Genomic DNA, 230,686 nt, shown 5'->3' with positions numbered 1-230,686 from the left:
CCACAACCACTGGTACAACCTCTAATTACTTCGGGCGCATTGACGGAGGTGGTGTTTGACAACATGCCGAGTCAGATGCGGTTATGGGTCGATATCATCTGGGTAAAGAACCGACCTCTGGGGCTGGGAGCGAGTCGTTACCTGAGTCTGATGCGCGAAATTGTCCAGGGCGAGCCTCGTCGTGTTTGAGGAGTCAAAAATTACGGGGCATTCTTAGTGGTCGCCAACAGAACTCCGAACTAAAAAGTTGAAAACTAGAGAACTAACTTCTTGAAAAAACGGTTTCCGTATTTTCGAGAAACTTTACTTGCAGCCGGTCATTTATCGGTTTGGTCTCGCAAGCCAAGTACATCGACGTAGAATTAGAAATTCCGGAGAATTACCAGCCAATGAGCGATGGGCTTTAGGCTACAAGCGACAGAGACAGAGACAGTGCACACCCGCCCTCATAGAGATGAAAAATGATGATGCCAGACGAGCGTTCCCGCGCGGTGGTGCAGACCCGCGAATTTCTAGTTGAGCTAAGCCGAGATAACTCCCCTCCAGATCGAGTAAGGCGTGATGCTAAGTTTTTGTTACGACACTTTCCAACGCGTGATGACGTGGCCTTGGCATGTACCGGACACTGTTTTGAGTTTTTCTTCAGTTCTCGCCGGGGCCAACCCATCGTTAAATTGATGTGGCCGGATCCAGTTATAGCGGCGTTTTTCAAGGTAGTTGTCGCGTCAACCGTCTAACTATGCCGCTCTTTTCTCAACCTGTTGCTCTCGATCCGGGTTCAACAACACGGTACCGATCGGCTCCCAGTTACGTGTTCGACCCGACCACCGTTCCGGCTTTTTCTCTTTAGCTCGTTCGTACAGCTCATGTCGCCGGGCCAGGACCTGATGGTCCAGTCCTCGATGCCGCTCAGCCGGTGTGACGAAGCGGATACGGCTATGCCGGTGTTCGTTGTTGTACCAACGCATGAAATCCCTCACCCAAGCTCGTGCGGCGTCCAAACTGGCAAAGCCGTCCTGCGGCCATTGCGGGCAGTATTTCAGCGTTCTAAACAACGACTCCGAGTACGGATTATCGTTGCTCACCCGCGGTCGGCCCCGCGAGGGCGTGATGCCCAGTTCGTACATCTTGCTCAACAGCGTCACCGACTTCATCGGCGCGCCGTTGTCCGAGTGCAGCACCAGCGGCTCGCGTAAACACTGCTCGCCGATCACGCTGCGTTGCCGTAACGCAGCGGCTTTCTCGCCGCTTTCCGCGTCGTAGACCTCCCAGCCCACGGCCTTGCGGCTGTAAATATCTTCGATCAGATAGAGGTAGTAATACTTGCCGCGTACAGGTCATGGGCCTGCTGCTCATGCTGATTTTCATCTGGAACATGATCGGTGCTCTCCTGCTACTGCCCGCCCTCGCCTCAATGCTGATGAGTCACAAGCAAAGGAATTGAAGCCAGTCCGTCGCCCACGCAATGCGGGCGACGGGTGATTTCAAACACTCATCGCAGCCGCGCCTTAAAAGGAATTCAACGATGTTCAACGTGCTCCGTCCTGGCAGCCGCCTGCTCGATCGTCTGCACCTGAGTCGCAAATTCGGGTTGGTCTGGCACTTCCACTGAGTTGCGCGCGCATTTCCTGGGTAAGATCCATGACCTTATCCTTGAGCGAAAAGAGGTTTTTGCGCAGGCGATCTCTCTCGAAATGGGCTCGGCCATCGCTTCTGCACGGGCAATGCAAGTGCCTGCGGCGGCCGAACACGTTCGGGTCGCACGCGATGTGCTGTCCACCTATCGTTTCCAGACGATCGAGGGCGGGACCGCGATCGAACGCGAACCTATAGGCGTCTGTGGCCTTATCACCCCGTGGAACTGGCCGCTTTACCAGATCACCGCGAAAGTCGCCCCGGCTATCGCTGTCGGATGCACGGTGGTCCTCAAACCAAGTGAACTGTCGCCTCTAAGCGCCCTGCTCTTTGCACAAGTGGTCCATGATGCGGGTCTTCCGCCTGGCGTCTTCAACCTTGTGAACGGCAGTGGCCACGAGGTCGGCGCTGCAATGGCTGAACACCCGGATATCGACATGATTTCGATTACCGGCTCAAACCGCGCCGGCGCGCTGGTCGCACAGGCGGCCGCCCCTACGGTGAAGCGTGTCGGGCAAGAGCTGGGAGGAAAATCCCCGAACATTCTGCTTCCCGATGCCGACTTTGCCAACGCCGTCCCATTGGGCGTGATGGCTGCGTTTCGCAACGTCGGACAATCATGTAGCGCCCCAACCAGAATGATCGTTCCAAAGGACCGGCTGGCGGAGGTCGAATCGCTGGCTGCCGCAACGGCCAATGCGATCATCGTTGGCGATCCGCAATCGCCAGAGACCGTACTTGGCCCCATTGCCAATGAAGCCCAGTTCAACCGCGTGCAAGCACTGATCGAGGCTGGCCTGAATGAGGGCGCAAAACTCGTTTGTGGCGGACCAGGACGTGTGGCGGGTTTGGAAAAGGGCTTCTATGCCAGACCGACAGTTTTCTCCGAGGTGGATACCGCCATGCGGATCGCCCAGGAGGAAATCTTCGGGCCGGTGCTGTGCATCATTGCGTATGAAACGATCGATGAGGCGGTCGCTATCGCGAACGATACGGTTTATGGGCTGGGCGCCCATGTTCAGTCTCAAGATCTTGATTTGGCGCGTGCAGTGGCTTCTCGTATCCGCGCGGGGCAAGTGCATCTGAATTACCCTGCGTGGAATCCAATGGCGCCCTTCGGTGGCTACAAGCGGTCTGGCAATGGTCGTGAGTATGGTGTCTTCGGTTTGGAGGAATACCTGGAAACGAAAGCGATCGTTGGGTTTGGCGGATTGCCTGATAACTCTGCGCGTACGTAGAGCCCCTCGTCTCGCCACAAGAAAGACAACGCTTGCGGCCGGACAGAATGCAACCAGGGCTGTGAGGTTATTGCCTCACAGCCCCTCTCCTATTCATGTGCCACAAGTCGCTTTTTTTGCCTGCCCGCGATTTCTTGCGCCGGGGACAGGCAATCAATGTCCGCGAATATACTGTTCGAGTTGCACAATCAGGTGTGCCTGTTCTGTCACTGCAGCCTTGACCAGATCTCCAATCGACAGCTATTGGTCGGCAGGTGCAGTTGTGCCCATTCTGGATCTACAGGCAGAGAAGGATGCGGTCGTACTACCAAACATCTTGAAGTCTATGCTTGGAGATCGGGTTGAACACAAAACTATCGCTGGTGCAGGACACGCCATGGCCCCGGAACGTCCTCGTGAAATGGCAAACGCTATCGCGCAATTTGCAAAAAAAGTTTACGAGGCACCCTAAATCCCATGCAACCTAGGTGGTGTATTAGCCAAAAGGTATCAGAAAAAATGCCACGCCTTATTCAGGCCGCCGTCCTGTACTCAGAGACGTTCAACAGGCTGAAACTGTTGCGCGGAATATTCGACGTGGCCAACCCAGCGGCCAAAAACGATCCGAAATCGCCAATTGTCGGCATGCCGACTCTCGAAGCGTTCAAGGCCAAGACCATCATCGTCAACAAGCACTCGATGGCCAGCGGCTATGCCGGTCTGGACAACGAGCTCTTCTCTCTCGTCAATACCATGATGGTCTTTGGCGACGCCAAGAAAATCATCGAAGACATGGTCAAAGCCGTCGAGTAAAACCTGCTCCAGCGCCCCCCCTAAAAAGCCTCGGCCTTCATTAGACCGAGGCTAATGAGAGGGCCCCCCTCATCCAGAGTTCGCCCGCCAACAGGAGTCGCTAGGCCCGTCGCTGTTCGTCAGTGAACGCCTGATAGCGCTTTCGCCATTCAGAAGTGAGGTTGTTACCTCACAGCCCTGCTCATTTTCCAGGAATCCCTTTTTTGCCCGCGCACAATTTCTTGCGCCGTGGGCAGGAAATTAGTGACCGCGAATATACTGTTCGAGTTGCAGAATCAGGTCTGCTTGTTCTGTAATTGCAGCCTTGACCAGATCACCAATCGACAGCAAGCCAAGTAGTTTTTCGTTTTCTACAACAGGCAGATGACGAAGATGACGTTCGGTCATGATTCCCATGCAAGTCTCAATGCTCTGACGAGGGTCCACCGTTATTACGGGTGAACTCATAATCGTCCTGATGGGTGTGCCCGCGGAGGAACGCCCCTGTAGTATCATCTTCCGCGCGTAGTCTCGCTCACTGATAACACCGATAACGACTCCATTTTCTACGACAGGTAGCGCGCCAACATTCCGCTCAGCCATGGTCCTGATGGCCTCGATAACCATTTGATCCGGTGCAACAGTGTAAACATCATTATTACATTCGGGCTTCAAACAAAGTAATTGCGCAACATTTTTCATAATAGAGCCCTCTTATTTTTCTCAAGAGCAACACCCCGCACCGGGCGCTCATCCAGCAAACAACCCCAACAAACAATAAAAGACGTTCGAGTCAGAAGAAGAACCAACACAGACTACAATCTAATGTAAGAACTCTCCGCCGCGATCAATGCTTTCGACTTCGTTCAACTGTCTTTGATGGCACTTCCAAAAACAATTTTTTGTAGTCCGACGAGAAACGACCCAAGTGGTTAAATCCCCACTGCATCGCCACCGCAGTAATATTTCCATTGCATCCGCCTTCTAGTAGCGCCTGTCTTACTGCCTCCAGCCGAAAACGCTTCAAGTACACAGTCGGTGTGACGCCGAAGTACTTCTTGAAATCATCATGGAGTTTGAAGCGGGACACCCCCACCGCCCGACCGACCTCGTCCAAATTAACTTCATCGCTGGCATGTTCATGTATAAGCTTCTTGGCTTTTAACAAATGTTCAGGACATCGAATTTGCGAAAGTCCAGCCAATTCGCTCGAGTAATTATTGGGCTGCGACAATATAAAACCCTTGATCAGCGCTTTTTCAATATCGCGAGTCACGGAGATATGACCAAAGAAGTTACGCGCCTGCTCCATCTCCACAAGCAGGTATTTGACCAACCGCCACCAGGCTGCAGGCGCGCCCTCACTTGCACCTATTCTCGTTTCGAAGACAACTGGTTGTTGAGTAGGACGCTGTAGCAGTTCTTCCAGCACTTGGCGCATCGCTGCACATTTTATTGCAACCTGAATTTTCCGACAATTGCCGGTAATAGAAAGCTCTTGCTGATCATACGGCGATACGATCAACCCGTTATCGCTATCGGACATCAGTAAGCCATTTGATTTTCGCAGTTCCTGTTCGCCACTGATGGGTAGACTGATGCTATAGCTGTTGAGTACCGACGCATCAATATCGATAGTGACATCGGTACCATATTCGATATACCCAATCACCGTAGACATCGACTTCAAAACGTTTCCGGCATGTTGAAAATGAATACGTTGTGGACACGAGGCCTTGAGCTCGTGGGGGCCGCAAATGTTCGCCATCCAGGCCTGCGCACTCTGCAGGTCATGACGTACCGCATGGATGTCTTGAAATTCAACATCGGTTCCCGCATGAGTTTGCAGATTCATCGCAGCACCACAGTGGTTACAGATTAACTGCAACCGTACTTCCAAGGCCTCAGGATCGCTATCCGCATAATGCAAAAATGATCAAAAAAACGCACAAATAAACCTTGTCGATTCATCCTCACGAAAAGCCAGCTCCGCCCCTCAGAAACGGATAGATATCGCCTCAAATGCGGATAGTTGCACCGCACAGAAAGGCATTCAATCGGGGTGAGCCTAAAACTACAAAAAGGGTGTACCTGATGAACAGCGCTAAAAGCATTACTCAGTGGCAGGAATACATTCAGGGTTGCCTGGATTTTCGGCCAGCCGAAGGTATTTACCGCGTCGCCCGTGACATGTTCACCGAGCCGGAACTGTTCGACCTGGAGATGGAACTGATCTTCGAGAAGAACTGGATCTACGCCTGCCACGAGAGTGAAATCGCCAATCCCAATGACTTTCTGACGATGCGTGCAGGTCGTCAGCCGATGATCATCACCCGCGACGGCAACAACCAGTTCCACGCGCTGATCAACGCTTGTCAGCATCGGGGCGCGACCCTGACACGCGTCAGTAAAGGGAACCAGTCCACCTTCACCTGCCCGTTCCATGCCTGGTGTTACAAAAGTGATGGTCGCCTGGTCAAGGTCAAGGCCCCGGGGGAGTATCCGGAAGGTTTCGACAAGGCCACCCGCGGCCTGAAGAAAGCCCGGATCGAGAGCTACAAGGGCTTCGTCTTCATTAGCCTGGACGTCAACGGCAGCGACTCGTTGGAAGACTACCTCGGCGATGCCAAAGTGTTCTTCGACATGATGGTCGCGCAATCCCCCACTGGCGAGTTGGAAATACTGCCCGGCAAGTCAACCTATAGCTACGACGGCAACTGGAAACTGCAGCACGAAAACGGTCTGGACGGTTATCACGTCAGCACGGTGCACTACAACTACGTCTCCACGGTGCAACATCGCCAACAAGTCAATGCAGCCAATGGCGGCGTCTCTGACACATTGGACTACAGCAAACTGGGCGCCGGCGATGCAGAAACTGACGACGGCTGGTTCTCGTTCAAGAATGGCCACAGCCTCTTGTTCAGCGACATGCCTAACCCATCCGTACGCGCCGGTTATGCCACAGTCATGCCGCGTCTGGTGGAGGAGTACGGCCAGCAGCAAGCCGAGTGGATGATGCACCGTCTGCGCAACCTCAACATCTACCCGAGCCTGTTCTTTATGGATCAGATCAGCTCGCAGCTGCGTATCGTGCGCCCGGTGGCCTGGAACAAGACAGAGATCACCAGCCAATGCATCGGCGTTAAGGGTGAGTCCGACGCGGACCGGGAAAACCGTATTCGCCAGTTCGAGGATTTTTTCAACGTTTCAGGCATGGGAACCCCGGACGACCTGGTTGAGTTTCGCGAAGCCCAGCGCGGATTCCAGGCCCGCCTCGAGCGCTGGAACGAAGTGTCTCGCGGCAGTGAAAAATGGGTCAAAGGTCCCACCCCTAACAGCGAGGTTCTGGGTATCAACCCGGTACTGACCGGCACCGAGTTCACCCATGAAGGGCTCTACATCAATCAGCACGGATCCTGGCAGCGCTTCCTTCTGCAAGGTCTGGAACAAAAAGCCCTGAAGTTGAAGGAGGTGTGAAATGACCGCACTACAGTATTCCGTCGAACAATTTCTCTACCGCAAAGCCGAGCTGTGTGATCAACAGAACTGGGACGCCTATATCGCTCTGTTTGATGAGCAGAGTGAATTCCACCTGCCGCAATGGGAGTCAGAGCATGTGTACACCACCGACCCCAAGCGCGGCATGTCGCTGATTTACTACTCGAACCGCTCCGGCCTGGAAGATCGCGTGTTTCGTTTGCGCACCGGTAAGTCGGCGGCTTCAACGCCGATGCCGCGCACCTTGCATCAAATCAGCAATGTGCGCATCAACGAGCTCGATAACGGACTACTTGAAGTCAAGGCAGCATGGGTCACGCTCTTCACACGACAAGGGTTGTCCGAGCAGTTCTACGGCCATGTGACCTACCACCTCAAACCCGTCGCGGAAAGCTGGAAGATCACTCGCAAGCACATCGTATTGCTCAACGACACCATCAACTCAGTGCTTGATTTCTATCACCTGTGAGCTGAGGAGCACGCTGTCATGAATCATAAAGTCGCTTTCAGCTTCGCCGACGGCAAGACCTCGTTCTTCGAGGTCAAGCCAAACGAGTTGCTGCTCGACGCCGCGCTACGCAATGGCGTAAACATCCCCCTGGACTGTCGCGAAGGTGTTTGCGGGACCTGCCAGGGGCGCTGCGAATCAGGCCAATACACTCAAGATTACGTCGATGACGAGGCCCTTTCCGAACAGGACCTGGCGCAACGCAAGATGCTCTCTTGCCAGACCCGCGTACAATCGGATGCCTCGTTCTATTTCGACTTCGATTCGAGCTTGTGCAACGCTGGGGCCACTCAGTTACTGCAAGCGGTGATAACTGGTGTAGAGCAGGTTTCGGCCACCACGGCGATCCTTCATCTAGATGCCTGCTCCCACTCCCAGCAATTGGACTTTCTTCCGGGGCAATACGCTCGACTGCATGTACCTGGCACCGATGAGTGGCGCTCCTACTCATTTGCCAACCGACCCAACACCAGTAACCAGCTTCAGTTTCTCATCAGGCTGTTGCCTGATGGAGTGATGAGCAACTTCATCCGCGAGCATTGCCGCCCCGGAGAAATGCTCGAGTTCGAGGCGCCTTTGGGTAGCTTTTATCTACGTCAGGTCAGTAAGCCTCTCGTCCTGGTGGCAGGAGGAACCGGCCTATCGGCCTTCCTCGGAATGCTGGATACCATTGCCGAAAAAGGTGGTTGCGGACACCCGATCCAACTGTTCTATGGCGTCACGCAGGATAATGACCTCTGCGAAACTCAACGCCTGGCTGATTATCGCGACAGAATCGCGAACTTCGATTATCACTTGGTGGTGTCGAAGCCATCAGAACACTGGAAAGGTAAAACCGGCTGGATTCCTGATCACTTCGACCGCCAGTCGTTCGAAGCCAATCCATTCGACATTTACCTGTGCGGTCCCCCGCCGATGGTCGAAGCGATTAAAACCTGGTTCAGCGATCAGAAGATTGAGCGGTTCCAGATGTATTACGAAAAATTCATCGAGAGCAATTCCAAGCATTGAGATTGCATGAGGAATATCTGGTGCAGACCAGATATTCCTGTGCTTTTTTCATCATCCGCCGACGCTGCTGATCAATACCCCACCGTCGAACTTTCAGCGATCAAAACGATCTGCCAAATGCCGTAGCGCTTTGGCCTGAGCGAGCAGATCCTCGCCAATCCGCTGACCGTCCAATGCCTTATCAACGCTTTGCGTCGACAGCTCGGCCACTTGCATAACTTGTTGTGACAAGCTCTCGACCACTTGGGATTGTTGCTCCATGGCGGATGCAATCTGCATGCTCATGCCAGATATTTGGGTCAGTGACAAACTCACTCCAGCCAAATTACCTTGGACTGATTCCACCTCACTCGTACTGTTTCGCGCGAACTCCCGCCCCTCATTGGTCAGTTGTACAGTGCGTTCTGTGGCATTACGCAGTTGCAGTAACAGCGGTTGGATTTGCTGTGTTGCTTCCTGAGTCCGAGTTGCCAGTTGCCGTACCTCGTCGGCAACGACACTGAACCCCCTGCCCGCTTCGCCGGCGCGAGCTGCTTCAATAGCCGCGTTCAGAGCCAGTAGATTAGTTTGTCCGGCAATCGAACTGATGATGTTGGTAATAGCGCCAATGGACTCGGTAGAGCTGGCCAGTTGTTGAACCGCCAGTGCAATATCCCCAACTGATGTACTGAGCTGCTGCATCGCATCGAGGCTTTTGCCGGACAATTGTTCGCCATGATTGGCAAGCCGGACAGCTTCCTGAGTGGCCAGATTGGTGGCCTGAACGTTGCTGGCAACTTCCTGAATGGTGGCACCCAACTCGCTGAGGGCGGTCACCGACAAGTCGGTTTCATCGCGTTGACGTTCGAGGCGCAGAGTTTCGCCCTGGATCAACTGGGCAAGCTCGACCACCTGCTGCTCTACGACGCCCCCGGTCGTCCCTATTCGTGACAATGCGCTTTGCAGGCGACGTTCTTCGGCCACCAGGGCCATCTCCATCAATGCTGCAATACCTGGCGCGCTGCTGTAAATTTTCGCGGTCAATCGATCGGCAAACGCTTTGGGATGCGCCACAAAAACCTGCTTGACGGCTCGGGTCTGCCGCCAATCCTGAATACCCGCCATAACGAGCGATCCAGCAATAACCAAAGCGCTCTGAGCCAAATGGGAGTTCAGTTGCCAAAGGCCTGCCGCCAACAGTAATCCAAGCGGCAGGCTCGGTAATGCAGCTCCCACCAGTTGATGGATATGAGAGCTCCACTGCAGAGCGCCGCCTCCAGATTTCAATCGCGAGTAAAGTTTTTCTGCACGCTCACATTGCGTTTGCGAGGGTGAGCTATAGACAGCCCCATAAGCCTGAATCCCATCATCGCCGAACACTGGTTTTATGTAGACGTTCAGCCAGTACGTTGAACCGTCCTTGCGCCTGTTCTTCAAAAGTCCCATCCAAGGTTTGCTTTGTTGCAGCGCGCTCCACAGGCAACTGAAAATATGTGCAGGCATATCAGGGTGCTTCAGAAGATTGCTTGACTGTTGCAACAGCTCCTTACTCGTATACCCGCTAAGTTTGATAAACGCTTCGCTACTGTGCGTAATGCGCCCCTGCAGGTCGGTACGACATATCAGAACATCATTGTCAGAAGAAGTAGGAGATGCAGACATGGATGAGAGTCCCAAAAAGGAAAAAAAAAGCCTGCCCCTAGGGGCAGGCAGAAGACCAAAGTAATTGAAAACTATGGAGCACAATGACTGTGGCGGTCTTAAAAGTGATGGACATACCGCACTTGCACACGACTACCTTCAGGACGGTTCTCGACGTCCTGTTCGAAGTACGCATTTACAAACACATGATCCTCCTTGGAAAAGCTGTACATCGCCCCAGGCCCGACAGCCCATACCTTTTCGCGACGGCCGGAAACCTCATGACCGTCAACTTTGGTATCGGTGATTTGCTTCAGCCAATAGCCATTGATACCCAGGCGCAGCTGTGGCGTCACCGCATACTCAGTAGCAAAGTTTGCGTGTAAAGCCTGGCCGGCTTGCATATCGTCGGCGCCACCAAACCCTGGGCCCGGATCATCGTTCTTGCCGTTGTAAAGGTAGTGAGCACGAACTGACGCCGTCCATTTTGGGGTAATCCAATAAGTGGCCGCCCAATAGGGGTCAAACGACCAAGCGTTGGCGCCCGGGTTGATGTCATGCTTACTGTCGTATTTGCCAGTCGGCACGTTCACCTGCAACTCAATGCGGTGCGCGAAACGCGGCCCATCGGGTCCCATGATCGGATCAAACTGGATCATCGGACCCAATAGAAGATCACCCACACCACTTTGAGCCTTTAGCGCCGCATTATTCAGTCCGTCATCAACATCCATGCTGGTTACAAAAGGAAGCACAGCATTCATGCCCAGCGTCGCGTTGCCCAAGCGAAGATCGGAAAAATAGCTGACTTGTGTCACGGCGACCTGATAATCCAGCTCTTGCTTGGGCAAACCCAACGCCTTGCCATTTTGATCTCGAAAACGATTAGCACTGTAGTTCTGGAAGTATTCCTGAAAGTACCACCCCGCCCCCGCTGGCGGGGCGCCATCGAGAAAACTGGTTAAACCCAGATTGACTACCGGTAGGTCATACGCCTGCACGGGTTCAATTCCCAAGAGGCCAGTACCCAACACACATACTGATAGCAGTTTTATTTTTATTGTCATGACGCTCTCCACTTGCAGCAAGGCTAAAGGCGGAGTGGTTGAACGTAGCAACCGGTACGTAAAGGCCATCCGTTAACACATAACGCTGAACCGTCGCCGCACAAGCCACAGCATCAACAACTCTCAATACCTATAGGATGTTCAGCAGACATTTGTGTTTTTACAGCCACCTTTTTTATCGTGCGGCTGAGCTGATCATGATCACCCCGCCTCTTTCTGACTATCCGACAACTGCATAGACTGTCCGCTACGTGCAACTAAAACCAATAGATCATTTGTTTCAGACGACGGAATTGCACCCTGCATTTAAAATACAAGGCTGCTTGTTTGGCAGGCTCCGGCCTCACCCAAATAAGTAGCATTAGAGTTTTTCAGATAATTATCCGAGAGCATCAATAACTTCATATGAATAGCCCGAGAAAAATTGCACTTGTAACGGGTGCTGGACAGAGCACCGGCCGGGGAATCGCCCTGCGCTTGGCCAAAGAGGGGGCTGATATCGTGTTGGTCGATAGGGACGCAGCGTCGCTGAAGGACACGGCCGACGGGATCACAGCGATAGGTCGTCGCGTGTCAATTTTCTTGACCGATATCACCCGACAGGAACAACTTCGGGACGCAGTCGACCATGCGGAAAAAACATTCGGAAACTTCGACATCATGGTCAATAACCCTGTCTTCGAAAGAGAGCACGCAGACGCTGATATCGGTTATGAAGAAGTCGAACGACTGATCAGTCACAGCATTCAAAGCACACTTTGGGGTATTCAGGCCGCGGCGGATAAATTTCGTCAGCGAAACCAAAAAGGCACGATCATCAACGTATCGTCCAGCGCAGGGCATGAAAACCCGGCTTTGGTGGATATCCTCACCGCGTCAAAAATGGCTGTGCGTGCGCTGACTCAGGCCGCATCCAAAGAACTTGCCCCGGCCGGGGTCATGGTCACTCTGCAATGTTTCGGAACCATCATTCCTGCGGCAAGATACGTGTCATAGCAGTAGGCGTACTTCGCCGCTCGAAAAGAACGGCGAAGCTCAAAGGCTCCTGACTTATCGACTCAACCCAGGATGGTGCGCAGCCACTCGATACTGCCCGCCGTGGAACACCAGCGGCTCCCCTGCGCCGTGGCGGTAGTGTTCGATTTGTCCAAGGAATATCAAATGGTCACCGCCCTCATACTGAGTGACATTGCGGCAGACCAACGTGGCAATCACGCCATCGAGCAGAGGCACCCCGGACTCTCCGGCCTTGAAGGCCACACCCGAAAACTTGTCTGGCGCAGGTCGTGCAAAACGTCCGGAAATATCGTGCTGATCTGCGCCCAGGACGTTGATCGCAAAATGCTCGCACGACAGGTAGTCCGGCAGACTCGGCGCGTTGCGCGCAATACTCCAAAGCACCAGTGGCGGATCGAGTGAAACCGACGAAAAGGAGTTGGCAGTCATGCCAACATTGCGTCCATCGGTCGTGCGCGTAGTGATTACGGTCACCCCAGTGGCAAACTGCCCGAGCAGATTGCGCAGTTCGCGCGGATCGCAGTCCTGCGCGTTGACCAAATCATGCTGGATGGATTCTGCGGTAAATGCATTCATGATGAACTCCTGGCTCGATGGCGGCTCAAGCGGCCTGACGAGTCTTTTCCTGAATAAAGGCTTGGCAAGACTGGGCGTCGAACCACCAAGGTGCAAAGTTGCGTGGATCATCGAAGCCATTGGCGATAGCCGATGCCAGAGGTTTTGACTGGCTGGCGGCACCGAGCAGTTCAAGCAGGTGTTGAGGTGGTGGCGTCAGCATGGTGTTGGTCCACTTGACCACATGCTGCGCATAGCTCCAGTACTGCTCGAACGTGTCGTGCATCCAGTCAGGGCCAAAGTCTTGCGCGCCACGAGCGATAATCGCATCCAGGTAAACCTTGCTGCACTTGGCCGCATTGTTCGAACCTTGGCCGGTAATCGGGTCATTGACTACAAGAGCATCGGCCATGCCAAAGACCTTGCGGCCAGATGGCAGCGTCAATACCGGTTTGCGTACCATCGGCGTGAATCTGCCGGACAAGAAACCCTTGTCATCAGTCATTTCCACGGAGCGACAGCGTTCGGCTTCCCAAGGAACGTAACGATTGATAAGTTCAAGACTTTTTTCGAGATGTTGCTCGGCAGATGTAATCCCCTGCCAGCAGTCCATCGGCCCGCCCGGAATTCCTTCGAAGACCATGATTTCGCAAGGTCCGGTAGTCGTCAGGCAAGGGAACACAAAGTATTCGCCTACACCTGGAATCAAGTTGAAACTGACTCGGGAAAACGGCGACATCGGTGTCATGCCCTTCACATAGGTCAATGACAGCGCCCGTTGTGGTTGCTGAAACTGAGTCCGTTCGGCATCTTTTTCGAACAGATTGACGATCTCACCTTTACCCGCAGCAAGCAGTACAAGGTCATGGCTCGTCGACAATTGCTCCAGTTCGGCCACACCTACATCCTGGATAATGACCTCGCCGCCACGCTTCGCGACCTCGTTCAGCCATACCGGCATTTTCAGGCGCTGATCGACCGATTGAGCATAGCGATCCAGTCGAGTACTCCAGCTGAACAGTGGCTCATTCGGGTTCTCTGGGTTAGGCACTGCCAGGCCAATACCTTCAACAGCCGGGCATTGGTCTTCCCAGAAGTTCAGCCCCAGATCACGCTCACTTTGCAGCGCGGCGTTGAACATGCATTGGCTGGACATCACTTTGCCGTTGCGAATGTCCTCGCCATTGCGATTAGTGGTCAGGGTCACGTGGTAGCCCTTGGCGAGCAGGCCTAGAGCGAGTTGCAGGCCGGCTTGGCCGGCTCCGACGATGGCGATTCGACGCATTGTTATTCTCCTGGTTATCGACGGTTACAGGTGCAGCATTCGGCAGTCGCCGAACTAGGTTTCTTGTTAGGGTTCTGTCTTATTCGGCAAGCCGTGGTATCGCCGGCAGGTTCTGTTCCGGCCCCATGACCGAGTAGCCTCCATCGACGGCGTAATCCGCGCCCGTCACGAAGCTGGCGGCGGGTGAACACAAGAACGCCACCACGCTGGCCACCTCGCAAGGTTCTCCCAGGCGCCCCAACAGGTGATAAGAAGCGGCGACTGCATCAGCCTTTTCACGGTTACCGCCACTGACTTCGGCGATCACTCGCGACCAGGTCCAACCAGGCGATACCGAATTGACGCGGATACCGTCAGCGGCCAAGTCCATGGCCATGCAGCGAGTCAGCTGCACCATGGCGGCCTTCGAGACCGGATAAAGCCAGCGCCCTGTCTGGGCGCACTTGGCCGAGATAGAAGCAAAATTCACAATTGCACCACGTCGCGCCTTGAGGTCCTGATGCACCGCTTGAGTCAAAGCCACTGCAGAAACCAGATTCACATCAAGTGCGTGTAACCAATCCTGGCGGCTTGAGGAAAAGCCTTGGTCGCTGTAAGTGCAGGCCAGATTGATCAGTAGGTCGACGCCGCCGAAACGTGCACGCACCTCTTCGACCGCATGCGCAATAAGTTCGTCATCCGTCACATCGAGGTGAAAAAATGCAGCTCGCTCACCGAGCTCGACCGCCGCCTTGAGACCCGCTTCACGATCGATATCAAACAGCGCAACGCTAGCCCCTGCGTCCATCAACGCTCGAGCCACGGCGGAGCCAATCAGGGTCGCGCCGCCACTAATCACGGCGACCTTATTCTGTAGATGAGACATGGTTATCTCCTTAAACCGGCTTGTCGGCGCTGGAGGCCCAACTCGGCATCAACGTATTGGAAGGCAGCGTTTCATCGAGCAGTTTTTGCGCCGTCACCACACCCGCCACTGGCAGCCCTGTCGGGTCAAGCAGGCCGATCTGAACCAGCACGCTGGCCTGATCCCAGTAGATATGTTCGTGATAAAGCTTGGGACCGCGAAACTTGACTACGCCCAGCATCGGGATCTCGACATGGCGCCCGGTCGGTGCTACTCCGGGAAGCATCCAGTCGATCTCCGAGTCATGGGTAAAGCTCATGATGAATTCATCAACGATCTGTGACGCACCCACCGTGCGTGACAGTGGTGTCAGCGCCATGTCCTTGGGATTGCCATGGACGAAGTGATGCTGGTAGAAGCGGCTCAACTCTTTTGCACCCACGCCACCCGTCATGGTCGGGATGTGATTGACGTAAGGCTCGGCGACCATAGTGGCCATGGTCGCAGGTACGTCCCGGGTATCGAACTCGTGACGCACGTGCTCATCCCAGAGATCAGAAAGGTTGTAGTCTGGTCCTAGAACCCGACGCAATGCAGCAACAGTCCGTTCGTGAGCCAACAGTGCCGACGGTTTGTGATAGTGATGACCGTTTGGGCGAGCAAAGGCGTGATCAACCCCTGGGTAAACGTAGAGTTCGACGCCTGGCTTATCGTGCAGGACCTTCTGGATCGCGGACCGAGCTTCGGCGGGGCAGAACTGATCCTGTTCGGCCATATGGAGCACCAGACGACCCTGCAGTCCTTCAGCTTCCGACAAGGCGTTTTCAATACCCACGCCGTAGTAACCGACGGCACAAGCCACCTCAGGCAACCGGCAGGCCGCCAGGTAAGCCAACTTGCCGCCCAGGCAGTAGCCGACAACACCCAGGTCACCCGGTTTACATTGAGGTAAGGTCTCCAAGGCATTCAGACTGGCGCGAATGTCATCAATGCCAAGTGCCTCGTCGAAACCCTGGTAGAGCTCATAGGCACGACCAAAGTCTGCCTCGGTATAACCTAACTCGACACCAGGCTCCTGGCGCCAGTAAAGGTCCGGCACCAGCACGGTGTACCCTTCCTCGGCCAACAGGTCGGCGACTTCACGCATAGCCTGGTTAACGCCAAAGATTTCCTGACAGAGCACCACGCCCGGCCCGCGACCATCGACAGAGGTCGCCAGGTAAGCCTGGAAGTGACTGCCGGACGCAACCGGCACGCTGACATACTGGCCTTTCATATCGAGTCTCCAATGGTTCAGGAACGTTGGAGATGATATTGGGCACCTTCAGCGGTGCCGACTATCCGCTGAATGCGATGCCTGTCCGTGGTATGCAGGAAGTTACGTAGAGCAAAGTCCGACGCGCAAAATGAAACAAAGCTTTGGGAGCGGCCAGAAAGCGCAGACGCCATCCGCTAACTTCATCAACCAACAGTTTTGAAGGAGAACTGAGCGGTGATGTGGCTGCCGCACCTCTCTCTCGCCACAATGCCCGACGAGCAAAAAAGAAAACCTGGGGGTGACCAGGACGGGAGGCGAATAAACCCCGTGCAGCACAATCGATCTGGAAGGTAAACGCGAAACACTAAGCGGTGGCGGCTCGATGAAGCAGTCCAGGCAGGGCCTGCAGAAGCAGTCGTAGCACCGCGAAAGGATGAGCCGCATAGTTGCGAACCTGGTCACTGCGACTCTCGCCGTAAAGGCACCAGTTGCAGAAGTGTTCGCAGTTGTTGGTCAGCAGCCGGTATTGATTTTCACCCACCCGAGAAAGCGCTCGTCGGATGATTTCTTGTCGTTCAAATCTGACTTGCTGAGTACTCTTGACCCAGAGCCGTTGCCCGGAGACAAATCGCTGCAGTGTCAGAGTTTCTACAGGTCCTGCGTGCAAACCTGCACACAGCCCTGAGTAGTGAACGACTTTGTACTCACCGAGGTAGATCCCATGATGGTAGTAGCCGTTTCGGGAGGTGATGAGGTGGCTCCCAATAGCGACCTCTGACTCAGCTTCCCAGTCCCAGTCATGCCATTGGCTGGTACAGAGTTCCTCTACTGGAGCGGATTTATCGGAGATGTTCATCATGTTCCGCCTTACTGGGCATGTGGATGAGTGCTCTGGTTGGCACTCCCACCTCAGTGAATTCAGAAGCGTTGGAACGATATTGAACATCTGCACCAAGCGGGACTATCCGCTGGGCGCTAAACCTGTCCATGGCATGCAGAAACATTTCTGATTCGCAACTGACTCGAATACCTTGCCTTTTCCTCCCTCAAAAACGCCACACAGCCCAGGTTAATAACGTTGGACGCCTATTGTTTACGGGGGGATCCTAGGAACCAATGAATCATGCTTCGCAGCCCCACACACCCTTAAAGCTGTCTGGCATGCCCATTGCTTGAGTAGGTAGAAAGCCCCGGTGAGGGCACATAAAGAAACGGACATGCTTACAGGTTATCCGGTTAACGCAGCGACTATCCTTATCCTGCAAAACCTCGGTAACACTACTGTGTGCCATGCCTTGAAACCGTGCATGCAAGTGAGGCGACCATGGGCCTGAATCTCATTCCGCAGAGTTGCGGCAGTCTCTTTGACAGAGCTTCGCTGTTCACCCCTAAAAACCAGTTATTTCTGCTCAATGAACTGGATGCCATTCGTGACGGAGTTAGCAGCGTCTTCAAGAAGCACGAACTGCGCTGTATCCAGGAAACCGACCGCATCAGCGCGCGGATGCACCATGTCAGTCGTGGGCACTTGTCCCTGAACCGACTGGAATATGGCGCCCAGGTAAACATCGATCCCGGTCGGCTTGAAGATTTCTTTTTGATCCAGGTGCCCATCAGCGGAAAGGCACGCATCATTTGTGGCGGGCACGACTTTATCTCCACACCCGATAAAGCCTCGTTGATTTCACCCAACCTGCCGTTATCTATGTGCTGGGACGCCAATGCGCCCCAACTGGCACTTCGAATCGAACGAAACGAGGTTGAGTACCATTGTGCTCAACACCTTGGACATGTGATGGACAGACCGCTGGAGTTTCATCCGGCACTCGATCTGACCACCCCAAGCGGAAGCTATTTCCTTCAGCTGATTGCCATACTGGCCGAGGCTATTACATCGGACGAACATCCGCTCCACCATGCCCTGGTGCTCAAACAGTTCGAGTCAGTCCTGATCAATGCATTGGTCTATGGCCAACCCAACAATCTGCGAGATCAACTGGAGTGTGCCAGTAGACCAAAAGCACTCTTGCCCTATTTCGTCAAAAGGACTGAGGAGTATATGCGGGCCCATGCGCATGAACCGCTGAGCATCGAGCAGTTGGCCGAGCACGCGGGGGTCAGCGTTCGCACACTGTTTGCCGGCTTCCGCGATTTTTGCGACACCACGCCTATGGCCTATCTGCGCAATTTGCGATTGGAGCAAGTGCATCTTGAATTGAGCAATCATAGCCATGATGCTTCGGTAACCGATATCGCATTCAAATGGGGCTTTGCCCATCTGGGACGGTTTGCTCAGGAATATAAAAAACGTTTTGGCGAGGCACCTTCAACGACGCTCAGATTCCGAAGCTGATATCAAGTATTGCAGTTCGCGATATGCGAATCTGCCTCGGCTCGGTTCCGCCACACAATACGCCACATACTGGATCACGACGCCTAGCACCGGACCAATATCGGCCAGAATCGTCGGTTGCACATAAAAACCCTCGTCTTCCAGCAACTCGCCGCCCGATACCACGCGCGCAGCTTTCTGACGAGCCAGTTCGATGTGCTTGAGCACGCTTTGTTGTTGCTTGCGCGACACCAGCGAGTTGATCGCTGCGTCGCAGTTCATGCCCGCACCGATCGGCATGGCCGATACCGCCGCCGTGAGGTCTTCGACAAGCTTGTCGTAGATCGAGCAATACATGTAGAAGCGCGAAGCCGCTGCACAGACCTGACCGTTGTTCACCATGTCACCGAGAATGAGCACCAGCAAGGCCGGCGTTACCGAAACATGATGCAGATCGGGAATCCCCCGGCAACAACACTCAGTGGACTGGCTGCGAAAACAGCCTGCTACACGGCCCTGTCCGGCGAGCAGTCGTCTAAAACCCACCGCGTTAAGGTTGAAACGACGCGCTTATGTCATCCCGCGCAGCAACGGAGCTGACAGGCACTCGGGTGGCGATGCCGTACGCAACCAGGCAGCCAAGCCCACAGCTTCCCACCACCAGGCACATGGGCCATGGGGTGCCATCGGCCAGGCGACTGACCCATAGACTGGCCAGCGCCCCGGTGGCGAATTGCACCGAAATACCCAGGGCGACACTCGCCCCTGCCTGCCCCGGGAACATACTCATCAGGCTCGCCGTGCAATTGGCTCCCAGCAAGCCCGTGACGCCCATGTACAGCACCATGCAAAGCACAATGCTCGTCAGCCCGCCCCACTGCGTATACCCCGCCACCATCAGCGCCAGCCCTGCGACGCCTGCTAGCACGGCGCCCACTCCCAGCATGCGCTGTGGCCCGAAGCGAGTGACCCAACGGGCATTGATAAAGGTCACCACGATGATGCCTAGAATGTTCAGGCCGAACAGCCAACTGAAGGCACGCGGCGAGACACCGAAGTACACGACGTACACAAAGGGTGAGGCGGTGATGAAAGCGAACATGCCGCCAAAGGCCAGTGCCATGCACAGGATCAGCGCCACCGCCCGAGGTTGTCGGACGATGCCCAGGTAAGCCGCGAACGCCCCCTTGAGCGAGGTGCCGCGCGCCTGCGTCGGCAGGCTCTCGTTCAATCCCGCGCTCACCATCAGCAGGCACAGCCCGCACAGGATGAACAACGCGGCGAATATGGTGCGCCAGCCGTCGATCAGCACCAGCCAGGTACCGATCATTGGCGCGACCAACGTCGCCATCATCGTCAGCAGATGCATCCAGGACAGCACCTTGGCCGCTTGTGCCAGACCGAACAGGTCTCTGGCGACGGCCCTCGCCAGGACCAGTGCGCCGGCCCCGCCAAGGGCCTGGAGAAATCGCCATGCAGTCAGTTGTTCGATGCTGCCGGCAAACAGGCAGCCAAGGGTTGCCAGGCCATAGAGCACGAGACTGCCCAGCAACAGTGGGCGACGCCCATAGCCGTCCGACAGTGGCCCATAGAACAGCATGCCCAGGCACAACCCAGCGAGAAAGGCACTGATCGTGTGTTGCACCTGGGCTGTGCTGCTCGACAGGTCATTGGCGATCTGCGGCAGGCTGGGCAGGTAGGTATCGATGGAAAACGGCACAAAGGCCGTCAGCGATGCCAGCAGTGCGATCAGACGTGTCGTGGGTTTCATTGGCCCGGGAGCTCAAGGCTTTTGAGAAAGCCTGCGACCAGTGCGTTGAACACCTCGCCTTGATCATCGTGTACATAGTGACTGGCACCTGCGACCTCCACCGTCCGCACGTGCGGGTTGCTGGCGCTCATCGCCTGCAGCGTCGAGGGCGGCAGAAAGTCCGAGCGGCCGCCGCGAATGAACAGGGTCGGGCAATTCAGCGCGCGCACCGCCGGCCACAGGTCTGTCGGCTCGATACTCAGGCGTGCCTCGGCAATACCCTGTTGATCATGGCGCCAGGTGATCACGCCCTCGCTCTCTTTCATCGAATGAGCGAGCCTTGACGCCAGGCCCTGTTCCGACAAGCCCGGGCGCGAAGCCTGCCAGAATGCGCGGGCCGCCTCCCAGCTATCGAACTGCAAGGGCGTCTGGCTCATCTCGCGGCGAATGCGCGCGGCACCATCGCCCTGGCTTGAAGAGCCGGGACCGATGTCCTCAATCATCAAGCCAATCAACCGTCGCGGATTTTGCCGCGCATATTCAAGGGCGTTGGCGCCCCCTAATGAGTGCCCCAGCAATACAAAACGCGACAAGCCAACATGGGTGGCAAAGTCCTCGAGGTCCTCGACATACGACTGCGTGTGGTAGCTGCCGGGCGAGGCCCAGTCACTCAGTCCTCGACCGCGCTGGTCCAGGGCATAGATGCAGTAGTCCGCACCCAGAGATTGCACCAGCGATTCCCAGGTTTGTGCATAGGCCCGCAAGCCATGCAATAGCACCAGGGGCACGCCGGTCGATTCACCCCAGCGCAAAAAGTGCAGGCGCAAGCCTGAGCGGTTGGTGAAGAAACAGCTTTCAGATGACATCGGTTTTTCCTTAGTGCATGGCGCCAGTCGACCTAGAAACGATCGAACCGATAAGGGCTTGGATCAATGATCGGCGCATGGCCGCTGACGAGATCCGCCGCGAGGTGGCCTGCAGCCGGCGAGGTGCCGAAACCGTGCCCCGAGAATCCGGTGGCCACGGTCAGCCCCGGTATCTGCGCGACCGGCCCTATGACCGGATTCGAATCCGGCGTGACGTCGATAGTGCCTGCCCAGGCCTGGGCGATCCGCGCCTGTTCAAACACCGGCCAGGCCGCCATGAGGTTGTTCATCGCGTCGTTATTGAGCCGCGGGTTGGCGGCCGGGTCCTGAACCCTGACGCGCTCGAACGGGCTGACGCTGTCGGATTTCCAACGCCGGGCAAGCGCCAGGTCATTGAAAAAAGGTTTGCCCAACGACACGTTCAGAACGCTACGTTGCGCACGGAACTGCGGCATATATTGCTTGGCGAGCAACAAGTGATCGAGTGTCAGGAAGGCATCCAGTTTGCCGCGCTGGGTAATGATGAAGCCGCCGTCCCTATGCTTGCGAAACGAAAAGTCAGGTGCGCCGACAGCAATGTCCGTCGGCCCCTCCATTGGATGGGTACGCAGCACCGAGCAAGTCAAGGGCAAGGTCGGCAACGACACACCGAGGTTGCCCAGAAAGCGCCGTGACCACATCCCCCCTGCTAGCAGCACATGATCACAGCGAATCTCACCTCTCTCCGTGACCACGCCACTGACCACACCGGCGGACATCTGCAGCGTCCGCACCGCGCACTGCTCGATAATCACCACCCCCATGTCCAGGGCTGCCGTGGCGATAGCGCTGCTTGCCAGCGTCGGTTCGGCACGCGCATCGGATGGCGTAAAGATGCCGCCGGCCCAGTCACCCACGCCGCCTGGCACCAGCGCGCCAATTTCGCGTTTGCTGAGCAGCCGTGAATCCAGTGACAAATGCTCCACCGACTTTAGCCATCCCTCATGCATCGCCATCTGCGATGGGGTTCGGCCCACGAACATGATGCCCTCCTGGCGATACCCGACATCCGCCCCTACCCGCTCAGGCATCTTCGCCCACAAGCGGTCCGCGGCGAGGGCCAGGGGGATATCGGCCGCATGGCGGCTGGTCTTGCGTACCCAGCCCAGGTTGCGTGACGACTGCTCACCGGCGATATGGCCTTTTTCCAGCACCACCACCGAGATATTGCGTTCGGCCAATGTCAACGCAGCAGTCAGGCCGATAATCCCGCCGCCAATGATGACGACAGAGGTTGCGGAGGGAAACACGGTAGACGTTTTCACGGGCGCTATTGTGGGTGCCATGATCAAGACTCGGTAAGCGAATGAAGTAAGCCACGCCTACGCGTGGCCGCGTGACAGTTACTGCGACAGTCGAATGACTTCAACTTGCGCCTTCGACGCATTGCGATACGCCGTCACTTCCAGCTCAACCTTGTAGACCGTCGACCCCAAGGGCGGACAGGTGACGGTGCTGGCCGGGTCAACGCCGCGAAACTTTTCGCCGATCAGGGCCATCACGGCCGGGACGTCCTTGGGGTCCTGGATGAACACCCGCGAACACACCACGTCCGCCAGGCTCGCATCGACCGCCGCCAGGGCCGCCTCGATGTTGGCAAACACCTGATGCGTCTGCTCGAGGATATCTTCCGGAATCAGCTTGGTCTGCGGGTTGCGGCCTGCGGTGTTGGACACATAGATCCAGTCGTCCACGACAACCAGGCGCGAATAGCTGGCCTGATCTTCAAACGGGGAACCGGTCTTGAGCTTGATGATTTTTGTCATGTGGAATGCCTCTTCAAAATAAGTGATGGATGGCTTAACGCAGAACCGGGGTTTCCCACAGGTTCAAGGTGACGCCGATGCCTTTTTCGATGGCGTTGCGGTACACCACCGTGCCCCAGGCCACGTCTTCCACGGGCATGCCCCCCACCGACATGATGATGATTTCTTCATCGTCCCTACGGCCTGGCGCGGCGCCGGCAATGATCTTGCCGATGTCCTCAACTTCATCGAGCTGCATCTTGCCTTCGGCAATCATGTCCATGAAGCGCACGCCAATCACCGGCACGCAGTGATGCGCAGGCTTGGGCAGTTCTTCAAACCAGGCTTGGTAGAGACCGGTGTTGTCCAGCACCTTGCGTACGTCGCGCTGTTCCATCCCGTCGTCAAGGGAGCAGGAGGCAGGCATCGCCAGGAAGGCACCTGGCTTGACCCATTCGCGCTTCACAATTGGGTAGGTCGTGGGATCGCCCACCTCACCGGAGCTACAATAAGTAACAAGGTCGGAGTCGCGGACCACCGCTTCAAGGGTGTCGACCACTTCGATCGTGGTTATCTGCGGATAGGTTTCCTTGACCCAGGCGATAAAGTTATCGAGGCTCTTCTGGCCACGACCTTTGATCTTCAGTGTGTCGATATGCGGGCATACCGCGATGAATGCCGCCAGCGTGGTCTTGCCCATCACACCCGGGCCGAGCAGGCCGACGACTTTCGAGTCCTTGCGTGCCAAATGGCGCGCGCCCACGCCGGGAATCGCACCGGTGCGGTACGCGGACAGCAGGTTGGCCGACATATGGGCCAGCGGTGCGCCTGTGTCGGGGTCGTTCAAGGTAAACATCAGAATCGAGCGCGGCAGGCCTTTTTCGCGGTTGGCGATATTGGAGCCGTACCATTTCACGCCTGCGGTGCAAAAGCTGCCGCCCAGGTAGGCAGGCATGGCCATCATGCGTCGGTCAGCCGTGGGCTTGGGCATGTTCGGGAAGGGTGAATCCTGCGGGAAGATCACCATCGCGCCGTGGGAGTCATTGTTCGGACCGGCCATGCGATAGTCACCGGCATAGAGCAGGCCGAACATCTCCTCCATGGTGTTAACGCACGCCAGCATGTCAGTCACGCCCGCGCGGATCATGTCCTGCTCGGAGAGGTAGATGAAGTCGATTTTTGTATTTGTAGACATAGTTGTTCTCGGGCTGAAGGTGATATCGCTGCGGTAGGCGCAGCTCCACGCTGTCGACCTCGAGTATCAGGGCGCGTTTTTCGGCGGTATTGTAAATTTCGGACATGCCCGATTGGCCGGCGCGCAATAGTTGGCGTGATTAATGCGTTAAAACTTCCGTATCGCTGCTCATCGAAGGTGCAACCATGATCAAACAGTGCGCGCCGCCTCCCAGGCACCACACTGCGAACGAACAGCCCTGGTTCGTGCTCAACTCTTCACGGTATTCGGTCATGCCCTCCGAACACCCGGCGATCTCGCATTTCTATGCCTTCGATGTGGCTCAATCAGCCAACCTGCTGGCCGTGCCGGACGGTTGCGTGGATATTGTTTTCGACTGTGATGCAACACGCCCTACCGCCCGGATCTGTGGCACGCCGCTGGCTGCCCAAGCGGTCGAGTTACACCAGAACCATCACTACTTCGGCGTGCGCTTTTCACCGGGCGTCATTCCCGGATTTATCAATGTGCTGGCCGAAGAATTGACCGAACGGGAACTCGACCTGCTGGAGGTCTCGGGGTTCGCCCAGCGCATCTTCGAAAATATCGTTCAAGCACCGCTGCTGGGCGATCAGATGCGGCTGTTCAACGACTACCTCGCCCCCCGCCTGATGGGTAGAACGTCAGCACTCACGGCCATGGTCATTCAGCAGGCAATGCGCCACCGCGGTGATATTCGTATTCAGCAACTGGAAGAACTCAGCGGGTACACCAGTCGCACGCTGCACCGACAGTTCAGCCAGGACACCGGCATGTCACCCAAGACCTTTTGCCGAATCATCCGCTGCCAGGCAGCTCTGGACACCCTCAATACCCAACACGATGTATCGTTTTCGGAGCTGGCCCTCGACCTGGGCTTTTCCGATCAATCGCACTTCCTGCGCGACTTCAAGAAACTGGTCAGTACAACGCCTTGCGACTATCAACGCAAAATGACCCAGAACGCCTACACCGACCGGATCAACTACGCCTGACCCTCCCTTTCAAAAACAAACGCGCGCCTTCATCACCCCTGGGTAATTCCCTGTGTTTCGAATACGGCAAGGCATATCCAGCGAGCCGAGTTGCCAGCTTCGCGCAGCGAAACCAACAATTCACGAGCGCTTGAATATCAGCCTGGAAAAGGAAATCGGGTGGGAGGAAAGCGTCAGCCGCACATGGGGTCTTTAGCGCATTGCCCTGAGCGTTTCGGACGGTGACTCGCCAAACAATTGCCGGTAATGCGCGGCGAAGTGGCTCAGATGGAAAAAGCCCATCGCCACCGCGATCTCACCGATGTTGTGGGAGCAGGCAGAGGTTGTGATCAAGCGTCGGCGCACCGCGTTGAGACGCAGATTGCGCAGGTATTCAACCGGACGCATCCCGGTCACCGCCTGAAAACTGTTTTGCAGGGTCCGGCGACTCACCCGCAGGTGTTCGCACAGGTCGAGAATGCTCAGGGGTGTATCACCACTGGCATCGATCAACTCCTGGCAACGCTTCACCAGGTAAGCACTCACGGCGAAATTACCGCGGCGACAACGTACCTCATCGGTGGCGTGGCTGAACAAATCGAGGAACGCGCTGAGCAGTTCTTCCTCCAGCATTTTCTCGGCGGTCAAGTTGATAGCGTCCGTCTGTTCCAAAAGGTGGCGAAACAGGGGCTGAATACGCTGACGTATTCGCAACAGTAACGCGTCATCCGCGATGAGTTGGGACGTGGTCTTCAGGCGCTTGAGCTGATCGCCAGACAATTCGAAGGCCGCCAGTTTGGCGAAGCGTACCGTGTCGACGTTGAGCGCGAAGAAGTGCATGCCTTCAGGGGCGTGCAACACAAACTCCTCGCCGTCACGCAACAGCACCACGCTGTGAGTGCCCACCTGTTGCCCCTGCACCACCGGTGCGCAGCCTAACGACATGGCCGCGCAAAGCCGACCTTTCGGCGCATAGCCGCGCTGCACCACACGTTTGTCCAGCACTTCCTGGAAGATTTGAAAGCGGTCAGAGGACAACTGCCGCAGCTCACTGGTCAGGCAGCCTCGGCCGAGTTGGTCATACACTTGCCGCCAGCCCTGAATGGAGCCAGCGTGTTGTTGAGGGTCATTGAAGGTTCGAACTTCAGCAAGCATGGTCGTCGTTCCTCAGTGGCCCCGTTTTTTTTCGGCCTGAAAGGGACTCAGTCATCCGTGACGGCAGCTATCGTTCACACAGGGGCGGCGTCCGCCGTGAAAACCAAAGCCAGTTCCATGCCAAGCATGTGCAGGCTGTACGTGGCGGGCTGGATATTCATCGGCGGCAACAACGCCCCGGACAGCACGACTTGCCCAGCCTCCACACGTTGACCGTCGGCCAACAGACGCCGAATCAGCCAGCACAGATTGGCCAGCGGGCTGTCCTCCCGATCGCGTGTATCACCACTACCGCAGCGCGCGCCGTCGCACTCCAGGCGATACGCTACGCTGACGTGGTGTACAGGATCGAAAGGGATACGCGATCCGAGATAATAAAGCCCCGCCGCCGCGTTGTCGGCAAGAAAGGCGCCCACTCCGAAATCCCAGCCCTGCCAACGGCAGTCGGCGATCTCGAACGCGGGTGCCACGTCGCCGATGGCTGCCAGAATATCCTCGTCGCGGTAGTCCCCCGGCGCCAGGGCACGCCCCAGCACAAACGCCAATTCGATCTCCAGCTTGGGCTGGATCAACCGCGAGAACGCCACCGCCGTACCCGGCTCGACGATCATGGTATCCATCAGGCCGCCATACACCGGTTCGTCAAGGCCCAAGCGTTTTTGCGCGGCGCTGCCGGCGAAGGCGATCTTCCACCCGCTCAGTCGTTCGCCTGCGGCCTGGCGGTGGTCCAGTGCTTCGCGCTGCAGCGCATAACCCGCAAGCCGATCTATCGCCTCGGGGGCCAGTGGCGCAATGGCTTGCACCGTGCGCGTCGCCTGATGTAGCCGGTTCAGTAGCGCATTGCCGTTGTTCATGACAGTTGCTCCGCCAGTTTGCGCAGCACACCTTCAAGCCTCTCTGGTGTGGTAATGGCGGCGACAAACCGGTCCGGACGCACCACTACGATGCAGTCACGCACCTTGGAGAACCATTCACCCAGGCGATTATCCACGTCCTCCACGCTGATGGCGTCCCAGGCCGTCAACGGCTGGCCACGTCCGATGCCACTGCGCGAACGATTGACCTGAATAAAACGAGTGTCCCAGCGCGCCCAATAAGTGGCCATTTCCTCGCTGAGTTGCTCGCTCGGGTTCACCCGATAACCCAGCACCGCATAGGAATTGCCAAGCACCTCATCCAGGCGACAACGCTGGCCCTGGGCGTCTTCGATGTACGGCTGAACAAACAGCTGGCCGACCAGATCGTCGTCGCGCAACTCGGCACGCTCGTGATAGACCAAGCCCTTGGTGATGGTGGCCTTGGGTTTGAATTTGAACTCCAGCAGGTGCGAGCGCAGGTTATCGACACTGTTCACCGCCTGGAACAACCAGTCGCGCACGCCGGCCATCAGCGGGTTGGTCATTCCCAGTACCGCACCCATGTTGTCGGCCAGGGCCACCAGCTCGGTGGCATGCCCACGGCGCTCCTGATCGTAGCTGGCGAGGATCGAGTGCGAGGCACGGCCCTGGATGATCGCCGCCAGCTTCCAGGCCACGTTGGCCACGTCCCGCAGCCCGGAATTGAGGCCCTGCCCGGCCCAGGGTGGAGAAATATGCGCGGCATCGCCCACCAGCGCCACACGCCCTTCGACAAACCGCACCGCGACCCGGGAGTGGTGGGTATAGGCTCGGATGCGGATGATGTTCAACTGATCGACCGCGTTGCCGATATGCCCACGGATCAAGTCGCGAATGGTGCTCTCGTCACACATCTTCGCCTCATCTTCGCCCTCCAGGAGCATGAACTCCCAGCGGCGTTGCTGGTACGGCAGATAGATGCACACGAAGGGCCGTTCCGGGTCGGCATGCAGTGCGGTGTAGGGTGCATCGAGGGTGTCATTGGCCGTATCGACCACCACCCATTTGCGCGCATGCGTCAGCCCCGACAGCTCGATACCGAGCTTTTTACGCACAGTAGAGCGTCCGCCATCGGCGCCGATTACATAGTCAGCCCGCAGTTGATAAATCTCGCTCTGAGCATCGCGCACCTGCAATGTCACGCCCTGCCCGTCCTGCTCGAGTTCGAGCATTTCATGGCCTTGGCGCAACACAACGCTGGTACGCTGCTCCAGGGTTTCGCGCAACGTGCCTTCCAGCAACTGCTGCATGAAAATATTGCGCATTGGCCAGCCGTAATGGGCGGTACTCGGCTTGACCTCGGCGAAACACACACCGCGAGCATTGTAATAGCGCAGCGGTACATCGCAGATCATGTCGCGCACAGCGAGTTCGGCAATGCCGATCCCCTGCAACACGCGCAGTGCTTCATCATCCATGCCCACTGCGCGCGGGTAAGGCAGTACGCCGTCGGCAAGTTCAAGGACGACGCAGTCGATACCGTACATCCCCATATAGTGCGCGGCAGTGATCCCGTTAGGGCCGCCGCCGACAATGACAACTTGGGTCTTCTCCTGCTTCATCGCTATTCACCGCTTTCTTGTTGTGTTTTTAATCCGACGCCGCTAAAGCCATGCGCCTGAAGTCAGTGCAGCCCATCAATACCTTTGACGTCCGCCGCCTGCAGACCGCCCAACCGCGCATGCAAGCGCCCGCGTGTAGCGAAGGCCCAGATCACGATCACTTCATCCGGCGCAGGGCCGTCGCCAAACATCAGGGACATGCTGTCGTAATGGGAGCGTACATACAGTGCGTCCTTGTGGGCCAACGGCACATCAATGGTTGAACCCGGGCCGCTCCGTTTGCCGGTAGACGGCACCCAGGATTTGCCCCCGCCCAGCGCCAGGCGCACCGGATCGGCAGCCGGGTTGGTCAGGAACGCATTGCCGTGTTCGTATTCGCCCTGGCTGCCCACCATGCAAGCTTTACCGTAGCTGACAATATCCCGCGAGCCGGCCAGCGCCTGAATGCGACGACCGAACTCTTCGCCCAGCAGCGGCGACGGTTCTACCAGCTCTGTCAGCGACTCGCTGTAGCGACCGGCATAGGGGTTGGCGATCACGGCGGCGATCGCATATTTGAACAGCGGCTCACCATCGGCCAGCTGGCCGCTTTCGTTGGCCAGGGTTTCTTCGACAAAGCTGTACCACTTGCGGATGTGATACGAAGCAAAATTTGCGGTTTTCATCAGGATTGCCTCAAAGCGGGTCTAGTGGATCCAGTGGATCCAGATTGAAATGTCGGCTTGGCGCGCCAGCGGCCTTGAACCGGGCCTTACCGAGCGCATCGTCGTGTTCGGTCTCAAGGAAAAATTCCATGCGATTGCCGTCAGGATCGTTGAAATACACACCATTGCCGATTTCGTGATCGGTGATCTTCACCACCTCGACGCCCTTGCCCAGCAACATGCCGTAGAGCTGGCGCAAGGTGGTCATGTCCCCGGCGATTTCCAATCCATAGTGTTGCAACCCCAACCCGCCCTGATGGGCGCCGGGCTCTGCACGAAGCAAGGCGATGTCGTGATGTTTGGTACCAAACGCCATCATGACCCAGCTTTCGCCTCGGGCACTTTCATGCATGCCCAGGATGTCGCCGTACCAACGTGCCGACACATCAGGATCACTTACCGAGAGCGATAAGTGAGTACGAAGGATTTCGACTTTCATCGCGTGATACCTCAGCTTTTTTTGACCACGGATTGATGCCCTGCCTTGATCTGCGCCACTGCGGGGGTCCAGAGCACGTCAGCGATCTCACTGAATTCGCGCCACTGTTTCTGCCAGCCATCACCGCCATTCTCGGAGGTGAACAAATGCCCATACTTGGTTCCCGCAACGATCTGTCGCGGATTTTTCGGGTTGAAGGCAATGGCCCAGACGCAGGAATTGGGTTGTTGCGACAGGGGCAGCACTTCCCAGCTGAGCGCAGCATCACGGGACACCAGGATCTTGCTGGTGGTACCGGGCGTGCCATCGGAAATACTCAGGTACAGGTCGCTTTGCGTGCCCAACGGCGCGTTCATGGCGCGCATGTAATACAGGCCGAACACTTCTCGACCGATAATGCCGGTCCAGGTCAGCCCTTCATCCAGGCTGCGGTAGACGGCGTTGACGCAGACCACCACGATGACTTTCTGGCCGTGATTGGGCAGTACCAGAATATTGTGGACATCCGAGTTGTAGTCCCACAGCAGCCGATCATCGACGCGCGTCCAGCTGTCGCCACCGTCGCGGGAGTGGAATAACCCACCCTCTTCAAGGCCGAACCATAGCTGGTTGCGGTCGGTCGGGTCATAGGCGAAAGCCAGCAGCCGTGGGCGGCTGACCCCGTCGCAGAACTCCGGAATCTCCACCGGCGCAGGATCCCAACTGAGACCACCGTCCAGGGTCCGCCACAGTACGGCGCGCGAAGGTGCGCCAGTGCCGACGAAAATCCGTTGCGCGTCCTGCGGATCGACGGCGACTTTCCAGACCGTCTGACCGTTGAACGGCGAATCGACCCGCTGCCAATGGCCGCCAGTGTCGCGGCTGACACACAAACCTACGTCCGTACCGGCGTAGATCACCTCAGGCTCGTCGGGGTGCACACTCAAGGATCGGGTGATCGCGTCGAACTCCAGGTCCTGCCCCAGGCCCAGGCGATGCCAGGTACGGCCATCGTCGGCGCTACGGATTACCGCTTGACCTACGGTGGCAACTAAAAGAGTGCCGTTACTCATCGCTGTTGCTCCTCAGATGAAGATGCCACGGGTCAGTCCACCGTCAATGCCGATGGATTCGCCGGTCACTGCACTCGCCTTGGGCGACGCCAGGAAACCAATCAGCCAGCCCATTTCCATCGGTGCCAGGGTGCGGCGAATCGGCGTCGCGTCGATGTAGGCCTGCTCAACCTGTTCCGCAGTCTTGCCTTGCTTGATCGCTTCGCGCTCGTACAGCTCCTGGATGTGCGGGGTGTCCACCACGCCAGGGTGGATCAGGTTGACCGTGATGCCCGAAGGGCCCAACTGGTCGGAGAGGGTTTTGGTCATGTGGGCGATCGCCAGGTTGCGCATCCCCGAGAGGACTTTGCTGCTGCGCCCGGTGAGGCCGCCGATGTTGATGATGCGACCGAAACCGCCGGCCTTCATGTGCGGAGTCACAGCCTTGGCGCAACGGAAGTAGCCGATCACCTTGGTGTTGAGATCCGACAGCAACTCATCGTCGCCGGCATGTTCGATGTCATTGCGCACCACTCCGGACGGCGCTGCTGCACCGTTGACCAGGATGTCGATGCGGCCGAAGTGTTTGTGCGCAGCTTCGACCATGTCAGACACGGCCGACATCTGATTGGTGTCACAGTACAGCGGCAATACTTCGTTGCCAGTCTGAGCCGTGATCTCTTCGGCAGCCTGTTGGAGAAACTCCATGCGGCGTGCGCAGATCACCACCTTGCAGCCCTCTTCGGACAGAAAACGTGCGACTTCCTTGCCGATACCCATACCGCCGCCGGTGACGATGGCCACGCGGCCTTTCAATTCCAGATCCATAGCATTTCCTCTTTTGATTATTCGAATCAGGCCAGATCGACGAAGACGCTCTTGGTCTCGGTGTAGGCATCGATCACGTTTTTACCCATTTCCCGGCCCCAGCCGGATTGCTTGTACCCGCCGAACGGCGAAGCCGCGTCGACCACATTCCAGCAGTTGATCCAGACCGAGCCCGCCTTGAGCTGCGCCGCCACGCGATGCGCCGAGCGCAGGTCGCGGGTCCAAAGACCCGCCGCGAGGCCATAGGGCGAATCGTTGGCGCGCAGCACCAGGTCGTCGATTTCGGTCCAGCTCATGACGGTCAGCACCGGACCGAAGATCTCTTCGCGGGCGACACAGGCACGCTCAGCGCGATCAAGGAACACGCTGGGCGCAATGAAGTGGCCGCGTTCCAGGTGGTCGGGACGGCCGCCACCGCAGATCAGTTCGGCGCCCTCCTCCTGGCCTCGTTGCAGGTAGCCTTTGACCGTGCTCAATTGGCGGCCCGACACGAGTGGGCCCATGCTGGTGGCCGGGTCCAAACCATTACCGAGCACGTGTGCGGTGGCATGCCGCTCAAGTTCTTCCAACACCTGATCAAGCACGCTGGCATGCACGTATAACCGCGAGGCAGCCGTGCACACCTGGCCCTGGTTGTAGAAGATGCCATCGGCCGCGCCTTTGGCGGCGCGCACGATATCGGCGTCCGGCAAGATGATGTTCGGCGACTTGCCGCCCAGCTCCAGCGAGACCTTTTTCATGTTGCTGGTGGCCGCCTGAGCGATCAGCCGGCCGACATGGGTCGAGCCGGTGAAGGCGATCTTGTCCACGTCGGGATGCTGCGCCAGCGGTCCGCCCGTTTCCGCGCCAAGACCGGTGATCAGGTTGACCACCCCCGCTGGAAACCCGGCGGCCTCGATCAACTGCACCAGTCGAATCGCGACCAGCGGCGTTTGCTCGGCAGGCTTGAGCACCGCGACACAGCCTGTCGCCAGCGCTGGGCCAAGCTTCCACACGCACATGTTCAACGGGAAGTTCCACGGCACGATCAGCGCGCACACGCCCACCGGCTCACGCAAGGTGTAGTTGAGCATGGGCGCACCGCTGGCCGGCGATACGGGCAGCGTGCTGCCTTCGATCTTGGTCGGCCAGCCGGCGAAGTAGCGAATGATGGTCGCCGCGCTGGCCGCTTCGCCTCGAGCGGCTGAGATGGGTTTGCCGTTCTCCAGCGTGATCAACTGCGCCAGCTCCTCGCGGTGCTGATCCAGCAGGTCCGCCAGTCGAAACAGCAGCAGACCTCGCTGGGCGGGCGACTGCAGCGCCCAGGCGCCGGTGAACGCTGTGCGGGCTGCCGCAACGGCCGCATCTACGTCACGCGCGTCGCCTTGGGCCACTTCCGTCAGGGTTTCTTCAGTCGCCGGGTTTTCCACGGCAAACCGCCGGCCAGCGGCGGCGTCCTGCCAACTGCCACCGATAAACAGGCGGCCAGGCTGGGACAGAAAATGTTGCACAGCAGGTAGTACTTCGAACTGTTTCATCATCGACTCCTTCACAGCGCCATTTCGATCAGGCAAGGACCACCGTCGGCATTGGCATTGGCCAGCGCCCGTTGCAGTTCGGCATTGGTTTGCACCGTGCAGGCCGGCACGCCGTAGCCCTTGGCCAGCGCCTTCCAGTCAATCCGCGGGCTATCGAGCACCGTCAGGCGCAGCGCTTCCGGGCCCATTTCGGTCACGCCGAAGCGGCGCAGTTCGTTCTGCAAAATGGCGTAGCGATGGTTGGCGGCAATCAGGATTACGACCGGTAACTGCTCGCGGGCGATACTCCACAGGGTTTGAATGGTGTACTGGGCACTGCCGTCGGATTGCAGGCAGAACACGCGATTGCCCCGCTCCGCCAAGGCGGCGCCGAACCCCACCGGAATGCCCTGGCCGATCGCGCCACCGGTATTGGTCAACACTCGGTGCCGCGCGGCGCCAGCGGAAGCGGTGAAAAATGGATAGCCGCAGGTGCCGCCTTCCACGGAGACAATGCTGTCGTCCGGCAGCGATGCGGCCAACACCTGGCCGATGGACTGAGGTGTGAGCTCGGCATGACCCGGCGGCAGTTCGATGCCCATCGGTGTCGGCACGTAAGCCGGTGCATTGAGGGCATCGGCCAGCGCCGTCAGCGCGCCGGCTACATCGTCACCGACATCGGCCAACGTCAGCAGACGCTCACGCTCGGCGAGGCGCGACGGGATGCCTTCGTAGCCGAAATAACTGATGGGCTCCGGCACCCCGGCACACACGACCTGGTCGTACTGCTCGAGGATTTCAATGGCCACTTCCGGGAAATACGGCAGGCGATCCAGATCCGGCAAACCACCGCCACGGTAGCTGAGCCGGGGAAAGGTCTCGGCAAACATGCGCACGCCAGGCAGTTGGGCCAGGCGCCCCGCTGCTTCCAGACCCGCAACCGACAACCCCTCATCCCCGACAATAAACACCAGGCGCTGCCCGTCACGCAGGGCCTGCGCCACCGTCTCGACCCGGTCACCGGCAAACCGGCGAACCGGCGCCCGCATCGGGGCGAACACACCGTTGTGCGTCACCGCGCTGGCTTGCAGGTCCATGGGCAAAATCAGGCTGGCGATCTGCCCTTTGGCCTGCCAGGCCGCCCGCACCGCTTCCTGCAAATCTTCGCCGATACCCGACGCCGTGCGCGAGGTGCGCACCCAACCGGAGACAGTCCCGGCCAAGGCCTGGATGTCACTGGCCAGCGGCGGATCGTAGTTGACATGCCATGACGCGTGATCGCCGATCACGTTGACGATGGGGGTATTGGCACGACGCGCGTTGTGCAGGTTGGCGATGCCATTGGCAAACCCGGGGCCCAGGTGCGTCAGGGTCATCGCCGGCTTGCCGGCAATCCGGCCATACCCATCCGCCGCCCCCGTGCACACCCCTTCGAACAACGACAACACCGGCTTCAGTGCAGGTGCGCTGGCCATGGCCGCCACCAATGGAATTTCGGTGGTTCCGGGGTTGGCGAAGCAGTATTCGATACCGCTTGCCGCTGCCGCATTCACTATCAGTTGCGCACCATTCATTTTCAGCCCTCTTGCTTGAGCATTTGCAGTGATGAGATTTATCACACACAAACACTCGCGCAACAAGCATTAATTTAATGATTGTCTCGCTTTATGAGATTTATGTGATTTTATTTGCACTAGAAAGGCTGCCGAGATTGCGTTTTTCTCTCACTGAGGTAGTGTTGCGCCAGCGTTTGGCGCTCCTGCGGGATGTTCTGGTCTGCGCCGGAACGAAGCACGCGCCCTCCCCCCCGTCTTTAGGAACGAAATGAGCAGCCTGAGCAAATTGCTGAGTGTCCTGGACCTGTTCGGTCCACAGACATTGAAGATCGACCCCGACACCATTGCCGAGCGCATGGGCCTGTCACGCGCGACCGTGTACCGCTACGTCAAGGATTTGTGCGACGCCGGCCTGCTGACCCGCGTGGACGCAGGCAGTTATGGCTTGGGGCCGCGTGTCATCGAACTGGACTGGATGATGCGTCAGTACGACCCTATCCTCGTTGCCGGGCGCGAGTTGATGCACGAGCTGTCCGCGCAAACCGGCCTGGCCGTGTTTGCGAGCGTTTTTTATGACGGTCGCATCATCAACACCTACATCGCCGAACCCACCGACACCTACCTCTTTGCGTTCGGGCGCGGGCAACCACTGCCGTTCTTTCGCGGCGCGCAATCCAAGGTGTTGATCGCCTTTCAGAAAGGTCGCCGTTTGCAACGCTTGTTCGACGAGCACATGGCCAACGACCCGGAATGCCCTTATGACTGGCCGAGCTTCTCCAAGGCTGCGAAAAAGATTCGCAAGGACGGTTACTGCCTCACCCATGATGAACTCAACCTGGGCTTGACCGGCATCGCCGCGCCCATCATCCAGACGGACATCGACGAAGTGGTTGGCAGCCTGTCCGCCGTCGGCAGCACTCAGAGTTTCAAGCTGCTGCGCCAGGAAACAGTGATCGAAATGGTCATGGATACCACTCGGCGCATCGCCGAAAACATGCGCAATCAGTCAAACACCACCGCACCCTAGCCTATGGATAAGCCGCCGGTCCCTTGCCGTGGACGCGGCGGATGTGCGGTCAGAACGGAACAGCCACCGACAATTGGCTGTACACGTTGGTGCCATTGCCGCCGACTTGATTGCCACCAGTGGTTGAGTCCTGATCGGGTTTGTAGAGGCCAATCAGCGGGGTAATGATCAAGTGCGGGTTGACTGCCCATTCGGCGTAGATATCCAGCTCACGGGCATTGAGGTTCAGCGCATTACTTTTACGCACCGTGTCGAAATCGAAGTACAGCGCGCCCAAGGTCAGGTTTTCCAGCGGCGTTGCCTTCAGTCCGACGTGCTGAATGCTGGTATTGCTGTTGAACGGCCCGGCGTAGTTGCCGGCGACTTCGCCCTGAAACCAAGTGCCGTAGCCCATGCTCAAGCCAGTGAACAGCGGATCCCATTTCTGTGAATAGCGGGTATAGCGATAGGTCACCTTCGGCGCCCAGGCGGTATCGGCGAAGGTGTAGCCCGCTTCGCCGTACCAGGCTTTCTCCGGCCCGGCGTCCTTGTCCTGCCAGGCGTATTCGAACGCCAGGCTGACGTTCTTGATGCCCGCATCGCCTTCACCGCGAACGCTGTAGACGTTCATGCCTTTGCGCTGGCGCTGAAAGTCGCTGGCCCATTGATCGCTCACGTCGATGCCGTGTACCCAGGTCAACCCGATCGTACCCGGCTGGGTGGTGTAATCCAGCGTGCCGGCGGCCAGTTCGGTTTCGGCCTGGACGCGGTTATCAGACTTGAGCCACACCAGGCTGCCGTGCAGGCCATCTTGTCCACCCAGGCGCAAAAGCGCGGTTTGATCGAACGCATGCCGTGCAGCCAGGTAGTAAGCGCCCCCACGGTTCATCTTGCCATCGGCCGGGCCCTTGCCCAGGTTCAGACCGTCATCGTTGATCAGGAACCCTCGGCCCAGCTTGACCACCTGGCGCCCGCCGGAAATATCGACCCCGTCCTTGCCCAACGCAGGGAACAGGTCGCCGGAGCGCCAGCCCAGGTAGGCGTCTTCGATCTTTGTTGTGCGCTCGGTCCCCAGAGAATTGCCGCCTGGGTCGCCGTCGCCCCAGGTGGCGGAGCTGACCAGGGCGAACGCCCCATACGCGGTGCCATTGCCTGCCAGGGACTGGTCGCCACTCAAGCCGTATTTGATAAAGCCTTCGCGCCAGGTAGATCCCCCGGGCGTGCCGTCGTAGTTCTTGCGACTGTTGAACTGGCCGAACACGGCGGTCATGTCTGCGTTGAGGTGCCGGCTCTGATCACTGTACAACTCATAGGCCTGGGCCTGATTGATGGCGCATAGCACCAATGTGCACACAAGCGTGCTACCAAACACGGGATGATGTGATGGATTGCGCATGGCTCAAGCTCCTTGTGGTGCGCCTTTAAAAGGCTGTCTTAGGTATTGGCGAGAAATCGGTGCGGCAGCGCGGCACCGATTTCGCGGGGGCTAGCAGCAGGTGGCAAGCGCCGCTTCGAGCGCAGAAACGATCAGGCCAGCTTCGTCGGACGTCAGGGTCAACGGCGGCGAGAGGATGATCTTGTTGCCTATCGGACGCACCAGCACGCCCGCACGCCGCACTTCGTCAGCGATCCGCAACGGCTGGCCGCCTGCGGGGTTGAGCGGTTGGCGCGTGGTTTTGTCGGCGACCAGGTCCAAGGCAATCATCAAGCCCTTGCCGCGCACTTCGCCCACGACGTCATAACGCTCGGTCAACGGTGCGAGTTGCTTCAGCAATTGCGCGCCGACCCTGGCGGCGTTGCCCGGCAGATCCTCGGCTTCGACGATATCGAGTACCGCCAGGGCGGCCGCACACGCAGTCGGGTGACCGCTGTAGGTGTAGCCATGCATGATCACGCTGCTGAAACCCGGGCCGCTCTCGATCCCATCGACGATGCGTTGGTTGAACAGCGTGGCACCCAGCGGGATATAACCGGCAGTGATGCCTTTGGCCAGGCACAGGATGTCCGGCGCGACGCCCCAGCCGCGACTGCCAAGCATGCAACCTGTGCGGCCGAAGCCGGTAACCACTTCGTCGGCGATCAACAGAATGCCGTGGCGATCACACACCTCACGCAGGCGCGGCCAGTAATCGGCTGGCGGTACGATCACCCCGCCTGCGCCTTGCACCGGCTCGGCGATCAATGCCGCAATGGTCTGCGCACCCAGCAATGCGATCTGATCCTCCAACTGACGAATACAGTGCGCGGTCAGCGCTTCGGGATCACGGCAATCCCAGGGATTGCGATACAACCAGGGCGTGTCGAGCAAATGGCAGCCGGCCAACAGTTGGCCGTGGTTGTAGTGGTAAACGCCATTGCCTCCCACCGATGTGCCGCCCATGTGCACACCGTGATAACCGTTACGCAGCGACAGGAAACGCGTACGCCCCGGATCGCCGCTGGCGATCCAGTATTGACGCGCCATTTTCAGCGCGGTTTCCACCGCATCGGAGCCGCCGGAACTGAACAGCACCCGTGTCATGCGCTCCTGGGCAAACATGGCGGTCAACCGTTCGGCCAGATCAAATACCCGAGGGTGGGCAATGCCGTCGAAGGTCTGGTAATACGCCAGCTCGTCCAGCTGCGCGGCGATTGCAGCCTTGACGCTCGCGCGGTTGTGCCCAATGTTGACGTTCCACAGCCCGCCCACACCATCGAGCATGCGATGGCCGTCGATGTCGGTGATGTAGTTGCCGTCACCACGGGCGATGATCAACGTTTTTGAGCGTTGCGCCGGAGCGCTGGAACTCATGGGGTGCCAGAATTTCTTCTCGGCGGTCTTGTATTTTTCGTACATGCTCAAGCTCCTTATTCGGTATCACGTTTGCGGACAAACAGCAGTTGCTGGCCAGTGAACTCCAGCAGCCCCTCAAGGCCGAACTCGACGCCAAACCCGGACATCTTGCTGCCGCCAAACGGCGTGTTCGGCTGGATCTGCGCGTGACAGTTGACCCAGGCAACGCCGCTTTCCAGGCGGCTGGCCAGTGCCTGGGCCTGCTCGACATCCGGCCCCCAGACCGATCCGCCCAGCCCCAAGTCACCGGCATTGGCGCGCCGCAGCACATCCTCGACATCCTGGTACGCGATCAAGGGCAACACAGGACCGAACTGTTCCTCGTCGACCAGACGCTGGCCATCTGTCACGTCCGCGACCAGGGTGGGTGGATAAAAGAAGCCGGGGCGATCCAGACGCGCGCCGCCGCACAGCACGCGCGCGCCTTGAGCCCGTGCGTCGGCGACTAGCGCGTCGACATGTTCCAATTGCTCAAGGTTTTGCACCGGGCCAAAGGTGACGCCAGCTTCCAGGCCATCGCCCACCACTTGGCGCGCCGCAATTAGGGTCAGCGCATCAGCAAAGGCCTGGTACTGCGATTCGTGGATATACAGGCGCTTGAGGGCCGCGCAGGTCTGGCCCATGTTGAGAAACGCCGCCTGGAAAATCTCCTCGACCACCGCCTCAATCGGCGTACCTGGCAGAACGATTGCCGCGTCGTTACCGCCCAGCTCCAGGGTCAGGCGCTTGAGGTTGTTGGCGGCGCCGCGCATGACGCTTTGTCCGGTGGCGGTCGAGCCGGTGAACACAATTTTCTGAATGCCAGAGTGCGAAGTGATTGCACTACCGAAACCTTGCTCGCCCGTCAGGCAATTGATCACGCCGTGAGGCACATGGCGGCCGATGATCTCCGCCAGGCGCAAGGTGCTCAGCGGGGTCAGGCTCGACGGTTTGCTGATCACGCAGTTACCGGCTCGCAGCGCCGGCATGATGTGCCACACAGCGATCATGAACGGCCAGTTCCACGGTGTAATCGACGCCACCACACCCAAAGGCTTGCGATGCAACTCGATCCGCTGAGTGGGGGTTTCTTCCACCAACTCCACGGCAATCTCCTGACCGGCCGCATAGCGGGTCCAGGCGGCGGAACCCATGACTTCTGAAAATGCCAGTTCCAGCGGTTTGCCTTGTTCCAGCACAATCAGCCGGGCCAGTGACTCGGCCTCCCGCTCGATATCCGCCGCGACCGCTAACAGGCGCTCGCAACGGTCTGCGTGGGTGCTGTGCCGCCAGCTTTTGAATGCAGTCTGTGCAGCGTCGACCGCCAGGTCGAGTTGCGCCAGCGAGCCGGCGGGGCATTGGGCGAATGCAGCACCGGTGGCCGGGTTGATCACGTCAAACTGGCCCTTATCACCGGCAACCTGAACACCATTGATGAGCATTTTGTAGTTGTGCATTTGAAACCTTCCTTTCACACACTGACGGGCCATGCCGAGCAACGACAGGCCGGTATTGTCTGGTTAGTCGAGCCGTAACGAGTGCGGCCTTAAAGCTTGTGGCTGCCCAAGGCGAGAAACCGTTGCGGGGCGATCTTTCGCAATCTCGCGGCGAGCATGACGCCGATGATCAGGGCTACGGGAATGATGGCGCAGAGTCCGTAGGACAGCAGCTGACTGGCCCCGGTCAGCACGTCGAAATGCACCACCGCCAATACCAGCACGAGCACTAATGTCAGGGAGGAGAAAACAGGCAGGATGCGCCCGCGCCAAATCCCGACGTTAAGCTCGGGATGACGCTGAAAGTAGACGCAGACCGCTACCGACGTCAGCGCCATCAGTAAAATCACGCAGAGGGTGGCGAGGTTGGAGAACCAGGCGAACAGTTGCAGGATCGGGTCCGCATCCAATGCAGCGAAAATCAGTACCACCACTGCGGCAATCAGGCTCTGCAACACCGAGCCCATATGGGGGCTCTGATGCACGCGGTGAGTGGTGCCCAACAGACTGTGCAACAGGCCGTCACGGCCGATCGCGTAAAAATAACGCGCCGCGGCGTTATGAAACGCCAGCAGGCCGGCATAGATACTGACCATGAACAGCACCCGGATAATCTGAGTCAGATACGGGCCGACAAAGTGGTCGGACATGCCGTAGATAAACGTCGTCGGGTCCTGCAAGGCCTGCAGCATCGGCACGATTTTGTCCGCGCCCACGCCCACCACCATCGACCACACCGACAGCGCGTAGAACCCTCCGATCAGCAGCACCGAACTGTAGGTGGCAATCGGAATGGTACGTTTAGGGTTTATGGCTTCTTCACCGTAAATGGTGGTGGCCTCGAAGCCGATGAATGCCGCGAAGCAAAACAGCAGGCCGATGGACGGGGTACCGCCGAGCACATGGGTACGGTCGAATGCATCAAGGTTGATGCCGCTGTCGCCGCCGGATTTGAGGATGGCAAAATCCAGGATCAGGATCGCCAGGTACTCGGCGATCACCACCACCGACAGCACCCGCGCCGACAGGTCGATCTTGCGATAGCCCAGAATCGCAATGCTCGCCATCGCCATCAGCGAGTAGGACCACCACGGCAACACCAGGCCGAAGACACTTTCCATGGTGCCACTGACGACCCCACCGAACATGCCATACAACCCGACCTGAAGAATGTTATAGGCAAACATCGCCAACACCCCGGCCGCCCCGCCTGCCAGGCCACCCAAACCACGGGAGGTGAACGCATAAAAACCGCCGGCATTGGTCAGGTGCCGGGACATGGTGGTGTAACCCACCGAGAACGCCAGCAACACCAGCAACGCCAGGATCAGCAATGCCGGTGTGCCGGCGCCATTGCCCAGCATGATGCCAATCGGGAAGCCACCGGCGATCACACTTAAAGGGCTCGCCGCCGACACCACGAAGAAGATGATGAACCCGACGCCCAGGGCGCCACGCTTGAGCTCCGTGGAGCTGTTGATCGAGATAGGTACACTCATGTTGTTGACCTTATTGTATGAGGCAGTCGCTGTTGGGGTGGCCCGATCGAATTCCATCGGCACCGATTAGCGTTTTGTTTTAGTTGCGCGCTGAATTCGATCCTATGCCCGCCCCTGAACCGCTCGCTATCCCAAATCGGTAGCATCCGAGGCGCCGCCCCAAAACAGGTCGATGCGGCACCGGCAATCCGGCAGTCCTTGCCGATTCGGGATAACTGCTCGGCCGCTCCCTCCCACATGCTAGCGTCACCCGCTCTATACCCAGATGCCCGCACCGATAATAAAAGCGAGAGTCTGGTCCTCAGCCCATCGCAGCCAAAGCCCTCTGCAGGAAGCCTCAGTCATGCGTTTAGCTCATCTCACTATCCAATGGCGGATCACACTTCTGAGCGGACTGTGCCTGCTGGCTGTCGTTGGCGCGCTGGTAGGCGCCTCGGTGTACCAGAACCAACAAAGTGCAAAATTGCTGAAGGAGCAGAGCAGTCACCTGCTCGGGCAAGCCGCTGTGGAGCGTTTGCAAGCCCAGGCCGTTGCCCATGGCCAACACGTCGAACGCTTTTTCAACGAAACGGCGCTGTATGGCGAAGGGTTCGCGCAACAGGTTCTGCAACTGCGCGATCAAACGCTCAATGGACGCCTCACGGCTGCGCAATTGCGCGAAGCGCTGATCAGCGTGACCCGTCAGACACTTCTCAAACGCGAAAAAGTGCTCGGTCTGTACGTCATACTTCTGCCTGACGCGTTGGCGAGTGCAGACGCCAATTTCGTCGGGCAACGTGCACTGGCGAGCAACGAAAAAGGCCGCTTTGCGCTGTATTGGTCACAGAGCCAGCCGGGACAACTGGTCCAGGATGTGCTCACCGAGGCGCAAATCTTCACCGACACTGCGCCACCCGGCAGCGAACCGACAAACGTCTGGTACACCTGCCCTCAAGCTCAAAGGCGCACTTGCGTGGTGGAGCCCTACACCAGTGAGGTGGAAGGCCAGAAAGTCCTGATGAGCAGCGTTTCTATCCCTCTGATCGCCAACGGCAAGATCCTCGGCGTGGTCGGCATGGACATTGGCCTCGACACTCTGCAAAAGCTGGCTGCCGACCTCGGCCAGGACCTGTATCAGGGCAACAGCGAAGTCGCCATTGTGTCGCCCACCGGCCAGGTGGCAGGACGCAGCGGCGAAGTCTCCGGGTCCACCCTCGATATACGCCAGGCTCTGCAAACCGTGCCAGGCAATCCACTCTGGCAACTGGAGATCAAGGTTCCCCAAGACCTGGTGCAGGCTTCCGCTCGGCAAATGCAAAGCGAACTGGACGACAAAAGCCACCAGGCCAACTGGCTCAACCTTTGCCTGGGGGTACTGGCCAGCTGCCTCGGCATGCTGCTGATCTGGCTGGCCGCCTACGGGGTGACACGCCCACTGCTGAAGGTGGCGGGTCTGCTTGATGCCATCGTCGATGGCGATGGTGACCTCACCCAACGCCTGCCCGCCGGGCGGCGCGACGAATTGGGCCAATTGGCCAATGGGTTCAACCGTTTTCTGGACAAGTTGCAGCCGATTATTCGCGACATTCAAACCGCCTCCCTGGATACCCGCAACAGCGCCAATACCTCCTCGGGGATTGCCCGGGAAGTCAGCGCAGGGATGCAACGCCAGTACCGCGAAGTGGAGCTGGCCGCGACCGCGCTGCACGAAATGAGTGCCAGTGCCCAGGAAGTAGCGCGCCACTCCCACGGTGCCGCCGACGCAGCGACAGCCGCCGAAAGCGCGAGCCGATCAGGTCAAGCGGTGTTCTCCATCGCCGAGAGCAGCATCGAAAGCCTCGATCAGCGACTGGACACCACCCTTAAGCAAGTGCATGCCCTCGCCAATAGCAGCACCCAGATCGGCCAGGTGCTGGACGTCATCAGCACCATCGCGCAACAGACCAACTTGCTGGCGTTGAATGCGGCCATCGAAGCGGCCAGAGCGGGCGAACAGGGGCGCGGCTTCGCGGTGGTGGCCGATGAAGTCAGGCACCTGGCCAGCAACACCCAGAGCTCGGTCGAACAAGTCCGCACGGTGATAGAGATGCTGCAGCAGTTGAGCCAGGAAGTGGTTCACAGTACCCAGTTGAGCCGCGAGCAAGCCGGCAACAGCGTGATCCAGGTGCAACAGACCCGTGCGGCGTTGGAGAATATTTCCCAGGCCGTGGATGTGATCGAACAGATGAATCAGCAGATCGCCAGCGCAGCCCTGGAGCAAAGCACGGTCATGGAAGATATCAGCCATCGGGTCAGTGACATTCGCAGTATCAGCGAAACACTGACCAAACGGATGAGCGATGCCTCAACGGCCAGTGACTCACTCCATGAAATGGCCAACCATCAACAGCAGCTTGTAGGCCATTTTCGCGTGTAAAGGAGCACGACAGGCTACCTGCCGGTGCTGACGTCTTGACTGAGTTACAGTTGCCGGCTTTCGACCATCGTTCATCGAGCACCACCCATGATTCCCCCGCGACGCTGGCTGATCCTGGCCATTATTTCCAGCGCATTGCTGCTGATCGTCATTGATATGACGGTGTTGTACACCGCACTGCCGACACTGACCCGTGAGCTCGATGCCTCGGCCTCGCAAAAGCTCTGGATCATCAACATCTATGCATTGATCGCTGCCGGTCTGCTGTTGGGCATGGGCACACTCGGTGATCGCCTCGGGCACAAACGCCTGTTTATCGGCGGACTGAGCGTGTTTGGCCTGTTCTCGCTGATCGCGGCCTTCTCGCCATCGGCCAGCGTATTGATCGGTGCCCGCGGCTTTCTGGCTGTCGGCGCGGCGATGATGATGCCGGCTACGCTGGCCATCGTCCGGGTAACGTTCGCCGACCCGCGCGAGCAGGCCATGGCATTCGGCATCTGGGCATCGGTTGCTTCAGGGGGCGCTGCGTTCGGCCCGGTGGTGGGCGGCCTGCTGCTGGAGCATTTCTGGTGGGGCTCGGTGTTTCTGATCAACGTGCCTATTGTGGTGGTGGCGTTGGTCCTCGGCGCCGTGTTGATCCCGAATCACCCGGGGGTTGCCAAAAAACGATGGGACTGGCTGGGTTCGCTGCAGGTCATGATAGGGCTGATCAGCCTGGCATATGCCGTCAAGGAACTCGGTAAACGGGCGCCCTCCTTCGACAGCATGCTGGTGGCGGTCGTGCTGGGTGTGCTATTCCTGACGCTGTTCATTCGACGCCAACGTCGTGCCGCACAGCCGATGCTCGATCTGGCGCTGTTCACTGCACCGGGCTTCAGAAATGCCGTCATTTCAGCAGTCGTGTCGGCCGCTGCGTTGATCGGCATGGAACTGGTGTTCAGCCAGCGCCTGCAACTGGTGCTCGGCATGTCGCCGCTGGAGGCGGCATTGTTTATCCTTCCTCTCCCACTGGGTTCCTTCGTCGCAGGGCCGCTTGCCGGTTACTACCTGCCGCGCCTGGGAAACCGGCGGATGCTGTTCTGGACGTTGCTGCTGTCGTCAGCCGCGATGCTGAGCTATCTCTTGCTGTACAACGCTGCGGTTTACCTGCAAGTCGCCAGCCTTGCCCTATTGGGCTTGACGATTGGCGCTGCACTGACCGTTTCGTCAAGCACCATCATGCTCAGCGTGCCCGCCGATAAAGCCGGCATGGCCGCCTCCATCGAAGAAGTGTCCTTTGAACTGGGCGGTGCTGTGGGTGTGACGCTGGCGGGCAGTCTGTTGTCGGCGATTTATGCGTATTCGGCGGGCGTGATGATTCCGCCATGGCTGACCCTAAACCCCGCGACATTCGAGAGTCTCGACGACGCGCTGGTCGTCGCCGAGACGTTGTCACCCGAAGGCCGCGTGATGCTAAGCGCACTCGCCCGTGCGGCGTTCGATACAGGCTTTGTTGCCGTGCTGGCAGCGTCGGCAGTCCTGCTGTTGATCGCATCGCTGCTGGTCAAGTTGAGCAGTCAGGCGCAGCCGCGCGAGGTCGCAGACCATCCTTGGTAAGCAAGGCGCAGATTTGGTTGAACGGTTCTGCGTGGGGCCTTAAAGCTTGTGGCTACCCAATGCCTGGTACCGCTCCGGCGACGCCTTGCGAAGTCGAGCCGCCAGGAACACGCCACCTAGCAGGGCCGCGGGAATGATGGCGCAGAGACTGTATGACAAGGCCAGGCTGGCGCCCGTTAGTACATCGAAATGCACCACCGCGAGTACCAGGACCGCCAACAGGGCAACACAAGAGAAACCGGGGAAAATCCGCCCACGCCAGATCCCCACCTTGAGTTCGGGGTGACGCCGGAAAAAGAAGATTACCGCTGCGGAAGTGAGCGCCATCAACAAAATCACGCACAGCGTGGCCAAGTTGGACAGCCAGGCAAACAGCTGCAGGATCGGATCGGCATCCATGGCGGCGAAAATCAGTACCACCACCGCCGAGATAAGGCTCTGCAACGCCGATCCCATATGAGGACTCTGGTGCACGCGATGGGTAGTACCCAAGCGGTGCGGCAACAGGCCGTCACGCCCAATCGCGTAGAAGTAACGGGCCGCGGCGTTATGAAACGCCAGCAGGCCGGCATAGATACTGACCATGAACAGCACCCGGATAATCTGAGTCAGATAGGGGCCGACAAAGTGGTCGGACATGCTGTAGATAAACGTCGTCGGGTCCTGCAAGGCCTGCAGAATCGGCACGATTTTGTCCGCACCCACGCCCACCACCATCGACCATACCGACAGTGCGTAGAAACCACCGATCAGCAACACCGAGCAGTAGGTGGCAATCGGGATAGTACGCTGCGGGTTCTTGGCCTCTTCGCCGTAAATAGTCGTCGCCTCGAAGCCGATAAATGCCGCGAAGCAGAACAGCAAGCCGATTGACGGTGTGCCGCTGAACACATGACTGCGATCAAACGCATCAAGGTTGATGCCGCTGTCGCCGCCGGATTTGAGGATGGAAAAATCCAGGATCAGGATCGCCAGGTACTCGGCGATCACCATCACCGACAGTAGCCGCGCCGACAGGTCGATCTTGCGATACCCCAGAATCGCAATGCTCGCCATCGCCATCAGTGAGTAAGACCACCACGGCAGCACCAGTCCGAACATGCTTTCCATGGTGCCACTGACCACCCCGCCGAACATGCCATACAACCCGACCTGAAGAATGTTATAGGCAAACATCGCCAACACCCCGGCCGCTCCGCCTGCCAGGCCACCCAAACCACGGGAGGTGAACGCATAAAAACCGCCGGCATTGGTCAGGTGCCGGGACATGGTGGTGTAACCCACCGAGAACGCGAGCAGCACCAGCAACGCCAGGATCAGCAACGCCGGCGTGCCGGCGCCATTGCCCAGCATGATGCCAATCGGGAAGCCACCGGCGATGACACTTAACGGGCTCGCCGCCGATACCACGAAAAAGATGATGAAACCAACACCCAAGGCACCACGCTTCAACTCCGTCGAACTGTTGATCGGGATAGATACGCTCATGTTCTTGACCTTATTGTATGAGGCAGTCGCTGTAGGATCGGTGCAGCAAGCCGTTCACCGTCACCGATATAGCTTGTCGTTTTTGTCGCACGCTGGATTCGATCCTATGCCTCACCATAAACGCCCCGGTATCCCAAATCGGTAACCTGTTACGCCATCACCTGAACAACGCCATCCGCCACTCTGACCTCACTGCGAAGCGAGACGCGCCGTCAGTTCCGACGCCGCGCCGGTCACCAGGTCGCACAGATAGCCTTGCTGAAACGCACCGAACCGCTCACTGCGCCCCACCAGGGTCATGCTCCCGAGGACGCGCTGCTTTTCGTCGAAGATCGGCGCCGCGACGCCACTGCGCCCCGGGTGCAGCTCGCTTTCGCTGATGCAGTAGCCCTGTTTGCGGATGGCAAGCAGGCTCTTGATGAACGGCTTCCACTCCAGCCCCAGATGCTGCAATTCGGATGGGTTCACGTGCGCGTCGTAAACACGTCGGATTTGGCGCGGTAGCAGATAAGCCAGTACGACCCGGGAGGTCGCGCTGTGGAAAAGATCGATCGACCGCCCCCTGCCGCTACCGACCGGTCCAGCATCGGAGCCACGATGGATCAGCACGTTGACCACTGAGTCGCCATGCCACTCGCTGACCAGCGCGTCCAGGCCGGTGTCGACGACCAGGTTGTCGACCAGGTCCCGGCTGCATGCCAACAGCGGATCGTAGTTCGTCATCAGATGCTCCAGCGTGACGATTCGCGGGCCGAGCGCGTAACCGCGCGGCAATCGCTTCAAAAAGCCCGCGTCGCCGAGTTCGCGCAGATAACGATAGGCGGTGGCGGACGTGTAGCCGAGCTCCCGGCAAATGATGTCCACATCGATGACCGGTTGTTCCGGACGGAACAGGTCGAAGACCATGAGCAGACGGCGCAGGCTATTCATCTTTCTCTACATCCTTGTGAAGCCAACGGTCACCCCACACTGCTTTCAGCGGGCGGGTGTTCAGGCATGAGCGCAACCGGTGATGGCAGCGCGGGGGGTATGGGACGGCAACTCTGCGAACAGCTCCTGGTACTCCGCCGCAAAATGGCTGAGGTGAAAGAAGCCCCATTGGGCAGCGGCATCGCCGATCGAGAGATGCGACGCGCGTGTGGACATCAAGGTCCGGCGTACACCGTTGAGCCTCACAGAGCGCAAGTAATTCAGCGGCGTCGTCTCGGCAACCGAGCGAAAGCTGTTCTGCACGGTACGCCGACTGACCTGGAGTCGCTGGCACAACTCGATCACGCTGGGCACGTCGATCATCTCCGCGGTCGCCAGACGGTGGCATTTCTCGACAATGAAGCTGCGCGTGGAGCTTGCGGAGCGTTGTTGCTTGTCGCAAGCCGGGTCGGTCATGAGTTGCAGCAACTCGCCGAGCATCGCCTGTTCCAGCGCCAGCTCCCGCTCCCGATCTCGCGTGCTGTCGAGTTCTTCGTACACCAGGGCCTGGGAGAACATCGCCAGCAATCGGCGACGAGCGTCTGCAAAGCGCGGCGTGGAAACCCTGATCACCGGCTGACGCAGCAACAGGCTGACCTCCTTCGCCGAAGCCGTTTGCGCCAACGCCTGCTCGAACAATTCACGTTCAAAGGTGATCGACAGCAGCTCCATGCCCATCGGCATATGGAACATGAACTCCTCGCCACCGTGAAGAAAGAACAGGCTGCTATCGTCCGCCTCCCGTCCCTGCATCCGAATCGAACCCGGGGTGGTGATCGGCACGGCAAAGCACATCTTGCCTCGGGGAGCCACGCCGTGCTGCACGACACGCTGGTTGATCTGCTCGAGAAAGACGTGGACACCCGCCGTCGACAACTGCATCAGCGAACTCTCAGTCGAGCCTGCCGTTAGCTGACTGTAGTCCTGGTTCCACTCCTGGACGGTAGCCGCATGGACATGGACGTCTCTGAAATGGCTGATAGTCTGATTTTTCATGATGTCGAAAGCCTCTGCCAATATTCTTGTTTTTAGATCGCCTTCCTATGCGATATTCGCACATAGTGAGAATTATGCACAATTATTTATGAAATTCTAAATTCACTGGAAGGTGCGCTCAGGGCGGTCCATCCATGTGCCAATTCGGGCTACCGGCCACAGACTTGTCGCGGAGATGATCAGCACACTTAAATCGACATTCAGAGAGAACGTCATGAGTGAAGCCAAACTTGAATCCCTCCACTTCGCGGATGCCCCTCGGATTACCTCCAGCACACTTCCCGGCCCCAAAACCAGCGAGGCCCTGGCGTTGTCGGCGCGTACCGAGTCGATGGCGCGCGGCGGCGGACGCATGCCGGTGGCCATGGATCGTGCCTTTGGCGCTACCTTCAAGGACCCCGATGGCAACACCTACATCGACCTGTCCGCCGGCGTGGGCGTCAGCAGCGTAGGCCGCTGCCACCCGAAGGTGGTGCAGGCGATCCGTGAACAGTCCGAAGTGCTAATGCATGCCCTGGAAGTCAACAGCACCCGGCGCACCGAACTGGCGGCCAAGCTCTCCGAGATCGCGCCCGACGGCTTGCGTGGCGACTGCATCACCTTCTTCACGCAAAGCGGCAGCGATGCGCTTGAAGCAGCCATCAAATTCGCCAAACGCATCACCGGGCGGCACCAGATCATCGCCTTTCATGGTGGCTACCACGGCGTGTGGAACGCCTCGGGATCCCTGACGACAGGCACGGCCTACCGCAAGGGCTACGGTGCCCAGATGGGTGGGGTCATTCACGCCCCCTACCCTTATGCCTACCGTTTCCCTTTCGACACCACTCAAAAAAGCGCCGAGCAGATCGCCGGCGAGTACGTGGACTACCTGTTGAACACCCCCTACACCGCCGCCGATGACGTGGCTGCCGTTATCGTGGAGCCGGTGCAGGGCGAAGGCGGCTACGTGCCCCCATCGCCAGAGTTCCTGCAGCTGTTGCGCAAGGCATGTGACCGTAGCGGCACGCTGCTGATCGTCGATGAAGTGCAATCCGGCGCAGGGCGCACCGGCAAGATGTGGGCGGTCGAGCACTCGGGCGTGAAGCCGGACATGCTCACGTTCGGCAAAGGCATCGGCAGCGACCTGCCAATGGCGGGCCTGATCATGCGTTCGGACCTGGCGGCCGCGATTCCTGACGGATCGATGCCCAACACCTTTGCCGCCAACTCGTTGTCCGCGGCGGTGGCGCTGACCAATATCAGCATCCTACAGGACTCGGAGCTCGATCTGCTCAACCGCGCGCACACCCTGGGGTTGGAGGCGCAGGAACGTATCCGTGGCTTCAACAGCCCGTTCGTTGGTGAAATACGCGGCCGCGGCCTGATGATCGGTATCGAACTGGTCGAAGACCCAGCCACCAAGGCTCCCCTGGCGCCCGAAAAAATCGGCCAGCTCATGGGCTACCTGCTGAACCACGGCGTGCTGATGATTCCCTGCGGTCGCTACAGCAACGTGATGCGAGTCATGCCGTCGCTGACGATCTCACGCTCGCTGTTCTTCAAGGCACTGGACATCTTCGGCGACGCCCTGGCCTCCCTCGAGGCGTGACCCGACCACTCCACATCACTCATGGACCCCAAAATGACTGAGCACTTGAATCACTTCATCAAAGGCGCGTCCTTCGAAGCCTCCGACGGCCGTCGCATAAACCTCGTCAACCCCGTGACAGAACAGGTGTACGGCAGCTCCGCACAGGGCACGACTGAGGACGTGGACCGCGCAGTGGCGGCCGCGCATCGCCAACTTGAGGGTGGCGCCTGGAGCCAGCTCGACGGCGCCCAGCGCGGTCAATTGCTATCGAAACTCGCTGACCTGGTTGAACGCGACACCGAATTGCTGGCCGACATGGATGCCAACGCCATCGGTCGCTCACCCATCGAACCGCGCCGGATGGACTTGCCCAACGCGATCGCCAACCTGCATGCCGCCGCCGGCTGGGCCAACCAGCTTGAGGGACGCACCATTCCCACCGGTGGCTACTTCGGCACCAAGACCCTTTCGTACACGGTACGCGAGCCAGTGGGTGTGGTCGGCGCCATCGTTCCCTGGAATTCGCCGTTGATGATCACCGTCTGGAAGCTCGCCGCTTTGCTGGCGGCAGGCTGCACCGTGGTCATCAAACCTTCGGAAGAAACGCCCCAGTCTGCCCTGCACCTGGCGGTGCTGGCTCAGGAAGCGGGCTTCCCTGACGGCGTGATCAACGTGGTCACCGGCTACGGCAATGAGGTGGGTCGCGCCTTGTGCGAACACCCGCTCGTTGCCAAGATCAGCTTCACCGGCAGCCCCGAGGCCGGACGCGAAATCCAGCGCACCGCCGGTGTGCTGTTCAAGCGCGTTGCATTGGAACTGGGCGGCAAGAGCCCCCAGATTGTCTTCGACGATGCCTCTTTCGAAGACGCGCTGCGCGGGTGTGCGCTCGGCCTGTTCGCCAACCAGGGCCAGGTCTGTGCAGCCGGCTCGCGCATCCTGGTGCACCGCAGCATCGCAGATCGCTTCGGCGCAGCGCTGGCCGATGCCGCACAGGCAGTCAACGTGGGCGACCCTCGCCAGCCCGGTGTACAGATGGGACCGGTGGCCAAGAAAGCGCAATTCGATCGCGTTAACCGATACATCCAACTGGGTATCGACCAAGGCGCCTCGCTACTGGCCGGCGGTGTATCGACGCCTGAACGGGGCTGGTTTGTCCGGCCGACGATCTTCACCAACGCGAACAACGCCATGGCGATCGCCCAAGATGAAATCTTCGGGCCCGTCGGCACGCTGATCACGTTCGACAGCGAAGAGGAAGCTATCGCACTGGCCAACGACTCCTCCTACGGCCTGGCGGCCACGGTCTGGACGACCGACCTGGTGCGAGCGCACCGCGTAGCCGCTGCGGTGAAGGCCGGTGCCGTGGGTATCAACTGCTGGAGTCCACTGGACGCCAACCTGCCCTGGGGCGGCGTGAAGACCAGCGGTATCGGCCGTGAAGGCGGGTTTGCCGGCGCGGTGGCCTACACCGAGGAGAAAGTCATCACCGTGCTGCTGCCTTCCTGAGCACGATCCCTGTCCTGACCGTATCACCCTCCGGCCCCTGTGCCGCGAGGGTGACCGTTCAAAAGTGCATCCCTGATGCCGTTGATAATCAATGGAGAGACTACGATGAACCCGATAGATCAACAAACAACCGATCGGTATCCGACGTCCCTGCGAATGTTGCACTGGGTACGCGCCGTGCTCATCGCAGGCCTCCTCTGGGCAGGCTGGCATATGACCGGTCTGAATGACGAAGTGGCGAGCAAGTACGAGCTCTATTACCCGTGGCACAAATCCTTTGGACTGTTGGTGTTTCTGGTTGTCCTGACTCAGATCGCCCTGCGTTTTCGGACCCCCGTGCTTCCGCAGCCGCTGGAAACGCTGGCGAGCTATGAAAGGTTCCTGTCAAGGCTTACGCAGCGTGTCATGTATGCGCTCGTCGTGATCGTGCCGTTGATGGGGTACTCAATGTCGAGCACCTACACGATGAGCGACGGGGTTTTCTTTTTTGGGGTCAACCTGCCAGAGCTCCTTCCGAAAAATGACAATTGGTTCGTCGTCTTCCAATGGCTGCACAAAGTGCTCGCCTACACCCTGCTCGGACTGATCCTGTTGCATGTCGTGGGCGCTTTGAAACACCGGTTTTTCGACCGGGACCCTCGTAACGATGTTCTGCGCCGCATGCTGTGACTGGGTGGGGCGTTGACGCAAGATGTCAACGCCTCATGGGTTGGACCGGAGGGGCCCGAAGGCCCCTGGTCAAAATACCTGCAACAGACTCAGTCATTACGGGAAGAGCGGCGGCTTAGAAAGCCACCCATACGATGAACTGGAAGTAAGTGTTCGTTGATGCGCTCCCGCTCTGCAGACCACCGTCCCCGAGCCACTTTTCGGGCTTGTAGAAGCCGACCAGAGGCGAGAGTGTGACGTTATCCGTCACCATCCAATCCAGAAAAAGGTCGACCTCACGTGCAGCGAAGTCCTGCTCATGCGTACGGGAGAGCTGGTGGTAGTTGAAGGCCATTGCGTTAAGGGTCAATGTCTCGGTCGGCTTGACTGAGAGGAGCACGTCGTTGATCGCCATGTTCGAGGTCACTGAACCTGCGTAATTGGCGGCGACTTCACCTTGGTATCGCTTGCGAAAACCTCCCTGGAACAGAAAGTCGTAACCTTCGGAATAGCGCGAATATCGATAGCTCACCGTCGGTTGCCATTTTGTATCGGCGAAGGTGTAGCCGGCGTCGAAGAACATCGCCCGCTGCGACCCTGAACGTTTTTCCTGACGCACCACTTCGAACGCAAAGTCGGCATTCTCGATCCCGGCATTGCCCTGCCCACGAATGCTGTAGACGTTCATGCCCTTGCGCTCAAGCCGATCACCAAAGGCATATCGCTCGTCAACATCCAGGCCGTGCAAGTACGTCGAACCGATCGAGCCGACGGGCGTCGTGTAGTCGACGGTGGCGGCAGCCACTTCGGTCTTCGACTGCCCGGGGTTATCGGATTTGAGCCATATCAGGCTACCCTGTGGGCATGGCGAGAACTTGGCCGGTCAGCAGCTTCGCAGCTTCAGATAACAGGCACGAATGGCGAACTAAAAGTAAGCCTGAAATCCTCTGACCCGAGCCCCCAGAAATTGCTGTTCAGAGCCCCGGATCACCAAGCAGTTTCGATCGCACCTTATAAAAAACACTAGTCAAACCACCGGGGCGCCCCCCCCTGTCACACTGCGTTACACGGCGTCCGCATCGGTACTGTCGCCAGGATTTTCCCAGCGACATTGGCCGAAAAAGCACCCCATTGACGAGACCGCCAGGCTAACGTGAATGATGAACGATCAGCACCAGTTTTACTCTGCCCGCGCTCATTGCAGACATCCTGTCTGCCAAGCGTTCAACGGTGCTACAGCACCCTGAAGTCCAGCAGCGCTGGCGTTGCAGTCGTTACCTGCCACAGTGTTTTTTTTCAACAGAGCGTTATGGCTTGGTATCTGAAGGCCTTTGACGACCCCGGCATGGGGATCATACGTGTTGCCGACCGCGCAAACGGTCGCGCCAACTGAGAGGAAGGCCCCAGCCGCAAGATATGGCGCCTTCCTTTTTGTACACCTACCCAGGGAAAATTCGAATTCCCTCCGGGGAGCGGCGTTCTCTTTTATAAGGAGAACAGCCATGCACCATTCCTCCCCCAGTCAACGTCGCAGCAGCATCTGCCACGAGGAAGAACGCGTCTGGGTCAGTTTTTATCAACGCGTCGGCCGCGATCCATCACTGGCAGCCGAGTTGCTGGCGTTGATGAAAGCAGACGCCGTCATGCACCGAGAACTTTTGGCGTTATATCTGTGTTGTCGAGAATCGATCCGCTGCCACGAGGCGCGTCGATGGCGTGATCAGCAATTGGCGAATATCTTGCGCCGCCCCGGTGAGAACCGTAGAGGTGCTGGGGCAGCGATACAGCCTGGCCGAACATCAGCGCACCGGCGTGCTGCGGCACTTGATTGAAGTGGCTGAGCTGTCGGCATATGGCTTGGTGAATGCGGTGACGCATTTCAGTCAAGAACTGGATGACTATGATCGGGCAACGGAGTTTGAGGTATTGGGCGGGAAGTTGATGGCGTTGCCGGCTGGACCTTGGAAAGGTTTGGCTGAAGCGGCGTGACAGAAGGGACAACGGGTCGGTGTGGCATACGCCGGCCCTGTTCATCCTTCCAGTCACCACCTTGATCCGGTAAGCGCATGCGCGCCCAGTGCAGCCTTGTGCGAATATTTCTCTTGAGTTGCCACAGGGCACATGGTCTATTTCGGCACTACAGTGTGGACGCGCACGTTCAACCACGGGAAGGTCAGGAGCGACAATGGCAAAGGTCTTTTTTTCGTATTCGCATGATGACGAGCAATACCGTGATCAGCTGGAAAAACACTTGGCGTCATTGCGGCACGAAGGGCTCATCGAGTCATGGCATGACCGGCGCATACAGGCCGGACAGCACCTCGGAAATGAAATTGACCTACAAATCAACGCAGCCGATGTGATCCTGCTGCTCGTCAGCTCCAGCTTTCTCGATTCCCGCTATTGCTATTCCATCGAAATGACACGGGCCCTGGAGCGAAATGCCACAGGAGAAGCCCGGATCATCCCAGTGATCGTCCGGCCCTGTGATTGGCATTCGACTCCGCTGGGCAATCTGCTCGCTGCGCCCAAGGATGGCAAAGCCATCACGACATGGCCGAATTACGACGAGGCCTACACCGATGTCGCTCGGCAGATCCGTGCTGTGGTGACACGCATTTCACCGGCAGTGACCTCGCCTGTCCCACTTGCCGTACCAGGTGTGCCCTCTTTCTCAGCGTCAGTAGTTGCACCCCCTCGCTCCAGCAACCTCGCCCTTAAAAAGACGTTCAGTGAATTGGATGCTGATAGGTACTTGCAGGAATCGTTTGACTTCATCTCACGTTTTTTCGAGGGTTCACTGCTGGAACTGGAAGCACGCAATGACGGGATCAGCTGTCAATTTCGCCGCATCGACGGCAATACCTTCACCGGCGCGATCTATTGTCAGGGCAATAAAGCCAGCGAATGTTCAGTAACACTTGGCGGGATGGGCGGACGAAGTATTGAATTCTCCAGCAGTGCGTCTGCTCGTGGTGGCTTTAACGAGATGCTTTCGGTGGATCATGATGATCAGTCACTATTCCTCAAGTCACTGGGTATGGCCATGCATGTTTCACGCTCACAAAAACTGACCCAGGAAGGTGGTGCAGAACTGTTTTGGTCAATCCTCATCGGACCGTTGCAGCGATGAGATGCCCACGTGTCGATGACTCCACGCTTCGCCAACCTGCTCGCGCCGGACAAGCCGAGCCTCGCGCATGAGTTTGAGCCCTAAAAGCTTCAAGGAAGCCCTGGCCCAATTCCGCGGCGAAGGGCTTTCCGAATTCCGCCAGCGTCAAAAACTCAACGACCAAGCGGTCTGTGAAGCCAAGCAACTGGTCGGACTTCCACCGTCGCAGTGGCCATCGCTGAGTTTCAATTGGGACACCTCTGCCCCCTCTCAACGCCACTCACTGGATGCAACGCCGGCTGAGTCATTCCATGAGCTTTACCCCAAGGGGTTTGCACTCGGGTGGGTCACTTTGTCGGACCTTGACGAGAAGCTCGGCCATTTCAGCCGGCGAGACACCTTAGAGGAACTCTGGGGCAGCGGTTTCAAGGACAAACTGTCTTCCATGATCGCCTATTTGTCCCATGGTGGTCCGGTGTCTCCACCGCTGGTAAAACCGTTAAAAACCGGTGAGGTGATCTTTCAAGGCGGAAATAACCGCTACGCAGTCGCCAAAGCTGTTGGGATCCTTGAGCTGCCGATTTATGTAGAACCCCAACATAAGGCAGCCATTTCCCTCATCCTGCCGATACGCTGGTGTTCAACAGAAACGCCCGAAGAAATCACCTCGAATTAAGCATCATTTTCTTGGTTGATGTGAGCTGAAGCCTTTGCAAAACCCTCAGGGTGTCACCTAACACTCCCTTGCTATGGTCTCGACCTATCAAAGGAGCGAAATCATGTGCCACCTTCAACTGAGCAACGTACAAACCACCAACCTTTACCAACTCCAAGCCATCAGCCACGGCCTCCTGCAAGACCGTGTCAGCACCATCAGCCACTTTCACCTCGCGGTCGAACTGTCCGACCGGCTAATGTCACTCAACGCGGGCCAACTCTGGGCCTTGGTGGCCCATGCCGTCCACCACATACTGTTCCCCCCGCGCCCTGACCTGATGGATCTGATCAAACTGCCCCTCCCACTGATCGGTGCCTTGGGCACGGTGCACAGCACAGCCACCCGAGCGCACTAAGGCCAAACCATGGACACACGTCGCGCCAAACACGCTCTACAGGCACTGGGACTGGCACACGCATGCGCAGGTTTGGCGCGCGACCGGTCACGGTGCAACGGCTAAAGCATTTGTTGCCTCGCAACCTCAGGCACTGGTTCTTTCCAAAGCCTGAGGACACGCCGCGTGGTTGTGCCCCTGCTCCACGGAATGGTATCCACGCGCCAATGCCTTGAATCGTGGGGAGGCCTCTATTTTTGTTGAGCTCTTCCATGGCTTAGTTGATGCCGTGGAGATGAAGGTATACTGAATGCCATCCTGATCCATCATGGCCTCTGTCAGGAATCGCCACTCGCGATCGCTCGTGAACCTGATGCTACTGGGGGCAAAATCGGGGGCATATTTGAAATTTTCTACCTGAAAATATTGTTCTAGAGCCCAGTCAAAATGTTCTTTGGAGAGCAAGAGTTTGACTGTAAATAACAGACTCTAGACTCGCAGCGCTTTGTACGCGGAGCAAGAGCCATAGCTGGACTTACAGAGACAATCGGCAGTACCGGCGGCAGGGCTGGATGGTGGCGCATTCAACTCAAGCGCGTCATTTTTCCTTCGTAGTTGAGATGTCTTGCCAAATGGTGCTCTCCTGCGCAATAAAAAATCCGACTCAAGGGCAGCGTATCGCGATCATTAGCCCGTAGAAATCAGATGTTGACCGTCATTTTTCGAGTGTCTTCCGGTGCCTCATATGGCGCGAGAACTCCTGCCCTCCAGCGGCAACTCGAAAAACAACGAACTCCCATCAGGAGCACTCAAGTGTAGCGGTAACATCCATCGTCACCGCTCGAAGTTAACGCCTCAGTTTGAGCCCAGGGCACTACACACGATCCGCTTGGTCACGTCGAAATTATCCGAAGTGAGGGCATCAATTGGCGAACGATCTTTTTGTCGCCAATCGAGTGACATTCTCGCCGGCCAGATTCGCAAACTCATGAGGCGTAACATGCTCCTGAAAATTCGCCGTAAGGTACCGGCTCCACCAGTTCATGATCAACCGACGCTCCTCAATGAACTCTGCCTTGTGAATGTAGGCAGCTCGAACGCTGTTGCGCTCTCTATGACTCATTTGCCTTTCGATGGCCGTCTCAGACCACAGACCTGACTCGATCAGTGCGCTACAGGCCATTGAGCGGAATCCGTGACCACAAATGTCTGTCTTCGTGTCGTATCCCATGGTGCGCAACGCTTTGTTCACGGTGTTTTCTGACATCGGCTTCCAGGCCCTAGCATCACCGGCAAACACCAGGTCGAATGTGCCAGTGAGGGTGTGGATCTGTTCAAGCACGGCCACAACTTGCGGCGATAAAGGCACAAGATGAACATCGCCCGCCATTTTCGTCCCCCGTGTTGAATGGCGTACGTCCTCCAGTTCCGGCCGAGTATCCGGGATCTCCCATACGCAACGCTTGAGGTCGAACTCACACCAACGAGCGAAACGTAACTCACTCGAGCGAACAAACACGTGCAGCGAGAGCATGAGCGTTAGCCGGGTCAGCTCTCGGCCCTTGTAGGCATAGATTCGTGCCAGCAATTCAGGCAGGCGTGACAGGGGCAATGCAGGCCGATGGGAGACTCGCGGCGCTTTGATCAAGCCCTGAAGATCGTACGCAGGGTTTATCGGAATAAGACGAAGGCGTTTTGCCTCACGCATAATACTTTGCAGGTATCTTTGTACCCTTAAGGCGACGTCAATCGTTCCACGTTTTCTGATCGCCTCCAAAGGTTGCATCAGATCATAAGTATCGAGATCAGCAATCGCGCGAGCACCGATAAACGGGAACACATAGTTATTCAGACGGTTGAACACATTTTTGGAATGGTCGGGAGTCCATCTGGCCGACATGTTCTTGTGCCAGTTCAACGCAACGCTTTCAAAAGTACGGCCGTTAACAGCATCTTCCGTTTTGGCTTTACGCTTGTTCTCGACGGGATCAATGCCGTCTGCGAGCATCCGCTTCGCATCTAAACGCTTCTGGCGAGCTTCGGCCAGGCCAATTACGGGATAGCTGCCGAGGGAGGTCAACCCCTCCCGGCCGTCAGGCTTTACATACCTGAGACGCCAGCCTTTACGACCATTGGGTTGAATTAGGAGATAGAGACCATCACCGTCGAAAAGCTTGTAGGGACGGTCCGTTGGCCTTGCTAAACGGCAAGCAGCGTCGGTAAGCGGAGCAGTTGTGCGCGACATAAGGGTATCATCCTTAATCGAACCAAAGACTACCCCTAACTCTACCCTCTAAATGACTGGATTCCAGAAGAATGGACGAGAATCCGACGGAATGCTAAAACGAAAAAACCCGCCAGAAGGCAGGTTTTTCAAGGCTTCCAAAGAACTCAAAAGCGCTCAGTGGAATGCAAGATGGTGCCCGAAGCCGGAATCGAACCGGCACGCCCTTACGAGCGGGGGATTTTAAGTCCCATGCGTCTACCAGTTTCGCCATTCGGGCGGTAGCGCGGTGAAGCAGTCTGAAGACTGTCAAATAACGATCTGGCAGTTCTGACGCCTGTGCAGCAGAGGGGGAAATATATACATCCCGCTCCGGTGAAGCAAGTTCGCGACTGGCCTTTTCAAGACTAAATCTTGCAGGACGGTGCAAATAAAAAAGCTCCGTAAATCATAGATCTACGGAGCTCGTTTAAAGTGGAGGCCGAGGTCGGAATCGAACCGGCGTAGGTGGATTTGCAATCCACTGCATAACCATTTTGCTACTCGGCCTCAAGCATCTAATGTCATGTAGCAAAACATCAAACGCGTACAAACTTGGAGTAAGATTCGTGATCTAACTCCTTGAAAACATTGAGCTTTTTCAGCGGCCAGTGCTTTCGATGGCGTGAATTATGTACTGATTTCCCGAGGCTGGCAACCCCTTGATTTCAAAAAAAATTCCGTCAGGTGGTTTCTATGTTTAAAGGGAGTTGCTCAGCCCTTCAGGCCGGGATCATCCGTCACGTCTTTTACCGCGATCAACGGATCAATGCCCCAGTCGCCATGCAGATACCAATCGTCTCCGATCATTTCGGCTGGATGCATTGTCCTGTCGGAGCCATTGCCGCACGCCAGGGAATTGGCTGGACAGTATCTATCGCAGCCCCAGCAAATGCGCTCGGGGTGCTTGGGACTGATGGGAAAATTCTTGGCCATGTCGATCCCCGGTTCGCTTCTAGGATGTACCTCCAACGTACATCCCTCGCGCAAAGGTGACCTTGATACGGATCAAGGTACGGCTAAGCTTTGTCCTGCCGGGAAATCGGTTACGTCATAGCGTTTTCCCGGTCCTTGGGCAGCCACATAAAAACACCTGGAGAAGCTTCTTATGCCTGGTAAAAAGCCATCTGCCGGAGAACAGAGCCCTGTTCGATTGTCGACCTGGGATGATGAAGGCGCGGAAAAATCACTCGACGCTGAAGCATTTTCCTCTCCCCCCGAATTGACCAATACAGAACTGGTCCACCTTCGTGTCCGGGTAATTGCCCTGGAGAACCTGGTCATCGCGTTACTGACACAAGGCTCGGATCAACAGTTAGCCGTCGCCCGCGAAATGGCCGCCTACATTTCACCCCGGCCCGGCTTCACCCAGCACCCTCTGACGATTCACGCGGCTGCGCAGATGAGCGACAGCGTCGACCGCGCCGAGCGGTTTCGAAAGCGTTCCCAGTCATAGGCTTAATTACTGAAAACTTGATAACAATCATTATTGTTCGCAAAAAAGCTTCCTACACTCGGGCTCTTACTCGTTAGTGCCCAGGAAGACATCATGCGTACGACCTTTTCGCTGTCACTCGCCCTGCTCTTGCTCACACCGTTGGCTCAGGCCAAGGAATACCCGATCGGGGAACCCCAATTGTGTCCGGGGCTGGAAGTCGGGGCGGTGTATTTGCAGCCGATCGAGATGGCACCTGCCGGGATGATGCGGGCCACCGCAGATTCCGATGTGCATCTGGAAGCCGATATTCGCGCCACGGCGGACAATCGACAGGGCTTTCAGGAAGGCAGTTTCGTGCCTTACCTCAATGTCTCGTTCAACCTGAAAAAACAGGGCAACGAGAACGAACTCAAAGGCGATTTCCACGCCATGGTCGCCAATGACGGTCCGCACTATGGCGATAATGTAAAGCTGCTCGGTCCAGGCAAATATCAGCTGACCTTCACCGTCCTGCCCCCCGGCGGTCATGGGTCCCTTGGCCGCCATACCGATAAGGAAACCGGCGTACCCCCCTGGTTTGAACGCTGCGAATTGCACTACGAGTTCATCTACGCCGGTATCGGTAAAAAAGGCGGCTATTGAATGAAGCGCCTGCAGATTGCCTGGCTGATGCTCGCCGGAGCAGTTGCGCCGTTCATGGCCTATGCCGAATTACCGAGCTATGAACTCAGCCTGCGCGATGGCCACTTCACTCCCGCCCAGTTGGAGGTGCCGGCCGGTCAGCGCTTCAAGATCATCCTGAAAAATATCGGTCAAGGCCCAGCCGAATTCGAGAGCACGCCGTTGCGGGTTGAAAAAGTGCTGTCGCCGGGCGTGACAACCTTCGTGGTCATTCACCCGCTCAGGCCCGGCCACTATCCCTTCTTCGACGAGTTCAATCCGCAACTGCCCGAGGGCGGCATCCTCGCGAAATAACCCGTTCAAACACGGAGCTTTCATGAATCAATCAATGTTCATTGTCTGGCGCGAAAGCGTCGAGGCGCTGCTGGTGATCGGCATTCTTCAGGCTTGGGTCAGCCAGCAGCATCAGGCTGATCGACTGGCGAAGTACCTGTGGGCAGGCGTCGTGCTGGGGTTGATGCTCTCGGGCCTGCTGGCGGTGTTGATTCTGTTTGCCGGTGAGACCATGAGCGGTGCAGCCAGCGAGTGGTTCCAGGCAGCACTCGCGCTGGTGGCCAGCCTGCTGATCGTGCAAATGGTCGGTTGGATGCACCGCCACGGGCGCACGCTCAAGCACGATTTGCAACGGCACGCCGATAGCCACCTGGCCCGACAAGGTGGCGCAGGTCTGTTACTGCTGGCCATGCTCGCCGTCAGCCGCGAAGGCAGTGAAACGGTGGTCTTTCTCTATGGCGCCGGTGCTCAGTTACGGGGTCCGCAACTCGGTTTGTTTGCCATCGGCGGCGCAATGGGACTGGTGCTGTCGGCGCTGACCATTGCCCTGCTGCACAGCAGTCGCCGGTTCATTTCGTGGCAGCGATTCTTTGCCATCAGCGAAGCTGTTTTGCTGGTACTCGGCGCGGCATTGCTGGTCAGCGGCACCGAGAGAATTGGCGGTCAATTACTCGCCCTGGACTTGCCGGAGGTGATGTACAGCCTCGTGGGCGATGCGCTTTGGGACAGCAGTGCCTTGCTCAGTGACAGCCATGGACTGGGTGGTTTTCTTGCCGGATTTGCCGGTTATCGCGCGACGCCCAGCGCCATGACGTTACTGGTGCTGGCGGGTTATTGGCTGACCGTCGGCGGATGGCTGCGTCAACGTGCTGCGGAAAAAGTCCCATGCCTGAGCTGAGTCGCCACAATCGTTTACTCCAGTGCCTTGGCGACGGCATGCGTCGTCATGCGCCCGTCATTCGTGCCGTGCAGTGGGTCGTTGTACTGTTTTACGCGTTGCTGTTGGTGGTCCCGGCGGTATTGCCGCTGCCGGACAGCCAGGCACGGCTGCTCGATAACCTGACCCTGTTCGCGCAGTTTTTGTTCTGGGGCATTTGGTGGCCATTTGTGCTGCTGTCGATCGTGCTGTTCGGACGCCTCTGGTGTGGCTTTCTCTGTCCGGAAGGCTCACTCAGCGAATGGGCCAGCCATTACGGCAAAGGTTTGGGTGTGCCGCGCTGGTTGCGCTGGGGCGGCTGGCCAACCCTGGCGTTCTGCCTGACGACCCTCTACGGCCAGTTGATCAGCGTCTATGACTACGCCCAGGCGGCGCTGTTGATTCTGGGCGGTTCGACCGTCGCCGCGGTCATCGTCGGGTTGCTGTTCGCCCGGGGCAAGCGGGTCTGGTGCCGTTACCTGTGCCCGGTCAGTGGCGTCTTCGCCCTGCTCGCCCGACTGGCGCCCGTGCATTTTCAGGTCGACGAACAACGCTGGATGGAAAACGCCGCGCCACGCCTGCCGCCGCCCAACTGCGCGCCCTTGCTCGATATCCGTCGCATGCAAGGCGCCAGCGACTGTCATGCCTGCGGACGTTGCAGCGGCCAACGCGGTGCTGTTCAGTTGATCGCCCGCTCCAGCAATCAGGAGATTCTTCACGCGACAGCGCAGACGCTGTCACCGTGGGACGCGCGCTTATTGCTGTTCGGCGTTATCGGCCTGGCCATGGGTGCGTTTCAGTGGACGGTCAGCCCATGGTTCGTCGCCCTCAAACAAACCCTCGCCCAATGGCTGGTCGAGCACGACCAACTCTGGGCCCTGGAGGACAACGCGCCCTGGTGGCTGCTCACCCACTACCCGCAGCTCAACGACAGCTTCAGCTGGCTCGACGGTTTCAGCATCGTCGTTTACTTGAGTTTGAGTTCGATGGTGTTGGGCACGGCGTTGATGATCCTTCTGCGCCTGACAGCGCGACTGGCGCAAGATCCTGCACTGTATTGGCCCCTGGCGCTGACACTCACGCCCTTGGGTGGTGCGGGATTGTTTCTCGGACTGTCGGCCACAACGGTGAAATTGCTTCGCTATGAAGGGCTGTTGCTCGAGTGGGTACAACCCGCCAGGGCCTGTTTGTTACTGGCCGCGATGGGCTGGAGCCTGTTGCTGAGTTGGAAACGGCTGGACCGCGAAGGCATTTCCCAGGTTCGTCGCTGCGCTGGCAGCACTTGCCTGTTACTCGCCATCGGCTTGGTAGGGTTCGGCTGGTGGTTGCAATTCTGGGGCTGGGCCTGAGCCCCCGACACAACCACCCACCGGATCAACTAGACCTTAAAACGCGCCACCGTCTGGTGCAGCGCCCCCGCCATCTGCGCCAAATCGTGACCCGCAGTGTGAGTATGTTGGGCCCCCAGCAAGACCTGCTCGGACAAGTTGCGAATCCCCATCAGATTACGATCCACCTCCCGCGCCACCAATGCCTGCTCTTCAGTGGCACTGGCAATCATCATGTTGCGCTCGTTGATCTGTGAGATTGACCGAGTGATTTCATCCAGTGCATCGCCCGAGCGTTGCGCCACTTCAAGGGTGGCCCGCACCAGGTTGCTGCTGCTTTGCATGGCCGTCACCGCATGGCCGGTATCGAGACGAATGTTGCCGATCATCTGCTCGATTTCCTGGGTGGACTCTTGAGTGCGATGCGCCAGGGCGCGCACTTCATCGGCGACCACGGCAAACCCGCGTCCGGCGTCCCCGGCACGGGCCGCTTCAATGGCGGCGTTGAGGGCCAGTAAATTGGTCTGCTCGGCGATACTGCGAATCACGTCCAGCACCTTGCTGATGTCCTGCACCCGGCCCGCCAGTTGCTCGATGCGCTGTGAGGTGTCGGTGACGCCATCGGCCAGTGCGCCGATTGAAACCACGGTTTCCTGAACCTGTTCACGCCCGCGCTGTGCGGTTTGCTCGGACTGCCGCGAGGCCTCGGAGGTGCTCACCGCATTGCGCGCCACTTCATCGACTGCAGCGGTCATCTGGTTCACAGCGGTGGCGGCCTGCTCGATCTCCAGCCCCTGCAATTGCAGGTTGCTGCTGGTCTGGCTACTGACCGCACTGAGCTCTTCGGAGGAACTGGCCACCTGGTCCACCGACATCGCGATGTGCCTGACCATGGCATTCAGACTTTGCTGCATGTGATGCATGTTCATCATCACGCTGCCGCCGGCACTTGAGTTCACCGGCACCTGAATCGTCAGGTCACCCTGAGCGATTTGACTCAAGAACCGTGCAGCGTCATCCGGCTCGCCGCCGAGTGGCCGGGTCACACTGCGCGTGACGATCACCGCCGCAGCAATGACCAGTGCCACACAGAACAAAAACAACCCGAGCATATTGCGCCGGGCATCGCTGTACAGTGCCTGCGCCGACTGTTCCCGGTCGGCGAATATTTTGCCTTGCAGCGCCATCAACTGATCCAGGCTGCCATAAACCTCGTGCTCGGCCGGCACGACCTTTTGTTTCAGCTGTGCCATGGCGTCATCGAAGGCCCCTTGCCGGATCAACACCTGCACTTGAGTGAACGCCGCCACGTAGGCTTCGCGATTCTTCTTCAACGCGGCATAAGCGGTTTTGCCCTCTGGCAAATAGAACAACGGTTCAAGCGTTTCGAGCGCCTGGGTGATCCGTTTCTTGGTAGCGTCGATTGACTGCTGCACCTGCTGATTGTCTTTTTCGATCAGTAAATCCCGGGTGTTCCTGGCGTTATCACGTACGCCGGTGGCGATGACCATGATCGGATCGATCTTCGGCCAGTCCTGCTTGACGATTACTACCGCCTGTTCCTTGAGCGTTGCCAGATCGTGCAACGCGTAAAACGCCATGCCCATCAGCGCCAACGGCGCGATGGCAAAGCCGATGACGATACGTTGTGCTGTGGTTAATTTGGCCATATCAAATGCTCCCTGTTTGATACCTGCCGATTGGCAGCGCATTTGAAAACCTAATGATGGATGTCACCGTTAAACGTTGATTCGCAGCCACGGTTACCCCCGTAACACGAAAGCGGGAAACAGCTCGCGCATGGCTTCCCATAAGTCAGGCAGCAAGGCTTGTGCCGAAACGCTTGGCAGCAGCGGATCGAACATCCGCTCGGTGCGGACCAACTGCACGGCGAAGCGTTTGACGCCGAGTTCGCTCAAGCGCTTGGCGAGGATCAGCAGACGCGCCGGTTCGAACAGATGCCAATGCACGGTGGTGCGACATTCGTAGTCGACACCGCTGGCCAGCAGATGCTCAAGGCTGCGCCAGTTGGCCGTTCCGCTGCCCTCGACCCGGGTGATCGCCTGGCAATCCTCGGGCAACGCCTTGACATCGAAACCGACCCAATCGGCCCCGGTCAGTGCCTTGGCGAACGCCGCGGGTTTGATGCCGGCGCTGTGCAGACCAATGCGAAATCCCATCGCCCGCACCTCATCCATGGCGTCGAGCAGTCCGTCCTGCAAGGTGGGTTCTCCACCACTGAACACCACCGCATCGAGCAAGTCCTGACGCCGTTGCAAAAACGCCAGCACCCGCCGCCAATCCACTTCGTCTGTGCCACGAGGCGGGATCAACTGCGGGTTATGGCAGTACCGACAACGCCAGGCGCAACCCTGGCAAAACAACACGCAGGCGAGCTGTCCCGGATAGTTGATAGTGGTCAGGGGCACCATGCCCCCGACCCGTAGCGTTCGACTCATTGGCGCCAGGCCAGCGCCGCGCTTTCAGTGAAGTGCACCCGCTCGCGGTGCTCCGACTGTTTGCCTGGATTGAACGCCGACACAGGGCGGTGATAGCCCATCACCCGGGTCCAGACTTCGCAGCGTTGACGTTGAGCCTGGGGCAATGTTTGCGATGCAGTCATGGTGAAGCTCCTTGCAGTTGAGGGGATCGAAATCAATGAACGGTGCCGAGCTTCTGTTCTTGCAGCAGGACCTCGTCGCACTTGGGGCAGAACTCATGCTCGCCATCGAGGTAGCCGTGCACCGGGCAGATGGAAAACGTCGGGGTCACGGTCAGGTATGGCAGGCGGAAGCGGCCAAGGGCTTTGCGCACCAGTTGCTTGCAAGCCTCAGTGGAAGAAATCCGCTCGGCCATGTACAGGTGCAAGACGGTGCCGCCGGTGTATTTGCATTGCAGCTCGTCTTGAAGTTCCAGCGCCTCGAAGGGGTCTTCGGTGTAGCCCACGGGCAGTTGCGAGGAGTTGGTGTAATACGGCGCTTGCGGGCTGCCGGCCTGGAGAATGTCGGGGTAGCGCTTGAGGTCTTCCTTGGCGAAGCGGTAGGTCGTGCCCTCGGCCGGCGTCGCTTCCAGGTTGTACATGCGGCCGGTTTCTTCCTGGAATCGCAGTAACGTGGCACGCACATGATCGAGCATGTTCAGGGCAAACTGCCGGCCGTGCTCGGTGTGCATGCCCTCCTCGTCTCCGGTGAAATTGCGCAGCATTTCATGCATGCCGTTGAGGCCGATGGTGGAAAAATGGTTACGCAGGGTTCCGAGGTAGCGCTTGGTGTACGGGTACAAACCGGCATCCATGTGGTGCTGAATCACCTTGCGCTTGACCTCCAGGCTTTCCATCGCCAGTTCCATCAGTGTGTCCAGGCGCTGCAGCAAACCGCTGGTATCTCCCTTGAACACATAGCCGAGCCGCGCGCAGTTAATGGTGACGACACCGAGCGATCCGGTCTGCTCCGCCGAGCCAAACAAGCCGCCGCCACGCTTGAGCAACTCGCGGACATCCAGCTGCAAACGGCAGCACATCGAGCGCACCTGATTGGGTTGCAGGTCCGAATTGAGGAAGTTCTGGAAATACGGCAAGCCGTAACGCGCGGTCATCTCGAACAGGCGGTCGGCGTTTTCACTGTCCCATGGAAAGTCGTGGGTGATGTTGTAGGTCGGGATCGGAAAGGTGAACACCCGCCCTTTCGCATCGCCGGCCTGCATCACCTCAATGTAGGCGCGATTGAGCAGCTCCATTTCGACTTGCAGGTCGCCGTAGGCAAACGGCATTTCCTCACCACCGATGACGGGTATCTGCTCACGCAAATCCTGCGGGCACACCCAATCGAAGGTCAGGTTGGTGAAAGGCGTCTGAGTGCCCCAGCGCGAAGGCACGTTGAGGTTGTAGATGAACTCCTGGATCGCCTGGCGCACCTCCTGAAAACTCAACTGATCCTTGCGCACATAGGGCGCCAGGTAGGTGTCGAACGAGCTGAACGCCTGGGCGCCGGCCCATTCGTTTTGCAGGGTGCCGAGAAAATTCACCATCTGCCCCAGGGCACTGCTCAAGTGCTTCGGCGGTCCGGCTTCGACACGCCCCGGCACACCGTTGAGCCCTTCGTGCAACAGGGTGCGCAGCGACCAGCCCGCGCAGTAACCGGCGAGCATGTCGAGGTCGTGCACATGCAAATCCGCCTCGCGGTGGGCCTGGCCGATGGCCTCGCTGTACACCTCCTCCAGCCAGTAGTTGGCGGTGACCTTGCCCGACACGTTCAACACCAGCCCGCCCAGGGAGTAACCCTGATTGGCGTTGGCCTGGACCCGCCAGTCTTCGCGGTCGAGGTATTCGTTCATCGAGGTCGCCACTTCGACCATGGTCCGCCGGTCGCGGCGCAAGCGCCCGTGCTGTTCGCGGTAGACGATGTAGGCGCGCATGGCGAGGAAAAAACCGGCGTCCATCAACACCCGCTCAACACGGTCCTGGATTTGCTCGACATGCAGCCTCGACAACCCTTCAAGCCTGGCCAATACCGCCTGAAGCAAACCTTCGACCTCAACCTCGCCGTACTCCTCCGTCGCCTTGCCGGCGGCGATCAATGCCTGACGGATTTTGTCGGCATCGAAAGCGACCTGACTGCCATCGCGTTTGTGCAAGCGGTTACATCCTACTGCGATCAGCGTGCTCTGCATTTGGCCTCCAGACACTACATATAGACTTAAACAAACTTAAAACCACAACATGCAGTGAAGGCTACGGACAAAGTGCTGATCTGCAATTGATCGACATCAAGATTTGCCGGCAAAAAAACCGCCCAAAGGCGGCAAAGGGAAACTATTGAAAGGGCCAGAATAAACACTCGGATCTGAAATCCACCCCTCACCCCAGCCCTCTCCCCAGTGGGGAGAGGGGGAAAGGGAGCAGATCTCCATGTGCTTCTATACCTGAGCTCGACTCGGGCTTTCAGGTCGATGTAACTCTAAGAACAACTCGGTCAGTCCCCTCGCCCCTCTGGGGCGGTCCGACGTTTCGGGAGGGTTAGGGTGAGGGGTGGATTTCGGATCAGCACACAGCCCCCGAATCAACCACCACTCATGTTCATGAACCGCACAATCTGCACCTCCCCTTCGGGGCTGAAATCATGCCGCAGCGGTTTACCGCGCAACGCCTTCTGCACCGCGTTAATCACGGATTGATCATCCAACGGATACCGCCTCAGCAATCCACGCAAATCCAGCGCATCATCCTGTCCCAGACACAGCAACAGCTTCCCTTCAACAGTCATCCGCACCCGATTACAGCTGCCACAAAAGTTGTGACTATTGGGCGAAATGAAACCGATACGGGTCTCAGGATGGCGTTCCAGACGCACATAGCGCGCCGGTCCGCCGCTGTTTTCCGTACTGTCGAGCAACCGATGCCGACTAGCGATCAGCGTGCGCACTTCGTCGCTGGAACAGAACGATTCGCCCCGGGAACGACCGACGTCGCCCAAAGGCATTTCTTCGATAAAACTGATGTCGATGCGCTGGTCGATGGCGTACTGCACCAACGCCGGGACTTCATCGAAGTTGCGTCCTTTCATCACCACACAGTTGAGTTTGATCCGCTCGAACCCTGCGTCCCGCGCCGCTTCGATGCCGTTGAGCACCTGATCGAGATCGCCGTTACGGGTGATCGCCCGAAATTTTTGCCCGTCCAGGCTATCGAGGCTGATGTTCATCCGCTTGACCCCGGCGTCGACCAATGGCCGGGCCAGACGGCCCAGCTGCGATCCGTTGCTCGTCATCACCAGTTCACGCAAACCGGGTAAAGCGGCGATGTTGCGGCACAGTCCGACAATGCCCGGACGGATCAGCGGCTCGCCACCGGTCAGCCGGATCTTGCGCACACCCAGGCCAACGAACAGCGTCGCCAAACGCTGCAATTCCTCCAGCGTGAGCACCTGCTGACGCGGCAGGAACGTCATGTTTTTCGCCATGCAATACACACAGCGAAAATCACAGCGGTCCGTCACCGACATCCGCAGATAATCGATCTGCCGCCCAAAACCATCCTGCATCACAGCGTTCATCACTTCTCCCGGTTTGCCCAATGCTCACTGCACCAGCGGTGAGTCGGCGCCCTGCAAGTGGATGCCACGAATATCGGCTGCACCGATCAGGGTTTGCAGGTACTGCACCAGCGCTTTCTGCCAGACGCCTTGCTGCAACTGCGTGCGGATTGCCGTCGACACCACTTCATAGGGCAACGGCATGCCTTCGATCCGCTGATCGACACTGACCACATGCCAGCCGTAGCGACTTTCCAGCGGTTTGCTGGCCAGGCCTGGCGCCAGGGTGAACAGCTGACGCTCCAGCTCGGGCACGGTCTGGCCCTTGCTGATCTGTCCCAAAGAACCGCCTTGAGCCTTCGACGGGCAAGCCGAATATTTCACGGCCAGCTCGGCGAAACTGCCGGGGAATTCATCCAGTTGCTGCAGCAGGACTTCGGCCTGACCCTGCGCAAGCTCGCGGGCCTCGACATCGTCCGGTGCACATTCGAGCAGGATGTGCCGCACTGCCAGCAACGGTGCGCTGTGGAAGCGTCCGCGATTGTTTTCGTAGTAACGCAGACTCGACTCCTCGTCGCACTGCGGCACTTTCACCTCACGTTCGAGCAGCAAGCGCGTAGCCGCTTCTTCTTCGTTCTCACCGGCGCCGATCTCCAGCGACACGCCGAGTTCGGTGATGCGCTGCTGCAACAACTCGCGGATCACCAGTGCCCGGGCGGCCAGGAAGACCGCCTCCTCGCGGCTTTCGGCCGGGTGATATTGCAGCTCCTGGGCCATCGCCTCCGGGGTGATCAACACCTCGTTGACGCTGACGATCGGCCACTCTTGTTCACTGCTGGCGATCAATTGCGCCGGGGCGTCATCGGCCCCTGCGGGCTCAACCGGCAGCGCTTCAAACTGCGCCTGTGCGACCGGCGCGATGTCGAGAACGACCTCGGCTTTTTTAGAAGAACCGCAGCCACCGCTGCCCCCGTTACCACCACCACATCCACATCCACCTGACATGATTGTCTCCTCAGTACTTCTGACGAACGATTTGATAACGACGCCCCAGGTACCAGATCGGTGCGCTGATCATGTGTACGAGACGGGTGAAGGGGAACAGCACAAACAGGGTCAAGCCGAGAAACACGTGCAACTTGTAGATCAGCCCGACCGGCGCGATGGCCGCCGCGGCTTCCACCGGACGCAACAGCACGGTGTTCTGCGCCCAATCGGCGAGCATCACCATCACCGAACCGTCCATGTGTCCGGTGGACGCGACGATGGTCAGCAGACCGAGCAGCAATTGCGCCAGCAGCACCAGCAGAATCAGGATGTCCGAAGGACTGGAGGTGGCACGGACCCGAGGATCGTTGAGCCGCCGGTTGACCAGCATCAGCAGGCCGATCAGGCACAGCAGACCGAAGAGCCCGCCCGAGACCATTGCCAGCAACTGCTTGTTCTCAGTGCTGATCACGTGGTGATAAATCGACGCCGGGGTCAGCAGGCCGACGAAATGCCCCGCCAGCACGAACAACACACCGATGTGGAAGAAGTTGCTCGCCACGCGCATGCCGCGTTGGTTGAGCATCTGGCTCGAACCAGCTTTCCAGCTGTATTGCGACAGGTCAAAGCGGGCCCAACTGCCAATCAGGCAAATGGCCAGGGCGACGTAGGGATAGACCCCGAACAACAATAGATTCCATTTAGACATTGCCTACCTCCTTGGCTGGCACGGCGGCCAGCCCTTCATGCTGAAAATCTACCCAGTGCAACGGGACCGCGCTTTCTTCCCGGGCCTTGCCCGGTGAGCTTGGCAGCGAACTGCAACGGTCCTGCTGTTCGGCCTGGAGGAAGTCCACGGCCTCCTCTTCCCAGATCTTGTCGAGGGCTTCGAGGGAGTCGTCGCGAGGTTCCGCCGCCACCTGTGCCCGCAGGTCGGCGACCGCCTGATGCGGCTCGGCCCCGGCAATTTGCAGCAGTGCCCGGAAGCAGCTGGCATAGGCGCTTTCGCGTTCTTCCAGACGTGCCGCGAGCAAGGCCAGCAAGTGCGAAACATCCGCCAGGCCCTCGCGGGCCTCGATGTCTTCGCGGGTCGACAGGAATTCCAGGTACAGCGGGATGTAATCGGGCAGCTCTTTGACGCCGATGGCAAAACCGGCTTCTTCGTACTGCGCCATCATGTCGACCATGGCCTGGCCACGGTCACGGGATTCACCGTGCACATGTTCGAACAACAGCAGCGACAGCGAGCGCCCCCGGCCGAACAGCGCACCGTAGTGCTCCTGCCCGTCCATCAGGTCATTGGCGCAGATCAGTTCGAGCAACTCGAACAACGCACCGCGCTGCTTCGGGCTGATTTCCCGTGACTGGATGATCGCTTGCTCCAGTTCATCGCGACCGCCAATCAGCGTCTCGGTCGGGTAATCGAGCAGCAGCGAAATCACTTTGAGAATTTGCATGCTCATTCCTCCCACAACTGGACGGTTTTCAGGATGTCGCGACGGTTGGCTTTCTTGGCGCCGAACATGTTGGTGTCGGAGCTGCCGCTGCAACCGCTGCCGAAACTGAAACCGCACCCGGAACGCTCGGCAAAGGTGTCGCTCATGGCGTCTTCACGGTGGGCGCTCGGTACAACAAAGCGGTCTTCGTAGTTGGCGATTGCCAGGTAGCGATACATCTCCTCGACCTGGGCCACGCTCAGGCCGACATCCGCCAGCACCTGCAGGTCCTGAACCCCGTCGACTTGCTCGGAACGTTTGTAGGCGCGCATCGCCAGCAAGCGTTTAAGCGCACGCTTGACCGGTTTTTCATCGCCCGCCGTCAGCAGGTTGGCCAGGTACTTCAGTGGAATACGCAGGCTGTCGACGTCCGGGATCACCCCGTTCATACCGACGGTGCCGGCAGTGGCGGCGTTCTGGATCGGCGACAGCGGCGGTACGTACCAAACCATCGGCAAGGTGCGGTATTCCGGGTGCAGCGGCAGTGCGAGTTTCCAGTCCACGGCCATTTTGTAGACCGGCGAACGTTGGGCGGAATCGATCACCGATTGCGGTACACCGTCTTCCAGGGCCTGACGAATCACCGCCGGGTCGTTCGGATCGAGGAAGATCTCCAGCTGTTTCTCGTACAGGTCCTGCTCATTGGCGGTGCTCGCCACTTCGCTGATGCGGTCGGCGTCATACAGCAGCACACCGAGGTAGCGGATGCGCCCAACACAGGTTTCCGCGCAAACGGTCGGCATCCCGGCTTCGATACGCGGGTAGCAGAAGATGCATTTCTCGGACTTGCCGCTCTTCCAGTTGAAATAGATCTTCTTGTACGGGCAGCCGCTGATGCACATCCGCCAGCCACGGCATTTCTCCTGGTCAATCAGGACGATGCCGTCTTCTTCACGCTTGTAGATCGCCCCGCTGGGGCAAGCCGCTGCGCACGTCGGGTTGAGGCAGTGCTCGCACAGGCGCGGCAAATACATCATGAAGGTGTTTTCGTACTCGCCGTAAATGTCCGCTTGGATCTTGTCGAAGTTCTTGTCCTTACGACGTTTGGCGAATTCGGTGCCGAGGATTTCTTCCCAGTTCGGGCCCCACTCGATTTTCTCCATGCGCTTGCCGGAGATCAGCGAACGCGGGCGCGCGGTGGGTTGATGCTCGCCCAGCGGTGCGGTGTGCAGGTGCTGGTAATCGAAGTCGAACGGTTCGTAGTAGTCGTCGAGGCTCGGCAGGTCCGGGTTGGCGAAAATGTTCGCCAACACGCGGAATTTACCGCCGATACGCGGGTTGATCGTGCCGTTGGCATTGCGGATCCAGCCGCCCTTCCACTTGTCCTGGTTTTCCCATTCTTTCGGGTAGCCGATCCCGGGTTTCGATTCGACGTTGTTGAACCAGGCGTATTCCATGCCTTCGCGGCTGGTCCAGACGTTTTTGCAGGTGATCGAACAGGTGTGGCAACCGATGCATTTGTCCAGGTTCAGAACCATGCCGATTTGTGAGCGAATCTTCATCTCAGTTCTCCTCAATATCGGTCGGCAGCGGACGTGGCAGGTCATCGCCACTTGAACCATCGAGCCAGTCAACTTTGGACATTTTGCGCACCACGACGAATTCGTCGCGGTTGCAACCGACCGTGCCGTAATAGTTGAAACCGTAGGCCTGCTGGGCATAGCCGCCGATCATGTGGGTCGGCTTGAGCACAACGCGGGTGACCGAGTTGTGGTGGCCGCCACGGGTCTTGGTGGTTTCCGAACCGGGCACGTTCACGATCCGTTCCTGGGCGTGGTACATCATCACCATGCCGTCCTTGACCCGTTGGCTGACCACCGCACGGGCGGTCAGTGCACCGTTGATGTTGAAGCACTCGATCCAGTCGTTGTCCTCGATGCCGGCGCTTTTCGCGTCGTTCTCCGAGAGCCAGACAATCGGCCCGCCACGGCTGAGGGTGAGCATCAGCAGGTTGTCGCTGTAGGTGCTGTGGATGCCCCACTTCTGGTGCGGGGTGATCCAGTTCAGGACGATTTCCTTGTGGCCGTTACTGCGCTTGCCTTTCACCCCTTCGATGGTGCGGGTGTTGACCGGCGGCCGATAACTCATCAGTTGCTCGCCGAACGCCTGCATCCACGGGTGATCCTGGTAGAACTGCTGGCGACCGGTAATGGTGCGCCATGGAATCCCTTCGTGAACGTTGGTGTAACCGGCGTTGTAGCTGACGTGATCGTCTTCGAGACCCGACCAGGTCGGGCTGGAAATGATCTTGCGCGGCTGTGCCTGAATGTCGCGGAACCGGATGGCCTCGTGGGCCTTGGACAGCGCCAGGTGGCTGTGGTCAATGCCGGTGAATTCCGACAGCGCGGCCCAGGCCTTGACCGCCACCTGGCCGTTGGTTTCCGGCGCCAGGGACAGAATCACTTCAGCGGCGTCGATGGCCGTGTCGATTTTCGGCCGACCCTGGCTGATACCGGCGTCGCCTTCTTTGTGATTGAGTTCACCGAGGAATTTCACTTCGTCGTCGGTGTTCCAGTTGATGCCTTTGCCACCGTTGCCGTTTTTCTCCAGCAATGGCCCCAGCGAGGAAAACTGTTTGTAGATGTTCGGGTAGTCACGCTCCACCACATGCAGGTTCGGCGCGTTCTTGCCCGGCTCCGGTGCCACGCCGGCACTTTTCCAGTCGGTGCCGCCAAACGGTTGGGCCAATTCGCCGACGCTGTCGTGCATCAACGGGATGGTCACCAGGTCCTTTTCAACGCCCAGATGCCCTTCGGACATGCTGGAAAAAGCCTTGGCGATGCCTTTGTAGATTTCCCAGTCGGAACGCGATTCCCACGCCGGGTCGATCGCGGCCGACAATGGGTGAATGAACGGGTGCATGTCCGAGGTGTTCATGTCGTCTTTTTCGTACCAGGTTGCGGTCGGCAACACGATGTCGGAATAGACGCAGGTCGAAGACATGCGGAAGTCCAGGGTGGTGACCAGATCGAGCTTGCCGATGGCGCCCTCGTCCACCCATTCGGCTTCTTCGGGTTTGCAGTCGCCGACCTGGCCGATGTCTTCGTTCATCACCCCGTTTTTGGTGCCCAGCAGGTACTTGAGCATGTACTCGTGGCCCTTGCCCGAGGAGCCCAGCAGGTTGGAACGCCAGATGAACATGTTGCGCGGGAAGTTGACCGGGCTGTCCGGCTGTTCACAGGAGAAACGCAGCGAACCATCCTGCAGCGACTTGACCACGTAGTCTTTCGGGTCCATGCCGGCCGCCGCGGCGTCGCGGCAAATGTGCAAAGGGTTAGTGTTGAGTTGCGGTGCGCTGGGCAACCAGCCGGCGCGTTCGGCGCGGATGTTGTAGTCCAGGGCATGCTCGGGGAATTGTGATTTATCGGCCAATGGCGAGAGCACGTCGTGCATGCTCATTTTCTCGTGACGCCATTGCGAACTGTGGGCGTAGAAGAAGCTGGTGCCGTTCATTTGGCGAGGCGGACGGTTCCAGTCCAGGCCGAACGCCAGGGGCAGCCAACCGCATTGCGGACGGAGTTTTTCCTGACCGACATAGTGCGCCCAACCGCCACCGGTCTGACCGACACACCCGCAGAGCATGAGCATGTTGATCAGCCCGCGGTAGTTCATGTCCATGTGGTACCAGTGGTTCATCGCCGCGCCGACGATGATCATCGAGCGGCCCTTGGTCTTGTCGGCGTTGTCGGCGAACTCACGGGCAATCTGGATGGCTTTCTCGCGGCTGACGCCGGTGATCTGCTCCTGCCACGCCGGGGTGCCGGGCACCGAGGCGTCGTCGTAATCCTTGGCCACGTTATCGCCGCCGAGGCCGCGATCGATCGCCAGGTTGGCGGCCGACAGGTCGAACACGGTGGCGACTTTGGCCACGCTGCCGTCCGCCAGCACTACGTTATGCACCGGCACGCGGCGGTATTGCACGGCATCGCCGGCCACGTGCTGGAAGTGCTCGTGGGACTCGCCGGCAAAATACGGGAACGCCACTTCAGCCACGTCATCGCCGATCAGACTCAGCTTCAGATCGATCTCACGGCCTTCGCCGCCTTCACGGGGAAGGATGTTCCACTTGCCCTTCTCGCCCCAGCGATAGCCGATGGAACCCTGAGGGGACACCAGTTCGCCGCTGACATCGAGGGCGATGGTTTTCCATTCCGGGTTGTTTTCCTGGCCGAGGTTGTCGGTCAGGTCGCTGGCGCGCAGGAAGCGGTCCGGCTGGTAACCGGCACCCGGTGCCTTGTCGACCATTTGCTTGAGCAGTACCAGCACCGGCAAATCGGTGAAGCGCTTGGCGTAGTCGGTGAAATAGGCGCTTGGTTTGTCCAGGTGGAATTCTTTGAAGATCACATGGTTGAACGCCTGGGCCAGCGCCGCATCGGTGCCTTGTTTAGGGTTCAGCCACAGGTCGGTGAGCTTGGCGACTTCCGAGTAATCCGGGGTGATCGCGACGGTCTTGGTGCCCTTGTACCGGACTTCGGTAAAGAAGTGCGCGTCGGGGGTACGGGTCTGCGGGACGTTGGAGCCCCAGGCAATGATGTAGTTGGAGTTGTACCAGTCGGCCGACTCCGGCACGTCGGTCTGCTCGCCCCAGACCATCGGCGAGGCCGGAGGCAAGTCGCAGTACCAGTCATAGAAACTCAGGCACGCGCCGCCGATCAGCGACAGATAACGCGAACCTGCGGCGTAGCTGACCATCGACATGGCCGGGATCGGCGAGAAGCCGACGATGCGGTCAGGGCCGTATTGCTTGATCGTATAGACGTTGGCGGCAGCGATGATCTCGTTGACTTCCTCCCAGTTGGAACGAATGAAGCCACCCATGCCACGCTTGCTTTTATAGGAGTCGGCCTTGGCCTTGTCCTCGACAATGCTGGCCCAGGCTTCCACCGGCGCCATGGTTTGCCGCGCATCGCGCCAGAGCTTGAGCAATGGCTTGCGGATTTTCGGGTACTTGAGCCGGTTGGCGCTGTAGATGTACCAGCTGTAACTGGCACCACGCGGACAGCCACGGGGCTCATGGTTGGGCAGATCGTTGCGGGTACGCGGGTAGTCGGTCTGCTGGGTTTCCCAGGTGATCAGGCCGTTCTTGACGTAGATTTTCCACGAGCAGGAACCGGTGCAGTTCACCCCGTGGGTGGAACGCACGATCTTGTCGTACTGCCAGCGTGAACGGTAAACGTTCTCCCAGTCGCGAGACTCTTTGCGGGTCTCGCCATGACCGTCGGAAAACTCGTTTTGCTTACGGTTGAAAAACCGCAATTGATCCAGTAAATGACTCACGGTGTAGTCCTCTCAGGCTTTGTCGCGGAGTCTGTGCCCCGCCCACGCAATGGTTGGATTCGGGTCGTCTCAGCAGGGTGTCGCGGCGCCTTTGCGCGCGTACCACCACCAGGTCACCACGATGCAGCTCAGGTAAAAGACGACGAACATGTAGAAGGCCATCTCCGGGCCGCCGGTCAGGGCCATCGAAGAGCCGAAGGATTTGGGAATGAAGAACGCACCGAAGGCGCCCATGGCCGAGCTGAAGCCCAGGACCGCGGCCGACTCTTTGCCGGCATTCTTCAGCGCTTGTTCGCGCACGGCGGGTGGTTTTCCGGCCGAGGCTTTTTCATGTTGGGTGCGGAAGATCACCGGGATCATCCGGAAGGTGGAGCCGTTGCCGATGCCCGTGGTGATGAACAGCAGCATGAACATGCCGAGGAAGCCGTAGAAGTTGCCGCCGGAGCCGTTTTGCGGCAAGAAGTGCAAAACGCAGAAGACCATCACGATCATCAACACGAAGTTCCACAAGGTCACCTTTGCGCCGCCGAGCTTGTCCGCCAGCCAGCCACCCAATGGGCGTACCAGCGCACCCACCAACGGGCCGAGGAAGGCGAATTTCAAGGCAATGACGTCAGGGAACGACGTTTTGATCAGCAACGGAAACGCGGCGGAGAAACCGATGAACGAACCGAAGGTCGCCAGGTACAACCAGCACATCAGCCAATTGTGTTTGCGTTTGAAGATGACGGCCTGCTCGCTGAAAGAAGCGCGGGCACTGGACAGGTCATTCATGCCGAACCAGGCCAGCACCGTCACCAGGACAATAAACGGTACCCAGATGAAGCCGGCGTTCTGCAACCACAACTGACCGCCATCCGGCAGTGCTTGCGGCTTACCGCCCATGAAACCGAACACGCCGAAGGTAATCACCAGCGGTACACAGAACTGCATCACCGAGACGCCCAGGTTACCCAGCCCGGCGTTGAGGCCAAGGGCCGTGCCCTGCTGCGACTTGGGATAGAAGAAACTGATGTTGGACATGCTCGAGGCAAAGTTGCCGCCACCGAAACCGCAGAGCAAGGCAATCAACACGAACACGCTGTAGGAGGTGCTCGGGTCCTGCACGGCGAAGCCCATCCAGATCGAGGGCACCAACAGGGACGCGGTGCTCAGGGCCGTCCAGCGACGGCCGCCGAAGATCGGCACCATAAAGGAATAGAAGACGCGCAAGGTCGCCCCGGACAGGCCCGGCAACGCCGCCAGCCAGAACAACTGGTCGGTGGTGAAGGTGAAGCCGATGGCGTTCAAACGCACGATCACCGTGCTCCAGACCATCCACACCGCAAAGGCCAGCAGCAGCGCAGGAATGGAAATCCACAAGTTGCGCGTGGCGGTCTGTTTGCCGCTACGTCCCCAGAATGCTGGGTCCTCGGGGCGCCAGTCATGAATGACCGGGCCTATGTCAGGCTTTTGCAGAACGGACATGTTCTTCTCCTAGGGCAATGCTGGAAATCGGGGACGGGGTCAGCAGCGGCGCTTTACCCAGCACCGGGCTTTTGCGTATTTCGCTGAAGTACATCCAGGTGAGGGAGACCCAGACCACGCCGTACATCAACATGAAGCAGGAAGAGCGCACGCCGGTGAGGTCCACCAGGGCGCCGAACAGGATCGGCAGCACGAAGCCGCCCAGGCCACCGGCGAGGCCGACAATGCCGGACACCGCGCCCATGTTTTTCGGGTAGTCGTTGGCGATGTATTTGAAGACCGAGGCCTTGCCGAACGCGAAGGCGATGCCCATGACGAACAGCAGCGCAGTGAACAGCGCAGGGTTGAGACCGATATGGAAATCCACCGGGCCGTCGATCGTTTGCACTTGCAGTTGGGTCTGGGGATACGAGAGCAGGAACAGGCAGATCCAGCTGACCCACAACACCCACCAGGTCACGCTTTGGGCACCCCAGCGATCCGACATCCAGCCGCCGACCGCACGCAGCACGCCACCGGGCAGGGAAAAACAGGCCGCCAGCAGCGCCGCGCTTTGCAGGCTGAAACCGTATTCCTGCACGTAGTACTTGGTCATCCACAGCGCGAGGGCGACGTAACCACCGAAAACGATCGAGTAGTACTGGCAGTAGCGCCACACCGCCGGGTCCTTCAGCGAGCTCAATTGCTCACGCAAAGTCGCGCCGGTGGCACTGCGGTGGTCCTTGTTTTCAGCGCTGAGGAACCAGAACAACAGCGCAGTAATAAAGAGGATCGCGCTGAAGACTTTCGGCACCAGCTGCCAACTGCCAGCCGCGATCAGTGCCGGGGCGAGAAACTTGGTCACCGCAGCCCCGGCGTTGCCGGCGCCGAAGATGCCCATCGCGAAGCCCTGATTCTCTTTGTCGAACCATTTGGCGACGTAGGCAATCCCGACCGAGAACGAGCCACCGGCCAGGCCGACGAACAAGCCCAGCACCAGGAACTGCCAGTAGGCGGTGGCGTGACTGATCAGGTACAGCGGCGCCACACAGGCCAGCATCAGCAGGAAGAACACGCTGCGCCCGCCAAAGCGGTCGGTCAGCAGGCCCAGCGGCAACCGCACCAGCGAGCCGGTCAGCACCGGGGTCGCGGCCAGCAGGCCGAACTGGGTTTCGTTGAGCTGGAGAAGGTCCTTGATCGGCACCCCGAGCACGGCAAACATCATCCAGACCATGAAACACACAGTGAAGGCCAGCGTGCTCATGCCCAGCACCAAGCCTTGTCGTACACGCGGTGGGTTCACAAATGCTCTCCAGTCAGTTAGCCATGGCGGCAGACTAGAGAGGCCAACCCCGCAAAAACTTGATCCATGTCAACGAAGCCCTGGGGGGCATGGGCCTATGCTTGCGCGGTCTACCTCTAAGGAGGTAGTGCAGGAAACCCCTAAAACCGTTGGTTTATCAGCGTCTTGAGGTTTTCAGCCAAGGTTTTTGCTGACAAGGATCAGTCGACAACTCTTTAGAGGTAGCGCGCCCGGGATCGGCGGCAAAACCCCTTCCTGGAGCTCCATGTGCTCTGTTTTCCTGATTTCTTCCGGGACTTGCGCCGATGATGCGCTGGTTGCGCAGCTCCCTGCCCGCTCGCGCCGGGCTGGCCGTGATCCTGATCGCCGTGCTCGCCCTCGCCAGTTCATTGAGCGCCGGACTGATCGCCTGGTTCAGCCAGGGCGATGCGGCCGCCATCAACACCGCAGGCTCGGTGCGCATGGAGACCTACCACCTGAGCTGGAAACTGGCCGCGGGTGCAACCGGCGAAGAAATCATCGCCATCACCGACAGCCTGCAAACCCGTCTCACCAGCCAGTCACTCAAAGCGGTGCTGGAAGATGGCCCGACCACCGCCCTTCAAATCAGCTACGGGCAAATCCAGCAGCAATGGAACGAGGATTTGCGCCCGGCACTGGAGCGCGGCGATGCCGCCTATTTTCAGGTCCAGGCCCAGCCCTTCATTGAACAACTGAACCAGTTCGTCAACCTGTTGCAGCGCCAAAGCGAACAGAAGCAAGGCTGGCAACAGGTGATCCAGGGCCTGGCCTTGTTCACCACCCTGTTCGTCCTGCTGATTGGGCTTTACGAATTGCAGTACGGGGTCGTCATGCCCTTGAAAGAGTTGGTGGATGCGACCCAGCGCTTTCGTCGCGGCGATTTCAAAGTGCGGGTCAATCATCAGTCCCAGGACGAACTGGGCCAGTTGGCCATGAGTTTCAACGCCATGGCCGAGACGATCGAAGACTCGCATCGCACCCTTGAGAGTCAGGTCCAGCAAAAAACCCTGAACCTGCAACAAGCCAATGCCGCCCTCGAGTTGCTGTACCAGAGCAGTCGAAGCCTGGCCACACGCCTGGCCAATGCCGAAGGCCTGGATGAGTTGATCCGACGCTTTCAGCAACGTCTGCCCGGCTTGCGTCTGTCGCTGTGCCTGCAAGGACAAATGCAGGCACCGGCCCAGCAGTTGCTCGCCCTGCATGGCGCGAACATCCGGGAAGTCTGCGCCAGCAGCGATTGCGCCACGTGCCAGAAGCACCATAAAGCCAGTCCGCAAACCTTCAGCATCAGTAACCAGGGCAGCGAACTCGGTGAACTCAAAGCGCATTTTGTCGACGGACATCCGACGCAAGCCTGGGAAACCCAACTGATCCAGGCCCTGGCCAACCTGATCGGCACCTCGCTCTCGCTCAAGCGCCAACGAGAACAGGATCATCGCCTGCTGCTGCTCGACGAGCGCACGATCATTGCCCGCGAGCTGCACGACTCACTGGCCCAAGCCCTGTCCTACATGAAGCTGCAAGTCAGCCGCCTGCAAACCCTGATGCGCCGTGGCGAACCGGTGGAAACCCTGGAAAACGTCACCGCCGAACTGCGCGAAGGGTTGAATAATGCCTACCGCCAGTTACGTGAATTGCTGACCACCTTTCGCTTGCAGATCCACGATGCCGGACTGGTGCAGGAGCTCAAGGACACCGCCGAGGAGTTCTCCCGGCGCGGGGAATTCCAGGTGCACCTGCACGTCGACGCGCTGGCCTTTCAGTTATCGGCCAGCGAGCAAATCCACATCTTGCAGATCACCCGCGAGGCGCTCTCCAATTGCCTGCGCCACGCCCATGCGCAGAACGCCTGGCTGCAACTGCGTCAGGACGGTGAAACCGTCAGGCTCATCGTCGAAGACGACGGGCGTGGCTTCAGCGGCAATGTCGACCAACGCGAACACCACGGCCTGAAAATCATGGATGAGCGGGCCCGCAGCTTGCGCGGCCAACTCGAAATAGTCTCCAGGGAGCCGCAAGGCACCCGCGTGCAACTGGAATTCCAACCGGAGTTTCTCGGGCAGCAAACAGAAGGTAGCGTCACATGAACCCGTCCCTGCAACACACCATCCTGCTGGTCGACGACCACCCGATGATGCGTCACGGCATCCGCCAGATGCTCGAGCTTGAAGATGATTTCCTGATCGTCGGCGAAGCCAATAACGGTGAAGAAGCACTGGCTCTGATCGAGCCGCTGCAACCGGACCTGGTGTTGCTCGATAACAACATGCCGCAAATGAATGGCATTGAAACCCTGCGCCAATTACGGGCGATGCACTACACCGGCAAGGTGCTGCTGTTCACGGTGTCGGACGCCGAAGACGATATTCGCGACGCATTGCGTCTGGATGCCGACGGCTACCTGCTCAAGGACATGGAGCCCGAACTGTTGATTCAGTACATCCGCAACGCCTTGAACGGCGAACTGGTGATCAGCCCGGGGCTGACCCAAGTCATGGCCCAGGCGCTGCGCTCACCGCAGCGCCAGACCGTGGTGGAACTGACCGAGCGTGAACGTCAGGTGCTGAAAACCATCGCCAGCGGCTTCAGCAACAAAGTCATCGGGCACAAGCTGGGCATCACCGAAGGCACGGTCAAGGTTCACGTGAAAAACCTGCTGCACAAACTCGGCTTGCGCTCGCGGGTCGAGGCGGCGGTGTGGGCCATGGAACATCTGCGCAATGCCGGCTGACGGGCATGCCTCTTTGGAGGTAGGCCGGCAGAGGCATAGGTCATCCGGCCGGCGCTCTCTACTATGAGCGTCAGCGGAGGTACGCCATGCTGACCCACCCTTCCATCGTTTTAACGTTGCGCCGTCATCATCTGTTCAGCCAGCTACCGGAGAAAATCTTCGAGGAAGTCTGCGGCCTGGCGATGCTCAAGCGCCTGGCCTGTCACAGCACACTCATGCACCAAGGGGATCCGGCCAAGCGCTTTTTCCTGCTGGTCAGCGGCCAGATCAAGTTGTACCGGCTGACCGGCGAAGGTCAGGAGAACCTGGTGGAGATCATTCAGCCCGGCCAGACCTTTGCCGAAGCCTTGCTGTTCAGTCAGGCCCGTCTCTACCCGGTGAGCGCCACGGCGCTGAAGGACAGCGTACTGGTGACTATCGAGGGCAGCCATTACCGCAACGCCCTGGAAGATCAGCCGAAAGTTTGCCTGGCGATCCTGGCGAGCATGAGTGTGCACTTGCACCTGCGTCTGCGGGACATCGACACCTTGACCATGGCCAGTGCGAGCCGGCGGGTGATCAATTTCCTGTTCCAGGAGCGCAACCCGGTCAGCGGTTTGATTGTCTTGCAGGTGTCCAAACGCCTGGTCGCTTCGAAGCTGGGTATTCAGCCGGAAACCTTTTCGCGGATCTTGCACCGCCTGGTGGACAGCGGCCTGATCGCGATGGAACGACGCAACATCAGCATCCTCGCCGAAGAGGATCTGGCGGCCTTCCAATAGACGGAATTGACCGCAGTCAATGCGCAATGCCACCGGCCTTGCACACTGAAGAAGTCCATCCATGGAGAGCGCTCATGTCCCGTTCAACCTTGCCCCTGATTTACTCCTGCTCAGGCTGCTCCAACGTTGCCCAACTGGCCAACACCCTGGCCGTGCGGCTTGATCGCAGCGGCCTGGCTGAAATGTCCTGCATCGTCGGGGTCGGCGGGCATGTGGCGGCGTTGGTCAACAAGGCACGCTCGGGGCGGCGGATTTTTGCGCTGGATGGGTGTCCGTTGCAATGTGTTGAAAATTGCCTGAAGCAGCATGGTCTGCATGCTGATGTGCATCTGATTCTTAGCCATTACGGGTTGCGCAAGCGTTATGGCGAGGATTGCACGCAAGCAGAGAGTGATGAGTTGTTTGAACAGATCAGGCAGTTGATTGCCAGTGATGCTCGGCAGCATGAAAGCCTGCAGGAAACGATGGCCTAAGGGACAACGAAAATCAAAACTGCGGGAGCGAGCTTGCTCGCGATGGCGGGTTGACCGCTGACCTATGATTTTGATCGGGGTGCATATCCGTTGCTGCGGTAACGGCAACCTAGGGTTCCGCCCTTACGGCGGGTCACTTGGAAAAGCCCCAAGTAACCAAGGGCTCTTGCCCCTGACGTACGGTGCCTCGCCTGGGCTCGCCATGCCCTCGCTCCGGTCCTGCTCCGTGGGCCCGCCGCCATCGGCCATCCATGGCCGGGGGCGGCTAACCCGGCATCCATGCCGGGTTGCCCACTAAGCAGAACCTCCACTCGGCCTCTCGAGGGGGCGAGTACCGCAAAAGCACCGCGAGGCGGCCTACCGGCCGGCCTGTCTCTTCAAGCGTACGCATTCCCCTGTGGGAGCGAGCCTGCTCGCGAAAGACGTGAACGATAACGCGTGCTGTCTGAATGAACGCGGTGTCCGGACGTTTTTCGCGAGCAGGCTCGCTCCCACAGGTACAACAGCCGGGCTGTTGATCTTGCTTTGGCTTTGGCTTTTGATCTTGATCTGCCCCGTCGGAAGGCCGAGCGCAGGTTCTGCGCAGTGGGCACCGCGGCAAGGATGCCGCGGTAGCCGCCCCCGGCCATGGATGGCCGATGGCGGCGGGCCCACGGAGCAGGACCGGAGCGAGGGCATGCCGAGCCCAGGCGAGGCACCGTACGTCAGGGGCAAGAGCGTTTGGTTACTTGGCGCTTTTCCAAGTGACCCGCCGTAAGGACGGAACCCTAAGTCGCCATCACCGCAACAACGGATATGTACCCCGACCAAAAACACAGATCGGCTAACCGGCCGCCAACCCCTTCCCCGCCCGCTCCAGATTGCGCCACAACCACACAGGCAACACATCAGGATCAAGACTGTCGATCAGGTTCTTCAACGCCAACCCCAACTCCGTATCACCCTCAATCACCAAGCGCCGGCGAAAGAACAACGTATCCGGATCTTCCTGACGACTCGCCAGCAATAAAAACTCGCGCCAGTTACCACTGATCGTCACATGCGCCGTGGCGCGTTCAGCAATTCGCAACCCGTCACGAGTCAGCGTCAGGAACCACGCCAACCCCAGGTCCGGAATCCGCAAACACAACCAACGCCCACGTAAAACCTCGAACTCGCCATCGCGCAGCGGCTCGGCGAGGCAACGATTGAGCGCCTGCTGCAACGCCAGACGCTGCACCGCAAAAGGCACCCGGCGCACCAACGGCAACAACCGGTCGGCGCCTTTCAACAACCACTTTTTACGACTCAACACAGGCCAACCTCCTCGACGCGCAACATGCCGGCGTGGCCATGCCAGTAGCCGTTGCAACCGTCGACGAACAGCGGCGGTGTCTCACCCAGACGAACCCGTTGATAGGCGCCAATGACCTCGGCCATGCCTTGAGCGCGAGGGCTCAGACGCAACACATCGGCGCCACAGGCCACCAGCCCGGCGTAATCCGCCAGCAGATTGGTTACCTCGGCCGACATCGTTTGAATACCGTTAATGGTGAACAGCGCCTGCCCTTCCTGACTGGTCAACGGCAGGCCGTCGGGGTAGTTGAGGCAGCAAAACCGGCAGTCGTCCTTGGGCAGGTTTTCCGCCCGGGCCGTGAAGCAGCGTGCGGAATAGGCCAACGGCAAATGCCCGTAGGCAAAAATCTCGACTTCCGGCACCTCACGGCCCAGTTCGCGCACCTGCTCAAGCACATCGCCAATCAGCGCCGCCGAGCATTCCACCGGCGGCACCCAACGGGTCATTCCGCAGTCCAGCAATTGTGCGAGCGTATGACCGTTGTACAAATTCAGCGCGGGACCGCCCACGAACGGCAACTTGCGCTCGGCCAGGAACTGCACCGCGCCCATGTCGTTGGCTTCCACCAGCAATTGGCCGTTGTCGCAAAGACGGCGCAGGCTGGAAAGTTCGGAGGCCGCTTCGATCAGCGTCAGGCTGGAAATCACCAACTGTGCCTGACTGCATTCCTGCAACTCGCGCCCCAACCCCAACCATTGATCCAGTGAAAAGGCTCGACGTTTCGAACACACGGTTTCCCCCAGATAAATCACATCCAGGGGCAAGGCCGACATCTCGGCGTAAAAGTTGCTGAGTTGCTCTTTGTCCCAATAAAACAGGACCGGTCCAAGGCTGAGCTTCATGTCGCCTCCCTCATTGCCATGATCGATGGTAAGCACCCAGGGTGGTCTGGCTGCCTTCGGACAAACCGGCCAGTACCCGGCGCCATTCCTCCTTGACCCGAAAACTGCCCGGTGAGCCACGATGGGCATCCAGTGCCGCGCGCCAGACGCGGGTGACTTGTTCGACATAGGCCGGACTGCGTTGCCGGCCCTCGATTTTTACTGCCTCGACGCCGATGGCCGTCAATTCCGGCAGCAAATCCAGAGTGTCGAGGCTGGTGGGTTCCTCCAGCGCATGAAAGCGTTTGCCGCCGACCAGGAAGCGGCCTTTGCACAGGGTCGGGTATCCGGCGGGTTCGTCAGGTGTGTAGCGGTCGATCAGCACTTCACTGAGCCGTGCGCTCAAGCCATCGGCGTCGTCGCTCCAGCGCACCGCTTTGGCCGGCGAACAGACGCCGCACAGGTTGGGCGACTCGCCGGTTATGTAAGACGACAGATGGCAACGCCCTTCGGCCATGATGCACAAGCTGCCGAAACCAAAGACTTCGATGGGCACCGGGCTGCTCGCGGCGACCTGACGCACCTGCGCCAACGACAACACCCGTGGCAGTACCGCGCGCCGAATCCCGTAGCGCTGCGCGTAAAACTCAAGCGCCGCAGCATGGGTTGCCGAACCCTGGACCGACAGGTGCAACGCCAATTGCGGATGGCGCTGGCTGGCATAGTTGAGCACCCCGGGGTCGGCGGCGATCAGCGCATCCACGCCGAAATCGGCGGCACGATCGACCGCCCGCTGCCAGCGTTCCCAGCCCTTGGGTTGCGGGTAGGTGTTGACCGCGACGTAGAGTTTGCGTTGATGCTGGCGGATGTGAGCGACCGCCGCGTCGAACTGTTTGTCGTCCATGTTCAGCCCCGCGAAATGCCGAGCATTGGTGTCATCGCGAAAACCGACATAGACGGCATCGGCGCCTTCGCGCACCGCCGCTTTCAGCGCAGGCAGGTTCCCTGCCGGGCAGACCAGTTGCATGGGTAATCCTCATGGAAAAACGCGCCGCCAGTCTAGCGAGACCAGCAGGCACAGCCTTGACGGCAATCAATTGCCATCAATGCATCAGGTCGGCGAAGGACAGGAACATCACGTTGTCGTGCTTGAGCACTTGCTGCTCGCACTCGATCACCGCCAACCCGTCGGCCCAACACGCGGCGGTCAACATCGCCGAGCTTTGCTGAGGGTGCAGCTCCACGCTCAACTGGCCGTCAACACCCGGCGTCAGCCGAGCCCGCAGGTACTGCCGACGCTTGTTGCGCTGCAACCAGTCAAACCCGGCGGGCACGGCCAATGGCACCGGCAACACGTCTTTCACGCCCTGGGCCCTGAGCAGGAACGGACGCACCACCACCAACGCGGTAATCAGCGCCGCCGAAGGATTGCCCGGCATGCCGATCCAGGGTTTGCCGGCGACTTCGCCGAAGGCCAGCGGTTTACCCGGCTGAATCGCCAGCCGCCAGAAATCCAGGCTACCGAGTTCCTCGATGGCCTGTTTGAGGTGATCTTCCTCACCCACCGAGACGCCACCGGAACTCAACAACAGGTCGCATTCCGAGGACGCCAGGCTCAAGGCGTGCCGACTGGCCGCCAACTCATCGGCCATGACGCCATAGTCATGCACCTCGACGCCCCAGCCGCTCAACAACGCCGCGAGGCAGTAACGATTGCTGTTGTAAATCTGCCCTGGCGCCAACGAGTCGCCGGGTTCACGCAGTTCATTGCCGCTGCTGAGCAAGCACACCTGCAACGGTCGATAAACCTCGACCCGCGCGATGCCCGCGCCGGCCAGCAACCCCACTTCTTGCGCACGCAGGCGTTTACCGGCCTGGAGCAACAGGTCTCCCCGGCGAACCTCCTCGCCTTCCTTGCGCACATGATCGCCTGCGTTTACGGGCGGAAACCAGACGCGCTCGCCATCGATCCGGCAGCGCTCCTGCGGCACCACCGTGTCGGCACCCGGCGGCAATGGCGCACCGGTAAAAATCTGCACTGCTTGCTGCGCAAGCAACGGAGAGCACGCCGAATCCCCCGCCGCAATTCGCCCGCCAATCGACAAACAGCCTCCGTCCGCTGGCAGGTCAGCGGCCCTGCGGGCGTAACCGTCCATGGCACTGTTGTCCCAGGCCGGCAGGTTGACGGGGGAATGAATGTCCGCCGCCAGCACCCGACCCAAGGCTTGATCCAGACCGATCTTTTGCGCCAGGGGCGGCGGCGGTGCCAGGTCCAGCAAACGGCTGATGGCCTCGTCCACCGGCATCAGGTGGCCGAGGTCACACACCCGGCCAGTCATGAGCGTGTCTCGCAGGCGTCAATGACCCGTTGCCCTTGCGGTTTCAAATGCGGGGCGAAATTGCACGGGCCGGTGCGGCTGTCCAGTTGTTCGAGCAGGATCTGGTTCCAGGCGGTTCGACACGCGCCCGGCGAACCCGGAACGCAACACACCAGCACGCCGTTGCTCATCCCCGCCAATGCGCGGGATTGCAGGCTGGACATGCCGATTTCCGCCAGGGACACCTGACGGAACAGTTCACCGAAGCCTTCCACGTGTTTGTCCAGCAACGGCAAGACCGCTTGCGGCGTGTTGTCGCGCGCGGTGAAACCGGTGCCGCCGGTCATCAATACCACCTGCACCTTGGGGTCGGCGATCCAGTGGGAGACCTTGGCGCGGATCTGATAAATGTCGTCCTTGACCAGGTCACGATCGATCAATATATGCCCGGCCGTTTGCAGCAAATCCGTGAGGGTCTGCCCCGAGGTGTCAGTGTCAAAGGTGCGCGTATCGCTGATGGTCAGCACGGCAATGTTCAGGGGTTCAAACGTGCGTTGCGCCAGATGGGCCATATCCAAGCCTTCCCGTAAATGAGGGTATGTGGCAAAGCCTGAACTGGAATTCCCGGTGAGCCTATTCCTCCAAGGAGGTACCTCCACAGGGACATATGAAGATTGTGTCGGGCACCACAAAACCTGTGGGAGCGAGCCTGCTCGCGATAGCGGTGTGTCAGGCAACATTGATGTCGACTGACCCTCTGCTATCGCGAGCAGGCTCGCTCCCACACAGTTCTCCATTGCTGCATGTTCTGCGCAATGGGGCTCAAGGCGCCAGGCGATTGCGTTGCCACGCGCCATCGCGCAAACGGTAATCGAGACGGTCATGCAAGCGGTCGGCACGGCCCTGCCAGAATTCAAGACGATCAGGGTGCAAGCAGTAGCCGCCCCAATGCTCGGGCCGCGGCACGGGCTTGCCGGCAAAACGTTGGGTGGTTTGTAGCAACAGCGATTCAAGCTCGGCCCGATTGGCCAGCGGCCGGCTTTGCGGTGAAGCCCAGGCGCCCAGGCGACTGTCCTGTGAGCGGGAATCGAAGTACGCATCCGACAGCGCCGGGTCGAGCCTGGAGACCTGGCCTTCGATACGCACCTGACGCTCCAGCCCCGGCCAGAAAAAGGTCATGGCGGCATGCGGGTTGGCGGCCAGTTGCTGGCCTTTGTCACTCTGGTAATTGCCGAAAAAGGTGAAGCCCTCATCGCTCCAGCCCTTGAGCAACAGCACCCGGCAGTGCGGGCGCCCTTCACTGTCGACGGTCGCCAACACCATGCTGTTGGCTTCGACAGGCGCGCGCTCGGTGTCGCGGGCCAGTTGCAGCCATTGCCGGAACATCGCCAACGGGTCGTCCAGCGCCGAATCGTCTTGCAGGCCAAAAAGGGTGTAGTTGCGGCGCATCTGTGCCAGGGAAAGGGGCATGACGGTGATCTCCAAAAAGGTTCCGCCCAGTGTGCAAGACACTGCGCAACACCACCTTGACCACCATCAACCTTATTTGAGACGCAGACGCCGAGCCAGTTTGTGCAGGTTGCTGGGATCGACTTCCAGAATCCGCGCAGCGCTGGCCCAGTTCTCCCCGGACAGGCTCAAGGCCTGGAGAATTTTCTTGCGCTGGTAATCGTCGACCGCTTCACCCAGAGGCTGGAACGGCTCATCAGCCGTAACGTCCAGGGGACTTTCGGCGACCGCACCCTGCCCGCCCACGGCACTGTCGAGGTCGAGAATCTCGGGCTCCAGCGTCATGATCAGGGTGCGACTGGTGCCGCGACTGAGCTGCTTCAACGCGGCTCGGCTGATCACATGTTCCAGCTCGCGCACATTGCCCGGCCAACTGTACGTCAGCAGCGCTCGCTCGGCCGCCGGCGACAGACGCAAACCGCGCAGGCCGAGCCGCGTCCGATTGAGTTCAAGGAAATGCCCGGCCAGCATCAATACATCATTGCCTCGCTCGCGCAGCGGCGGAATCGGCACCGGGTACACCGAGAGCCGGTGATACAGATCGGCCCGAAACAAGCCGTCGCGGATGCTGTCCGGCAGGTGCCGGTTGGTCGCGGCGATGATGCGCACATCGACATGCAACGGCTTGTCGGCGCCGAGGCGCTGGATCTCGCCGTTCTGCAGGGTGCGCAGCAGCTTCGCTTGCACGGCCAATGGCAATTCACCGACTTCATCGAGAAACAGCGTGCCACCGTTGGCCGCATCGAAACGTCCGGCACGGTCACTGGTGGCGCCGGAAAACGCGCCTTTGACATGACCGAACAATTCACTCTCTGCCAGAGACTCCGGCAACGCGGCGCAGTTGACCTGCACCAACGGCTTATGACTGCGGCGCGACAGGCGATGCAAGCGCCGGGCGAACAGTTCTTTGCCGACGCCGGTCTCGCCCAGCAGCAACACCGGCAGCTCGGAGTCGGCCAGTACGTCCAGTTCATTGAGCAACTGATGCAGCACCTCACTCTGCCCGAGGATTTCGCCTTCGTCCGCCGGCCTGCGTACGTCTTGAATATCGCTGCGGGACAAGCGCAGGCTGCGGTTTTCCTGCTCGAGCCGGGTGACTCGCACGGCGGCTTCGATCTGCAAGGTGCAGCGCTTGAGCTCTTCCCGCGCACGGCTGTCGAAGGTCCCGGCGTGCAGCGCATCGAGGGTGATCGCGCCCCAGATCCGCCCCTCCACGTACAGGCTCACGCCCATGCAGTCGTGCACCGGCAGCGGTTCGCCGGCGTGGCCGTCGAGCAAGCCGTCATAGGGGTCCGGCAGGCGACTGTCGGGCTCGAACCAGGTGGGTTCGCGCGACGCCATGATCGCCGCCAGCCGCGGATGCTGGGCGATGACAAACCGGCGGCCCAACGCTTCATGCACCAGCCCCACCGTCGCCACCGGCCTGAGGCTGTCGTCATCCAGACGCAGCAATCCCACGGCGCCGCTGTTGAAGTACTCGCGCAGGGTATGGACCAGTCGTTGCAACCGCACAGCATTGGGCAACTCGACAATCAGGTCGGCCGCCAGGCTTTCACGCAGCATGGTAGTTATTACCCTCTATGGTTGGATTCACCCTAAAGCGTCCGGGTGCCTATCACCACAACTAAAAATTAAGTCATATTTTTCAATACGTTAAATATGGCATGCCGGGTGCAATGAGCCTGGGGAACCGTTGAAATCCAAACAAGGAACCCCCTGATGAGCCTGACCCTACTGGAACAAAGCCTCGGCCAACTGGCTTGCGACATTCCCGGCGCCACGCGGATTTTCCACACCTTCAAACTGGACTTCTGCTATGGCGGGCATAAAAGCCTGCGCGAAGCGGCGGCTGGCAAAGACCTCGACCCGGTGCTGATCGCCGATGCGCTGCACCGGCTGCAAGACACCGACGAAACCCAACACGATTGGCGCAGCGAACCCTCGGAGCTATTGATCGCCCACCTTCTGGCGCGCTACCACGCCCGCCATCGCGAGCAACTGCCGGAACTGATCCGCCTGGCCCGTCGTGTCGAGCAAGTCCATGGTGCGCGCAACAGCTGCCCTAATGGCCTGGCCGATCTGCTGACCGACATGCAACAAGAACTCGAAGGCCACATGCTCAAGGAAGAACAAGTGCTCTTCCCGATGCTGCAACAGGGCATCGGCCCTCAGGCCGCGCCGCCGATCCAGGTGCTGCGCTTTGAACATGATCAACATGGCGAAGCCCTCGAAAGGCTGCTCGCACTGACCAACAACATCACCCCGCCGGCCGATGCCTGTAACACCTGGCGTGCCCTGTATCGTGGGCTGCTGGAGTTTCGTGATGACCTGATGCAACACATCCATCTGGAAAACAACGTGCTGTTCGTCAACGCCCTTAAACCTCGCCATTGATCGATTGCCGCTCACACTCAACCCGCGCCAACCCATCGGTTGACGCGGGTTTTGTTTGTCAGGGATGTCGGGCGGTCAACCGTGCCAATAGAACATGGCCTTGGCCAGGATCACGATCAACACCATGTGCCCGAGGATGCTGCGGCGAATCCAAGTGGCGCGGGTCGTGGTCAGGCGTGCGCTTTTCAGCCAGTACGCCAGCAGGAAGTAATGGCCGATGATGCTCAGGGCCAGCAAGATCTTCAGGCTCAGCAAGGTGCCAAAACTGCTCGCCAGCGGCTGACTCAATACGCCACGGTGTTGCCACGCCAGGCTGATGCCGGCGCCATACAACAGCAACACCACGCCATGCAGCACCTTGCGCGAGCGCACCGCAATCGCTTGATCGGCGCCCGTTTGCGCGCTAACCGCCACCTGCTGGCGGGCGTTGTGCCAGATCACCACCTCGAAAAACAGCGTGCCGATGAAGGCAATCGCCGCCAGCAAGTGGGTGACCAGTAAAAAGGGATACATCACTGGCAGCCTCCATCAGTTCACGTGGTTAGCCCGGATGGCCGTCCACCCGGGCCCGCAACAGCATCGGCCCATAACGCCAGGCATACAGAGCAAACGCCAGCGTCCAACACAGGCCGGCCAGCCACAACGCCGGCAAGGGGAAAAACAGGATCAACACGACCCGGCTCAAACAGGCCAGGTTGAGCAAAATGAACGCCAGGGTCATGCCCGATGGCGGCTCCAGCGCACGGCCGGTGTGGCCCAGGCTGACCCGCGCAATCATCGCCAACACCAGGCCGCCCATCGCTCCGATCGTCAGGCAATGCACCGCCAGACTTGGATTGATCGGCACGCCGAAATGCCACAGCGCCATTGCGAAACAGGCCACCGCCAACCAGGCATAAGCCAGGTACAACGACCACAGCAACGGCACGCGCCAGAGGGCGCGATCATGCCAGCGAACCAGGCGCACCAGATGCCCGGCGGCCAACACGGTGAACAACAGGCCCGCCCCGAGATTGGGGTCCAGCGCAGGTCCCGCGGCATACAACAACGCCACCAGCGGTGAGCCAATCAGCAGCAGCCAATCGAGCCAGGGCCAAGGGGTCACGCCATCGACCTTGCCGAGGCCGCGCTGGATGAAGAACGGAATGACTCGCCCACCGATCAACCCCATCATCGCCGCCACCAGCCAGAGGCCGGTCAGCACGCCTTGACGCTGCCAGCCTTCATGACCTTCGACCAGGCCGTACAGCGACAACCCATCGGCTGCCGCTAACAACAGCAGCACCACCGCAATCGGGTAGTTACGTTTCTGCCGCACCTTCCACAAGGTGAAACCCATGAGCGCGGCCACCGCCAGCGGGAACGCCAGTTCCAGCACGGCGAGCACGGGCAACGGGGCATTGACCAGCCAGGCCACCCGCGCCAACAACCACAGCAATGCCAGCGCGGCGAGTGGTCGCCCGCTGAGGCCGGGGCGACCGGTCCAGGTCTGCACCGCCGTCAGTAGAAAACCCGCGATGATTGCCAAGCCGAATCCGAACAGCAATTCGTGTCGATGCCAGCCCAGCCAGCCACCCGCCGGCTGCCAACCGGAAAGCGCACCATTGAAGGCGGCCAGCCAGAGCGGAATGACCAGCACTGCCAGAAGGCAGCCGGCGAGGAAAAATGGCCGAAAGGCCAAACGTAACAGCGGCGCGATGGCCATCGCTTTACGGCGGTCAAGCACTTGCATAAAGCCACTCCTTTACCTTGCTGCAGACCTGACGCTAACCCGCACGCGTCGAGGTAAGTCCGGGGGCAATCATCGGGTATTGACGATGAATTGCCTTTGTCGCAGATCAAGTGTGCAAAGGGCGTGCCCCGATGCCGATCCGCGCCGGTAGCAAGCCTCGCGTGCCGCCGATGAAATCCATTCAGGGTACAAATGACCCTTTAATGGTTATTTAAACCCTAAACCTTGTGGTGTTTTTTACCCTCATATCTGACAACCCTAATAAACAAAGGCCTCCAGGCATGGCCCGCGTCTTGCTCAAGGTTTCAGGAATCAAAGAAACCTTGATCCTTCTCGATCCCCCAGGAGTCGTCATGAAAAAAGTCATCCAGCCACTGGCCTGGTTTGTGGTGTTGACCTCGGTTCTGGCGTTGGCCAGCGGCGTCTCGCTGGGCCTCGTTTGACTTGATCGCCATCCCCTCCTCAATCTTCAGGATGAATTCTTATGGTGCTTCATCGCGTCCATCACCAGATTCTGCGCAGTCATCACTTGTTCGAGCCGTTGAACGAAGAACAGCTGGATGAGTTGATGAGTACCAGCCACTTGCTGAGCATCGACAAAGGCGAACCGTTGTTCCGCCAGGGCGAGCCGTCTGACTCGTTTTATTTCATCATTGCCGGCGCGGTGAAAATCTACCGCCTGACACCGGATGGGCAGGAGAAAGTGTTTGAGGTCATTGGTGACCGGCAAACCTTCGCCGAAGCGATGATGCTGATGGACACCCCGAATTATGTGGCCTCGGCCGAAGCGATCTGCCCGACTCAGCTCTACCGGTTATCCAACAACACCTACATGCGCCTGTTGCAAAGCAATAGCCGACTGACCTTCGCGCTGCTCGGCAAGCTCTGCGTTCGCCTGCATCAACGGGTCAACGAAATCGAAACCCTGTCCCTGAAAAACGCCACCCACCGGGTCGTGCGCTATCTGCTGACGCAACTGGTGCGCCAGCAAACCGTTGGCAGCCAATTCGAACTGCCGATGGCCAAGCAATTGATTGCCGGGCATCTGTCCATTCAGCCGGAAACCTTTTCGCGGATCATCCGTCGCCTGATCGATGAAAACATCATCACCCAGGACGGCCGCCAGATCGCCATTCTCGATCGTCTGCGCCTGGAACAGTTCGAGTGAGTGCCATGCCCGTCTGTTTGTATTGCCAACGCGCAAACCCCGCACAAGAAACCGAATGCCGCCAATGTGGCATGCCCCTGCCGGTATTGGCCGCACACGCGGCACAGCGTCGTTTGCGCCGATTCAAGTGGTTCTGCATCGGCCTGACGATCTTCTGCGTGGCGATGTTTTTCTGGCTGCCACGCAGCATCTCCTGAAGACCACACAAATCCCCTGTAGCAGCTGGCGCAGCCTGCGTTCGGCTGCGAAGCAGTCGTAAATCCTGAACCCACGGTTTTTCTGAAACACCGCGTTGTATGGTTTTACGACTGCTTCGTCCGAACGCGGCCCGAGCCGAACGCAGCCTCGCAGGCTCGGCAGCTGCTACAGGGGCGCAGGCGACAAGGGACCGTGTCGATCACGGTTGGGTCAACTGCCGATACAACTGCGGCAACCGCAGGGGTAATTGCTCGGGCTGGCGGATCAAGGTGTAGCCATTGGCGCCGAACATGTAAGGCAGGTAATCCCCGGCCTCGCGATCAATCGTGATACAGAACGGCGTCAACCCCTGGCGCCGCGCCTCCAGTACCGCCTCGCGGGTGTCTTCAACGCCGTAACGCCCCTCATACAAATCCAGATCATTCGGTTTGCCATCCGTGAGCAGCAGCAACAGTTTGCTGCGTCGTTTGCTCTTGCCCAGCAGTTGGGTGGCGTGGCGGATGGCGGCGCCCATGCGCGTGTAATAACCCGGTTTGAGCCCTTGAATGCGACCACGGGTGTTGTCGTCGTAACGCTGGGTGAAGGACTTGAGTTCTTGCATGCGCACTTGATGACGACGCAGCGAGGAAAATCCGTACAGGGCGAAATCATCACCCAGCACCGACAGGGTTTCACCGAACAGCAGCAAACTGTCGCGGATCACATCAATCACCCGATGCTCATCGTTCAAGTGTGCGTCGGTGGACATCGACACATCGGCCAGCAACAGGCACGCCAGGTCGCGGCGCGTCTGCCGTTGTTCCATGAACAGACCTCGCTCCGCACACTGGCCATGCTCACGCTCGACGTGAAAATCCAGCCAGGCCTGCATGTCCAGTTCGGACCCTTGAGGTTGCTGGCGTAACCATTGGCGATCATTGCGCAGGTGCTCGAACTGGCGGCGCAGACGGTGCGCCGGGGCCTTCAGCCGTGGCGGCAATGGCTGCGCCTCGCAGTCCCGGGGCACCATCATTTGCAGATTGACGAAGCTGTCCTGCATCTGCTGTTTGCGATAGTCCCACTCCGGCAGCTTGATGCCCTCGTCCAGGGGAATATCGTCGACATCGGCCGGCGGCAAATCCAGGTGCAGCTTGAGGCCGCCGCCCTTGCGCAGACGGGTGCGCGACAGGCTCAACTCATCGAGGTCCTCGGCGACTCTAGCGGCGTCGGGGTCTTCGCTGTCGTCTGACCAGCGATCCAGGTCCACGTGTTCGGTCCAACTGAACAGGTTCTCCAGGCGCACGATCAACAACCCACCGTCGCGGCTGCCTTCATCGATCCGCTTGGCGCGTTTGCTTGCGCCTTTCTGCTCACCGGGCGGGGTCGTCAGCGATTCTTCGGACTCGTCACCGAGGTCGGCCGCCTGCGGGCTGGCGAGGTTTTGCGGCGGGTACAGCCACAGCGGCAGCGGCCACGCGGCCCGTTCGCTGCGGGGAAAATGTTCGACACTGCCGGGCTCGCGCAGGGCTTGGCATAACGCCCGTTCCAGTGCCGCTTCGCCGGTACTCAATGAGGCCGGATCCGGGCGCAATTGCAGGTGAGCATCGACCAGACGTTTGTACCGGGCACGCAACGCGGGATAGCGCCGCAACAGCTGCTGCGTCCAGCGTTGATTGTCTCGCCCCCAATGACGCATCTGCCCGGCCTGAGCCGCCAGCAACGCGAGCCAACGATAGAGCTCCTCGTTCAATGCAACTTCAGGAAACACCGCCAGGCTCGACGGCAGACGCAGGTTGGTCGCGTCGCACCACGCCAAAGGCACTTGCTTGCAGGTGCCGGCGATCTGCTGCAGCACGTTGCGCCGCAACAGCAGATCGCGGTCGCTGGCGGCTTCCACGCCGACGCCATTGGCGCCACCCATGGCGCGAAACAACAACGCCAGCGGTCGCTGCTGGTGGATCAGTTCGACGCGTGCCTCGGGAAAGTCCGGGCTGGCGCGCCGGGTGATGAAGCGATGCCAGACGCTGCCGACCCACTCTTCCAGTTCGACGGTAAAGGCCATGATCATTGCCCTTTTTGTAAAGCAAAAAAACGGCCCGCTGTATCAGCCGGGCCGACCTTTTCTAGCCGTTACAGCGGCTCATGAAGGAACCACGGCAGCCGGGGCGCGCAAGGCTGCGCGGCCACGTTGCTTGAAGCTGAACAGGTAACAGAGCAGTCCCGCGAGGAAACCAAGACCGGCGCCAAAACGAGCCCAGAACAGCACCTGCAGATGTTCGACCGTGGCCATGAATGGCAACGCGACGCCATCGACCTGCCAGCGTTGCAGGTAAACCTGAACGACACCGGCTGCGGTGAGGAACAGCGTGATCATCACCATCGACAGCGTCATCAACCAGAAACCCCAGATTTCGAAGGTCTGCGAGCGCTCATCGCCTGCCTCACCCAATCCGCGCAGTCGTGGCATGGCGTAGCTGATCAAGGTCATCACGATCATCGCGTAAGCACCGTAGAAGGCCAGGTGACCGTGAGCCGCCGTCAGTTGCGAACCGTGGGTGTAGAAGTTGACCGGAGCCAGGGTATGCAAGAAGCCCCAAACGCCAGCGCCGAAGAACGCTGTGACGACGGTTCCCTTGGCCCACAGGGTCGCGGCGCGGTTCGGGTGTTGCCGGCGACGGTTCTTCACCATGCTGAAGGCGAAGATAACCATGGCCAGGAACGGTAGCGGTTCGAGGGCGGAGAAGATTGAACCGACCCACAACCAGACCTCAGGCGCACCGATCCAGAAGAAGTGGTGACCGGTACCGATGATCCCCGTTATCAGCGCCATCGCGATGATCACATAGAGCCATTTTTCCACGACCTCCCGGTCTACACCGGTGATCTTGATCAGGACGAATGCGAGCATCGAACCCATGATCAGTTCCCACACGCCTTCCACCCAAAGATGCACCACCCACCACCAGTAGAACTTGTCTCGGGCCAGGTTGCCGGGGTTATAGAAGGAGAACAGGAAGAACACCGCGAGCCCGATCAACCCGGTCATCATCACCATGCTGACGGTGGTCTTGCGACCTTTGAGCAGGGTCATGCCGATGTTGTAGAGGAAGCCCAGGCACACCACCACAATGCCCATCTTGGTGATGGTCGGCTGTTCCAGGAACTCCCGGCCCATGGTCGGCAGCAGCTCGTTGTGGGTCAGTCTGGCCAGGCCGGCATACGGCACCAGCAGATAGCCCAGGATCGTCAACACACCCGCGGCGGCGAATACCCAGAACAGGATGATCGCCAGTTTCGGACTGTGCAGTTCGCGGTCGGCCTCTTCCGGAATCAGGTAATAGGCGGCGCCCATGAACCCGAACAGCAGCCAGACGATCAACAGGTTGGTGTGCACCATCCGCGCTACGTTGAAGGGAATGATCGGGAACAGAAAGTCCCCTATCACGTATTGCAGGCCCATGATCAAACCGAACAACACCTGACCGAGAAACAGGATCAGAGCAAACACGAAGTGCGGTTTGGCCACGGCTTGCGAGGCGAATTTCAGATGCGGATTAGCAATGCTCATCGCTTAGCCCTCCTTGTTTGGCGGCCAGCCATTGGTATTGATTTTTGAGCTCCATTTGAGGAACTCGGCGATGTCATCCACCTCCTGGTCACTCAACTTGAACTGAGGCATCGCGCGCCGGCCTGGTACGCCCAGTGGCTGCATTTTCATCCAGGCCTGCAGGAAGGGTTTGAAGCCCGCCTCCCCGCCGCGCCGCTGGAACACGTTACCCAGCTCAGGCGCAAAGTAGGCGCCCTCGCCCAACAGCGTGTGGCAGCCGATGCAATTGTTTTGCTCCCAGACCAACTTGCCGCGCACCACTGATTCGGTGAGCTGCGCTTCATTGCTGCGCTCTGGAAAGGTCTGTTCCGTGTGATAGGTCAAAGCCAGGAATATCAGGAAGAAGAAAATGCTTCCTCCGAAGTAGATGTTCCTGGCCATGCCTTTGGTGAAGGTGTCTGACATGGTCGCTTCCTCTTTGCTAGGCCCGTCCATCATAGGAAGCGAAGGGTTGAAACCTGCTTGATGGCGATCAAGAAAGTCAGATGGTTTTGATCGGGTATTACACTTGAGCCCTACTCGGTCCATGTAGCAGCTGGCGAAGCCTGCGTTCGGCTGCGAAGCAGTCGTAAAATCCGGCACTGCGGTGTATCAGGTTGACCGAGGTGGCAGGGTTTGCGGCTGCTTCGCAGCCGAACGCAGGCTTCGCCAGCTGCTACATGGATTGGTTAACGGAACGACACCAGTGTCAGGCCTACCACCGTCGCCAACACCAACGCCCAGCTCAACATCAACCGGCGCCACAGTCGCGGCGCGTGGCGCATCTCCATGAAACCGTCGGTGATCAGCCAGGCCTTGCCCACCGCCACCAGCAAGATGGCAATCGACAGCAGCGATGTCGCGCCAATGTGTGCCAGCACCACCGTGCAAACACTTAACGTCGCGAGCGCCGCCCAACAGACGAGCAATACCCTGGAAACAGACATGAGAACCTCGTCAACTCAGCACGTAGACCAGCGGAAACAACATGACCCAGATCAGATCGACCATGTGCCAATAGAGCACGCCGGATTCAAATCCACTGCGCTTACTGACGTCGTGCAGGCCACGGCGACAGCGCTCGGCCAACCACCCGAGAATGACCATGCCGAGCAGTACATGCAGAAAATGAAAACCGGTAAGGATCCAGTAGAGAGTGAAGAAGGTGTTGTGCTCCATGCCCAGCCCCGAGGCCAGCAAGTGCCGGTATTCCGTGAGTTTCAGCATCACGTAGACACTGGAAGCGAGCAACGCCATCAGCAGGAACACAGCGCCGTGGCGCGATCGTGAGCGCCTGACCTGTTCCTGCGCCAGCGCGGCGAACAGCCCCGCGGTGAGCAGGCTCAGGGTCATCGCCAACCCGGTTGAGGTGTTCAGCAACAGACGGCTTTCACTGAACATCTGCGGCTTGAGCGCCTGGGTCACGGCGAACACCAGGATCAGGATGGCGAACACCGACAGCTCGGCGAGAATGAAAAACCACATCGCCAGATCGCCCGGCAAGTGACGGCGCGAGACGCCCGTGGACTCAGCCGAAGTGGACATCAACCACGTCCATCAGCGCGGCAACGGTCAGCGGATCGTCGCTCAGCGGCTCGGCCAGGCAGGCCATGCAGGCCTCACGGGGGCTCATGCCGGAGCGGATCATACGCGCAGTAAAAATCAGCAGTCGCGTTGAGGCGACCTCCTCCAGATCATGTTGATCGAGCCGGCGCAGCGCCTGGCCGAGCCGCACCACTTGCGCTGCCAGCGCGGTGTCCACCTGCGCTTCCCGGGCAACGATGCGTTCCTCATCAGCCACCGGCGGATAGCCGAAGCGCATCGCCACAAAGCGTTGGCGGGTGCTGGGCTTCATGCCTTTGAGCAGGTTCTGGTAACCGGGGTTGTAAGACACCACGAGCATGAAGGACGGCGGCGCTTTCAATACTTCGCCGGTGCGTTCCAGGAACAGTTCACGACGATCATCGGCCAACGGGTGCAACACCACCACGGTGTCCTGACGTGCCTCGACCACTTCGTCGAGGTAACAGATGCCGCCTTCACGCACCGCGCGGGTCAGTGGTCCGTCCTGCCACCAGGTGCCCTGGGCACCGATCAGGTGACGGCCGATCAGGTCGGCCGCACTCAGATCATCGTGGCAAGCCACGGTGTACAGCGGCAGTTTCAGCCGATGGGCCATGTGCTGGACGAAACGGGTTTTTCCGCACCCTGTCGGGCCTTTGATCAGCACCGGCATGCCGTGTCGCCAGGCTTGTTCGAACAGTGCCTCCTCATTATTCAGCGGTTGGTAGAAGGGTTCGATCGGGTGTTCGCAAGACTGGGTACGGTCCATGGGCTGCCTTTTCCAAAAGCGGATTCAAGAACACGCTACGGGCCCCTGCGACAACCTGGCAAGTGAGATGGCCGGCAAACTTGATCGTCGTCAAGCGAACATTGGCCTGCTCGGGCATAGCCTTGCACGGCACTAAGAACCTGCGTTCTGCGCTGCCGTTTCAGCACATCGCAAAGGTCTTGCCTGAGGAGAAATGGAATGCTGATCAGCAATAGAAAAACGTTTGCCCTGACCCTGACCACGCTGTGTTCGGCACTGGCCCTGGCGGTGAGTCATGCCGCCAGCGCTGAAGAGCCCGCCGCCGCGGCCACCCCGCCCATGGTCAAAACCGCTGGTGCTCCCGACATGAGCCAGGCCGAGTTCGACTCGTCCAAGGAAATCTACTTCCAGCGCTGCGCAGGCTGCCACGGTGTGCTGCGCAAAGGGGCCACGGGCAAACCGCTGACGCCGGACATTACCCAGAACCGCGGGCAACCGTATCTGGAGGCCTTGATTACCTACGGGTCGCCGGCGGGCATGCCGAACTGGGGGACGTCCAATGCGCTGACCAAGGATCAGATCACCTCAATGGCCAAGTTCATTCAGCACGCGCCGCCGACGCCACCGGAATGGGGCATGGCCGAGACGCTGAAAACCTGGAAAGTGCTGGTCAAGCCCGAGGACCGTCCGAAGAAGCAACTGAGCAAACTCAACCTGCCCAACCTGTTTTCGGTGACATTGCGCGATGACGGCAAGATCGCCCTGATCGATGGGGACAGCAAGAAAATCGTCAAACTGATCGAGACCGGTTACGCGGTGCACATCTCGCGGATCTCGGCGTCGGGCCGCTACCTGCTGGTGATTGGTCGAGACGCCCGGATCGACATGATCGACCTGTGGCCGGTGGACCCGACCAAAGTCGCCGAAGTCAAAGTCGGCATCGAGGCGCGCTCGGTCGAGACCTCCAAGTTCAAAGGCTACGAAGACAAATACACCATCGCCGGTTCTTATTGGCCGCCGCAATTCACCATCATGGATGGCGAAACCCTGGAGCCGAAGCAGATCGTTTCGACCCGCGGCATGACCGTCGACAAGCAGGAATATCACCCCGAACCTCGAGTCGCGGCGATCATCGCCTCCCACGAATGGCCGGAGTTCATCGTCAACGTCAAGGAAACCGGCAAGGTCATGCTGGTCAATTACCAGGACATTAAAAACCTCACCGTCACCTACATCGACGCCGCGCCCTTCCTGCATGACGGCGGTTGGGACAGCACGCACCGCTACTTCATGACCGCCGCCAACAACTCCAACAAGGTTGCCGTGATCGACTCCAAGGAGCGCAAGCTGACCGCGCTGGTGGACGTGGGCAAAACCCCTCACCCCGGTCGCGGCGCCAACTTCAACCACCCGACCTACGGCCCGGTCTGGGCCACCAGCCATCTGGGTGATGACGGTATCTCGCTGATCGGCACCGACCCGACCAAACACCCGCAATACGCCTGGAAGCAGGTCGCCTCACTCAAGGGCCAGGGCGGCGGATCGCTGTTTATCAAAACCCACCCCAACTCTCATCACCTGTACGTCGACACCACCCTCAACCCCGACGCCAAGCTCAGTCAATCGGTGGCGGTGTTCGACATCGACAAACTCGACGCCGGCTACACCGTGCTGCCCATCGCTGAATACGCGGGCATCAAGCAAGGCGCCATGCGCGTCGTGCAACCGGAATACAACAAGGCCGGCGATGAAGTCTGGTTCTCCGTGTGGAGCGGCCAGACAGACGAATCGGCGCTGGTGGTGATCGACGACAAAACACTGAAGCTCAAGTCAGTCATCAAGGACAAACGACTGATCACACCCACCGGGAAGTTCAACGTCTACAACACCCAACACGACATCTATTGAGCTCCATCAATGCAAGGAAACACCATGAAAAATACACTGTTTTCACTGTTCGCCCTGACCGCTGCGCTGAGTCTGCAGCCGGCCATGGCCCAAGACGCGCTGGAGTTGTTCAAGAGCAAACCCTGCGCAGCCTGTCACTCCATCGACACCAAGATTGTCGGCCCGGCGCTCAAGGATGTAGCGGCCAAGAACGCTAGCGTACCCGGGGCCGTGGACACCCTGGCCAGCCACATCAAGAACGGCACACAAGGCAATTGGGGCCCGATGCCCATGCCGGCCAACCCGGTCACTGAAGAAGAAGCAAAAACTCTCGCAACCTGGGTACTGACACTCAAATAACCGCCTGGAGGGCGTCATGATGATTTACCCACACGCTGTGATTCTGGCGGCCCTCCTCCTCATTTGCGCAACCGCGGTTGCGGCGCCGGACGCCCAGCGTCAGGCGCAACTCGAACACCTGCTGACCCAGGACTGCGGCGCCTGCCATGGGCTGCACCTCACCGGTGGGCTAGGCCCCGAACTGACGCGCACCGCGCTGGCTGGCAAGTCCAGGGACAGCCTGATTGCCACCGTCGCCCAAGGCCGGCCCGGCACCGCGATGCCCGGTTGGGCCCCGTTGCTCAGCCCCGGCGACATCCGTTGGCTGGTCGATCTTCTTCTCCAGGGATACCCCGCACGATGATCCGTTCAATCCTGCTGTCAGTGGCGACCGGGCTGTTGTTGTCCGCTTGCGTTCAACCACCGTTGCGTGGCACCGGCGACTTGGGCGTGGTCGTGGAGCGCGCCACCGGTAGCGTACAAATCATTGAAAGCGACACCCGCACGGCGCTGGCCCGACTCGAGGGTTTCGGCGACCTGTCCCATGCCTCGGTGGTGTTCTCGCGGGACCAGCGCTTTGCCTATGTGTTCGGACGCGACGGCGGGTTGAGCAAAATCGATTTGCTGACCCGGCGTATCGATCATCGCGTCATCCAGGGCGGCAACAGCATTGGCGGCGCCATCAGTCAGGACGGCAAGTTGATCGCGGTGTCCAACTACGTGCCCGGCGGCGTCAAGGTGTTCGATGCCGACACCCTGCAACAAGTGGCCGATATTCCGGCCACGCCCCTGGCCGATGGCACCAAGCGCTCGCGGGTGGTCGGGCTGGTCGACGCGCCGGGGCAACGTTTTGTCTTCAGCCTGTTCGATACCGGCGAGATCTGGACCGCCGATTTCAGTCAGGGCAGCACCCCGCAGATCAGCCGTTTCACCGGCATCGGTGAGCAACCGTACGACGCCCTGATTACCCCCGATGGGCGCTATTACATGGCCGGCCTGTTCGGTGAAGACGGCATGGCCCAACTCGACCTCTGGCATCCAGAACGCGGTGTGCACCGGGTACTCGGCGACTACGGACGCGGCCAGGCGAAACTCCCGGTCTACAAGATGCCGCACCTGGAAGGCTGGGCTGTCGCCGACAATCAGGCCTTCGTGCCTGCCGTCGGCCGGCATCAAGTGTTGGTGATGGATTCACGCACCTGGCAGCAGACCGCCGTGATTCCGGTCGCCGGTCAACCGGTGTTCGTCACGTCGCGCCCGGACGGTCGGCAGCTGTGGGTCAACTTCGCCTACCCGGACAACGATCGGGTTCAGGTCATCGACACCGAAACCCACGCCGTGGTTGCCGATCTGCGTCCCGGGCCAGCGGTGCTGCACATGGAATTCACCGCACGCGGCGACCAGTTGTGGCTGTCGTTACGCGACGGCGATCAGGTTCAGATCTGGGATCCGTACCGCCTGACGCTGCTGAGTACCCTGCCCGCCAGCGCGCCGAGCGGCATCTTCTTCAGCAGTCGCGCGCAGAAAATGGGGTATTGAAATGAACCTTGAGCTGCTCAGCCGCCAACTCATCGACCGCTTCCAGCACGGCATGCCGCTGTGCCCGTCACCGTATAAGGAGATGGCGCGGATTCTCGGCTGCCGCGAATCCCAGGTGATGGCCTGCCTGGAAGAAATGGATCAGGCCGGCACCCTCTCACGGATCGGCCCGGTGTTCGAACACAGTCGCGCCGGGGCCAGCACCCTCGCCGCCCTCGCCGTGCCCGCCGAACGCCTGCAACAGGTGGCCGATCGCGTCAGTCAGTACCCGGAGGTCAATCACAACTACGCACGGGAGCATTTCTACAACCTGTGGTTTGTGCTGACCGCCCCTGATCGCCAACACATCGACCGTGTGCTCAAGGAACTGGAGAACGACACCGGCCTCATGCCGCTCGACCTGCCGATGTTGACCGCCTACCGCATCGACCTCGGTTTTGCCCTGGGAGAACAATCATGAAGCCCGGATTGAGCCCCCAACAAGTGCTGGATCTGCGCCGGCACCTCGAAGGTGGATTGCCGCTGGTGTCGCGCCCGTATCAGGCCCTCGCCGAACGGATAAACACAGACGAAAACCAGGTGCTCGAACAAATGCGCCAGTGGAGCGAGCAAGGGCTGTTTCGCCGTATCGGCCTGGTGCTGCACCATCGCGCGCTGGGTTTTACCGCCAACGCCATGCTGGTGCTGGATATTCCCGATGCGCTGATTGACGAAGTCGGCCAACGCCTGGGGCGAGCGCCCGGCATTAACCTCTGCTACCAACGGCCCCGGCGTTTGCCGCAGTGGCGGTACAACCTGTTTTGCATGGTGCATGGGCGGCAACCTGATCAGGTGGAAGCGCAAATCCAGGCGCTACTGGAAGAACATTTGCTCAGCGACTTGCCCCATCAATTGCTGTTCAGCACCCAGGTCTTCAAACAGTGCGGCGGCCGCTTTGCGCCCTCGCGCACAGGAGCACCGACCCATGGATGACCTTGACCGTCGCCTGATCAACCGCTTGCAACTGGGCCTGCCGCTGGTGCGCCACCCTTGGCGGGTATTGGCTGCCGAACTGGAGAGCAGCAGCACTGAACTACTCGGCCGACTGCATACCCTGCTCGATGACGGCGTGCTCACCCGATTCGGCCCGATGTTTGACATTGAACGACTGGGTGGCGCCTTCACCCTCGCCGCACTGGCGGTGCCGGAGGAGCGTTTCGACGACGTTGCCGAGCAACTGCATGGCCTGCCTGAAGTGGCGCACAACTACCGACGCGAACACGCCTGGAACATGTGGTTCGTGCTCGGCTGCGCGACCGAGCACGCCATCACCGAGACGCTGCAGCGCATCGAAACCCTGACCGGCCTGCCGCTGCTCAACCTGCCCAAAGAGGAGACCTACCATGTCGGTCTGTATTTCCCGGTCTGAAGACACCCTCATCCAGCGTCTGATCGTATTGACCCAGGCGGGTCTGCCGTTGCTGGAAGACCCGTGGGCGTGGCTCGCCGAACAGCTGGGGCTGAACATCGAAGCCACCCTCGATCTGCTCAAGCGCTTGCAAGCCGAGGGCGCGATCCGGCGGATCGCCGCCGTGCCCAATCACTACCGACTGGGCTATCGCCACAACGGCATGACGGTCTGGGATGTGCGCGACACCGACATGCCGCGCCTCGGCGCGCTGATCGGCGCGCAACCCTTCGTCAGCCACTGCTATCGCCGTCCGCGCCGAACCGACTGGCGCTACAACCTGTTCGCCATGGTGCATGGTCGCAGCAGCGATGAAATCAACAGCTACCGCGAGCACCTGCGCTACTTGCTGGGTGACGCCTGTGGTGCCGACGAGATGCTGGTGAGCAGCCGCATCCTGAAGAAAACCGGCTTGCGCTTGCCACCCGTTTTGCGCTGAACACGCCCAAACTCAAGGAGAGTTGCATGTTGAGGATCAGCCAATACCTGCGTGCACTGGCCAGCCAGGCGCCAGCACCGAGAACCAGCCCACCGGGCAGTAACCGGGCGCCGGTGGTGATCTGGAACCTGCTCAGGCGCTGCAACCTGACCTGCAAACATTGCTACGCCACCTCGGCCGACAGTGTCTTTCGCGACGAACTGGATACGGCCGCCGCGTTGACCGTGATCGACGATCTGCACGATGCCGGCGTCAAGGTGTTGATTCTTTCCGGTGGCGAACCGCTGTTGCGCGAGGATTTGTTTGTGCTGAGCGCCTACGCCCGGGCCAAGGGTTTCTTTGTGGCCTTGTCCACCAACGGCACGCTGATCGATGAGCAGAACATCGCACAGATCAGTGCGGCGAATTTCGACTACGTCGGGATCAGCATCGATGGACTGGAAGCCACCCATGACGCTTTCCGCCAACTCAAGGGCAGTTTCGCCCGCTCCATGCAGGCGATCCGGCTCTGTCGCGAACAGGGTATTCGCGTCGGCCTGCGCACCACCCTGACCCAGGAGAACCATCAACAGTTGCCCCAGTTACTGGCGCTGATGCGCGAGTACGACGTACAGAAGTTTTATCTGTCGCACCTCAACTACAGCGGTCGCGGTAAACGCAGTCGCAAACTCGACGCGCACCAGCAGATGAGCCGCGAGGCCATGACGTTGATCTTTGAGCGCGCGTGGGAAGACATCCAACAGGGCCGCGACAGCGATTTTGTCAGCGGCAACAACGATGCCGACGCCATTCTGCTGCTGCAATGGGCGGCTCTGCACCTGCCGGAACATTACCCACGCCTGAAAAACATGCTCCGCGCCTGGGGTGGCAACGCATCGGGCAGCGGCATTGCCAACATCGACAACACCGGCGAAGTGCACCCGGACACCTACTGGTGGCAGCACTCGGTGGGCAATGTCCGCCGCACGCCGTTCCGCACGTTGTGGCTGGATCAGCCGGATGCCCTGCTGCTGCGCCTGCGTGAGCATCCCCGCGCGGTCGGTGGCCGTTGCGCGCAATGCCGCTGGTTGCCCATCTGCAACGGCAACACCCGCACACGCGCCTGGGCCGAGGGAGATCTGTGGGGCCAGGACCCCGGCTGCCACCTCAGCGATGACGAAATCGGTGTTACGCCGTCAACGAACATCCCTTGCATCACCCACTGAATAGCCCGTCCGGCCAACCACCTGACAAAGGCTGGGGCCGGCCAACCTGATGAAGCACCAAGGACGTCCCATGCCTCCATCGATTGCGATACCGGCCACACTTGAGTCGCCGTTCAGACCGGGCGAAGTCGCCCTGGTCGGCGCCGGCCCCGGCGATCCACGCCTGCTGACCCTGCGCGCCTGGAGCCTGTTGATGCAGGCCGACGCTGTGGTGTACGACCGGCTGATCAGCCCCGAACTGCTGACGTTGATTCCCCTGACCTGCGCCCGGCATTACGTCGGCAAGGCCAGCGGCTGCCACAGCCTGCCTCAGGAACAGATCAACGAACTGCTCGCCGACCTCGCCGATCAAGGGCAGCGGGTGGTCCGGCTCAAGGGCGGCGACCCGTTCATTTTCGGTCGCGGTGCCGAAGAGCTGGAATACCTGCTGCGACGCGGCATTGATTGCCAGGTGGTGCCGGGCATTACCGCCGCTTCCGGCTGCAGCGCCTACGCAGGCATACCGTTGACCCACCGCGATCTGGTCAATTCCTGCCGGTTCATCACCGGCCATTTGCAACGCGACGGCGAGTTGTCGCTGCCCTGGAGCAGCCTCGCGGACAGTAGCCAGACGTTGGTGTTTTACATGGGCTTGTCGAATCTGGGGATCATCGCTCAGCGCTTGATCGAAGCCGGGTTGTCAGCCGATACACCGGCGGCACTGATCAGCAACGGCACGCGTCCCGACCAGCACGTCGCCCGTGGCAAGCTGCACCAATTACCGACCCTGGCGCTGGATTGTCCACCGGGCATTCCGACACTGACGGTGATCGGCACCGTGGTCGATCTGTTTGGCGCAGAACAACTGGAATACCCGGCGCGGCTTTACCCGGCCCAAGCACTGCAACGCCATGCCAAGGTGGCGATATGAGGCGCATGGTCCTTGCCCACCTGTTGTGGGTCAGTGCGGCGCAGGCCGGCGCAGCGGTTCCGGCACTTGAACAAGCGGCGCAAAACTATCAGCAGCATTGCCAGAGCTGTCACGGCATTAACCGTCTCGGCGGTGCAGGGCCGGCGTTGTTGCCGGAGAGTCTCAGCCGGATCAAACCCGATGAAATCCGCAGCGTGATCCAGAACGGCCGCCCCGCGAGCCAAATGGCCGGCTATGCCACTGTGTTCAGCCCCGCGCAGATCGACGCGCTGGTGGATTACCTTCAGCAACCGCCCGCCACCCCACCCACCTGGAGCAATGACGACATTCTCGGCAGTCACTCGATGCTCGCGGACCTCAGCAAACTGCCCACCACGCCCCAGCATGGCGCCGACCCACTGAACCTGTTCGTGGTGGTGGAAGCCGGCGACCATCACATCGACATCCTCGACGGCGACCGCTTTGAGGTGCTGGCGCGGTTTGCTTCGCACTTTGCCGTGCATGGCGGGCCGAAGTTTTCGCCCGATGGGCGCTTCGTCTACTTCGCCTCCCGTGACGGCTGGATCAGCCTGTATGACTTGCACAACCTGAAACTGATCGCCGAGGTCCGCGCCGGGCTCAATACCCGCAACCTGGCGGTGAGCAAGGATGGACGCTGGGTGTTGGTGGGCAACTATTTGCCCGGGAACCTGGTAGTGCTCGATGCCCGCGATCTGTCGCTGGTCAAAACCATACCCACAATCGGTCAGGACGGTACGGCGTCACGGGTCAGCGCGGTCTACTCCGCCCCGCCGCGCGACAGTTTCATCGTGGCGCTCAAGGACGTGAAGGAAGTCTGGGAATTGTCCTGGGCTGACACACCCAATTTCGAACCACGACGGATTTCTGCCGGGGATTTTCTCGACGATTTTTCTTTTTCACCGGACTACAAACAGCTGCTGGCCACGTCGCGCAAGGCCCAGGGCGGTCAAGTGATCGACCTCGACAGTGGCAAGGTGATCACTGACATCCCACTGCCGGGCATGCCGCATTTGGGCTCGGGGACTTATTGGAAACGCAACGGTGAGTGGGTGTTCGCCACACCGAATATCAGCAAGGGGCTGATCTCGGTCATCGACTTCAAGACCTGGAAACTGATCAAGGAAATTCCGACCCTGGGGCCGGGTTTTTTCATGCGCAGTCACGTCAATTCACGGTATGCCTGGAGTGACGTGTTCTTCGGGCCTGATAACGATGCGATCCACCTGATCGACAAGCAGACGCTGGAGATTGCCCACACCTTGCGCCCGATGCCCGGGAAAACCGCTGCTCATGTTGAGTTCACCCGGGATGGCCGCTACTTGCTGCTGAGCATCTGGGCCACCGACGGTGCGCTGATCGTTTATGACAGCAACACTCTCAAGGAGATCAAACGTATTCCGATGAATAAGCCTTCGGGTAAGTACAACGTGGGGAACAAGATTGAGTTTGCTGAGGGGACTTCGCACTAAACCTTGGGTGTATATCCGTTTCTTCGGTAATGGCGGCTATCGGTTTCGCTCTTACAGCGAGTCACTTTCGAAAAGCGCGAAAGTAACCAAAGCGCTCTTGCCCCTGTCGTTCGGTGGCTCGCCTAGGCTCGCCATGCCCTCGCTCCGGTCCTGCTCCGTGGGCCCGCCGCCATCGGCCATCCATGGCCGGGGGCGGCTAACCCGGCATCCATGCCGGGTTGCCCACTACGCAGAACCTCCACTCGGCCTCTCGAGGGGGCGAGTACCGCAAAAGCACCGCGAGGCGGCCTACCGGCCGGCCTGTCTCTTCCAGTGTACGCACTCCCCTGTGGGAGCGAGCAGGCTCGCTCCCACAGGTACAACGCCGGGCTGTTGATCTTGCTTTGGCTTTGGCTTTGGCTTTGGCTTTGGCTTTGGCTTTGGCTTTGGCTTTGGCTTTGGCTTTGGCTTTGGCTTTGGCTTTTGATCTTGATCTGCCCCGTCGGAAGGCCGAGCGCAGGTTCTGCGCAGTGGGCACCGCGGCAAGGATGCCGCGGTAGCCGCCCCCGGCCATGGATGGCCGATGGCGGCGGGCCCACGGAGCAGGACCGGAGCGAGGGTACCCTGAGCCTAGGCGAAGGGCCGTACGTCAGGGGCGAAAGCGTTTGGTTACTTGGCGCTTTTCCAAGTGACCCGCCGTAAGGGCGGAACCCTAAGTCGCCGTTACCGCAACAACGGATATGTACTCCGGTACTCCGAACGGACTTCAGCCCAAGGTGTACCCGTTATCAACCTTCCAGTCCTGCCCATAAACCCCCCGAGCACCCTGCGACAACTGAAAAACAATCACATTGGCCACCGCCGCCGCATCAAGAAAATGCCCCGGCAACAGACGTTTACCAAGCGTGTCGGCAACATCGCCAAGCTCCCCATCGCTCAACCCCAAGTGATCCCACATCGAGGTAGCCGTCGGCCCCGGAGAGACCAGATTAATGCGCACCTCATACCGAGCAAACTCCACCGCCAGCGTGCGGACCTGAGCCGCCAGCGCAGCCTTGCTGGCAATGCACGCAGCCAACCCCGGAAAGCTCGAACCGGTCAGGAAACTCCCGACAAACACCACCGAAGCCGGGCTCGCCAATTCACCGCGCAACGCCGCCAGGGTATTCAACGCCCCGGCACCATTAACCGCCCACTGACGCTGGAAGGCCGCCATATCCAGGCTGTCAGCCATCTCGGCAATACCCGCGTTAGGCACCAGATAGTCCACGGGACCCAACGCCGCAGCGCACTCGGCCAGCTCGCGCAGGTCTTGCTGACTCGTGACATCCCCGGCAAACCACTGCAACCGCTCACCGTAGATCTGCTGCAAAGCCGGCAGTTCACCCAGAGTCCGTGACATCGCCAGCACCTTGACCCCGCGCGGTAACAGCGCGGCGCACAGTGCCAGGCCAATCCCGGAGCTGGCACCCGTGACCACCGCCAAACGGTCCTGAAACTCGGTTTTCATCATCTACTCCTGGGCATCACGGATGCCAAGCACTGGGGACATTGCCAGTCCCTATCTTTGAGCAGGAGAAGAAAAAACGACTTGACGGCGATCAGGATTTTTCGACGGCGTTAGTGTTGCTGCAACAGCGCCGGAGTGATCTCGCTGAAGCGCAGCAAGCGACCGCCCTGCTCCGCGGCAAGCTTTTCAGCAGCATCGCGACTGGAGAACGACGCCAATACCACGCCCATGGCGCCTTTGAGTTGGGTGCCGACCACGTAGAACGCGTCTTTGGCATCGATCAGATGGGCGTCATCCGGCGCGTTCCATGGGCTGCGGCCCATGTCGTGGACATACAGTTTTGCATCGCCATGATGGTTTTCCGGCTGCAACCACCAACCGATCATTTCCGCCGTGGAGCAGAACTTCTTGACCCCGGCCCGCTCGACCACTTCGCCCTTGGGTCCGGGGAATCCGTCGATAATCATCCCGCAGACATGGCATTCATCACTGGGATGAAAGGCTGTGGCGGCGTCGCTGTAAGTGGCTTGCGCCGAGTTGTCGCAGGCCGTCAGAAACAGGCACATCATCAGGCCCGCCACCGCGCGCACCGTCGTCAGATAAAACGTACTCATCGTCAACTTCTCCAAAACCATCAAAGTGGAAATTCATGTCGCCCGGCGACGAAACAACAGCCAGGCCGAGCCCAATGGCACCGCCACCCACAGCGACAGGCACAGCCAGAGCATCGACCCCGGCATCGGCAAATCACTGCCCAGCGTCAGCACACCCGTGGTGCCGGCGCCGGGCTCAAAACCGGAGAGGTTGATCAGGCGATAGATGTCAGCGGGGTTGAGCAGCAGCAACCAGGGCAGCACTTTCGGGTTGAACTGCCCTTCGCTGAGCACCAACAGCGCCAGCAGTGCCAGGTCGAACACCAGCACAAAGAAGAACCAGACGCCCAGCGCCAGCCCGGCCGCCGTGGATTTCTCGGCAGACACACTGCTCAGCACATAGGCCAGCCCCAGAAACCCCCAACCCAACAACGTCGACGACGCCATGAACCGGCCAAAGGCCCAAAGCAGCAGGCTCAGTTCGACATCGTCCACCAGCACGGCGATGGCCAGCATGGCGCAGCCGAAACCGATCAGTGTCGCCAGCGCCAGGATCAACCCGTGGCCGACGAACTTGCCGAGCAGAATCTGCCCGCGGCCCAACGGGTACGTCAGCAACAGCAGCAACGTGCCGCTCTCGTCCTCGCCGACGATGGCGTCATAGGCCAATAGCAACGCAATCAACGGCATCAAAAACGTTGCCAGACTGGCGAGGCTGGCGATGGTGGCCGGCACCGAGGTGAAACCCAATTGCCCAGAAGCCGCGGCGCCCAGCCAGGCGATGCCGATGGCCAACACTGCGAACAACACACTGATCGCCAACAACCAGCGATTGCGCAAACCGTCGCAGAATTCCTTGCGGGCCATGTTCCAGACAGCGTTCATACGGCCTCCCCGATCGACGCCGCACCGGCCCGGCTCATGTAGTAGCGGTAAATGTCTTCCAGCGACGGCTGATGGATTTCCACGTCGGCCGGTTCGTCTTCATCGAGGAGTTGGCGCAACAGCCCGAGCTTGCTGCCATTGAGCGCGGCCACTTCAAGACCTTCGACGCCCCAGCGTTCGGTGATATGCCCGGCGTTGTTCCAGCGTTGCTGCAACGGCCCGGCGTGCTTGAGGCCATTGGCGCGAATCAGCGTCGGCAACCCGGCCTCCTCGCGCAAACTGCGCAGACTGCCGAGGGCCAGCAGGCGGCCCTGGGTCAGAATCGCTGCGCGGTTGATGTGCGCCTCAACACCCGGCAACACGTGGGAACAGAGAATGATGCTGGTGCCCTGGTTGCGCAGGCGATCGAGCAACCGATAAAGGTCCTGGGTAGCGATGGGATCGAGGCCGACGGTAGGTTCATCAAGCAGCAACAAACGCGGCTCGCCGAGCAGCGCCTGCGCCAGCCCCAAGCGTTGACGCATGCCCTTGGAGTAAGTTTTGACCCGCCGATACGCCGCACCGGCCAGGCCGACTTCCTCCAACAGTGCGTCCACCTGAGCTGAGGCGGCACCTTTGAGTCGCGCGAAATGGCGCAAGGTCTCAACACCGCTCAGCTGCGGGTAAAACGTCACGTTCTCCGGCAGATAACCGAGCAGGCGCCGCACGTGGGGATCACTGGGCAAACGGCCGAATACCCTGACCTGGCCTTCGCTGGGCTGGAGCAGGCCAAGCACCAGTTTCATGCTGGTGGTCTTGCCCGCGCCGTTGTGCCCGAACAAACCCAGCACTTCACCTTCCGCGAGGCTGAGGTTCAACCGATGCAACACGGTGGCGTGCCCATAACGCTGGCTCACGCCTTCTATGTCGATGACGTTCATGCGGCAGGCTCCTGGGTCAGGGTTTGAGTGGATGACTTCATCAGCGGATGGCTGTCGAGTACCCCCGGCGATTTCATCACCGGAAAGGCCCGTTGCACCCAACGCAGCAATTCGATCCCGGGGCTGTTCATCAACAGCCGCACCTGCGGGTACAGCCACAGCAGACGATCGACGTTGTCATTGGGTTCGTAGGCGATATCGCCGAGGCCGTCGTTGTTGCGGTCCCAGCCCAGGTAATCACTCCAGTAATTACCCCGGCCATCCACCGACCATTCCTGCAAGCGGGTGGCGACGTATTTGACCTGCCGCTGGTTGCCGACAAACGCGTTGTCGGCGATGCGGTTGTCTTCCGAGCCGGCGGTGAGGTGGATGCCCACGGCGCTGTGCTCGAAGTGGTTGTGTTCGATGCTGTTGAACAGCGAGTTGTAGATGAACAGCGCCTTGCCCTCGGCACCGCTGATCATGCTGTCGCCGGTCGAGCCGTCGCGCACGTCAGTGACGAAGTTGTCACGCAAGGTTGAATAGGTGATGTAGTTCATCAGGATCCCGTAGTTCTGATCCTGTTCGGAGCGATTGCCGATCACCGTGAGCTTGCGGCTTTGCATCAAGGCGTAACCGGTGCGGGTGCGGCGGGTGGTGTTGCCGATCAGCTGGTTGTCGTTGGCGAACATGTAATGCACGCCGTAGCGCAGGTCCTCCAGGGTATTGCCTTGCAGCAGGTTGCCGTTGGAGGTGTCGATGTAAATGCCATCGCGGGTGTCGCGCACCTGGTTGCCAATGACCTTGGCGCCATGTACCGCATACAGATGAATACCGTTGCCGCGATCCTGGGAGCGCATCGCCGGATCACCCTGAATACGGTTGTCGATCAGGCTCACATCCTGAGTGCCGTCGACCCAGATACCGAAGCCCTTACCCTGCAGGCGATTGCCTTTAATCAACGCGCCATGGGCTTTGGGCTGGATGAACAGCGCCGCATTCATGGCGGTGAGGTCGTGTCCCCAGTCCAGAAAGGTGCAGCCCTCGATGCCGACATTCGGCGCACTGATAATCAAGCCGTTGCCCTGCCCTTCCCCCTGAAATACCGCGCCCGGCTCGCAGACAATCTGCATCGGTTGATCGACGCTGAACGAGCCACGGTATTCCCCGGCCGGCAGGTGCCAGCGTTGATCGGCGTCCACCGTCAACGGCAGCGTGGTGATGGGTTGCACCGCCAGCGCGCTGCCGGACATCAGCAGGAGCGCAAGCGCAATGACCTTCACCGGGTTTCCCTTGCTCTCAGTCATTGCTTCGCTCCTGTCGATGGGCAACGGTCAGGCCTTCTCGACCTTCATGCGGCCGACCATTTCCATGTGCAGCGCATGGCAGAACCAGCTGCAGTAGTACCAGTGCAAGCCGGCCTTGTCGGCGATGAAGGTGATCGATGAGGTCTGCTGCGGGCTGATCTCCATGCTCACGCCATGGTTGGTCATCACGAAGCCGTGGGTCACGTCTTCAATCTGGTCGATGTTGGTGATGGTCACCGTGACCTCGTTGCCTTGTTTGACGGTGAACTCCGGCAGGCCGTAGGCCGGGGCCATCGAGGTCATGTAGACGCGGACTTTGTTACCGTCGCGGATGACCTTGTTGTCGGTCTCCAGCTTGATCCCGTCCTTCGCGGCGATGACCACGGTTTCAGCAAAAAACGGGTCGTTGCGGTCCCAGATCTTTTTGGTCTTGATCTGGTCGCGGCGGGCCATGACGCAGTCATGGGGTTCGGCAAAGGCCGGGCCGTCGTGCACCAGTTTCATTTCCTCGCCGGAGATATCGATCAACTGATCGTTTTCCGGGTGCAGCGGGCCGGTCGGCAGGAAGCGGTCCTTGGAAAACTTGCTGAGCACCATCAGCCATTGGCCGTCGGCGTCTCTGGTTTCGGTCAGCGAGGCATGGTTGTGGCCCGGCTGGTATTGCACGTCGAGTTTCTGCTTGATGTAGTTGACCTTCTCGCCGGTGTACGCGCGAATCGCCTCCTCGACGTTCCACTTCACCACCTGGCTGTCGATAAACAGCGTGGTGTAGGCATTGCCGCGGCCGTCGTAGGTGGTGTGAAGCGGGCCCAGACCCAGTTCCGGTTCGCCGACCACCACGTCGCGTGGGTCCTTGAATTTGTCGTCGAACAGATCGTCCAGCTTCGCGGTGGCGATGATCGTGCAAGTGGGCGAGAGTTTGCCGGCGGCAATGAAGTACTTGCCATCGGGCGTCATATTGATGCCGTGGGGGTTCTTCGGCACCGGGATGTAACGGGTGAACGCGCTGTCCTTGCCTTCGTCTTTACGACCGTCGACCACCGGCACTTTCGAGCCGTCCAGGGTGATGAACTTGCCAGCCTTGATCGCCGCTTCGATGCGCGGGATGTTGAACACCACCACCCAGTCGCGTTCGTTGCGCATCATGCCGCCCAGGTCGTAGGCCTTCTCCGAGTTGTAGCAGGTCGAAGCAGCATACTTGCCGGTGTAATCGGCGTCGGTGTTATCCAGGTTGCCGTCGACGATGACCTGGAACGCCATCTCCATTTTCTCGGCATCGATGGCGTTAAACATCGTGTAGCTGTTCTTGTCCTGCAGGTCGAAGGTGCTGCCGTCATTGGGGTGCGGAATCACGAACTCGGCATTGGCGAACACGTATTTTGTGTGCGGCACTTTTTGCAAGCGCAACCCGTGAACGGCCTGCACATTGGGCACGGTGAGCATCTTGTCGCACTTCATGATGTCCAGACGGATACGCGCAACGCGGCTGTTGGCCTTGTCGTTGATGAACAGGTATTTGCCGTCGTACTTGCCGTCGGTCATCGACAAATGCGGGTGGTGACAGTCGCCATTCTGGAAATGCGCGCTGTCACCCATGATCCGTTTGCTTTCATTGGTCAGCCCCCAACCGGTGGCGGAGTCAACGTTGAACACCGGAACACGCAACAACTCGCGCATCGACGGAATGCCCATGATCCGCACTTCACCCTGATGGCCGCCACTCCAGAAACCGTAGTACTGATCCAGTTCGCCCGGCCCGACGTGGGTTTTCGATTGCGCGTCCTTGGCCGCAGCCGCCCAGGTCTCACGGGTGAAGAGCGCGCCACCGATGGCCGTGGCACCGGCCAGTACCGCGCCGGTCACCGCACTGGTTCCCAGGAAGCCGCGACGACTGAGGCCGGTCGGTTCCGGCACTTCAGCTACTTTTTTGGATTCTGTGTCGTTCATCAGGTGTTTTCCTTGAAGGGATAAAAACGGTCACTGCGGACAGGCGCTCGCGGGGTTCATTCCAGAGCGGTCACTTCCACGACAGGTATCAGTTGCACAGTGGCGGGTGCCGCTTTGACGCGCTTCTTGCGCTTGTTGATCAGCGGCGGGCATTTGTTGTCGTTCTGGTAAGTCATCTGGCAATCGAGGCAGTAGTGGCACTCGTTGGCATTGATCCGGCCATCGGGATGAATCGCCTGGATCTCGCATTCCTTGGCGCACAGTTGGCAAGGCGTACCGCAGTCCTTGCGGCGCTTGAGCCAGTCGAACAGGCGAAATTTGCTCGGAATCGCCAGCGCCGCACCCAACGGGCAGATGTAGCGGCAATAGACTTTGCGCGTGAAGAGGTTGATGACCAGCAGCGCCACGGCGTAGAGCACGAACCACCACTGGCGGTCGAACCGGAGGGTGATGGCGGTCTTGAACGGCTCCACCTCGGCGAACAGCTCGGCGGTGGACATCGACTCCAGGGAGATGCCGAACAGCAGCAGCAAAATGATGTATTTGATCGCCCACAAGCGCTCATGCACCGCGAACGGCAATTCGTATTGAGGGATTTTCAGCTTGCGTGCGGCTTCGTTGATCAACTCTTGCAAGGCGCCAAACGGACACAGCCAGCCGCAGAACACGCCACGGCCCCACAGCAGGATGCTCGCGGCAGTGAAGACCCAGAGCATGAAGATCAGCGGATCAGTGAGAAACAGCTCCCAGCGAAAGTGCTCGAACAGCGCATGCACAAAGGTCAGGACATTGACCACCGACAACTGCCCCAGCGCATACCAGCCAAGAAACACCACGGTAAAGACCAGGTAACCGCGACGCAGCCAGTGCAGAAAATGCGGCCGGCGGGTGAACTTGTCCTGCAAAAACAGGATCGCCGTCAGCAGCAGCAACGCGGTCCCGAGCACGGCGATCTGGAAGTGTTTCTGGTACCAGATGGTCAACCACATTGGCCGACTGGCTTCCTCGAGGGCGGCCAGTTCTTCGGCGCTGGGCAGTGGCCGTTCAAGGTAGGGCTCGGGCAATTGATAGGCCAGTTCGAAGCTGCTGAACGTGCCGCTGACCGGGCCGGTCTGGCGACGTACCAATAGCTCCAGAGACCAGGGCGATCCCGGATCGAACTTCGCCGGTTCGCGCACAATGAAAATCGACATCTCAGTGAATTCCGGCATGCCCTTGGCAAACACGTCGGAAAGCCGCTGATGATCCATGTCGCGAAAGCTGATGACGTTGCCGAACTGACGCAATTGCACCCGATCGAAAATTCCGCCGCGCACATACCCCGAGCCCTTATAGGAAAACAGCCCACGACCCAGCACCGCGATGGCCTGCTCGCCGGGCTTGAGGTCTTGCATGAGGAAGCGATATTGATTGTCGCCCAGCAGCGCGCGGCCGATGGTCGGCGGGTTCAGGTCGGCGGTGTAGAGCTCGATAAAGGTCTCATCCACCTGGTCGGCACTGGCGTTGTCGATGCCTTCGGCTTCGGTGCCTTTGAAGGCGACGTCGACTTGGCCACGGGTCAGGTTCAAGCGGCGGATGGCGCCGTTGCCGGTCAGTTGTTCCCAGGTGGCGGGCTCGAAAAAGTCCAGCCGTACGATGGCGGGCTTGCGTGCCACACCGGCGGTGTCCTCGATCAGCTTGAGCGATACGGCCACTTCATCGGCGGCGCGCATGATGACTTCGTTGACCACCATGGCGGTGACGGTTGCGCCGGCGATGGCATCGACGGTGACTGCGTTTGGATCACTGGAATGGCCGACGACGACCCGCTGACTGACCTTGACGCCTTTGTACTTGGCGGTGAAACCGTGGAGTTTTGCCTCAGGAATGCCAATCAGCAGAATCGGCTCGTGGTGTTCCAGCACATAGGCATCCTGAATCATGCCGGTCGTGTCGAGAATCACTTGGGTGTTGATCGGTTTGCCTGAATAGGCCGGAATATCCACCACGTCCAGGCTCTGGAACACATAACCGATGACCTTGCCGGCGGCAGACAGCGTACGCACCTTGAACCGGCCTTCGGGCGCGGAAACGGAATCGGTCTGAGGGAAGGTTTTCTCAATGCGCTTCTGCTCGATGTCGCCGTACTGCTTGGCTTGCACCGCCTCGAAGGTGGCGAGCATCAGCGTCAGCATGACCACCAGCCCGACACCCCAGGTGCGCAGGTTGCCGTGTATCGAAGGCTGATGGATTGTCATGGGCTCGCTGATTTCGAAAGGGCTTTCGGTCATGTTAGGGAGCGTTGCGCCCCCTGCCCTTGATTGAAATCAACTTGAGAAAATACCCCCGGAAGACAGACTCCCGGGTCTCAAACCGTGCGTGAGAACTGGCCTTTTTGTTCGCCACCCAGATAGGCGTCAAACGCCATCGCGGCACTGCGCATCATCAAATGCCCTTGTGGCAACAGCACCAATTCGTCGCGGTGAATCTGCAGCAATCCATCGCGCACATGCTCGCCCAGCTGCGCCAGCGCCTCGGCAAAATACTCGGTGAAGCGAATGCCATGCGGCGCCTCATACTTGTCGAACGCGATACGGCCATGGCACATCAGGTCGCTGATCACCTCGCGGCGCAGCAGGTCGTCGGCGTTCAAGCGGTAACCCCGATGCACCGGCAACAACCCTTGATCGATACGGGCGTAGTACTGCGAAAGCTCTTTGACGCTTTGGCTGTAGCTGTCGCCGACCTTGCCGATCGACGACACCCCAAGGCCGATCAAATCGCAGTCGGCATGGGTGGAATAACCCTGAAAATTACGCTGCAGGGTGCCATTGGCCCGGGCCAGCGCCAGCTCGTCATCCGGCAAGGCGAAATGATCCATGCCGATGTAGACGTAACCAGCCTCGGTCAGACGGCGGATGGTCAGTTCGAGCAGTTCCAGCTTGCGCTCCGGCGGCGGCATGTCGGCGGGACGAATCAGCCGTTGCGCACGGACCATCTCCGGCAAATGCGCATAGCTGTAGGCGGCAATCCGGTCCGGACGCAGCGCGATGATCTTGCTCAGGGTGACGTCGAAACTCTGCACGGTTTGCAGGGGCAGGCCGTAGATCAGGTCGACGCTGATCGACTTGAAGTGCGCCTCGCGCGCCGCCGCGACCAGCGCATAAATCTGCTCTTCACTTTGCTGGCGATTGACCGCTGCCTGCACGTCGGGGTCGAAATCCTGCACGCCGAAGCTCAGGCGATTGAAGCCCAACTGGCGCAGCGACTGAATCTGCTCGGTGCTGATGGTGCGCGGGTCGACCTCGATGGAGAACTCATGGTCATCGCTGTCATCCATGTTGAACGCCTGGTGCAGGCAGTCCATCAGGTCCGCCAGCTGTTCGCTGGTCAAATAGGTCGGCGTGCCGCCCCCCAGGTGCAACTGGGTGAGTTTGCGGGTGTTGGCGAACAAGGCCGCCTGCATCGCGATTTCACGCTTGAGGTACGTCAGGTACTCGACGGCGCGATGGGTTTTCTGGGTAATGATTTTGTTGCAGGCGCAGTAGTAACAAAGGCTTTTGCAAAACGGGATGTGGATATACACCGACAACGGTTTCGGCGCGGCCACCAGATTGCTGTCGCGGGCGGCGCGCTGATAGTCGTCAACGGCAAACGCCTGATGAAACTGCGGCGCCGTGGGGTAAGAGGTATAGCGCGGCCCCGGGCGGTCGTACTTTTCGACCAGGGCGCGATTGAAATCAAATGTCGTGTTCATGATCGATCAACTCGCAATGGGCCCGCCCAAATCCTTTTCAAACAGGCTGCAGATGGCATCCGCTTCCGGCCGACCGGCGGGAAGGATGCTGATGAAACGGTCTGACAATTCAATCAACCCGTCCCGACTCAATTGCTCCAGCAACGGCCAGACGGCGGAGAAGTACTTGGAAAAAACCAGCCCGTAGCGCCGCTCGATGGCGCGGATATCCAGTTCCTGATCACAGGCCAGACGCTCCATGACCATGTGCCTGATCTGATCCCCCGCCTCGAAACGCCAGCCTCGACAGGTCGGCAATTGCTTCATGTCCAGTTGCTGCTGATAGCGTTCAATCTCGTCAGTGTTTTGCGTGTACAAATCGTCGATCTGACTGATGGCGCCCAAACCGAATCCAACATGATCGCAATAGCCATGACGGGAGAAACCCTCACAGGTACGGCGTAACCGGCCGCGCTCCTGGGCGACCGCCAAATCATCATCGGGTCGGACAAACTGTCCCAGACCGATGTAGTGATAACCCGCGCAAAGCAGTTGATCAAAGCAGATCTGGCGCATCGCGCCTTTGTCATCCTGGCTGCACAGCGCTCTGACTTTGTCACCGAGCACCGGACGATAGCGCCGTGGTGGCCGGGCATAGTCGAACACCATCAGCCGATCCGGCTCCAGCTCGATAATGCTCGCCAGCTTCAGCGCAAAACTGTCTGGCGTCTGCCAGGCATGGCCAAAGCCCAGATCGACGTTGATGGATCGAAAGCCAAAGGTGCGAGCGGCATCCATGAGCGACTGGATCGGCGCCGGGTTCTGGTAGCAGGCCACCGACCTGTCACAGTCGGCGTCGATATCCGGAACGCCGATGCTGACGTGATTGAAACCCTGGTTGCGCAACAACCCCATGGTCGACCAGTCGGTATGGTGAAGGTCCAACTCGACGCTGTAGTCGCCGCCTTCATGTTCGAGAAAGTTGAACCGGCCACGCAGATGACTCATCAACCGCTCCAGATGGGCAGGCGCGGGTGTTCCGCCCCCCAGATGAAACTGTTCGACCCGTTGCTCTGCACTGAGGTGACAACCGACGAGGTCGATTTCCTGTTCCAGATGCTGAAGGTACTGCTCGATGCCGCTGTGTTCGCCGGCGATATCGCGCGGGGCACAGGAAGACGGCTTGAGGCTGGAAGGCAGTTGCACGTTCAGGGACAGCGGACGGCACTTCTGGCGGCTGACGCGCAATGCACGAAGCAGATCCAGAGAGCCAATACCTTCATGAAATTTTTGCGTGTCGGCATGACAGTTAGGGTCAAGCACGCCTTGATCGCACCGAGCGATCAACTCGCCTGGGTTGTGAAATAAATCGAGCATGACTGTCTCCGAGACTGGCTGCGGATTGTCAGTCTCCGGGTTTAACCCTCAATGCTCCTTGATTTGCATCAAGCGCAAGCCAAGTGTCTGCACAACGGACCACCGGTCAGGCCCGCTTACCACGTCAGGTAAAACATGCCCTTGGCCAGCAACACGATAACGACCATGTGGCAGAACAGGCTGCCATGGATGAAGTGCAGGTAGCGCGGGCTCATTCGGCCGCTTTTGAAGAGAAACATGGCACCCAGGAAATGCAGCAGCACACTCACGGCCACCGCGATTTTCAACGCCAGCAAGGTGCCGAACGATGAGGACAGCGGTGAGGCAAGAACCGGCAAGTAGCGCAACCAGACCATGCCCAGCCCCGCACCGAACAACACCAGCAGCACCCACGGCATCAGCGAGCGGGCCCGGCGGCCGATACCCTGCTCCACCAGCAGCATCACCCTGGCGGGTAGCTGTTTGCGGATGCTTTCCAGGAACAGGACTTCGAAGAACACCGTGCCGATGAAGATCAGGGCGGCAAACAGGTGCAAGGTCAGAATCAGTGGATAGATCATGGTGTTTTCGCCTTGGGTCAAGGCAACCCGCGCTACGGCGAACATTGGGGTGAGCGCACTGGCTGTCGGTCTCTGGAGATTACAGAGCGCGCCTGGTTATGCGGTTGACACTGATCAAGAAAGCCGTAAAACCGCCAGGCTCGTGTGCATATCCGTTTCTTCGGTAACGGCTGCTTATGATTCCGCTCTTACAGCGGGTCACTTGGAAAAGCCCCAAGTAACCAAGGGCTCTTGCCCCTGACGTTCGGTGCCTCGCCCAGGCTCGGCATGCCCTCGCTCCGGTCCTGCTCCGTGGGCCCGCCGCCATCGGCCATCCATGGCCGGGGGCGGCTAACCCGGCATCCATGCCGGGTTGCCCACTACGCAGAACCTCCACTCGGCCTCTCGAGGGGGCGAGTACCGCAACTGCACCGCGAGGCGGCCTACCGGCCGGCCTGCCTCTTCAAGCGTACGCATTCTCCTGTGGGAGCGAGCCTGCTCGCGAAAGACGTGAACGATAACGCGTGCTGTCTGAATGAACGCGTGTCCGAACGCTTTTTCGCGAGCAGGCTCGCTCCCACAGGTACAACGCCGGGCTTTTGATCTTGCTTTTGATCTTGCTTCTGATCTTGATCTGCCCCGTCGGAAGGCCGAGCGCAGGTTCTGCGCAGTGGGCACCGCGGCAAGGATGCCGCGGTAGCCGCCCCCGGCCATGGATGGCCGATGGCGGCGGGCCCACGGAGCAGGACCGGAGCGAGGGCATGCCGAGCCTAGGCGAGGCACCGTACGTCAGGGGCAAGAGCGTTTGGTTACTTGGCGCTTTTCCAAGTGACCCGCCGTAAGGGCGGAACCCAAAGTCGCCATCACCGCAGAAACGGATATGTACCCCAGCCTTAGTGGCGCTGACCGGTCTAGTGCCCGCGAATGTAATGCTCCAACTGCCGAATCAAATCCGCCTGTTCAACGATAGCTTCCTTGACCAGATCCCCAATCGATAACAGCCCCATCAGTTCGCCACCCTCCATCACCGGCAGATGACGCAGATGGCTGTCAGTCATCACCGCCATGCAACGCTCAATACTCTGCTGACTGTCAGCCGTCACCACAGGCGCGCTCATGATGTCGCGCACCGGCGTACCGACCGAAGAGCGCCCCTGCAGCACGACCTTGCGCGCATAGTCGCGCTCGCTGATCACGCCGACCACCCGCCCGGCCTCGATCACCGGAAGCGCGCCCACATTCTTTTCGGCCATGATCCTCAGGGCTTCAAGCACCATTTCATCAGGCGCGATGCTATGCACCTGGCGGTTTTGCACGACCTTGAGTTTCAGCAATTGTGCGGCTGTTTTCATAAATGCCTCCGATGCGCATACGCGATGCTGTTGAACAGGCTCAAGCCACCCCGACTTCCACCACGCCGCTGTTCAACCGCACGGGCCAAACACGCAGACGCTGTCGCGGGTACTCCAGGCAGCTGCCGTCCTCAAGGCGGAAATGCTGTTTGTAGATCGGCGATGCAACCACCAGATCACCCTTGATGCTGCCGACCAACCCGCGACCGATCACATTCGCCCCGGATTGCGGGTCATGGTTGTCGATGGCGTAGAGGGTCCGACCCTCGGCACCCGGCAGGTAGAACAGCGCAACTTGTGCGCCGTCGAGCCAGACGACGACGCCGGAGTTGCTGACCAGGTCCTGTTGCTCGCACACCGTTTGCCAGGCCTCGGCGCTTTCCAGGGAATCGATGCGTTGGGTATTGGACTGGCTCATCAGGCAATCTCCTCGGTGACAGGGATAAGGTTGAGTTCGGCCGCCATGATCGGGCGCCGCTGGCCGCGTTCCTGGACAAAGTGGATGTCCGGGTCCGGGCGTTTGTCGTTGACGAAGGTACGGAAGCGCTTGAGTTTTTCCGGGTCTTTGAGGGCGTTGGCCCACTCGCATTCATAGCGATTGACCACCAGTTGCATCTGCGATTCGAGCTCTTCACCCAACCCGAGGCTGTCGTTGATGATCACATCCTTGAGGTAATCGAGGCCGCCCTCCAGGCTTTCGCGCCACACCGAGGTACGCTGCAATTTGTCGGCGGTGCGGATGTAGAACATCAGGAAGCGGTCGATGTAGCGGATCAGGGTCGCATCGTCGAGGTCGGTGGCGAACAGCTCGGCGTGACGTGGACGCATGCCGCCGTTGCCGGCGATGTAAAGGTTCCAGCCTTTCTCGGTGGCGATCACGCCAACGTCTTTGCTCTGGGCCTCGGCGCATTCGCGGGTGCAACCGGACACCGCGAATTTGAGCTTGTGCGGCGAGCGCAGGCCCTTGTAGCGGTCCTCAATGGTCAGGGCCATTTGCACGCTGTCTTGCACGCCGTAACGGCACCAGGTGCTGCCGACACAAGACTTCACGGTGCGGGTCGACTTGCCGTAGGCGTGCCCGGTTTCGAAACCGGCTTCGATCAGCTCGGCCCAGATGTCCGGCAATTCATGCAACTGCGCGCCAAACAGGTCGATCCGCTGGCCGCCGGTGATTTTGGTGTAGAGGTCGTATTTCTTCGCCACCACACCAATCGCGATCAGTTTGTCGGCGGTGATTTCGCCACCAGGGATGCGCGGCACCACCGAATAGGTGCCGTTTTTCTGCATGTTGGCCATGAAGGTGTCGTTGGTGTCCTGCAGCGGCACCAGTGAGGCGTCCATGATCGGCTGGTTCCAGCACGACGCGAGGATCGAGCCCACCGCCGGTTTGCACACGTCGCAACCGGTGTGGCCACGGCCATGCTTGGCCAGCAGTTCTTCGAAGGTGATCACCCCTTCTACCCGCACCAGCGCATAAAGCTCCTGACGGGTATAGGCAAAGTGTTCGCACAGGCTCTTGTCGACGCTGACGCCACGGGCGATCAACTCATGCTCGAAAACCTGCTTGAGCAGCCCGGCACAACCACCGCAACCGGTGCACGCCTTGGTCTGCGACTTGAGCAGGCCGAGGTCGGTGCAGCCACCGTCGATGGCCGAGCAAATGGAACCCTTGGTGACGTTGTGGCACGAGCACACCGTGGCCGCTTCGGGCAACGCGCCCGGACCGAGGGTCGGCGCGCCTTCGGACGATGGCAGAATCAGGCTGGCGGGTTCCACCGGCAACGCAATCGCGTTCTGCATGTATTGCAGCAGCGTGTCGTAATAGCTGTTGTCACCGACCAGCACCGCGCCGAGCACGTGTTTGCCGGTCGCATCCACCACCAGGCGACGATAGCTGGCCGTGGTTTCGTCGATGAACTGATAACTGCGCGCGCCCGGCGTGCTGCCGTGAGCGTCGCCGATGGAACCGACATCGACGCCCAGCAGTTTGAGCTTGGTCGACATGTCCGCGCCCATGAACGGCTCGGCGGTTTCGTTGCACAGCAGTGCGGCAACACCGCGCGCCATTTGGTAGCCCGGGGCGACCAGACCAAAAATGCTGCCGTTCCACGCGGCACACTCGCCGATGGCGTAGATGTTCGGATCGCTGCTCTGGCATTGGTCGTCAATCACCACACCGCCGCGCGGACCGACTTCCAGCGAGCATTGCCGGGCCAGTGCGTCTTGCGCACGAATACCGGCGGAGAACACGATCAGGTCGGTTTCAAGAAATTCGTCATTGGCGAAGTTCATCCGGTAGCGGTAGTCCTCGCCTGCGCTGATCGATTGCGTGCCGCGCGACAGGTGCACACCGACGCCGAGCCGCTCGATCTGCGCCTTGAGCGCCAGGCCACCGTATTCGTCCAGCTGCACCGGCATCAGGCGCGGGGCGAATTCCACCACATGGGCTTCCAGGCCCAGGGTTTTCAGGGCGTTGGCGGCTTCCAGGCCCAGCAATCCACCGCCGACCACCACACCGCGTCGGGCGTTGCTGGCCGCGGCACGAATGGCGTCGAGGTCTTCAAGGGTGCGATACACCAGGCGCGAATCGCCCTCGGCGCCTTCGATCGGCGGTACAAACGGATAGGACCCGGTGGCCAGCACCAATTTGTCGTAGGAGACACAACCTTGCGCGGTGATCACCTGGCGGCGGGCGCGGTCGATTTCCAGGACCGGCACCCCCAGATGCAGGGTGACGCCCGGGGTCTGGTACAGCGAGGCTTCACCAAGGGCCAGCGACTCGGCATCACGGCCGGAGAAATACTCGGAAAGGTGCACGCGGTCGTAGGCACGCATCGGCTCCTCGCTGAACACGTGCAGCCGATAGTGATCAAGGGCACCGCGTTCGATCAGCTGTTCGACACAATGATGTCCGACCATGCCATTGCCGATCACGATCAGCGTTTGCAGCTTGTTCAAAGTGGCAACATTGGAATTCATAAGAGACACCCGTCGATAGCTGTTCAAAAAGCAAAAAAAAACGCCTGAAACCTTGCGGTTCCAGGCGTCTTTGCCTGTTCGTTTACGGTGCTAAGTCAGGCATCTATGCCGGATGCACCGATGTTGCCCGCGACCTGTTCGGTCAATCGATCGTCGTTGACCGAGGGGGCTGCCCACTCGACTGCATTCACAGTGGGCCTGAACAGTGTCTTGCAGACTTTGTGCCAGTCGGCCATTGGCAGTCCTTGCGCCAGTAAACGTTGACCACGGGCGCCCATCAAAGCCCGATGCTTGCCTTCGCATAGTGCAGCGCAGGGGTGCGCGGCCTTATAAAAGTGCACAAAGGCGATTCCGTTCCGGATCAGAATTTGCCCCCCAGCGGGTATTCGATCGCCAGGCGGATCTGATTGGCGTCCAGCTCTGCTTGCGCCGCATTCCCGCGATGAACCGCATGGCGCAGGCTGAACGCGAGGTTTTTCGCAACGCCCGACTGCACCACGTATTTGGCTTGCAGATCACGCTCCCAGTGCTTGCCGCCCTGCCCGTAACCCAGCCATTTGTAGCCACCGTTCGGGTCCATATCAGTACCGTCGATGCCGCTGCCGCGCACGTACAGTGCGCCGAAGGTCAGGCCGGGAATCCCGTAACCGGCCATGTTCAGGTCATAACGCGCTTGCCAGGAAGCCTCCCGGGGCGCGTTGAAATCGGACAGTGCCACGGCGTTGCTCAGGTAGATCGCGCCACGGGTCACGTAATCGAAAGGCGTGTCGCCATCGACCTTTTGATAGCCCAGGCCGAAGCTGTGGGCCCCGAGCTTGTAGGTCGACAGCAAACTCCAGGTGGTGTTGTCGATGCGGCCGGACAAGGCTTTGCCAGTGTCCTGGGTTCGGTACAGATTGAGATCAAAGATCAGGTCCTGACCTTCCGCCAACGGCTGGGTGTAGACCGCGCCCAGGTAGTGCTGTCGCCAGGTGTCGGCGTAGTCCGCGCTGAACAGGCTGGCGTTGAGCCCTTTGACCGCCGTGTTGCGCACCCCCACCAGGTCGAAGCTGTCGCCCTGTTTGCCGTTGGAGTAATTGACCACAAAGCCTTGGTCATGACTGGTGGCGTTGCGGTCGGTGCTTTCGTTGAAATGCCCGCCATACAGGGTGGTGGCGGGCAGTTCGCGACTGGTCAGGAGCCAGCCGGTGGCGGTCTCCGGCAGCAAGCGGCTGTCGGATGAACCGAACACCGGGGTTTTTACCCGCTGCTCGCCGTAACGCAATTCCGTCGAGGAAAACCGCAGCTTGGCCACGGCGCCGCCACGGCTGAACTCATCCTTGGGGTGCCCGTCATTGTCCACGCCCAACACCCGCGCCTTGCCGGCCCGGCCGCCGCCGCTGTCCAGTTCCCAGCCGGAATAGACATGGGCATCCAGGCCCAGCCCTACGGTGCCGGTGGTGTAGCCGGACATGAAATCGGCCATCAGGCCGTAGGCCCATTCCTCGGCCAGGTCACTGCGTTCGGATCGGGGCTTGAAGGCATTGCGCGCGCCATTGCTCAGTGAGCCGTGTTCATAGTCCCGACGGTCGTAGAGGCTGCGGTTGAGCAGGCTCCATTGGCTGTCTTCGATAAAGCCTTTTGCGGTGTCTTGCTCTGAAGCCAGGGCGAGCAGGGACTGCCCGCCCAATGCCAATAGCAGGGTATGCGTCGATAGGGTTTTCACAGTGCAACTCCACAGAATTCGGGGTCTGCAAGGTGTCCCGCCGAACGGGGGACACCCTTGGGCACGTCAGAGGTATTTGAGGATCGCGATATCGCGACGGCGCTGCTTGAGGTTGGCGAACCAGCGCGTCGGGAAGAACAGCAACACCCCGAGGATCACACTCCACAGCCACACTGTGGGCAGGTTGTCGAAGCCATAGTAGGCACCCTGATTGGCGCCCCAGATCGCCACTGCCACCAGGTACATGGCCTTGAGCACGTACAAGTGCAACAAATAGAAGAACATCGGCGCCCCGCCGTAAATCGCCAGGGTCGCCGTGGACCAGCGATCCTGCAGCTTCTCGAACAGCGCCAGCAAGATCAGCGAAAGGCCAATCGTCGGCATCAGGAACATCAGCGAGGGCGGGTACTTCTTGGCACTCATGAAACTCATGAAGGTGCGCAACGAGTCACCGGTCTGCACCCAGGGTTTCTCACCGTAGACGTTCAGGTAGCGAATGAACACGAACGCCACCAGCAGGCCGGCGCCCAGTTTGAGCAGACGGAAAATCCGCTCGGCCGGGTCCATGTCCTTGCCGAACCACGGCCCGATTCCCCACCCCAGCAGGATCACGCCAATCCAGGGCAATACCGGGTACGTGGTGCGGGCCCGGGTGAATTCGGTGATGTCGATGAACACCCGCTGATGCAGGATCGACCACGGCACGAAGAACGGCGACTCCGGCCCCACGGTTACGCCATCGAGCAGGTTGTGCCCGGCGACAATGGCCACCCCGAGCACGATCAGCCAACCGCGTTTGAAGTGCAGCAACCCGGCAAGCACGATCATGCAGATGCCGATACACCAGATCACCTGCAGCCACAGGGTCTTGGGCGGGAACTCGGCGTTCCAGGCAAAGCACACAAAGGTGACTTCGAGAAACACCAGGAACAACCCGCGCTTGAGCAGGAACACCGAGGTTTCTTTCGCCGTGTGTTTCTGGCTGTAGAGCCAGGCCGACAAACCGGTGAGGAAGATGAACGCCGGGGCGCAGATCTCGCTGAGCATGCGGGTGAAGTACAGGTCCGGCGTGACGCTCAACGCATCGATCGGGTCGGTGACCTGACGGTGCAGCAGAAAGGTTTCCCGCACATGATCGATCAGCATCAACAGCATGACGAAACCGCGCAGGGCGTCGATCGCCAGCATGCGGGTGTTGGCCTTGACGGCACTGGTTGCAAACGCAGGGGAAGCGGTTGTCGCCTGCCCTGCCAATCCTGAAGATGGGGTCATATCAGTCACTCATGTAGTGGTCGAGGGATCAGGCCTGTTTCTTCAGCCTGGCGACTTCCGATGCCGGCAGCTGCGACGGCGCGCGCGGCAACGGCGTCTGGCCCTGTAATCGATAGAACGACAGTGTCGAACTGAAGCTCTTTATATCGAACGGTTCGGCCTTGCCTTGAGGACTGATGCGTTCGCCGGGCGTGCGGTCCTTGTATTCCACGGCCACCACGTAGGTGCCCTGCCACGGCAGCTCGAAGCTGACTTTGCCCGCGGCATCGGTGCGCTGGGTAAACACTTCGCCGGAGCCGGTTTCCAGCACCACGTCCTGGTCGGCCAACGGTTTGGACGCATAGAACACCTGGAACTGCGCCTTGCCTGCATCGGCGACGCCGGTCGGCACGATGTCCAGGGTCAGTTCCGGGGTGCGTGCGCGCAAGTCACCGACCCAACGGGTCGCTGGCGTCCAGTGCGTCTTCAGCGCCTTGTCGGCCTCATGAAGGTCGAAGATCGGATAGTGCGGGTCCTGGGCCAGCAACGAGTCCTCTACCCGGGCTTGATGGGCCACCGCAAACGCCTGACGCTGCAAGGTCAGCGTTAATGGCTGGGACCGGTTGCTGATCGACCAGCCCTTGAGTTGCTGAAACCGGTCCATCCCGCCCGGCGTGACTTCCAGCATGTTCTTGTCATATTCCCCGTAGTACAACGCCAGTGGTTGGCCGGGTGGTTGTTCGTACCAGATTTGATGCGCCTCGCTGCTGCTCGCCAGCAGGATGGCGCCGTAACCCAATAGTGCTTTTGCGTTGCTCATTCGCATTTTTTTACGCTCCGATTGGTGTTATTCAACGGGTTGTTGCCGCCGCCTCGTTTTATCGAAACCAGCCAGACAACAAACCGCTCCCCTCTCTCTGAACGCATTACAGCGCAGAGACTTTTGCGCTTTGCTCTGAAATCAGCGCATACGGGGCAATCGGCAACTGTTTTTGTGGGTTGAAACAGCCGTTTATGCGGCTTGCGCCAGGATGAAGCGCCTTGGGCCGTTGTGCCGGCCTGATGTCCAAACCCAGTGCATTGTGAATGCAATTGTGGGAGCGAGCCTGCTCGCGATGGCGGCGAGTCAGTCGGTAAAGATGTCGACTGATCAACCGCTATCGCGAGCAAGCTCGCTCCCACAGGTAATTTGTATTGGGTTTGAGAATGGAGTCTGTCAGTGGCGCAGCAATTTGCGCAGCGGCACGCCGTCCTTGAGCACCGGAGATTTGATGACGATGTAACTGAAGTACTTGGAGATGCCGATGTTCTTGTCCAGCAGGCTTTCGATCACTTCCTGATAATGCTGGATGCTGCGGGTCATGAAGCGCACCAGGTAATCGTAGCCACCGCTGATCAAATGGCATTCAAGCACTTCGTCCACCAAGCGGATGTTGGACTCGAACTTGGCGAAGTCTTCGCGCTTGTGGTCGCTCAAGGTGATTTCGGTAAACACCGTCACCGAATCGGTGATCTTGGCCAGATTCAGGTGCGCCTTGTAGCTGGAAATATACCCGGCCGACTCAAGCCGTTTGACCCGTTGCAGGCAGGGACTGGCCGACAACCCTACCGCATCGGCCAGGCTGACGTTGGTCATGCGCCCGTCCTTTTGCAGCTCCACCAGGATGCTGATGTCGATTCGGTCCAGTTTGACTAACCCTTCCATTGCGTACCTCTTGACTGCCGTTTGTAAGACAATCTTCTAGCAAAATCAGCGCCGTAAAGACAGCTGATGCTGAGCCACCAGATCCGCCATGCTGTTAATACAGTAATCCGCCGCGCACGGCGTAGGGTGTTTTGACCGGCCGCGACAGATCAGGCACACGTCTTTGGCCGTCTGTCGATCGACCGAAGGTCGGGTCACTTGCAGGATGCTGCCGGGTTCAAGTTCGTTGGCCTTCAACCACTCTGAATCGAGTAATGGGTCGCTGGCCAGTGAAATGAAATCGTCGGGCATGATCCCCAATCGTTCACACAACAGCCCTCGATCCTCGGCATCCCGGTCGCCGTGCACCAGCAAGCGGTAGAACTTGCGCAGGTACAACATCGCGCCGGGCGCGTCCTCGAACAGCGACCAGCCGGCCACCGAACGGGCAAAGCTCATGCCCTCCTCCCAACTGGCTTTCAGGCTCCAGCGCTCGGCCAACTGACGATGGGCGAAACACAGCACGCCACTAAAGCCCAGTTCAGCGAAACGCGGATACAGCGCTCGCACCACCTCGCTGTATTCGGCCAGCACCTGTTCCCTGTCCGGGTGACCGCCTCGGCTGTCCAGCAGCGGTTGCAGTGCCGTCCAGACACCCGAGTCCCGATCGACCAGGACCTCATCGCAATCGATGAGCAGTGCTCGATATTCAGTCAGCCCCATGGTGCGCAAAGCCTCCGATGATGCATTCCATCAATCCATGCTCCATAAACGCTCACGGACGATGCCTTGTGGCACCGCCCCGAGCGGCCATGAGCTCAGTTCAAGACCCGTGCCAATGCCGCTTCAAGAATCTGCAGCGCTTCATCGACCTGTTCTTCGGTGGTCACCAGCGGCGCGAGGAAGCGCATCACGTTGCGGTACACACCGCATTTGATCACCAGCAAACCGCCGGCCCGGGCTTCATCGATCAGTCGCTGATTCAGGTCGGCGTCCGGCGTGCGAGCCACGTCATCCTTGATCAGTTCGATCGCCAGCATGAACCCGGTGCCGCGCACGTCGCCGATTTGCCGGTGACGGGCCTGCAAACGCAGCAGCCCTTGACGCAAACGCTCGCCCAGTGCTTCGCCGCGGGCCAGCAATTGTTCCTGCTCGAAGGCATCGATCACCGCCAGCGCAGCGGCGCAGGACAAGGCATTGCCACCGTAGGTGCCGCCCAGGCCACCGGGCAGCGGCGCGTCCATGATCTCGGCCTTGCCGACCACCCCGGACAACGGCAAGCCACCGGCCAGGCTCTTGGCGACGGTCACCAGGTCCGGCTGAATGCCGGCGTGCTGGAAACCGAACCACTTGCCGGTACGGCCGAAACCGGTCTGGATTTCATCGAGAATCAGCACGATGCCGTGCCTTTCAGTCAGTGCGCGCAGGGCCTGGAGAAACTCCGCCGATGCTGACAGGAAACCGCCGTCGCCCTGCACCGGTTCGATGATGATCGCGGCGACACGCTCAGGGGCAACCTGGGTGGCCAGCAGCTCGTCGAGGGCTTTGAGCGCCATCTCGCTGGTGACGCCGCGATAGGCATTGGGATACGGGGTGTGGAAGACCTCCGGCGCGAACGGCCCGAAGTTCTGCTTGTACGGCTGGCTCATGCCGGTCAGCGTGGTGCCGAGCAAGGTGCGGCCGTGGAAGCCGCCGCGGAAGGCGATCACGGCCGAGCGATTGGTGTGAGCGCGGGCGATCTTCACCGCGTTTTCCACCGCTTCGGCACCGGAGGTAAAGAACGCCGCTTTATACGCTTCTTGGCCACCGATCATTTCGCACAGGCGCTGGGCCAGGTCCAGATAAGGCTTATAGGCCACCACCTGGAAACAGGCGTGAGAGACCTTTTGCAATTGCGCCTGCACCGCAGCGACCACCTTCGGGTGGTTGTGACCGATGTTCAGCACACCGATGCCGCCGACAAAATCCAGGTAGCGCTTGCCGTCCACGTCCCATAACTCAGCACCTTGGGCGCGATCGATCACCAACGGGTGAGCGGTAACCAGGCCACGCGGCACGAATTGATCGCGCTGACGGAGCAAATGAGGGGTTTCGTCGACTTTGCTATTCATGGCATTTCCCATCGTGAGTCCGGCAACCGGGAGGTGGTTGCGATGGTGTTCAGGTTAAGCCTTGCGCGAAACGATCTACGCCGAACTTGACCCCTGAGAAATTCGGATCGACTGTTTTCACCCTGCCAAACGGCAGATTCCTTTCGCCCGTCGAATCTGCCGGGCCGTCGCCGATCGAACATCACGAAACCCGTTTAACCCGGCCCTTTCGACAGATCCTGCGCCGACGTTGCGCGATGATGGACAGCACCTTCTTCCTTCAGGACATGCCCATGGCCCTGCTTTATAAAGCTGACCCTGTGCGCGGCGAACAGTGGAAAGCGCTGTTCGCCGAACACGCCCCGGATATCGAATGGCGCGCCTGGCCGGACATCGGTGATCCCGCGGACATCGAGTACCTCGCCGCCTGGCAGGCACCCGACGATCTAGAGGCGTTGCTGCCGAATCTGAACGTGTTGTTCGCGTTGTCTGCCGGGGTCGATCAACTGGACCTCAGTCGCTTGCCCGCGAGCTTGCCGGTGGTGCGCCTGCTGGACCCCGGCATCACCCGCGGCATGTGCGAATACGCCAGTTTTGCGGTGCTGAGCCTGCACCGGGACATGCTTCGCTATCGCCAGCAGCAAATGGCGCGGTGCTGGCAGGCGCACTTGCTGCAACCGGCGGCCACGCGGCGGGTCGGGGTCATGGGCCTTGGCACCCAGGCTCGGCAGATTCTGGCGACGTTGCAGCCGCTGGGCTTTGCCTTGTCGGGCTGGGCGCGCAGTGCGCATCAGGTCACTGGCGTGGAGTGTTACGCCGGTCGCGAGCAACTGCCGGAGTTTCTCAGCCAGTGCGACATTCTGTTGTGCGTGCTGCCGCTGACGGAGCAGACCCAAGGCATTCTCGATCGTGAATTGTTCCGGCAATTGCCCCATGGCGCGGCGTTGATCAACATGGGCCGTGGCGGGCATCTGGTGGAGAGTGATCTGCTCGAGGCGCTGGACAGCGGGCAGCTCAGTGGCGCGGTGCTCGATGTGCTGCAGGAAGAACCGGCGCCGGCGGATCATCCGTTTTGGGATCATCCGCAGATTCTGCTGACACCGCATATTGCCGCGATGACGCAGCCGGAGAGTGCGTTTGGGGTGTTGTTGGAGAATATTCGGCGGTATGAGCGGGGGGAGTTGATGGTGGGCCGGATAGATCGGAAGCAGGGTTATTGAAATAGTCAGGTTTGGTAGTTGTGGTGTCTGCTAAAGCCACCCCTCACCCCAGCCCTCTCCCCAGTGGGGAGAGGGGGAAAGGGAGCAGATCTTCACTGTTTTCTAAACCTGAGTTCGACTCGGAGTTTTCAGGTTACCGAATCCAGTGCAAACACCACGGTCAGTCCCCTCTACCCTCTGGGGAGAGGGGGAAAGGGAGCAGATCTTCACTGTTTTCGAAACCTGAGTTCGACTCGGAGTTTTCAGGTTACCGAATCCAGTACAAACACCACGGTCAGTCCCCTCTACCCTCCGGGGAGAGGGGGAAAGGGAGCAGATCTTCACTGTTTTCGAAACCTGAGTTCGACTCGGAGTTTTCAGGTTACCGAATCCAGTACGAACACCACGGTCAGTCCCCTCTACCCTCTGGGGAGAGGGGGAAAGGGAACAGATCTTCACTGTTTTCGAAACCTGAGTTCGACTCGGAGTTTTCAGGTTACCGAATCCAGTACAAACACCACGGTCAGTCCCCTCTACCCTCCGGGGAGAGGGGGAAAGGGAACAGATCTTCACTGTTTTCGAAACCTGAGTTCGACTCGGAGTTTTCAGGTCACCGAATCCAGTACAAACACCACGGTCAGTCCCCTCTACCCTCCGGGGAGAGGGTTAGGGTGAGGGGTGGTTTTAGAATCCACCCACACACTCAGAGTCGATCGGCAATCGCTTTGCCAACATCTTGAGTAGAACCCTTCCCACCCAAATCCGGTGTAATAGGCCCCTGCGCAATCACCCGCTCAATCGCCTGCAAAATCCCGTCATGCGCGGCGCGATAGCGCTCGTCCCCATTCCCCAGAAAATCCAGCATCAACGCCCCGGACCAGATCATCGCAATCGGGTTGGCGATGTTCTGCCCGTAGATATCCGGCGCCGAGCCATGCACCGGTTCGAACAGCGACGGAAAGCGGCGCTCGGGATCGAGGTTGGCCGACGGCGCGATGCCGATGGTCCCGGCGCAGGCCGGCCCGAGGTCGGAGAGAATGTCGCCGAACAGGTTCGACGCCACCACCACATCAAACCGGTCCGGTTGCAGCACGAAACGCGCGCACAGAATGTCGATGTGCTGCTTGTCCCAGGTGATGTCCGGGTACTGCGCCGCCATCAATGCGGTGCGCTCGTCCCAGTACGGCATGCTGATGGAAATCCCGTTGGACTTGGTCGCCGCCGTCAGGCGTTTTCGCGGTCGGGTCTGGGCCAGCTCGAAGGCGAACTTGAGAATCCGGTCCACGCCGCGCCGGGTAAACACCGACTCTTGCAGCACGAACTCATGCTCGGTGCCTTCAAACATCTTGCCGCCCACCGAGGAATACTCGCCCTCGGTATTCTCGCGGATCACCACGAAATCGATGTCCCCCGGTTTGCGTCCGGCCAAAGGGCACGGCACGCCGGGAAACAGCCGCACCGGGCGAATGTTCACGTACTGATCGAAGTCCCGACGGAACTTGAGCAGCGAGCCCCACAGGGAAATGTGGTCTGGCACCTTGTCCGGCCAGCCCACGGCGCCGAAGTAGATCGCGTCGAAACCCTTGAGCTGTTCGAACCAGTCGTCGGGCATCATCTGCCCGTGTTCCAGGTAGTAATCGCAATGCGCCCAGTCGAGCACTTCGATGCTCAGGTCCAGCTGCCATTTCTTCGCGGCCTGCTCCAGTACCCGCAGCCCTTCCGGCAGGACTTCCTTGCCGATGCCATCGCCGGCAATTGCGGCGATTTTGAATGTCTTGCTCATCAATCTGCCTCCCCGTGTCTGTGAATTACAGCCCACCGATGTGGAAGGCTTTGACTTCAAGGTATTCGTCCAGCCCGTACTTGCTGCCTTCGCGGCCCAGGCCTGATTGCTTGATGCCGCCGAACGGGGCGACTTCCATGGAAATGATCCCGGTGTTGAGGCCGACCATGCCGAACTCCAGCGCCTCGCCGAACCGCCATGAACGACGCAAGTCCTGAGTGAAATAGTAGGCACCCAGACCGTAAGGCGTGGCATTGGCCAGTGCGAGAGCTTCGGCTTCATCGGTAAAGCGCATCAGCGGCGCCACCGGGCCGAAGGTTTCTTCGTTGGCCAGTAGCATGCCCGCGTGGGCCTCGCCGAGTACCGTGGGTTGAACAAACTGGCTGTCGCCCTCGGGAATACCGCCGCAGAGCAAACGCGCGCCCTGGCTCAGGGCATCGTCGATGTGCCGGACGACTTTGCTCACCGCCGCCGGATTGATCAACGGACCGATGGTGACTTCGGCGTCCAGACCGTTGCCGACCTTGAGCTTGCCCACCTCCTCCACCAGGCGCTGGGCAAAGCGTTCGTAGATGCCGTCTTGCACCAGAATGCGGTTGGCGCAGACGCAGGTCTGCCCGGCGTTGCGAAACTTGCTGAGCATGATGCCGGCCACTGCCTGCTCCAGATCGGCATCGTCGAACACAATGAACGGCGCGTTGCCGCCCAGTTCCAGGCTCAAGCGCTTGATGTGCTCGGCGCTCTGGCGCATCAGCAAGCGGCCGACGGCGGTCGAGCCGGTGAAGGAAATCTTGCGCACGCTCGGGTTGCCGGTCAGCTCTTCGCCGATGCCGGCGGGCATGCCGGTCAACACGTTGAACACCCCGGCCGGGATGCCGACCCGTTCGGCCAACACCGCCAGGGCCAGGGCCGACAATGGCGTCAGGTCCGAGGGTTTGACGATGATCGGGCACCCGGCCGCCAGGGCTGGCGCGCATTTGCGGGTGATCATCGCGTTGGGGAAATTCCACGGGGTGATCGCGGCGCACACACCCACCGGTTGCTTGAGCGTCAGCAGTCGGCGGTCACCACTGGGGGCCGGCATGGTTTCGCCGTAGACCCGTCGGGCCTCCTCGGCGAACCATTTGACGAAGCCGGCGCCGTAGCGAATTTCGCCTTTGGCTTCGTTCAACGGTTTGCCCTGTTCGCAGGTCATGATCAGCGCCAGGTCGTCGAGGTTGTCGATCATGGCCTGATACCAACGCTCGAGCAGCGCCGCCCGTTCTGCCGCCGGGCGTGCGCGCCAGGCCGGCCAGGCTTTTTCCGCCGCTTCGATGGCGCGACGGGTTTCCGCGCCTTGCATCGCCGGTACGCGGCCAACCAACTGGCCGCTGGCCGGGTCGAGGACGTCCAGGGTGGCGGCGTTGTCAGCGCCGATCCACTGCCCGTCGACATAGGCGAGTTCTGCCAGAAGGCTGGGGTCTTTCAAACGATTCTTGAGCATGGTCGAGTCCTGATCCGAGACATGCTCCAGTCTAGGGAGGTGCGGCGGACGAGGATGCTGAAAGTGCCTTTGGCGCGGTGTTGGATGCTGAAATTCGGGGTGGGACGGCAGGCTCTACTGGCAAGCAAAGTCAAAAGATCGCAGCCTTCGGCAGCTCCTACAGGTTCGATGTACACCGCCATTTTGTGGGTGAACTCAATTCATGTAGGAGGTGCCGAAGGCTGCGATCTTTTGATCTTAAACCTTCAACGAACCCAACAATCCATCCAAAAACCGCTCCGCAGCCTCCATCTGGCTGATCTCGATGAACTCGTCCGGCTTGTGCGCCTGTTCGATTGAGCCCGGTCCGCAGACCACCACAGGCACATCGAGGCGTTGCTTGAACAGCCCACCTTCGGTGCCGAAGGAGACTTTGGCGGTGCCGGTATCCGGCGCGGCGAAGTTCTTCAGGAAGCGCACCGCTTCGACACTCGGGTGCGTATCGAGACCGGGATACACGTTGATGGTTTCAATCTCGATCGCGGCGACACTGGACAGCTTTTTCGCCTCACGCACGATGACTTCGGCACGCTCGCGCATCTGTTCCAGGAACTGATCCAGATCGTCCGCCGGCAAGTTGCGCACTTCGAAATCGAGGGTGCACAGGTTGGGCACAATGTTCAGCGCCTTGCCGCCGACAATCTGCCCGACATGTACGGTGCTGTAGGGCACGTCGTAGTCAGCATCCTGAGCGCCCTGCTCTTGCAATTGCTGCTGGCTTTGACGCAGCGCGGCGATGAAATCACACGCCACATGAATCGCATTGACCGAGCGTGGTGCCAGCGATGAGTGCGCCTCCAGGCCCCGACAGTAGGTGCGGTAAGAACCCTTGCCCTTGTGCCCCAACACAAACTGCATGTTGGTCGGTTCACCGATCAGGCACAAAAACGGCCGCACCGGTGCCAGGTGCAACACGTCCAGCAAACGGCGCACGCCGACGCAGCCGGTTTCTTCGTCATGGGACAGCGCCAGTTGCAGCGGCCGGCTCAAGGGGCTGTCCGCCGCGTCGAGCATGGCGTCGATGGCCAATGCGATGAAGCCCTTCATGTCGCAACTGCCGCGGCCGTAAATCCGCCCGTCCTGCACCGTCGCCTGAAACGCTGGGAAGGTCCAGGCCTGCCCCGCCGCCGGCACCACGTCGGTATGCCCGGACAGCAGAATCCCCGGCAACTCGCGAGGGCCGGTGCTGGCGAACAGGTTGGCTTTTTTGCCGGTTTCATCCTTGACGATCAGCGACTCGATGCCTTTGGTGAGCAGCAAGTCGCGCACGTACTCGATGAGGGCCATGTTCGACTCTGAAGACACGGTGTCGAAGGCCATCAGGCGTTTGAGAATATCCAGTACACGGGGTTTCATGAGGCCTTGCTCCGTTGCTCGGCTGAGAGGGCGAACCGGTTGATGGAGAACGGCTCAATCGAGGTGCTGGTGCTGCCGGTGCTGATCAATTCGGCCATCACGTCGCCGACGCCGGGACCGAGCTGGAAGCCGTGACCGCAGAAGCCGAAGGCGTAGAACAACCCATCAACGGTGCCGCTGGGGCCCATCACCGGCAGCGAGTCGGGCAGATAGCCTTCGATGCCGCTCCAGACCCGGATAATGTTGAGGTTGCCGACACCCGGCAGCAGACGGCGCATCTGCTCCATCTGGTTGAGGATGCTGCGCGGCTCGACATAGGCCCGGCGATTGAGCATGTCCGGTTTGCTGCGGTAGCCGCCGCCGATGACGATGTTGCCGCGCGGGATCTGGCGGAAATAGATCACTTCCTCAGGAATTTTGGTGTACACGCCGATCACCGTCGGCAAGGCGTAAGGCACCGGTTCGGTCACGGCCATTTGCGGGCCATGGGTGTCCAGCGGCACCGGTTCGCCGAACTGCGCCGACAGCTTCTGGCCCCAGGCGCCGGCGGTGATCAACAGCTGGGCGGCGCTGAATTGGCGGCCGTCGGTGGTGGTAATGCTGAACTCGCCACCGACCTTCTGCACCTCGGCGACTTCGGTCTGTTCTTCGATCCGCGCGCCAAGGCGTCGGGCAGCACGGGCAAACGCCGGAGCGGCCAAACGCGGATTGGCGTGGCCATCGTGGGGCGCGTAGGAACCGCCCTTCACGTCTGCCCCGAGAAACGGGAAGCGTGCGTGCAGCTCGGCGCCGCGAAAGATTTTCAGATCCAGTTGCGCCGCTTCGGGTGCGGCCGCGTAGGCCTCAAGCTCAGGGATTTCGTCTTCGCGGTAGCACACACGCATGTGCCCGCTGGCGATGAATTCGAGGTCGTCGTCGATCAACTCCGGCAAGCGCTTCCACAGTGCCCACGAACGGTTGGCCAACGCCAGTTGCCCAAGGAATCGGCCCTGACGGCGCACGTTGCCGAAGTTTACGCCGCTGGCGTACTGACCGATCTGGTCACGTTCCAGCAGGATCACCGACTGACCGCGCTGACGCAGAAAAAACGCCGCCGCCGAGCCCATCAGGCCGCCGCCGACAATCACGACATCGGCTTTGTGAACCGTCATGGCGACACCTCCTCGGTGAGTATCGAAAGGGGTTTGACCGGTGCCTGACCGCGCTGCCGGCCGACCTGTTGCACGCTGACACCAGCAGCGGCAGCAATCACCTCGGCCCCGGCCTGGGAACAATAACGGCCCTGGCAACGGCCCATGCCGACTCGGCTGAACGCCTTGGCCCGATTGACTTCGCAGGCACCTTTTTCGCTGACGGTGCGGCGCAATTCGCCGGCGCTGATCATCTCGCAACGACAGACGATGGCTGTATCCGGCAAGGCTTTGGCTTGCGCCGACGGCCAGGGAAACGCCTGGGCCAGCCCCAGACGAAACTGATCCATGACAGCCAGCGCGTGGCGTTGCTCGTCGCGCAACCCGGCATTCACCGATTGGTGCAGGTCCTCCAGCAGCGCCATGGCGACCAGCCTTCCGGCGTGTTCAGCCGCATCCGCGCCGCGAATCTTCGAGCCGTCCCCGGCCGCGTACACGCCACTGACCGAGGTCCGGCCGTCCTCATCAACCGCCAGTAACCATTGGCTGGACGCCTCATCGAAACGCAGGCGACAACCGGCCAGGTCCGCCAATTGCGTTTCCGGGCGCAGGTGATAACCCAAGGCCACGGCATCGCAATTGATCGTCAGGGTTTCCCCGCGCGCCGTGCTGACCCGCACGCCACTGACACCGCTTGCCGCGTCGCCCAGCACTTGCTGAGGTTTGATCCCAAGATGTACCGGGATTTTCGCCTGATACAGCTGCGCCAACAGTTTCATCCCGGTGAACAGCAATCCGGGACGGGCCAGCAGTTTGGGCATGGCAAGGATGCGTTTGCTCAGCGGCGAGGTATCGAGCACTGCCGCCACCTTGGCACCGGCTTTGACATATTGGCTGGCGACCAGATACAGCAACGGCCCACTGCCCATGAACACCACGCTGTGACCGATGGACACCGCCTGGGATTTGAGCGCGATCTGCGCCCCGCCAAGACTGTAGGTGCCCGCCAGTTGCCAGCCTTCGATCGGCATCAAGCGATCGGTGGCGCCGGTGCAGAGGATAAACGCGTCGTAATCCACCGTCGAGTGCTTGCCCTGGCTGACGCAGCACAATTGCCCCGGTGTGAGGTTCCACACCAGCGTGTCCGGTCGGTAGTCGATCGACCCGCGCAAGCGATCGAAGCTTTCGTGCAGGTTCCGGGCCTTGGCGGCTTCGGTGCCGTACAGGGTGGCGTAATCGCGGGTGAAGCCTTCCGGTTGGCGACGGTAGATCTGCCCGCCATCCCGGCGATTTTCATCGATCAGGATAGGTTTTAACCCAGCGGCCAGCAGGGTTTCAGCACAGCGAATACCGGCCGGCCCGGCGCCGACGATAACGACTTTATTAGAGCTCAGCCGTGCAGTGGCCATGTCGCCTCCGGTTGTGTGGTGACGATGTCCAGCCCTTCACGGACTTCGTTGGAACAGGCACGCAGGCGTTCGCCGCCGCGGGTCCAGACCCAGCAATCCTGACACGCGCCCATCAAACAAAAACCGGCGCGGCGGCCCGAATCGAATTCCGACTGGCGCAACGCCGAGCCCTGGGTCAGCAACGCGACCATCAAGGTATCGCCCTGCAACGCCTCGATGGGTGCGCCGTCCACCTTCAAATTGACAGTCGGCCGGCCCTGCTCGGCCAGCCTCACAAAACGCCCCTTCATGCATAGGCTCCCTGGGTCATGATGTTCAAATCCTGCTGGGTTTTCAGCAGCTCGGCCGTGTCGTGGTGGCAAAGGATTTCGCTGCCACCAGCGATGACTCGACGGTTCGGCGCGGTGCGATTGCACAGGCCGTCGACCCTCACCGGGCACCGATTGAGAAAGGTGCACAGCTCCGGCACATTGGCCCTGGCGCCAATCGGCGGCAGTTCGCCGCAAGTGGTGCCGCAGTTCTCCAGCCAACCCTGGCGCAGTTCCGGCACCGAATGGATCAACAGGTCGGTGTAAGGATGAAACGGCGCCTGGGCAAACGCTTGCCGAGAGCCGGCCTGAACCTTGTGGCCGCTGTACATCACCACAATGTCATCGCACAGCGCGCGGACGGTGGAGATGTCGTGACTGATGAACAGGTACGAAACCCCCAGTTCCTGACGCAGGTCGCGCAGCAGTTCGAGAATCGCCGCGCCGACCACGGTATCCAGCGCCGAGGTCACCTCATCGCACAGAATCAGATCCGGTTTGGCCGCCAGCGCCCGAGCCAGGTTGACCCGCTGCTTTTGCCCGCCGGACAGTTCATTCGGACGCCGTTCAGCCATCGTGCGCGGCAAACGAACGAGATCCAGCAACTCGCCGATGCGCTCGCGCAATGCGGCGCCCTTGAGACCGAAATACATCTTCAACGGCCGGCTCAGAATGGTGCTGACACTGTGCATCGGGTTGAGCGCGGTGTCGGCGTTCTGGAAGACCATTTGAATGCGTCGGAACTGTTCGGCAGTGCGTTCGGACAGGCTGCCGCCCAGCGGTTGACCATCAAAGGTCAGCCCGCCCAGCGCCGGGGTCAGCAGCCCCGCCACCACCCGCGCCAGGGTCGATTTGCCCGAGCCCGACTCACCAATCACGCCGATGGCCTGGCCCCGGCGCACGGTCAGGTCGATGTCTTCCAGCACCCGAATCGACGGCATGCCGTGCATGTTCTTGTTGCCGTAACCGGCGGTCAGGCCCTGGATCGTCAGCAAAGGCGTGTCTTGCGCCACATCGCAGGGCGGACGAATCGTCGTGTCCGGCCGCGCCGCCGCCAGCAGGCTGCGGGTGTATTCGTGGGCTGGACCTTTGAGCAATGGCGCAGTGGCGCTTTGTTCGAAAATCTCGCCGCCGTTGAGCACCACAATCTGATCGGCCATCTGCGCGACCACCGCTAGGTCGTGGGACACGTAAACCGCCGTGGCCCCGCGTTCGCGCACCACCCTTTTGAAGGCGCGCAACACGTCGATTTGGGTTGTCACGTCGAGTGCCGTCGTCGGCTCATCGAGCACCACCAACAGCGGATCGCTGATCAGCGCCATGGCCGCCATCACCCGCTGCAATTGCCCACCGGACACTTGATGGGGATAGCGCTGGCCGATGCGATCGGGGTCCGGCAGCGCAAGGTCGCGGAACAATTCGACGGCTTTGGCTTCAAGCGCGACCCGGTTGCCCAGGCCATGAATCAGCGCGCCTTCCACCACTTGATCGATGAGTTTCTTCGCCGGGTTAAACGCCGCAGCAGCACTTTGGGCGATGTACGAAACCCGGTTGCCACGCAGGCCTTGCAACTCGCTTTCGCTCAAGGCGAGCATGTCGTGCTCGCCGATCTGCACCACACCGGACGCCAGGCGACAACCGCGCCGGGCGTAACCGAGCAGCGCCAGTGCGATGGTGGTCTTGCCCGAGCCGGACTCGCCGATCAACGCCAGCACTTCACCTTTGGCCAGGGAGAAACTCACGCCCTTGACGATTTCGACTTCGCCACGCTCGCCACAGGCGACCACGCGCAGGTTTTCGACTCGAATCAATTCACTCATTTCAATGGCCTCCCGAACGTCGACTACGTCGCGAAGACAGGCGGTCGATAAACAGATTCACACCGATGGTCAGGGTGCCAATGGCCAGGGCCGGAATCACGATGGCCGGCGCGCCCTGGTTGAGGCCGCCGATGTTTTCTCGCACCAGGGAACCGAGGTCGGCATCCGGCGGTTGCACGCCCAGACCGAGGAAGCTCATGCCGCTGAGCAGCAGTACGATGAAACCGAAACGCAGTCCCAAGTCCGTCAGTACCGGGTTGAGCATGTTCGGCAGGATCTCCACGCACGCGATGTACAGCCGACGTTCGCCGCGGGTGCGGGCCACTTGCACGTATTCCAGCGCTTCGATGTTCACCGCCATGCTGCGGGCGATGCGGAACGCGCCGGGGGTGAAACTCAGCACCGCCGTGCAGATCAGCAAAGTGACCGACGAGCCGAAGGCCGAGACCATGATCAGCGCCAGCATCTTGCTCGGGATCGAGATAAAGGCGTCCATCAAGCGACTGATCACCTCGTCCAGCCACTTCGGCAACACCACCGACAGCAGCGCGCAACTGGTGCCCAGACCGCTGGCCAACACCGCCGCCACCAACGCCAGGCCAACAGTGAAACGTGCGCCGACGAGGATTCGGCTAAGCATGTCGCGGCCCAGGTAATCGGTACCAAATGGGTAAACGGCGCTGATGCTGTCAAAGACATTGTCAGAGACCACTTCACCCACCGGGTGCGGCGCCAGCCAGGGGCCGAAGATCGCCACCAGCAACCAGATAACGCACATCGCAGCCCCGATCAGACCCAGCCAGGCCGGACCATGAGACACCTTGCCAACCGACAGATCGGGGGTCGCGGGCGTCGATTTCACAATGAGATTGTTCATTGGTTTCTCAGCCTCGGATTGGACAGAATCGCGCACAGGTCGGCAATCAGCACCAACCCCAGGTACGCCGTGCAAAACAGCATGGTGCAGGCCTGGACCAGCGCCATGTCGCGGTTGGTCACCGCATCGACCATCAGGCTGGCGATGCCGGGGTAGTTAAAGATCGTCTCGACGATCACCACCCCGCCCAACAGGTAGGAAAGACTCAGGGCGATGGCATTGGCAATCGGCCCGATGGCATTGGGCAAGGCATGGCGCAGCACGATCCGCATCGGGCTCACGCCTTTGAGCCGGGCCATTTCCACGTAGGGGCTGTCCAGTTGATCGATCACCGCCGCCCGGGTCATGCGAGCCATTTGCGCGACGATGACGCAGCACAGCGTCAGCACCGGCAAGGCGTAAGTGCGCATGAATTGCCAAGGTGAGGTGATGTCACTGGCGTACGACAGTGCCGACAACCAGCCCAGGTTCACCGCAAAAATCAGCACCGCCAGGGTCGCCACCAGAAATTCCGGCACGGCCACCATGGCCAGGGTGAAAAAGCTCAGGAAGCTGTCGATGCGCCCACCACGGCCCATCGCCGAGCCGATCCCCAGAATCAACGCCACCGGCACTGACACCAACGCCGTGGCGGCCGCCAGCATCAAGGTGTTGGGCACCCGCCCGGCCATCAACTCGCTGACCGGCATGGCGTTGGAGACCGACTGGCCCATGTCGCCGCTCAGCAGGTTCATCAACCAGTGCAGGTAACGCAACACACCGGGCTGATCCAGCCCCAGTTTCAGGCGCAAGGCCGCCACCTGTTCCGGCGTGGCGAACTGCCCGAGCGATTGTTGCGCCGCGTCCCCCGGCAGTACCGCCGTGATCGCAAACACGACCATGGACACGATCAACAAGGTCACGATCGCGGCGCCCAGGCGCCGGCCGATCAACCACAGTGTGTTGCTATTCATCGCCCTACCCTCATGCAATGTCCCCGTCGCTTCAATCACCGCTCATCAAGCGTCCAGCCAGACCTGCTCGGCGAACATGTAGCCCATGAAACCGCCCAGCGGATTGCTGCCATAGCCTTTGATGCGCTGGTCGACACCGTCGATGTTGCTGATGAACACCGGCACGCCAATACCGCTGTGGTCATGCACCAGGGTCTGCATGTCGGCGTACATCTTGCTGCGCTTCGCGTCGTCGGTTTCACCCCGGGCAAGCATCAGCAACTGATCGAACTGATCGTTCTGCCAGCCCGATTCATTCCACGGTGCTTTCGACTGGAAGAACTGCGAGAACATCACGTCGGCGTTCGGCCGTGGGTTGATGTTGCCGAAGCTCAGCGGGTGCTTCATCCAGTGGTTGGACCAGTAGCCATCGCTCGGCAGGCGGTTGACGTCGAGCTTGAGCCCGGCCTGTTTCGCCGATTGTTGCAACAGCACCGCGATGTCCACCGAACCGGTGGCGGCCGGCGATGCGACCAGCGGCATGGTGATGCTTTCCATGCCGGCCTTCTTCAGCAGGAACTTGGCTTTTTCCGGGTCGTAGACCCGTTGCGGCAGGTCGGCGTTGTAGTAGCGCGAACCGGGGGAAATCGGATGGTCGTTACCGACCACGGCAAAACCACGGAACACTGCGGATTTGACCTGTTCACGGTCGAGCAGGTACTTCATGGCCTGGGTGAATTCGGCGCTTTTGCCCGGCATCTGGTCCTGACGGATGATCAGGTCGGTGTAGTTGCCCGAGGGTGCATCGACGACCCGGTGCTTGGGGCTGGCCTTGATGCGCGTGGTTGAGCGCGGGTTGACCTCGTTGATCAGGTGCACGTCGCCCGACAGCAGCGCGTTGATCCGCGACGGTTCGTCGGCAATGGCGATGAACTCGATCTCGTCCAGATACGGCAGGCCCGGTTTCCAGTAGCCGGTATTGCGCGCCGCAATCGAGCGCACGCCCGGTTTGAATTCCTTGACCTTGAATGGCCCGGTGCCGATGCCCTGGTTGAAATCGGTGGTGCCCTCGGGAACGATCATCAGGTGCGACACGGCGAGGATCGACGGCAGCTCGGCGTTCGGCGCGCTGAGGCGGATTTGAACTTCGTTGGGGCCAGTGGCTTTGATTTCTTCGAACTGCGCCATCAGCGGCATGACCTTGGAACCGGTCAGCGGATCCTTGTGGCGCGACAGCGAGTACACCACGTCGGCGGCGCTCAGGGTCTTGCCGTTGTGGAAGGTCACGTCCTTGCGCAGAGTGATGGTCCACAGCGTGGCATCGGTGTTGTCGATGCGCTCGGCCAGTTCCAGTTGCGGCACCAAGTGGGCGTCGAAACGGGTCAGGCCGTTGTAGAACATGAAGTGGCGCACGTAGTCGGTCGACAACGCGCCTTTGGCCGGGTCCAGGGTATCGGCTGTGGAACTGGACATGCCGGCGACGCGAATCCGCCCGCCCGACTTGCCTTTGCCTGGTGTGGCGGCTTCTTCGGCGAACAGTTTACCGGCGGCGCCGAACAGGCTACCAGCGCCCGCTGCGGCAACACCGGCCACACCGAGCATCTGCAAGGCGTTGCGGCGCGACATGCCACGATTGAGGCCTTCGAAAACCCGCAGGCTTTCCTGGCCGGAGATCAGTTGGGAGTCGATCTTGTTGTCAGTCATATCAGTTGTACCTGTCGAAAATGAGAAGGTTCGTGTCCGGTCTCGCCAATACGTGCCATTTTTGGCGAGTGGCTGTTGTTGCCAGGCAAGGCGCCGCGACGAGTCATAGCTGGCTATGGCGAGGAGCGGCAACGCAGCTTGGCGACAACAGACGCCGTCAAAAGTGGCTCGTATTGGCGAGACCGGACACTCAGTGCTCGCGGATGTCCGGAGCGTCCTGGAAACGCAAACGACGGTGACGCCACAACATCAACTCAATGCAAATAATCCTGGAAGCGGTAATAGGCGCCCACAAACGGCAGGAACCACGGTTTGCCGAAATGCCCGGGAATCGCCGGCCATTCGAGTTCACGCCAAGGGTTGGCTTCGACGTTGCCGGCCATGACATCGGCCATGACCTGGCCCATGTGCACCGACATCTGCACGCCATGGCCGCTGTAGCCCATGGAGTAATAAACACCGCCGTGCTGACCGGCCCGAGGCAAGCGGTCGGAGGTCATGTCCACCAGCCCGCCCCAGCAGTAGTCGATCTTGACGTTGGCCAACTGCGGGAACATCTGCACCATCGCCGCTTGCAGCACTTTGCCGCTTTTGGCGTCGTTGACGCTGTCCGACATGGCGAACCGCGCACGGCCGCCAAACAGCAGGCGATTGTCCGGGGTGAGGCGAAAGTAGTTACCGATCATGCGGCTGGTGACATAGGCGCGGCGGCCCGGCAACAACTGCTCGATCAGCGATGGCGGAAGGACTTCGGTGGCAATCACGAAACTGCCCACCGGCACGATCCGCCGCCGATACCAGCCCAAACCACCGTGCTGACAGGCGCCCGTGGCCAGCAGCACCTGACCGGCGTGCAGCGATCCTTTGCTGGTGTTGACCTGATAACCGCCGGCCTGGGCTTTCCAGTCCACAACCGAGGTGCCTTGATGGATCAACGCACCCTGACGGGCGGCGGCCTCGGCCAAACCGACACCGAAGCGCCCGACATGCATCTGCACGCCGTTGCGCTGCAGCAAACCACCGTGGAACTGCGCTGAATTGACTTCCGCGCGGGTCTGCTCGGCGGTCAGCAATTCGACGTCGGCATCGACTTCCTTGCGAATCAGTTCGCACGTCCGTGCCAGCCCCTCGTAGTGCATGGGCTTGGCCGCCAGTTTGAGCTTGCCATTGCGAATCAGGTCGCAGGCGATCTGCTCCTGCTCCACCAATGAAACGACACTCTGCACCGCGCTTTCGTAGGCCTGGTAATAAGCCCGCGCCTTGTCGGCACCGAGGCTGGCGCTGAGCCCGGCGTAGTCCTGGGCAACGCCGGTGTTGCACTGGCCGCCATTGCGCCCCGACGCTTCACCGATCACCCTTCCGGCCTCGAGCACCACCACACTGGCGCCCTTCAAGGCCAACGCCCGGGCCGCCGCCAGGCCGGTGAAACCACCACCGACGATGGCCACGTCGACCTGCCCGGGCAAGGCGCCGAGCTGTGCACCGCTGAATTCCGGTGCGGTGTCGAGCCAGTAGGATTCACTGCCCATGTCTAACCCGCCTATGCCAAAAAAAGAATGCGTTGAAGAGCGCCGTTACCGTTCGACTCAGAGACCCACCAGCGCCGCCAGCCCGCCGATATCGGTGATCTGCTGGTAGCCGTAGAAGGCATTGCCCGGGACTTCGTGACCACGGGCGACGAAGGCCTTGTTCTTGATCTTCATGTCGTGGGCCGGCATCAGGTCATAACGGAAGCTGGAAGAGACATGCAAGATGTCTTCCGGGCCGCAGTTGAGGTTGTCGAGCATGTACTCGAACGCGGCCAGACGCGGCTTGTAGGCCTGGGCCTGTTCGGCGGTAAAAACCTTGTGGAACGGTGCGCCGAGCTTGTCGACGTTGGACATGATCTGGCTGTCGCTGGCGTTGGAGAAAATCACCAGCGGGATCTTGTCGGCGATTTTCGACAGACCGGCCGGCACATCGGGGTGCGGGCCCCAGGTCGGCACGGCGTCGTAATACAGCTGACCTTCGTCACGGTATTCGATGCCCCAGCGCTTGCAGGTCCGCGCCAGTGCGGTCTTGAGGATTTCGTCATAGGGCATCCAGTCACCCATGACCTGGTCCAGGCGGTAGGCCGAGAAGTCCTTGACGAACTGATCCATCTGCTCGGGCTTCACGCGATCGGCGAACAGTTCGCGAGTCATCGTGCCCATGTGGAAGTTGGTCAGCGTACCGTAGCAGTCGAACGTAATGAATTTGGGGCGAAGAAAGCTCATTGAGTGCGGTCCTGAAGTTCGTTGAGGTCATGGCGTGACAAGCATTCGCTCCGTTTCCGAAGCTGTGATGCAACGCTGCAGCACACCGTCATTACAACACTGTGAAATCAGCAGATGGCGTTAAAAGCGACCTTCGCTTGATACAAACCACCGTTTTAACGCCCGCCCTCAGCAGACTTTGCGGCGCGCACAAGCCTTGGGCAAACCCCGTATTTATGCGCTCTTATGGGCCTTTATAGCCCTGCAAGGCCCGATCACGCACCGATCTGCCGCAGAACCTGCGCCGGGCTGAACGAAAACGGGCGCTTACCGAAGTAAGCGCCCGTTTGGGTGCGGTTTGAAACTTTACTCTTGGAGCAGCTGCCGAGCCTGCGAGGCTGCGTTCGGCTGCGCACCAGTCGTGAAATCATGCGCCTCGGTGTGTCAGGTAAACCACGTCATCCCGGTTGACGACTGCTTCGCAGCCGAACGCAGCCTCGCAGGCTCGGCAGCTGCTACAGATGACGTGCTGTGTGTTATTGCACGATATCGATCAGCACACTCTTGAAGCGTAAATTGGCTTCGAACGCTTCGCGCCCCAGGTCCTTGCCAATGCCGGAGCGTTTGTAGCCGCCGGTCGGCAGGATGTAGTCGTTACTGCGCCCGTAACGGTTAACCCAAACGGTCCCCGCCTCCAGCCGCCGGACCAGACGCAGGGCGCGATTGATATCGGCGGTGTGTACGCCCGCCGCCAAGCCATAGGTGGCGTGCGCAGCCAGACTCAGCGCCTGCTCTTCATCATCGAATGCCTGCACCGTCAGCACCGGGCCGAAGATTTCTTCGCAGACCGCCGGGTTGTCATTGTCCAGACCCGTCAGCAAGGTCGGTTGGTAATAAGCGCCGCCCAGACCTTCAAACAACCCACCGCCGGTCAGCACTTCAGCACCGGCCTGACGCGAGCGTTGGACGATGCCATCGATGCGGCTGGCTTGCAGTCGGGAAATGATCGGCGACAACGTGCTCTCGGGTGACCAGGTCGGCCCCGGGCGCAGCTCCTCGAAATACGCCTGCAAATGCGCAATAAACGGTTCCATGATCGAACGCTGGATCAACAACCGCGAACCGGATACGCACACCTGCCCGGCGTTGCCGGTGATGGCCAGCGCGACGGTGCGCGCGGTTTTCGCGATGTCCGGTACGTCGGCGAATACCAGTTGCGGACTCTTGCCGCCAAGTTCCAGTGTCACCGGTTTCGGCCCCACCAACGCGCAGGTCGACATGATGCTCGACCCAGTCGCCGTGGACCCGGTGAACGTCACCTTGGCCACTCGCGGATGGCGACACAAGGCATCGCCCGTGATGCGGCCATCGCCCTGGATAACGTTGAAAATCCCCGCCGGAATACCGGCCTGCAGTGCCAGTTCGGCAAAGCGCAGGCTGGAGAACGGCGTCAGCTCCGAAGGTTTGAGGACCACGGCATTACCGGCGGCCAAGGCCGGGGCCACTTTCCAGGAGGCCATGCTCAAGGGGAAGTTCCACGGTGCGATGGCGGCAATGACGCCGTAGGGTTCGGCGATCTGCATGCCCAGTCGATCGGTCTGGGTTGCTGCTACTTGACCGCCATGCTTGTCCGCCAGTTCGGCGAAGAAGCGAATGCCTTCGGCGACATAAGGAATATCCCAGGCGATCACATCTTTATGAGGACGTGTCGAGCCCACGGCTTCCAGCGGTGCCAGAATGGCGGCGTCCGCCTCGATCAAATCGGCCCAGCGGCGCATCACCCGTGCCCGCTCCCGGGGTGGACGACTGGCCCAGTCACTGCGGTTGAACGCCTGCCAGGCATCAGTGACCGCCTCATCCACCAGGTCGGCATCGGCGATTGGCAACTGGGCATAGACCTGGCCGTCAGAGGGGCGCACCACCTCAAGCCCGGGTTGCGCATCACGGTATTTGCCCGCAATGAAGTGAGCGCTGCGCACAGCGATAAGGCGGGGATCGAAGCTATCCATGGAGCACTCCAAATAAGGGACGACGCGTCGTGAACTCTGGCCTCCATCGTAGAAAAAAAGCCCTGGCATTTGCTGCCGACCTTGCGGTGCATTTAAGTAGTAAGTGTGGTCTGCCGGCCTCGGGCTTGCGGAATCTGCCGAATGCTCCAGCCCCCCTTGTCAGGCCTTCACGCAGATGGGATACAGGCACCATCGCGCTGGAAATCCGGCCACTCGCGCACACTGTCCAACGGAGACTCGCCATGTCCGCCTTGCAACAACCTGCTTATGTCTATCGGCCAATGACCGCCGCCGACCTGCCCTCGGCCCATGCCTTGTCCGCGCAGTTGAAGTGGCCCCATCGCCTGGACGACTGGGCCATGTTGCAACGGGTCAGCGACGGCTTTGTGGTGCTCGATGGCGAGCGTCTGATCGGCACGGCATTCGCCTGCCCCCAGGGTGGCTTCACCACCATTGGCCTGGTGATCGTCAGTGATGACTATCAGGGCAAGGGCATCGGCCGCAAGCTCATGGAACTGGCCCTGGATGCCTGCCAGTCACGCACCCCGATGCTCAACGCCACATTGGCCGGCGCACCGCTTTACGTCAGCCAGGGCTTTGTCGAATTCGGCCGGATTCAGCAGCATCAGGGCAACGTCACTGCACCTGCAGTCGATACATTGGCCGACGGCGAACATTGCCGTGCGCTGAACGCGGCGGATCAGGCTCGCGTGCTGGCTTTGGCCAACGCCGGCAGCGGGCTGGATCGCAAAGCGGTGCTCGCCGAGCTGTTTGAGGTGGTCGAACATTCCGTGGGGATCGAATGCGACGGCCAGCTACACGCCTTCGCCTTGCTGCGCCCCTTCGGCCGTGGTCGTTGCATCGGCCCGGTCGTCGCCGAAAACCTCGAACAGGCTAAACACCTGATCGCGGTGTTGCTGGCGCAAGTACCAGACGCCTTCGTGCGCATCGATATTCCAGCCGACAGCGGCCTGGCCCAATGGCTGGAATCGGCGGGTTTGAAGCACATCGATACCGTGGCGCAAATGGCCAAGGGCACGCCGCCACAAACAGCCAATGGCGTCCAGCAGTTCGCTGTGGTGACTCAGGCCATTGGCTGATCGCTATCCCTCACAGTCTTTTTTATGGAGCGTCACCCGTATGTCTGAACCTACCGTTCTGCTGTTGGCTCGCGCCGACGGCAGCCGCGTTGCCACGCCTTTTACAGCAGCGTCTTTGGGCGCTTTCGATCCGTTCAAGGACGATCGCCAGATGGCCTACAACGGTCCGGATGGCGTGTCAGCGGGCATCGTGCACACCAGCGGAACGCTCGATAGCGATGACTTTCCGCACACCGAAGTGATCGTGGTCCACGCCGGCCACGTCGTGCTGCAATCCGAAACGCAGACGCTGGAACTGGGTGTCGGCGCCAGCGCCGTGATCGGTCGCGGCACAGCGCTGCGTCTTCAGGCCCACGCTGATACGTGCTGGGCGTTTTGTGCCGTCACCAGCCCCAGCGCAAACCCGACACCCGGCCTGACCGCGCTCGACCCGCTGGACCTGCTCTCGCCTTCGGCCGCACCGGAACCGCAGATTTTGATCGGACCGACGCCGCAGTGCCGGTCACACAATGCCTTCGAAGACGACGCCACCCAACTACGCGTCGGCGTTTGGGATTCGACACCGTATGAGCGTCACGGCCGGCCCCACAAACTCCATGAGCTGATGAACCTGATCGAAGGCCGTGTCACCCTACTGACGCCTGATGGAACGAGCGTGGAGGTCAATACCGGCGACACTGTGTTTGTGCCGCTCGGTGCACCGTGCGCGTGGAAAAGTACGCGGTATGTGCGCAAGTTCTATGCGGTGAAGTAGTGGCGTAGTGTCTTCCTGAGTACGCGGCAGTTTGGAAAGGGCACGCTCCCCTGCTGCGGCGATAAACGCGTGCCCATTTTCTTATCCTTTTACGCACACCACCTGACGCAAGGTGTGCAGCACTTCCACCAACTCGCGCTGGGCGTGCATGACGTGGTCGATGTCCTTGTAGGCCATCGGAATTTCATCGATGACGGCAGCATCCTGCGGCACTCCACGTGGGCGGTGGCACGGATCTGATCTTCGACGGTAAACAGGCTTTCCGCTTTGGTACGACTCATGGTGCGGCGGGCGCCGTGGCACAAATTTGCTGGTATCTGCGTGATCATAACGGCGCTCGCGCTCGGCACACGCGTCATGAAGAGAGCTTGCAAACAGTCATGGAGTGAGATCTATCACGGTCTCATGCCCGTTGAGATTGATGACTGCCATCTCACGTTTTTCAACGACCGCGACACTCTGGACTACTGCGACTACTGCACGTCGCCTGACGGTCGTGTTGGGTCTCTTGGAACCTGGCAGCGCTATGACACTGATCCAGTCGAGCTTTTGAGTGGTTGGGAGCGCGAGCGGCTTGAGCACTTGCTGAATGAGTTTTAATGCGGCAGCGGAATCCAGTATCGATCAAACCCACCTTTAATCGAACCCCTCCCGATTCGACAGGTCTGCTCCTGTACTGCTTCTCTGGAATTAGATCCTATGTCCACGCGACAGAGCCTTGTTGTACTCGCAAGGGGTGGTTATGCCGCTCGGGGAGTGATTTATCTGATCATTGGCATCTTTGCGTTGCTGGCGGCTCAAGACTCGACAAAACCGAAAGATAGCCACAGAAGCCTGGAGACATTGTTAAGCCAGCCATTCGGCCATGCTTTAGTGGGGCTAATGGTGGCTGGTCTGCTCGCTTTCGCCTGTTGGCGCGTGTTGCAAGCGACGCGCGACGTTGATCATCACGGTAAAAAGTTCAAAGGCTTGGTGATTCGTGCAGGTTTGTTGGCGGGAGGTGTAGTCAACGGCGCGCTGGCGTTTTTTGCGTTGGGCCTTCTCATCAGCGGACTCAAGAGCTCGGGCAGCTCAGGTGGGGAACAAACCAAGGATTTACTGGCGCATATCTTGTCTTGGGAACACTCAAACTTATTGGTTTACCTCGTCGCACTTGTACCACTAGGCGTAGGCATTGCGCACATCATCAAGGGCTGGAAGGCGTCGTTCGAGAAATATTTTGAGGCTGACAAAGACGTTATGCGATATGTACGTCCGGTGTCTCGGTTCGGTCTTATAGCTCGTGGAGTCGCCTTTATTGAGATCGCAATGCTGCTGACAATCAGTGGTTCGAGTTATCAAGCCATGGATCCACCGGGCATGAAGGACGCCCTCAATGCTCTCCAGAACCTACCGGCCGGAGCTGTGATTTTGATGGTGATGGCCTTGGGGCTGATCGCCTTTTCGGTTTACAGCTTTGCCGAAGCCGCTTGGCGCAAGATAAACATGGACGTGCCGGGAGTGTCGGAAGCATAGCGCCTGTTCTCCTATGAAAGCAGTTGGAACTTTCGCGCGATGCTGACCCCATACAAGCAGCCCCAACAATTTCGGGTAGTAAATTTTGCGCATTGCGGCACAGCTTCGCAGTGGCAATTATCAGGAGATCCAAATGCTTGTACTCACGGACATGCAGCGCGCATACCTCCGGAAACTACGCGCCCTCAGCACTGACCTTCAGGGCAACGAAATATTTGCTGGCCTGACTATCGAGGAGTCAATGCGGTTCAATTTCTTGAGTGAGTCGCTTTTGGGGCAGGAGCATCGCACACAGGAAGACGTGAACGAGTATCTCACCCTCCACGAAAAACACGAGCATGACCGGCTTCAAGTGTTAGGCGCAGAAACAGAGGCGCGGCAGCACGGATCGGCACGTCATTAAAAGTCATCTGACGTTGATTGATCCTGGCTTCCACATGGTCGGCACACTTGTCCAAGCGAATAGATCCATCAGCGTAGCAGTGACTGAAGTCACCATGAGCAGATGTTGTGGACAGAAGCGTGGATCCGCAGAGGTACCTTAGTTCTTAAGCTCCTCATCAGCAAAGACGGCTCTAGACCTGCAAACAAGGAACAATACCGTGATTCTAGAAGGTGTCCCGATGTGAGGGAACCCTTTGCAGCGGTCTCAAGTTAAGCCACTGGCATTCAGCCTCAGCCTCTTCACGGGTCAGAAAGGTAGCCTGCGAACGCAGCTTTTTCTCGTTGTCATAAATGTTAAAGCCTATAGGCTCTGTTTTGCAGTAAACGCGCATTCCATTACGTGAAGAGACAGTTTCCGTGGGGACTGCAGGGACAACAACGAATCTCGAAATCATCTTCATTTCCTCGCTGAGATACCTACACGATAGGTCACTTCAGCAAGCGATCCTCATCTGTTTCCGATGAGAAGCATGAGCTGCCTAGGAATGTTTCGCAGCTCCATAAAAAGGCATGCGTGATTGCTCTGTCACCATCGCTTTGCTGGAAAGATCCTCCACTCTTAAAAGTTCCCCTGCTGCTACGCTGACCTCTTCCACGGAGGAATTCCCACACAAAATGACGGCGGCCAGGTAACTTCCGAAAACTGCAGAGACTGATTAGCGGAATAGCTGCCGTAATCGGTCAGTTCGCTCCTGCTGCGCTATGAAAGCATCATGGTCATACCTTTGTTCAAGGTCATCCATCTGATCCGCCTGATCATGATGTAGCGACAAAAAGCCATTGTGGCACCCTGCCACCAAGGCGAACAATCGAATTGTACGCGTGAGAGCCCGCAAAACTTCTACGAATCGTTCTTGCCTCAAGGTCACATCCGAAGGACTTCCAATGATCTATTCGGAGCTGGTGATCGGCAGCCTTCGCCCAGAGCAGCCATTCCCCCTGGGCAATACGCCTTCCTGAATTCTGCCAAGGAACTCCTGTTGAAGGGCCTCAGTCAAAACTTGGTGTGGCATCCGGTACCCCTGAGAAATCAAAAATGAATAAGAAAGAGCTCATAGGCAAGCCTCTGGCTGTTCCCCATCGTTCGTGGATGAAAAAACTAGGGCCCGGCCTTATCACAGGGGCGGCGGATGATGATCCAAGCGGTATAGCGACCTACTCGCAAGCAGGCGCGCAATTTGGCTTTAATACGCTCTGGACGTTGTTTTTCACCTTCCCCCTGATGGTCGGCATTCAGATCATCAGCGCAAAAATAGGCCGAGTCAGCGGGCACGGGCTCGCTACCAACATCCGCAGACATTACCCTTGGCCTTTTTTATATGGCATCGTCGCCCTATTGATGTTTGCCAATACCATCAATATTGCAGCGGACATCGCAGCGATGGGCGCGGCGTTGAAGCTGTTGATAGGCGGATCGTCTCAATTCTACGCAGTCGGCTTTGGTCTGGTTTCTCTGCTTCTGCAGGTGTTCATTCCGTATAAGCGCTATGTGCGGGTACTCAAGTGGCTGACACTCGTGTTGCTGGCTTATGTGGGCATTATGTTTGCCGTGCAGATTCCATGGGGGCAGGTCGTTCGCCAGACTGTGTGGCCTCACATGTCCTGGAAGCCGGAGTATATAACCATGGTGGTTGCCATTTTTGGCACAACCATCAGCCCCTATCTCTTTTTCTGGCAAGCATCACAGGAAGTTGAAGACATGGAGGCTGACCCTAAGGCTCAGACGCTGATTGATGCGCCAGACCAGGCGCGAGCCAACTTTACGCGCATCAAAATTGACACAATAGTGGGTATGGGAATTTCGAACCTCATTGCGTTTTTTATTATGTTGACCACCGCCGTCACGCTAAATATGCATGGCACCACAGATATTCAATCGTCCGCACAAGCGGCGGATGCTTTACGACCGATTGCGGGGGAATTCGCATTTTGGTTATTCAGCGCAGGCATCATCGGAACCGGTATGTTAGCGGTTCCCGTGCTGGCAGGCTCTGCTGCTTACGCAGTAGCCGGTACCTTTAGATGGAGAAATAGCTTGGCGGCCAAGCCAGAAACAAACAAAGCGTTTTATAGCATTATCACGGCGGCAACATTATTGGGTGTATTGATCTGCTTTGCTCCGATCGATCCCATCAAAGCATTGTTTTGGAGTGCAGTCGTCAATGGCGTGATTGCGGTGCCTGTCATGTTCATCATGATGTTGATGGCATCGCACAAAGAAATAATGGGCGCTTTCGTCATTCACCCTGGGCTGAGGGTATTAGGCTGGAGCTGCACCATAGCAATGGCTTTTGTCGTGATCGGTATGCTCTGGGGCATGTTTTCAGCGTAGAAGCTTTTTCTGAGATTTAGTCTGTTATCTCATTCATAGCCAGTGGGCGGTTCCTCAGGAGAATCGTGACTTGGGCCGTCATCCGTAGCATTCAAGGCTTGGCCTGGCTGGTCGCACGACCGCTCTCATTTCGCTCAGTGACCCAGATGTGATTTCTCCTACTCAAAGGAAATGAGAGTTCAGTAGCGAAGACTCACTGAGATGAGAACTCCAAGCTGCACACGCATCCGAATGTTGGGTTACAGCCGCACACCACCTTTCACCGGAAAGCTCGCGAGTAGCGACCAACATCATCATTTGGTTAATAGCTGCATCCAGATCTAAAAGCAGCTCATGAGATTTAAATCTAAAGTCGTCCGCTGCGTTCATGTCGGAACCTATGCTTAGCGGGTCTGACTCGAAGTTACGAGTCGCAGTGCCCGCCAAGAATCTTGATTGCGGTTTTTTATGGATCAGTCAGAGCGATGGACGGCAATAATCTTGTCTGGTGAGGGCTGACCTATGCCCTTGGACTTAGATCAGTCACTGTCCACGCCTTTTTATCCGTTTGAATGGATCACCATCGGTAACGTGACCACGAATTCGCTACCCATGCCATCACCCTCGCTCATACCGGTAACTTCGCCGCCGTGCGCCTCAACTAGCTCGCGGACTACTGTCAGTCCGATGCCCAAGCCTGACCCATTGAAGCCGACGGCATGCACGTCTTGAACATAGGGGTCGAAAATAAACGGGAGTGCTTTAGCGGAAATGCCGATGCCATTGTCGGAAATGGTTATCTTCAAAACGTCGGACGCTACCGTTACGGATAGTTCGATTCTACCGTGGGTCGGTGTGTATTTAGCCGCATTTGCCAGAAGGTTGTGGAGAATCTGCGCGAGGCGCCCCGGGTCACCATTGACCATCAAGATGCCGTTGGGAAGATGGGCGTTGAAATGCTGCTCTTGTGCGTCCATTAAAGGGCGGCACGCATCAATGGCCTCACGCAGAACTTGAATCATGTCGACATCGCGGCGATTGAGTCGCAACTTACCAGTGCTGGCACGGGAGACGTCCAGCAGATCATCGACCAGCTGTGACATATGTTGCACTTGGCCTTCGATCAACTCCCGCATCCGAGGCAGCTGATCGCTAGGTAAACGCACCATACGTTCTGCAATCATGCTGATGGGTGTTAGTGGGTTACGTAGCTCATGGGCCACCGTCGCCAGTATGCTTTTTTGCTGACTCAGTGCGCGCTCGGCTACAGCCTGAAGGTCTTGAGCGCTGAGTGCGGCTATGACCAGCTGGGCATTAGCCTCACGCAGCTCCTGGTACAAACGTTGCTCTTCCAAGCGTGGGGCGACTATAGCGTCTGACTGCACCAGCAGTTTCGCCGGTACTAGCTGCTGACTAGCCTCAATCACCTGCTCGACCTGCTGACTATCCACCAGCCGGCTGCTGGTATCGCTCAGCTCTTTTTGAAGTGCTGCCAGCACGGCGCGTGCTTCAACGGTTTTCTGGCCAAGCAGGAAGAGTTCGTGAGCGGCACTAGCGATCTCACGCTCATTCGTGCCAGCGACATTACTCATGAGTCGGGCTCAAGCATTTTTATCTCCTGGGTGTGATACACCTGAAATCCGCTTTGTGGGTCGGCCTCCGAGCAGCCCTTCTTGGTCATGAAGCATTTCGCCAATCTGCAAGCCGTTTTCATCGACGCGGTACAAGCGCAGCTCATCGGAGTGGGCGCTGGCCCGAAGCTTGACCACGGCCATGATGCGCAGTAAGCGGCTCTCTACTTCAATATAGCGTTGGACAATGATCGCGTCGGTGAGAAATGCCGTGCCGTAAGGGCTGAAACGCAAGTCGGTGTAGCGGTCTTCCAGCTCGGAGGTCATCAGCACACTGACCCCGGCACTGGTCAGCGCGGTGACCATGCGCGACAGCGATTCACGGAAGTCTTCGCGGAAGGTCGGCGCCAGCGCCAGTTCGAAGCCCGACAACGAGTCGATCACCACACGAGTGGCTTTCAGGCGAGAGATCTCGGCCAACAGCAATTGGACGATTTCGTCGATGGACAAGTCCGGTGCACGACTGTCCACCAAGCCTACCTGACCGCTTTGGATCAACTGAATGAGGGCGGCATTTTGAAAATGATTGGGCCGTTGTTCGAACACCGCGATCACACCGGTTTCGCCGTTGCGTGCGCCTTCTGCGAGGAACGTCGCTGCCAGGATGCTTTTGCCCGACCCCGACGGCCCGGCCACTAGCAAGGAATAACCACGGGGCAGGCCGCCACCCAGCATCTCGTCGAGCTGTGGCACGCCCATTTTCAGGCGCTTGATGGGGATCTCCAGCGGCGCTTCAACCGGGTTGAGTGGCGCGGGTGCAAACACCTTGATCCCCGACGTCGCAATGCGGAAGGTGTGCAAGCCCGGTAACGTGGGCTGGCCGCGCATCTTCATGATTTCAATCTTGCGTACCATGGAATTGCGCTGCACGCTCTGACGCAGCCAGATCAAGCCATCGGCCACGGTGAAAATCGGGTTGGTGTCGGTTTCGGTGAAGTATTCGCCAATCAGGAAGGTCGTCGCCTGCCAGGTGGTCATCAACATGCCCAGTTGCTGAACGAACTGCGGCAGGTTGTTGTTGGGGTTGTCCTGCGTCTGGCTGGCCAGCACCACCGAACGAAACGAGTCGACGAACACCAGCGCTGGAGAGTGCGCCTCGACTTCGCTGACGATGCGCCGCAGCACTTCGTCCAGATTCCCGGCCAGAGTGTCATCGGTCAAGTTGATGTAACGAATCGACTGGTTGATCGCATCGCTGTCGAAAAAATCGAATTGTTGCTGATAACGCAGCATCTTCAGCGGCGGCTCGCCCAATACGGTAAAGAACAGCGCCGGGCGCTCGGGCGTCGCCAGGGCGAACATCATCTGATGCGCCAAGGTGGTTTTGCCGCAGCCAGGCGGGCCGGCGATCAGGTTGAACGAAAACTCCGGCAGTCCTCCGCCCAGCACCTCGTCCAGTCCTGGCACACCGGTGGCCAGGCGGTTGATAGTCACTTTGGTGCTCATGGCGAATTTTCCTGCGAAGGGGTGTCGCTCAATAAAGGTTCCCACATACCACGAAGCAAACGTGCGGTGAGCGAGGGCCCGATCAGCGTGGTCAGCAGCTCGTAAAACGTGGTCAGCAACAGGTCACCGAAAAACAGCGCATCGGCTTCGCTTTGCTCGATGAGCACGGATTTGAGGGCAATCAGATCCATGCCTGCCTGCACTCTGTCACAGGTGCCGGCCAGTCGCGGATGATTGGAAACGCACAGATTGAGGCTGCGGCGATAAAGCGCGACAACCCCTTGTTGACCGATGATGGGCCTGAGGGCTGCGTCCATATCCTGCAAGGTTGAAATAATTGCGTGGGCGGTCTTTGCAAGATCAGCAATGTCCCCAACCCGGCGCGCCAGAGAAGCTACGATCTGGCGGCCCTCTTCGCTTTCCCTGGACATGGCTCACTAATTTTTGATGGGCACCTATCGATGGTACACCCTATAACCTGTGATCGAGTTTTCATTTGGGCGCAGAGCTGATGATGTCCGAATATCTCTCTCAAGCACCTAGTTTGGTGATTTGAATACAAACCGACCAAATGCCAAGCAATACCCAGAACGTCGCAAAGATCCAAGGTGTGCGCACCGAAAACAGCAACGCCTTTCGATACCCCTTTTGCGTGGACTCTCTCTCACAAAATAAAGGCGATTCGTCATACGCCAACCCCATTAAAGGCTCGCTATGCAATAGCTCACTCTGCTTGAAATGCCAATGGCCGATAATGTCGTATGCCGCACGAATACCGGGCCAAGCATTCAACGAACTTAGCACTCCAAGCAACGTAAGAAACGGTGGTACTACCAGCGTGAACAACTTGCCCCATTCGGGGTTGAGATTGCCCATAGAAGAGGCAAATGCGATGACCAAAAAAGACTGAGATGCCAGAAAGGCGTCAGTACGATTAGCCAAGATGCTGGTTTCGTACTGAATCTCTCTTCGGTAAAAATCCAAGCGTTCCTTTGGCGACCCGAACATCCTGGCATTGTGCTCGTTTAGTGCGGTGTCACTTATCTGGGAAGTCAAAATTCTCGGCACGGTGGGTTCATCCTCATCAAACATGTGAAGCCGGCTTTCCACCCATCCCAACCTGCGAATTGAATTGGATATCTCCCACGTTAGCATTGGTACTCACTAATATCTGTGTTAGCCGGACGTTTAACCGCATTCCTCCGCAAGGCCAACAAAAAAGGCCCTTTTGGGCCCTTTTGTACTCAAACCAAACTCACTTGGTCAGCCAGGACTCAACGGTCGCCGAGCCGTGTTCCGCTTTCCATTCTTTCAGGCCTTTGTGATTCCCACCTTTGGTTTCGATGAGCTCGCCAGTGTGTGGATTTTTGTAGACCTTCACTTGGCGTGGCTTACGGCTGCCAGTTTTGGACTCGACAGCTGGAGCACGACGGCGGCCAGATTGTGGATCAAGCAAGTTGATCACGTTCGGCAGGCTGTAGCCGTACTCGGCGAGTAGAGCACGTAGCTTGGTCTCGAATTCAATTTCTTTCTTCAGGCCGACATCACCTTTCAGAGCCTCGAGAGCTTGGAGCTGCTCTGCGAGGTGTTTTTCGAGTTGGCGAAATTCTGGAGTTTGGACACGGGAAACCTCTTCTGAGTAACGCTCTAACGGTACACCAAAAACAAAAAAAATGCCGACTTCCAGGGGGTTGGCCGAATCTGGCGCATGCCGATGACCAACGTCATCGACCGGCAACTTGTGGTGCGCAGCAATGCGAGAAAATATCTTGGAACGCTGAGCGAAATGAGGGGGCATCTGTTCCACACACGGGTGTAGGTCACCACTATTATTCAAAAATACCTGGCGACTTGTCACAGCGAATTGGGATCGGGGCTTGAAGCCCAGTTCTTCGGACATAGCGCTCTAAACGAGGCAGGAGGTAAGCGATTTGTCTTATTCAACTGAAGATCGAAGCGATAGGTGGCGATCTTTCGCTGCGGATACTCTCGCGTTGATCCTATTTTTTACCGTTACAGGCATCTTTAACGAGCGGCTCATTGCGGGGATGGCTTGGGAGCAGGTGCTTCATACCCGACTTCTAGGTGCCGGGCTTATGGTTCTGACTGGCCGCCCATATGGGTTTTGGCGAGACTGGTTCATGAGATTTTCCAGCACGAGTCGAAGTTCCCATATCTTGTGGGACTCGCTCGCTCTCGTAAGCTTCCAGGTACCAATCTATGCAGCCATATTGGCAATCTGCGGGGCTAACGGCGAAGAACTGCTGTATGGATCGCTTGGTGTGACGGTAATTATGCTAACTCTGGGACGACCATATGGAGCTTTCCTGAACTTCGTCAGAGGTCGTTTCGGCCTCCCGGACGGAGGAGAAAAGCCAATGTCGTTGAACATGTGATAGCCATTGGCTTCGGTGAGGGCGATGACGTCCGCTTTAAAATAAGTGGACGCTATTGCCCTTATCGCTCTTGGCGTGTAGTTCAGGTAGGTGCAGGTGACGGGCAATATGCCAACGAAGCTCGCGCCGGATCTCGATGTAGTCATCACGGTGCCGATCGCCCCAGTTCGGCATCTCTTTGGAGAGAGCACAACCAAGTGCGCGGACGCCAGCTTGACCCCCTGTGCTCGGGTGGAAGCGCGTCAGCTCGTCCAACCCAGGTTGTCTTTTGTATTGCGCCAACGCTTGCCCAAGTACCTGATGAAGCGATGCACCGTAGGCACGCAATGCTACTGCCCAGACCGTCGCTTCCAGCTCTGACTCTAGCTCCACTTGATTCTCACATCACCCCACCCGCCGAAAACACAACATATAATGGTAAAAAACGAAATAAAACCGATGAATAGCAATATGTGGATTTTTTTGAAAAAATTGACGGTATTTTGTATTCAAAGCATAAGCAGCAGCCCACGGCTGTAAGTAATGCGATTCCCCTTGGGCCCCCAAGGCCTGCGTTTCAGTTTCAGCTTCTGTTCCAGCTTTCAATCCTGTGGGATTAAAAAGCTAAAGAAAACAGAAGAAAAAACCGGCGGCATCCTATCGGATAAAGGTGTGTGGGGGCAGCGCTGCTTTTCTCTTGCCTTCAAATATATAAACCCTGTTCCATCCTTGTATAAAGGCCAGAATTTAATTCTGGAATCCGTTCCGGGTTTTATACTGTGGTTCCCAACAGGGTACCGACTCCTGCTGCCACCGCCATCGAAAGCGCACTCCAAAAAGTCACACGTAAAACCCCATTTTTAATATTCGCCCCGCCGACCTTGGCCGCCAAGCCGCCAAGGATAGCAAGGAAGACCAACGACGCGACGACGATGACTGGGATGAGATGTTCTTGTGGAACTACTACGACCACGAGTAATGGTAGTGCCGCACCTACGGCAAAGCTTAGCGCAGATGCAAGAGCAGCTTGTAATGGCTTTGCACTCATCGCATCGGTGATTCCCAACTCATCTCGGGCATGCGCCCCCAAGGCGTCGTGATCCATTAGTTTAGTCGCGACTTCTTTTGCAAGCGGCGCCTCAAGTCCTCGCTCAACATAAATTCCTGTCAGTTCACGATTCTCGCCCTTCGGATTTTCCTGAATCTCAATTCGCTCCGTCTCTAGGGCAGCCGCTTCCGTGTCGGCTTGGGACTGCACGGAAACGTACTCTCCAGTAGCCATCGACATAGCACCGGCGACGAGAGCAGAGACACCCGCTATAAGGATGCTGTTGTGAGTTGCGTGAGAGGCGGCTACGCCCAGAATCAGACTTGAAGTTGAAACGATTCCGTCATTGGCCCCCAATACGGCAGCGCGCAGCCAACCAATGTTGTCTATTGAGTGTTTCTCTTTATGATGCGCTGCCATTCTGGAATTCTCCGTGTGAAAAATTGCATTAGGTCGGGTCACTCTGGCGTCATGAGCACCGTGAGATTCATGTTGATGAACGGAGATCCAATCACCGTTAATGACTGAATCAACCGATTAAATTTCAGAAAGATGCTTTACGCTGCCAGCATGCCCCCAGAACATACCGATCACGGCAAAAAGCCATTACGATAGTACATCGTGTTTAACAAAAAAGGCCCTCGAAGGGCCTTTTGTACTCAAACCAAAAACACTTGGACAGCCAAGACTCAGCGGTCGCGGTGCCGTGCTCAGCTTCCATTACTCCCGCATTTGTATTGCCACTGTATTTCTTGAGACCGTGACGAACCGATTGGGTCGATTGCTGCCCGGTACACGGTAGTTGATGATCGTCCGCCCAACACATTTTACGGCAAGAACCTATCTCTATACCGAGTCGGCATACGGCTGCAGGTTAGTGAGATTTGAACCAGCTAGGGTGTAGCACTGGAAAATGCTCCTTTAACCAATCCACAAACGCATCCACCTGAGGTGCAAGATGTGTTCTGCTTGGGTACAGCACGGAAACCAGGCGAGGTTTGGGACGAAATGCTCTGAGCACTTCAACCATTTCTCCGCTTGCGAGGAAAGTCTCAACGGTAATTCCCGGCGCTTGAACAATGCCGAAACCTGCAACACCGCATTGAACGTAGGCATTCGACTCATTCACAGTGATACCACCATGAGGCGTATGTGGACGATCTTCACCGTCTACCGAAAAATGCCAAGGCAGCGGTCTGTTATTCTGACCAGAAAGGAAGCTGACACATCGGTGGTCTGATAGATCGTTTAGGGTTCTGAGTGGCCCGCAAGCTTGGAGATAACCTGGAGACGCACAGGTCACCATGGTGGCGGTGCCAATTTCTCTAGCTACCATGCTTGAGTCCGGGAGGTCACCGATTCGCAATGCACAGTCGATGCCCTCGGCTACGAGATCTACCGCACGGTCGGTCACGCCCAGCGAAAGCTCGATTTTGGGAAATGCCTCTGTAAATTTTCTCAGGTTTTCCATGAAGCTGTGCTGGGAAAATGCAGTGGGGATGTCAATGCGAAGCCGTCCCCGCAACGTCGATCCACTACGGTCGAACATGGAAGTGGCTTCTGCGATTGTTGCCAAAATCTCTTTGACACGCTCATAAAACCGCTCGCCCTCAGCAGTCAGTTTCACTTTACGGGTAGTGCGTTGGAACAGGCGGACACCCAGCGAAGCTTCCAGATCCTGAATGGTGCGTGTGACGTGCGGGCGTCCTGCCTGCATTGCCTCCGCGACTTTTGTGAAGCTTCCCAACTCAGCCAACTTGGCGAATACCTGCATCGACTGTAGAAGCTCCATAATTCTCTTTCTCGGGAAACATGATAACTGGATGATTGTTGCTGATCAGGATAACAATCCTGTAAGTTTCTGCACATTTATCTAGTGCCGCGAAATCTCAACAATGTCCTCAGCGTAAGGGAGGAGCTTTCCTCCCCTGCACATTCAAAATTGCTGGAGACTGAAAATGAAAGCGTGGCTTCTGAAAGATTTCGGATTGGACAATCTTGTGCAGGGGGAAGCTGAGACACCCGTGCCCACCGATGGAGAACTGCTGGTAAAAGTGGGGGCTGTATCGCTCAACTTCCGAGATAAGGCTATCGTTGACGGCATCTATGAGCCTCATATGGTGCCCAAGCCGCTAATCCCTGTAAGCGACGCGGCAGGTACTGTCGTAGCAGTCGGTGATGGCGTCAGCCGCTTCTCTATCGGAGATCGAGTTAACTCACACCTTTACTCACGTTGGTTGGATGGCATGCCAGGGCCAGATGAGCCTAACTACTGCTTTGGCTCGCCATTGCCGGGCGGGCTGGCGGAGTACATGATTATCCATGAAGACAGCGCGGTACGTGCTCCCGACAACATGTCAGATGAGGAAGCTGCGACCCTTCCAATTGCTGCTCTGACGGCATGGTATGCGCTCGTTGATTTCGGCCAGATCGAGGCAGGCCAAACCGTTTTGGTTCAGGGCTCAGGGGGTGTTTCTGTTTTCGCTGCACAAATTGCAACGGCACTTGGCGCCAAAGTTATCGTCACTTCCAGTCGAGATGACAATCTGCAAGCAGTGAAAAAACTGGGTGCTGTAGCGGGTGTAAATTATCGCACTAGCCCTGAGTGGGCAGAGGAAGTACTAAAGCTCACTGACGGCAAGGGGGTCGATCTCCTGCTGGATGTGGCAGGCGGGGATGGCATCAATCAATCGGTTGCAGCAACAAAGGCAGGAGGACGTATCGCACAGATCGGCTTCCTGACCGGCCAAACCTCTGCGCTGAACCTGATGCCTTTGATCTTCCGGCAAACAACGATTCGTGGCATCGCCGTTGCTCCTCGCTCCTCATTTGATCGCATGAACGAATTCTTGAATGAGCACAAGATTCGCCCGGTAATCGACCACGTGTATCCATTTGATCAAGCACGCCAAGCGTATGAGCACTTGGCCAGAGGCGCCTTTGGTAAAGTAGTAATCAAAATTTCGTAAGATCAAGAAAGGACTGGGTCATCCGGCGGTTGAATACCGACTCCACTAACTAAAGTCGATGGCTGTGATCGAAGGGTTCCAGCGCAGAAGCCCTAGATAGTCGAGCACAAAGCCGCCGGACGGCTCAAGTAATTAAGGCGCTACATGCGTTTGGAAAATCTTGCTAACCACAGTCCACTTACCTTCGACTTTCAGCAGATGGAAGAAGTCAGTGAAAGAGATGCCTGACATGTCGTTAGCGTCGATGCGAGCGCTAGCCGCGGTACCGACGATCTCGATGCGGACTATAGCGGCCTGTGCGTCAGGAGATGGACGGAAACCCTTGTCGATCCCATCGAACAGGATTGGAATCGCGCCGCCTGCCAGCTTGCCATCGGCGCCGACGCTGTACATCGTCGCATGCTCGTTGAAAGCGGGCTTCATGATACTGCTCTTGGCCTGCTTGCAACCCTCAATATACTTGTTAAGCACCTCAGTGATAGCTTGGTATTCTTCTACGTACGTAGGTTTGCTCACTGTTTTACTACTGACTTGTTGGTCACTCGGTAGGTTATCTGCTTGAGCAATCGCGCCCAAGCTCGAAATTAGGGCCACAAAAAACAAACTCTTGATAGAAGTAATTTTCATTTATTCACTCTTAATTTAATAAGGATTGCGATTATTGATTTATGCTCAATTGCAAAAAAAGCACAGCAGGTGTTCCGAAAAACTTTGGTGCTACTGTAGCTTCGCAATGAAATTAACGATGTGTTTTCAATAAAGAATTCCGCAGTTTCACCGTGACCTGCGGACTCTTTGTTTTTGAAACTACTTGCTCAGGCTGGTCTTGAGTTCTTGAGATGCCTGCTCGATCGCGGTGCGGGGCGCCGGCAGATGGCTGAATGCGTTCGACAGCCCAAAATCGTGAATCATGCCGTTGTAGCGTACCGACTTCACAGGTACACCCGCAGCGTCGAGCTTGCGGCCGTAAGCTTCAGCTTCATCGCGCAGGACATCGAATTCGGCAGTTTGGATCAGCGTCGGCGGCAAGCCCTTCAACTGCTCGGTTGTCGCCTGAAGCGGCGAAGCGTAAATCTGCTTGCGTGCTTCGGCGTCGAGTGTGTAATTGTCCCAGAACCACACCATCAAGTCCTTCGTCAGGAAGTAGCCGTTGGCAAACTCCTTGTAGGACGGCGTGTCAAAGTTTGCATCCGTCACCGGGCACAGCAACACTTGTGAACGCAGTGCTGGTGCGCCCTTCTCGTTCGCCATCAAGGCAACCACGGCTGCAATGTTCCCGCCTGCGCTGTTGCCAGCTACGGCGAGGCGTTTGCCGTCTACGTTGATCTCCTTGCCATGTTCGGCCACCCACTTTGTCGCAGCATAGGCTTGCTCGATGGCGACGCCGTATCCCGCCTCAGGCGAGAGGGTGTAGTTGACGAAGACCGCCACCGCACCCGAGCCTACCACTAGATCGCGCACCAGCCGTTCGTGGGTCGGGAGGTCGCCCAACACCCAGCCGCCGCCGTGGAAGTACATAAACGCGGGTAGGATTTTCTGATCGCTGCCGACCGGGCGCACGATGGTTAGTTTCAGGTCGCGGCCATTAACGCGGATCGTTTTCTCACTGACGTCAGCTGCCGGCAAGGATACTTGGGGGGCGGCCTGGGCAGCCACCAGCGCGGCGCGGGCCTCCACCGGCGTCATGGAGTCCAGCGTCTTGACGCCTTCAAGGGATTTCAAAAATTCTGCTACGTGGTGTTCAACGCCGTGCTGGTCGGCTGCAAGTGCATTACCAAGCGACAGCGTCACGACGGAAAGGGCGAAAGCGGAGGTGAGGATCTTCATGATCTTTCCTATGTATAGCCTGAATGTATGCATCATCAAATAGCGAGCAACTTTATTATCTGTTGCGGCTTCGATCCGGCGGTCGAAGGCAAAGTCTTCAAGGCTGTGTGCCGGACGTACAGTTCCGCCGACGCCCGGCTGCAAAAGAAAACACAGCAGGCATGCAGTGCAGCCTCGTCGCCGCGCGCTCAAGGAAGATAAAGCCTCAAGGGGCGAAGTGGGTGTGGAAGATCTTGCTGATTACCGTCCACTGAGCATCGACTTTTAGCAGATGGAAGAAGTCGGTGAAGGAAATGCCAGACATGTCGTTAGCGTCGATGCGAGCGCTAGCCGCTGTACCGACGATCTCAATGCGGACGATGGCTGCCGGTGCGTCAGGAGATGGGCGGAAACCCTTGTCGATCCCATCGAACAGGATTGGTATAGCGCCGCCGGCCAGCTTACCGTCGCCATCGACGCTAAACATCGTTGCCTGCTCACTGAAAGCTGGCTTCATGATGCTGCTTTGGGCCTGCTTGCAGCCCTCAATGTACTTGTTCAGCACCTCGGTGATGGCTTGGTATTCTTGTACGTAAGTCGGTTTGCTCATGTGTTTACCCTGCTTCATTGGATTGCTATTGATCACTGATTTGATTTACGCAGAAAAGCTTCAGGCTTTGGTATCAAGCCAGACAGATCCATAACGTGTGTAGGCCTCAGGAATCTCTATGACTTCCCTCAGATCATCTGCTGCGGTGCGCACCCAGAATGGATCGCGAAGCATTTGTCGCCCTACAAACACCAGATCAGCTCGACCGTTTTGCAAAATTTCTTCGGCCTGGCGCCCACTCTGGATCACACCCACAGCCCCCGTGGCAATGTGCAGCTCCTTACGCAGTAATTCAGCCGCAGGTACTTGGTAACCTGGGTAGGTCTGCACCTTTACCATCTTGATTCCACCGGAACTGCAGTCGATCAGGTCGACACCCTGCTCTTTCATCCAACGACCATATTCAAGGAACGATTCAGGCGTGTTTCCACCTTCGGCGTAATCAGAGCTAGATATCCGAACGAACAGAGGACGATCTCCCCAATGCTTTTTGACTTCCTCCAAGACTTCGCGCAGGAAGCGATAGCGACGTTTGGCATCACCGCCATACTCGTCGTCGCGCGTATTGGCCAGTGGCGAAAGAAACTCACTCAGCAAGTAACCGTGCGCAGCATGGATCTCAAGTACATCGAATCCGGCGTCGCTGGCACGCCGTGCGGCATCGCCATAGAGCTTCACCAAACCCGGAATTTCATCAGACGCGAGTTCGCGAGGAACAGGGCTGGTTTCCGTGAACGGAATCGCCGATGGCGCGATGTGAATGAGATTGGGCAGGTCAGCATTGCGCCCCGCATGGCCGATCTGAGCGCCGGCTTTTGCACCAAAACTGTGAAGCAGTTCAGTTAGTGCTTTCAAGCCGACAACGTGTTCATCGCTCCAGATACCGAGGTCACCGGCTCCGATACGACCGTCAGCCTGAATAGCCAACGTTTCGGGAAAAATCAGCGCCGCCTGACCCAGAGCACGAGCTCCATAATGAACGCGGTGCCATTCAGTGACAAAGCCATCATCCGCTGCCATGTGCATGCACATAGGGGACATAACGACGCGGTTTTTCAGTTTAAGGCCTTTAATTTCATGGGGCGAAAGCAGCAAGCTCATCAAGCAGATTCCATAGTGGTTAATATGGAATCATGCTAACTTACACAGCACTTGCGTGTAAGTACGCACAATTATGTGCTGTAGGCACACTTTCTATACCGTGGTGATAACAGTGAAAAAATGTAACCCTCAGGATGAAATTGAGGCCTTCGCTTGTCCCGTCGCGTTTACTGTCGATGTCATTGGTGGAAAGTGGAAATCGCTCATACTGTTTCACCTGATGTCAGGAACGAAGCGCTTCAACGAACTGCGACGCCTAATACCAGATATCACTCAGAGGATGCTGACACTCCAGCTGAGAGAGCTGGAGGTTGATGGGATTATTCATCGCGAAATCTATCGCGAGGTGCCGCCAAAGGTGGAGTATTCGCTGACAGAATTAGGTAGCTCTCTCGCGCCTTTGGTGAGTGCCATGCGGGAATGGGGAGCTGTGCATGAGCGTAAAATTTTGGAACTCAGGCGCTCTGCGGTGCCGGTAAGTTCGGTCGCCTCCTGTTCCAGCATTTGATCGTCGGGCCTTAGCCTTGATACGCCCTGGCGTGATCGGCGACCATCACAACGAATTCCTTCTCGCCAAGCGATTGCTGGTGGCAATCTTGGGCTCGAAGGGCCTCTGCTGCCCAAGCGATGGCGGCTTAACCCGGCGCCCAACATACCCAGGCGTTGCTTTATGTGACCCTAACGCCCCAGCCCGGTGTGCATTATCCTGCCAGCCGAACGAGTGGTCTGAGTTTTTAATCTTTGTACTGACGTCACGCAGGCTACGGCCCGCCAGAGTTCCAGCAATGCACTTGGTTAAATAAAACACCCTGATCGAAACCCGGGTGTTCAGCGATGGCCGCAGTAAGTCAACTTAGCTGAATGTCATCAGCTTCCAAGGGCCCTTTTGCATTCAAGTTTAGAATGCTTGCCTAGCCAAGACTGGACGTGTCAATTCCTTTAAATCTTTAATGCCGGATTAGAAACAACTGAAGACTATTGTGGCCATCCACGATCAGTCCTCGTATGAGTTCCTGGTAGTGGTCTGCTGTATTCAAATCTTGCAGGTCAAAGCTTGCAGACCAATTGATGAACGTCTTGGACTGTCCCGTAAGTGAGACCAATTTCACAATGGCGAGATAGTTATCTAATGGTAACGGGGACTCCTCGAAGCGATAGCACAACGTTAGATTGCGATCATCCACCGTTAACAAACGCTCCCTGACAACCGCGCCATCGGCCAGGGTGAGCTTGCGAACACAACCGACCAATCCGTCAGGCTGGTTATCCTCAATACTGCTTTCGACTATAGAGGGATGCCATTTATGAATCTCTCCAAATTTTTTCAACAGGCTCCAAGCGTGTCCTGTATCGCTGTCCAACACAGCGGAAAACTCAACCATAGGCATTGTGTATCTCCCTTCAAATGATCTATTTGTGAAAACAGCTAACTCCGGCTCCAATGCAGCACTCGGAGGTGATTATGTGAACACCCGGTCTGTGCTCAAGGGCTGATTCGAGCAACACCTGGGCGATTCGCGACGCGGGGTTAAGTTGCCAGCGAACGGGTAACAATCTCCCCACCAGGCCCAGTACCACTACCAGTGCTCGCTCACCCAACCGCAGTTCGTCGCGCGTCCCACTGATGACGCCGGGCCTCACATAGGTGAGTGATGCAAAACCAAGCCCTGTAAGAGATGTTTCCAACTCGCCCTTTACCCGGTTGTAGAAAAAACTCGAGTTTGGGTTCGCCCCAATGGCCGAGTTGAGAACATATATTGAGGTGCCATTCATTCTGGCAAAGCGCGCTACATCCAACGGGTACTCGTAATCAACAAGCCGAAAAGCGTCTCTCGATCCAGCGCGCCGCATCGTCGTGCCCAATGTGCAGATCACGGCATCCGCCCGCCACCAGTCGACTGTTTCCGGTAGATTGTCGAAGTCGGTTAGAGGTGCATGTAACTTGGGATGCGCTGCACGCGCACGACGAGTCGGCGCAACCACAAGGCTGATACGTGGATCGTCGAGCGCCTGTTTCAGAACCTCGCGTCCAACAAGCCCCGTAGCGCCAACCAAAACCAACTTCATTGTAAGCAACGCTCATGACCAAGCCTGCGAACCGCGTCGGAGACTGGCGTGTCACCCTGAGTGAGTTCGATAATGACCCGACTCACCTTGGGCTGATCGATCAACTCGGCAAGTGTCGTTGCCACGTCATCTTTTGAAACTTCACCGTAAGGAATAGCGACGTCAGCACGGATTTTGCCAGTGCCGGTGTCATCCAGAAGCGTTCCTGGGCGCACAATCACCCAATCCAAACCCGTCCCCACCAAGTGAGCATCAGCTCGTTTTTTCACGGCAATGTAATTTTCGAAACCTTCGGATACCGGGCTACCACGCAGCGCATCGGGGAAGGCCGAGACCAGAATGAAACGCCGGACACCTGCTTGAATGGTTGCGGCCACTGCCAACTCCAATCCCCGCCCATCAATCGCATTGGTCAGATCCATACCTGCGCCGCTCGCACCTGCAGTGAAGACCACGGCATCACTGCTCGACATAAGCTGCGCCATTTGCCCTGATTCAAGCTCCAACAAATTGCCTTCTATGGGCGTCGCTCCCAAATCCGCAAGATCACTCCCCTGCTCCGGGTTCCGATGCAGAGCAAATGCTTCGTGACCTCGCCCGACGAGTTGCTTAACCAATCGCCGCCCCACTTTGCCAGCGGCGCCGATAATGAAAACCTTACTCATGATCGCTTCTCCATTTGACGATGAACGAGCTCCGATCCCGCCATTGATTCAACCGGGATCGGTGAACGCTCAACCTTCGAACTGGTGATAAACCTTGGCAATTACCTTCCAGGTGCCGTCGATTTTGATCAAGGTCAGGTAGTCGTTGTAGTCGGCACCGATAGCATCCTTTTCCATATCGACACGCACCACGGCTGTCGTGGGTGTGATCGCCAGTATGTCGAGCCGAGTTGTAATTTCTGGGGCACTGCCGTTCTTCTGAATGAAATCAAACAGATTCTTGATCGGGCCGCCAAGCAGCTCGCCATTTGTGAAACCGTACATCACGGCGTCTTTATGGAAAGCTTGCGCAACGCCTTCTGCACTGCCCACACGCAGACCTTCAACGTACTGATTGGCGGTAGCGATGACAGCGTTGTACTCGGAAGTCGGTACTGCCTTGGTATTCTTTGACATGGTTCTCTCCTTTCAATAAGGGCGAGGCACAACACACCTCGCCAGAGGCGCTCGAGTGCTCAAGCGCTCGGATGGGTGTGGTAAATCTTGCTGACAATCGTCCACTTGCCTTCTACCTTCAGCAGGTTGAAGAAGTCGGTGAAACGAAATCCCGAAACGTTGTCGGTATCGACGCGAGCACTGGCGGCAGTGCCCACGATGTCGATGCGAACGATCGCGGCTTTGGCTTCGGGAGATGGGCGGAAAGAGTTGTCGATGACGTCGTACAGATTCTGGATCGCGCCGCCGACGAGCTTGTCGCCGTCGACCCCAAACATCGTCGCTTGCTCGTTGAACGCGGGCTTCATCAAAGCGCTGTCAGCCTTGGCACCGCCTTCGTTGTATTGGCTAAGCACGTCGACGATCGCGTTGTATTCTTGGACGTAAGTTGGATTGCTCATGATGGACTCCTGATTGAAAGATTTTCCGATTACCCATCAGGTCTGGATGGGCGCAGCATGGCCAACCAACGATCACCAGTCTTGGCGTGTAGGCGAGATAATCAGATCGTTGACGGTGACGTTTTCCGGCTGATTGAGCGCATAAATCACGGCACGAGCGATATCGTCGGGCGCAATGGCAATCCGGTTCAGTTCCTGAGCCGCCTTACGCCCTTCGGGGTCGCTGACCTTGTCCGCCCAGCCGGTATTGATGACGCCGGGACTGACGGTGTTGACGCGGATACCATGCTGCACGCCCAACTCCTTTCGCATGGATTCGGTCATGGCCTGGACGAAAAACTTGGTAGCGCTGTAAACACCCGCCGCCGGCCCAACCTGGTGACCTGCGACAGAGTCCATGTTGAGAATCTGCCCGGACTTCTGTTCCAGCATGAAAGGCAGTACCGAAGCAGTAGCGTTGAGGTAGCCCTTGATGTTCACATCGATCATCTTTTCCCAATCCTGCACGGCCAGATCGACCCAGTTGGAAAAGAGCATGAGACCGGCGTTGTTGACCAGAATGTCCACGGCGCCATAAGTATCCTGTGCAAACTTCGCGAGAGCTTTGGTTTGATCCAGATGGGTGACATCGGTAGTGAACGCGACCACGTCGCTACCTGCCACACGCAGCTCGGCAACGAACGATTCAAGCCCTTCCTGATCAAGTGCTGCTGCCACGACGCGGACGCCCTGTGCGGCCAATGCGCGGGTGGTGGCAGCACCAATGCCGGAAGACGCGCCAGTGACGATTGCTACTTTGCTTTGCAGATAATTCATGCGTAGTACCTCATTACGGTGAATGCTGTTGCGACGGACTTCCCCCGGGCCTGGCTGGCGCAAGGGCACGACTCAGTAGCTTGCCGTTGGCCAATCGGTGTAGCCCTTGGCACCTCCGCCGTAGTAACTCTCGCGCGGAGCGATAGTGAGCTCGGCACCACGACGCAAGCGTTCTACGAGGTCTGGGTTGGCAATGAACAAGCGACCGAACGCTACCGCGTCGATCCGACCTTGCGCCCGGCGCTCAAGTGCCATATCCAGGTCATAGTTGTTGTTGCCAATGAACGGCCCTTCGAACTGCGCACTCAGCGCGTCCAGATCCACACCTTCGGGAACGGTACGAGAGGTGGCGGTGGCGCCTTCAACGAAGTGCAGATAGGCCAAGTTGAACTTGTTGAGCTGCTGAATCAGGTAGCCATAGGTCGCCATGACGTTGCTGTCAGGAGGGGTATTGCCTGCGTCAGGAGTCACCGGCGAGAGGCGGATGCCAACCCGGTCACTGCCCCAGATCGCAACCACTGCTTCGGTGACTTCGAGGGTCAGCCGAGTCCGGTTCTCGATGGAGCCGCCGTACTGGTCAGTGCGCTGGTTGGTGGAATCACGCAGGAACTGGTCGAGCAGATAGCTGTTGGCAGAATGGACTTCCACACCATCAAAACCGGCTCGCTTTGCATTTTCTGCCGCATGCCTGTACTGCTCGATGATCCCCGGGATCTCTGAAGTCTCAAGCGCCCGAGGCATGGACACTTCGACCATGCCATTGTTGGTGTAGGTGGTACCTTCGGCCTTGATTGCCGAGGGAGCTACCGGCGCCTCACCGTTTGGCTGTAACTCGACGCTGGAGAAGCGGCCTACGTGCCATAGCTGACTGACGATCTTGCCGCCTGCCGCGTGTACAGCGTCAGTGACTTTTTTCCAGCCTGCCACCTGTTCTTCCGACCAGATACCAGGCGTCATCGCATAGCCGCGGCCCTGAGCAGAAATGTTCGTGGCCTCGGCGATGATCAGACCTGCGCCGGCACGCTGGGCGTAGTAAGTGGCATGAAGCTCATTGGGTACGCCGTCATCTCCCATTCGGCTGCGTGTAACAGGGGCCATGACAATACGGTTTGCCATCTCAATGGCGCCCATCTGCACGGACGAAAAAAGGTCAGTGTTACGTCTGCTATCAAGCATTCTAAATACCTTTATTATTAGACCGGTCGTCTAGATTGCCAGTTAAATAAAACGCCCCTATGCAAGCAGGCGTTTACTCGTGATCAGTGAGGTTTCAAAAGGGGCCGTGGTCTGCTTGACCTTGACCAGCAGCGAGGCGCCAAGCCAAAGCTGATACAGCGATTCGGCCAATATCGCCGCGTCCAGGGTCGGCGAAATGGAACCATCTGCCATGCCCTGCTCGACACAGCGCGTGATGCGCTGAATGATCAGCGCGGTGCCCTCCTCCAGCACCGCACGCATGTCTTCCGACAAGTCGCAGACTTCAGCACCCAGTTTCACCACAAGGCATTTCTCCTCGGGGTGATCGAACGCTTGCGTCTTTGCCCAGTAACGCAGATAGCCCAGCAGCCGCTCAGCTCCGGTTCCTTCTGCGGCCATCACGATATCGACACGACCGATGTACTCTTGAAAGTACTCTTCGAGCAGTGCTTGGCCGAATTCTTCTTTCGAGCGGAAGTAGTGATAGAACGACCCTTTAGGTACGCCAGCGGTTGTCAGCACTTCCGACAGCCCCACGGCGGTGTAACCCTTGTTGGTCATCAGCGACTTCGCTACATCGATGATGTGCTGCCGCATGTCTTGAATAGGTTTCTTCATAGGATAGGAAGCCTACAGAAAACTAGACCGGTCGTCTAGAAGAGTTTTCCCGATCTAGAAATCTGCTATCCCTCAAATCGCCAAGTCTCACCTCAGTGCCCGACGATGGAAACGGAAACCGTTGCTCAGATCGAGTTATTTGTTAGGAATGACGAATTATTTGACCAGCATCGTTACTCCCCTCCCCCTTGGGTCTGTCACCGGCTCCGGGATACCGCCATCCACCTTGATCGCCTGGATATCACCATTGAAGCCCTGATTGACTAGGTTGTAGCCCTTGGCGTCGAGATCCCTGGCCAACTGCCCCATAATCGGAGAGTAAGGTTCCCAAAAAATTGTATTTGCCGGCAGCAATTGATGGTGAAAGCGCATCGCGCTCACTGAATCTTTCAGCGGCAATTTGAAGTCATAGATATTGCTCACCACCTGAAAAATCGACGTAAAAATTCTAGGGCCACCCGGCGTGCCGATGACCAGCGCGACCTTTCCGTCCTTCAGAAAAATGGTCGGAGACATCGAGGAAAGCGGTCTCTTTCCGGGTTCAATCGCATTGGTGTCATTACCGACAACCCCCATCTGATTAGGCACTCCGGCAAGGACTGAGAAGTCATCCATCTCGTCGTTGAGCAGTATTCCGGTTTTATTGGCAACCACTCCAGACCCGAAGAAGCCATTCAATGTGTAGGTGTTGGATACCGCGTTCCCCCATTTGTCGACAACCGAAAAATGAGTCGTTTCCGGTTTTTCCGGGAAGGTAATGTTCAAGCCCGCGATTACTTTGTTGGTATCTGAGGGCGCCGAAACACTCACTTCCGCCGCACGCCGCAACAGGTAATTCCCATCCAGCAACTGCCTTACCGGAACCTTGTAGAAATCGGGATCGCCCAGGTATTGAGCTCGGTCGGCAAACACTCGCTTTTCGATTTCCGCGACCAGATGAATGTACTCTGGCGAGTTCAGCGGCACGCCACGAAAATCCGCGCTGCGCACTTCTTTCATCTTCAATAGTTGAACCAGAGCGATCCCACCGGAACTGGGCGGTGGCGCGGTCACCACCTGGAGGCCATTCCAGTTTGCTTGTATCGGCTCTCGCCAAATTGCCTTGTAGTTCCGCAGGTCGGCTTCGCTGATAAGTCCGCCATGTTCCGTCATATCAGCAACGATCAGTTCGGCTGTCTTGCCGGAATAAAAACCTGCAGCGCCGTACTTCGCGATTCGTTTCAATACCGTTGCCAGTTCAGGCTGCTTAAAGATCATGCCCGACTGCAACGTACCAAAATGCTCAGAGAAATTGGTTTTACCAGCGAATCGCTGCTGGTTTTCCGTTGCCGCCAAACCGGCTAGCATTTCATTAACTCGAAAGCCTGCATCTGCATAGTGGATTGCCGGCTCGACCAGCGCCTGCCAGCTGAGCTTGCCAAGACGCTGATGGGCTTCCCACAGGCCGGCGACCGTGCCTGGCACGCCCACGGCCATGTAGCCAAGCACGCTGCTTTGGGTGTTATCAGCAGGGATCACTCGACCATTGCCGGCGACGAACATGTCCTTAGTCGCCTTGAGCGGTGCCCGCTCGCGGTAATCAAGGAAATAAGGCTTACCCTCGTGATAGATCGTCATGAACCCACCACCGCCAATGTTGCCAGCTTCCGGATAGGTGACGGCTAAAGTGAATGCAATGGCCACCGCCGCATCGATGGCATTGCCACCTTTGGCAAAGATGGCTCTAGCTGTTTCAGCCGCATAACGATCAGGTACTGCCACCGCAGAATGGGTCAACAGATGCGATTTAACAGTGTTGCCTGAAGTGGCCTGAGCATTTCCCACAGCCAGGAAGCTGGCAAGTAAAACCGCACACAACAAAGCAAACTTACGATGTGAATCGGGAAAGGATTCTTTGCGCATAAAGCACCTTATTTTTTATTAGTAATCGGCAGCAAAACGCGGAAATCCGAATTGATGCAGCTAAGAAAAAACCTAACTGCACAGATCAGAACCCGGCAAAGAGAACACACATGAAAACTTAATGTTGAACAACGAAAACAGGAAGAGCCAAAGGCTTTTTATGGCCGTTGGCTCCTCTCTGACTAGCTATGCTTTCTCTGCTACCAACTCAGCTCTTGAAGGCTCAAGGGCCGCCTTTTCCCATTTGGCAATTACCAATGGTGCGATTGCATTACCCAGTACGTTCAGCGTGGTTGTGCCGCTATCAATAATCCTAAATATCCCTGCAATAAGCGCTACCCCTTCCAATGGAAGACCGGCAGACGCCAACGTCGCAGAAAGAATAATGATGGCAAATCCAGGTACCCCAGCAGCACCTTTGGAGGTAAGCACCATTGTGACCACCAGCAGAATCTGCTGAGAAAGCGACAGGTCGATACCATAGAGTTGAGCGACAAAAATCGTAGCTACCCCAAGGAAAATCGATGCGCCATCCAGATTGAATGCATAACCGACCGGAACCACAAAACTGACGATCCGGCGCGGAACGCCATAGCTCTCCAATTTGCTCATCAACTGCGGCATAACCGCTGCTGATGCGGCACTCGAGAACGCTAGGATAAGCTCATTTCGGAAATACTTGATCAGCTTGAAAATGTTCTCACCGATCAGATAGCAAATACCGCCGAGCACCACTAACGCAAACACAATCAGCGCCAAGTAGACCACACCAATAAGCTTGAGCAAGGGCAATAGCGAGGCAAAGCCAAAGGTCGCAACGGTAGCGCCGATCATGCCAAATACGCCTATTGGCGCGTAAGCCATGACGATTGAGACGACTTTGAACATCGCATCAGAAAACCCCTGGACGACCGCGACTACTGGCGCGCTTTTCTCCCTAGGTAGCGAGTTCAATGCCATGCCGAACAGCACAGCGAAGAACAATACCGACAACAGCTTCGCTTCCGACATCGCTACAAAAACGTTGTCAGGGACGATGTTCTGCAAGATAACGAGGGCCCCCTTAGAAGGCTCCATGGTGATCGATGCGGTGCTGTGCGAAATTCCCGAAATATCAGTGCCCGTTCCGGGCTCGAAAATATTCGCGAAACACAACCCCATAACAATGGCCAGCCCTGTAATCGCAAAGAAGTAAGTCAACGACTTTACGCCCATACGGCCAAAGGACTTGTTATCCCCGCCTCCTGCAATGCCGAGAATCATGCAACAGAACACAATCGGAACAACAACCATCTTCATCATCTTGATGAAGATATCGCCAAGTGGTTTCAGAATTTCAGCACTGACCCACGATTGATATTGCGGATGTGTATTGAAGTACCAACCGACGAGCACGCCAAGCAAAAGCCCGGCAACTATTTGCCACACCAAGGGAATACGTTTCATGTCTAGCCTTCTTGTTGGAATGAAAGGACTGCGTACATGGCAGTTGCTAGAGTCATGAGCTTCCAGCTCACTTGAAATCAAATGGCACAACAATGTTGTGCCAAGTACCTTTATTATTTTGCGAAGAGTTGGCTCATGTCCTTAAAGGCCTTGAATTCAAGTGCGTTACCGCATGGGTCGAACAGGAACATCGTAGCTTGCTCGCCAACCTGCCCTTTGAAACGAATGTACGGTTCAATAACAAACTCAGTGCCGAAGGACTTCAAGCGTTCTGCCAGTGCCTCCCATTGCTCCCAGCCCAAAATAATGCCGAAGTGAGGAACTGGCACGTCGTGGCCGTCTACCGGGTTGCTATGGACACTCTCTTGCGAAGCAGTCTTTGGATGTTCATGAATAACCAGCTGGTGGCCGTAAAAGTTGAAGTCGACCCACTGTGTGCTGGAACGACCTTCTTCCAGTCCAAACACTTCACCATAAAAGGTGCGTGCTCCAGCGAGGTTGTAAACAGGGATTGCGAGGTGGAAAGGAGAGAGGCTCATCAGAACTCCAATTACAGTATTTTTGTTTGTGAAAAACGGAACAGCGTATTAATGCCGCCCAACGGTTCTGCGCACCACCCACAACCTTTAGCGTTTTGGGCGGAAGAGAATTCAATAATTAGCTCAGTTGCTCGCAGGCCAAACGTATGCGCACACACGCCTGCTCAAGCTGTTCAGTGGATGTCGCAAACCACATCCGAAAATATCCTTCAAGACCAAATGCGCTGCCAGGCACTACCGCAACTCGCGCCTGCTCAAGCAAATAGCGGCAAACATCCGTGTCATCGCTTAGCAACCGCTTAGCAGGTGTTTGGCGGTTGATCAGGCCCTCACAGGAAGGGAACAGGTAGAACGCACCCTCTGGTCGACGACAGGTCAAACCTGGAATGGTCTCGAAAGCACCTAGGCAGAGGTCGCGCCGCTGGCTGAAAATTTGATTTCGGCTCTCTAAAAAACCTAAAGGCCCGTCCAGCGCTGCCTGCGCCGCCGCTTGTGCGATGGAGCAAGGGTTGCTGGTGCTTTGCGACTGCAAAGTGGACATTGCGGCGATAAGCTCTCTCGGGCCTCCCGCAAAGCCGATACGCCAGCCCGTCATGGAATACGCCTTTGAAACACCGTTGACGGTCAGGGTTCGGTTGCGCAGTGCCGGCACCTGAGCCGCAATGGTGTTGAATCCCCAGCCGTCGTACCGCAGGTGCTCATAGATGTCGTCCGAGAGCACATACACCTGCGGATGCCCCAACAAGACGGCACCCAGTTGTTTCAGTTCGATTGCGGAGTAGCCAGCACCGGTCGGGTTGCTCGGCGAGTTCAAAATGACCCATTTCGTGCGGGGGGTTATTGCGCGTTTAAGCTGAGCGGCTGTGATCTTGAAACTCTGGTTTTCCGGGCAGCTCACTTCCACTGGAATGCCACCGGCTAGCCGCACCATGTCCGGATAGGAGACCCAGTAAGGCGCGGGGATGATCACCTCATCGCCATGGTTCAGGGTCGCCAGCAAAGCATTGAAGATGATCTGTTTGGCGCCCGTGCCGACACTGATTTCTGACGAGTCATAAACAAGGCCATTTTCGCGTTCGAACTTGCGAACAATGGCGGCTTTCAGTTCCGGCGTACCATCGACATCAGTGTATCGGGTCAGGCCTTTGTCGATCGCAAGCTTGGCAGCCGCGTTGATATGATCGGGCCTTGGGAAGTCTGGTTCGCCTTGCGACAGGCCGATGATATCCACGCCTTGGCGCTTCAGATCCGCCGCTTTTCGAGTGATGGCAAGCGTCGGTGAAGGCTTTACAGCTTGCAGAAGATTCCCCAGCAGTTGCATACCCTGACCCTTATTGTTTTTGAGGATGGGGCCATCGTAGAGCTGCAAGCCGAGTAAAAAAATCAATATATATTTCTTAGAAACACAATTATTATTTGTGAATGATCAAAGAACTCAAAACACTGATTGCCGTAGCACGGGAAGGCACTTTCGCCGCCGCCGGCAACAAGATCGGTCTCACCCAGGCTGCAGTAAGTGCCCAGATTCAGCGTCTGGAGGCTGAGCTCGGCTTCGAGATATTCGACAGAAAGGGACGCTCGGCCCACCTCAATAGAATGGGCCACCAGACACTCCTGCAAGCGCAAGAGCTGCTTCGCCTTTACGACAACCTTGGCTCCACCACAGTGGGACTTCCTGCCAGCGTCCTGGTGAATATCGGCGCTATCGCTTCCGTCCAGCGCTCCTATTTACCGGACGCCTTAGCAAAGTTTCACCAACAATGCCCGCAGTGCCGAACACGCGTAATTCCAGGCTTGTCGATGGGACTGGTCAACCTTGTAGATGCCGGCGAAATTGACATGGCAGTCATCATTCGCCCGCCCTTCTCTCTGCAAAGCGATCTGCGGTGGACGACCTTGGCGCTTGAGCCCTATCGCTTGATCGTTCCGCGCGATGTACCGGGAGAAGATTGGTCAAAACTACTTTCCAGCCAACCGTTCATTCGGTACGACCGATCATCCTTCGGGGGAAGGCAGGTAGATCGCTTCCTACGGCAGATGCATTTCACCTTACGTGAAGTCTGTGAGCTGGATGAACTGGAGGCCATCATCAAGCTGGTGGAAAATGGTGTAGGTGTAGCGCTAGTGCCGCAGACAGCACCCCATCAGGAATGGCCAGCAGGTGTACGAGCGCTCGACCTTGGTCAGCACACCTTCCACCGTGATATCGGGCTTGTGCATAGATCTCGGCAGACCTTTACCGAACCGGTGCGGATACTTGCCCAGCTTATAAGCGATCAAGTAAAGATCGGTTCCGAATAAATTCCTGACAAAAAAAGGCCCTCAAAGGGCCCTTTTGTACTCAAAACAAGATCACTTGGTCAGCCAGGACTCGACAGTGTCGGAGCCGTATTTCGCTTTCCATTCCTTCAGCGTTTTGTGGTTGCCGCCTTTGGTTTCCACTACTTCGCCAGATTCTGGATTTCTGTAGACCTTCACCTGGCGTGGCTTTCTCGTACCGGATTTTGCCTCGGCAGCTGGTGCGCGACGACCAGCCTTAGGGTCTAGCAAGTTGATCACGTTCGGCAGGCTGTAACCATATTCGGCGAGCAAGGCGCGCAGCTTTGTTTCAAATTCAATTTCTTTCTTCAGGCCAGCATCGCCCTTCAAGGCTTCAAGAGCCTCAAGTTGCTCGGCGAGGTGTTTTTCCAACTGACGAAATTCTGCAAGCTTAGACATGGCCAATCTCGATGTAATTAGTCTCCTAACAGTACACCAAACAGAGATGTGCATGAAGTGGCGACAAGAGAATGTTTGAATAATCGTGAATAGGGAGCATTAGTGCGATGGCGCCACCTCTGAGACTGACTCGCGGAACGGAGCTGGGTGCGAGGTGTCATTTGTATTAGACACATTAGTGTCGCAATCCTGTTGAGATAGAGAGGTGGTTTTCATGAACAATATTATCTACATCGTCGGGGCCGTTGTGATCGTCCTAGTTATTCTTTCGTTTGTCGGTCTTGTATAGCCTTAGCTGCTAAGCACCTCACTGAATCATCTGTTTGGCGCTAACAGCCTTTGAAGTGCCAAGACGAGTTACCGAAGATGCCTCTGTGAGACGCCCCAAGCGCTGCCACCAGAACCGTTCTGGCGGCGCCAGTTGCGTTCTAGTACGAGCCAAGCCACGGCACTTGCTGCGCACCTTCATTGCCGTGGTTGATCACCACAGTTTTGCCGAGGCCGGCGCGCAACTGGCCCGCACGCAATCGTCGGTCACCCAACACATGCAACGCCTGGAACAGCAAGTGGGGGTGAGCCTGTTCGAAAAGCGCGGACGGCAAAAGCAACTCACCGAACCCGGCTTGCAGTTGCTGCGTCATGCCCGGCAGATGCTGTCGCTCAACGACGACGCGTTGAACTCCCTGCGTGAAAGCAGCTTGAGCGGCGTGTTACGCATTGGTTCGCCCCATGACATCGCCGACACCATCCTGCCGCCGATCCTCAGCCACATCGCCCGCTCGGCACCGCGCTTGCGCCTGGAGATCGATGTCGGCCGCAGCCCGTTTCTGATGGACGACCTGCACCGGGGCAAGGTCGACATGGTGATTTCCACCCGCCAGGACCCGAGCCTGGAAGGCTTCGCCTTACGCACTTCGCCGGTGTGGTGGATCTGCTCGGCGCAGTACATTCACAACCCCGGCGAACCGTTGCCACTGATCCTCGTGGACGAACCGAGCATCTATCGGCGCTACGCACTGGAGGCGCTGGAACGCGCCAATATCAGTTGGCGCCAGGCATACCTGGCGTCGAATCTGATTGGTATTAAGGCAGCGACCCGTGCAGGCCTGGGTGTCACGGCACGAAGCATGGAGATGCTCGGTCCCGACATGCGCGTGCTGGGTGAAAATGACGGATTGCCGCGACTGCCGGACGTGACCTACTACCTGTGGATCAGGCCCAACACCGCGAACTTGATTGCCCGAAAGGCCTATGACTTGATTCGCGCGAGCCAGGGGTTGTCCTTTTCCTGACGTGAGCGGCTCCGCGAATTCAAGCCCTCGCCCTTTCAGAGCTTGGCGATCGAGACTTCCGTGGATTTGACGAAGGCAATCACCTCGCTCCCCACTTGCAATTCAAGATCGCGCACTGAACGGGTGGTGATCACCGAGGTGACAATGCCGGAGGCAGTTTGCACATCGATTTCGGAGACCACTTCGCCTGTCACGATTTCCTTGATGACACCCTTGAACTGGTTGCGGACGTTGATCGCTTTGATGGTCATGATGAGGCTTCCTGTCTGATGTCGAATACATCCGCACGGATGTGCAGGCCTTCAAAATGAACCTCACGAACCAATATTAAAAGGAATAAATATAGATTTGCTTATTCCTGTATCGAATATAAGGTCCGTCCAGCCTTTACCACAGCGCCACGGTATAGCTGACGATCAGGCGATTCTCATCCAGGTCATTACCAAAGTTCGAACGTACTGACGCGTTGCGCCATTTGAGGCCAATCCCTTTCAACGAACCGTCCTGCACCACGTAAGCGATATCGGTATTGCGCTCCCATTCCTTGCCTTCACCCGGCGCCGTGCGTTGCACATTGTCGCCAGAGATGTAGCGGGTCATGAAGGTCAATCCCGGCACGCCGAGTGCGACAAAGTTGTAGTCGTAGCGCGCTTGCCAGGAGTGTTCGTCGATGTTGGCGAAGTCACCGATCTGCACGAAGTTGACCAGGTACGGATCGCTGCGCCCGATATACGGAAACGGATCGTCGCCGCTCATGCGTTGATAGCCAAAGCCCAGCGCATGACCGCCAAGGCTATAGGTGAACATCGCACCGAAGGCCTGGTTGTCGATATCTCGAAAGTTGCCGTCTTCGGTACTGCGCGCATAGCGTACGTCGCTCTTGAGCGACTGGCCGGAGCCCAGGTCCAGCACGTGCACAAGCCCGAGGTAATTTTGCTGGTAGATGTTTTCCAGCTTGCCATAGCGGTACTGCGCGGTCAGGTTCGGCAGGAACTGATAGTCCGCCCCGGCAAATTGAAACCTGTCACTCTGCCCGCCAATGCGGTTGGCGGTCATGTCCTGATAGTCGGTGGAGTCGACAAAATTGATCTGCGTGAGCTGACCGGCCGTGAGCTTCAAACGATCGATTTCCTGCACATTCACCAGGCCGCCTTTGAACGTGCCCGGCAACAGGCGGGTATCGTTGGAATTCACCACCGGGTCCTTGATCTGCAATGTCCCGAATTTCAAGGTGCTGTTGGACACGCGCATTTTGCCCGTCAGGCCTAACTCGCCATAGCGATCCTGTGAGCCGCCGGACCCATTCGGCGGCAACAGATTGGTACCCGCCGTCCCGCCGCCGGAGTCCAGTTTGAAACCGGCCATGCCCAAAACATCCAGGCCGAAACCGAACGTGCCAGCGGTGTAACCCGACTCCATCCGCAACAGAAAACCCTGCGCCCATTCTTCGGCCTTGTCGCGCGAACCGTCCTGGCGAAAATCACGGTTGAAGTAGAAGTTGCGCGCTTCCAGGCTGCCTTTACTGTCCGCGACGAAATCCGCCTGAGCGGACGTTGCACAGAGCAGACTCAGGACGAGCAACGAGCCCGCCTGGGCGTACCCACCGAACGAGCCGGTGCGGCCCACATTTGAAGGCATGTGATAAGTCATGGTTTTTTCCATGGAGGAAGTTCCTGCGACAGCAAGCGAAGATGACGGACACGCCTCATTGTTTTTTTGTGAAGGCGTTGTCGTGGGGGCGGACGCAGTGACCTGCGTCGTGGAGCGGATTCTTCGTGCCGGGGCAGAACGGCGTCAAACGGGAAAAAGACGAGGTTATGCATAAGAAAATTTGATGCCCGCGAAGTCGGACTCTGGAGTAACAATTGCAACCCGCCCCCTCATTACAAGAGCCACAAGCGCCAAGGGAACCGCCATGAACCTCAAATTCCTCGAAACCTTCGTCTGGGTCGCCCGCCTGCAAAGCTTCAGCCTGACCGCCGAGAAAATGTTCAGCACTCAGGCAGCGATCTCCAGCCGGATCGCCGCGCTGGAAGATGAGTTGGGCCTGCGCCTGTTCGTGCGCGATTCACGCGGAGTGTCGCTGACGCCCGAAGGCCTCAAGGTGCTCGACTATGCCGAGCAGATGCTCGAGGTCCAGCGCGCGTTGAAACGCTCGCTGGACAACACCAGCCCGCAGCAGGGCCTGGTGCGCATCGGCGTGATGGATACGGTGATTCACACCTGGCTCAGCCCGTTGATGTCGACCCTGATGCAGACCTTCCCTGCCGTGGAAATCGAGATCACTGCCGACGCCGCGCGCAATCTCTGCGAGCAATTGCAAAAGGGCTACCTGGACATCGTTTTCCAGACAGACCTGATCCGCCACGAAAGCGTGCGCAACCTCGAACTGGCGCACTACCCCATGCACTGGATCGCCGCCAGCAACTCGATCTATGCCCGGCCTTATGCCTCGCTCACCGAGATGGCCGGTGAGCGCATCATCACCTTCGTTAAACACTCACGACCGCATCAGGACGTGCTCAACCTGTTGCACGCCCATGGCATCGGCGCACCGCGCGTCAGTTGCGTCAACTCGGTGTCAGCCATGACCCGGCTGATTCGTGACGGCTTCGGTATTGGCGCCTTGCCGGCGGCACTGGTGGCCAACCCCCTGGCCAGCGGCGAGTTGATCCAGCTGGATCCCGGTAGCCGTTTGCCGCAACTGGATGTCGTGGCCTCTTGGCGCGCGGGGGTCGGATTGGAACTGATCGAGAACATCGTCGAGATGAGCCGCCAGGTAGTCTGCCAATACGCTGCGGATGTCGGTCCGTTACTCATGGTGGCGGCGCCGGGCCTCGACAGCCGACTGCCCCCTGAATAACTTTTAGTTGTTTGGGGGCAACAACATTCCTTGTTGGACGGCATCACCGCGGTTTTCTAAAAAGGGTCAACGAACCTGTAGAGATACCATGATGAATCAAGCCGCCCTGTCCTTCGAACAACTGCAGCACAGCACCCCTCTCGCCCTGCGCCAAAGCATCGCCGCCGGGCACTATCAGGGGCACACCAGCGGCCTGGGCCAAGGCCGGGCGCAAGCCAATATCGTGATTCTGCCCAGTGATTGGGCCAACGAGTTCCTCAGGTATTGCACCCTCAATCGTCAAGCCTGCCCGCTGCTCGACATTACCGAACCGGGCGATCCGTATTTCCGCAATCTCGGAGCAGCCATTGATATTCGCCATGATGTGCCCCGATACAGGGTTTATCGCCATGGCGAACTGAGCGAAGAACCGCTGGATATCGAGCAGCTTTGGCAGGATGACCTGGTGGCGTTCGCCATCGGCTGCTCATTCTCCTTCGAACAACCGCTGCTGGATGCCGGCATCCCCCTCAAGCACATCGATCTGGGGCGCAATGTCGCCATGTACCAGACCAACATCGACACACGCCCCACCGCTCGCCTCGGTGGCAAGCTGGTGGTGAGCATGCGGCCGATGAAAGCCGCTGCCGCCATCCAGGCCATTCAAATCACCGCACGCATGCCCAATGTCCACGGCGCTCCCGTGCACATCGGCGATCCGTCGCTGATCGGCATCCACGCGATCAACACCCCGGACTACGGCGACGCCGTCCCCATTGAAGCTGACGAAATACCGGTGTTCTGGGCGTGCGGTGTGACGCCTCAATCGGTGGTGCAGGCCTCACGCCCGCCACTGTGTATCACCCATGCCCCCGGTTGCATGCTGGTGACGGATTTGTACAACAGCGCTTTGTAAAGGCGTGGGTGTGCCGTAATGCCAATCAGTTAAGGAACGATACAATCCGTAGCAGCTGGCGAAGCCTGCGTTCGGCTCGGTCCGCGCTCGGGCGCAGCAGTCGTTAAATCAGGCAGTGCGGTGTTTCAGTTAAACCTCGCACACAGGTTTTACGACTGCTTCGCAGCCGAACGCAGCCTCGCAAGCTCGACAGCTGCTACAACGCCGAACGCAGGCATCGCCAGCTGCTACGGATCGCGTTACGGCTTAACTAATCGGCATTAGCCGCTCGGCTGCCGTTTTTTTGCCTGTTGTTTATGCAAAATCGAAGCCTTGTAAATCCACTCAATGTAGTCAACGATGCAATTGGCCTTCGTCCCTTGTTTTGTGCCATGGACCCTGTCCCATTTCCTGAATGTTCAGGACTGAAGTTCGCGCACTTACCCACAAAAAACCGGATGACAGCAGAACCGACTATCCTTTCGGACAGTGAACGCTGCACTCTTGGCAAAAAGGGACGCCATGCCAGACTATGATCGCGCCATCGGCTCCAGACCCGGCATCACAGGCGGTGATCGAACCTGTCTGATTAGACCCGGGCTGCTCTGGATGGCTTCAATTACGGCTTTCTGTCTTTTCACGGCAACTCCCGGATTCGGCCAGAACCTGCCAACCGCAGCGGGTGTCGAAAACCCCACGGTTACGGTGATTCAAGCGCAGGAAATCGTTTCCAGGGCCACCCTCGAAGCCGTTCGCTGGAGCGGCCCTGAATCCGGCCCGAAAGCGTTGCGGGGCAAGAGCATCGCCTTTGTCGCAGAAGATTTGCGTAACGGAGGCATTGTCGGTGTCGCGCAGGGCGCTCGCGAGGCTGCCAAGGCGATGGGCTGGACGCTGAAGATATTCGATGGCGCTGGATCATCGGCCGGGCGCGCGAAGGCCTTTTCCGATGCCCTGGCAGCGAAACCCGACGGCCTCATTCTGTGCGGCTCTGATGCCCTTGAGAACAAGGCGGCGCTGCTCCTCTTCGCCAACAGGGATGTGCCGGTGGTTGGCTGGCACGCCGGGGCACGCCCCGGGCCGATTGACGGCACGCCGGTGGCCATGAACGTTACGACCGACCCTCTCGAAGTGGCTCGCCTCACGGCCATGGCGGCAGTGGCACAGTCAAACGGACACGCCGGCGTAGTCATCCTGACCGATTCCAAGTACAGCATCGCCATGGCGAAAGCCAAGGCCATGGAAAACGTCATTCGGGCCTGTCAGGAATGTACGTTGCTGGAAGTGCGCGATGTCGCGATCTCCGAAAGTGGCGAGAAGATGCCGGCAATCACCAAGGAGCTGCTTCAGCGCTATGGCAAGCGCTGGACCCACACGCTGGCCATCAACGATATCTATTTCGACTACTCGATTGCCTCATTGACCAACGCCGCAATACCCAGCGACGGCATCAGTCTGTTGTCTGCCGGTGACGGCAGCGCTTCGGCTTTCTTGCGCATACAGGCAAAAACCTACCAGACCGTCACCGTGGCCGAGCCGCTCAACCTGCATGGCTGGCAAGTGATGGATGAATTGAACCGGCTGTTTGCAGGTCAGCCGGTGAGCGGCTTCGTCGCGCCGATCCACCTGGTCAATGCCGACAATATCGCCTTCGACGGCGGGAAGAAATTCCAGTACGACCCTGACAATGGCTATCGAGACATCTATCGCCACCAATGGAACCCCTGAATTTGGACGTTATTTCCCGGCTCGGACGCCATTTATTGCCGCAATCGCTACGCGCACAGTTCACACTGGCGTTTCTGACGCTGGCGCTGCTGATCCTGGCGAGTGGTGCAACGGCGGTCTACGCCTTGCGCACGTCAAACAACGCCACCCGCCAGCTGACGGATGAACGTCTGGTCCGCATGCAAAATGGGCAAGACATGCTGCAGCGTACCTTGCTGATCGAACGCCAAACCGATCAGCTTCTGACAACCCGCTCCCCCGACACCCTGCGTTCAAGCTATGCGGCGACCGTCGAACAGCTTGAAGCCCTTGATCAACTCGTGCAGCAGCTGACTGCCGCGAACAGTGGCGTGGCGATACTCGACATGCATCAGTCGAGTCAGATGTTCCGCAATACCGCCAACATCGTTGCGCAGCTGCGAGAAAGCCTGCTGCAAACCGAGGTCACCTTCGAGCAAACCATGGAGGATCACACCGCCCGGTTAACCGCGACTCAGGCCCGGGCCAGCCTGGAACTGGCGGTGTTACTTTTCGATCTGCCACAGGCTGTTGACAGTGATGCCGTGCAACGGCTGCGGGTCCGATATGAGCGCCTGTCACGCACAGCAGGCAAGTTACCCGACGCTGATGTGGAGACGCCCGATCTCTTCTTCCTGCGCCTGAGGCTCATCAATCAGCACAACGTCATACAGCGCTTCAACGAGGAACTGAAGAATGAGGCCGGGGTTCTGGTTGCGGTGGCCCGTGAGCAATCCAGTGCTTACACCGAAGACTATCGCGAAGCCCTGCAGCGCCTGGTCGAGGCCTCAAATCGTAGCCAGCAATGGGTGCTGATCATGTTGGGCGCCAGCCTGGTGTTCGCCTGGTTCGTGACCCGGGTCTTCATGGGCCGTCATGTCCTCGTGCGTCTGAATGAAATAAGCCGGCAATTGCGTCAGGAACACACTGACAAAACGCATTTGATGATGGCGGAACATGGGAAGGACGAGATCGGCAACATGGCTCGCGCGGTGAATCAATTCCTCAAAGACCGACTTCAGCTGGAAAAAAGAACGGTCCAATTGAGTATCGCCACAGAGCGGCTCGCCCTGCAAAACAGCCGATTAGAGCAAGAAGCCGTCATCCGTGCCGGACAACGTCATGTCCTGGAGCTGATCGCCAGGAGTACCGAGCTTGCAGAAGTCCTCGACAGCCTGGCTCACCTGGTGGAGTCCCAGCTGGAGGGGATGATGGTGTCCATCCTGTTGCTGGATGAGGATGGCAAGCACCTGCTGCACGGGGCTGCCCCCAGTTTGCCGAAAGAATATAACCAGCTCATTGACGGGATTGCGATCGGTCCTAACGTCGGTTCATGCGGCACCGCGGTGTATCGACGAGAACCGGTCATCGTCACGGACATCGAGCTGGATCCGCTGTGGGAGGAGTACCGTTCAGCCGCTGCGCTCTATGGATTTCGCGCCTGCTGGTCGACGCCGATTCTGTCCCATGAGCGAAAGGTATTGGGTACGTTTGCCTTGTATTCCAACACCGTACGCAGCCCCAGCTCGACCGAGACGCGACTGATCGACATGGCGACACCGCTTGCCGGCATCGCGATAGAACGCCAACTTACCGAAAAGCGCATTCGCTATATGGGCGACCATGACGCACTGACCGGGCTGCCGAATCGCACACTGCTCGAAGACCGCCTCAAGCAGGCAATTCTTTATGCTCAGCGCTACGACCGCCTGGTGACGGTGGTGTTTCTCGATCTGGACAAATTCAAACTGGTGAATGACAGCCTTGGGCACAGTGCTGGAGACGAACTGCTGAAAACCGTCGCCCAGCGCATGCTGGAGTGTGTACGCCGCACCGACACCGTCGTGCGACTGGGTGGCGACGAGTTTGTGATCATCCTGTTCGACCAGCCCTCAGACCTCGACGGCGTCACGCCAGCCCTGCACAAAATCCAGGAAGCTATCCTGCGGCCGATTCAGCTCAGCGGACATACACTCCACGTCACCTGCAGCATGGGGTTGGCCACCTACCCTGCCGACGGCAGGGATACCGACACGTTGCTCAGCAACGCGGACGCCGCCATGTACCGGGCCAAGGAGCTGGGTCGCAACAGTTACCAGTTCTATACGAGCGAGATGAATAACAAGGTTCAGGGCAAGCTCGCCATGCAAGACGGGCTTCGAAACGCACTCAACCATGACGAGTTCCTGCTGCTGTACCAGCCACAGGTGGATTTGCAGTCTGGTCAGATTATCGGCGTAGAGGCACTGATCCGCTGGCAACACCCCGAGCTCGGCATGGTGTCTCCCATCAAATTCATTCCGCAGGCCGAAGAGACCGGGTTGATCGTGCCCATCGGCGACTGGGTGATTCATGCCGCGTGCAGACAGAACAAGGCCTGGCAAGATGCGGGCTGGCCGCCGATCACCATGTCGGTGAATATTTCAGCACGCCAGTTCATCGAAAGGGACCTGATCGACCGGGTGATGCATGCCTTGCAAGAAACCGGACTGGACCCGATGTACCTTGAGCTGGAACTGACCGAAAGTCTGATCATGCAAGACCTTCAGCAAGCCATCAGCAAAATGAAGGAACTGCAATCCATGGGGATCAGTCTCTCGATCGACGACTTCGGCACCGGCTACTCCAGCCTCGCAGCATTGAAAAGCTTCCCGATCGCGAGACTCAAGATCGACCAGTCTTTCGTGCGCGACCTGCCCGACAACGAGAACGACAAAGCCATCGCCACCGCGGTGATTTCGTTGGGGCACAAACTGAACCTCAAGGTGATTGCCGAAGGCGTCGAAACCGAAGAGCAGCAAACCTTCCTGCGTGAAAACGGCTGCGATGAAATTCAGGGCCACTTTTTCAGCAGAGCGGTGAGCGCAGAGGAAATCAGTCTGTTACTGCGTACGCCCCGGTTGCCTCAACCGGGCCGCATTGCGAGCCCTGACTCGGCAAGGCGAAAACGCGATGAAAAACGCCCACGCAGTCCAATGCCCGGGCATTAATGACTCAGCGCACGGTAAAACGCTGCTGTGTCAGAAGCCGATCGCCCTGGAACACCTTGAAAGCCCGGCCGTGTTGATGTCGGGCCTGCGCTTACGCTCGCCTGACAATATCGACCGAGATCTCCACCGCCGCAATCGTGCCTCTGTTCTCAAGCCAGTGCGTGGTGTTCCTGTCCTCAGGCCAGCCCACTCCCGGAAGTAGAGAGCCTAAAAGGAGTGATCAGTCGAGAGGCGACAAAGGGTTGTGGATTCAACCGGTTGAATCCACAGTCAAAAGCTGCCATTCACTTAAGTAAATCGTAGCGATTTAGCACCACAAAACTTCCAGGCTTTGATTTGCGTAATTCGGTGGCGCCGTCCCGAACTCGCGGAGCGCGAGTTCGGGGTCTTCCAAATCGCCACGGATAGCAACGACCTTCAGACAGGCGCAGAGATAAAGCAGAGCCCCTCTTGTGGAGAGTGCACCGACAGCAAGGAGCTTGGTAAAGCGCCTCGATTATGCATGGCTACTAACGCCGTGGAACGCGTAGCGTCCGCCCGCTGTAAAGAGCCCCCATGACAGGTTCAGCAATGGGCGCTGGAAAAACTACTGAATCAATTCTTAGTGGAAATGCTCTGGGTCAGGTCGATTAGTACCGATAGGTTGCCTGCACTGAAACTCCATTCGCACTATTGTCGTAATTAGCACTGTATTCCGGTTGAACACCGGAATTGTTCGATTGCTTTATCGAGACTTTGGAATCCCAGAGATAACCGTAAGCAAAGTCTATCGTCAGATCGGAATTCGGCGAATAAGCACCGCCCAAGGTCACGGCTTGGCGATTCCCAACCGGAATGCGCACGCTGCGATCGGCATTTCTAACGGGCGACGGATCATAGGCGTAGCCAGCGCGCAGTAGCCATTGCTGGTTCCACTGATAGGATGCGCCCACGGCAGTAGACCAGGTGTCACGCCAGTTCATTTCTTCGGTCACACTTCCCAGGCCCGCCGCCTGGCCCACGGGGGAAAGACCGCTGTTGACTGCCTCGACCTTCTGGATCCGGCTCCAACGTTTCCAGGTAGTTCCCAGGTAACCTGTCCAGCGACTGTCGAAATGATGGGTGATGGACGTGTCCACGGATTCGGGCATCGTGAGGTCTATCTTGTTGTCATACTTTCCGTCCAGCGGAATAACGCTCGGGGAGCCGGAAACCTCAGTATGCCCTTCGAGTTCATAGTCCACCTTCGAGTGATAGTTAACCCCCCAACTGGTAGCCTCAGTAAAGTCAACCAGGATGCCGACGTTGTAGCCAAGTGCGGTGTCATCGCCTTTGATGGTGACCAGTGTGTCCTCGCCATTGTTAAGGGCGCCGGTGGCCAGGTAATTCTGAAGTTTTGCATTAAAACGGTTTATGGTCGGTCCGCCACCAATGGACACGTAATCATTGATCCGATAGGCAATGGTGGGCTGCAGGGTTATTTCCTTGGTCGTGCTATAGGAGCCATGGTAGCGACCCTGAAAAGAGCTCTCGTAATCATTGATCAGACCACTCGGAGCATAGAGACCCAGGCCAATCGAAAAACGATCATCAAGTGGCGTCGACATATAAGCGAAGGGCACAACCCCCAGCGGTACCGAGTCCCCTTTATTCGTTCCTGAGGCACTGCTCTGCGCATCACTGATGTCATCGCTCACCGAGACGACCGCAGCTCCGCCGGAAATCTCAGTACGTTTCAGTTTGGTCAAACCTGCAGGATTTCCAAAGATAGTGCTGGCGTCCAGCGCAGAAGACGACCTCCCCGCATAAGCAGTTCCCGCACTGCTTGCGCTTTGCTCGTTCAAGGCAATGCCATTGGCGCCCGCGCTTGTGGACGCGCTGAGTATTGCCGCGGCACCAGCAAATTTGATCCAGGAAGACACTTCTCGCACAGCTGAGTGACACGGGGTTGCACGGTTGCTCAGTTTCATTTCCCACCCTCGTATTGTTGTTATTGATTGGTTCGCAGGCAAGGCTTCGCCTTCCGGTGCACTTGGCAGTGCCGGTTGGAATTGATCGAGTTGTAAACAGGCCCTGGCTGACGACAACCAGGGCCGAGGTGCCGAACTTACGAAGTCAGGATCATTTGAACCACTCCACTTGAAAGCTATAGCGACCAAGAAGGAGGGCCAGGGCCTCTTGATCTCGTCCGGCCCGGATGCACGCGACTAACCCACGTTGTTCGTGTTGAATCACCTCGACCGCAATGTCCTTCAGACACATGCGTTCCACTTCCTGCCGAACTACTCGGGCCACCTCGCGTTGCTGCAAAGCAGGCTTGAAAATCTTGCCCACCGCCGTCAATGGCAGTGCTTCGAGGATTTCGATCCGCTTGGGAATGGCCGCCCGCTCACTGATGTGGCGCTGAGCAAATTGCTCAAGTTCTTCAACCTTGCAGACGTGGCCTGGTCGCAGTTGCACGTAAGCGACCGGCACTTCACCCGAATAGGCGTCCGGGCTGCCGATGGCAGCCGCCAACGCCACCGCTGGGTGGGCCTGTAAAGCCTCCTCGATTTGTTTTGGATCGATATTGTGGCCGCCGCGGATAATCAGCTCCTTTTTGCGCCCGGTCAGCCAGAAGTAGCCATTTGCATCCTGACGCCCCAGATCCCCTGTATTCAGCCAGCGCTGACCATTGATCTCAATCCACAGGCCCCGGTTGTGGCTATCTTCAACGTAACCCTCGAACAGGTTCGGACCCGTGATGGCGATCAGGCCAATTTCATCGATGTCGGCGTCGCGCAGATAAACTCCAGCGTCATCGAGCATGACTGCGCGCATGTCCTGGTAAGCAATTCGTATACCGATAGAGCCGATATAGCGCTCGCCATGGGGCGGATTAACCGAGGAGACGCACGCGCCTTCCGTGAGTCCATAGCCTTCGAGGATCTTTACCCCGGTCCGGCCTTCGAACTCCCGGAAAAGCTCGACCGGCATCGGCGCGGCACCACACATGGCATAACGAAGACTGGACAGGTCGCGGCCTTCCAGCTCGTTTTGCAACAGTGCGGAATAGACGGTTGGAACGCCGGAAAAGAAGTTGATGCCGAAGTGCTCAACCATCTCCCAGAAGCGTGTGATCACACCCTCACCGCGATAACCGTGCGGTGTGCCGAGGATGACATGATCCCCTTGGGTCCAAGGCATCAGGCCTGTCACCAGCTGTGCATTTACGTGGAACAGCGGTAATCCACAAAAAATGACCTGGCGACTCCCCTGTGGTTGCATGTGCGTAGCCATGGCCCATGCATTGAAGACCTCCGCCCCATGAGTTCGCATTGCTATCTTGGGTAGCCCGGTGGTACCGCCGGTGCAGAAGTAAGAGGAACGATCCTCAGGGCGGAATTGCCGGTCGCTTTTCAGGTGCGTGCCTGGTTGAGCATCCATCAGCGTCCGTAATTCGTGAATCGTGGCCCCCCTGTGCAACTCATGTTCTTTCTCTGCCAGGGATTCAAGCGATTCACGCTGAGCTACATCAACATAGGGGCCCATGCCAACCCAAATGACGTGCTTGATCTCGGGAAGTTGATCCAGCTGCGAGGCCAGCTTAGGCCAAATGTCACTGCCCGGCGTCGGTGCGAGCGTTACCACCACGCTGGCCTTGGCGGCCCGTAGCAAGGCAGCCATCTGTTTGGCCTCTTGCAGCGGATTGATCGCCATGACGACACCGGCCGCTTCACCCCCCCAGATGGTGAAATGGGTTTCCGGCAGGTTGGGCAGGATGAAGGCCAGCACTTCACCCGGGGTAATGCCCAGGTCGTGAAAGGCATTCGCCGCGCGAGTGATATCTTCGACGAGTTCGGCATAGCTCCAGTGGTGGGTGTTCCTGAAGCTGGCAGCGTCGGCGAAGAAACTCAGTGCCGGCGCGTTGGGGCTGAGCTTGGCTGTCCGTGTCAGCGCTTCATAGGTACTGGAAGCCAAGCCACGCTCCGCCAACGGGACCTGCTCGATATTTTCAATGTCGTTCAGAGATCGCACCATCATTGTCAGGCTTCCTCTACGACTCGGTTGCGTTGCACGCCCAGGTCGATCACACCATCGGCGCTACGAATGCGCGCTTCGACCACGTCACCGGCCTTGAGGTACTGCGTCCGGCCCTCTTGCGCCTTGAGGAAAAGCTTCCACTTGGTGGCTTCTGGCATCAGGGCCGCAATGCGCTGTTTTGCGGGCGAAGGGATCGTTAGAGCGCAGCCGGCAGGCGTACCGGTGGCGATCAGGTCTCCAGCGTCGAGATCTTGCAAGGCGCAGAGTTCGATAAGGGTTTCAGCGGGGCCGTAAACCAGATTGGCCGTGCTGTCCTCCTGTCGCACCTGACCGTTGACCGTCAGCTTCAGCTGCAGTGCCTTGAGGTAATGCATGTCCTTGGCATCCAGAAGGCAGAGGTACGGGCCGACCGGGCCGAACGTGCGGTAGCTCTTGCCCTTGTAGAACTGCATCTGGGGAATCTGAATGTCACGAGCCGAGTAGTCATTGACAATGACGACGCCTGCAATGAACTCGTGCAGATTGGCGTCAGTGACAGCAATAGCGCCGGTGATCGAGCGCTTCATCACAAGCCCCAGTTCGATCTCGTAGTCAAGGAAGCGCACGTGGCGCGGCTTGATCAGGTCGCTGTCAGCCGCCACCAGGCAACTGGTCGCTTTGGTGAAGATCATGTTGAATTTCTTCGCATCCGGGTCCATGCCTGACTCGATCATGTGCTGACGGTAATTGGCACCCTGGCAGACGAACTGCTGGTTACGGGTCACCGGCGACAGCAGTTTTACTTCGCCCTCCGCAAGCTCAGAGCCTTTCATTTGAGCGAGGTCGTCGATTCTGTTCTGGCGAATGAAGTCACCGGTGGTTTCAAAAACACCGGGGATGACCGTGATACGGCCCTGGCGAAGCACGCCCCAGTGGATACCGTTCTCAAATTCAAAGCGGACTACGTGTACAGCAGACATTGAAGGTACTCCTGGAGCGGCGTTTGTCCCGCGTTCGGTGGCGCGAGAACTGTGGTGTTGTTCTGAAACGGGGCTGGCAACGTTGTAGACCCACGCGCCGCCAGCATTCAAAGCGGCGGCTTTAAGCACGTCCCGCCGGCCAAACCGGGTTGAGTTGTCCGACATGGCGGCAGCTCTACCCGAACATCCGCATAAGTGTTATCAGCTTGCGAATGGTCAGGTCCGGGCTGCGTCGCAGGTTGCGGATCAGCAGAAGCACATTGGTCAGGTTCATCTTGGGTTTGGTAAAACTCTTGGGCATGCGCTGCCCCCACTGCGCCATTGCCTCGGGACTCACCGGATGAATGCCTGTAGGCCGAGTGGTGGTGAAAATATCCCCGTCGCAGTAATGCTCGTGCTTGTCGCCCCATGGGTCTTGCCAGTAATCGAAAATCTGACTGCCCAGAATGTGCCGGCCGATGCCCCATGAGTGCTCCCAACCGCGCTCGCGCAAGACGCGCTGCCCCATACCGACGGCGTCTGCATCGACGACTTCATAGGCGCTATGGCTGTAGGTGGCCATGAACCCTTGCGCAATCGCGAGCGTATGGTGATCTGCCGGCCTGTCACCGAGATCAAGGCGCATGAAAGCGACGATGGGGGTGCCGTCGGGGAGTACCTGCACATCGCTGGGAATAAACCCGAAATGCTGGGTGTACCAGGCACAGGTCGCCTGATAGTCAGCCACTTCAATGACGATGTGGCCAAGCTTGAGGACCTCAGGGGGAGCAATCGGCGGGCGCTGCGTGGCGTTGATTCGGGGTTGCTCGTGCGCCAGATTCCAGTTGAGAGGAGCTCTATGTGCCAGCGCCTTGCCTGGTGTCTGGTCGCAGACGGCTTCCACAATGAAACCGGAAGGATCCGTCAGTCTGACGTAATACCCTTTACCAGGATGTTCCGATTTCTCGACCGATGAGGCACCCGGGATTCGAGTGAGCTTTTCCAGATCTTCCTGGGACTGCACGGCAAGTCCGAACCCGATAAAACGTGCATGTTCGGCCCGTTGGACACGGTAACAATATGCAGTGGCGTCGGTGGCCCGCATATAGAGCGTATCGGCCTCCTGCCGATTTACCGTCAGACCGAAGTCAGTCAGGAAACGCGCCGCCTCATTCAAGTCCGGCCGTTGGAAAATCAGGTGAGTCAGATCCTGGGCCTTTACCGTCGGCTGCGGATGCCGCGCGGGGTGTGGTGTCGCCAACCGGTGCAATTCGTTTTTGTTGTTCATTGTTCTTGTTTTCCGGGTTTTTAGGGCAAAGCTGTCCCGAACCCCTGAAAACTCAGGGGTTTATTCAGTCAAATCAATTACGAGCTCAGTCGAGAGATGGAAGTGCCGGCAACTCTTGGGTCGCCAACGCACGAGCCTCCTCTGACGGCACACCCAATGCCCGCAGTACCAGTTCGGCGGTATCAGAGCCCGACTCGCGCCAAGTTCGGTGCCCCTCCAGTACCAGGAAAATCGAGCCAAGCACGCTGCTCGATATCAACGTCAGTACCGAGAGCAATTGCTCCTGCGCAAACGTGTAGCGCCCAGTGGTAAGCCCGCTCAGAAGATCCTGGGTCGCTTGGCTGCTGAACATTTCGCGCAACGCCGAATTGCTCATGGCGAATTTATGGATGAACGCGCCCCACTGGGAGTCTTCGTGCGCTCGGCGAATGAAGAATCGAATGCCATTGGCCAAGCGATGAGCGGGATCCGAGAGGGAATTGAAGCTCTTGTTGACGCGCTCATGCATCTCCCTCGCGAGATGGCTGGCGACCGCCTCGAACAGGCTTTCCATGCTGTCGATGTTGCTATAGACCGTTCCGCGCGCCACGCCTGCCTCTTGCGCGAGGTCCAGGATGTTCACTTGTGAGGTGCCTCTCTCGGCAAACAGGCGAAAGGCAGCTTGATGGATGCGGCGCTGTGTTGGATTCAGGGATTCCACGGTTCTCTCTCCAGGATTACCTTATGGAGCGATTGAACACTCGTGTTCATTCTGCGTCAACCATATTTTTAAGCATGTTGGATTTTTTGTCTGAAAAACCGGCGCACAACCTAATAATTTGGATGCCATAATCGATGTCGCCGGATCAATAACAGCCCTGCACATTGACATAATTGAACACGAGTGTTCAATTATGTCATGACTCAGGTTCGTCTTCTCGGCAAGCACCTGGCTCTGCCCATCGATGAAAACCAGGACACAACATGACCGGCTCAAATCTCTTCAAACCGCTTCGATTACCCAACGGTACGGTGATTCCGAACCGAATCGCCAAGGCTGCCATGGAGGAGAACCTTGCCAATGACGAACACGCTCCTGGCGAAGCGCTGGTTAAGCTCTACCAGCGTTGGGCGGAGGGTGGTGCCGGTCTGATCATCACTGGCAACGTCATGGTCGACCGTCACGCCTTGACCGGACCCGCTGGCGTAGTGCTTGAGGATGATCGGAATCTGCGCAATTTCCGGTTATGGGCCGAAGCTTGCCGCAGTCGCGGGGCCCAAGCCTGGATGCAGATTAATCATCCCGGACGTCAGCTACTGGCTTCAATGGGACAGCCGGCAAGAGGCCCCTCCGCCATTGCGGTCGATATCCCCGGACTTTCAAAAGCTTTTGTGCCGCCCAGAGCTTTGGATGAGCAGGAGATCGAGGAACTGATTGAGCGCTATACCCACGCGGCGGTGCTGGCTGAGCGCGCCGGATTTACGGGTGTGGAGATTCATGCGGCGCATGGCTATCTGTTCAGCCAATTCCTGTCGCCCTTGACCAATCGGCGTGACGACCGCTGGGGCGGCAGCCTGGAAAATCGTGCGCAAATTCTCCTGCAAACCATCGACGCAATACGTCAGCGAGTGGCACCGATCTTTTGCGTCGCTGTAAAGCTCAACTCCGCGGACTTTCAGCGTGGCGGGTTCGATGCCGCGGATGCGGCTCGCGTAGTGGAAATGCTTAACGCCAAGGCGGTCGACCTGGTCGAATTGTCGGGTGGCAGCTATGAAAGCCCAGCCATGCAGGGACAGACCCGCGATGGCAGCAGCCTGGCTCGAGAAGCCTACTTTCTCGAGTTCGCAGAAAAAATAGGAGAAATAGCACGCATGCCGCTGATGGTCACCGGCGGCGTGCGTAGAAAGGAGGTCGCGGAGCGAGTGGTGAGCGGCTCGGTGTCGATGGTCGGACTTGCCACTGCTTTAGCAATCGAGCCAGCTCTGCCGAAACAGTGGATGGCAGGTCGGGACATCAAAGTGGAGCCCATCGTCGTCCGCTGGAAGAACAAAGCGCTGGCGTCGCTTGCAGTGGCATCGGTGGTCAAGAAGCAGCTCGGTTTGCTGAGCCAAGGAAAAAGGACAAACCCCGGGACGTCGCCACTCATGGCATTGATCGGAAATCAGTTGAAGGTTCGTCGCCAGGCGAAGAGCTATCGGCGATGGATCGATCAAGCCTGACAAATCAAGGATGACTTCAGTTCAGGCCGGTAGAGGCTTGCCGGCGATTTTCCTGGCTCTGGCAGGCGTTACGCCTAGAGCTTGGAGAATCATTTCGGCGACCCGCACATCGTGCTCCACCACTGCACGTCCCTCGATAACTGAGCGCATCGCTCCGGTTGTGCACGACAAGACCAAATCCAGGGCGACCCCCTCGTCCTCATAAGCCAAAGTTCCTGCACGCAACCCCTCACGCAGATCACCCATTACATGAGTAGCCAAGCGCGAGCGCATGGCCTGGTCGAAATGGATGATGCGCAATAGGGCATTCGCCCATTGGTGGTCAGCCGCAGCCCGACACACAAACATGCGTACGCCAATCGAAAGCCGCTGTGCTCCGCACTGCACGTCCGCGTTCAGGACAGAAATGGCGTCAGAAAACTCCGCGGCCATGGCGATGCCCACCGCTTCGAGTACTTCGTCACGCGTTCGGAAATAGTTGTAGATGGTGCCGTTGGATACCGCCGCCTCGGCGGCGACTTCGAACAATCCGATATCCCCCACCTCCTTACGAGCGACAAGTCGCAATGCCGCGTCGACCAGACCGCGACGGGTGCGCTCGCGCTTCTTGTGCCCCCTGGTGAGAGGTTCTGGCACAGCAGCATCTAAAGGAGGTGTGGGGAAATTCATGATCAAGCTCTTAATCTAATCGGCTCGTTGATAGTAATGGAAACGCCGTCAGGAGTGGCGCCATCACTCATCAGCAGACCCCGACAGTCTCGAAGGAGCTTGCTAGCCTCTGTGCCAGGGGCGTGGTGCATGATGATACGGTCAGGACGAACGGCGACGAGTGTTCCTTTAGCAGCCAGTGGCAAGATCTCATGGTTCATGTCTTCGATGAAGTCACAGCTGCCGCCGGAGCGTTGGCCGCGAGGTCTGACCTCTAAGAAGTGACCGCCCATCTTTTCCCAGGCAACGATCTGATCAGTGGTGAGCAGGGACAACGGGTCAACACCGAATCCAACCAAGGTCAGGTTGTCTCCCAGTGCATCGTCGCTCAGCTTGATCTGCTTTTGCAGGGTGCGAATCCAAGCTTGGGGAAACAGGCTGCCACGTACCAGCTTGTCACCCCGGCGATGCTGCACGAACAGGCCGTGCATGAAAGTGTTCTTCGGCTTGATGTCCAACTGCTCGAAGTACCTTCTGGTAGCGGGAGTCAACGCCAGCATGCGCATCAGGCCGTGGATGAAGAAAGCCGCGATCTTGTTCTTTGGCATCACCAGGCGGCCCATGAGTTTCGCCAGATTGATCATCGCCTGAGCATGTGGGCGGCGCTCTAGATCGTAGGTATCGAGTATCGCAGGCGCGGCGTGGCCACGAAGGACCCAAGCCAGCTTCCAGGCCAGGTTGGCGCCATCACGAAGGCCCGCTACGAGACCTTGTCCGACGAAGGGAGGGGTGATGTGTGCAGCGTCGCCAACGAGGAAAGTACGTCCCTTGCTGAATCGGTTGCAGCAACGCGCGTGGAATCGATACACCGCCTTGCGTTCGATTTCCAACTCCAACGGATTGACCCATGGCGCAATGAGCCGAGCGATGCTTTCCGGGCTTTCCAGCTCCTCCCTGGATTCGCCGGGTTGCAGCATGAATTCCCAGCGCTCCCTTCCACCGGGGGCGGGCATGTGCGGCGTCGGGCGCCGCGGATCACAGATAAACTCAATGTGATCAATGGCTGACTGATGCCGGTTCTTGGCATCGACAATCAGCCAATCCTCTGCATAGGTTTGTCCTTCGAACTCCTGACCGATCAGCGCCCTGACCCTGGAACTAGCGCCGTCCGCACCGATCAGGTATTGGGAACGAACAGAATGCGAGTGCCCATTTTGATCCCGTACGGTGGCGACCACGCAATCAGCTTCCTCAACCAGACTCTCCAGCTCGAAACCACCCAGGCTGGTCACTGATTTCAGTCGGGAAACCTGGCCACGCATCGCTCGTTCGAGATCGGGTTGATAGAACGTCACAAGCTTGGGGTGGCCGTCGATACATCCCTCGGTATTGGCTCGACCGAATTGCCCGAGGACCGGAGAGTGCATCTTCACTTCCGGGATAACGATCTTCTCGAAAGCGTCCTCCGACAATCCGGCGAGTTGCAGGATGCGCAGGGCCTCGTTGTCCAGAGCGATGGCACGAGGCATCAGTACGATTTCATGGAGCTTATCCAGCACCAGGGTCGTAACCCCGTAGCGGCCGAGCAGCGCCGCGATTGTCGCACCTACCGGACCGTTACCGACGACCAGCACATCGACGGCGGAGGGAAGCAATTCGGAATCTTTTTTGTTGTTGTTCATTTCGAGCCCTTGTTGTGATTGAAGTCGTGAGGCGCGCAGGTCTCATCGTTAGGCAGAAACAAGGTATGCAAAATTGAGAGATATTTCAATATTGATGTTTTTGTCATTATTTTTTGAGATCATTGAAAAGCCGTGATGTGACCGACCGGACGAGCAGAGATACAGGCGTAAGTGGCCGCGTTAAGGCGAAGAAGGCTCGTGGCGTGAAGTTGCGCGCGTGCCAGTTTCCGACCGACGACGCTTGGCTTCAGAGCCGATCAGCGTTGTCATGGGAGCAATGGCCCAGGACTGAAGTGCGTGGCTGCCAGGGCCCCAGCCGAGGTTGGAGAACAGTCGGTGCAAGAAGACGTGTCGACAGGACCAGAACGGCAGGAACATTGTTTTTTTCAACGCTGAATCACGTGCGAATCTTCAGCGCACCACCATGTTTTAAGTCTTTAGGAATCAACCGTGGCGCGTCCGCAGCCCCATCCGACCCCCGTCCTGCTTGACTTTGGCGAGTTCGAACTCGACGAGGCCAACGCTTGCTTGTTGCGTGATGGGCAAGCTGTGGCGTTGGCGCCGACCCCTTTTCTGTTGTTATGCGTGCTCGCACGCCAGCCGGGGTCGTTGGTATCCAAAGACGCCTTGCTGGATGCCGTGTGGGGGCATCGGTTTGTCAGCGATTCGGTCCTGAAGACGGCCATCAGCGATCTGCGTAAGGTGTTGGGCGATGACCCCAAGCACCCTCGTTTTATCGAGACGGTGTCGCGACGCGGCTATCGCTTCATCGCCGTCTCGCCCCCTGCTGCTTCGAGGCCGCCTACACCCATGGCGCTTACGGCGACCGACACACCTCAGTCGTCATTCATCGGTCGCACTGACGAGGTCTCCAGACTGCAACGGGCGTGGGAGCGGGCCGGTAGCGGTCAGCGGGCCGTTGTCTGGCTTGCTGGAGAACCGGGGATCGGCAAGACCACGTTGATCGAACATTTCCGCGCCGGCCTTGGCGACATCGCTTGCGCACGCGGCCATTGCATGGAGCACTTCGGCACCGGCGAACCCTACCTGCCGGTGCTGGAGGCATTGGCCGATTTGTGCCGCAGCGACCCGACCCTGCCGGCGTTGTTGCGCGATGTGGCACCAACCTGGCTGCTGCAATTGCCGTGGTTGAGTAGCACGGAGGAACGTGACGCATTGCGGCGCGAGCTGGCCGGCGTCGGCCCGGAACGCATGCTGAGGGAATTCGGTGAACTGTTGGACCGCTACACAAAGCTGCGTCCGCTATTGCTGATGACCGAAGACCTGCACTGGAGCGACCGGGCGACGGTTCAGCTGATTAACTACATAGCGCGACGGCGTAGCCCCGCACGGCTCATGTGGCTGTCAAGCTTCCGCCTTGCCGAAGTGGTGGCGCTCGACCATCCGCTCAACTCATTGCGTCACGAACTGCGTCTGCAACGCTTGTGCGAGGAAGTGGTGCTCGACCCTTTTTCCGAAACCGAGGTCGCCGACTATGTGGCGCTGCGTTCAGCCTCACTAGCACGCGACGAAGCCTTCGTGCGCGCCCTGCACGAACGGACCGACGGCGTGCCCTTGTTCGTTTCCTCAGTCATCACTGAAGTGATGGATGCGAAAGAAGACGAAACCACCGTCGAAGCTCGGCTGGCGGATCTGGCGGTTCCCGACAACCTTGCGGCCATCATCGATCACTACATTGCCAAGCTGGCTCCCGAGCAACGAACACTCCTCTCCGCAGCTGCGGTGTGCGGGACCGACTTCCGGATCGAGACAGTTTCGCTGGCCCTCGAGCGCAATCTCTCTTCGGTGATTGGCGACTGTGAAGAACTGATGCGTGAGCAGGTATGGCTCACACAACCGCGGGTTCCCGATGTTGACGAGGCGGTAGAGCCTCCTTACTCGTTCCGACACGCCCTTTTTCGCCAGGTGCTGTATGACCGCACGCCGCGTTCGTTGCGCATCGATTTCCATGGCCAGGTTGGCACTGCCCTCGAACGTGAGCGCTCGGCCGGTGTGCCGGTTGCTGCTTCAGAACTCGCGATGCACTTCGACCGTGCTCGGCTGCCGATGATCGCACTGCGCTACTACGCCGAGGCCGCAGAAGCCGCGCTACTGCACTTCAGTCCGGACTTGTGCATCGGTCTCACTGAGCGTGCCCTAATCCTGCTTATGCAGACACCCGAAGGGACGGAGCGCGATACGCTCGAAATTACCTTGGCCACGTTGCAGGGGGTTTCGGCCTTCCACATGTTCGGTGTCGGCAGCGAAGCCAAGAGCGCTTTCGAACGGGCGTACACGCTGCTCGCGGAGGTACCCGAGCACCCTATGCGCGGTCGCCTTCTGCACGGATTCGGCTATCTACTCGGTCTGCGCGGCGACTACTCGCAGGCTTTGGAAGTGGCAGAGCGTGCTGAAGCTCTCTCCCTAAACGCAAACGATCAAAAGCTCATGCTGGCGGCGTGCATCGTTCAGGGCGAGGTGCATCACCTCCAGGGCCGCACGAAAATTACACGCAGCTGGTTAGAGCAGGCCCTCGCGATCGCCGAGCCGCTGGGCATAGGGACAAACGAGATCTTTGCGGCAGATCCCCAGGTCATGCTGCACGGTATGCTGGCCATCGAGCTGGTGCGGTCTGGCCTGATTGAGCAAGGCCGAACCCATATGCAGCGGGCACGAACCCGCGCGCATACGCTTCGACAACCTATGACATGGCTGGTCGCGACCTGGCAGGAGGTTTTGATCGAGGTACGACTGGGAAACCCTGTGCGGGTGGCAGCGTTGGCTGACGATATGCAGAAGCTCGTCGATGAATATTCGCTCGCGCTCGGGCGCACAGCTTGCCGCTGGTGGCGCGGCTGGGCCGACGCGCGCAACGGCGCCCCCCACGACGGCTATCGGCACATCCGTGAAGCCTACGAGGAACACACCCGACTCGGTATGCGCTCCGGAGCCAGCGAAGTACTCGGCTACGCCGCCGAGGCGCTGCTACTGGCAGGCGATTGCGACGCAGCGCACGTAGAATTGCAGGAAGCCCTCCGGGTGGGAGAGGAACTGGGAGAACGCGTATACCTGCCGCAGCTGTTGCTGCTGGAGGCCGCGATCGCGCGAGCTCAGGGTCGGTCGGATGCCAGCAACGCGGCGGTGCGGCGTGCGATTGAGGAGGCACGCGCCCAGGAAGCATCGTGGCTGGAGCTGCTCGCAATGGTCGAGCTGAGTGAGCATCACGACGCTACAACTGAAGATCACCGGGCATTGGTGATGCTGATTGACCAGTTGCCCGAAACGCATGGAACTGAATTGGTAAAACGTGCGCACTGGTTGATTGAGGCTGCAAAGTGTTCTTTAAGCGGCAAGGCGAGTCCGAAGCCATCGCGCTGAGCATACTTTGTAGCCATGATCGGCAGATAATGGCCAGATGCACCCATTCGGGCGCATCTGCGAATTCGGGCGAACCAGGCCGGCGACTGAATATTCGATCAGATTGTGCAGACTCACACTATGCATTCAAGACAAATGTTGATCTGCGCAGTCGTAGTATGGCGAGAACCTCTATGTGGTTAATCGTTCGCTCCGGAGCCTTTACTCGGATCGATGACTTTCCTGTCTGGTCTTCACGGTGACGAACATTTTGATGCGGTCGTGAATCTCCTGGAGGGCATGACGAAAAGGCTCATGTTTCTCGCTGGTCGTCGGGTCTTCAAAACTCCACACGATCACCTCGCCGGAAGATGGCATCCGAGAGGCCTCTTCGGACGATTTATCACACAGCGTGATGACATAGTTGAACGGCTGCCCCTCAAACTCACCGATGGCTTTACTGCGCAACCCCGTGCGGTCGACGCCAATATGATCGAGAGATTCCAAGGTGCGTGGGTCGATTTCACTGGCCTCGAGGCCAGCACTGTAGGGCTCGAAGTGTACCGAGTCAGTGTGTCGCAGCAGTGCTTCTGCCATGAGCGAACGAACGTCATTTTTTGCGCAAACGAACAGCACTCGACATTTGTCAGCCATAACGGTCTTCCCCTATTTCAAACTGTTGAACCAGTAATCTTAGTCGACGGGTAGCCGCCCCATTCAGGCCTGGCTTCAAGCAAGTTGAACAGCTCCACGAATTGCCGGGTCAGCTTGTGTTGCGGTTCCAGATAGATCAGTGGCTTGCTGGCCTGGTGTGACTCACGCATCTTCACCGAACTCATCAGATACGCAGACAACACCGGCATTTTCTCGGCAATCAGCTCGTCGAGCAGTCGTTGCGGCAGTGCGTTGCGAGCCTGGAATTGGTTAACAACGATGCCCTCAACCTCCAGCCTCTCGTTATGATCACTTTTGATCTCCTCGATTTCTCGCAGCACACCGTAAATCGCTTGGCGAGAAAAGCTATCGCAATCGAAAGGGATCAAACAGCGGTCAGCGGCAATCAGCGCCGAGACGCTGTAAAAATTCAGACCGGGCGGAGTGTCCATATAGATCCGCTCATAGTCTTCATCGAGCCTGTCCAGCAGCTTACTGAGTTTCTGAATTTTGTAGCGTGTCTCGAGCTTGGATTGCAGATCACTCAGCTCCGACGAGGCGGCGATCAAATGCAAGTTGTCGAAGCGGGTTTCATGGATATGGGCTTGGGCCTTCTTTGAGGCCGGGCCTGGGAACAGTGTCTGTTTGAAGAAGTCGGCGATCCCCAGGGGAATATCTTCGCCGCTGAGCCCGGTCAAATAGTGAGTAGCATTGGCTTGGGCATCCAGATCAATCAGCAAGGTGCGATAGCCCTCATAGGCACTGATGGCCGCGAGGTTACACGCGATACTGGATTTCCCGACGCCCCCTTTTTGATTGAAAACTACACGTCTCATGAAATGTCCGAAAAATTAGCATAGGTGGACATCATGTCTTTCCCTGATTTTTATAGCTTCAAGCACTGTAAAAGCTGTAACGATTCAACGTAAAGGTCTCTGCTCCGCAAGGTTGCTATGGGTTGATCAGTGATTACACATCAGACCATGAAGAACGCCGAACCTCAAACCAGGCTCGGAAGGCGTCATATGCGAGACACCAAACACCTTGAATGCCGCCAGCATGAGAACAAGACCTCCAGGCAAGATGCTCTGGCGATGGCTTTGCAAGCCCGTCAGCCGAAGCTGTTTGACATGTCCCACTTCAAGCAGGCGCAACGACAAGCGCAACAGTCCGCTGTAGGTGATGCCGCTTTCGCCATAGTCGTTCAACCCGTTGGCCTTGAGAACTTTGGCCAGCATCCGTGCGGTGCCTGAAGAACCTATCACCTGCTGCCAACCCAGCGTGCGATAACGACGCGCCACCTTTTCAAACTGCAATGTGGCTACACGCTCAGCCTCCAGGAGTGCCTGAGCCGTAATACAGCCACCCTGAAAGTAACGCGCGCCGAAGGTGCCGCTGCCAATCGCAATACTTTCGGTCAACAAGGGCTGAGCGCCCTGCCCCAGAATCAGTTCAGTGGAGCCGCCACCGATATCCAAGACCAGTCGCCTGCTCTGTGTACCCGGCACCGTATGAGCAACACCGGCGTACACCAGTCGGGCCTCTTCATGCCCAGAGATGACGTCAATCCGGAAACCCAGGTGCTGCTCCGCGCTGGCCAAAAACAGTTGGGCATTGTCGGCTTCGCGCACTGCACTGGTCGCTACCGCCCGCACACGTCCGGCCTCAAAGCCGCGTAACTTTTTGCCAAATCGTGCGAGCGCTTGCCATCCCCGATCCAACGCCAACTCGTCCAGTGCCCCGCCTTGAGACCCTTCCGCCAAACGGACAGGTTCACGCAAGGTTTTCACTTCCTGGATCACGAACCCCTGACGCCGTCTGACTGACTGGCCGATCATCATGCGAAACGCATTAGAACCAAGGTCAATGGCTGCAAATAGAGAGGCGTCTCCTTTCATGGGGGGATTCCTTGCAAGTTGAGCGCACTAGGCGGTTTGCGAGGATCTTGCCATGGGGTCGATGACGCTAAGATGACACCCTCTACCCTTTACGAATAAGCAGACACCAGGATCGCGGGTCTTGAGGATGTGATCTTCAAAGGACGCAAAAAATGTGTCATCGCGCTGTAACCTTCGACAGCAATACTCAGGCTATACAACGCGTGCTCGTTCTTCCGCTGCCACTTTAGGCGGCTTTTTTTTGCCTGATTATTTTGGCAGCAGTTTTGCCAACCCGACCAATTGGGTCTCGGCTTTTTCAAGAGCGGTCGCTGCGCAGCTCTGCCATATCTTTTCCAGCGGGCGCAAGTCGGATTCGTTCAGCGCCTTTTGGCACCACTGATAATGGTCATGCCATGAACCCAAAGCCGATTGCAGTGCCTTGAGCGCACTCGCCGCTTTACGCGAGAGCGGTGAAAGCTTGGGAAACGCTTCCGTGAGGTAGCGCGTGCGCTTGACCAGGATTCTCAATTCGTGCCGATCAAATTCAGCGTCATCCACGGCAGCATGCAGCCGGTCAATCTGCTTTTTCAGTGCTTTTTCAATTTGAGGTTGGATGTGCTTTAAACCGCCGTTGACTTCCACTGATCGAAAAATGGAAGGCCATTCATCCAATTGAATGAACAAGTTGTTGAGGTGTGAGCTTTTTAGAATCTTGGAGTAGTGAGAAGCCAAGCGCGCTTTTCTGAGCCGAACTTGGACAGGAAAGCCCCTGCCCTCCAGTTCCTGAATCATTACCTCCAGATCCCGAGCGGGTGTGGTTATCCTTCCCACCTCAGCTGCCGCGATGTTCAGAGCCGCCACCTGGCTCATGGAGCGCATCGGTCGGAGCAAACTCCTGATACGCCTCACGGCGATCCTAAGATCGTGCAGAGCTTCGCTATCAGTCCGTGCCTCCAACCGAGCATGGGCGTGATACAGGGCAACCTGAAGCGCCAGTATCTCAGCAACGAACTTGTCGACGAATGCCATTCGGTCATCTCATTGAAACGGGATGGACACGAGCTTAGCAGAAGCATCGATCATCAAATATTGACCTCCTTGAGAGTTATCGGCGACCACTTGAAAGAATCTGCGGGATCACTGGCCAGGCTCTCTCACGAATGTCGGCTATGGGGGGGCTGAGGTAATCCGACCGAAGTCTGACCTTTCGCTTACGACTCAGCCCCGGGGGCGACTTACGCTGGCATCGAACCTTCTTGATCCCCAGGTCTGCGATGAGCCTTAACCCTGAATCCAAATACCCGAGCCGCCGTTCATACGTCGTCAAGTTGCGCAGTGATGCCGAGCCGGACGCCCTGAAGGGCCGGCTCGAGAACCTGGTCACCGGGCGTCAGCGCGAGTTCTCCTCCGCCGAAGAGTTGCTGGAGTCGATTGGCGCGGATCTGGCGTCGGCAGCCGGTGAGCAAGCAATAGACAGCGACAGCGAATGATCCTTTCCAGCATCGACATACAGAGCGCATGGCGACTGAACGGTGACGGTTCGCTGACGACTTTGCGCACACAGTCCCCCTACGCTGACGCCACCTCGAACTACACGAGTCCATTTCTAATGCCGCAACTTTCCACCCCCCATCCGCTGCCCCGCCATACCGGTGGGATAGCCTTGCAACGGACCAAGTGCCCGACTGGGTTCGCCATTGCGGCAGCCCTTGTCACTTCGATGTCCCTCGCCCTTTCCGGCTGTTCCACACCTGTCGCCAAGCCATCGGTCGACGTACCGAGCCACTTCGCCGCGAGTACGGCCTCTGAGATGGAGCCCGAGGCGGCTTGGTGGGAGGTCTACCACGACCCATTGCTGACGGATCTGGTGCGCCGAGCCGCGCGTGAGAACCGCGACGTCAAGATTGCCGCCGAGCGGCTGCGTGCCGCGCGAGCCGGAGAAACGGTCAGCCAGTCCTGGCTGCTTCCTAGCGTCGGTGCATCCGTCTCCGGCAGCGACCGCAGCAGCGGCTTCAACTCGGCCATAAAACAGGGCTATCCGGATACCAAGACCTCCAGCGTGGGTCTGGACGTCTCGTGGGAACTCGACCTGAGTGGCCGCCTGCGAGCCGGCGCGGCGGCGGCTGACGCCGATGCGCTAGCCGCGGAACACAGCATGCGGGGAGTACGTCTGCTGGTGATGAGCGATGTCGTCAGCAACTATTTCACACTGGTCGGTGCACAGCGCCAGGTCGCAACGCTGCGCGCTATCTCGGCAATGCAGGACGAGACGCTGCGTTTGGTCACCGCGCGCCAACAGGTGGGACTGGCATCCGCCTTCGACGTCGAGCGCGCGCAGACTGACGCCTTGTCGGCGCGGGCGCAAATTCCGCCGCTGGAAACCCAAGCGGCAGTGTCACGTCACCGTATCGCGGTGCTGATCGCCGACCAGTCTTTCAACACCACAAACATCCAGCCTTCGAGCGGAGACTTGGTCGACGTACCTGAGGCCAAGCCCGGGCAGCCCGCCGAGTTGCTGCAACGCCGACCTGACGTACTGGCGCTGATGGCACAGCTCGACGCCGCCAATGCACGTCGCCAGCAAGCGAAAGCTGAGTGGTTCCCGCAACTCTTCCTAGGCGCGTCCTTCGGCCGCCAGGGTCTCAACCTGAACGGTGCCGACCTCGGCGCTGCGCGCTTCACCAACGTCGCAGGCCTGCTGGCTATGCCGCTCTTCAATGCCGGGCGCACGCAAGCGATCAACGAAGCGGCCGAAAGTGCTCAACAAGAGGCGCTGCTACGCGCCGAGGACGGGATCGTACGGGCGCTCGAGGATGTGGAAAACGCCCTTGTCACGCTTGCGCAGGAACGCCGCCGCTCGGGGTCGCTGCAATTGGCCGCCGCTTCCGCAGAGTTGGCTCAAAGTCGCGCTCAGTCGCTCTATAACCGCGGGCAGATTGACCTGTTGCCTCTGCTGGATTCGCAGCGGGCGCGCCTGGCGGCACGCCTGAATTCCAACGAAAGCAACACTCGCCTGCTGCTCGATAGCGTGCAGCTCTACAAGGCACTGGGCGGGGGCTGGCAGGTGTTCGAACAACCCTCCAACCCAACCGCATCCGCCAAAGCCGACCGGCCACCACTTTCCTAAGAATCTCTCGTTTTCCAAAGAGGAACCGTCTTGAAGAATTCCCTTACTGCGGCCGGCGCCTTGGCCGTTGCCGTCATGCTGTCCGCGTGTAGCCCCGACCAGCCCACCGTGCAGGCACCACGACCGGTGCGCACCGCTGCAATCAGCTACGACAATGCCCGCGACATCAGTCGCTATGTGGGCACCGTACAGTCGCGTCATGAAGTCGAGCAGGCCTTCCGCGTGGGCGGCAAGGTAGCCCAGCGCAAGGTCGATGTAGGCCAGTTTGTGCGTGAAGGCGACATCCTGGCTGTGCTGGATGACAGTGACTACCGCCTCGCTGAGGAAGCATCGCGACAACAGTGGTCGGTTGCCGTCGAGCAGACGCGCCAAGCCGACTCGGACCGCCAGCGCCTGACCGCGCTGAAGGCTGACGGCTCGGTCAGTGCGGCCGACGCCGAGCGCGCGCATACCAATGCCCAAACCGCGCATGCGACCGCCGAGGCCGAGGCGCGAAAGCTCGAACTCGCACGCAACCGTCTCAAGTACACCGTGTTGCGCGCCTCGCGTAGCGGCGTCGTCACGGCTGTGCGCTTTGAGGCCGGGCAGGTCGTGCCCGAGGGTCAACCGGTTGTCTCGATCGCGAATCCGGATGAATCCGAGATCGTCATCGACGTGCCCGAGGATCAACTGGCCGTCTTCAAGGACGCGCGTTTCAAGGCGTCGCTGGCCAGTGCGCCGAGCGAGGTCTTCGATGTCACGCTGCGCGAGCTATCGCCGCAGGCTGCAGCGCAGACGCGCACCTATCGCGCGCGGCTCAAGCCAATCCAGGCATTGCCGCTGGGCGCCACCGCCACGGTGATGGCCGAGCGAGTCATGACAAGTGTCTCTGTGGCGGCAGTGCCAGCCACCGCATTGACGCAGAGCGGCGGTCAGCCGGCGCTGTGGGTGGTCACGCCCACGGGCAAGGATCCGGTAGGTATCGTCGATCTGGAGCCTGTGGCGGTGTGGGGCTATCGCAACGACGAGGTGCTCGTCTCCGGGCCGCAGGCTGGCGTATTGGTCGTCACCGCCGGCGTCCAGAAGATGACGTCCGGACTGAAGGTCGCGCTCCCCGGTGCGGCGATCGTTGACGCCAATATCACGCAGCAGGCCGCCCGATGAACAACTTCAACCTCACCGACTGGGCGCTGCGCCATCGCGCCATCGTTCTGTTCATGCTCCTCATTGTCGCGGTGGCTGGCGCCTTCAGCTTCACCCGGCTCGGCCAGCTCGAGGATCCGAACTTTTCCGTGCCTTCCATGACCGCCATGGTCATCTGGCCGGGCGCCACTGCCCAGCAGTTGCAGGACCAGGTCCTCAACCGCATGGAGAAGAAATTCGAGCAGATCGACAACTTCGAGAAGGTGGTCACCTACGCGCGGCAAGGCTATGCAGGCATGACGCTCACCGTGCGCGGCGGCACTTCCAAGGCTGACCAGCGCGAAGCCTGGTACCAGGCGCGCAAGAAACTCAACGACCTGAGCCTCGAGATGCCTGACGGCGTGATCGGCCCGATCCTGAACGACGAGTACGGCGACGTGTATGGCCTGATGTACGCCATCAAGGGCGACGGCGTCGGTCACGCCGACCTCTCGCACGCGGCCGAGGACATCAAGCGCCAGATGCTGAAGGTGCCGATGGTCAAGAAGATCGATCTCATCGGCAAGCAGGCCGAGCGTGTCTACGTCGAGTTCTCGCACGAGCGCCTGGCCGCGCTGGGCATCACACCACTGGCCATTGCCGAAAGCCTCAAGAGCCAAAACGCCATGGTGCCCGCGGGCCAGATCGACACCCGCGGCGACCGCGTCATGGTGCGCGTGAGCGGCCAGTTCGCCAGCGAAGCGGCTATCCGCAACGTGCCCATCGCCGCGGGCGACCGGCAGATCAAACTCGGCGACATTGCGACCGTTACACGTGGTTTCGAAGATCCGCCCACCTACACGGTCCGCCACAACGGCGAGCCCGTGCTGATGCTCGGCATCACGATGACCAGCGACGGCAACATCGTGGACCTTGGCAAGGCGATGGACACGGCCGTCGCCAAGATCCAGTCGGAGCTCCCGCATGGCGTGGAACTTGAACTCGTGGCCGACCAGCCCACCACGGTGAGAGATGCAATCCTGGACTTCGGGCGCGCACTGGCCGAGGCGTTGATCATCGTGATCGCGGTGAGCCTGGCCAGCCTGGGCTGGCGGGCAGGCCTCGTGGTCGCGGCCACGGTGCCGCTGGTGCTGGGCGGCGTGGCGCTGGTGATGCTGGCGATGGGCTGGAACCTCGAACGAATCTCGCTCGGCTCACTGATCATCGCGTTGGGACTGCTGGTGGATGACGCCATCATCGCCATCGAGATGATGGTGGCGAAAATGGAAACCGGCATGGACCGCGTGAAGGCGGCCGCCTTCTCCTATCAGTCCACCGCCATGCCGCGCCTGACCGGCGCACTCATCACGGTCGTGGGCTTCCTGCCGATCGGCCTCTCAAAGTCCACCACCGGCGAGTACGCGGGTGGCATTTTCTGGATCGTCGGCGCCGCAGTGCTGTTCTCGTGGATCTGTTCCGGCATCTTCACGCCGTACCTGGCGGTCAAGATGCTGCCCAACGACTTGGGCACGCACCAGCACGCTGATCCGCACGACACCAAGTTCTACCGCAGCCTCCGCCGCCTGATAGACGCCGCCATCGAGCACCGCTGGGTGGTCATCGGTGCGACGGTTGGCGCTCTGGCGCTTGCTCTGGCCTGTATCAAGCTGGTGCCGCAGCAATTCTTCCCCAACAGTTCGCGCCCTGAACTGGTCATTGACCTGCGCGTCAAGGAAGGCTCCTCGTTCGCCGCGACGACCGAGCAGGTCAAGCACATGGAGGAGATCCTGGCGAAGGACGAGGACGTGCGTTTCTATACCGCCTACACCGGCGCCGGCGCACCGCGTTTCTATCTCTCGCTCAACCCCGAGCTGCCCAATCCGGGATTTGCACAGTTCGTTGTCATGACCAAGGACCTGGAAGCACGCGAGCGGGTACGTGCGCGGCTGGTGGCCTCGGCTGACCAACAATTCCCGCAGGCGTGGGTGCGCGTGACCCGGCTCGAGTTGGGGCCACCTGTCGGCTACCCGGTGCAGTTCCGCGTCGTAGGGCCTGATACCCAGAAGGTGCGCCAGATCGCTCGCGAGGTGGAGAACGTGATTGCGTCCAACCCGAAGGTGCGCGACCTCCAGCTCGACTGGAACGACCCGGTGCGCACGTTAAAGGTGGAACTTGATCAGGACAAGGCGAGCGCGCTTGGCCTCACGCCGGCCGACGTGTCGCTGGCGACCCAGACTGTGATGAACGGCGCAACCTTGTCGCAGCTGCGTGAGCACGAGGACCTGATCGACATCGTCGCCCGTGCCGTGCCCGCTGAGCGCCTGAGCCTCGACACGCTGAAAGACATCAACCTCTACACACGCCAGGGCACGGTGGTGCCGCTGTCGCAAGTCGCCCAGGTGCGCTCTGAACTGGAAGAGCCAGTGCTTTGGCGCCGCAACCGCGATATGGCAATCACGGTGCGTGCCGACGTGAAGGATGGCGAACAAGGTGTATCGGTGACTCAGGAGATCCAGCCGTTGCTCAAGGACATCGAAGCGAAGCTGCCGTCGGGCTACCGCATCGACACGGGTGGAGCCGTTGAGGAAAGTGACAAGGCCAACAAGGCGCTGATCGCGGTGGCCCCGCTGATGCTGATCACCATCCTGCTGCTGCTCATGCTGCAACTGCAGAACTTCTCCCGCATGTGGATGGTCGTGCTGACCGCACCGCTGGGGCTGATCGGTGTGGTGCCGGCGCTGCTGGTGTTCCAGTCGCCGCTGGGCTTCGTTGCGATCCTGGGCATCATCGCTCTGGGTGGCATGATCATGCGCAACGCAGTGATCCTGATCGATCAAGTGCAGATCGAAATCGCCGAAGGGCGCGACCCGTGGAATGCTGTGCTGGACGCGGCCATTCACCGGGCCCGTCCGGTGATGCTGACGGCGCTGGCCACCGTGCTTGCAATGATCCCGCTGACGCGCAGTGTGTTCTGGGGGCCAATGGCGATCGCGATCATGGGCGGTCTCACCGTGGCGACACTGCTGACGATTTTCTTCGTCCCTGCGTTGTACGCCGCATGGTTCAAGGTGGGTCGGCAGACGGCCACTGACACCCAACAAGTACGGGATGACGCCACGCTCGTTTCTGACTGATGAATGCCGGTGCACTGTGCCCCCGACCTCATTGCTGTTAGAGAAGCTTATTCAGCGCCGTTTCTGAAACAACCGAGGTCAGCCGTGAGGTCCTGCGAAGGTTACTTTTCTTTCGCACCTCGCGGCTCACAGGAAAGGCTGATGGCCATAAATAACTGCTGACGACAGAGTGCTATCGGCCAAAAGCAGCCGGCGAGCCAACAAGAGTCGGAGATCAGTGGGGCGTTCGGTTGCGTCTACTAAGCCAGGGGCTATTCAATGCTACGCTTCCTGTGATTCGTACTCGAACCCTCATCTCGGGCCAAAAAATGACAGCACTGAGGTTCTTTTTCGTGAAGTACAGATATCGCCTCAAGTCGTCGCTCGATAGCGAGTCCTGGTCCGAAGGCACAAGGCCGATTCGGGCGGATAGCCAAGAAGATGCCAATTACAGTGCTAGGCAAATGCTCCCGCAGGAGATGCCAGATCATGTGGTTGAAATTTTAGACCTCAGAAACGAACCATAGGCCGCATACATGTCAACCGAACACCATCACGCAACATCTGTGTCGCTTCCTCCGGAGTCGGCGATTGCTAAAGCCTACGCATCGATGAATCTCGCCGACGCTTACTCGATCGAGCTTCCCACCGGAGCGTCAACCAATCCCGAATTGTTGGCGAGGTTCATCTTCGCTCACCAAACGCCTTGGGTCAGCAGCCTCTTGACGGTTCGAGACGCGCTCGTAGCCGGTTTCGGCCTCAAGACAGCTAAGCATCTCGCATCACTGGATGCGGAGAGCGGAGCGGGCCGACTCGGCATCTTTAAGATCTACAGCACAAGTCCAACTGAAGTTGTTCTTGGAGAAGACGACAAGCACCTGGACTTCAGGCTCTCTGTTCTGTGTTCCGGTCAGTCGTCGCCGGGAGCTAAACGTCACTTGACTCTGTCGACCGTTGTTCATTGCCACAATCGCTTAGGTCGTCTCTATATTTTTCTCATTGCCCCGTTTCATCGCTTAGTCGTTCAGTCCAATCTTCGTAGTGCGGCACGGATCGGCTGGCCGTCGGCGACGGAGGCGTAAGCCAAAGTCCAAATCATCATGCGCGGCCAACTGAGGTCTAACCCTTCCCTCAACTCGGACCGCAACCGAAGACTGCCGCTGCGCGGCATAGGTTGCGGCCTGTTAGCTCGGCTTTGAACGACAGCTTCCGGGAAGCATGACCGACGGCAAAGGGTCGGTTGCAGCCCCTCATGGAGGGCAGAAACCGGCCAGAAGCTGCCTGTCAAGAGCGGCAGCAGCTGAGCTCTTGTCGGAAGCAGCAGTACTATGGCTGGTCGACGGGTGAAGATCTCTTGATATGAACCAGCGAAACTCATGGAGCAACCTTTGGTCCATGCTTTCAGAGCGAACTGGTGCCTCTTGTTGTTCGATCGTAAGCGCTGGTGGAGAAAGCCATGAGAGAAGCTACAAACGATTTGCCCGAGCCCATAAAGCGGCAGGCTGAGAGGATTCTCCGCGAGATCGAACTCGCAGGCTCAATGATTCTCGCGGTTAAAAGCGGCGCTAAAGCCCAGGGATTCATACTCGGAATAACATGCTGTGACGGCCTGTCCACAGAGCGCTGCGAACTGTTATCAGACCATTTTGACAGCATCGTGGAGCAGAGATTGAAGTCGCTGACATTAGGGCTGTAGCGTCAGCTGGACAGAAGAAACTGCGTAGAGGAATAGGATGAAGTACGTCACTTTCCTTTTAACACTTGCTCTATTAGCAGGCTGCAAAACGGCACCCGTTCCGGAAGAGATCACCACTGTTCCCCAAGAGCGGCTTTTTGGTTTTACAAAAACATCTGATGCCCATCTCGTCATCTTGGCCGCGACCTCATCAGGAAATGATTGCGCGATCCGTATTTCAATAGACGAAAAGCCGGCCGCTGACTTTTTCGGCGCAGAAGTAGCCCATTTCGGGCTCACGTTCGGATCACACACGCTCTCGGCGCGAACTTCGGAGGGGTGCTCTAGGCAATGGACGCAAGAAATCAGGGTCAGTGTCAAAGCTGGCGACGCCTTGATCATGCGTATCGACAAAGCGGGCCTAATACGGACCGCGCTTTAAAAGCTATAAACAACCTCCTACACTGCTGAACACCCGTTCACACCGTATCTGCGCAGCCTCGCTTTCTTGCCGGCCTCTGCATCGCCTCCCATTAGGATCACCGACATGCGCCTGTCCGATTTCATTCTTGAGAACCTTGAGCCGATTCTGCAGGCCTGGGAAGATTTCGCCAGAACCATTGAGACGCCGGGTGCGGACCTCGAAAGTGAAGCTCTGCGAGATCATGCCGAACAGATGTTGCAGGCAATTGTAACTGACCTGCGAACAAAGCAGACGAAGCGAGAGCAAGCTGCCAAGTCTCAAGGCCAAGTCCCTTCAGATGATGAAGAAACCGCCGCTGAAACTCATGCAATGACGCGGTTAATGGCAGGTTTCACGATCGATCAAATGGTGTCGGAATATCGAGCACTGAGAACGAGTGTCGTCAGTCAGTGGATGAGGCAAGTGAAGGATGGCACGCCGATTAATGTCGACGACATGACCCGATTCCACGAGGCCATCGATCAGGCTCTCGCCGAATCCATCGCCAGTTACTCACGCGCGGTGGAGGCGTCACGCAACGTATTTTTAGGCATTCTCGGCCACGACCTGCGCACCCCGCTTGGAGCGATCTTGCTGGGTGCCGATATGTTGAGGCGCTCAGAAGGGGCCGGAGCCCGGGCTACCAAGGTTGCCAATCAAATATATACAAGCGTGCGGCGAGCGAGCCAAATTGTTGGAGACCTACTTGATTTAACACGCTGCCAAATGGGCCCAGGCATTCCTGTCAAAACGGCGGATATAGATCTCTCGCACGTTTGCGAACGTGTTGTCGAAGAAATCCGAGCGTTTCATCCAAAGGCCCTGGTCTTGTTCGACGCGAAGACTCCAGTTCAAGGGCAATTCGATGGCGCCAGAATGGAACAAGTCTTCTCGAACATAATCAGCAACGCTGTACAGCATGGAGATAATCAACTCCCTATCAAGGTGGAGTTAGAGACCTCAGAAGACTGCGCTATTTTCACCGTCCATAACAGTGGTGAGCCCATACCAGAGGACATTCTCCCGTTTATATTTAACCCTATGGGTCGTTTCTCTCAGCGATCTGCAATTGATCACGGGCCGACAGAGGGGCTGGGCTTGGGCCTGTTCATCGCGTCAGAGATCGTGGCAGCACATAACGGTTCAATCGATGTCAGCTCTGACTCGAGTGGAGGCACCACCTTTCTAGTCAAGCTTCCAATTACTGAGCCGCCCCTACATCCGTAGACACATTCGAGAGGCCGCTTCGGGTCGACAGTGGCCTGTCCTTGGAAGCTCCGTTCGATGTGACAGGCCCGACATATGCTTTGGCGAAGCTGTGCGTTGCCAGGACGGTTCAAAGTCTTGGCGCGAGCTAAGTGAAATTGCTGTTACATCGACTTGACCGATATCACTTCCACATACCTGAACTTTTTCCTCGCAGCCTTGGTAGCCTGTTGCTCTGCTAGGAGGGTGCTCAGCGTATCGGCGTCATGGATTATCTCGTAAGTTTCACCTTCGAATTCATTTCCTACCCGGAGGGTGACCCTTAGCCTCGGCGTGAAGGCTTTCGAACCCCCCTTTTTTGTCGCAGCCTTTGCTGGCGGCACGGTCATGCCGGCCGGATGGACTTCTTGCACACCGGGCATGTTAACCGGCGTAGGTACCTCTGCGTAACCGAACAGCGCTCGGCGCATCTCTTCTTCCGTCAATTCTTTAATCATGCTCTGTCCCAGAGGGGCGCTTTGTGAAATCTGCCCAATTCTATCAGCATGGCTGATGCTCCCAGTATCCGGGCGCTGGATGGGCTCAGAGCAACCTTGGCTCGCAAGGCCGAAGACTGGTCGATTAGCATCTGTCACACCTGCGAGTCGCTTGCCTTGGAATACATGACGCGACCAAGGCATTCTTCGACAAGGGTTTGGAACCGAGCTATTCACAGAAGCAGAATTAAAGATATTCATCGCTAAAGGATGAACAGACCCTGGCCCTGCCAGTTTTTTTCGCCTCGTAAAGTTGCTTGTCTGCTGCTTCTATCAACGCCTGGAATTCATGGTTGTCAGTGGGAGTCAATGTTGCAACGCCTAGAGAAATAGTCACCACACGATCTACATCAGAAGCAGAATGCTCGATACCCAGCGCGCGGATACGCTCTTGCATTTTTTCTGCAAGTTCGACCGCTCCGCAAAGACCTGTATTGGGCAGAACGCAGGCAAACTCTTCGCCACCATACCGAGCGACCAGGTCGTAGGGGCGTCTAACCGTTTCAGATAACGCTTGGGCAACAGATTTCAAGCAACCATCTCCAGCCTGGTGACCATATTGGTCGTTGTAGCGTTTGAAAAAATCAACATCCACCAAGATAAGCGACAGTGGCTTTTGCTCTCGAAAGCACTGACGCCAATCCGCCAATATGTCCTCATCGAATTTACGTCGATTGGCCACTCCCGTAAGGCCATCCATCAACGCCATGGAGCGCAGCAGATCGTTCTGTAGTTTCAGGGCCAGGTGTGTTCGCACACGGGCTCTAACAATGATTGGATTGATGGGTTTGCTGATGAAGTCCACCGCGCCAAGTTCCAGGCCTAGTACCTCATCCGACTCCTGCTGCTGTGCGGTAATGAAGATGATGGGGATGTCCTGGGTCGCAGGGTCAGCCTTGAGTCGACGGCATACTTCATGCCCGTCCACGCCCACCATGACCACGTCCAGCAGAATCAGATCGGGTAGTTGGGTCTGGCATACCGTGATCGCCTGCTCACCGCTGGTGGCCATGAACACATCACAGTCCTCACGAAACAACTCATGGAGTACCCGGATATTAATCGGTTGGTCGTCGACAATGAGGAGTTTTGGACGGTTATGGGGGTGTGGTAACCAGGTTTGCATCGATTGTTCCATCAGGCAGATCTCAACAGTTCACGACCAATCGGCATCGCAGCGGAAAAGTCTAGCGACTGCACCATGACAACCAGTTCGTCGAACTGTGGGCGCAGGGATTGTGGCGTTTTTGACGCCAATGCGTCTGCCAGTTCTATGGCTTGAAGGTTGCCCGCTTCCAGCAACAGCAAAATCTCCTCAAGGGATTCTCGCCATTCCGTGAGCGCCATCAATTCGGAGTCAACACAGACCTTTGCGCTCGGGCTCTGACCAAAGTCGACATTCATCTGCTCGAGGCTTTGTTGCAGTAACCTGCTCAATTCATCAAACCATGCTGCGTCAGCAAAGATGCGCGCTACAGACTCAGCGTCTGCGGATTTCAGTTTGTGCTCCAGGTCGCCGGCCAGTAGCGATACCGCCTTGGCACCCATGGTGCCGCTGCTGCCTTTAATGGAATGGAGCACGAAAGCTGCCCCCGATGCGTCTTGCCGCTGGATCTGATCGTGCAACCGGACAAGCTGTTTTTCTAGCTCGGGACCAAAGTTACGCAGCACGTTGCGGATCAAATCGAGGTCACCACCAAAGCGGCTAATGATCGATTCACGAGGCTCGATGACGCCTTCTCCTGTATTGGCTTGGCCCAGGGCTGGAGATGCCTGGCGATCCTCACGGCCCGCTTGAAAAAGCAATGTTGCGACGAGTTGTTCCAGATCTATGGGCTTGCCGACATGCTCATTCATCCCCGCAGCAAGACAGGCCTCACGGTCGGTATTGGAGGCATTTGCGGTCATCGCCACTATTGGCAGCGCTGCAAAACGTGGATCCGATCGAATGCGACGGGTCGCCTCCAAGCCATCAATATCCGGCATCTGGATATCCATCAACACCGCGTCGAAGGGCACCCTCTCAGCCATCACCCTGCTCACACCTTCCAGACCGCCTTCAGCCAACGTCACTTGAGCACCTTCTCCTGTCAGTAACTCATCGGCAACCTGCCGATTAAGCATGTTGTCTTCCACGACCAATAGCCGCAGCCCGGCCAGGCGCTGCGGCCTGTCAACAGTTGACTTGGACGGGAGTGACTGCGCAAGGTCCTTGCCGTTGAGTGCTCGCTGAACAGCGTCGGCTAACTGCTTAGGCGTGACAGGCTTGGTGAGAAACCCCACGAAGGGAGCGTCTCCCATCTCGTTTGCGTCGGCCAGCACTTCACGGCCGTAAGCGGTAATCATAATAACCATTGGAGGAGGTACGCCGTTGCCCTGCTGACGGATCAATTGCGCAGCACTCAGCCCATCCATATCGGACATCCGCCAGTCCATCAGTACCACGTCGTAGGTTTCGCCTCTCGCCTGGGCGTTCTTCACCCATTCCACTGCTTTCGTGCCGCCACTCACGTGGTCGGCCTTCCACCCCAATGCATGAACCGTTCGCAACAGCAATTCACCCGCCATGGCGTTGTCGTCGACGATCAGTATCCGTATGAACGCATCGACTCCAAAGCTGTCAGATTTCAGCAGCGAATTCGGCGCTACATCCAGCGTGATATCGAACCAGAAGCGACTTCCCACACCCTGCTGGCTCTCCACCTGAAGTTCACCGCCCATCAAGCTGACCAACCGCTTACAGATCACCAAGCCCAGACCGGTACCGCCAAAGCGGCGGGTGGTTGAAGCCTCGGCCTGAGTGAATCCTTCAAAAATGCGTTGAAGTTGCTCCGGGCTGATACCGATACCGGTATCAGCAACGGCGATGCGCAAGCTCACAGTGTTCTCCGTGCGCATCAGTTGCTCGACGCTGACCACGATCTGGCCTTCCATGGTGAACTTGAGGGCATTACCCGCCAGGTTGATCAGCACCTGTTGCAGCCGCAGGCTATCGCCGATCAGGTCGTTGGGTAGATTGGAGTCCAGGTCGAACATGACCTCGACCTCTTTCTGGCCCTGATTACCTGCCAGCACAACGGAGAGATCACGCATGAGCGGTTCGAGTTCGAACGGGTGCACATCCAGCTGTAGCTTGCCGGCCTCAATTTTGGAGTAATCAAGGATGTCATTGAGCAACCCCAGCAGTGATTTCGCAGCGGTCTGCGCTTTGGTCACATAGTCGAGTTGACGACCATTCAGGTCAGTGTTCTGCACCAACTGCAACATGCCCAGCACGGCGTTCATCGGCGTGCGTATTTCGTGGCTCATGTTGGCCAGGAACGACGATTTTGCCGCACTCGCGGTATCGGCCTGTTCCTTGGCGTACAGTAGATGTGATTCCAGCTCGCGCTGGGCAGTGATGTCCCGATTGATACCCGTCACGCGCAGGGGCGTACCGTTGGGACTGCGTTCGACCTGCGCGCCTGCCTGTATGAAGCGGATCTGGCCGCCTGGGTGAACGACACGGAAAACTGTGTCGTACACACCATTCCCCTCAACGGCGGCATTCAGCTTTGCAGCCGCCGCCACAGCATCCTCACGGTGAATGCGAGAGTACCAGTGCTTATAACTCAGACCAGTATTGCGCAACGTCAGTGGCTGACCGTAGAACTCGAACATGCGGTCATTCCACTGCAAGTTATTGTCCGCCAACGTCCATGACCAGATGCCCAGTTCGGCTACCTCAGCAGCCATCACTAACTGATCGTGCACCGCCATCAGTTCACTACGTTGATTCTGCGTCGTCTCCAGGCTCGCAGCCAGCTCCTTTTCTGCCGCTTTCCGTTCGGTGATGTCTACCGCGATGCCCAGGTAGCCGCTCAATTTCCCATCGTCATCGCGCATGGAGGTGACCACCAGCGTGACAGGAAACCGCGAGCCGTCCTTACGTATGTAAGTCCACTCACGTGTTTCTGCGCCTTCAAGTTCAGGTTTATGGGTAAACACATGGAAACCGTCGATCGTCTGAGCGTACTCCTCGCTCAGTTCTGCGCCACGAGCAGTGACTTCCTCGGGCACATGGATCAGCGCTGGAGTGTTTATTCCCAGTAACTCATCGGCGTCATAACCCAACAAATGCTCGGCGCCTTTGTTGAACACACGGATAACGCCATCTAGATCCGTCGCAATGATCGAAACCTCGGTGGCCGAGCGCAGCACCGTGCCCAACAGCAGATTGAGATGCCGCAACTCAGAAGTTCGCTGCGCAACCTGCTGCTCCAGGCCGGAGTTGAGTTCGAGAATTCGGGCTTCCGCAGCTTTTTTCGCTGAGATATCCCTTAATGTCTTGGAAGCTCCAACGACGCGACCACCCTCGCCATAAATGGGTGAGACAGTGGCAGAGACATCAATCAGCCGACCGTCCTTGCAATGGCGTTGGGTATCAAAGCTGGAGATACGCTCCCCCGCCCTGATACGCACAAGGATCCCGGCCTCCTCAGCGACAAGCGCCTCAGGAACAACCAGGTGGGCCAGTGTCTGGCCCACTGCCTCCTCGGCCGTATAGCCAAACAGGTGCTCGGCCCCCTTGTTCCAGTTGGTAACTACGCCATCGAGTGTTTTTCCAATGATGCCATCGGCCGAGCTTTCGACGATGGCGGCCAGCCTTGCCTGCTCGGAGAATATCTGCCGCCGGCGTTGACGGCTTACACTCACGACACCCGCAAGCGTAGCCAGAAGTAGAGTAAGCAAACCACCCATCAACAGGACGACTGTTGGTGAAACCTGATGCAGGCGCTGGATGAACAACGGGCGCGCGCTGAGTTCAACTTGCCATCGCCTCCCGTATACCTCGCGCTCCACCTGGTGGGTCATTAGCGTTTCATGGCTAGTCGAGTCGTCCGTGCTTTCATAAAACAGCTTCTCTCGCCCTGGGACGGTGATATCCCTCAGCCCCAGATGCACCGCCTCATTTTCTATGCGCAGGCCCCTCAGTACCTGCTCTGTCCGCAACACGACATAGCTCCAGCCAAACGCTGCGGCCTCTCGCTCAACAGCGGTCGCCGGTGTCTCTCCGCCGCGAAAGATGGGCATCAACACCAGGAAAGACTGCTGCGGTTTCCCTGTGTCCTGTATCAGAGTGATGGGCCCGGTAATCCGTACCCTACCGCTTTGTATCGAGGATTGGGCAGCCTCTCGCCGTGCGGTTTCCGACGCAATGTCCAAACCAATTGCAGCCTGGTTTCCCTCAGCCGGTTCGACATACTGGATAACGTAACGCTCGCCTGAATGGGGTGAGAGTTGACGAATGGAGAAATCGGCTTTGCCATCGGCCCGAGCGTATTTGAGAAACTCGCGTTCATCGCGCTCCGGTACTCGCCTGATAAAGCCCAAAGCACTTGCGCCGGGGAACTCGGCAGCGAGGTCGCGCGTTTGGTGATATTGGTCAAAAACTTCGCGGCTGATGCCATGTTCACCCGCTGTCAGCACCGCTCCACGAGCGCCACGCAATCCGTATTGGTAAAGCTCGAGGCGAGTTAAAACCAACTCTGCGGCTTCCTCGGTAGCCGCGGCGATCGCGTCTTGAGCCTGCTGCTCGTTGATGCGTTCGAGGATCCAGCCACCCAGGATGCTTACCCCTAACCCCACCACCAGAGTGATAGATACTCCCCAGCTCAATGCAAAAAACTTATGTTTTCTCACCCGCATTGTCCCATTGCAGAAGACCTTCAAGCCTTCAATATTAAGTTCGAACCCTGTTGATAGCGTCTATAACTTAGTTCGTATGCATCACGTTAACCATGAACCCCGTGGATAAAAATGTGCATATTTGAGCCAAGGGAATAAGACGGATATATAGATAAACGACTTGTTACGCATTTCCTTTGAGCCTCGCAAATCCCTTTTTTAATAACAAAAAATCCTCGCCCAGCTTTTCGGTGGTGAGATGCCCTGTCTGTGTCCTCGAGTGCGCTCAGGCCAGGCCCGCCAATCGTTGAAGTCTTTCGAGGTCCGCTTCAGGCTCTCTATCATTCATAGCAGCCCCAAGGCGCATGACCACTTGTTCACGGCGTACCTGCATGGGAGGCAACGCATAGATCGCGCCTATCAACTCACGCAGTGTTTGAGGGAGTCCCCAGGAGGCTTTCAACTTGATGGCAAAGGGGGCGGCGAAATCACGCAGGGCGTGGGTGAGCACTTCTTCATCCACCCTATGCCCCTGGCCCTCCCACTTCTGGATTTGGTAAAGCACACAAAGCTCGCCTATCCGGTGCAGCAACGCAGCACTCTGTAGTGGCGTCGGATCTAGCTGGCATCGTCGAGCCAGGAAAACAACTTGCTCAGCCAGGCCCTCGGCATCATCCAGATAAGACTGCATGCAGGTCATCAGCAGCCCATTGGTTTGGGTATTGGCCTGTCGCAGGGCTTGGCTCAACGCCAGATTCACACTGGTAAGCTCACCCAATCGTTTAATAGCATCGATCAAACTGGTGCAGGGTTGGCCCACTCCGTGATAAGCCGCGCTGTTGGCTGCCCCAATCAGATGAGCGCACAGCGCCGGATCATGCTGCCAATCCTGGACCAATTCGCGAATATCCAGCTGCTCTCCCCCAAATCCACGCTGGAGATTTTCCTTCACCTGAGCGAGTAACGGCAGGTCCAGTTCATGGGTGGATAATCCGCTGAGATAGTTGATCAGGTTTTCATCAATATCAGCGGGCACCTGCACAAACGTATCGGCAGGAAGGAGCGCTTTGAGGCATTCAACGACACGCGACACTTGAAACGGCTTGGTAAAAAAAGCGCTGATCCTCAGCGATTTGACTGCCAAGACGCTTTCTCGATCGGAACGCCCGGTGATCATAATCAGCGGTATTTTCAGATCCTGTGCACGAATCGTTTGCAACAGGCTTACTCCGCTGGCATCCGGTAGATTCCAGTCAGCCATGACCATCTGGTAGGCATCCTGCTGCCAGGCATGCAAGGCACTGGCAACGTCGCCAAAGCAATCGACTTGCGCTAGCGGATGGATGCTCAAAACCAGCTGTTTCAGAAGGTCTGCTATCCAGGGGTCATCATCCAGAATCATCACGCGCATTCGGTCACCGCACTGGATTGATGCACTATTTCAAAAGGCTTTGCGGCCCGGGTTTGTTCGACGACGAAGTAGAGGTGGCTGACGTCAGGAAGTGCGGTTGTGAGCGAGGAATCGAGATTGAGTCACGGCGATATCCATTTCAATTTTGGTGTAAAAAGGTTCACAACGAATCTATTCCTCAGCGGCGAACTATACAAGCAAGCAAATAGCTCACAGGTAAATAGGCAGGCGGGGCTAATGCATGAATGCTGCGATAGCGCAATTGCTCGAGTGATTCCATTCTGCTGCTCACTGCTCCCGGCCCCCAAAATGAGCTGGACTCAAATGGTATTGGCTACCGGTCCGCACGACACTCAACCCATTTTTCCGAATGGTTTTATTTCAACTCCCTTGGGAATGATCTGACCTCTACTGAGGGGACCCGTGTCGAATGACCGCAAAATGTTAGTTGTGGTCAGGCGTGACAGGCAGAAATCGGCCAGAAGCTGCCATTCGCTGAAAGCAAGTTTCGACTGAATTTGCCTTTCATGCAGGCTGAACGAGCCCCATGAAAGACAGGACACCGTTTCCCCCTTACGATAAGGGATAGGCAAACGGTTATGTTTATGACTAACAGCAACGATAAGAGTGGGGAGCTTTTGGGCCAGGAGCGACGGCGCCGCTGGAGCCCAGAGCAAAAACTGGCCATGGTTCGCGAGAGTCTTGAGCCAGGGCAAAGCGTTTCGGTGGTGGCTCGGCGCAACGGCATCAATGCCAACCAGCTGTTCCTGTGGCGCAAGCTGTACCAGGACGGCAGCCTGTCGGCGGTCAGTGCTGGCGAAGCCGTGGTGCCG

Annotated in this window: 200 protein-coding genes, 2 tRNA genes and 11 pseudogenes (1 of these 213 cut by a window edge); 71 read left to right on the top strand and 142 right to left on the bottom strand. The window is 58.4% G+C overall.

What is annotated here, in order from left to right; translation table 11 throughout:
- Positions 1-189: the 3' portion of a LysR family transcriptional regulator gene (locus tag EAH74_RS11110; RefSeq protein WP_140678275.1), read on the top strand. 717 nt of this gene lie to the left of the window's left edge; 189 of the gene's 906 nt are visible here — the last part of the coding sequence; its start codon lies off the left edge, out of view; its stop codon occupies positions 187-189.
- Between the two features lie 272 nt (positions 190-461).
- Positions 462-602: pseudogene (locus EAH74_RS33675) on the top strand (BPSL0761 family protein); the annotation flags it as partial.
- A gap of 135 nt (positions 603-737) precedes the next feature.
- On the opposite strand, the pseudogene EAH74_RS11100 reads toward EAH74_RS33675, so the two are convergent.
- Positions 738-1,337 (bottom strand): annotated as a pseudogene (locus EAH74_RS11100) (transposase); the annotation flags it as partial.
- A gap of 243 nt (positions 1,338-1,580) precedes the next feature.
- Between EAH74_RS11100 and EAH74_RS11095 the strand changes: the two are divergent.
- Positions 1,581-2,873 (top strand): annotated as a pseudogene (locus EAH74_RS11095) (aldehyde dehydrogenase family protein); the annotation flags it as partial.
- A gap of 153 nt (positions 2,874-3,026) precedes the next feature.
- Here the strand turns inward: EAH74_RS11095 and EAH74_RS11090 are convergent.
- Positions 3,027-3,113 (bottom strand): annotated as a pseudogene (locus EAH74_RS11090) (CBS domain-containing protein); the annotation flags it as partial.
- A gap of 315 nt (positions 3,114-3,428) precedes the next feature.
- Here EAH74_RS11090 and EAH74_RS11080 point away from each other — a divergent pair.
- Positions 3,429-3,665: pseudogene (locus tag EAH74_RS11080) on the top strand (NAD(P)(+) transhydrogenase (Re/Si-specific) subunit beta); the annotation flags it as partial.
- Positions 3,666-3,905: 240 nt separating this feature from the next.
- Here EAH74_RS11080 and EAH74_RS11075 read toward each other — a convergent pair.
- The gene (locus EAH74_RS11075) at positions 3,906-4,346 is read right to left on the bottom strand and encodes a CBS domain-containing protein (RefSeq protein WP_140678271.1); all 441 of its coding nucleotides are present in this window, start codon (positions 4,344-4,346) and stop codon (positions 3,906-3,908) included.
- Positions 4,347-4,491: 145 nt separating this feature from the next.
- Positions 4,492-5,499, bottom strand: coding sequence for an AraC family transcriptional regulator (locus EAH74_RS11070; RefSeq protein WP_205012906.1), 1,008 nt, complete (start codon positions 5,497-5,499; stop codon positions 4,492-4,494).
- Positions 5,500-5,738: 239 nt separating this feature from the next.
- On the opposite strand from EAH74_RS11070, the gene antA reads away from it, so the two are divergent.
- Genes antA through antC form a run of 3 tightly spaced genes read left to right on the top strand, consistent with a single transcriptional unit; the run spans position 5,739 to position 8,664 of the window.
- Positions 5,739-7,124: an anthranilate 1,2-dioxygenase large subunit gene (gene antA, locus EAH74_RS11065; protein WP_140678269.1), complete on the top strand. Its 1,386-nt coding sequence runs from the start codon at positions 5,739-5,741 to the stop codon at positions 7,122-7,124.
- Position 7,125: 1 nt separating this feature from the next.
- Complete coding sequence (antB, locus tag EAH74_RS11060) at positions 7,126-7,614, top strand: anthranilate 1,2-dioxygenase small subunit (RefSeq protein WP_140678267.1); 489 nt, start codon at positions 7,126-7,128, stop codon at positions 7,612-7,614.
- Between the two features lie 18 nt (positions 7,615-7,632).
- Positions 7,633-8,664, top strand: a complete 1,032-nt coding sequence (antC, locus tag EAH74_RS11055; RefSeq protein WP_140678265.1) for an anthranilate 1,2-dioxygenase electron transfer component AntC — start codon at positions 7,633-7,635, stop codon at positions 8,662-8,664.
- Positions 8,665-8,757: 93 nt separating this feature from the next.
- Here the strand turns inward: antC and EAH74_RS11050 are convergent, their stop codons facing one another.
- Entirely contained in the window at positions 8,758-10,305 is a 1,548-nt protein-coding gene (locus EAH74_RS11050) for a methyl-accepting chemotaxis protein (RefSeq protein ID WP_140678264.1), read from the bottom strand.
- 98 nt (positions 10,306-10,403) lie between these two features.
- Complete coding sequence (locus EAH74_RS11045; RefSeq protein WP_240050494.1) at positions 10,404-11,351, bottom strand: SphA family protein; 948 nt, start codon at positions 11,349-11,351, stop codon at positions 10,404-10,406.
- A 405-nt stretch (positions 11,352-11,756) separates the two neighbouring features.
- Here EAH74_RS11045 and EAH74_RS11040 point away from each other — a divergent pair, with 405 nt between their 5' ends.
- A complete protein-coding gene (locus EAH74_RS11040; protein ID WP_140678262.1) occupies positions 11,757-12,347 on the top strand; it encodes an SDR family NAD(P)-dependent oxidoreductase in 591 nt (196 codons plus the stop codon).
- A 54-nt stretch (positions 12,348-12,401) separates the two neighbouring features.
- Here EAH74_RS11040 and EAH74_RS11035 read toward each other — a convergent pair whose 3' ends face one another.
- From EAH74_RS11035 to EAH74_RS11015, 5 genes are all read right to left on the bottom strand, one after another.
- Entirely contained in the window at positions 12,402-12,944 is a 543-nt protein-coding gene (locus EAH74_RS11035) for a flavin reductase family protein (protein ID WP_140678260.1), read from the bottom strand.
- A gap of 25 nt (positions 12,945-12,969) precedes the next feature.
- Positions 12,970-14,208 carry a styrene monooxygenase/indole monooxygenase family protein gene (locus EAH74_RS11030; RefSeq protein ID WP_140678258.1) on the bottom strand — a complete coding sequence of 413 codons (1,239 nt, stop codon included), beginning with the start codon at positions 14,206-14,208 and terminating at the stop codon, positions 12,970-12,972.
- A 79-nt stretch (positions 14,209-14,287) separates the two neighbouring features.
- The gene (locus EAH74_RS11025; protein WP_140678257.1) at positions 14,288-15,073 is read right to left on the bottom strand and encodes an SDR family oxidoreductase; all 786 of its coding nucleotides are present in this window, start codon (positions 15,071-15,073) and stop codon (positions 14,288-14,290) included.
- Between the two features lie 10 nt (positions 15,074-15,083).
- A complete protein-coding gene (locus EAH74_RS11020; protein ID WP_140678256.1) occupies positions 15,084-16,328 on the bottom strand; it encodes a dienelactone hydrolase family protein in 1,245 nt (414 codons plus the stop codon).
- 346 nt (positions 16,329-16,674) lie between these two features.
- Entirely contained in the window at positions 16,675-17,166 is a 492-nt protein-coding gene (locus EAH74_RS11015; protein WP_161600323.1) for a lecithin retinol acyltransferase family protein, read from the bottom strand.
- Between the two features lie 468 nt (positions 17,167-17,634).
- On the opposite strand from EAH74_RS11015, the gene EAH74_RS11010 reads away from it, so the two are divergent.
- Complete coding sequence (locus tag EAH74_RS11010) at positions 17,635-18,663, top strand: AraC family transcriptional regulator (RefSeq protein WP_140678252.1); 1,029 nt, start codon at positions 17,635-17,637, stop codon at positions 18,661-18,663.
- 75 nt (positions 18,664-18,738) lie between these two features.
- Here the strand turns inward: EAH74_RS11010 and EAH74_RS11005 are convergent.
- The 6 genes and pseudogenes from EAH74_RS11005 to EAH74_RS10980 form a co-directional block, all read right to left on the bottom strand.
- Positions 18,739-19,062 (bottom strand): annotated as a pseudogene (locus tag EAH74_RS11005) (aldehyde dehydrogenase family protein); the annotation flags it as partial.
- Positions 19,063-19,192: 130 nt separating this feature from the next.
- Complete coding sequence (locus tag EAH74_RS11000; RefSeq protein WP_140678251.1) at positions 19,193-20,413, bottom strand: Bcr/CflA family multidrug efflux MFS transporter; 1,221 nt, start codon at positions 20,411-20,413, stop codon at positions 19,193-19,195.
- Entirely contained in the window at positions 20,410-21,258 is an 849-nt protein-coding gene (locus EAH74_RS10995; protein ID WP_140678249.1) for an alpha/beta fold hydrolase, read from the bottom strand. The genes EAH74_RS11000 and EAH74_RS10995 overlap by 4 nt, the downstream gene beginning before the upstream one ends.
- Before the next feature lie 32 nt (positions 21,259-21,290).
- Entirely contained in the window at positions 21,291-22,583 is a 1,293-nt protein-coding gene (locus tag EAH74_RS10990) for an NAD(P)/FAD-dependent oxidoreductase (RefSeq protein ID WP_140678247.1), read from the bottom strand.
- A 57-nt stretch (positions 22,584-22,640) separates the two neighbouring features.
- Positions 22,641-23,063, bottom strand: a complete 423-nt coding sequence (locus EAH74_RS10985) for a RidA family protein (RefSeq protein ID WP_140678245.1) — start codon at positions 23,061-23,063, stop codon at positions 22,641-22,643.
- Positions 23,064-23,097: 34 nt separating this feature from the next.
- A complete protein-coding gene (locus EAH74_RS10980; protein WP_140678243.1) occupies positions 23,098-24,237 on the bottom strand; it encodes a tyramine oxidase subunit B in 1,140 nt (379 codons plus the stop codon).
- A 185-nt stretch (positions 24,238-24,422) separates the two neighbouring features.
- Between EAH74_RS10980 and EAH74_RS10975 the strand changes: the two genes are divergently transcribed.
- Positions 24,423-25,250, top strand: coding sequence for an AraC family transcriptional regulator (locus EAH74_RS10975; RefSeq protein ID WP_140678241.1), 828 nt, complete (start codon positions 24,423-24,425; stop codon positions 25,248-25,250).
- 192 nt (positions 25,251-25,442) lie between these two features.
- On the opposite strand, the gene EAH74_RS10970 is transcribed toward EAH74_RS10975, so the two are convergent.
- The 9 genes from EAH74_RS10970 to EAH74_RS10930 all read right to left on the bottom strand — a co-directional run bounded on the left by EAH74_RS10970 (position 25,443) and on the right by EAH74_RS10930 (position 34,914).
- Complete coding sequence (locus tag EAH74_RS10970; protein ID WP_140678239.1) at positions 25,443-26,384, bottom strand: helix-turn-helix domain-containing protein; 942 nt, start codon at positions 26,382-26,384, stop codon at positions 25,443-25,445.
- 74 nt (positions 26,385-26,458) lie between these two features.
- Positions 26,459-27,238 carry a 2-keto-4-pentenoate hydratase gene (locus EAH74_RS10965; protein WP_140678237.1) on the bottom strand — a complete coding sequence of 260 codons (780 nt, stop codon included), beginning with the start codon at positions 27,236-27,238 and terminating at the stop codon, positions 26,459-26,461.
- A complete protein-coding gene (locus tag EAH74_RS10960; RefSeq protein WP_140678235.1) occupies positions 27,235-28,842 on the bottom strand; it encodes a bifunctional 3-(3-hydroxy-phenyl)propionate/3-hydroxycinnamic acid hydroxylase in 1,608 nt (535 codons plus the stop codon). Before EAH74_RS10960 ends, EAH74_RS10965 begins: the two co-directional genes overlap by 4 nt.
- 62 nt (positions 28,843-28,904) lie before the next feature.
- On the bottom strand, positions 28,905-29,507 hold the full coding sequence (locus EAH74_RS10955; protein ID WP_140678233.1) for an amino acid synthesis family protein: 603 nt from the start codon (positions 29,505-29,507) through the stop codon (positions 28,905-28,907).
- A gap of 10 nt (positions 29,508-29,517) precedes the next feature.
- On the bottom strand, positions 29,518-29,985 hold the full coding sequence (locus EAH74_RS10950) for a VOC family protein (protein ID WP_140678232.1): 468 nt from the start codon (positions 29,983-29,985) through the stop codon (positions 29,518-29,520).
- 11 nt (positions 29,986-29,996) lie between these two features.
- Positions 29,997-31,037, bottom strand: coding sequence for a YCF48-related protein (locus EAH74_RS10945; RefSeq protein ID WP_140678231.1), 1,041 nt, complete (start codon positions 31,035-31,037; stop codon positions 29,997-29,999).
- Between the two features lie 12 nt (positions 31,038-31,049).
- Positions 31,050-31,844 (bottom strand): SDR family NAD(P)-dependent oxidoreductase, encoded by a 795-nt coding sequence (locus tag EAH74_RS10940; protein ID WP_111449704.1) that lies wholly within the window; start codon positions 31,842-31,844, stop codon positions 31,050-31,052.
- A gap of 26 nt (positions 31,845-31,870) precedes the next feature.
- Positions 31,871-33,361 carry an aldehyde dehydrogenase family protein gene (locus tag EAH74_RS10935; RefSeq protein WP_140678229.1) on the bottom strand — a complete coding sequence of 497 codons (1,491 nt, stop codon included), beginning with the start codon at positions 33,359-33,361 and terminating at the stop codon, positions 31,871-31,873.
- An 11-nt stretch (positions 33,362-33,372) separates the two neighbouring features.
- Complete coding sequence (locus EAH74_RS10930) at positions 33,373-34,914, bottom strand: acetolactate synthase large subunit (RefSeq protein ID WP_140678228.1); 1,542 nt, start codon at positions 34,912-34,914, stop codon at positions 33,373-33,375.
- A gap of 250 nt (positions 34,915-35,164) precedes the next feature.
- On the opposite strand from EAH74_RS10930, the gene EAH74_RS10925 reads away from it, so the two are divergent.
- Positions 35,165-35,923, top strand: coding sequence for an IclR family transcriptional regulator (locus EAH74_RS10925; RefSeq protein ID WP_140678227.1), 759 nt, complete (start codon positions 35,165-35,167; stop codon positions 35,921-35,923).
- Positions 35,924-35,972: 49 nt separating this feature from the next.
- On the opposite strand, the gene EAH74_RS10920 is transcribed toward EAH74_RS10925, so the two are convergent.
- The 4 genes from EAH74_RS10920 to EAH74_RS10905 all read right to left on the bottom strand — a co-directional run bounded on the left by EAH74_RS10920 (position 35,973) and on the right by EAH74_RS10905 (position 41,709).
- Positions 35,973-37,298 carry a hypothetical protein gene (locus EAH74_RS10920; RefSeq protein WP_193560127.1) on the bottom strand — a complete coding sequence of 442 codons (1,326 nt, stop codon included), beginning with the start codon at positions 37,296-37,298 and terminating at the stop codon, positions 35,973-35,975.
- 90 nt (positions 37,299-37,388) lie between these two features.
- A complete protein-coding gene (locus tag EAH74_RS10915) occupies positions 37,389-38,738 on the bottom strand; it encodes an aminotransferase class III-fold pyridoxal phosphate-dependent enzyme (protein WP_140678225.1) in 1,350 nt (449 codons plus the stop codon).
- An 11-nt stretch (positions 38,739-38,749) separates the two neighbouring features.
- The gene (locus tag EAH74_RS10910) at positions 38,750-40,171 is read right to left on the bottom strand and encodes an aldehyde dehydrogenase family protein (protein WP_140678223.1); all 1,422 of its coding nucleotides are present in this window, start codon (positions 40,169-40,171) and stop codon (positions 38,750-38,752) included.
- 89 nt (positions 40,172-40,260) lie between these two features.
- The gene (locus tag EAH74_RS10905; protein WP_140678221.1) at positions 40,261-41,709 is read right to left on the bottom strand and encodes an APC family permease; all 1,449 of its coding nucleotides are present in this window, start codon (positions 41,707-41,709) and stop codon (positions 40,261-40,263) included.
- A gap of 265 nt (positions 41,710-41,974) precedes the next feature.
- Between EAH74_RS10905 and EAH74_RS33835 the strand changes: the two are divergent.
- From EAH74_RS33835 to EAH74_RS10895, 3 genes and pseudogenes are all read left to right on the top strand, one after another.
- Positions 41,975-43,246, top strand: a pseudogene (locus tag EAH74_RS33835) (HAMP domain-containing protein); the annotation flags it as partial.
- Between the two features lie 102 nt (positions 43,247-43,348).
- Entirely contained in the window at positions 43,349-44,104 is a 756-nt protein-coding gene (locus EAH74_RS33830; RefSeq protein ID WP_430539780.1) for a methyl-accepting chemotaxis protein, read from the top strand.
- Between the two features lie 87 nt (positions 44,105-44,191).
- A complete protein-coding gene (locus tag EAH74_RS10895; protein WP_140678217.1) occupies positions 44,192-45,700 on the top strand; it encodes an MFS transporter in 1,509 nt (502 codons plus the stop codon).
- A gap of 39 nt (positions 45,701-45,739) precedes the next feature.
- On the opposite strand, the gene EAH74_RS10890 is transcribed toward EAH74_RS10895, so the two are convergent.
- From EAH74_RS10890 to EAH74_RS10880, 3 genes are all read right to left on the bottom strand, one after another.
- Positions 45,740-47,188, bottom strand: a complete 1,449-nt coding sequence (locus EAH74_RS10890) for an APC family permease (protein WP_140678215.1) — start codon at positions 47,186-47,188, stop codon at positions 45,740-45,742.
- Between the two features lie 189 nt (positions 47,189-47,377).
- The gene (locus EAH74_RS10885; RefSeq protein WP_018927846.1) at positions 47,378-48,118 is read right to left on the bottom strand and encodes an IclR family transcriptional regulator; all 741 of its coding nucleotides are present in this window, start codon (positions 48,116-48,118) and stop codon (positions 47,378-47,380) included.
- 60 nt (positions 48,119-48,178) lie between these two features.
- Positions 48,179-49,153 carry a helix-turn-helix domain-containing protein gene (locus tag EAH74_RS10880; protein ID WP_026286553.1) on the bottom strand — a complete coding sequence of 325 codons (975 nt, stop codon included), beginning with the start codon at positions 49,151-49,153 and terminating at the stop codon, positions 48,179-48,181.
- Positions 49,154-49,367: 214 nt separating this feature from the next.
- Between EAH74_RS10880 and EAH74_RS10875 the strand changes: the two genes are divergently transcribed.
- The 3 genes from EAH74_RS10875 to EAH74_RS10865 all read left to right on the top strand — a co-directional run bounded on the left by EAH74_RS10875 (position 49,368) and on the right by EAH74_RS10865 (position 52,901).
- Positions 49,368-50,744 (top strand): aspartate aminotransferase family protein, encoded by a 1,377-nt coding sequence (locus EAH74_RS10875; RefSeq protein WP_140678213.1) that lies wholly within the window; start codon positions 49,368-49,370, stop codon positions 50,742-50,744.
- Positions 50,745-50,777: 33 nt separating this feature from the next.
- Positions 50,778-52,232, top strand: a complete 1,455-nt coding sequence (locus EAH74_RS10870; RefSeq protein ID WP_140678212.1) for an aldehyde dehydrogenase family protein — start codon at positions 50,778-50,780, stop codon at positions 52,230-52,232.
- Positions 52,233-52,337: 105 nt separating this feature from the next.
- On the top strand, positions 52,338-52,901 hold the full coding sequence (locus EAH74_RS10865) for a cytochrome b (RefSeq protein ID WP_140678210.1): 564 nt from the start codon (positions 52,338-52,340) through the stop codon (positions 52,899-52,901).
- Between the two features lie 115 nt (positions 52,902-53,016).
- Here EAH74_RS10865 and EAH74_RS10860 read toward each other — a convergent pair whose 3' ends face one another.
- Positions 53,017-53,685 carry an alginate export family protein gene (locus EAH74_RS10860; RefSeq protein WP_240050493.1) on the bottom strand — a complete coding sequence of 223 codons (669 nt, stop codon included), beginning with the start codon at positions 53,683-53,685 and terminating at the stop codon, positions 53,017-53,019.
- Positions 53,686-54,596: 911 nt separating this feature from the next.
- Between EAH74_RS10860 and EAH74_RS10855 the strand changes: the two genes are divergently transcribed.
- The 4 genes from EAH74_RS10855 (at position 54,597) to EAH74_RS10840 (ending at position 57,065) form a co-directional block, all read left to right on the top strand.
- Entirely contained in the window at positions 54,597-54,869 is a 273-nt protein-coding gene (locus EAH74_RS10855) for a hypothetical protein (RefSeq protein ID WP_193560126.1), read from the top strand.
- 196 nt (positions 54,870-55,065) lie between these two features.
- Positions 55,066-56,013 (top strand): toll/interleukin-1 receptor domain-containing protein, encoded by a 948-nt coding sequence (locus EAH74_RS10850; protein WP_140678208.1) that lies wholly within the window; start codon positions 55,066-55,068, stop codon positions 56,011-56,013.
- Between the two features lie 67 nt (positions 56,014-56,080).
- Positions 56,081-56,668 (top strand): transcriptional regulator, encoded by a 588-nt coding sequence (locus EAH74_RS10845; protein WP_140678206.1) that lies wholly within the window; start codon positions 56,081-56,083, stop codon positions 56,666-56,668.
- Positions 56,669-56,771: 103 nt separating this feature from the next.
- On the top strand, positions 56,772-57,065 hold the full coding sequence (locus tag EAH74_RS10840; RefSeq protein WP_140678204.1) for a hypothetical protein: 294 nt from the start codon (positions 56,772-56,774) through the stop codon (positions 57,063-57,065).
- A gap of 901 nt (positions 57,066-57,966) precedes the next feature.
- Here EAH74_RS10840 and EAH74_RS10835 read toward each other — a convergent pair.
- The 4 genes from EAH74_RS10835 to EAH74_RS10820 all read right to left on the bottom strand — a co-directional run bounded on the left by EAH74_RS10835 (position 57,967) and on the right by EAH74_RS10820 (position 60,243).
- Entirely contained in the window at positions 57,967-59,289 is a 1,323-nt protein-coding gene (locus EAH74_RS10835) for a tyrosine-type recombinase/integrase (RefSeq protein WP_140678202.1), read from the bottom strand.
- A 172-nt stretch (positions 59,290-59,461) separates the two neighbouring features.
- A tRNA-Leu gene (locus EAH74_RS10830) sits at positions 59,462-59,548 on the bottom strand.
- A 195-nt stretch (positions 59,549-59,743) separates the two neighbouring features.
- A tRNA-Cys gene (locus EAH74_RS10825) sits at positions 59,744-59,817 on the bottom strand.
- A gap of 204 nt (positions 59,818-60,021) precedes the next feature.
- Positions 60,022-60,243: a DUF3079 domain-containing protein gene (locus tag EAH74_RS10820; RefSeq protein ID WP_140678200.1), complete on the bottom strand. Its 222-nt coding sequence runs from the start codon at positions 60,241-60,243 to the stop codon at positions 60,022-60,024.
- 172 nt (positions 60,244-60,415) lie between these two features.
- On the opposite strand from EAH74_RS10820, the gene EAH74_RS10815 reads away from it, so the two are divergent.
- The 5 genes from EAH74_RS10815 to EAH74_RS10795 all read left to right on the top strand — a co-directional run bounded on the left by EAH74_RS10815 (position 60,416) and on the right by EAH74_RS10795 (position 63,964).
- Positions 60,416-60,763 carry a hypothetical protein gene (locus EAH74_RS10815; RefSeq protein WP_140678199.1) on the top strand — a complete coding sequence of 116 codons (348 nt, stop codon included), beginning with the start codon at positions 60,416-60,418 and terminating at the stop codon, positions 60,761-60,763.
- Between the two features lie 93 nt (positions 60,764-60,856).
- A complete protein-coding gene (locus tag EAH74_RS10810; protein WP_140678197.1) occupies positions 60,857-61,387 on the top strand; it encodes an iron transporter in 531 nt (176 codons plus the stop codon).
- Positions 61,388-61,720 (top strand): cupredoxin domain-containing protein, encoded by a 333-nt coding sequence (locus EAH74_RS10805; RefSeq protein WP_123366630.1) that lies wholly within the window; start codon positions 61,388-61,390, stop codon positions 61,718-61,720.
- A gap of 22 nt (positions 61,721-61,742) precedes the next feature.
- Complete coding sequence (locus tag EAH74_RS10800; protein WP_140678196.1) at positions 61,743-62,597, top strand: FTR1 family iron permease; 855 nt, start codon at positions 61,743-61,745, stop codon at positions 62,595-62,597.
- The gene (locus EAH74_RS10795) at positions 62,585-63,964 is read left to right on the top strand and encodes a 4Fe-4S binding protein (RefSeq protein ID WP_140678195.1); all 1,380 of its coding nucleotides are present in this window, start codon (positions 62,585-62,587) and stop codon (positions 63,962-63,964) included. Before EAH74_RS10800 ends, EAH74_RS10795 begins: the two co-directional genes overlap by 13 nt.
- Positions 63,965-63,993: 29 nt before the next feature.
- Here the strand turns inward: EAH74_RS10795 and EAH74_RS33825 are convergent, their stop codons facing one another.
- The 13 genes and pseudogenes from EAH74_RS33825 to EAH74_RS10735 all read right to left on the bottom strand — a co-directional run bounded on the left by EAH74_RS33825 (position 63,994) and on the right by EAH74_RS10735 (position 80,481).
- Entirely contained in the window at positions 63,994-64,698 is a 705-nt protein-coding gene (locus tag EAH74_RS33825) for a methyl-accepting chemotaxis protein (RefSeq protein ID WP_370655155.1), read from the bottom strand.
- 387 nt (positions 64,699-65,085) lie between these two features.
- A pseudogene (locus EAH74_RS33820) lies at positions 65,086-65,613 on the bottom strand (MCP four helix bundle domain-containing protein); the annotation flags it as partial.
- Between the two features lie 93 nt (positions 65,614-65,706).
- Positions 65,707-66,402, bottom strand: coding sequence for an anaerobic ribonucleoside-triphosphate reductase activating protein (locus EAH74_RS10785; RefSeq protein ID WP_140678192.1), 696 nt, complete (start codon positions 66,400-66,402; stop codon positions 65,707-65,709).
- A complete protein-coding gene (nrdD, locus tag EAH74_RS33595) occupies positions 66,399-66,566 on the bottom strand; it encodes an anaerobic ribonucleoside-triphosphate reductase (protein ID WP_140678190.1) in 168 nt (55 codons plus the stop codon). The genes EAH74_RS10785 and nrdD overlap by 4 nt, the downstream gene beginning before the upstream one ends.
- Positions 66,567-66,598: 32 nt before the next feature.
- On the bottom strand, positions 66,599-68,611 hold the full coding sequence (locus EAH74_RS10775) for a ribonucleoside triphosphate reductase (protein WP_140678188.1): 2,013 nt from the start codon (positions 68,609-68,611) through the stop codon (positions 66,599-66,601).
- A gap of 389 nt (positions 68,612-69,000) precedes the next feature.
- The gene (moaA, locus tag EAH74_RS10770) at positions 69,001-69,993 is read right to left on the bottom strand and encodes a GTP 3',8-cyclase MoaA (RefSeq protein ID WP_140678186.1); all 993 of its coding nucleotides are present in this window, start codon (positions 69,991-69,993) and stop codon (positions 69,001-69,003) included.
- Between the two features lie 24 nt (positions 69,994-70,017).
- Positions 70,018-70,977, bottom strand: coding sequence for a peptidylprolyl isomerase (locus EAH74_RS10765; protein WP_140678185.1), 960 nt, complete (start codon positions 70,975-70,977; stop codon positions 70,018-70,020).
- Between the two features lie 10 nt (positions 70,978-70,987).
- Positions 70,988-71,668: a respiratory nitrate reductase subunit gamma gene (gene narI / locus EAH74_RS10760; protein WP_123366638.1), complete on the bottom strand. Its 681-nt coding sequence runs from the start codon at positions 71,666-71,668 to the stop codon at positions 70,988-70,990.
- Positions 71,661-72,416, bottom strand: a complete 756-nt coding sequence (gene narJ, locus EAH74_RS10755; RefSeq protein WP_140678183.1) for a nitrate reductase molybdenum cofactor assembly chaperone — start codon at positions 72,414-72,416, stop codon at positions 71,661-71,663. The genes narI and narJ overlap by 8 nt, the downstream gene beginning before the upstream one ends.
- Before the next feature lie 2 nt (positions 72,417-72,418).
- Positions 72,419-73,957 (bottom strand): nitrate reductase subunit beta, encoded by a 1,539-nt coding sequence (narH, locus tag EAH74_RS10750; protein ID WP_140678181.1) that lies wholly within the window; start codon positions 73,955-73,957, stop codon positions 72,419-72,421.
- Between the two features lies 1 nt (position 73,958).
- The gene (locus EAH74_RS10745; RefSeq protein WP_140678179.1) at positions 73,959-77,732 is read right to left on the bottom strand and encodes a nitrate reductase subunit alpha; all 3,774 of its coding nucleotides are present in this window, start codon (positions 77,730-77,732) and stop codon (positions 73,959-73,961) included.
- Between the two features lie 69 nt (positions 77,733-77,801).
- Positions 77,802-79,199, bottom strand: coding sequence for a NarK family nitrate/nitrite MFS transporter (locus EAH74_RS10740; RefSeq protein ID WP_140678177.1), 1,398 nt, complete (start codon positions 79,197-79,199; stop codon positions 77,802-77,804).
- Positions 79,177-80,481: an MFS transporter gene (locus tag EAH74_RS10735; RefSeq protein ID WP_140678175.1), complete on the bottom strand. Its 1,305-nt coding sequence runs from the start codon at positions 80,479-80,481 to the stop codon at positions 79,177-79,179. The genes EAH74_RS10740 and EAH74_RS10735 overlap by 23 nt, the downstream gene beginning before the upstream one ends.
- A 305-nt stretch (positions 80,482-80,786) precedes the next feature.
- On the opposite strand from EAH74_RS10735, the gene EAH74_RS10730 reads away from it, so the two are divergent.
- The 4 genes from EAH74_RS10730 (at position 80,787) to EAH74_RS10715 (ending at position 84,467) form a co-directional block, all read left to right on the top strand.
- Complete coding sequence (locus tag EAH74_RS10730) at positions 80,787-82,589, top strand: HAMP domain-containing protein (protein WP_140678173.1); 1,803 nt, start codon at positions 80,787-80,789, stop codon at positions 82,587-82,589.
- Positions 82,586-83,233 (top strand): two-component system response regulator NarL, encoded by a 648-nt coding sequence (gene narL, locus EAH74_RS10725; protein ID WP_008153579.1) that lies wholly within the window; start codon positions 82,586-82,588, stop codon positions 83,231-83,233. The genes EAH74_RS10730 and narL overlap by 4 nt, the downstream gene beginning before the upstream one ends.
- Before the next feature lie 86 nt (positions 83,234-83,319).
- On the top strand, positions 83,320-83,994 hold the full coding sequence (locus EAH74_RS10720) for a Crp/Fnr family transcriptional regulator (protein WP_140678171.1): 675 nt from the start codon (positions 83,320-83,322) through the stop codon (positions 83,992-83,994).
- 74 nt (positions 83,995-84,068) lie between these two features.
- Positions 84,069-84,467 carry a putative zinc-binding protein gene (locus EAH74_RS10715; protein WP_140678169.1) on the top strand — a complete coding sequence of 133 codons (399 nt, stop codon included), beginning with the start codon at positions 84,069-84,071 and terminating at the stop codon, positions 84,465-84,467.
- Between the two features lie 823 nt (positions 84,468-85,290).
- Here EAH74_RS10715 and ubiT read toward each other — a convergent pair.
- The 7 genes from ubiT to norR all read right to left on the bottom strand — a co-directional run bounded on the left by ubiT (position 85,291) and on the right by norR (position 92,014).
- Positions 85,291-85,761 carry a ubiquinone anaerobic biosynthesis accessory factor UbiT gene (gene ubiT / locus EAH74_RS10705; protein ID WP_140678166.1) on the bottom strand — a complete coding sequence of 157 codons (471 nt, stop codon included), beginning with the start codon at positions 85,759-85,761 and terminating at the stop codon, positions 85,291-85,293.
- On the bottom strand, positions 85,755-86,645 hold the full coding sequence (locus tag EAH74_RS10700) for a U32 family peptidase (RefSeq protein WP_140678164.1): 891 nt from the start codon (positions 86,643-86,645) through the stop codon (positions 85,755-85,757). The genes ubiT and EAH74_RS10700 overlap by 7 nt, the downstream gene beginning before the upstream one ends.
- Before the next feature lie 10 nt (positions 86,646-86,655).
- Positions 86,656-87,651 (bottom strand): ubiquinone anaerobic biosynthesis protein UbiU, encoded by a 996-nt coding sequence (gene ubiU / locus EAH74_RS10695; protein WP_033059066.1) that lies wholly within the window; start codon positions 87,649-87,651, stop codon positions 86,656-86,658.
- Positions 87,652-87,727: 76 nt separating this feature from the next.
- Positions 87,728-88,963: a molybdopterin molybdotransferase MoeA gene (locus tag EAH74_RS10690; RefSeq protein WP_140678162.1), complete on the bottom strand. Its 1,236-nt coding sequence runs from the start codon at positions 88,961-88,963 to the stop codon at positions 87,728-87,730.
- Positions 88,960-89,514, bottom strand: coding sequence for a molybdenum cofactor biosynthesis protein B (moaB, locus tag EAH74_RS10685; RefSeq protein WP_140678161.1), 555 nt, complete (start codon positions 89,512-89,514; stop codon positions 88,960-88,962). Before moaB ends, EAH74_RS10690 begins: the two co-directional genes overlap by 4 nt.
- 250 nt (positions 89,515-89,764) lie before the next feature.
- Positions 89,765-90,412: a pyridoxamine 5'-phosphate oxidase gene (gene pdxH / locus EAH74_RS10675; RefSeq protein ID WP_140678157.1), complete on the bottom strand. Its 648-nt coding sequence runs from the start codon at positions 90,410-90,412 to the stop codon at positions 89,765-89,767.
- 72 nt (positions 90,413-90,484) lie between these two features.
- On the bottom strand, positions 90,485-92,014 hold the full coding sequence (norR, locus tag EAH74_RS10670) for a nitric oxide reductase transcriptional regulator NorR (protein WP_140678155.1): 1,530 nt from the start codon (positions 92,012-92,014) through the stop codon (positions 90,485-90,487).
- A 156-nt stretch (positions 92,015-92,170) separates the two neighbouring features.
- Here norR and ytfE point away from each other — a divergent pair, with 156 nt between their 5' ends.
- On the top strand, positions 92,171-92,845 hold the full coding sequence (gene ytfE, locus EAH74_RS10665) for an iron-sulfur cluster repair protein YtfE (protein ID WP_140678153.1): 675 nt from the start codon (positions 92,171-92,173) through the stop codon (positions 92,843-92,845).
- Between the two features lie 75 nt (positions 92,846-92,920).
- On the opposite strand, the gene EAH74_RS10660 is transcribed toward ytfE, so the two are convergent.
- Together EAH74_RS10660 and EAH74_RS10655 are read right to left on the bottom strand one after the other, a co-directional pair.
- Complete coding sequence (locus tag EAH74_RS10660; protein ID WP_140678151.1) at positions 92,921-93,358, bottom strand: hypothetical protein; 438 nt, start codon at positions 93,356-93,358, stop codon at positions 92,921-92,923.
- A gap of 28 nt (positions 93,359-93,386) precedes the next feature.
- Positions 93,387-94,577, bottom strand: coding sequence for an NnrS family protein (locus EAH74_RS10655; protein WP_140678150.1), 1,191 nt, complete (start codon positions 94,575-94,577; stop codon positions 93,387-93,389).
- A 484-nt stretch (positions 94,578-95,061) separates the two neighbouring features.
- Between EAH74_RS10655 and EAH74_RS10650 the strand changes: the two genes are divergently transcribed.
- A complete protein-coding gene (locus tag EAH74_RS10650) occupies positions 95,062-95,745 on the top strand; it encodes a Crp/Fnr family transcriptional regulator (protein ID WP_140678148.1) in 684 nt (227 codons plus the stop codon).
- Between the two features lie 5 nt (positions 95,746-95,750).
- Complete coding sequence (locus EAH74_RS10645; RefSeq protein WP_430539779.1) at positions 95,751-95,942, top strand: protein DnrP; 192 nt, start codon at positions 95,751-95,753, stop codon at positions 95,940-95,942.
- Between the two features lie 200 nt (positions 95,943-96,142).
- Here EAH74_RS10645 and EAH74_RS10640 read toward each other — a convergent pair whose 3' ends face one another.
- From EAH74_RS10640 to EAH74_RS10615, 6 genes are all read right to left on the bottom strand, one after another.
- Positions 96,143-97,984 (bottom strand): nitric oxide reductase activation protein NorD, encoded by a 1,842-nt coding sequence (locus EAH74_RS10640; RefSeq protein ID WP_140678144.1) that lies wholly within the window; start codon positions 97,982-97,984, stop codon positions 96,143-96,145.
- 78 nt (positions 97,985-98,062) lie between these two features.
- A complete protein-coding gene (locus EAH74_RS10635; protein ID WP_140678143.1) occupies positions 98,063-99,490 on the bottom strand; it encodes a cbb3-type cytochrome c oxidase subunit I in 1,428 nt (475 codons plus the stop codon).
- Positions 99,491-99,493: 3 nt separating this feature from the next.
- A complete protein-coding gene (locus EAH74_RS10630) occupies positions 99,494-99,934 on the bottom strand; it encodes a c-type cytochrome (RefSeq protein ID WP_123366660.1) in 441 nt (146 codons plus the stop codon).
- Between the two features lie 263 nt (positions 99,935-100,197).
- Positions 100,198-100,455, bottom strand: a complete 258-nt coding sequence (locus EAH74_RS10625) for a cytochrome C oxidase subunit IV family protein (protein ID WP_140678141.1) — start codon at positions 100,453-100,455, stop codon at positions 100,198-100,200.
- A 10-nt stretch (positions 100,456-100,465) separates the two neighbouring features.
- Positions 100,466-101,053, bottom strand: coding sequence for a cytochrome c oxidase subunit 3 (locus tag EAH74_RS10620; RefSeq protein ID WP_140678139.1), 588 nt, complete (start codon positions 101,051-101,053; stop codon positions 100,466-100,468).
- Positions 101,037-101,840: a CbbQ/NirQ/NorQ/GpvN family protein gene (locus EAH74_RS10615; RefSeq protein WP_123366663.1), complete on the bottom strand. Its 804-nt coding sequence runs from the start codon at positions 101,838-101,840 to the stop codon at positions 101,037-101,039. The genes EAH74_RS10620 and EAH74_RS10615 overlap by 17 nt, the downstream gene beginning before the upstream one ends.
- A gap of 198 nt (positions 101,841-102,038) precedes the next feature.
- Between EAH74_RS10615 and EAH74_RS10610 the strand changes: the two genes are divergently transcribed.
- From EAH74_RS10610 to EAH74_RS10560, 11 genes are all read left to right on the top strand, one after another.
- A complete protein-coding gene (locus EAH74_RS10610) occupies positions 102,039-103,727 on the top strand; it encodes a nitrite reductase (protein WP_140678137.1) in 1,689 nt (562 codons plus the stop codon).
- A 24-nt stretch (positions 103,728-103,751) separates the two neighbouring features.
- Entirely contained in the window at positions 103,752-104,066 is a 315-nt protein-coding gene (locus EAH74_RS10605; RefSeq protein WP_140678135.1) for a c-type cytochrome, read from the top strand.
- Between the two features lie 16 nt (positions 104,067-104,082).
- Positions 104,083-104,409 (top strand): c-type cytochrome, encoded by a 327-nt coding sequence (locus EAH74_RS10600; RefSeq protein WP_140678133.1) that lies wholly within the window; start codon positions 104,083-104,085, stop codon positions 104,407-104,409.
- The gene (locus tag EAH74_RS10595) at positions 104,406-105,584 is read left to right on the top strand and encodes a cytochrome D1 domain-containing protein (RefSeq protein ID WP_140678131.1); all 1,179 of its coding nucleotides are present in this window, start codon (positions 104,406-104,408) and stop codon (positions 105,582-105,584) included. Before EAH74_RS10600 ends, EAH74_RS10595 begins: the two co-directional genes overlap by 4 nt.
- A gap of 1 nt (position 105,585) precedes the next feature.
- Positions 105,586-106,044, top strand: a complete 459-nt coding sequence (locus EAH74_RS10590; RefSeq protein WP_140678129.1) for an Lrp/AsnC family transcriptional regulator — start codon at positions 105,586-105,588, stop codon at positions 106,042-106,044.
- Complete coding sequence (locus tag EAH74_RS10585) at positions 106,041-106,556, top strand: Lrp/AsnC family transcriptional regulator (RefSeq protein WP_140678128.1); 516 nt, start codon at positions 106,041-106,043, stop codon at positions 106,554-106,556. Before EAH74_RS10590 ends, EAH74_RS10585 begins: the two co-directional genes overlap by 4 nt.
- Complete coding sequence (locus EAH74_RS10580) at positions 106,549-106,992, top strand: Lrp/AsnC family transcriptional regulator (protein WP_140678126.1); 444 nt, start codon at positions 106,549-106,551, stop codon at positions 106,990-106,992. The genes EAH74_RS10585 and EAH74_RS10580 overlap by 8 nt, the downstream gene beginning before the upstream one ends.
- The gene (locus EAH74_RS10575) at positions 106,967-107,470 is read left to right on the top strand and encodes an Lrp/AsnC family transcriptional regulator (RefSeq protein WP_140678124.1); all 504 of its coding nucleotides are present in this window, start codon (positions 106,967-106,969) and stop codon (positions 107,468-107,470) included. Before EAH74_RS10580 ends, EAH74_RS10575 begins: the two co-directional genes overlap by 26 nt.
- Positions 107,471-107,496: 26 nt before the next feature.
- Positions 107,497-108,675: a heme d1 biosynthesis radical SAM protein NirJ gene (gene nirJ, locus EAH74_RS10570; protein ID WP_140678122.1), complete on the top strand. Its 1,179-nt coding sequence runs from the start codon at positions 107,497-107,499 to the stop codon at positions 108,673-108,675.
- Positions 108,676-108,745: 70 nt separating this feature from the next.
- On the top strand, positions 108,746-109,585 hold the full coding sequence (cobA, locus tag EAH74_RS10565) for a uroporphyrinogen-III C-methyltransferase (RefSeq protein ID WP_140678120.1): 840 nt from the start codon (positions 108,746-108,748) through the stop codon (positions 109,583-109,585).
- The gene (locus EAH74_RS10560) at positions 109,582-111,075 is read left to right on the top strand and encodes a nitrite reductase (protein WP_140678118.1); all 1,494 of its coding nucleotides are present in this window, start codon (positions 109,582-109,584) and stop codon (positions 111,073-111,075) included. The genes cobA and EAH74_RS10560 overlap by 4 nt, the downstream gene beginning before the upstream one ends.
- A gap of 745 nt (positions 111,076-111,820) precedes the next feature.
- Here EAH74_RS10560 and EAH74_RS10550 read toward each other — a convergent pair.
- The 20 genes from EAH74_RS10550 to gabT all read right to left on the bottom strand — a co-directional run bounded on the left by EAH74_RS10550 (position 111,821) and on the right by gabT (position 134,908).
- On the bottom strand, positions 111,821-112,564 hold the full coding sequence (locus EAH74_RS10550; RefSeq protein ID WP_140678117.1) for an SDR family NAD(P)-dependent oxidoreductase: 744 nt from the start codon (positions 112,562-112,564) through the stop codon (positions 111,821-111,823).
- A gap of 110 nt (positions 112,565-112,674) precedes the next feature.
- A complete protein-coding gene (locus EAH74_RS10545) occupies positions 112,675-113,178 on the bottom strand; it encodes a nitrous oxide reductase accessory protein NosL (protein ID WP_140678116.1) in 504 nt (167 codons plus the stop codon).
- Between the two features lie 33 nt (positions 113,179-113,211).
- Positions 113,212-114,042: an ABC transporter permease gene (locus tag EAH74_RS10540; protein WP_140678114.1), complete on the bottom strand. Its 831-nt coding sequence runs from the start codon at positions 114,040-114,042 to the stop codon at positions 113,212-113,214.
- Positions 114,039-114,962 (bottom strand): ABC transporter ATP-binding protein, encoded by a 924-nt coding sequence (locus tag EAH74_RS10535; RefSeq protein WP_140678112.1) that lies wholly within the window; start codon positions 114,960-114,962, stop codon positions 114,039-114,041. The genes EAH74_RS10540 and EAH74_RS10535 overlap by 4 nt, the downstream gene beginning before the upstream one ends.
- Positions 114,959-116,248, bottom strand: coding sequence for a nitrous oxide reductase family maturation protein NosD (locus EAH74_RS10530; RefSeq protein ID WP_140678111.1), 1,290 nt, complete (start codon positions 116,246-116,248; stop codon positions 114,959-114,961). The genes EAH74_RS10535 and EAH74_RS10530 overlap by 4 nt, the downstream gene beginning before the upstream one ends.
- Positions 116,249-116,275: 27 nt before the next feature.
- On the bottom strand, positions 116,276-118,198 hold the full coding sequence (gene nosZ / locus EAH74_RS10525; protein WP_430539778.1) for a TAT-dependent nitrous-oxide reductase: 1,923 nt from the start codon (positions 118,196-118,198) through the stop codon (positions 116,276-116,278).
- Positions 118,199-118,251: 53 nt separating this feature from the next.
- Positions 118,252-120,465, bottom strand: a complete 2,214-nt coding sequence (gene nosR / locus EAH74_RS10520) for a transcriptional regulator NosR (protein WP_140678107.1) — start codon at positions 120,463-120,465, stop codon at positions 118,252-118,254.
- 77 nt (positions 120,466-120,542) lie between these two features.
- Positions 120,543-121,931: an oxygen-independent coproporphyrinogen III oxidase gene (gene hemN / locus EAH74_RS10515; RefSeq protein WP_140678105.1), complete on the bottom strand. Its 1,389-nt coding sequence runs from the start codon at positions 121,929-121,931 to the stop codon at positions 120,543-120,545.
- 6 nt (positions 121,932-121,937) lie between these two features.
- Entirely contained in the window at positions 121,938-123,287 is a 1,350-nt protein-coding gene (locus EAH74_RS10510) for a coproporphyrinogen III oxidase (protein ID WP_140678104.1), read from the bottom strand.
- Between the two features lie 116 nt (positions 123,288-123,403).
- Positions 123,404-123,847, bottom strand: a complete 444-nt coding sequence (locus tag EAH74_RS10505; RefSeq protein WP_140678102.1) for a CopD family copper resistance protein — start codon at positions 123,845-123,847, stop codon at positions 123,404-123,406.
- Between the two features lie 890 nt (positions 123,848-124,737).
- Positions 124,738-125,178, bottom strand: coding sequence for a CBS domain-containing protein (locus EAH74_RS10500; protein ID WP_140678100.1), 441 nt, complete (start codon positions 125,176-125,178; stop codon positions 124,738-124,740).
- A 40-nt stretch (positions 125,179-125,218) separates the two neighbouring features.
- Positions 125,219-125,596: a nitrite reductase small subunit NirD gene (gene nirD, locus EAH74_RS10495; protein ID WP_140678098.1), complete on the bottom strand. Its 378-nt coding sequence runs from the start codon at positions 125,594-125,596 to the stop codon at positions 125,219-125,221.
- Positions 125,596-128,157, bottom strand: a complete 2,562-nt coding sequence (gene nirB / locus EAH74_RS10490; RefSeq protein ID WP_140678096.1) for a nitrite reductase large subunit NirB — start codon at positions 128,155-128,157, stop codon at positions 125,596-125,598. The genes nirD and nirB overlap by 1 nt, the downstream gene beginning before the upstream one ends.
- Before the next feature lie 95 nt (positions 128,158-128,252).
- Entirely contained in the window at positions 128,253-128,498 is a 246-nt protein-coding gene (locus EAH74_RS10485) for a hypothetical protein (protein WP_140678095.1), read from the bottom strand.
- Between the two features lie 20 nt (positions 128,499-128,518).
- The gene (locus EAH74_RS10480; RefSeq protein ID WP_140678093.1) at positions 128,519-129,862 is read right to left on the bottom strand and encodes an OprD family porin; all 1,344 of its coding nucleotides are present in this window, start codon (positions 129,860-129,862) and stop codon (positions 128,519-128,521) included.
- Between the two features lie 66 nt (positions 129,863-129,928).
- Positions 129,929-131,134, bottom strand: a complete 1,206-nt coding sequence (locus EAH74_RS10475) for a DUF1624 domain-containing protein (RefSeq protein WP_140678091.1) — start codon at positions 131,132-131,134, stop codon at positions 129,929-129,931.
- 28 nt (positions 131,135-131,162) lie between these two features.
- A complete protein-coding gene (locus EAH74_RS10470; protein WP_240050492.1) occupies positions 131,163-131,933 on the bottom strand; it encodes a DUF4198 domain-containing protein in 771 nt (256 codons plus the stop codon).
- 396 nt (positions 131,934-132,329) lie between these two features.
- Positions 132,330-132,818, bottom strand: a complete 489-nt coding sequence (locus EAH74_RS10460) for an Lrp/AsnC family transcriptional regulator (RefSeq protein ID WP_008055821.1) — start codon at positions 132,816-132,818, stop codon at positions 132,330-132,332.
- Between the two features lie 45 nt (positions 132,819-132,863).
- Positions 132,864-133,520 (bottom strand): 2-haloalkanoic acid dehalogenase, encoded by a 657-nt coding sequence (locus EAH74_RS10455; RefSeq protein WP_140678088.1) that lies wholly within the window; start codon positions 133,518-133,520, stop codon positions 132,864-132,866.
- Between the two features lie 95 nt (positions 133,521-133,615).
- Positions 133,616-134,908 (bottom strand): 4-aminobutyrate--2-oxoglutarate transaminase, encoded by a 1,293-nt coding sequence (gene gabT, locus EAH74_RS10450; protein WP_140678086.1) that lies wholly within the window; start codon positions 134,906-134,908, stop codon positions 133,616-133,618.
- Positions 134,909-135,180: 272 nt separating this feature from the next.
- On the opposite strand from gabT, the gene EAH74_RS10445 reads away from it, so the two are divergent.
- Positions 135,181-136,107, top strand: a complete 927-nt coding sequence (locus tag EAH74_RS10445) for a 2-hydroxyacid dehydrogenase (RefSeq protein WP_140678084.1) — start codon at positions 135,181-135,183, stop codon at positions 136,105-136,107.
- 682 nt (positions 136,108-136,789) lie between these two features.
- Here EAH74_RS10445 and EAH74_RS10440 read toward each other — a convergent pair.
- The 13 genes from EAH74_RS10440 to EAH74_RS10375 all read right to left on the bottom strand — a co-directional run bounded on the left by EAH74_RS10440 (position 136,790) and on the right by EAH74_RS10375 (position 153,170).
- A complete protein-coding gene (locus EAH74_RS10440) occupies positions 136,790-137,869 on the bottom strand; it encodes a tartrate dehydrogenase (protein WP_140678083.1) in 1,080 nt (359 codons plus the stop codon).
- 25 nt (positions 137,870-137,894) lie between these two features.
- Positions 137,895-139,352, bottom strand: coding sequence for an NAD-dependent succinate-semialdehyde dehydrogenase (locus EAH74_RS10435; RefSeq protein WP_140678082.1), 1,458 nt, complete (start codon positions 139,350-139,352; stop codon positions 137,895-137,897).
- 237 nt (positions 139,353-139,589) lie between these two features.
- Complete coding sequence (gene argE / locus EAH74_RS10430) at positions 139,590-140,747, bottom strand: acetylornithine deacetylase (RefSeq protein WP_140678080.1); 1,158 nt, start codon at positions 140,745-140,747, stop codon at positions 139,590-139,592.
- Positions 140,744-141,898, bottom strand: coding sequence for an NAD(P)/FAD-dependent oxidoreductase (locus tag EAH74_RS10425; protein WP_140678078.1), 1,155 nt, complete (start codon positions 141,896-141,898; stop codon positions 140,744-140,746). The genes argE and EAH74_RS10425 overlap by 4 nt, the downstream gene beginning before the upstream one ends.
- Positions 141,895-143,286, bottom strand: a complete 1,392-nt coding sequence (locus tag EAH74_RS10420) for an NAD(P)/FAD-dependent oxidoreductase (protein ID WP_140678076.1) — start codon at positions 143,284-143,286, stop codon at positions 141,895-141,897. The genes EAH74_RS10425 and EAH74_RS10420 overlap by 4 nt, the downstream gene beginning before the upstream one ends.
- A complete protein-coding gene (locus tag EAH74_RS10415; protein ID WP_140678074.1) occupies positions 143,268-143,576 on the bottom strand; it encodes a (2Fe-2S)-binding protein in 309 nt (102 codons plus the stop codon). Before EAH74_RS10415 ends, EAH74_RS10420 begins: the two co-directional genes overlap by 19 nt.
- Positions 143,573-145,414 (bottom strand): ABC transporter ATP-binding protein, encoded by a 1,842-nt coding sequence (locus EAH74_RS10410; protein WP_140678072.1) that lies wholly within the window; start codon positions 145,412-145,414, stop codon positions 143,573-143,575. The genes EAH74_RS10415 and EAH74_RS10410 overlap by 4 nt, the downstream gene beginning before the upstream one ends.
- Position 145,415: 1 nt before the next feature.
- Entirely contained in the window at positions 145,416-146,291 is an 876-nt protein-coding gene (locus tag EAH74_RS10405) for an ABC transporter permease (protein WP_140678070.1), read from the bottom strand.
- A complete protein-coding gene (locus EAH74_RS10400; RefSeq protein ID WP_123366699.1) occupies positions 146,288-147,244 on the bottom strand; it encodes an ABC transporter permease in 957 nt (318 codons plus the stop codon). The genes EAH74_RS10405 and EAH74_RS10400 overlap by 4 nt, the downstream gene beginning before the upstream one ends.
- Before the next feature lie 45 nt (positions 147,245-147,289).
- Entirely contained in the window at positions 147,290-148,927 is a 1,638-nt protein-coding gene (locus EAH74_RS10395) for an ABC transporter substrate-binding protein (protein ID WP_140678068.1), read from the bottom strand.
- 254 nt (positions 148,928-149,181) lie between these two features.
- The gene (locus tag EAH74_RS10385; protein ID WP_140678066.1) at positions 149,182-150,456 is read right to left on the bottom strand and encodes an NAD(P)/FAD-dependent oxidoreductase; all 1,275 of its coding nucleotides are present in this window, start codon (positions 150,454-150,456) and stop codon (positions 149,182-149,184) included.
- A 57-nt stretch (positions 150,457-150,513) separates the two neighbouring features.
- Positions 150,514-151,182: a haloacid dehalogenase type II gene (locus EAH74_RS10380; protein WP_056743952.1), complete on the bottom strand. Its 669-nt coding sequence runs from the start codon at positions 151,180-151,182 to the stop codon at positions 150,514-150,516.
- A 515-nt stretch (positions 151,183-151,697) separates the two neighbouring features.
- Positions 151,698-153,170: an aldehyde dehydrogenase family protein gene (locus EAH74_RS10375; protein WP_140678064.1), complete on the bottom strand. Its 1,473-nt coding sequence runs from the start codon at positions 153,168-153,170 to the stop codon at positions 151,698-151,700.
- 242 nt (positions 153,171-153,412) lie between these two features.
- Here EAH74_RS10375 and EAH74_RS10370 point away from each other — a divergent pair, with 242 nt between their 5' ends.
- Positions 153,413-154,270, top strand: a complete 858-nt coding sequence (locus EAH74_RS10370) for a GNAT family N-acetyltransferase (RefSeq protein ID WP_140678062.1) — start codon at positions 153,413-153,415, stop codon at positions 154,268-154,270.
- 40 nt (positions 154,271-154,310) lie between these two features.
- Positions 154,311-155,024, top strand: a complete 714-nt coding sequence (locus EAH74_RS10365; protein WP_140678061.1) for a cupin domain-containing protein — start codon at positions 154,311-154,313, stop codon at positions 155,022-155,024.
- Positions 155,025-155,105: 81 nt separating this feature from the next.
- On the opposite strand, the pseudogene EAH74_RS10360 reads toward EAH74_RS10365, so the two are convergent.
- Positions 155,106-155,323 (bottom strand): annotated as a pseudogene (locus tag EAH74_RS10360) (RtcB family protein); the annotation flags it as partial.
- On the opposite strand from EAH74_RS10360, the gene EAH74_RS33815 reads away from it, so the two are divergent.
- The 4 genes from EAH74_RS33815 (at position 155,304) to EAH74_RS10335 (ending at position 159,315) form a co-directional block, all read left to right on the top strand.
- Positions 155,304-155,624, top strand: a complete 321-nt coding sequence (locus EAH74_RS33815; protein ID WP_140678059.1) for a DUF7693 family protein — start codon at positions 155,304-155,306, stop codon at positions 155,622-155,624. The pseudogene EAH74_RS10360 and the gene EAH74_RS33815 sit on opposite strands and share 20 nt — an antisense overlap.
- Positions 155,625-155,723: 99 nt before the next feature.
- Positions 155,724-156,539: a DUF1206 domain-containing protein gene (locus EAH74_RS10350; protein WP_140678057.1), complete on the top strand. Its 816-nt coding sequence runs from the start codon at positions 155,724-155,726 to the stop codon at positions 156,537-156,539.
- A 133-nt stretch (positions 156,540-156,672) separates the two neighbouring features.
- Positions 156,673-156,942 carry a hypothetical protein gene (locus EAH74_RS10345; protein WP_140678055.1) on the top strand — a complete coding sequence of 90 codons (270 nt, stop codon included), beginning with the start codon at positions 156,673-156,675 and terminating at the stop codon, positions 156,940-156,942.
- Between the two features lie 1,077 nt (positions 156,943-158,019).
- The gene (locus EAH74_RS10335) at positions 158,020-159,315 is read left to right on the top strand and encodes an NRAMP family divalent metal transporter (RefSeq protein ID WP_140678051.1); all 1,296 of its coding nucleotides are present in this window, start codon (positions 158,020-158,022) and stop codon (positions 159,313-159,315) included.
- Between the two features lie 539 nt (positions 159,316-159,854).
- Here the strand turns inward: EAH74_RS10335 and EAH74_RS10325 are convergent.
- From EAH74_RS10325 to EAH74_RS10305, 5 genes and pseudogenes are all read right to left on the bottom strand, one after another.
- Positions 159,855-160,886: a sensor histidine kinase gene (locus tag EAH74_RS10325; protein ID WP_140678048.1), complete on the bottom strand. Its 1,032-nt coding sequence runs from the start codon at positions 160,884-160,886 to the stop codon at positions 159,855-159,857.
- A 9-nt stretch (positions 160,887-160,895) separates the two neighbouring features.
- Positions 160,896-162,371 (bottom strand): ATPase domain-containing protein, encoded by a 1,476-nt coding sequence (locus tag EAH74_RS10320; RefSeq protein WP_140678046.1) that lies wholly within the window; start codon positions 162,369-162,371, stop codon positions 160,896-160,898.
- Positions 162,368-162,802: a hypothetical protein gene (locus tag EAH74_RS10315; protein ID WP_240050491.1), complete on the bottom strand. Its 435-nt coding sequence runs from the start codon at positions 162,800-162,802 to the stop codon at positions 162,368-162,370. The genes EAH74_RS10320 and EAH74_RS10315 overlap by 4 nt, the downstream gene beginning before the upstream one ends.
- A 100-nt stretch (positions 162,803-162,902) precedes the next feature.
- A complete protein-coding gene (locus EAH74_RS10310; protein ID WP_140678747.1) occupies positions 162,903-163,439 on the bottom strand; it encodes a hypothetical protein in 537 nt (178 codons plus the stop codon).
- 187 nt (positions 163,440-163,626) lie between these two features.
- Positions 163,627-163,980, bottom strand: a pseudogene (locus EAH74_RS10305) (histone-like nucleoid-structuring protein, MvaT/MvaU family); the annotation flags it as partial.
- A 322-nt stretch (positions 163,981-164,302) separates the two neighbouring features.
- On the opposite strand from EAH74_RS10305, the gene alaE reads away from it, so the two are divergent.
- Positions 164,303-164,767: an L-alanine exporter AlaE gene (gene alaE / locus EAH74_RS10300; protein WP_140678044.1), complete on the top strand. Its 465-nt coding sequence runs from the start codon at positions 164,303-164,305 to the stop codon at positions 164,765-164,767.
- Positions 164,768-165,518: 751 nt separating this feature from the next.
- Here the strand turns inward: alaE and EAH74_RS10295 are convergent.
- The gene (locus EAH74_RS10295) at positions 165,519-166,214 is read right to left on the bottom strand and encodes a VIT1/CCC1 transporter family protein (RefSeq protein WP_140678042.1); all 696 of its coding nucleotides are present in this window, start codon (positions 166,212-166,214) and stop codon (positions 165,519-165,521) included.
- Positions 166,215-166,668: 454 nt separating this feature from the next.
- Complete coding sequence (locus tag EAH74_RS10290; RefSeq protein ID WP_140678744.1) at positions 166,669-167,568, bottom strand: LysR family transcriptional regulator; 900 nt, start codon at positions 167,566-167,568, stop codon at positions 166,669-166,671.
- A gap of 184 nt (positions 167,569-167,752) precedes the next feature.
- Here EAH74_RS10290 and EAH74_RS10285 point away from each other — a divergent pair, with 184 nt between their 5' ends.
- Positions 167,753-168,763: a zinc-dependent alcohol dehydrogenase family protein gene (locus EAH74_RS10285; RefSeq protein WP_140678040.1), complete on the top strand. Its 1,011-nt coding sequence runs from the start codon at positions 167,753-167,755 to the stop codon at positions 168,761-168,763.
- Between the two features lie 132 nt (positions 168,764-168,895).
- On the opposite strand, the gene EAH74_RS10280 is transcribed toward EAH74_RS10285, so the two are convergent.
- The 4 genes from EAH74_RS10280 to namA all read right to left on the bottom strand — a co-directional run bounded on the left by EAH74_RS10280 (position 168,896) and on the right by namA (position 172,280).
- Positions 168,896-169,279, bottom strand: coding sequence for a nuclear transport factor 2 family protein (locus EAH74_RS10280; protein ID WP_140678742.1), 384 nt, complete (start codon positions 169,277-169,279; stop codon positions 168,896-168,898).
- A gap of 291 nt (positions 169,280-169,570) precedes the next feature.
- The gene (locus EAH74_RS10275) at positions 169,571-170,590 is read right to left on the bottom strand and encodes an alpha/beta hydrolase (protein ID WP_140678038.1); all 1,020 of its coding nucleotides are present in this window, start codon (positions 170,588-170,590) and stop codon (positions 169,571-169,573) included.
- Between the two features lie 205 nt (positions 170,591-170,795).
- On the bottom strand, positions 170,796-171,179 hold the full coding sequence (locus EAH74_RS10270) for a nuclear transport factor 2 family protein (protein WP_140678036.1): 384 nt from the start codon (positions 171,177-171,179) through the stop codon (positions 170,796-170,798).
- Between the two features lie 60 nt (positions 171,180-171,239).
- Positions 171,240-172,280: an NADPH dehydrogenase NamA gene (gene namA / locus EAH74_RS10265; protein ID WP_140678034.1), complete on the bottom strand. Its 1,041-nt coding sequence runs from the start codon at positions 172,278-172,280 to the stop codon at positions 171,240-171,242.
- Between the two features lie 112 nt (positions 172,281-172,392).
- Between namA and EAH74_RS10260 the strand changes: the two genes are divergently transcribed.
- On the top strand, positions 172,393-172,788 hold the full coding sequence (locus EAH74_RS10260; protein WP_140678032.1) for a winged helix-turn-helix transcriptional regulator: 396 nt from the start codon (positions 172,393-172,395) through the stop codon (positions 172,786-172,788).
- 439 nt (positions 172,789-173,227) lie between these two features.
- Here the strand turns inward: EAH74_RS10260 and EAH74_RS10255 are convergent, their stop codons facing one another.
- The 12 genes from EAH74_RS10255 to EAH74_RS10200 form a co-directional block, all read right to left on the bottom strand.
- A complete protein-coding gene (locus EAH74_RS10255) occupies positions 173,228-173,668 on the bottom strand; it encodes an SRPBCC family protein (RefSeq protein WP_140678030.1) in 441 nt (146 codons plus the stop codon).
- A gap of 22 nt (positions 173,669-173,690) precedes the next feature.
- A complete protein-coding gene (locus EAH74_RS10250; protein WP_140678028.1) occupies positions 173,691-174,347 on the bottom strand; it encodes an NAD-dependent epimerase/dehydratase family protein in 657 nt (218 codons plus the stop codon).
- A complete protein-coding gene (locus EAH74_RS10245; RefSeq protein ID WP_140678026.1) occupies positions 174,344-175,012 on the bottom strand; it encodes an SDR family oxidoreductase in 669 nt (222 codons plus the stop codon). Before EAH74_RS10245 ends, EAH74_RS10250 begins: the two co-directional genes overlap by 4 nt.
- Positions 175,013-175,081: 69 nt before the next feature.
- On the bottom strand, positions 175,082-175,468 hold the full coding sequence (locus EAH74_RS10240) for a nuclear transport factor 2 family protein (protein ID WP_140678024.1): 387 nt from the start codon (positions 175,466-175,468) through the stop codon (positions 175,082-175,084).
- Positions 175,469-175,527: 59 nt separating this feature from the next.
- Positions 175,528-175,908: a nuclear transport factor 2 family protein gene (locus EAH74_RS10235; protein WP_140678023.1), complete on the bottom strand. Its 381-nt coding sequence runs from the start codon at positions 175,906-175,908 to the stop codon at positions 175,528-175,530.
- 72 nt (positions 175,909-175,980) lie between these two features.
- Positions 175,981-176,724: an SDR family oxidoreductase gene (locus tag EAH74_RS10230; RefSeq protein ID WP_140678021.1), complete on the bottom strand. Its 744-nt coding sequence runs from the start codon at positions 176,722-176,724 to the stop codon at positions 175,981-175,983.
- Positions 176,725-176,796: 72 nt separating this feature from the next.
- Positions 176,797-177,900 (bottom strand): alkene reductase, encoded by a 1,104-nt coding sequence (locus EAH74_RS10225; RefSeq protein ID WP_140678020.1) that lies wholly within the window; start codon positions 177,898-177,900, stop codon positions 176,797-176,799.
- Between the two features lie 57 nt (positions 177,901-177,957).
- On the bottom strand, positions 177,958-178,539 hold the full coding sequence (locus EAH74_RS10220; RefSeq protein WP_140678019.1) for a TetR/AcrR family transcriptional regulator: 582 nt from the start codon (positions 178,537-178,539) through the stop codon (positions 177,958-177,960).
- Between the two features lie 156 nt (positions 178,540-178,695).
- Positions 178,696-180,441, bottom strand: a complete 1,746-nt coding sequence (gene ggt / locus EAH74_RS10215; protein ID WP_140678017.1) for a gamma-glutamyltransferase — start codon at positions 180,439-180,441, stop codon at positions 178,696-178,698.
- 186 nt (positions 180,442-180,627) lie between these two features.
- Complete coding sequence (locus tag EAH74_RS10210) at positions 180,628-181,887, bottom strand: cation:dicarboxylate symporter family transporter (RefSeq protein ID WP_140678016.1); 1,260 nt, start codon at positions 181,885-181,887, stop codon at positions 180,628-180,630.
- Between the two features lie 113 nt (positions 181,888-182,000).
- Complete coding sequence (locus EAH74_RS10205) at positions 182,001-182,426, bottom strand: VOC family protein (protein WP_123364336.1); 426 nt, start codon at positions 182,424-182,426, stop codon at positions 182,001-182,003.
- 118 nt (positions 182,427-182,544) lie between these two features.
- Positions 182,545-183,747: a pyridoxal phosphate-dependent aminotransferase gene (locus EAH74_RS10200; protein ID WP_140678740.1), complete on the bottom strand. Its 1,203-nt coding sequence runs from the start codon at positions 183,745-183,747 to the stop codon at positions 182,545-182,547.
- A gap of 101 nt (positions 183,748-183,848) precedes the next feature.
- On the opposite strand from EAH74_RS10200, the gene EAH74_RS10195 reads away from it, so the two are divergent.
- On the top strand, positions 183,849-184,727 hold the full coding sequence (locus EAH74_RS10195) for a LysR substrate-binding domain-containing protein (RefSeq protein WP_129444019.1): 879 nt from the start codon (positions 183,849-183,851) through the stop codon (positions 184,725-184,727).
- A gap of 51 nt (positions 184,728-184,778) precedes the next feature.
- Here EAH74_RS10195 and EAH74_RS10190 read toward each other — a convergent pair whose 3' ends face one another.
- Positions 184,779-185,144, bottom strand: coding sequence for a histone-like nucleoid-structuring protein, MvaT/MvaU family (locus EAH74_RS10190; RefSeq protein WP_140678015.1), 366 nt, complete (start codon positions 185,142-185,144; stop codon positions 184,779-184,781).
- A gap of 452 nt (positions 185,145-185,596) precedes the next feature.
- Here EAH74_RS10190 and EAH74_RS10185 point away from each other — a divergent pair, with 452 nt between their 5' ends.
- A complete protein-coding gene (locus EAH74_RS10185; RefSeq protein ID WP_140678738.1) occupies positions 185,597-186,436 on the top strand; it encodes a LysR substrate-binding domain-containing protein in 840 nt (279 codons plus the stop codon).
- A gap of 35 nt (positions 186,437-186,471) precedes the next feature.
- Here the strand turns inward: EAH74_RS10185 and EAH74_RS10180 are convergent, their stop codons facing one another.
- Entirely contained in the window at positions 186,472-186,687 is a 216-nt protein-coding gene (locus EAH74_RS10180; protein ID WP_140678013.1) for a TOBE domain-containing protein, read from the bottom strand.
- A gap of 136 nt (positions 186,688-186,823) precedes the next feature.
- A complete protein-coding gene (locus EAH74_RS10175) occupies positions 186,824-188,086 on the bottom strand; it encodes an OprD family porin (RefSeq protein ID WP_430539762.1) in 1,263 nt (420 codons plus the stop codon).
- A gap of 265 nt (positions 188,087-188,351) precedes the next feature.
- Here EAH74_RS10175 and EAH74_RS10170 point away from each other — a divergent pair, with 265 nt between their 5' ends.
- The 4 genes from EAH74_RS10170 to EAH74_RS10150 all read left to right on the top strand — a co-directional run bounded on the left by EAH74_RS10170 (position 188,352) and on the right by EAH74_RS10150 (position 194,906).
- Positions 188,352-189,299, top strand: coding sequence for a LysR family transcriptional regulator (locus EAH74_RS10170; protein ID WP_140678011.1), 948 nt, complete (start codon positions 188,352-188,354; stop codon positions 189,297-189,299).
- A 91-nt stretch (positions 189,300-189,390) separates the two neighbouring features.
- On the top strand, positions 189,391-190,194 hold the full coding sequence (locus EAH74_RS10165; RefSeq protein ID WP_140678734.1) for a putative hydro-lyase: 804 nt from the start codon (positions 189,391-189,393) through the stop codon (positions 190,192-190,194).
- Positions 190,195-190,878: 684 nt separating this feature from the next.
- Positions 190,879-191,898: a substrate-binding domain-containing protein gene (locus tag EAH74_RS10155; RefSeq protein ID WP_140678732.1), complete on the top strand. Its 1,020-nt coding sequence runs from the start codon at positions 190,879-190,881 to the stop codon at positions 191,896-191,898.
- Positions 191,886-194,906 carry an EAL domain-containing protein gene (locus EAH74_RS10150; protein ID WP_140678009.1) on the top strand — a complete coding sequence of 1,007 codons (3,021 nt, stop codon included), beginning with the start codon at positions 191,886-191,888 and terminating at the stop codon, positions 194,904-194,906. Before EAH74_RS10155 ends, EAH74_RS10150 begins: the two co-directional genes overlap by 13 nt.
- 91 nt (positions 194,907-194,997) lie before the next feature.
- Here EAH74_RS10150 and EAH74_RS33300 read toward each other — a convergent pair.
- From EAH74_RS33300 to EAH74_RS10120, 6 genes and pseudogenes are all read right to left on the bottom strand, one after another.
- Positions 194,998-195,102, bottom strand: a pseudogene (locus EAH74_RS33300) (cupin); the annotation flags it as partial.
- Between the two features lie 433 nt (positions 195,103-195,535).
- Positions 195,536-196,855 carry an OmpP1/FadL family transporter gene (locus EAH74_RS10140; protein WP_140678007.1) on the bottom strand — a complete coding sequence of 440 codons (1,320 nt, stop codon included), beginning with the start codon at positions 196,853-196,855 and terminating at the stop codon, positions 195,536-195,538.
- 151 nt (positions 196,856-197,006) lie between these two features.
- A complete protein-coding gene (locus EAH74_RS10135) occupies positions 197,007-198,908 on the bottom strand; it encodes an acyl-CoA synthetase (RefSeq protein ID WP_140678005.1) in 1,902 nt (633 codons plus the stop codon).
- Positions 198,909-198,910: 2 nt separating this feature from the next.
- On the bottom strand, positions 198,911-199,867 hold the full coding sequence (locus EAH74_RS10130; protein ID WP_140678003.1) for a fumarylacetoacetate hydrolase family protein: 957 nt from the start codon (positions 199,865-199,867) through the stop codon (positions 198,911-198,913).
- 175 nt (positions 199,868-200,042) lie between these two features.
- Positions 200,043-201,134 carry a VOC family protein gene (locus EAH74_RS10125; protein WP_140678001.1) on the bottom strand — a complete coding sequence of 364 codons (1,092 nt, stop codon included), beginning with the start codon at positions 201,132-201,134 and terminating at the stop codon, positions 200,043-200,045.
- 85 nt (positions 201,135-201,219) lie between these two features.
- Positions 201,220-201,834, bottom strand: coding sequence for a TetR/AcrR family transcriptional regulator (locus EAH74_RS10120; protein WP_140677999.1), 615 nt, complete (start codon positions 201,832-201,834; stop codon positions 201,220-201,222).
- A gap of 263 nt (positions 201,835-202,097) precedes the next feature.
- Between EAH74_RS10120 and EAH74_RS10115 the strand changes: the two genes are divergently transcribed.
- Positions 202,098-203,333, top strand: coding sequence for an NADH:flavin oxidoreductase/NADH oxidase family protein (locus tag EAH74_RS10115; protein ID WP_140677997.1), 1,236 nt, complete (start codon positions 202,098-202,100; stop codon positions 203,331-203,333).
- A gap of 21 nt (positions 203,334-203,354) precedes the next feature.
- On the opposite strand, the gene EAH74_RS10110 is transcribed toward EAH74_RS10115, so the two are convergent.
- Positions 203,355-204,002 carry a TetR/AcrR family transcriptional regulator gene (locus tag EAH74_RS10110; protein ID WP_140677995.1) on the bottom strand — a complete coding sequence of 216 codons (648 nt, stop codon included), beginning with the start codon at positions 204,000-204,002 and terminating at the stop codon, positions 203,355-203,357.
- Between the two features lie 2 nt (positions 204,003-204,004).
- Positions 204,005-205,663 (bottom strand): bifunctional 3-(3-hydroxy-phenyl)propionate/3-hydroxycinnamic acid hydroxylase, encoded by a 1,659-nt coding sequence (locus EAH74_RS10105; RefSeq protein WP_140677993.1) that lies wholly within the window; start codon positions 205,661-205,663, stop codon positions 204,005-204,007.
- A gap of 450 nt (positions 205,664-206,113) precedes the next feature.
- On the opposite strand from EAH74_RS10105, the gene EAH74_RS10100 reads away from it, so the two are divergent.
- Entirely contained in the window at positions 206,114-209,041 is a 2,928-nt protein-coding gene (locus EAH74_RS10100; protein ID WP_140677992.1) for an ATP-binding protein, read from the top strand.
- Between the two features lie 201 nt (positions 209,042-209,242).
- Here the strand turns inward: EAH74_RS10100 and EAH74_RS10095 are convergent, their stop codons facing one another.
- From EAH74_RS10095 to EAH74_RS10080, 4 genes are all read right to left on the bottom strand, one after another.
- Complete coding sequence (locus tag EAH74_RS10095) at positions 209,243-209,674, bottom strand: arsenate reductase ArsC (protein ID WP_140677991.1); 432 nt, start codon at positions 209,672-209,674, stop codon at positions 209,243-209,245.
- Between the two features lie 17 nt (positions 209,675-209,691).
- Positions 209,692-210,510 (bottom strand): ParA family protein, encoded by an 819-nt coding sequence (locus EAH74_RS10090; RefSeq protein WP_140677990.1) that lies wholly within the window; start codon positions 210,508-210,510, stop codon positions 209,692-209,694.
- Between the two features lie 126 nt (positions 210,511-210,636).
- Positions 210,637-211,572, bottom strand: a complete 936-nt coding sequence (locus tag EAH74_RS10085; protein ID WP_140677988.1) for a Ppx/GppA family phosphatase — start codon at positions 211,570-211,572, stop codon at positions 210,637-210,639.
- Positions 211,573-211,821: 249 nt separating this feature from the next.
- Positions 211,822-212,583 (bottom strand): CHAD domain-containing protein, encoded by a 762-nt coding sequence (locus EAH74_RS10080; RefSeq protein WP_140677986.1) that lies wholly within the window; start codon positions 212,581-212,583, stop codon positions 211,822-211,824.
- Positions 212,584-212,828: 245 nt separating this feature from the next.
- Between EAH74_RS10080 and EAH74_RS10075 the strand changes: the two genes are divergently transcribed.
- The 8 genes from EAH74_RS10075 (at position 212,829) to EAH74_RS10040 (ending at position 222,260) form a co-directional block, all read left to right on the top strand.
- Positions 212,829-213,044, top strand: coding sequence for a hypothetical protein (locus EAH74_RS10075; RefSeq protein ID WP_140677985.1), 216 nt, complete (start codon positions 212,829-212,831; stop codon positions 213,042-213,044).
- Positions 213,041-214,681 (top strand): TolC family protein, encoded by a 1,641-nt coding sequence (locus tag EAH74_RS10070; protein WP_240050490.1) that lies wholly within the window; start codon positions 213,041-213,043, stop codon positions 214,679-214,681. Before EAH74_RS10075 ends, EAH74_RS10070 begins: the two co-directional genes overlap by 4 nt.
- A 30-nt stretch (positions 214,682-214,711) precedes the next feature.
- Entirely contained in the window at positions 214,712-215,824 is a 1,113-nt protein-coding gene (locus EAH74_RS10065) for an efflux RND transporter periplasmic adaptor subunit (protein ID WP_140677983.1), read from the top strand.
- Positions 215,821-218,916, top strand: a complete 3,096-nt coding sequence (locus tag EAH74_RS10060; RefSeq protein WP_140677982.1) for an efflux RND transporter permease subunit — start codon at positions 215,821-215,823, stop codon at positions 218,914-218,916. The genes EAH74_RS10065 and EAH74_RS10060 overlap by 4 nt, the downstream gene beginning before the upstream one ends.
- A 515-nt stretch (positions 218,917-219,431) precedes the next feature.
- Positions 219,432-219,977, top strand: a complete 546-nt coding sequence (locus EAH74_RS10055) for a DUF2867 domain-containing protein (RefSeq protein ID WP_140677980.1) — start codon at positions 219,432-219,434, stop codon at positions 219,975-219,977.
- Positions 219,978-220,351: 374 nt separating this feature from the next.
- Positions 220,352-220,591: a hypothetical protein gene (locus EAH74_RS10050; protein ID WP_140677979.1), complete on the top strand. Its 240-nt coding sequence runs from the start codon at positions 220,352-220,354 to the stop codon at positions 220,589-220,591.
- 37 nt (positions 220,592-220,628) lie between these two features.
- Positions 220,629-221,012: a hypothetical protein gene (locus tag EAH74_RS10045; protein ID WP_140677977.1), complete on the top strand. Its 384-nt coding sequence runs from the start codon at positions 220,629-220,631 to the stop codon at positions 221,010-221,012.
- 105 nt (positions 221,013-221,117) lie between these two features.
- Positions 221,118-222,260, top strand: coding sequence for a sensor histidine kinase (locus EAH74_RS10040; RefSeq protein WP_140677975.1), 1,143 nt, complete (start codon positions 221,118-221,120; stop codon positions 222,258-222,260).
- A 143-nt stretch (positions 222,261-222,403) separates the two neighbouring features.
- Here the strand turns inward: EAH74_RS10040 and EAH74_RS10035 are convergent, their stop codons facing one another.
- From EAH74_RS10035 to EAH74_RS10020, 4 genes are all read right to left on the bottom strand, one after another.
- Positions 222,404-222,736, bottom strand: coding sequence for a hypothetical protein (locus EAH74_RS10035; protein ID WP_140677973.1), 333 nt, complete (start codon positions 222,734-222,736; stop codon positions 222,404-222,406).
- Positions 222,737-222,962: 226 nt separating this feature from the next.
- Positions 222,963-223,913 (bottom strand): diguanylate cyclase, encoded by a 951-nt coding sequence (locus EAH74_RS10030; RefSeq protein WP_140677971.1) that lies wholly within the window; start codon positions 223,911-223,913, stop codon positions 222,963-222,965.
- Positions 223,913-228,463 (bottom strand): hybrid sensor histidine kinase/response regulator, encoded by a 4,551-nt coding sequence (locus tag EAH74_RS10025; protein ID WP_140677970.1) that lies wholly within the window; start codon positions 228,461-228,463, stop codon positions 223,913-223,915. Before EAH74_RS10025 ends, EAH74_RS10030 begins: the two co-directional genes overlap by 1 nt.
- A gap of 265 nt (positions 228,464-228,728) precedes the next feature.
- Entirely contained in the window at positions 228,729-229,853 is a 1,125-nt protein-coding gene (locus EAH74_RS10020; protein WP_140677968.1) for an HDOD domain-containing protein, read from the bottom strand.
- Positions 229,854-230,458: 605 nt separating this feature from the next.
- Here EAH74_RS10020 and EAH74_RS10015 point away from each other — a divergent pair.
- Positions 230,459-230,686 (top strand): transposase (locus EAH74_RS10015; RefSeq protein ID WP_140677966.1); only part of this gene is annotated, 228 nt, incomplete at its 3' end.

The organism is Pseudomonas mandelii (genome assembly GCF_006438925.1).
GTDB lineage: Bacteria > Pseudomonadota > Gammaproteobacteria > Pseudomonadales > Pseudomonadaceae > Aquipseudomonas > Aquipseudomonas mandelii_C.
Note: the sequence above shows the minus strand (reverse complement) of the source record. Positions and strands in the feature narration are given on the sequence as shown.

Coding starts and splice junctions, on each gene's coding strand:
- EAH74_RS11075 (WP_140678271.1), bottom strand. CDS start 4,346: ATGAAAAATGTTGCGCAATTACTTTGTTTGAAGCCCGAATGTAATAAT.
- EAH74_RS11070 (WP_205012906.1), bottom strand. CDS start 5,499: ATGAATCTGCAAACTCATGCGGGAACCGATGTTGAATTTCAAGACATC.
- antA (WP_140678269.1), top strand. CDS start 5,739: ATGAACAGCGCTAAAAGCATTACTCAGTGGCAGGAATACATTCAGGGT.
- antB (WP_140678267.1), top strand. CDS start 7,126: ATGACCGCACTACAGTATTCCGTCGAACAATTTCTCTACCGCAAAGCC.
- antC (WP_140678265.1), top strand. CDS start 7,633: ATGAATCATAAAGTCGCTTTCAGCTTCGCCGACGGCAAGACCTCGTTC.
- EAH74_RS11050 (WP_140678264.1), bottom strand. CDS start 10,305: ATGTCTGCATCTCCTACTTCTTCTGACAATGATGTTCTGATATGTCGT.
- EAH74_RS11045 (WP_240050494.1), bottom strand. CDS start 11,351: ATGACAATAAAAATAAAACTGCTATCAGTATGTGTGTTGGGTACTGGC.
- EAH74_RS11040 (WP_140678262.1), top strand. CDS start 11,757: ATGAATAGCCCGAGAAAAATTGCACTTGTAACGGGTGCTGGACAGAGC.
- EAH74_RS11035 (WP_140678260.1), bottom strand. CDS start 12,944: ATGAATGCATTTACCGCAGAATCCATCCAGCATGATTTGGTCAACGCG.
- EAH74_RS11030 (WP_140678258.1), bottom strand. CDS start 14,208: ATGCGTCGAATCGCCATCGTCGGAGCCGGCCAAGCCGGCCTGCAACTC.
- EAH74_RS11025 (WP_140678257.1), bottom strand. CDS start 15,073: ATGTCTCATCTACAGAATAAGGTCGCCGTGATTAGTGGCGGCGCGACC.
- EAH74_RS11020 (WP_140678256.1), bottom strand. CDS start 16,328: ATGAAAGGCCAGTATGTCAGCGTGCCGGTTGCGTCCGGCAGTCACTTC.
- EAH74_RS11015 (WP_161600323.1), bottom strand. CDS start 17,166: ATGAACATCTCCGATAAATCCGCTCCAGTAGAGGAACTCTGTACCAGC.
- EAH74_RS11010 (WP_140678252.1), top strand. CDS start 17,635: ATGGGCCTGAATCTCATTCCGCAGAGTTGCGGCAGTCTCTTTGACAGA.
- EAH74_RS11000 (WP_140678251.1), bottom strand. CDS start 20,413: ATGAAACCCACGACACGTCTGATCGCACTGCTGGCATCGCTGACGGCC.
- EAH74_RS10995 (WP_140678249.1), bottom strand. CDS start 21,258: ATGTCATCTGAAAGCTGTTTCTTCACCAACCGCTCAGGCTTGCGCCTG.
- EAH74_RS10990 (WP_140678247.1), bottom strand. CDS start 22,583: ATGGCACCCACAATAGCGCCCGTGAAAACGTCTACCGTGTTTCCCTCC.
- EAH74_RS10985 (WP_140678245.1), bottom strand. CDS start 23,063: ATGACAAAAATCATCAAGCTCAAGACCGGTTCCCCGTTTGAAGATCAG.
- EAH74_RS10980 (WP_140678243.1), bottom strand. CDS start 24,237: ATGTCTACAAATACAAAAATCGACTTCATCTACCTCTCCGAGCAGGAC.
- EAH74_RS10975 (WP_140678241.1), top strand. CDS start 24,423: ATGATCAAACAGTGCGCGCCGCCTCCCAGGCACCACACTGCGAACGAA.
- EAH74_RS10970 (WP_140678239.1), bottom strand. CDS start 26,384: ATGCTTGCTGAAGTTCGAACCTTCAATGACCCTCAACAACACGCTGGC.
- EAH74_RS10965 (WP_140678237.1), bottom strand. CDS start 27,238: ATGAACAACGGCAATGCGCTACTGAACCGGCTACATCAGGCGACGCGC.
- EAH74_RS10960 (WP_140678235.1), bottom strand. CDS start 28,842: ATGAAGCAGGAGAAGACCCAAGTTGTCATTGTCGGCGGCGGCCCTAAC.
- EAH74_RS10955 (WP_140678233.1), bottom strand. CDS start 29,507: ATGAAAACCGCAAATTTTGCTTCGTATCACATCCGCAAGTGGTACAGC.
- EAH74_RS10950 (WP_140678232.1), bottom strand. CDS start 29,985: ATGAAAGTCGAAATCCTTCGTACTCACTTATCGCTCTCGGTAAGTGAT.
- EAH74_RS10945 (WP_140678231.1), bottom strand. CDS start 31,037: ATGAGTAACGGCACTCTTTTAGTTGCCACCGTAGGTCAAGCGGTAATC.
- EAH74_RS10940 (WP_111449704.1), bottom strand. CDS start 31,844: ATGGATCTGGAATTGAAAGGCCGCGTGGCCATCGTCACCGGCGGCGGT.
- EAH74_RS10935 (WP_140678229.1), bottom strand. CDS start 33,361: ATGAAACAGTTCGAAGTACTACCTGCTGTGCAACATTTTCTGTCCCAG.
- EAH74_RS10930 (WP_140678228.1), bottom strand. CDS start 34,914: ATGAATGGTGCGCAACTGATAGTGAATGCGGCAGCGGCAAGCGGTATC.
- EAH74_RS10925 (WP_140678227.1), top strand. CDS start 35,165: ATGAGCAGCCTGAGCAAATTGCTGAGTGTCCTGGACCTGTTCGGTCCA.
- EAH74_RS10920 (WP_193560127.1), bottom strand. CDS start 37,298: ATGCGCAATCCATCACATCATCCCGTGTTTGGTAGCACGCTTGTGTGC.
- EAH74_RS10915 (WP_140678225.1), bottom strand. CDS start 38,738: ATGTACGAAAAATACAAGACCGCCGAGAAGAAATTCTGGCACCCCATG.
- EAH74_RS10910 (WP_140678223.1), bottom strand. CDS start 40,171: ATGCACAACTACAAAATGCTCATCAATGGTGTTCAGGTTGCCGGTGAT.
- EAH74_RS10905 (WP_140678221.1), bottom strand. CDS start 41,709: ATGAGTGTACCTATCTCGATCAACAGCTCCACGGAGCTCAAGCGTGGC.
- EAH74_RS33830 (WP_430539780.1), top strand. CDS start 43,349: ATGCAACGCCAGTACCGCGAAGTGGAGCTGGCCGCGACCGCGCTGCAC.
- EAH74_RS10895 (WP_140678217.1), top strand. CDS start 44,192: ATGATTCCCCCGCGACGCTGGCTGATCCTGGCCATTATTTCCAGCGCA.
- EAH74_RS10890 (WP_140678215.1), bottom strand. CDS start 47,188: ATGAGCGTATCTATCCCGATCAACAGTTCGACGGAGTTGAAGCGTGGT.
- EAH74_RS10885 (WP_018927846.1), bottom strand. CDS start 48,118: ATGAATAGCCTGCGCCGTCTGCTCATGGTCTTCGACCTGTTCCGTCCG.
- EAH74_RS10880 (WP_026286553.1), bottom strand. CDS start 49,153: ATGAAAAATCAGACTATCAGCCATTTCAGAGACGTCCATGTCCATGCG.
- EAH74_RS10875 (WP_140678213.1), top strand. CDS start 49,368: ATGAGTGAAGCCAAACTTGAATCCCTCCACTTCGCGGATGCCCCTCGG.
- EAH74_RS10870 (WP_140678212.1), top strand. CDS start 50,778: ATGACTGAGCACTTGAATCACTTCATCAAAGGCGCGTCCTTCGAAGCC.
- EAH74_RS10865 (WP_140678210.1), top strand. CDS start 52,338: ATGAACCCGATAGATCAACAAACAACCGATCGGTATCCGACGTCCCTG.
- EAH74_RS10850 (WP_140678208.1), top strand. CDS start 55,066: ATGGCAAAGGTCTTTTTTTCGTATTCGCATGATGACGAGCAATACCGT.
- EAH74_RS10845 (WP_140678206.1), top strand. CDS start 56,081: ATGAGTTTGAGCCCTAAAAGCTTCAAGGAAGCCCTGGCCCAATTCCGC.
- EAH74_RS10840 (WP_140678204.1), top strand. CDS start 56,772: ATGTGCCACCTTCAACTGAGCAACGTACAAACCACCAACCTTTACCAA.
- EAH74_RS10835 (WP_140678202.1), bottom strand. CDS start 59,289: ATGTCGCGCACAACTGCTCCGCTTACCGACGCTGCTTGCCGTTTAGCA.
- EAH74_RS10820 (WP_140678200.1), bottom strand. CDS start 60,243: ATGGCCAAGAATTTTCCCATCAGTCCCAAGCACCCCGAGCGCATTTGC.
- EAH74_RS10815 (WP_140678199.1), top strand. CDS start 60,416: ATGCCTGGTAAAAAGCCATCTGCCGGAGAACAGAGCCCTGTTCGATTG.
- EAH74_RS10810 (WP_140678197.1), top strand. CDS start 60,857: ATGCGTACGACCTTTTCGCTGTCACTCGCCCTGCTCTTGCTCACACCG.
- EAH74_RS10805 (WP_123366630.1), top strand. CDS start 61,388: ATGAAGCGCCTGCAGATTGCCTGGCTGATGCTCGCCGGAGCAGTTGCG.
- EAH74_RS10800 (WP_140678196.1), top strand. CDS start 61,743: ATGAATCAATCAATGTTCATTGTCTGGCGCGAAAGCGTCGAGGCGCTG.
- EAH74_RS10795 (WP_140678195.1), top strand. CDS start 62,585: ATGCCTGAGCTGAGTCGCCACAATCGTTTACTCCAGTGCCTTGGCGAC.
- EAH74_RS33825 (WP_370655155.1), bottom strand. CDS start 64,698: ATGACCGCTGCAGTCGATGAAGTGGCGCGCAATGCGGTGAGCACCTCC.
- EAH74_RS10785 (WP_140678192.1), bottom strand. CDS start 66,402: ATGAGTCGAACGCTACGGGTCGGGGGCATGGTGCCCCTGACCACTATC.
- nrdD (WP_140678190.1), bottom strand. CDS start 66,566: ATGACTGCATCGCAAACATTGCCCCAGGCTCAACGTCAACGCTGCGAA.
- EAH74_RS10775 (WP_140678188.1), bottom strand. CDS start 68,611: ATGCAGAGCACGCTGATCGCAGTAGGATGTAACCGCTTGCACAAACGC.
- moaA (WP_140678186.1), bottom strand. CDS start 69,993: ATGAACGCTGTGATGCAGGATGGTTTTGGGCGGCAGATCGATTATCTG.
- EAH74_RS10765 (WP_140678185.1), bottom strand. CDS start 70,977: ATGTCAGGTGGATGTGGATGTGGTGGTGGTAACGGGGGCAGCGGTGGC.
- narI (WP_123366638.1), bottom strand. CDS start 71,668: ATGTCTAAATGGAATCTATTGTTGTTCGGGGTCTATCCCTACGTCGCC.
- narJ (WP_140678183.1), bottom strand. CDS start 72,416: ATGCAAATTCTCAAAGTGATTTCGCTGCTGCTCGATTACCCGACCGAG.
- narH (WP_140678181.1), bottom strand. CDS start 73,957: ATGAAGATTCGCTCACAAATCGGCATGGTTCTGAACCTGGACAAATGC.
- EAH74_RS10740 (WP_140678177.1), bottom strand. CDS start 79,199: ATGTCCGTTCTGCAAAAGCCTGACATAGGCCCGGTCATTCATGACTGG.
- EAH74_RS10730 (WP_140678173.1), top strand. CDS start 80,787: ATGATGCGCTGGTTGCGCAGCTCCCTGCCCGCTCGCGCCGGGCTGGCC.
- narL (WP_008153579.1), top strand. CDS start 82,586: ATGAACCCGTCCCTGCAACACACCATCCTGCTGGTCGACGACCACCCG.
- EAH74_RS10720 (WP_140678171.1), top strand. CDS start 83,320: ATGCTGACCCACCCTTCCATCGTTTTAACGTTGCGCCGTCATCATCTG.
- EAH74_RS10715 (WP_140678169.1), top strand. CDS start 84,069: ATGTCCCGTTCAACCTTGCCCCTGATTTACTCCTGCTCAGGCTGCTCC.
- EAH74_RS10700 (WP_140678164.1), bottom strand. CDS start 86,645: ATGAAGCTCAGCCTTGGACCGGTCCTGTTTTATTGGGACAAAGAGCAA.
- ubiU (WP_033059066.1), bottom strand. CDS start 87,651: ATGCAACTGGTCTGCCCGGCAGGGAACCTGCCTGCGCTGAAAGCGGCG.
- EAH74_RS10690 (WP_140678162.1), bottom strand. CDS start 88,963: ATGACTGGCCGGGTGTGTGACCTCGGCCACCTGATGCCGGTGGACGAG.
- moaB (WP_140678161.1), bottom strand. CDS start 89,514: ATGGCCCATCTGGCGCAACGCACGTTTGAACCCCTGAACATTGCCGTG.
- pdxH (WP_140678157.1), bottom strand. CDS start 90,412: ATGCCCCTTTCCCTGGCACAGATGCGCCGCAACTACACCCTTTTTGGC.
- norR (WP_140678155.1), bottom strand. CDS start 92,014: ATGCTGCGTGAAAGCCTGGCGGCCGACCTGATTGTCGAGTTGCCCAAT.
- ytfE (WP_140678153.1), top strand. CDS start 92,171: ATGAGCCTGACCCTACTGGAACAAAGCCTCGGCCAACTGGCTTGCGAC.
- EAH74_RS10660 (WP_140678151.1), bottom strand. CDS start 93,358: ATGTATCCCTTTTTACTGGTCACCCACTTGCTGGCGGCGATTGCCTTC.
- EAH74_RS10655 (WP_140678150.1), bottom strand. CDS start 94,577: ATGCAAGTGCTTGACCGCCGTAAAGCGATGGCCATCGCGCCGCTGTTA.
- EAH74_RS10650 (WP_140678148.1), top strand. CDS start 95,062: ATGGTGCTTCATCGCGTCCATCACCAGATTCTGCGCAGTCATCACTTG.
- EAH74_RS10645 (WP_430539779.1), top strand. CDS start 95,751: ATGCCCGTCTGTTTGTATTGCCAACGCGCAAACCCCGCACAAGAAACC.
- EAH74_RS10640 (WP_140678144.1), bottom strand. CDS start 97,984: ATGGCCTTTACCGTCGAACTGGAAGAGTGGGTCGGCAGCGTCTGGCAT.
- EAH74_RS10635 (WP_140678143.1), bottom strand. CDS start 99,490: ATGAGCATTGCTAATCCGCATCTGAAATTCGCCTCGCAAGCCGTGGCC.
- EAH74_RS10630 (WP_123366660.1), bottom strand. CDS start 99,934: ATGTCAGACACCTTCACCAAAGGCATGGCCAGGAACATCTACTTCGGA.
- EAH74_RS10625 (WP_140678141.1), bottom strand. CDS start 100,455: ATGTCTGTTTCCAGGGTATTGCTCGTCTGTTGGGCGGCGCTCGCGACG.
- EAH74_RS10620 (WP_140678139.1), bottom strand. CDS start 101,053: ATGTCCACTTCGGCTGAGTCCACGGGCGTCTCGCGCCGTCACTTGCCG.
- EAH74_RS10615 (WP_123366663.1), bottom strand. CDS start 101,840: ATGGACCGTACCCAGTCTTGCGAACACCCGATCGAACCCTTCTACCAA.
- EAH74_RS10610 (WP_140678137.1), top strand. CDS start 102,039: ATGCTGATCAGCAATAGAAAAACGTTTGCCCTGACCCTGACCACGCTG.
- EAH74_RS10605 (WP_140678135.1), top strand. CDS start 103,752: ATGAAAAATACACTGTTTTCACTGTTCGCCCTGACCGCTGCGCTGAGT.
- EAH74_RS10600 (WP_140678133.1), top strand. CDS start 104,083: ATGATGATTTACCCACACGCTGTGATTCTGGCGGCCCTCCTCCTCATT.
- EAH74_RS10595 (WP_140678131.1), top strand. CDS start 104,406: ATGATCCGTTCAATCCTGCTGTCAGTGGCGACCGGGCTGTTGTTGTCC.
- EAH74_RS10590 (WP_140678129.1), top strand. CDS start 105,586: ATGAACCTTGAGCTGCTCAGCCGCCAACTCATCGACCGCTTCCAGCAC.
- EAH74_RS10585 (WP_140678128.1), top strand. CDS start 106,041: ATGAAGCCCGGATTGAGCCCCCAACAAGTGCTGGATCTGCGCCGGCAC.
- EAH74_RS10580 (WP_140678126.1), top strand. CDS start 106,549: ATGGATGACCTTGACCGTCGCCTGATCAACCGCTTGCAACTGGGCCTG.
- EAH74_RS10575 (WP_140678124.1), top strand. CDS start 106,967: ATGTCGGTCTGTATTTCCCGGTCTGAAGACACCCTCATCCAGCGTCTG.
- nirJ (WP_140678122.1), top strand. CDS start 107,497: ATGTTGAGGATCAGCCAATACCTGCGTGCACTGGCCAGCCAGGCGCCA.
- cobA (WP_140678120.1), top strand. CDS start 108,746: ATGCCTCCATCGATTGCGATACCGGCCACACTTGAGTCGCCGTTCAGA.
- EAH74_RS10560 (WP_140678118.1), top strand. CDS start 109,582: ATGAGGCGCATGGTCCTTGCCCACCTGTTGTGGGTCAGTGCGGCGCAG.
- EAH74_RS10550 (WP_140678117.1), bottom strand. CDS start 112,564: ATGAAAACCGAGTTTCAGGACCGTTTGGCGGTGGTCACGGGTGCCAGC.
- EAH74_RS10545 (WP_140678116.1), bottom strand. CDS start 113,178: ATGAGTACGTTTTATCTGACGACGGTGCGCGCGGTGGCGGGCCTGATG.
- EAH74_RS10540 (WP_140678114.1), bottom strand. CDS start 114,042: ATGAACGCTGTCTGGAACATGGCCCGCAAGGAATTCTGCGACGGTTTG.
- EAH74_RS10535 (WP_140678112.1), bottom strand. CDS start 114,962: ATGAACGTCATCGACATAGAAGGCGTGAGCCAGCGTTATGGGCACGCC.
- EAH74_RS10530 (WP_140678111.1), bottom strand. CDS start 116,248: ATGACTGAGAGCAAGGGAAACCCGGTGAAGGTCATTGCGCTTGCGCTC.
- nosR (WP_140678107.1), bottom strand. CDS start 120,465: ATGACCGAAAGCCCTTTCGAAATCAGCGAGCCCATGACAATCCATCAG.
- hemN (WP_140678105.1), bottom strand. CDS start 121,931: ATGAACACGACATTTGATTTCAATCGCGCCCTGGTCGAAAAGTACGAC.
- EAH74_RS10510 (WP_140678104.1), bottom strand. CDS start 123,287: ATGCTCGATTTATTTCACAACCCAGGCGAGTTGATCGCTCGGTGCGAT.
- EAH74_RS10505 (WP_140678102.1), bottom strand. CDS start 123,847: ATGATCTATCCACTGATTCTGACCTTGCACCTGTTTGCCGCCCTGATC.
- EAH74_RS10500 (WP_140678100.1), bottom strand. CDS start 125,178: ATGAAAACAGCCGCACAATTGCTGAAACTCAAGGTCGTGCAAAACCGC.
- nirD (WP_140678098.1), bottom strand. CDS start 125,596: ATGAGCCAGTCCAATACCCAACGCATCGATTCCCTGGAAAGCGCCGAG.
- nirB (WP_140678096.1), bottom strand. CDS start 128,157: ATGAATTCCAATGTTGCCACTTTGAACAAGCTGCAAACGCTGATCGTG.
- EAH74_RS10475 (WP_140678091.1), bottom strand. CDS start 131,134: ATGACCCCATCTTCAGGATTGGCAGGGCAGGCGACAACCGCTTCCCCT.
- EAH74_RS10470 (WP_240050492.1), bottom strand. CDS start 131,933: ATGAGCAACGCAAAAGCACTATTGGGTTACGGCGCCATCCTGCTGGCG.
- EAH74_RS10460 (WP_008055821.1), bottom strand. CDS start 132,818: ATGGAAGGGTTAGTCAAACTGGACCGAATCGACATCAGCATCCTGGTG.
- EAH74_RS10455 (WP_140678088.1), bottom strand. CDS start 133,520: ATGGGGCTGACTGAATATCGAGCACTGCTCATCGATTGCGATGAGGTC.
- gabT (WP_140678086.1), bottom strand. CDS start 134,908: ATGAATAGCAAAGTCGACGAAACCCCTCATTTGCTCCGTCAGCGCGAT.
- EAH74_RS10445 (WP_140678084.1), top strand. CDS start 135,181: ATGGCCCTGCTTTATAAAGCTGACCCTGTGCGCGGCGAACAGTGGAAA.
- EAH74_RS10440 (WP_140678083.1), bottom strand. CDS start 137,869: ATGAGCAAGACATTCAAAATCGCCGCAATTGCCGGCGATGGCATCGGC.
- EAH74_RS10435 (WP_140678082.1), bottom strand. CDS start 139,352: ATGCTCAAGAATCGTTTGAAAGACCCCAGCCTTCTGGCAGAACTCGCC.
- argE (WP_140678080.1), bottom strand. CDS start 140,747: ATGAAACCCCGTGTACTGGATATTCTCAAACGCCTGATGGCCTTCGAC.
- EAH74_RS10425 (WP_140678078.1), bottom strand. CDS start 141,898: ATGACGGTTCACAAAGCCGATGTCGTGATTGTCGGCGGCGGCCTGATG.
- EAH74_RS10420 (WP_140678076.1), bottom strand. CDS start 143,286: ATGGCCACTGCACGGCTGAGCTCTAATAAAGTCGTTATCGTCGGCGCC.
- EAH74_RS10415 (WP_140678074.1), bottom strand. CDS start 143,576: ATGAAGGGGCGTTTTGTGAGGCTGGCCGAGCAGGGCCGGCCGACTGTC.
- EAH74_RS10410 (WP_140678072.1), bottom strand. CDS start 145,414: ATGAGTGAATTGATTCGAGTCGAAAACCTGCGCGTGGTCGCCTGTGGC.
- EAH74_RS10405 (WP_140678070.1), bottom strand. CDS start 146,291: ATGAACAATCTCATTGTGAAATCGACGCCCGCGACCCCCGATCTGTCG.
- EAH74_RS10400 (WP_123366699.1), bottom strand. CDS start 147,244: ATGAATAGCAACACACTGTGGTTGATCGGCCGGCGCCTGGGCGCCGCG.
- EAH74_RS10395 (WP_140678068.1), bottom strand. CDS start 148,927: ATGACTGACAACAAGATCGACTCCCAACTGATCTCCGGCCAGGAAAGC.
- EAH74_RS10385 (WP_140678066.1), bottom strand. CDS start 150,456: ATGGGCAGTGAATCCTACTGGCTCGACACCGCACCGGAATTCAGCGGT.
- EAH74_RS10380 (WP_056743952.1), bottom strand. CDS start 151,182: ATGAGCTTTCTTCGCCCCAAATTCATTACGTTCGACTGCTACGGTACG.
- EAH74_RS10375 (WP_140678064.1), bottom strand. CDS start 153,170: ATGGATAGCTTCGATCCCCGCCTTATCGCTGTGCGCAGCGCTCACTTC.
- EAH74_RS10370 (WP_140678062.1), top strand. CDS start 153,413: ATGTCCGCCTTGCAACAACCTGCTTATGTCTATCGGCCAATGACCGCC.
- EAH74_RS10365 (WP_140678061.1), top strand. CDS start 154,311: ATGTCTGAACCTACCGTTCTGCTGTTGGCTCGCGCCGACGGCAGCCGC.
- EAH74_RS33815 (WP_140678059.1), top strand. CDS start 155,304: ATGGTGCGGCGGGCGCCGTGGCACAAATTTGCTGGTATCTGCGTGATC.
- EAH74_RS10350 (WP_140678057.1), top strand. CDS start 155,724: ATGTCCACGCGACAGAGCCTTGTTGTACTCGCAAGGGGTGGTTATGCC.
- EAH74_RS10345 (WP_140678055.1), top strand. CDS start 156,673: ATGCTTGTACTCACGGACATGCAGCGCGCATACCTCCGGAAACTACGC.
- EAH74_RS10335 (WP_140678051.1), top strand. CDS start 158,020: ATGAATAAGAAAGAGCTCATAGGCAAGCCTCTGGCTGTTCCCCATCGT.
- EAH74_RS10325 (WP_140678048.1), bottom strand. CDS start 160,886: ATGAGTAATGTCGCTGGCACGAATGAGCGTGAGATCGCTAGTGCCGCT.
- EAH74_RS10320 (WP_140678046.1), bottom strand. CDS start 162,371: ATGAGCACCAAAGTGACTATCAACCGCCTGGCCACCGGTGTGCCAGGA.
- EAH74_RS10315 (WP_240050491.1), bottom strand. CDS start 162,802: ATGTCCAGGGAAAGCGAAGAGGGCCGCCAGATCGTAGCTTCTCTGGCG.
- EAH74_RS10295 (WP_140678042.1), bottom strand. CDS start 166,214: ATGGCAGCGCATCATAAAGAGAAACACTCAATAGACAACATTGGTTGG.
- EAH74_RS10290 (WP_140678744.1), bottom strand. CDS start 167,568: ATGCAGGTATTCGCCAAGTTGGCTGAGTTGGGAAGCTTCACAAAAGTC.
- EAH74_RS10285 (WP_140678040.1), top strand. CDS start 167,753: ATGAAAGCGTGGCTTCTGAAAGATTTCGGATTGGACAATCTTGTGCAG.
- EAH74_RS10275 (WP_140678038.1), bottom strand. CDS start 170,590: ATGAAGATCCTCACCTCCGCTTTCGCCCTTTCCGTCGTGACGCTGTCG.
- EAH74_RS10270 (WP_140678036.1), bottom strand. CDS start 171,179: ATGAGCAAACCGACTTACGTACAAGAATACCAAGCCATCACCGAGGTG.
- namA (WP_140678034.1), bottom strand. CDS start 172,280: ATGAGCTTGCTGCTTTCGCCCCATGAAATTAAAGGCCTTAAACTGAAA.
- EAH74_RS10255 (WP_140678030.1), bottom strand. CDS start 173,668: ATGCCTATGGTTGAGTTTTCCGCTGTGTTGGACAGCGATACAGGACAC.
- EAH74_RS10250 (WP_140678028.1), bottom strand. CDS start 174,347: ATGAAGTTGGTTTTGGTTGGCGCTACGGGGCTTGTTGGACGCGAGGTT.
- EAH74_RS10245 (WP_140678026.1), bottom strand. CDS start 175,012: ATGAGTAAGGTTTTCATTATCGGCGCCGCTGGCAAAGTGGGGCGGCGA.
- EAH74_RS10240 (WP_140678024.1), bottom strand. CDS start 175,468: ATGTCAAAGAATACCAAGGCAGTACCGACTTCCGAGTACAACGCTGTC.
- EAH74_RS10235 (WP_140678023.1), bottom strand. CDS start 175,908: ATGAGCAATCCAACTTACGTCCAAGAATACAACGCGATCGTCGACGTG.
- EAH74_RS10230 (WP_140678021.1), bottom strand. CDS start 176,724: ATGAATTATCTGCAAAGCAAAGTAGCAATCGTCACTGGCGCGTCTTCC.
- EAH74_RS10225 (WP_140678020.1), bottom strand. CDS start 177,900: ATGCTTGATAGCAGACGTAACACTGACCTTTTTTCGTCCGTGCAGATG.
- EAH74_RS10220 (WP_140678019.1), bottom strand. CDS start 178,539: ATGAAGAAACCTATTCAAGACATGCGGCAGCACATCATCGATGTAGCG.
- ggt (WP_140678017.1), bottom strand. CDS start 180,441: ATGCGCAAAGAATCCTTTCCCGATTCACATCGTAAGTTTGCTTTGTTG.
- EAH74_RS10210 (WP_140678016.1), bottom strand. CDS start 181,887: ATGAAACGTATTCCCTTGGTGTGGCAAATAGTTGCCGGGCTTTTGCTT.
- EAH74_RS10205 (WP_123364336.1), bottom strand. CDS start 182,426: ATGAGCCTCTCTCCTTTCCACCTCGCAATCCCTGTTTACAACCTCGCT.
- EAH74_RS10200 (WP_140678740.1), bottom strand. CDS start 183,747: ATGCAACTGCTGGGGAATCTTCTGCAAGCTGTAAAGCCTTCACCGACG.
- EAH74_RS10195 (WP_129444019.1), top strand. CDS start 183,849: ATGATCAAAGAACTCAAAACACTGATTGCCGTAGCACGGGAAGGCACT.
- EAH74_RS10190 (WP_140678015.1), bottom strand. CDS start 185,144: ATGTCTAAGCTTGCAGAATTTCGTCAGTTGGAAAAACACCTCGCCGAG.
- EAH74_RS10180 (WP_140678013.1), bottom strand. CDS start 186,687: ATGACCATCAAAGCGATCAACGTCCGCAACCAGTTCAAGGGTGTCATC.
- EAH74_RS10175 (WP_430539762.1), bottom strand. CDS start 188,086: ATGACTTATCACATGCCTTCAAATGTGGGCCGCACCGGCTCGTTCGGT.
- EAH74_RS10170 (WP_140678011.1), top strand. CDS start 188,352: ATGAACCTCAAATTCCTCGAAACCTTCGTCTGGGTCGCCCGCCTGCAA.
- EAH74_RS10165 (WP_140678734.1), top strand. CDS start 189,391: ATGAATCAAGCCGCCCTGTCCTTCGAACAACTGCAGCACAGCACCCCT.
- EAH74_RS10150 (WP_140678009.1), top strand. CDS start 191,886: ATGGAACCCCTGAATTTGGACGTTATTTCCCGGCTCGGACGCCATTTA.
- EAH74_RS10140 (WP_140678007.1), bottom strand. CDS start 196,855: ATGAAACTGAGCAACCGTGCAACCCCGTGTCACTCAGCTGTGCGAGAA.
- EAH74_RS10135 (WP_140678005.1), bottom strand. CDS start 198,908: ATGATGGTGCGATCTCTGAACGACATTGAAAATATCGAGCAGGTCCCG.
- EAH74_RS10130 (WP_140678003.1), bottom strand. CDS start 199,867: ATGTCTGCTGTACACGTAGTCCGCTTTGAATTTGAGAACGGTATCCAC.
- EAH74_RS10125 (WP_140678001.1), bottom strand. CDS start 201,134: ATGAACAACAAAAACGAATTGCACCGGTTGGCGACACCACACCCCGCG.
- EAH74_RS10115 (WP_140677997.1), top strand. CDS start 202,098: ATGACCGGCTCAAATCTCTTCAAACCGCTTCGATTACCCAACGGTACG.
- EAH74_RS10110 (WP_140677995.1), bottom strand. CDS start 204,002: ATGAATTTCCCCACACCTCCTTTAGATGCTGCTGTGCCAGAACCTCTC.
- EAH74_RS10105 (WP_140677993.1), bottom strand. CDS start 205,663: ATGAACAACAACAAAAAAGATTCCGAATTGCTTCCCTCCGCCGTCGAT.
- EAH74_RS10095 (WP_140677991.1), bottom strand. CDS start 209,674: ATGGCTGACAAATGTCGAGTGCTGTTCGTTTGCGCAAAAAATGACGTT.
- EAH74_RS10090 (WP_140677990.1), bottom strand. CDS start 210,510: ATGAGACGTGTAGTTTTCAATCAAAAAGGGGGCGTCGGGAAATCCAGT.
- EAH74_RS10085 (WP_140677988.1), bottom strand. CDS start 211,572: ATGAAAGGAGACGCCTCTCTATTTGCAGCCATTGACCTTGGTTCTAAT.
- EAH74_RS10080 (WP_140677986.1), bottom strand. CDS start 212,583: ATGGCATTCGTCGACAAGTTCGTTGCTGAGATACTGGCGCTTCAGGTT.
- EAH74_RS10075 (WP_140677985.1), top strand. CDS start 212,829: ATGAGCCTTAACCCTGAATCCAAATACCCGAGCCGCCGTTCATACGTC.
- EAH74_RS10070 (WP_240050490.1), top strand. CDS start 213,041: ATGATCCTTTCCAGCATCGACATACAGAGCGCATGGCGACTGAACGGT.
- EAH74_RS10060 (WP_140677982.1), top strand. CDS start 215,821: ATGAACAACTTCAACCTCACCGACTGGGCGCTGCGCCATCGCGCCATC.
- EAH74_RS10055 (WP_140677980.1), top strand. CDS start 219,432: ATGTCAACCGAACACCATCACGCAACATCTGTGTCGCTTCCTCCGGAG.
- EAH74_RS10050 (WP_140677979.1), top strand. CDS start 220,352: ATGAGAGAAGCTACAAACGATTTGCCCGAGCCCATAAAGCGGCAGGCT.
- EAH74_RS10045 (WP_140677977.1), top strand. CDS start 220,629: ATGAAGTACGTCACTTTCCTTTTAACACTTGCTCTATTAGCAGGCTGC.
- EAH74_RS10040 (WP_140677975.1), top strand. CDS start 221,118: ATGCGCCTGTCCGATTTCATTCTTGAGAACCTTGAGCCGATTCTGCAG.
- EAH74_RS10035 (WP_140677973.1), bottom strand. CDS start 222,736: ATGATTAAAGAATTGACGGAAGAAGAGATGCGCCGAGCGCTGTTCGGT.
- EAH74_RS10030 (WP_140677971.1), bottom strand. CDS start 223,913: ATGGAACAATCGATGCAAACCTGGTTACCACACCCCCATAACCGTCCA.
- EAH74_RS10025 (WP_140677970.1), bottom strand. CDS start 228,463: ATGCGGGTGAGAAAACATAAGTTTTTTGCATTGAGCTGGGGAGTATCT.
- EAH74_RS10020 (WP_140677968.1), bottom strand. CDS start 229,853: ATGCGCGTGATGATTCTGGATGATGACCCCTGGATAGCAGACCTTCTG.